Annotated in this window: 203 protein-coding genes, 4 tRNA genes, 1 pseudogene, 1 riboswitch and 1 other annotated feature (1 of these 210 cut by a window edge); of the genes and pseudogenes, 78 read left to right on the plus strand and 130 right to left on the minus strand. The window is 44.4% G+C overall.

From position 1 onward, the window contains the following. Positions 1–944: 944 nt before the first annotated feature. From LNL84_RS00005 to cobT, 8 genes are all read right to left on the minus strand, one after another. Positions 945–1,460, minus strand: a complete 516-nt coding sequence (locus tag LNL84_RS00005; protein ID WP_244354850.1) for a hypothetical protein — start codon at positions 1,458–1,460, stop codon at positions 945–947. A gap of 144 nt (positions 1,461–1,604) precedes the next feature. After that, positions 1,605–1,955 (minus strand): hypothetical protein, encoded by a 351-nt coding sequence (locus tag LNL84_RS00010; RefSeq protein ID WP_103879588.1) that lies wholly within the window; start codon positions 1,953–1,955, stop codon positions 1,605–1,607. A 571-nt stretch (positions 1,956–2,526) separates the two neighbouring features. After that, positions 2,527–3,555: a succinylglutamate desuccinylase gene (locus tag LNL84_RS00015; protein ID WP_244354045.1), complete on the minus strand. Its 1,029-nt coding sequence runs from the start codon at positions 3,553–3,555 to the stop codon at positions 2,527–2,529. Between the two features lie 214 nt (positions 3,556–3,769). Further along, the gene (locus LNL84_RS00020; RefSeq protein ID WP_244354046.1) at positions 3,770–5,572 is read right to left on the minus strand and encodes a M3 family oligoendopeptidase; all 1,803 of its coding nucleotides are present in this window, start codon (positions 5,570–5,572) and stop codon (positions 3,770–3,772) included. Between the two features lie 17 nt (positions 5,573–5,589). Then, positions 5,590–6,201, minus strand: coding sequence for a histidine phosphatase family protein (locus tag LNL84_RS00025; RefSeq protein ID WP_244354047.1), 612 nt, complete (start codon positions 6,199–6,201; stop codon positions 5,590–5,592). Next, on the minus strand, positions 6,191–6,757 hold the full coding sequence (gene cobU / locus LNL84_RS00030) for a bifunctional adenosylcobinamide kinase/adenosylcobinamide-phosphate guanylyltransferase (RefSeq protein ID WP_244354048.1): 567 nt from the start codon (positions 6,755–6,757) through the stop codon (positions 6,191–6,193). The genes LNL84_RS00025 and cobU overlap by 11 nt, the downstream gene beginning before the upstream one ends. 8 nt (positions 6,758–6,765) lie before the next feature. Continuing rightward, the gene (locus tag LNL84_RS00035; RefSeq protein ID WP_244354049.1) at positions 6,766–7,548 is read right to left on the minus strand and encodes an adenosylcobinamide-GDP ribazoletransferase; all 783 of its coding nucleotides are present in this window, start codon (positions 7,546–7,548) and stop codon (positions 6,766–6,768) included. Then, entirely contained in the window at positions 7,548–8,570 is a 1,023-nt protein-coding gene (cobT, locus tag LNL84_RS00040; RefSeq protein ID WP_244354050.1) for a nicotinate-nucleotide--dimethylbenzimidazole phosphoribosyltransferase, read from the minus strand. The genes LNL84_RS00035 and cobT overlap by 1 nt, the downstream gene beginning before the upstream one ends. Positions 8,571–9,149: 579 nt before the next feature. Here cobT and LNL84_RS00045 point away from each other — a divergent pair. Together LNL84_RS00045 and LNL84_RS00050 are read left to right on the plus strand one after the other, a co-directional pair. Next, on the plus strand, positions 9,150–9,836 hold the full coding sequence (locus tag LNL84_RS00045) for an NAD(P)H-binding protein (protein ID WP_244354051.1): 687 nt from the start codon (positions 9,150–9,152) through the stop codon (positions 9,834–9,836). Positions 9,837–9,999: 163 nt separating this feature from the next. Beyond that, positions 10,000–11,370, plus strand: coding sequence for an L-cystine transporter (locus LNL84_RS00050; protein WP_244354052.1), 1,371 nt, complete (start codon positions 10,000–10,002; stop codon positions 11,368–11,370). A 55-nt stretch (positions 11,371–11,425) separates the two neighbouring features. On the opposite strand, the gene LNL84_RS00055 is transcribed toward LNL84_RS00050, so the two are convergent. Beyond that, entirely contained in the window at positions 11,426–11,938 is a 513-nt protein-coding gene (locus LNL84_RS00055; RefSeq protein WP_244354053.1) for a DUF2058 domain-containing protein, read from the minus strand. Positions 11,939–12,820: 882 nt separating this feature from the next. Between LNL84_RS00055 and LNL84_RS00060 the strand changes: the two genes are divergently transcribed. Next, on the plus strand, positions 12,821–13,921 hold the full coding sequence (locus tag LNL84_RS00060; protein WP_244354054.1) for an AI-2E family transporter: 1,101 nt from the start codon (positions 12,821–12,823) through the stop codon (positions 13,919–13,921). A gap of 47 nt (positions 13,922–13,968) precedes the next feature. On the opposite strand, the gene LNL84_RS00065 is transcribed toward LNL84_RS00060, so the two are convergent. The 14 genes from LNL84_RS00065 to LNL84_RS00130 all read right to left on the minus strand — a co-directional run bounded on the left by LNL84_RS00065 (position 13,969) and on the right by LNL84_RS00130 (position 27,403). Continuing rightward, the gene (locus LNL84_RS00065; RefSeq protein WP_244354055.1) at positions 13,969–14,442 is read right to left on the minus strand and encodes a response regulator; all 474 of its coding nucleotides are present in this window, start codon (positions 14,440–14,442) and stop codon (positions 13,969–13,971) included. After that, positions 14,429–15,775 (minus strand): ATP-binding protein, encoded by a 1,347-nt coding sequence (locus tag LNL84_RS00070; protein ID WP_244354056.1) that lies wholly within the window; start codon positions 15,773–15,775, stop codon positions 14,429–14,431. Before LNL84_RS00070 ends, LNL84_RS00065 begins: the two co-directional genes overlap by 14 nt. Beyond that, positions 15,772–17,193: an SLC13 family permease gene (locus tag LNL84_RS00075; RefSeq protein ID WP_244354057.1), complete on the minus strand. Its 1,422-nt coding sequence runs from the start codon at positions 17,191–17,193 to the stop codon at positions 15,772–15,774. The genes LNL84_RS00070 and LNL84_RS00075 overlap by 4 nt, the downstream gene beginning before the upstream one ends. 196 nt (positions 17,194–17,389) lie before the next feature. Continuing rightward, positions 17,390–17,779, minus strand: coding sequence for a universal stress protein (locus LNL84_RS00080; protein ID WP_244354058.1), 390 nt, complete (start codon positions 17,777–17,779; stop codon positions 17,390–17,392). A 242-nt stretch (positions 17,780–18,021) separates the two neighbouring features. Beyond that, entirely contained in the window at positions 18,022–18,495 is a 474-nt protein-coding gene (locus LNL84_RS00085) for a DUF2947 domain-containing protein (protein ID WP_244354059.1), read from the minus strand. Between the two features lie 86 nt (positions 18,496–18,581). Next, positions 18,582–19,163, minus strand: coding sequence for a ribosomal protein S5-alanine N-acetyltransferase (gene rimJ / locus LNL84_RS00090; protein ID WP_244354060.1), 582 nt, complete (start codon positions 19,161–19,163; stop codon positions 18,582–18,584). Continuing rightward, positions 19,163–20,704: a transcriptional regulator TyrR gene (gene tyrR / locus LNL84_RS00095; RefSeq protein WP_244354061.1), complete on the minus strand. Its 1,542-nt coding sequence runs from the start codon at positions 20,702–20,704 to the stop codon at positions 19,163–19,165. Before tyrR ends, rimJ begins: the two co-directional genes overlap by 1 nt. Before the next feature lie 138 nt (positions 20,705–20,842). Then, positions 20,843–21,295 carry an ATP-binding protein gene (locus tag LNL84_RS00100; RefSeq protein ID WP_244354062.1) on the minus strand — a complete coding sequence of 151 codons (453 nt, stop codon included), beginning with the start codon at positions 21,293–21,295 and terminating at the stop codon, positions 20,843–20,845. A 25-nt stretch (positions 21,296–21,320) separates the two neighbouring features. Continuing rightward, positions 21,321–21,671: an STAS domain-containing protein gene (locus LNL84_RS00105; RefSeq protein ID WP_244354063.1), complete on the minus strand. Its 351-nt coding sequence runs from the start codon at positions 21,669–21,671 to the stop codon at positions 21,321–21,323. Between the two features lie 19 nt (positions 21,672–21,690). Next, positions 21,691–22,911, minus strand: a complete 1,221-nt coding sequence (locus LNL84_RS00110; RefSeq protein WP_244354064.1) for a PP2C family protein-serine/threonine phosphatase — start codon at positions 22,909–22,911, stop codon at positions 21,691–21,693. A gap of 138 nt (positions 22,912–23,049) precedes the next feature. Next, on the minus strand, positions 23,050–24,069 hold the full coding sequence (locus LNL84_RS00115; protein WP_244354065.1) for a YcjF family protein: 1,020 nt from the start codon (positions 24,067–24,069) through the stop codon (positions 23,050–23,052). Further along, on the minus strand, positions 24,066–25,445 hold the full coding sequence (locus tag LNL84_RS00120; RefSeq protein ID WP_244354824.1) for a YcjX family GTP-binding protein: 1,380 nt from the start codon (positions 25,443–25,445) through the stop codon (positions 24,066–24,068). Before LNL84_RS00120 ends, LNL84_RS00115 begins: the two co-directional genes overlap by 4 nt. A 128-nt stretch (positions 25,446–25,573) precedes the next feature. Beyond that, a complete protein-coding gene (locus LNL84_RS00125) occupies positions 25,574–25,759 on the minus strand; it encodes a hypothetical protein (protein ID WP_244354066.1) in 186 nt (61 codons plus the stop codon). Between the two features lie 123 nt (positions 25,760–25,882). Beyond that, positions 25,883–27,403: a fumarate hydratase gene (locus LNL84_RS00130; protein ID WP_244354067.1), complete on the minus strand. Its 1,521-nt coding sequence runs from the start codon at positions 27,401–27,403 to the stop codon at positions 25,883–25,885. A gap of 203 nt (positions 27,404–27,606) precedes the next feature. On the opposite strand from LNL84_RS00130, the gene pabB reads away from it, so the two are divergent. Then, positions 27,607–28,974: an aminodeoxychorismate synthase component 1 gene (pabB, locus tag LNL84_RS00135; protein ID WP_425244276.1), complete on the plus strand. Its 1,368-nt coding sequence runs from the start codon at positions 27,607–27,609 to the stop codon at positions 28,972–28,974. Between the two features lie 5 nt (positions 28,975–28,979). Here pabB and LNL84_RS00140 read toward each other — a convergent pair whose 3' ends face one another. Then, entirely contained in the window at positions 28,980–30,674 is a 1,695-nt protein-coding gene (locus LNL84_RS00140) for an ATP-binding protein (protein WP_244354069.1), read from the minus strand. A 4-nt stretch (positions 30,675–30,678) separates the two neighbouring features. Then, positions 30,679–31,218, minus strand: coding sequence for a heme NO-binding domain-containing protein (locus tag LNL84_RS00145; protein WP_244354070.1), 540 nt, complete (start codon positions 31,216–31,218; stop codon positions 30,679–30,681). Positions 31,219–31,652: 434 nt separating this feature from the next. Here LNL84_RS00145 and LNL84_RS00150 point away from each other — a divergent pair, with 434 nt between their 5' ends. After that, positions 31,653–32,021, plus strand: coding sequence for a hypothetical protein (locus LNL84_RS00150; RefSeq protein WP_244354071.1), 369 nt, complete (start codon positions 31,653–31,655; stop codon positions 32,019–32,021). Positions 32,022–32,035: 14 nt separating this feature from the next. Here the strand turns inward: LNL84_RS00150 and LNL84_RS00155 are convergent, their stop codons facing one another. After that, positions 32,036–32,935: a sigma-70 family RNA polymerase sigma factor gene (locus tag LNL84_RS00155; protein WP_244354072.1), complete on the minus strand. Its 900-nt coding sequence runs from the start codon at positions 32,933–32,935 to the stop codon at positions 32,036–32,038. Positions 32,936–33,240: 305 nt separating this feature from the next. Here LNL84_RS00155 and LNL84_RS00160 point away from each other — a divergent pair, with 305 nt between their 5' ends. The 4 genes from LNL84_RS00160 (at position 33,241) to LNL84_RS00175 (ending at position 37,167) form a co-directional block, all read left to right on the plus strand. After that, positions 33,241–33,576 carry an Hpt domain-containing protein gene (locus LNL84_RS00160; protein ID WP_244354073.1) on the plus strand — a complete coding sequence of 112 codons (336 nt, stop codon included), beginning with the start codon at positions 33,241–33,243 and terminating at the stop codon, positions 33,574–33,576. Positions 33,577–33,600: 24 nt separating this feature from the next. Next, positions 33,601–34,200: a CoA pyrophosphatase gene (locus LNL84_RS00165; RefSeq protein ID WP_244354074.1), complete on the plus strand. Its 600-nt coding sequence runs from the start codon at positions 33,601–33,603 to the stop codon at positions 34,198–34,200. A gap of 275 nt (positions 34,201–34,475) precedes the next feature. After that, the gene (locus LNL84_RS00170; protein ID WP_244354075.1) at positions 34,476–35,726 is read left to right on the plus strand and encodes an aromatic amino acid transport family protein; all 1,251 of its coding nucleotides are present in this window, start codon (positions 34,476–34,478) and stop codon (positions 35,724–35,726) included. A gap of 79 nt (positions 35,727–35,805) precedes the next feature. Further along, positions 35,806–37,167 (plus strand): L-serine ammonia-lyase, encoded by a 1,362-nt coding sequence (locus tag LNL84_RS00175; RefSeq protein WP_244354076.1) that lies wholly within the window; start codon positions 35,806–35,808, stop codon positions 37,165–37,167. Positions 37,168–37,242: 75 nt separating this feature from the next. Here LNL84_RS00175 and queD read toward each other — a convergent pair whose 3' ends face one another. After that, the gene (gene queD / locus LNL84_RS00180; protein WP_244354077.1) at positions 37,243–37,605 is read right to left on the minus strand and encodes a 6-carboxytetrahydropterin synthase QueD; all 363 of its coding nucleotides are present in this window, start codon (positions 37,603–37,605) and stop codon (positions 37,243–37,245) included. A gap of 296 nt (positions 37,606–37,901) precedes the next feature. Between queD and LNL84_RS00185 the strand changes: the two genes are divergently transcribed. The 6 genes and pseudogenes from LNL84_RS00185 to LNL84_RS00210 all read left to right on the plus strand — a co-directional run bounded on the left by LNL84_RS00185 (position 37,902) and on the right by LNL84_RS00210 (position 45,586). Next, positions 37,902–39,521, plus strand: coding sequence for a methyl-accepting chemotaxis protein (locus LNL84_RS00185; RefSeq protein ID WP_244354078.1), 1,620 nt, complete (start codon positions 37,902–37,904; stop codon positions 39,519–39,521). A 123-nt stretch (positions 39,522–39,644) separates the two neighbouring features. Further along, positions 39,645–41,045 carry an asparagine--tRNA ligase gene (asnS, locus tag LNL84_RS00190; protein WP_244354826.1) on the plus strand — a complete coding sequence of 467 codons (1,401 nt, stop codon included), beginning with the start codon at positions 39,645–39,647 and terminating at the stop codon, positions 41,043–41,045. A gap of 145 nt (positions 41,046–41,190) precedes the next feature. Further along, a pseudogene (locus tag LNL84_RS00195) lies at positions 41,191–41,409 on the plus strand (hypothetical protein); the annotation flags it as partial. A gap of 262 nt (positions 41,410–41,671) precedes the next feature. Further along, positions 41,672–42,862, plus strand: a complete 1,191-nt coding sequence (locus tag LNL84_RS00200) for an amino acid aminotransferase (RefSeq protein WP_244354079.1) — start codon at positions 41,672–41,674, stop codon at positions 42,860–42,862. A gap of 109 nt (positions 42,863–42,971) precedes the next feature. Next, positions 42,972–44,861, plus strand: a complete 1,890-nt coding sequence (locus LNL84_RS00205; protein ID WP_244354080.1) for a DUF294 nucleotidyltransferase-like domain-containing protein — start codon at positions 42,972–42,974, stop codon at positions 44,859–44,861. An 8-nt stretch (positions 44,862–44,869) separates the two neighbouring features. After that, on the plus strand, positions 44,870–45,586 hold the full coding sequence (locus LNL84_RS00210; RefSeq protein ID WP_244354828.1) for a 3'-5' exonuclease: 717 nt from the start codon (positions 44,870–44,872) through the stop codon (positions 45,584–45,586). Between the two features lie 202 nt (positions 45,587–45,788). On the opposite strand, the gene LNL84_RS00215 is transcribed toward LNL84_RS00210, so the two are convergent. From LNL84_RS00215 to LNL84_RS00245, 7 genes are all read right to left on the minus strand, one after another. Then, a complete protein-coding gene (locus tag LNL84_RS00215) occupies positions 45,789–47,366 on the minus strand; it encodes a BCCT family transporter (RefSeq protein WP_244354081.1) in 1,578 nt (525 codons plus the stop codon). Between the two features lie 210 nt (positions 47,367–47,576). Further along, positions 47,577–48,212: a response regulator transcription factor gene (locus LNL84_RS00220; protein ID WP_244354082.1), complete on the minus strand. Its 636-nt coding sequence runs from the start codon at positions 48,210–48,212 to the stop codon at positions 47,577–47,579. Then, a complete protein-coding gene (locus tag LNL84_RS00225; RefSeq protein WP_244354083.1) occupies positions 48,209–49,561 on the minus strand; it encodes a cache domain-containing protein in 1,353 nt (450 codons plus the stop codon). Before LNL84_RS00225 ends, LNL84_RS00220 begins: the two co-directional genes overlap by 4 nt. A gap of 110 nt (positions 49,562–49,671) precedes the next feature. Further along, positions 49,672–50,955 carry a TRAP transporter large permease gene (locus LNL84_RS00230; protein WP_244354084.1) on the minus strand — a complete coding sequence of 428 codons (1,284 nt, stop codon included), beginning with the start codon at positions 50,953–50,955 and terminating at the stop codon, positions 49,672–49,674. An 11-nt stretch (positions 50,956–50,966) separates the two neighbouring features. Continuing rightward, the gene (locus tag LNL84_RS00235; protein ID WP_244354085.1) at positions 50,967–51,509 is read right to left on the minus strand and encodes a TRAP transporter small permease subunit; all 543 of its coding nucleotides are present in this window, start codon (positions 51,507–51,509) and stop codon (positions 50,967–50,969) included. Positions 51,510–51,627: 118 nt separating this feature from the next. After that, entirely contained in the window at positions 51,628–52,722 is a 1,095-nt protein-coding gene (locus tag LNL84_RS00240) for a TRAP transporter substrate-binding protein (protein WP_244354086.1), read from the minus strand. 433 nt (positions 52,723–53,155) lie between these two features. After that, complete coding sequence (locus LNL84_RS00245) at positions 53,156–53,518, minus strand: MarR family transcriptional regulator (RefSeq protein ID WP_244354087.1); 363 nt, start codon at positions 53,516–53,518, stop codon at positions 53,156–53,158. A gap of 205 nt (positions 53,519–53,723) precedes the next feature. Between LNL84_RS00245 and LNL84_RS00250 the strand changes: the two genes are divergently transcribed. After that, on the plus strand, positions 53,724–54,392 hold the full coding sequence (locus LNL84_RS00250) for a DUF2982 domain-containing protein (protein WP_244354088.1): 669 nt from the start codon (positions 53,724–53,726) through the stop codon (positions 54,390–54,392). A 9-nt stretch (positions 54,393–54,401) separates the two neighbouring features. Here LNL84_RS00250 and LNL84_RS00255 read toward each other — a convergent pair whose 3' ends face one another. From LNL84_RS00255 to LNL84_RS00280, 6 genes are all read right to left on the minus strand, one after another. Next, on the minus strand, positions 54,402–55,055 hold the full coding sequence (locus tag LNL84_RS00255) for an MBL fold metallo-hydrolase (protein WP_244354089.1): 654 nt from the start codon (positions 55,053–55,055) through the stop codon (positions 54,402–54,404). Positions 55,056–55,118: 63 nt separating this feature from the next. Next, positions 55,119–55,664 carry a peptidoglycan L,D-endopeptidase MepK gene (gene mepK / locus LNL84_RS00260; RefSeq protein WP_244354090.1) on the minus strand — a complete coding sequence of 182 codons (546 nt, stop codon included), beginning with the start codon at positions 55,662–55,664 and terminating at the stop codon, positions 55,119–55,121. Between the two features lie 179 nt (positions 55,665–55,843). Beyond that, positions 55,844–57,358, minus strand: a complete 1,515-nt coding sequence (locus LNL84_RS00265) for a L,D-transpeptidase family protein (protein WP_244354091.1) — start codon at positions 57,356–57,358, stop codon at positions 55,844–55,846. A gap of 636 nt (positions 57,359–57,994) precedes the next feature. Continuing rightward, positions 57,995–58,615, minus strand: coding sequence for a glutathione S-transferase N-terminal domain-containing protein (locus tag LNL84_RS00270; RefSeq protein WP_244354092.1), 621 nt, complete (start codon positions 58,613–58,615; stop codon positions 57,995–57,997). A gap of 156 nt (positions 58,616–58,771) precedes the next feature. Next, positions 58,772–59,368, minus strand: a complete 597-nt coding sequence (locus LNL84_RS00275; protein WP_244354093.1) for a GTP cyclohydrolase II — start codon at positions 59,366–59,368, stop codon at positions 58,772–58,774. Positions 59,369–59,609: 241 nt separating this feature from the next. Next, positions 59,610–59,789 carry a hypothetical protein gene (locus tag LNL84_RS00280; protein WP_244354094.1) on the minus strand — a complete coding sequence of 60 codons (180 nt, stop codon included), beginning with the start codon at positions 59,787–59,789 and terminating at the stop codon, positions 59,610–59,612. A gap of 247 nt (positions 59,790–60,036) precedes the next feature. Between LNL84_RS00280 and LNL84_RS00285 the strand changes: the two genes are divergently transcribed. Then, the gene (locus tag LNL84_RS00285; RefSeq protein WP_244354095.1) at positions 60,037–60,507 is read left to right on the plus strand and encodes a WbuC family cupin fold metalloprotein; all 471 of its coding nucleotides are present in this window, start codon (positions 60,037–60,039) and stop codon (positions 60,505–60,507) included. A gap of 69 nt (positions 60,508–60,576) precedes the next feature. Here the strand turns inward: LNL84_RS00285 and gyrA are convergent, their stop codons facing one another. Continuing rightward, positions 60,577–63,198, minus strand: a complete 2,622-nt coding sequence (gene gyrA, locus LNL84_RS00290) for a DNA topoisomerase (ATP-hydrolyzing) subunit A (protein WP_244354096.1) — start codon at positions 63,196–63,198, stop codon at positions 60,577–60,579. A 319-nt stretch (positions 63,199–63,517) separates the two neighbouring features. Between gyrA and ubiG the strand changes: the two genes are divergently transcribed. From ubiG to yfaE, 4 genes are all read left to right on the plus strand, one after another. Continuing rightward, on the plus strand, positions 63,518–64,222 hold the full coding sequence (gene ubiG, locus LNL84_RS00295) for a bifunctional 2-polyprenyl-6-hydroxyphenol methylase/3-demethylubiquinol 3-O-methyltransferase UbiG (protein WP_244354097.1): 705 nt from the start codon (positions 63,518–63,520) through the stop codon (positions 64,220–64,222). Positions 64,223–64,729: 507 nt separating this feature from the next. Continuing rightward, the gene (nrdA, locus tag LNL84_RS00300; protein WP_244354098.1) at positions 64,730–67,018 is read left to right on the plus strand and encodes a class 1a ribonucleoside-diphosphate reductase subunit alpha; all 2,289 of its coding nucleotides are present in this window, start codon (positions 64,730–64,732) and stop codon (positions 67,016–67,018) included. Positions 67,019–67,092: 74 nt separating this feature from the next. Beyond that, entirely contained in the window at positions 67,093–68,226 is a 1,134-nt protein-coding gene (gene nrdB, locus LNL84_RS00305) for a class Ia ribonucleoside-diphosphate reductase subunit beta (RefSeq protein ID WP_244354099.1), read from the plus strand. Beyond that, positions 68,226–68,501 (plus strand): class I ribonucleotide reductase maintenance protein YfaE, encoded by a 276-nt coding sequence (gene yfaE, locus LNL84_RS00310; RefSeq protein ID WP_244354100.1) that lies wholly within the window; start codon positions 68,226–68,228, stop codon positions 68,499–68,501. Before nrdB ends, yfaE begins: the two co-directional genes overlap by 1 nt. Positions 68,502–68,551: 50 nt before the next feature. On the opposite strand, the gene LNL84_RS00315 is transcribed toward yfaE, so the two are convergent. The 6 genes from LNL84_RS00315 to LNL84_RS00340 form a co-directional block, all read right to left on the minus strand. Further along, the gene (locus tag LNL84_RS00315) at positions 68,552–70,816 is read right to left on the minus strand and encodes an HD domain-containing phosphohydrolase (protein ID WP_244354101.1); all 2,265 of its coding nucleotides are present in this window, start codon (positions 70,814–70,816) and stop codon (positions 68,552–68,554) included. Between the two features lie 80 nt (positions 70,817–70,896). Beyond that, entirely contained in the window at positions 70,897–71,670 is a 774-nt protein-coding gene (locus LNL84_RS00320; RefSeq protein ID WP_244354102.1) for a hypothetical protein, read from the minus strand. A 137-nt stretch (positions 71,671–71,807) separates the two neighbouring features. Next, the gene (locus LNL84_RS00325) at positions 71,808–72,662 is read right to left on the minus strand and encodes a sterol desaturase family protein (RefSeq protein ID WP_244354103.1); all 855 of its coding nucleotides are present in this window, start codon (positions 72,660–72,662) and stop codon (positions 71,808–71,810) included. Positions 72,663–72,671: 9 nt separating this feature from the next. Further along, a complete protein-coding gene (locus LNL84_RS00330) occupies positions 72,672–73,679 on the minus strand; it encodes a DUF2804 domain-containing protein (protein ID WP_425244268.1) in 1,008 nt (335 codons plus the stop codon). A 332-nt stretch (positions 73,680–74,011) separates the two neighbouring features. Then, positions 74,012–74,224, minus strand: a complete 213-nt coding sequence (locus LNL84_RS00335) for an SHOCT domain-containing protein (RefSeq protein ID WP_244354107.1) — start codon at positions 74,222–74,224, stop codon at positions 74,012–74,014. A 9-nt stretch (positions 74,225–74,233) separates the two neighbouring features. Continuing rightward, positions 74,234–74,560, minus strand: coding sequence for a hypothetical protein (locus LNL84_RS00340; protein ID WP_244354109.1), 327 nt, complete (start codon positions 74,558–74,560; stop codon positions 74,234–74,236). A 184-nt stretch (positions 74,561–74,744) separates the two neighbouring features. Between LNL84_RS00340 and LNL84_RS00345 the strand changes: the two genes are divergently transcribed. After that, on the plus strand, positions 74,745–75,467 hold the full coding sequence (locus LNL84_RS00345) for a response regulator (protein ID WP_244354112.1): 723 nt from the start codon (positions 74,745–74,747) through the stop codon (positions 75,465–75,467). After that, positions 75,460–76,863: a sensor histidine kinase gene (locus LNL84_RS00350; RefSeq protein ID WP_244354114.1), complete on the plus strand. Its 1,404-nt coding sequence runs from the start codon at positions 75,460–75,462 to the stop codon at positions 76,861–76,863. Before LNL84_RS00345 ends, LNL84_RS00350 begins: the two co-directional genes overlap by 8 nt. Positions 76,864–76,945: 82 nt before the next feature. Here the strand turns inward: LNL84_RS00350 and LNL84_RS00355 are convergent, their stop codons facing one another. The 3 genes from LNL84_RS00355 to LNL84_RS00365 form a co-directional block, all read right to left on the minus strand. Further along, positions 76,946–77,185, minus strand: coding sequence for a hypothetical protein (locus LNL84_RS00355; RefSeq protein ID WP_244354116.1), 240 nt, complete (start codon positions 77,183–77,185; stop codon positions 76,946–76,948). A 179-nt stretch (positions 77,186–77,364) separates the two neighbouring features. Next, positions 77,365–78,606 (minus strand): CinA family nicotinamide mononucleotide deamidase-related protein, encoded by a 1,242-nt coding sequence (locus tag LNL84_RS00360; protein ID WP_244354118.1) that lies wholly within the window; start codon positions 78,604–78,606, stop codon positions 77,365–77,367. 133 nt (positions 78,607–78,739) lie between these two features. After that, a complete protein-coding gene (locus tag LNL84_RS00365) occupies positions 78,740–79,114 on the minus strand; it encodes a hypothetical protein (protein WP_244354120.1) in 375 nt (124 codons plus the stop codon). A gap of 375 nt (positions 79,115–79,489) precedes the next feature. Between LNL84_RS00365 and LNL84_RS00370 the strand changes: the two genes are divergently transcribed. Next, positions 79,490–80,005, plus strand: a complete 516-nt coding sequence (locus LNL84_RS00370; RefSeq protein WP_244354122.1) for a glycine cleavage system transcriptional repressor — start codon at positions 79,490–79,492, stop codon at positions 80,003–80,005. 103 nt (positions 80,006–80,108) lie between these two features. Here the strand turns inward: LNL84_RS00370 and LNL84_RS00375 are convergent, their stop codons facing one another. From LNL84_RS00375 to uvrY, 31 genes are all read right to left on the minus strand, one after another. Then, positions 80,109–81,701: a BCCT family transporter gene (locus LNL84_RS00375; RefSeq protein WP_244354124.1), complete on the minus strand. Its 1,593-nt coding sequence runs from the start codon at positions 81,699–81,701 to the stop codon at positions 80,109–80,111. A 277-nt stretch (positions 81,702–81,978) separates the two neighbouring features. Beyond that, a complete protein-coding gene (locus LNL84_RS00380) occupies positions 81,979–82,950 on the minus strand; it encodes a DUF3179 domain-containing protein (protein ID WP_244354126.1) in 972 nt (323 codons plus the stop codon). 249 nt (positions 82,951–83,199) lie between these two features. Further along, positions 83,200–83,820 (minus strand): urease accessory protein UreG, encoded by a 621-nt coding sequence (ureG, locus tag LNL84_RS00385; protein WP_244354128.1) that lies wholly within the window; start codon positions 83,818–83,820, stop codon positions 83,200–83,202. Between the two features lie 39 nt (positions 83,821–83,859). Continuing rightward, positions 83,860–84,552, minus strand: a complete 693-nt coding sequence (locus LNL84_RS00390; protein WP_244354130.1) for an urease accessory protein UreF — start codon at positions 84,550–84,552, stop codon at positions 83,860–83,862. A 3-nt stretch (positions 84,553–84,555) separates the two neighbouring features. Further along, complete coding sequence (locus LNL84_RS00395) at positions 84,556–85,125, minus strand: HupE/UreJ family protein (protein ID WP_244354132.1); 570 nt, start codon at positions 85,123–85,125, stop codon at positions 84,556–84,558. A 73-nt stretch (positions 85,126–85,198) separates the two neighbouring features. After that, complete coding sequence (gene ureE / locus LNL84_RS00400; protein ID WP_244354134.1) at positions 85,199–85,651, minus strand: urease accessory protein UreE; 453 nt, start codon at positions 85,649–85,651, stop codon at positions 85,199–85,201. A 51-nt stretch (positions 85,652–85,702) separates the two neighbouring features. Continuing rightward, entirely contained in the window at positions 85,703–87,406 is a 1,704-nt protein-coding gene (ureC, locus tag LNL84_RS00405; protein WP_244354136.1) for an urease subunit alpha, read from the minus strand. 38 nt (positions 87,407–87,444) lie between these two features. Continuing rightward, positions 87,445–87,789, minus strand: coding sequence for an urease subunit beta (locus LNL84_RS00410; RefSeq protein ID WP_244354139.1), 345 nt, complete (start codon positions 87,787–87,789; stop codon positions 87,445–87,447). Between the two features lie 8 nt (positions 87,790–87,797). Beyond that, complete coding sequence (ureA, locus tag LNL84_RS00415; protein WP_244354141.1) at positions 87,798–88,100, minus strand: urease subunit gamma; 303 nt, start codon at positions 88,098–88,100, stop codon at positions 87,798–87,800. Positions 88,101–88,134: 34 nt separating this feature from the next. After that, the gene (locus LNL84_RS00420; protein ID WP_244354143.1) at positions 88,135–89,049 is read right to left on the minus strand and encodes an urease accessory protein UreD; all 915 of its coding nucleotides are present in this window, start codon (positions 89,047–89,049) and stop codon (positions 88,135–88,137) included. Beyond that, positions 89,046–89,741, minus strand: a complete 696-nt coding sequence (gene urtE, locus LNL84_RS00425) for an urea ABC transporter ATP-binding subunit UrtE (protein WP_244354145.1) — start codon at positions 89,739–89,741, stop codon at positions 89,046–89,048. Before urtE ends, LNL84_RS00420 begins: the two co-directional genes overlap by 4 nt. 1 nt (position 89,742) lies before the next feature. Further along, entirely contained in the window at positions 89,743–90,594 is an 852-nt protein-coding gene (urtD, locus tag LNL84_RS00430) for an urea ABC transporter ATP-binding protein UrtD (protein WP_244354147.1), read from the minus strand. Beyond that, positions 90,591–91,757, minus strand: a complete 1,167-nt coding sequence (urtC, locus tag LNL84_RS00435) for an urea ABC transporter permease subunit UrtC (RefSeq protein ID WP_244354150.1) — start codon at positions 91,755–91,757, stop codon at positions 90,591–90,593. Before urtC ends, urtD begins: the two co-directional genes overlap by 4 nt. A gap of 11 nt (positions 91,758–91,768) precedes the next feature. Next, positions 91,769–93,394: an urea ABC transporter permease subunit UrtB gene (gene urtB / locus LNL84_RS00440; RefSeq protein ID WP_244354152.1), complete on the minus strand. Its 1,626-nt coding sequence runs from the start codon at positions 93,392–93,394 to the stop codon at positions 91,769–91,771. Between the two features lie 104 nt (positions 93,395–93,498). Continuing rightward, positions 93,499–94,785: an urea ABC transporter substrate-binding protein gene (urtA, locus tag LNL84_RS00445; RefSeq protein ID WP_244354155.1), complete on the minus strand. Its 1,287-nt coding sequence runs from the start codon at positions 94,783–94,785 to the stop codon at positions 93,499–93,501. Positions 94,786–95,214: 429 nt separating this feature from the next. Continuing rightward, positions 95,215–97,977 carry a glycoside hydrolase family 3 protein gene (locus LNL84_RS00450; protein ID WP_244354158.1) on the minus strand — a complete coding sequence of 921 codons (2,763 nt, stop codon included), beginning with the start codon at positions 97,975–97,977 and terminating at the stop codon, positions 95,215–95,217. Positions 97,978–98,070: 93 nt separating this feature from the next. After that, complete coding sequence (locus tag LNL84_RS00455; RefSeq protein WP_244354161.1) at positions 98,071–99,087, minus strand: ABC transporter ATP-binding protein; 1,017 nt, start codon at positions 99,085–99,087, stop codon at positions 98,071–98,073. 3 nt (positions 99,088–99,090) lie between these two features. Beyond that, positions 99,091–100,098, minus strand: a complete 1,008-nt coding sequence (locus LNL84_RS00460) for an ABC transporter ATP-binding protein (protein WP_244354165.1) — start codon at positions 100,096–100,098, stop codon at positions 99,091–99,093. Then, on the minus strand, positions 100,095–101,054 hold the full coding sequence (locus tag LNL84_RS00465) for an ABC transporter permease (protein WP_244354168.1): 960 nt from the start codon (positions 101,052–101,054) through the stop codon (positions 100,095–100,097). Before LNL84_RS00465 ends, LNL84_RS00460 begins: the two co-directional genes overlap by 4 nt. Positions 101,055–101,063: 9 nt before the next feature. Continuing rightward, entirely contained in the window at positions 101,064–102,056 is a 993-nt protein-coding gene (locus LNL84_RS00470) for an ABC transporter permease (RefSeq protein ID WP_244354170.1), read from the minus strand. Positions 102,057–102,155: 99 nt separating this feature from the next. Then, positions 102,156–103,817, minus strand: coding sequence for an ABC transporter substrate-binding protein (locus LNL84_RS00475; protein WP_244354172.1), 1,662 nt, complete (start codon positions 103,815–103,817; stop codon positions 102,156–102,158). 816 nt (positions 103,818–104,633) lie between these two features. Beyond that, a complete protein-coding gene (nspC, locus tag LNL84_RS00480; RefSeq protein WP_244354174.1) occupies positions 104,634–105,767 on the minus strand; it encodes a carboxynorspermidine decarboxylase in 1,134 nt (377 codons plus the stop codon). An 83-nt stretch (positions 105,768–105,850) separates the two neighbouring features. Further along, positions 105,851–107,095 (minus strand): carboxynorspermidine synthase, encoded by a 1,245-nt coding sequence (locus tag LNL84_RS00485; protein WP_244354177.1) that lies wholly within the window; start codon positions 107,093–107,095, stop codon positions 105,851–105,853. A gap of 19 nt (positions 107,096–107,114) precedes the next feature. Beyond that, on the minus strand, positions 107,115–110,012 hold the full coding sequence (locus tag LNL84_RS00490; protein ID WP_244354179.1) for a pyridoxal phosphate-dependent class III aminotransferase: 2,898 nt from the start codon (positions 110,010–110,012) through the stop codon (positions 107,115–107,117). A gap of 665 nt (positions 110,013–110,677) precedes the next feature. Next, positions 110,678–110,753: transfer RNA gene (locus LNL84_RS00495), tRNA-Gly, on the minus strand. A gap of 27 nt (positions 110,754–110,780) precedes the next feature. Beyond that, positions 110,781–110,867: transfer RNA gene (locus LNL84_RS00500), tRNA-Leu, on the minus strand. Between the two features lie 82 nt (positions 110,868–110,949). Next, a tRNA-Gly gene (locus LNL84_RS00505) sits at positions 110,950–111,025 on the minus strand. Positions 111,026–111,046: 21 nt separating this feature from the next. Beyond that, positions 111,047–111,120: transfer RNA gene (locus tag LNL84_RS00510), tRNA-Cys, on the minus strand. Positions 111,121–111,421: 301 nt separating this feature from the next. Beyond that, complete coding sequence (gene pgsA, locus LNL84_RS00515; RefSeq protein ID WP_244354181.1) at positions 111,422–111,979, minus strand: CDP-diacylglycerol--glycerol-3-phosphate 3-phosphatidyltransferase; 558 nt, start codon at positions 111,977–111,979, stop codon at positions 111,422–111,424. Positions 111,980–112,026: 47 nt separating this feature from the next. Continuing rightward, positions 112,027–113,853 carry an excinuclease ABC subunit UvrC gene (gene uvrC / locus LNL84_RS00520; protein ID WP_425244277.1) on the minus strand — a complete coding sequence of 609 codons (1,827 nt, stop codon included), beginning with the start codon at positions 113,851–113,853 and terminating at the stop codon, positions 112,027–112,029. An 8-nt stretch (positions 113,854–113,861) separates the two neighbouring features. Further along, the gene (gene uvrY / locus LNL84_RS00525) at positions 113,862–114,506 is read right to left on the minus strand and encodes a UvrY/SirA/GacA family response regulator transcription factor (protein WP_244354186.1); all 645 of its coding nucleotides are present in this window, start codon (positions 114,504–114,506) and stop codon (positions 113,862–113,864) included. 488 nt (positions 114,507–114,994) lie between these two features. Between uvrY and LNL84_RS00530 the strand changes: the two genes are divergently transcribed. After that, positions 114,995–117,373, plus strand: a complete 2,379-nt coding sequence (locus tag LNL84_RS00530) for a DNA polymerase II (protein ID WP_244354188.1) — start codon at positions 114,995–114,997, stop codon at positions 117,371–117,373. Between the two features lie 17 nt (positions 117,374–117,390). Here LNL84_RS00530 and LNL84_RS00535 read toward each other — a convergent pair whose 3' ends face one another. Further along, positions 117,391–118,155 (minus strand): nucleotidyltransferase domain-containing protein, encoded by a 765-nt coding sequence (locus tag LNL84_RS00535; RefSeq protein WP_244354190.1) that lies wholly within the window; start codon positions 118,153–118,155, stop codon positions 117,391–117,393. A 180-nt stretch (positions 118,156–118,335) separates the two neighbouring features. On the opposite strand from LNL84_RS00535, the gene efpL reads away from it, so the two are divergent. Next, on the plus strand, positions 118,336–118,905 hold the full coding sequence (efpL, locus tag LNL84_RS00540) for an elongation factor P-like protein EfpL (protein WP_244354192.1): 570 nt from the start codon (positions 118,336–118,338) through the stop codon (positions 118,903–118,905). Positions 118,906–118,914: 9 nt separating this feature from the next. Beyond that, positions 118,915–119,232, plus strand: coding sequence for an HI1450 family dsDNA-mimic protein (locus LNL84_RS00545; protein ID WP_244354194.1), 318 nt, complete (start codon positions 118,915–118,917; stop codon positions 119,230–119,232). A 67-nt stretch (positions 119,233–119,299) separates the two neighbouring features. Here LNL84_RS00545 and rluB read toward each other — a convergent pair whose 3' ends face one another. From rluB to rnm, 3 genes are all read right to left on the minus strand, one after another. Then, positions 119,300–120,235, minus strand: a complete 936-nt coding sequence (gene rluB / locus LNL84_RS00550) for a 23S rRNA pseudouridine(2605) synthase RluB (RefSeq protein ID WP_244354196.1) — start codon at positions 120,233–120,235, stop codon at positions 119,300–119,302. 135 nt (positions 120,236–120,370) lie between these two features. After that, positions 120,371–120,991, minus strand: a complete 621-nt coding sequence (locus LNL84_RS00555; RefSeq protein WP_244354202.1) for an L-threonylcarbamoyladenylate synthase — start codon at positions 120,989–120,991, stop codon at positions 120,371–120,373. A gap of 62 nt (positions 120,992–121,053) precedes the next feature. After that, entirely contained in the window at positions 121,054–121,929 is an 876-nt protein-coding gene (gene rnm / locus LNL84_RS00560) for an RNase RNM (protein WP_244354205.1), read from the minus strand. Positions 121,930–122,291: 362 nt separating this feature from the next. Between rnm and LNL84_RS00565 the strand changes: the two genes are divergently transcribed. The 11 genes from LNL84_RS00565 to LNL84_RS00615 all read left to right on the plus strand — a co-directional run bounded on the left by LNL84_RS00565 (position 122,292) and on the right by LNL84_RS00615 (position 132,609). Next, entirely contained in the window at positions 122,292–123,857 is a 1,566-nt protein-coding gene (locus tag LNL84_RS00565) for an anthranilate synthase component 1 (protein WP_244354207.1), read from the plus strand. A gap of 5 nt (positions 123,858–123,862) precedes the next feature. Beyond that, complete coding sequence (locus LNL84_RS00570) at positions 123,863–124,444, plus strand: aminodeoxychorismate/anthranilate synthase component II (RefSeq protein ID WP_244354209.1); 582 nt, start codon at positions 123,863–123,865, stop codon at positions 124,442–124,444. A gap of 19 nt (positions 124,445–124,463) precedes the next feature. After that, a complete protein-coding gene (gene trpD, locus LNL84_RS00575; protein WP_244354211.1) occupies positions 124,464–125,462 on the plus strand; it encodes an anthranilate phosphoribosyltransferase in 999 nt (332 codons plus the stop codon). 19 nt (positions 125,463–125,481) lie between these two features. Then, entirely contained in the window at positions 125,482–126,846 is a 1,365-nt protein-coding gene (trpCF, locus tag LNL84_RS00580; protein WP_244354214.1) for a bifunctional indole-3-glycerol-phosphate synthase TrpC/phosphoribosylanthranilate isomerase TrpF, read from the plus strand. Positions 126,847–126,893: 47 nt separating this feature from the next. After that, positions 126,894–128,084: a tryptophan synthase subunit beta gene (gene trpB, locus LNL84_RS00585; protein WP_244354216.1), complete on the plus strand. Its 1,191-nt coding sequence runs from the start codon at positions 126,894–126,896 to the stop codon at positions 128,082–128,084. Beyond that, positions 128,084–128,890, plus strand: coding sequence for a tryptophan synthase subunit alpha (trpA, locus tag LNL84_RS00590; RefSeq protein ID WP_244354220.1), 807 nt, complete (start codon positions 128,084–128,086; stop codon positions 128,888–128,890). The genes trpB and trpA overlap by 1 nt, the downstream gene beginning before the upstream one ends. Positions 128,891–129,213: 323 nt before the next feature. Then, the gene (locus LNL84_RS00595) at positions 129,214–130,458 is read left to right on the plus strand and encodes a dicarboxylate/amino acid:cation symporter (RefSeq protein ID WP_244354830.1); all 1,245 of its coding nucleotides are present in this window, start codon (positions 129,214–129,216) and stop codon (positions 130,456–130,458) included. A gap of 192 nt (positions 130,459–130,650) precedes the next feature. Next, positions 130,651–131,196, plus strand: a complete 546-nt coding sequence (locus LNL84_RS00600; RefSeq protein WP_244354223.1) for a septation protein A — start codon at positions 130,651–130,653, stop codon at positions 131,194–131,196. 106 nt (positions 131,197–131,302) lie between these two features. Further along, positions 131,303–131,704, plus strand: a complete 402-nt coding sequence (yciA, locus tag LNL84_RS00605; RefSeq protein WP_244354225.1) for an acyl-CoA thioester hydrolase YciA — start codon at positions 131,303–131,305, stop codon at positions 131,702–131,704. Positions 131,705–131,812: 108 nt separating this feature from the next. After that, entirely contained in the window at positions 131,813–132,109 is a 297-nt protein-coding gene (locus LNL84_RS00610; protein WP_244354227.1) for a YciI family protein, read from the plus strand. Positions 132,110–132,183: 74 nt separating this feature from the next. Further along, positions 132,184–132,609 (plus strand): GspS/AspS pilotin family protein, encoded by a 426-nt coding sequence (locus LNL84_RS00615; RefSeq protein WP_244354231.1) that lies wholly within the window; start codon positions 132,184–132,186, stop codon positions 132,607–132,609. A gap of 71 nt (positions 132,610–132,680) precedes the next feature. Here the strand turns inward: LNL84_RS00615 and metE are convergent, their stop codons facing one another. Next, on the minus strand, positions 132,681–134,960 hold the full coding sequence (gene metE / locus LNL84_RS00620) for a 5-methyltetrahydropteroyltriglutamate--homocysteine S-methyltransferase (RefSeq protein WP_244354233.1): 2,280 nt from the start codon (positions 134,958–134,960) through the stop codon (positions 132,681–132,683). 189 nt (positions 134,961–135,149) lie between these two features. On the opposite strand from metE, the gene metR reads away from it, so the two are divergent. Next, entirely contained in the window at positions 135,150–136,061 is a 912-nt protein-coding gene (metR, locus tag LNL84_RS00625; protein ID WP_244354238.1) for an HTH-type transcriptional regulator MetR, read from the plus strand. Positions 136,062–136,263: 202 nt separating this feature from the next. Here the strand turns inward: metR and LNL84_RS00630 are convergent, their stop codons facing one another. Together LNL84_RS00630 and LNL84_RS00635 are read right to left on the minus strand one after the other, a co-directional pair. Then, entirely contained in the window at positions 136,264–136,464 is a 201-nt protein-coding gene (locus tag LNL84_RS00630; protein ID WP_244354240.1) for a DUF4250 domain-containing protein, read from the minus strand. 136 nt (positions 136,465–136,600) lie between these two features. Beyond that, the gene (locus LNL84_RS00635; RefSeq protein WP_244354242.1) at positions 136,601–137,284 is read right to left on the minus strand and encodes a hypothetical protein; all 684 of its coding nucleotides are present in this window, start codon (positions 137,282–137,284) and stop codon (positions 136,601–136,603) included. A 176-nt stretch (positions 137,285–137,460) separates the two neighbouring features. Here LNL84_RS00635 and LNL84_RS00640 point away from each other — a divergent pair, with 176 nt between their 5' ends. The 15 genes from LNL84_RS00640 to LNL84_RS00710 all read left to right on the plus strand — a co-directional run bounded on the left by LNL84_RS00640 (position 137,461) and on the right by LNL84_RS00710 (position 155,977). Then, positions 137,461–139,719, plus strand: a complete 2,259-nt coding sequence (locus tag LNL84_RS00640; protein WP_244354244.1) for a YgiQ family radical SAM protein — start codon at positions 137,461–137,463, stop codon at positions 139,717–139,719. A gap of 212 nt (positions 139,720–139,931) precedes the next feature. Next, positions 139,932–140,264, plus strand: a complete 333-nt coding sequence (locus LNL84_RS00645; protein ID WP_244354246.1) for an STAS domain-containing protein — start codon at positions 139,932–139,934, stop codon at positions 140,262–140,264. Positions 140,265–140,315: 51 nt separating this feature from the next. Then, positions 140,316–141,149 (plus strand): OmpA family protein, encoded by an 834-nt coding sequence (locus LNL84_RS00650; protein ID WP_244354248.1) that lies wholly within the window; start codon positions 140,316–140,318, stop codon positions 141,147–141,149. Then, on the plus strand, positions 141,146–143,239 hold the full coding sequence (locus LNL84_RS00655) for an SLBB domain-containing protein (RefSeq protein ID WP_244354250.1): 2,094 nt from the start codon (positions 141,146–141,148) through the stop codon (positions 143,237–143,239). The genes LNL84_RS00650 and LNL84_RS00655 overlap by 4 nt, the downstream gene beginning before the upstream one ends. Next, a complete protein-coding gene (locus LNL84_RS00660; protein WP_244354252.1) occupies positions 143,239–143,937 on the plus strand; it encodes a P-loop NTPase family protein in 699 nt (232 codons plus the stop codon). Before LNL84_RS00655 ends, LNL84_RS00660 begins: the two co-directional genes overlap by 1 nt. Before the next feature lie 111 nt (positions 143,938–144,048). Continuing rightward, a complete protein-coding gene (locus LNL84_RS00665; protein WP_244354254.1) occupies positions 144,049–145,548 on the plus strand; it encodes a sigma-54-dependent transcriptional regulator in 1,500 nt (499 codons plus the stop codon). Then, positions 145,529–146,563, plus strand: coding sequence for a glycosyltransferase family 4 protein (locus LNL84_RS00670; protein WP_244354256.1), 1,035 nt, complete (start codon positions 145,529–145,531; stop codon positions 146,561–146,563). The genes LNL84_RS00665 and LNL84_RS00670 overlap by 20 nt, the downstream gene beginning before the upstream one ends. 194 nt (positions 146,564–146,757) lie before the next feature. Beyond that, positions 146,758–147,972 carry a glycosyltransferase gene (locus LNL84_RS00675; RefSeq protein WP_244354258.1) on the plus strand — a complete coding sequence of 405 codons (1,215 nt, stop codon included), beginning with the start codon at positions 146,758–146,760 and terminating at the stop codon, positions 147,970–147,972. A 124-nt stretch (positions 147,973–148,096) separates the two neighbouring features. Continuing rightward, positions 148,097–149,479, plus strand: coding sequence for an O-antigen ligase family protein (locus tag LNL84_RS00680; RefSeq protein ID WP_244354260.1), 1,383 nt, complete (start codon positions 148,097–148,099; stop codon positions 149,477–149,479). Between the two features lie 81 nt (positions 149,480–149,560). After that, the gene (locus LNL84_RS00685) at positions 149,561–150,325 is read left to right on the plus strand and encodes an acyltransferase (protein ID WP_244354262.1); all 765 of its coding nucleotides are present in this window, start codon (positions 149,561–149,563) and stop codon (positions 150,323–150,325) included. Further along, entirely contained in the window at positions 150,322–151,440 is a 1,119-nt protein-coding gene (locus tag LNL84_RS00690; RefSeq protein ID WP_244354264.1) for a glycosyltransferase, read from the plus strand. The genes LNL84_RS00685 and LNL84_RS00690 overlap by 4 nt, the downstream gene beginning before the upstream one ends. Continuing rightward, positions 151,437–152,861 carry a GumC family protein gene (locus tag LNL84_RS00695; protein WP_244354266.1) on the plus strand — a complete coding sequence of 475 codons (1,425 nt, stop codon included), beginning with the start codon at positions 151,437–151,439 and terminating at the stop codon, positions 152,859–152,861. Before LNL84_RS00690 ends, LNL84_RS00695 begins: the two co-directional genes overlap by 4 nt. A 142-nt stretch (positions 152,862–153,003) precedes the next feature. Then, complete coding sequence (locus tag LNL84_RS00700) at positions 153,004–154,122, plus strand: glycosyltransferase (protein ID WP_244354268.1); 1,119 nt, start codon at positions 153,004–153,006, stop codon at positions 154,120–154,122. An 18-nt stretch (positions 154,123–154,140) separates the two neighbouring features. Next, positions 154,141–155,325, plus strand: a complete 1,185-nt coding sequence (locus LNL84_RS00705; RefSeq protein ID WP_244354270.1) for a glycosyltransferase family 2 protein — start codon at positions 154,141–154,143, stop codon at positions 155,323–155,325. Between the two features lie 10 nt (positions 155,326–155,335). After that, positions 155,336–155,977 (plus strand): sugar transferase, encoded by a 642-nt coding sequence (locus tag LNL84_RS00710; protein WP_244354272.1) that lies wholly within the window; start codon positions 155,336–155,338, stop codon positions 155,975–155,977. A 27-nt stretch (positions 155,978–156,004) separates the two neighbouring features. Here LNL84_RS00710 and arnF read toward each other — a convergent pair whose 3' ends face one another. The 8 genes from arnF to LNL84_RS00750 form a co-directional block, all read right to left on the minus strand. Next, on the minus strand, positions 156,005–156,427 hold the full coding sequence (arnF, locus tag LNL84_RS00715) for a 4-amino-4-deoxy-L-arabinose-phosphoundecaprenol flippase subunit ArnF (RefSeq protein ID WP_244354274.1): 423 nt from the start codon (positions 156,425–156,427) through the stop codon (positions 156,005–156,007). Next, positions 156,427–156,774, minus strand: coding sequence for a DMT family transporter (locus LNL84_RS00720; protein ID WP_244354276.1), 348 nt, complete (start codon positions 156,772–156,774; stop codon positions 156,427–156,429). Before LNL84_RS00720 ends, arnF begins: the two co-directional genes overlap by 1 nt. Next, positions 156,774–158,426: a lipid IV(A) 4-amino-4-deoxy-L-arabinosyltransferase gene (gene arnT / locus LNL84_RS00725; protein WP_244354278.1), complete on the minus strand. Its 1,653-nt coding sequence runs from the start codon at positions 158,424–158,426 to the stop codon at positions 156,774–156,776. Before arnT ends, LNL84_RS00720 begins: the two co-directional genes overlap by 1 nt. 231 nt (positions 158,427–158,657) lie before the next feature. Then, the gene (gene arnD, locus LNL84_RS00730) at positions 158,658–159,572 is read right to left on the minus strand and encodes a 4-deoxy-4-formamido-L-arabinose-phosphoundecaprenol deformylase (protein WP_244354280.1); all 915 of its coding nucleotides are present in this window, start codon (positions 159,570–159,572) and stop codon (positions 158,658–158,660) included. Continuing rightward, positions 159,572–161,554 (minus strand): bifunctional UDP-4-amino-4-deoxy-L-arabinose formyltransferase/UDP-glucuronic acid oxidase ArnA, encoded by a 1,983-nt coding sequence (arnA, locus tag LNL84_RS00735; RefSeq protein ID WP_244354282.1) that lies wholly within the window; start codon positions 161,552–161,554, stop codon positions 159,572–159,574. Before arnA ends, arnD begins: the two co-directional genes overlap by 1 nt. 24 nt (positions 161,555–161,578) lie before the next feature. Continuing rightward, on the minus strand, positions 161,579–162,577 hold the full coding sequence (gene arnC, locus LNL84_RS00740; protein ID WP_244354284.1) for an undecaprenyl-phosphate 4-deoxy-4-formamido-L-arabinose transferase: 999 nt from the start codon (positions 162,575–162,577) through the stop codon (positions 161,579–161,581). Positions 162,578–162,580: 3 nt separating this feature from the next. After that, positions 162,581–163,741 carry an aminotransferase class I/II-fold pyridoxal phosphate-dependent enzyme gene (locus tag LNL84_RS00745; RefSeq protein ID WP_244354286.1) on the minus strand — a complete coding sequence of 387 codons (1,161 nt, stop codon included), beginning with the start codon at positions 163,739–163,741 and terminating at the stop codon, positions 162,581–162,583. Between the two features lie 384 nt (positions 163,742–164,125). Continuing rightward, positions 164,126–165,547: an ArnT family glycosyltransferase gene (locus tag LNL84_RS00750; protein ID WP_244354288.1), complete on the minus strand. Its 1,422-nt coding sequence runs from the start codon at positions 165,545–165,547 to the stop codon at positions 164,126–164,128. Between the two features lie 263 nt (positions 165,548–165,810). Here LNL84_RS00750 and LNL84_RS00755 point away from each other — a divergent pair, with 263 nt between their 5' ends. Beyond that, entirely contained in the window at positions 165,811–166,776 is a 966-nt protein-coding gene (locus LNL84_RS00755) for a 1-aminocyclopropane-1-carboxylate deaminase/D-cysteine desulfhydrase (protein WP_244354290.1), read from the plus strand. A gap of 55 nt (positions 166,777–166,831) precedes the next feature. On the opposite strand, the gene LNL84_RS00760 is transcribed toward LNL84_RS00755, so the two are convergent. Then, positions 166,832–167,611: a tetratricopeptide repeat protein gene (locus LNL84_RS00760; RefSeq protein WP_244354293.1), complete on the minus strand. Its 780-nt coding sequence runs from the start codon at positions 167,609–167,611 to the stop codon at positions 166,832–166,834. A gap of 294 nt (positions 167,612–167,905) precedes the next feature. On the opposite strand from LNL84_RS00760, the gene LNL84_RS00765 reads away from it, so the two are divergent. The 3 genes from LNL84_RS00765 (at position 167,906) to LNL84_RS00775 (ending at position 170,842) form a co-directional block, all read left to right on the plus strand. Then, the gene (locus LNL84_RS00765) at positions 167,906–168,355 is read left to right on the plus strand and encodes a dCMP deaminase family protein (RefSeq protein ID WP_244354295.1); all 450 of its coding nucleotides are present in this window, start codon (positions 167,906–167,908) and stop codon (positions 168,353–168,355) included. 134 nt (positions 168,356–168,489) lie between these two features. Next, complete coding sequence (locus LNL84_RS00770; RefSeq protein ID WP_244354297.1) at positions 168,490–169,827, plus strand: DUF4397 domain-containing protein; 1,338 nt, start codon at positions 168,490–168,492, stop codon at positions 169,825–169,827. 160 nt (positions 169,828–169,987) lie between these two features. Further along, positions 169,988–170,842: a TonB-dependent receptor gene (locus LNL84_RS00775; protein ID WP_244354299.1), complete on the plus strand. Its 855-nt coding sequence runs from the start codon at positions 169,988–169,990 to the stop codon at positions 170,840–170,842. Between the two features lie 97 nt (positions 170,843–170,939). On the opposite strand, the gene LNL84_RS00780 is transcribed toward LNL84_RS00775, so the two are convergent. From LNL84_RS00780 to LNL84_RS00790, 3 genes are all read right to left on the minus strand, one after another. Next, entirely contained in the window at positions 170,940–173,390 is a 2,451-nt protein-coding gene (locus tag LNL84_RS00780) for an efflux RND transporter permease subunit (RefSeq protein ID WP_244354301.1), read from the minus strand. Positions 173,391–173,723: 333 nt separating this feature from the next. Next, positions 173,724–174,413, minus strand: a complete 690-nt coding sequence (locus LNL84_RS00785) for a YccT family protein (RefSeq protein WP_244354303.1) — start codon at positions 174,411–174,413, stop codon at positions 173,724–173,726. A gap of 182 nt (positions 174,414–174,595) precedes the next feature. Beyond that, positions 174,596–175,558, minus strand: coding sequence for a porin (locus LNL84_RS00790; RefSeq protein WP_244354305.1), 963 nt, complete (start codon positions 175,556–175,558; stop codon positions 174,596–174,598). A gap of 538 nt (positions 175,559–176,096) precedes the next feature. Between LNL84_RS00790 and dinG the strand changes: the two genes are divergently transcribed. Genes dinG through rsmS form a run of 4 tightly spaced genes read left to right on the plus strand, consistent with a single transcriptional unit; the run spans position 176,097 to position 179,721 of the window. Further along, positions 176,097–178,169, plus strand: coding sequence for an ATP-dependent DNA helicase DinG (gene dinG, locus LNL84_RS00795; RefSeq protein WP_244354307.1), 2,073 nt, complete (start codon positions 176,097–176,099; stop codon positions 178,167–178,169). A 36-nt stretch (positions 178,170–178,205) separates the two neighbouring features. Next, entirely contained in the window at positions 178,206–178,958 is a 753-nt protein-coding gene (locus LNL84_RS00800) for a TSUP family transporter (RefSeq protein WP_244354309.1), read from the plus strand. A gap of 36 nt (positions 178,959–178,994) precedes the next feature. After that, positions 178,995–179,540: a primosomal replication protein gene (locus LNL84_RS00805; protein ID WP_244354311.1), complete on the plus strand. Its 546-nt coding sequence runs from the start codon at positions 178,995–178,997 to the stop codon at positions 179,538–179,540. Position 179,541: 1 nt separating this feature from the next. Continuing rightward, positions 179,542–179,721: a pleiotropic regulatory protein RsmS gene (gene rsmS, locus LNL84_RS00810; protein ID WP_244354313.1), complete on the plus strand. Its 180-nt coding sequence runs from the start codon at positions 179,542–179,544 to the stop codon at positions 179,719–179,721. A gap of 79 nt (positions 179,722–179,800) precedes the next feature. Here the strand turns inward: rsmS and LNL84_RS00815 are convergent, their stop codons facing one another. Beyond that, entirely contained in the window at positions 179,801–181,918 is a 2,118-nt protein-coding gene (locus LNL84_RS00815) for a methyl-accepting chemotaxis protein (RefSeq protein WP_244354315.1), read from the minus strand. Between the two features lie 269 nt (positions 181,919–182,187). On the opposite strand from LNL84_RS00815, the gene xthA reads away from it, so the two are divergent. Further along, positions 182,188–182,994 (plus strand): exodeoxyribonuclease III, encoded by an 807-nt coding sequence (xthA, locus tag LNL84_RS00820; protein ID WP_244354317.1) that lies wholly within the window; start codon positions 182,188–182,190, stop codon positions 182,992–182,994. A gap of 193 nt (positions 182,995–183,187) precedes the next feature. Here the strand turns inward: xthA and LNL84_RS00825 are convergent, their stop codons facing one another. The 4 genes from LNL84_RS00825 to LNL84_RS00840 form a co-directional block, all read right to left on the minus strand. Then, positions 183,188–183,868 carry an ABC transporter permease gene (locus tag LNL84_RS00825; RefSeq protein ID WP_244354319.1) on the minus strand — a complete coding sequence of 227 codons (681 nt, stop codon included), beginning with the start codon at positions 183,866–183,868 and terminating at the stop codon, positions 183,188–183,190. A 2-nt stretch (positions 183,869–183,870) separates the two neighbouring features. Next, a complete protein-coding gene (locus tag LNL84_RS00830) occupies positions 183,871–184,611 on the minus strand; it encodes an ABC transporter permease (protein ID WP_244354321.1) in 741 nt (246 codons plus the stop codon). Positions 184,612–184,718: 107 nt separating this feature from the next. Continuing rightward, a complete protein-coding gene (locus LNL84_RS00835; protein WP_244354323.1) occupies positions 184,719–185,489 on the minus strand; it encodes an ABC transporter substrate-binding protein in 771 nt (256 codons plus the stop codon). A gap of 109 nt (positions 185,490–185,598) precedes the next feature. Next, the gene (locus tag LNL84_RS00840) at positions 185,599–186,369 is read right to left on the minus strand and encodes an ABC transporter ATP-binding protein (protein ID WP_244354325.1); all 771 of its coding nucleotides are present in this window, start codon (positions 186,367–186,369) and stop codon (positions 185,599–185,601) included. Positions 186,370–187,164: 795 nt separating this feature from the next. Between LNL84_RS00840 and LNL84_RS00845 the strand changes: the two genes are divergently transcribed. From LNL84_RS00845 to LNL84_RS00880, 8 genes are all read left to right on the plus strand, one after another. Next, complete coding sequence (locus LNL84_RS00845) at positions 187,165–188,712, plus strand: DUF3360 family protein (protein ID WP_244354327.1); 1,548 nt, start codon at positions 187,165–187,167, stop codon at positions 188,710–188,712. A 267-nt stretch (positions 188,713–188,979) separates the two neighbouring features. After that, entirely contained in the window at positions 188,980–191,256 is a 2,277-nt protein-coding gene (pflB, locus tag LNL84_RS00850; protein WP_244354329.1) for a formate C-acetyltransferase, read from the plus strand. A 218-nt stretch (positions 191,257–191,474) separates the two neighbouring features. Beyond that, positions 191,475–192,458, plus strand: coding sequence for a lipid A deacylase LpxR family protein (locus LNL84_RS00855; RefSeq protein ID WP_244354331.1), 984 nt, complete (start codon positions 191,475–191,477; stop codon positions 192,456–192,458). A gap of 228 nt (positions 192,459–192,686) precedes the next feature. Continuing rightward, positions 192,687–193,427, plus strand: coding sequence for a pyruvate formate lyase 1-activating protein (gene pflA / locus LNL84_RS00860; RefSeq protein WP_244354333.1), 741 nt, complete (start codon positions 192,687–192,689; stop codon positions 193,425–193,427). Between the two features lie 169 nt (positions 193,428–193,596). Further along, positions 193,597–194,097 carry a YfbU family protein gene (locus LNL84_RS00865; protein WP_244354335.1) on the plus strand — a complete coding sequence of 167 codons (501 nt, stop codon included), beginning with the start codon at positions 193,597–193,599 and terminating at the stop codon, positions 194,095–194,097. Positions 194,098–194,369: 272 nt separating this feature from the next. Next, complete coding sequence (locus LNL84_RS00870) at positions 194,370–196,304, plus strand: PrkA family serine protein kinase (RefSeq protein WP_244354337.1); 1,935 nt, start codon at positions 194,370–194,372, stop codon at positions 196,302–196,304. 57 nt (positions 196,305–196,361) lie between these two features. After that, the gene (locus tag LNL84_RS00875; RefSeq protein ID WP_244354339.1) at positions 196,362–197,633 is read left to right on the plus strand and encodes a YeaH/YhbH family protein; all 1,272 of its coding nucleotides are present in this window, start codon (positions 196,362–196,364) and stop codon (positions 197,631–197,633) included. An 11-nt stretch (positions 197,634–197,644) separates the two neighbouring features. Further along, positions 197,645–199,183: a SpoVR family protein gene (locus LNL84_RS00880; protein ID WP_244354342.1), complete on the plus strand. Its 1,539-nt coding sequence runs from the start codon at positions 197,645–197,647 to the stop codon at positions 199,181–199,183. A gap of 75 nt (positions 199,184–199,258) precedes the next feature. Here LNL84_RS00880 and hisIE read toward each other — a convergent pair whose 3' ends face one another. From hisIE to LNL84_RS00925, 9 genes are all read right to left on the minus strand, one after another. Further along, positions 199,259–199,885: a bifunctional phosphoribosyl-AMP cyclohydrolase/phosphoribosyl-ATP diphosphatase HisIE gene (hisIE, locus tag LNL84_RS00885; RefSeq protein WP_244354344.1), complete on the minus strand. Its 627-nt coding sequence runs from the start codon at positions 199,883–199,885 to the stop codon at positions 199,259–199,261. Continuing rightward, a complete protein-coding gene (gene hisF / locus LNL84_RS00890) occupies positions 199,882–200,655 on the minus strand; it encodes an imidazole glycerol phosphate synthase subunit HisF (protein ID WP_244354350.1) in 774 nt (257 codons plus the stop codon). Before hisF ends, hisIE begins: the two co-directional genes overlap by 4 nt. Next, positions 200,637–201,374: a 1-(5-phosphoribosyl)-5-[(5-phosphoribosylamino)methylideneamino]imidazole-4-carboxamide isomerase gene (gene hisA, locus LNL84_RS00895; RefSeq protein WP_244354352.1), complete on the minus strand. Its 738-nt coding sequence runs from the start codon at positions 201,372–201,374 to the stop codon at positions 200,637–200,639. The genes hisF and hisA overlap by 19 nt, the downstream gene beginning before the upstream one ends. 73 nt (positions 201,375–201,447) lie before the next feature. Continuing rightward, the gene (gene hisH / locus LNL84_RS00900; RefSeq protein ID WP_244354356.1) at positions 201,448–202,071 is read right to left on the minus strand and encodes an imidazole glycerol phosphate synthase subunit HisH; all 624 of its coding nucleotides are present in this window, start codon (positions 202,069–202,071) and stop codon (positions 201,448–201,450) included. Beyond that, positions 202,071–203,144, minus strand: coding sequence for a bifunctional histidinol-phosphatase/imidazoleglycerol-phosphate dehydratase HisB (gene hisB, locus LNL84_RS00905; protein ID WP_244354358.1), 1,074 nt, complete (start codon positions 203,142–203,144; stop codon positions 202,071–202,073). Before hisB ends, hisH begins: the two co-directional genes overlap by 1 nt. Before the next feature lie 29 nt (positions 203,145–203,173). Further along, complete coding sequence (gene hisC / locus LNL84_RS00910; protein ID WP_244354360.1) at positions 203,174–204,226, minus strand: histidinol-phosphate transaminase; 1,053 nt, start codon at positions 204,224–204,226, stop codon at positions 203,174–203,176. Further along, positions 204,226–205,524 carry a histidinol dehydrogenase gene (gene hisD, locus LNL84_RS00915; protein ID WP_244354362.1) on the minus strand — a complete coding sequence of 433 codons (1,299 nt, stop codon included), beginning with the start codon at positions 205,522–205,524 and terminating at the stop codon, positions 204,226–204,228. Before hisD ends, hisC begins: the two co-directional genes overlap by 1 nt. Before the next feature lie 5 nt (positions 205,525–205,529). After that, positions 205,530–206,426 carry an ATP phosphoribosyltransferase gene (hisG, locus tag LNL84_RS00920; protein ID WP_244354364.1) on the minus strand — a complete coding sequence of 299 codons (897 nt, stop codon included), beginning with the start codon at positions 206,424–206,426 and terminating at the stop codon, positions 205,530–205,532. Positions 206,427–206,468: 42 nt separating this feature from the next. Further along, positions 206,469–206,603: a sequence feature (His leader region), on the minus strand. Positions 206,604–206,781: 178 nt separating this feature from the next. Further along, on the minus strand, positions 206,782–208,383 hold the full coding sequence (locus LNL84_RS00925; RefSeq protein ID WP_244354366.1) for a Na+/H+ antiporter NhaC family protein: 1,602 nt from the start codon (positions 208,381–208,383) through the stop codon (positions 206,782–206,784). A 112-nt stretch (positions 208,384–208,495) separates the two neighbouring features. Then, positions 208,496–208,678: riboswitch (Lysine riboswitch) on the minus strand. 635 nt (positions 208,679–209,313) lie between these two features. Here LNL84_RS00925 and LNL84_RS00930 point away from each other — a divergent pair. Next, positions 209,314–209,721: an H-NS family histone-like protein gene (locus LNL84_RS00930; RefSeq protein ID WP_244354368.1), complete on the plus strand. Its 408-nt coding sequence runs from the start codon at positions 209,314–209,316 to the stop codon at positions 209,719–209,721. Positions 209,722–209,769: 48 nt separating this feature from the next. On the opposite strand, the gene LNL84_RS00935 is transcribed toward LNL84_RS00930, so the two are convergent. After that, positions 209,770–211,074: an inosine/guanosine kinase gene (locus LNL84_RS00935; protein ID WP_244354370.1), complete on the minus strand. Its 1,305-nt coding sequence runs from the start codon at positions 211,072–211,074 to the stop codon at positions 209,770–209,772. A gap of 239 nt (positions 211,075–211,313) precedes the next feature. On the opposite strand from LNL84_RS00935, the gene mnmA reads away from it, so the two are divergent. The 3 genes from mnmA to purB all read left to right on the plus strand — a co-directional run bounded on the left by mnmA (position 211,314) and on the right by purB (position 214,570). Then, entirely contained in the window at positions 211,314–212,423 is a 1,110-nt protein-coding gene (mnmA, locus tag LNL84_RS00940) for a tRNA 2-thiouridine(34) synthase MnmA (protein WP_244354372.1), read from the plus strand. Positions 212,424–212,441: 18 nt separating this feature from the next. Next, on the plus strand, positions 212,442–213,059 hold the full coding sequence (gene hflD / locus LNL84_RS00945) for a high frequency lysogenization protein HflD (RefSeq protein ID WP_244354374.1): 618 nt from the start codon (positions 212,442–212,444) through the stop codon (positions 213,057–213,059). Positions 213,060–213,199: 140 nt separating this feature from the next. Next, positions 213,200–214,570, plus strand: a complete 1,371-nt coding sequence (purB, locus tag LNL84_RS00950; protein WP_244354376.1) for an adenylosuccinate lyase — start codon at positions 213,200–213,202, stop codon at positions 214,568–214,570. A 59-nt stretch (positions 214,571–214,629) separates the two neighbouring features. On the opposite strand, the gene LNL84_RS00955 is transcribed toward purB, so the two are convergent. From LNL84_RS00955 to htpX, 9 genes are all read right to left on the minus strand, one after another. After that, positions 214,630–215,157 (minus strand): DUF3833 domain-containing protein, encoded by a 528-nt coding sequence (locus LNL84_RS00955; RefSeq protein ID WP_244354832.1) that lies wholly within the window; start codon positions 215,155–215,157, stop codon positions 214,630–214,632. A 5-nt stretch (positions 215,158–215,162) separates the two neighbouring features. After that, entirely contained in the window at positions 215,163–215,750 is a 588-nt protein-coding gene (locus tag LNL84_RS00960; protein WP_244354378.1) for a chalcone isomerase family protein, read from the minus strand. 4 nt (positions 215,751–215,754) lie between these two features. Continuing rightward, entirely contained in the window at positions 215,755–216,252 is a 498-nt protein-coding gene (locus tag LNL84_RS00965; protein WP_244354380.1) for a DUF2878 domain-containing protein, read from the minus strand. A 2-nt stretch (positions 216,253–216,254) separates the two neighbouring features. Beyond that, positions 216,255–217,508 carry an SAM-dependent methyltransferase gene (locus tag LNL84_RS00970; protein WP_244354382.1) on the minus strand — a complete coding sequence of 418 codons (1,254 nt, stop codon included), beginning with the start codon at positions 217,506–217,508 and terminating at the stop codon, positions 216,255–216,257. 69 nt (positions 217,509–217,577) lie between these two features. Continuing rightward, positions 217,578–218,330, minus strand: a complete 753-nt coding sequence (locus LNL84_RS00975) for a DUF1365 domain-containing protein (RefSeq protein WP_244354384.1) — start codon at positions 218,328–218,330, stop codon at positions 217,578–217,580. After that, positions 218,327–219,613: an NAD(P)/FAD-dependent oxidoreductase gene (locus LNL84_RS00980; RefSeq protein ID WP_244354386.1), complete on the minus strand. Its 1,287-nt coding sequence runs from the start codon at positions 219,611–219,613 to the stop codon at positions 218,327–218,329. Before LNL84_RS00980 ends, LNL84_RS00975 begins: the two co-directional genes overlap by 4 nt. Positions 219,614–219,638: 25 nt before the next feature. Beyond that, positions 219,639–220,373, minus strand: a complete 735-nt coding sequence (locus tag LNL84_RS00985) for an SDR family NAD(P)-dependent oxidoreductase (protein WP_244354388.1) — start codon at positions 220,371–220,373, stop codon at positions 219,639–219,641. After that, positions 220,370–220,789: a nuclear transport factor 2 family protein gene (locus LNL84_RS00990; RefSeq protein WP_244354390.1), complete on the minus strand. Its 420-nt coding sequence runs from the start codon at positions 220,787–220,789 to the stop codon at positions 220,370–220,372. The genes LNL84_RS00985 and LNL84_RS00990 overlap by 4 nt, the downstream gene beginning before the upstream one ends. Before the next feature lie 182 nt (positions 220,790–220,971). Then, on the minus strand, positions 220,972–221,847 hold the full coding sequence (gene htpX, locus LNL84_RS00995) for a protease HtpX (protein WP_244354392.1): 876 nt from the start codon (positions 221,845–221,847) through the stop codon (positions 220,972–220,974). 422 nt (positions 221,848–222,269) lie between these two features. Here htpX and LNL84_RS01000 point away from each other — a divergent pair, with 422 nt between their 5' ends. Continuing rightward, the gene (locus tag LNL84_RS01000; protein WP_244354394.1) at positions 222,270–222,437 is read left to right on the plus strand and encodes a hypothetical protein; all 168 of its coding nucleotides are present in this window, start codon (positions 222,270–222,272) and stop codon (positions 222,435–222,437) included. A gap of 46 nt (positions 222,438–222,483) precedes the next feature. On the opposite strand, the gene bioD is transcribed toward LNL84_RS01000, so the two are convergent. From bioD to bioB, 4 genes are read right to left on the minus strand one after another with little or no spacing between them, the layout of a single operon-like run. Beyond that, entirely contained in the window at positions 222,484–223,182 is a 699-nt protein-coding gene (bioD, locus tag LNL84_RS01005; protein ID WP_244354395.1) for a dethiobiotin synthase, read from the minus strand. Continuing rightward, on the minus strand, positions 223,158–223,994 hold the full coding sequence (bioC, locus tag LNL84_RS01010) for a malonyl-ACP O-methyltransferase BioC (RefSeq protein ID WP_244354397.1): 837 nt from the start codon (positions 223,992–223,994) through the stop codon (positions 223,158–223,160). Before bioC ends, bioD begins: the two co-directional genes overlap by 25 nt. Further along, positions 223,994–225,148, minus strand: coding sequence for an 8-amino-7-oxononanoate synthase (bioF, locus tag LNL84_RS01015; RefSeq protein WP_244354399.1), 1,155 nt, complete (start codon positions 225,146–225,148; stop codon positions 223,994–223,996). Before bioF ends, bioC begins: the two co-directional genes overlap by 1 nt. Beyond that, the gene (gene bioB / locus LNL84_RS01020; protein WP_244354401.1) at positions 225,132–226,184 is read right to left on the minus strand and encodes a biotin synthase BioB; all 1,053 of its coding nucleotides are present in this window, start codon (positions 226,182–226,184) and stop codon (positions 225,132–225,134) included. The genes bioF and bioB overlap by 17 nt, the downstream gene beginning before the upstream one ends. Positions 226,185–226,308: 124 nt before the next feature. On the opposite strand from bioB, the gene bioA reads away from it, so the two are divergent. After that, positions 226,309–227,589, plus strand: a complete 1,281-nt coding sequence (gene bioA / locus LNL84_RS01025) for an adenosylmethionine--8-amino-7-oxononanoate transaminase (RefSeq protein ID WP_244354403.1) — start codon at positions 226,309–226,311, stop codon at positions 227,587–227,589. Between the two features lie 181 nt (positions 227,590–227,770). Continuing rightward, the gene (locus LNL84_RS01030; protein ID WP_244354405.1) at positions 227,771–228,190 is read left to right on the plus strand and encodes a universal stress protein; all 420 of its coding nucleotides are present in this window, start codon (positions 227,771–227,773) and stop codon (positions 228,188–228,190) included. A gap of 134 nt (positions 228,191–228,324) precedes the next feature. On the opposite strand, the gene serS is transcribed toward LNL84_RS01030, so the two are convergent. Together serS and LNL84_RS01040 are read right to left on the minus strand one after the other, a co-directional pair. After that, positions 228,325–229,632: a serine--tRNA ligase gene (gene serS / locus LNL84_RS01035; protein ID WP_244354407.1), complete on the minus strand. Its 1,308-nt coding sequence runs from the start codon at positions 229,630–229,632 to the stop codon at positions 228,325–228,327. Between the two features lie 102 nt (positions 229,633–229,734). Next, positions 229,735–230,686, minus strand: partial view of a replication-associated recombination protein A gene (locus tag LNL84_RS01040; protein WP_244354409.1) — the 3' portion only. It continues 398 nt past the right edge of the window; 952 of the gene's 1,350 nt are visible here — the last part of the coding sequence; the start codon falls outside the window, past its right edge; its stop codon occupies positions 229,735–229,737.

The raw sequence follows: 230,686 nt of genomic DNA on the forward strand, positions 1-230,686 counted from the left end.
TTGCTAAGTTGCAGCTAACGACCACAACACTCAAGCAAAGCCACCTTAATCACTGAACTCAACCAAACCAAAATCGCCAACTGTTAGCTGTCTGCTTGAGCAATTTGTTAGCTTTTACCGTGCGATAAAGCCAACGTTTGGCACCAAGATCTTAAAGAAACGCTCCAAAACCAACGTCGCCGATGAACCCAATGCAGAAGCATTGAACTCTCCACCAACTTGCTGCCAAAGATGGTGATACTTAAAGGCAACTCACGGCTCTTGCGCTGAAGCTAACTGCCAAGTGCACAATAGTCGAAGTCGATTGACGCCCGTTCCAAGCAAAAGAAACAGCACGCGCGGTTTTGCGATTTGGCACTGACGAGCAGGTGTAAAGCTAGAACCATGACCACCTACTCCAATGAACTTAACCGAGAAAGCTAACGCCTTGCTAAGTTGCAGCTAACGACCACAACACTCAAGCAAAGCCACCTTAATCACTGAACTCAACCAAACCAAAATCGCCGAACGTTAGCTGTCTGCTTGAGCAATTTGTTAGCGCACGACTCACCGTACTATCTTTGCCTTTGTGCACGCTACCGCCAGTTGGCTCGCACAACTTAGTAGCCACTTTCACAACTGTAAAAGCGATATTCAACCAGTTGAGTTTAAATTTGTAACGTTGATAAGTGGGGAACTTAGAGGTAAGTCGCGATTTATAAATTACTGGAAAGAGATTTGACGAAAGCTATTGATTTTCTGAACATAAATACGAACTAAAAGCGAAACTCAGGAGCCTCATTGTTATGGCTGTATCGATTAAACCACGAGTGAGAAAACTAGTGTGCTAACGCTCTGTTAAAGGGTGAGCAACGCAATACCGAAGCTACCGCATACCACCTTAATCACTTAAACCAACGCACAGTGAAAATGCCACGCGTTGCGAATCCATCTTGAACAGTTTGTTAAATGCACGTTTCCCACAAAACCAACGAGCATATTACTGGCAGTAATAGTTCGAATTTTGAACGCCAAAGTACAAAGAATGGTGCAGATATAATTGCGAAATAATATGCCTTACGACTAACTGCAATCTCAACGGGAGAGCTATGCATCCCCATTGAGATCCAACGACCAGTATTAACCTCAGGAAAAATGAAACCCTTAACCGAAACTGATGTAACGCAATCCGAATCACTACCTGTCACTTCGTGCAATCTTTCGTTTGTGCTGGCAATCAGCACTGGGTTTGTCCTTATGCTAGATGGGATATCCAGAAGCATTTCTTTTCCTTTCAACCCGAGCATAATTAACGTTGCAACTATAGCCACATGAGCAAAAAATTTAACTCCATCACTAGACTCTAAAGTAAACCCTAAGAAAGAGTAGCCAACATTATCTACAACACCGGGAGCAACCCATAGCTGATACCCGACAAGTAAAACGGAAATGTAGATTATTGCCAATAGTGATTTAATCAAGTTTTTGATCCTAACTTTCGATGTGCATTTAACGCCTTGTTAAGCAGCAGCTAACTACCACTGCACCCAAACAAAGCCACCGTAATCACTAAACTCAATTCAAACCAAAATCGCCGACGGTTAGCTGTCTGCTTGAACAATTTGTTATGCGTCATCATCGATGATTGGGTGCCCTATCATTGTATCTTCAACAACTGAATGACATTCAATAGTGAACCACTCTTGGAACAAAGCCCAATTTCGCTTTTTTGGCCATAACGACTCATCCACATACCATTGAAATAATTCACCCTCAAATAGCACCAGATGGTTAAGCTTAACCCAAGCCATGACGCTATCTGGTGAGTCCGCTACTTCATTGCTTACTAAGTAAACTGTACGCTCTTCATTTACAGATTCAACCGTCAGCTCAGAAGTTGGTACAGGATCAACTTTGTTTAACCAATCAACGGCTACCTGCGAATATCTCAACATTAACGCACCACGATTTACCATGACTCGGCTCCTATATGTGGGTGATCTCGCGTTAGAATATCATGAAGTAGAGAAACGTTTGTACGCTAATTCCGTACTGACGCATAACATACTCTAGACGGCAAAGTGCGCGTATATCCGGTATCCACGCTACCGCCTCTATATGTAATAGATTGTAAAATCGTATCATATAAATTCTTACTAAACAGTGTGTTATACACGCCAATACTGTGACGAGAGTCCCGATAAGCAACATTTTGCACTATATCTCCCGGCAGTACACAAAAACCACATAACTGTATGTATATACAGTTATTTATTATAATTTGAAATAAGGCAAATTGGCGGTTGAATTGGCGGGAAAATGCATAGATAACCACTCTGTCTTCATCTGTGAAAAGAAAAAGGCGATTAGGATTAAACGTATCAGCGCTCATATTATCGCTATGGGAAAAGCATCATACGGAATAGCACTGCGTTGCTTAGCGGTGCAACAATCGATAAATTGAAGGGAATAGCACAAGACATATCGCCAGTCAGCCCTACTCTAATTTGAATAAAAAGCTGACATGGCAAATTGGGGGATAGGAGCTTAATCGTAAATCAGCTGGTCATCTTCATAGCGGGTGGCGACTTTCACTACCATCAATGCTGCTCTTTGCCCGATATCTACTTTACGGTTGGGGAAAACAATCGCTTCGTGTTCATTTTTGGCCATAAGCGGTTTATCTCCATCATGCCCAAACACTTCGCCGTGCTTAAACTCTGTAAAATTCTCTACGTTGTCGTCAAACATGAAGTCAAAATCGTCATTCAACCTAACAATGGTTCTGGAAACGCGATACATGATGGGTGGACGTGGCAGATGTTCGGCTTTGGAATCCGAAACCAAATCACGAAGTGCCAAATCAAAGGCCAGCAATTTGTCGAGTTGGTTTTCGCCAATGCGGGCTACCTGGCCAAGCTCCATCGTTAAGGCTTGTGCCGAAAACTTTTCTGCCGAGTACCAGCTAAACGTACTCGAAGGTGCATTCGACAACAATACAGCATCAATATGCCCACTGGCGACAAAATCAAACAATGCACTACTGCGCACAGGGTGGCGTACCTTTGGGCTCACAACAAAAGAGTAATGCATAGAGCCGCGTATCGCGCAGTGCAAATCCAAATGCCATCGGCTTTCAGCCCTGGTATTTTGGTAAAATTCACCGACCACCGATTTCAAGTGACGGGCAATGGCCACTTCTCGGTTCATCGAGTGTTCTTTATCGCTAAAAAGACGATTGAGGTTTTCGTCAATAAAGCGGGTATGTTTATTGGTCGATTCAGGGTGAGCGATAATAAATAGACAACGAGCCGTGACCTTTTGAAAGCCACTTAGGATGTCATCAATCAGTTTATCAACCAGCTCCATTGGGGCGGTTTCATTGCCGTGTATACCACAAGATATGATGATATTTTTGCTGTTTTCATCGAGGTCTTTTGGAATAACTTCCAGTACACCTCTGTGCAAATGTTTCAGCCCAACCCCATCTTCCGTGAGAGTATTTTGAGCGGTAAACTCGGTCGTCGTATCTAATGTGTCGAAAAGAAATGACTGTCGAAAAAACTGATTGGTCATGCGCTGCTCCTATCTAACAGCGGTATGTTAATGAATCGCTGAGTAAATTTATACTGCCGTGATCCCGTTTAGTGAACAAAATCAGAAGATATTTTTTCGGATACGAGCTTTGTGGCACAAAGCGGCTAACAAACATACAGATATCTATAGAGCCGAGCACGGTACTAACAAAATGGAACCATTGGCATCGAACGCTCGGCTTTTGATCAGTCGTTTATTCTGAGCGAACCTCTAGCAATAATCGCTCAAAGAGTCGCACCTTTTCTTCGATTTTACCAATGCCTTGTAACCAGAATGCTTCGTTGGCCAAATCTTGCCCTAAGTGACGTTCAACTACGCCCTCTGCGAGCATTGAGCCTGTATCTCGAAGCAATGAGATGTAATCATCAAAGAAGGCATCGCCCTTTTCGTCGCGCTGCGCATAAACGGCCTGGCTAAATAGATACCCAAATAGGTATGGGTAGTTGTAGAAGCTGATTTCTGAAATGCTGAAATGCAGTTTACTTGCCCAGAAATAGGGGTCGCTGCCTGTCATGGAGTCGCCATACCATTTTTCCCAGGTTGCGCTCATCAACTCACACAACTGCTCGGCATCGAGCTCGCCATCAAGTCTTTGCTCATAAAAGCGCTTTTCAAATTCATAGCGCACCGGGATATTGATGGTTAAGGCGTATGCCGACGAAAGCTCCTCCCACAACATTTCAAGCTGCTCTTCAGCTGTCTTTGCGTTGGCCAAAAGATGATCACGAACAACGTTCTCAGCAAAGATAGACGCGGTTTCCGCGAGTGTCATAGGATAACGCGTTTGGCATAGCGGCAAATCTCGCATGACCCAGTTATGAAAGGCGTGGCCCAGTTCGTGCGCCAAAGTTAACAAGTCTGAACGGCTGCCACCCCATGTCATAAAGACCAAGGGCGTCCGGGTTGCTGATAATTTAGTACAGTAAGCACCCAAGCGGCGGTTATCAGATGGTTCGGCGTCAATCCAGCCGTTGTCGACCATAAGCTGCACAAATTCTGCCATTTCACCATTAACGGAGGCGAATGCATCTTTAATGACATCGATAGCCTCGTCGAATGAGTAGGATTGAGCAGCCGCATCACCTAGGGTAGGCATTGAAGCTAGGTGGTTCCATGGCGTCATCGCATCAAGCCCATGAACGCTCGCCATTAAACGACCCGCTAATTGGCCAACATCTTTGCGTTTTTCTGCCGCTGTCATCATGGCATCGAGCGTTGCTCTTTCAATGCGGTTGGCTTTTAAACTGTCATCCAAAAAGTGCACTTCGCTTTGATAAGCGCGTTTTTTCGCTTCATTGTGACGCCACCCTGCTAAGGCATTTAAAATGGCGGCAAAGCTATCTTTATGCTTAGTCATGCCTACCTGAATGCCTTTCCACGCAGCTTCTTGCTTTGCAAACTCGCCGCCGTACAGCAAGCTAGCCGCTTGTGAGAAACCCAATATTTCCGAGCCCTCTTTAGTTTCTAACTCAACTTGTAATGATCCGGTAATGTTATCGTACAAACGTCCCCAAGCGTCTCTACCATCGACTTGCATTGCCGTCAGTAGTTGCTCTTCGGTGACCGACAACTGAGTCTTGGCCTCACGTTGCAATAGGGAAATCTGAAAGCCCTGGCCCGCAACCGCGGGATCAGGATGATGAAGAACGTGTTCGACAAATTCTGAGTTCGCGTGCGCCAATGTATCGGTATAAGGAGTAAAAGCTTGTTCTAGTTCAGACGCTAATTGAGCAAGTCGACCAATCATTGTTTTTGCCTGACTGTTGGTGGCATTGGTCGATGCGTAACAGGTCGCGACAGTATTCATTGTGGCTAATAGTGTGCTGGCGGCTTCTTTGGTTTGGATAGCATTTTGAATCGTTGACACTTGTTGTCTATCTTGCGCAAAGCCTTCCAAAAGCTGAATAGACTTTTTGACGAGTTCAATATCTTGTTGGATCTTTTCATCATTGAGATCACGGTAAGCCACCGTCAGATTCCATTTTGGGGTCGTCATGTTACCCGCTCCTTTTTTTATAGTGCTGCACCAATCGACTTAACTTGCCAAGTGATGCCTTGATGATGTATTTGAATATGAGTAATTGTCGCATTGCCAATCGCGAGCGTTGAATACAGCTTAGGGTTACGCCAATCCAGATCAAGCACATACGCTAATATGGCACGAATAACGCCGCCATGAGTAATGAGCAAACTGCTTTTCTTTTGAGAGGCTAATTCCATTAATGCTTGCTGTACTCGAGCATGAAAAGCCTCAAGGCTTTCAGCCTGTGGGAGTTGGCACTTCGCCGGCGCGCTCCAAAACGGTTCGAGTTGTTGCCAAGTTTGTTGTGACATAGAATCAAACGCCACGCCATCATACTCGCCAAAATTCATTTCTTGAAAAGACGAAACCACAGACAAAGGTAACTCGGTGTGCTGCTGCACTAGTTGCGACAGTCGATGGCAGCGTATGAGTGGCGAAGACACCAACTGGCTAACGTGTAGTGTCTGCGAGCCGATTTGCGCTGCAACGGTGCTTGCCAGCTCGCGCTGAAGATCGTCGTCAACCGCAACGTTAGTATGACCATACAATGCCGGCGCTCCCAACACTTTTTGATGTCGTAGCAGATAAATATCAGTGACCATACTCGGCTTCATCCTGTTTTAATGTCATTGGCAAACCTGCGGCAACAAACACGACTCGGCTGGCCTGAGCGGCTATGTTTTGATTCATTCTACCGGCGTTATCAACAAACAAACGCGTTACCTTCCCTAAAGGCACGATCCCCATGCCCACTTCGTTCGACACCAACACAATATGGGCCGGACTTTGTTCAAGCTGTGAAATGAGCTCAGCAATGCAATGTTGTAACCACTGGTCATCGCAGCTCTCGCCTTTGTCGTAAATCAGGTTGTTAAGCCAGAGGGTTAAGCAATCCACCAAGACGATGTCTTGCGATGTGAATTCACTAAGCTGTTTTGCCAACATTAATGGCGATTCGTACTCAGCCCAGTCATTGCCACGCTGCTTTTGATGGTGTGCGATACGTTGCGTCATTTCGTCATCAAACGCCAACGATGTTGCGACATAGCATTTTCGAACAAAGGCAGAATCTTGCTGCGTCAGTAACTGTGCGATTCTTTGTTCTGCATAAGCAGACTTACCAGAGCGGGCACCGCCTAGAATAAGTTCAAATGACATGTCTACTCCTATACCTGCACCGTCGAAAGCCCAACAAGAAGGACCACATAACAACACAGTTCCATTATCTGCTGCGCTGCGCCCAGACAATCACCAGTAAATCCGCCAAGACGGCGCTTGAGCCAGTTTTTAAAGGCAAAACGAAATAACGCAGCAACCAAAATTAATGACGCAGCAACCTGCCAGGGCCAAACTATCAGTGGCATCAATCCACAAAGAACAAGAAAAGTGAGTTCAGGTCCGGTTTGTGAGCTCGCTAATGGCTTACTTTTACTGTTGTCAGCATCGCTAACGTACGGCAGAGCCGAAATAAGAGAAGCCGCAACCGAGCGACTCACAGTATAAGCGGTGATCCACACCATAAACAGCGATGTCCATTGCGCTAGATTCGACAGCAAAAGGAATTTCCCCAATAACGCCATCACTAAGGTGGTGACACCATAGGTTCCTAAACGACTGTCTTTCATGATGCTCAGACGTTTTTCTACGGTCATGCCGCCGCCAACGCCGTCGGCCATATCGGCAAGCCCGTCTTCATGAAATGCGCCCGTCAAAAGCAAGCTAAAACACATAGTAAAAAACACCGCTACATCGGAGGCAAAAATCATGTTTAAAAAGAAGTAAACACTTGCACATAGCAGCCCAAGTAGCGCACCGACAAGCGCGAAATACCGGCCGGCTCGATTCATACGCTGCGATGAGTAAGGGGTATTTGAAGGAATTGGAATACGAGAGAAAAAACTCACCGCTAACAAAAAGAGCTGCGCCTGAGTTTTAAGCCAGCTCCCCATTACACTGTCACTCCTGCGCTTTCAAAGCTCGCCATATGGTTATAAAACTCAGCTGCCGCTTTCACTAACGGGTAGGCAAGCGCCGCGCCCGTCCCTTCGCCCAGCCTTAAACCTAAATCGAGCAATGGCTGAGCATCAAGTTCCGACAGCACAGCCTGATGCGCCGCCTCTTGCGAACAATGGGCAAAAATCATGTACTCGGTGCAGTCCGGATTTATCCGAGACGCGACCAACGCTGCCACAGAGACAATAAAGCCGTCCACCAACACCGGGGTGTTGTTCTCTGCGGCGGCTAAAAATGCGCCGATCATTTGAACAATTTCGAAACCACCTACCTCACATAGAATGTCATGCGGTGTCATACCACGTACTCGCTCTGCCCCTTTTGATACAACAGACAGCTTGTGTTGTAACTGCTCTGGGGTAATGCCTGTTCCTAACCCCACACAATGCTGGGCATCGAGCTGTAGAAGCGCAGCAAGGATCGCTGATGCTGAACTGGTATTGCCAATTCCCATTTCACCAAACATTAAGACGTTACAGCCCGATGCAATGGTCTTGTTAACAATACCACTTCCCATGGCGAACCCTTGCTCAAGTTGCTGCGCAGACATCGCGGCCTGTTGCGCAAAATTCTTCGTCCCGGCTCCAAGTCGTTGCAGTACCAATTGGCCAGAATCATCGTCAACGCTATTTAACATTCCACAATCGATAACGATAAGTTCCAGCTCGTTAGAACGACAAAAACAGTTGATCGCCGCACCACCTGATAAAAAATTCATTACCATTTGTTGCGTGACTTCACTTGGAGCAATGCTGACGCCTTCTTGGGCAACGCCATGATCTGCGGCGAACACCAACACCGTTGGCTTAGAGAGCTGAATATTATTGACGACATCCGACTGGCTTTGGATTTTCGCCAGCTTAAATGCCAAATCCTCAAGCTGCCCGAGAGCGCCTGGCGGCTTGGTTTTCTGATCGATTCGTTGAGATATTTGCGCATCAAATTGGTTGTTTAGCATAGTGTCCATTCTTGAATATTAGCGGTTGTGAAAGTCCCACTATTGAGATTAACGCCCGTGAAAAGTCGATCTACATCACATTAAGCTATAATTAGAGAATCTCTAGTGTACTGATATCAACCATTTATACCAGCTAACGTTGGTCGCAATCTAAAGGTTCAGATAGAAAGATTGCCTGCTTTGAACAGCTAGAGAGTGTATTCGATCATACGGTATCAAGGAGAAGATTAGCGTCACGACAACATGTTCATGGCAGGTGGTTAGTGAGGAGGTAACAATGTTTGCAAACCAAAAAAGTCCAACAAGGCGAACGCCAAAACAGACACCCAAAAAGCGAACTAAACGCGTACCGCTGTCCATGATATAACAACCAAAAGGACCTAGCCCTCTTCTGTGAGGGCTAACAGACTCTATTCACCTTGCTTTTAGGCTACCCACCGCCCCTTCATCACGTTTTTAGCCAAATTCACTTTAAAAGACTGAGAATTCACATATATTTTATTAAGTTACCGTTCTATATAGCTAAGCATGCATTAACGGTGGGTAACCTTTAGTGAACTTCAACCTCAAGGAGCAAGTATGTTACATCACGATCATGTTACTGCCATCATTGCAGGAGCCTCTGGGCTTGTAGGCGGTCATCTTATTGGCATGCTAAGTGAGAGTAACAATATTGATAAAGTTTACGCCCTGTGCCGCTCACCATTAAGCTCACCTTTCGATAAGGTCGAGACAATAATGGACGGTGGTTTACGCGTAACACAATGGGACGATGACAAAACAGCGCCGGAAATTGGTTTCATCTGTCTTGGCACAACGCGAAAACAAGCTGGTAGTAAAGCTGCCCTTGAAAAAGTCGACTACGACTTAGTATGCGATGTAGCAAAAACAATGAAGATGCTCGGCGTGAAGCGCATTGCCGTGGTATCCAGCCTAGGAGCGTCCCCTCGTTCACTCTCGCATTACTTACGTTGCAAAGGAAAAGCAGAAGAGCGCATCGGCCAACTGGGTTTCGACACGGTTATTTTTGTTCGACCCGGCCCTCTTGCTGGCCGCAAGAAACTGATCCGATCGGATGAAGTTATGCTGCAGAAAGTCATGCCTTTTTTCAAACCGTTAATGATAGGACCGCTAGAAAACTACCTACCCATTGCTGCAGAAAATGTCGCTAAATCGATGCTATACAGCGTCTTTTTGGAGCAAAGCCAAGCCGTTTCAACACTAGATTCTAAACAAATGACGGGCTTGCTACAGCAGTACAGTTAACGGTAAGTTTGACCATTTAGCCATGTATAACTCTTTGATATAAGACCTTACTTTTTCTTATTGTTAATGGTTACACAACCCCGCTATGTTACTCTCCTCTTTGCATAAACCCGCACTTTCAAAGCGGGTTAAAAAATCCACATTTCTATAAGGATATAACTTTATGTCGATTGCTGTTATCGCTTCACTTGCGGTATTTTCGGGCATCCTCTACTTCTTGTATGGGCAACAAAAAAAAGGAAATACCCTCTCTCGTTTGGTTCTGTTTGGCTTAGTACTTGGGAGTGCATTTGGCCTATCACTGCAACTCATTTTCGGTGAGGGCTCATCGGCCATCTCGGGCACACTTGAATGGGTAAATGTTATCGGTAAGGGCTACGTTGGCCTACTGAAAATGATCATTATGCCACTTGTGTTGGTGTCGATGATTGCTGCTGTGGTTAAGCTCGAAAAAGGCGGCTCTTTAGGAAAAATCAGTGGGATCACGATTTCAGTGCTGCTGGCAACGACGGCAATTTCGGCGATTATCGGTATTTTCGTAACTCAATCATTTGGCTTAAGCGCCGAAGGGCTCACCGAGGGGGCGCGAGAGACAGCTCGTATTGCGGTTCTTGAAAGTCGTATCGGCCGAGTCAGTGATCTGACTATCCCACAAATGCTGGTCAGCTTTATACCTACAAACCCATTTGCCGATCTTACTGGCTCACGCTCAACCTCTATCATTGCAGTGGTTATCTTTGGCGTACTTACGGGTATTGCTGCTCGCAAAGTGATGAACGAGAAAAAAGAGCTTGAGTCTCCAATTCGTACATTCGTAGACGCGACTCAATCTGTTGTCATGCGTTTGGTGAAAATGATCATGGCATTAACGCCATACGGCATCGCCGCTCTAATGGCTAAAGTGGTGGCAACATCGAGCGCGTCTGACATTCTGAACCTACTTGGTTTTATTGTCGCTTCGTATTTCGCCATCTTCCTGATGTTCGTTGTACACGGTTTACTGGTATCGCTGGTAGGCGTAAACCCAAAAGAGTTCTTCCAGAAGATCTGGCCGGTTCTGACGTTTGCATTTTCCTCTCGCAGTAGCGCAGCCACCATCCCTTTGAATGTAGAAGCACAGGTTACCAAGCTTAACGTGCCACCAGCGATTGCAAACCTTTCGGCTTCTTTTGGTGCAACAATTGGTCAAAATGGCTGTGCCGGTATCTACCCAGCGATGCTTGCTGTTATGGTTGCCCCAACAGTGGGGATTGATCCAATGGACATCAATTTCATCTTGTCTTTGGTGGCAATGATTACGGTAAGTTCTTTCGGCATTGCCGGAGTTGGTGGTGGTGCAACTTTTGCTGCACTCATTGTTCTGCCTGCGATGGGGCTGCCTGTTACGATTGCGGCTTTATTGATCTCTATCGAGCCTCTAATTGATATGGCCCGTACTGCTCTCAATGTATCTGGTGCGATGACAGCAGGCACCATCGCGAGCCGCTTGCTGGGCAAAAAAGAGGCTGATAAGTTAGAGCAAGCAGAAGCTTAAGTTACCCGTTTTAAGAATCAATGATTAAAAAAGGCACCTTTCGGTGCCTTTTTTATTACCACATCAAATCATCGGGTACGACAAAGTCTTTGTACGGATCATCTTCGTCGACGACATCTTCTGTAGGCGTATTGTTTTGAATCACAAAGTCCTGAGAGCGTTCTTCGATTTTGTTGGCAACCACGGTTGGAATAATAGCGTAGCTTTCGCCGTCACGAGCAACGCTCAAGTGACCTTTCACCAGCTGTTTATGAGTCGCTTCGTTGATATAGAGGCTTTTAACCAGCGTCTCATCAGTAAAGTTGTATTTTAGGTCACCATCAGCGTCAGTAATTTTGTTCATAGTAATCAACTGCTTAACCTGAGCTTGAATTTCTTTTGCCAACTTGGCTTGCTCACGTTCTTTGTTTAACGCGACATCACGCTCGAGCTGAGCTTGTCGGTTTTCTTCAACCGCTGCTTTTGCCTCGCGCGCTTGTGTGCGGCTTTTCTTAGACCCTTTTTTGGCCTTCTTTAATTTTTTTTCATTCACCAGACCGGCTTTGAGTAATTGATCTTTTAAGCTCAAGTTCATTCACCTTAATACGATTGTCCATTTGCGATGCAATGCAGCGCACTGAGTAAAACACCTGAGGCTATTCTAGCAAAGTGATTGACGTTAGTCTCTTACTACACCATAGAGAAAAGCCACAAACACAATCGCAGCGAACAACAAAAAGAGTTACCGGAACTCGGGTTTTCCGAACAATCGAGGTGTTTGGTATTCACTATTTATGGCTAGGTCATCTGACCACTGACTTTTTATTTCCAAATTATGAATGAGTATCTGACCACTCCTTTGAACGCACTTGCCCTTGATTGCGGTTATTTCTGCTTAGATTTCATAACAGTAAACAACACGCTCGTAATCTTGGCTGTTAAATTGCGTCAATGTCGCGTGTGATGGCATGCTCGTGAACCCTGCAAACGGCAAACAAATCTCATATTGTGGCGTATACTTGACCTGTATCGAGAACGGTACAAAGGCTAGTGTGACATACTATAAGGAACTACCAATGGCTATTTTAACCATCATAGTTGTCTCTACGACAATCGGCTTTATTGTTGGTACAGCAGCTTAAACGCTGCTGAAATTAATTGTATGGTTCGCTTTAGTAACCAGGGTAATGCGCAAAGCAAGTGCATAACAAACTCTTAATGTTTAGGCGAACCATATCAACTAAGCCATCATAGTTACCCATACCAAGAGTGAATATTTATTCACTACAAATCCATCATGCACGCTATCTTCTATTGCAACCCGCATTCATTCTCCTCTACTGTGAGGTCTTTCCCATGTTAGCCAATTTTGATGTAACTCTCTGTTTTTCTGTCTATAGTAATGGTTAATCATCATTGTGATATTGCCCCTCTTAAGGGGGCAATATCAACGAGTATCAGGATACTTTTCATGGATAAAAAATCGGAGCAACGTCAAAGTAAAGTTTTTATCAACAATATGGTCGAATCCGCTATCCGGATCGGCTTACTTTTGATGCTACTGGTTTTCACCTACGGGATCATTAAACCCTTTATTATTCCTGTGGTTTGGGGAGCAATCATCGCCGTCGCCCTAATGCCATTAACCGTAAGAATAGAAAAGCTGCTTCGAGGAAGGCGCGGCTTGTCAGCCAGCTTATTGTCGCTATCTGGCATAGCGCTACTCATCTCGCCGTTCATTTTAGTGTCAGGCTCTGTGTACGAGGGTGTCGCTCAAACTACGCAGGTGCTGCAGTCCGGAGACATTCGCATTCCTGGACCCACTCAAAAAATTGCTGATATTCCGCTAATTGGCGACAAGTTGTTTGAAGTGTGGCACCTATTCTCAACCAACCTTGAAAAGGCTTTTCAAACCTTCTTGCCTGAGATAAAAGTGGTCGCCAGCACCCTTGCGTCTACGCTGGGTAGTGCGGTATCAAGTTTGGTATTTTTTATTATTGCGTTGGCGATCGCAGCAGGCTTTATGACTCACTCCGAGAAAATCTCTGCCGCTTTACAAACGGTTGCCATCAGGGCTGTTGGGCAAAAGGCCGAGCAGTGGGCTCAATTAATGGCTGCTACCATTCGCAGTGTGTTGCTAGGGGTCATAGGTGTAGCGTTCATCCAAACGGTTGTCATTGGCTCGGCAATGTTTGTTTATGGTGTACCGGGTGCTGAAATCATCACCCTTGCCCTACTCATCATATGCATAGCTCAACTTCCGGCACTGATTGTGGTCGCCCCCCTGATCTTTTACGTTTACTCTACTGGCGATACCATCGATACCACTATTTTTGCCATTTGGACGTTGGCTGGTGGCTTATCAGACAACATTTTAAAGCCCATGCTGATGGGTCGTGGCGTGGACGTGCCTATGCCCATCATTCTGGTTGGTGCGATCGGTGGTATGCTGTATGCGGGTATCATCGGGCTCTTCCTCGGCGCGATTATCCTCGCAATTTGGTACGAGCTATTTATGTTTTGGCTAAGTCTAGAGCAACAAGCTTTGCGTGATAATCCGAAAGATCCCTAAGTCATCACTTTAAACCGTTAAGAAAACGCGCCCTAAGGCGCGTTTTCTTATCTTAACCTGTCCAGCACCACCGTTTGATCGAGGTATTGGTGAATCGGTTGATAGTCAAAGCCCATGTCAAAAATATACTCTGTCACAAGAGATCTGACACATTCAGTCAGTTCGCTGCCTTTCCATGGCTTTTCAAAGTAACGACGCACACCAGCTGTATTGATTGCGGTGATGGTGTCATGGTGCGTGGCTTGCCCAGTGAGCAATACCTTTTTGGTCACCTTAAACCGGCTATCTTTGGAAACTTCGGTTAACAGCTCAACCCCTGTCATACCGGGCATCACATGGTCCGAAACAATCACCGCGACGTACTCACCTTGAGCATCAAGTTCATCCATCAGTTCTAAGACTTCATCAGCCGATTCACAGTCTTCAATATTGAGCCACTCCTCTAGCGTTTCTAAATCCTGTAGTACCGCGCTCAACACTTCTCGCTGATCATCGACACAAATAACATTAAGCTTTTCCATATGCTTCTCCTACAGGTAATTTGACTCGAAATACAGTGGTTTCGCGGTTACTTTTTACCGCAATTGAGCCACCATATTCACTTACGATTCGTTTTACGATGGCTAACCCCAGCCCTAATCCAAACGATAGCCCCCCTTTCTTGGTGGTAAAGTTTGGCTGGAATATCTTTCGTCTTATTGATTCATCTATCTCAGGGCCATTGTTAGCGATCGTCACGGAAATTCGTCCATTCATGACTTTCGTTTGAATGTCTATTTTTGGCGATTCCACTTCTTGCATGGCATCGCACGCGTTTTTAATTAAATTACTCCAAATCTGCACTAACTCAGTCACGGAACCACTAAGTAAAGGCACATGTGCAGGCCGAATGCGTACTGATACTCGACGAAGATCGCTTTGCAGCAAAGACAATGCCTTGTTTATGCTGTCATTCACATCGATCACTTCATCAGGTTGCGTGTCACTGCGGCCTAACTGCTTGACTGATTTAACAATGCCCACGGAATGGCGGGCTGCGACACGTAAGTCATGCAGATCTCGTCCAAACTCCCAGTACTGCAGTGCCAGCTCTGGCTGTTTTAGCCAGGCACCTAATTCACTGTCTTTGGTTGTTGCTCTGGCCAAACTTTTGGCCAGAGTACGAGGCAGGCCAAGCGATTTTTCAAGTTCGCGCGCGCGCGTTCGAATTTCACTCGATGACGCCACCTGACCATTCATAAGCCCTAAATCAAAAAACTGACTCGCTTGCGGGTCCACTTCTTCAAGCAGTTGGATCATAACACCCTCAAGTCGCTCTGCTTTGCTACTGACCACTCCAATGGCGTTATTTAGCTCATGAGCTATCCCTGCCGCCAGTTGCCCTAACGTAGTCATCTGCTCGGCCGTGTGCAGGTTTTGTAAAGCCTTTTCTTTTGCCAAAGATTCTTGGGTGGCCCGCCGCTGTCTACGTGACAGTTCATTCACCATCACGGGCATAAACTGAGCGTTCAGAGGACCTAGGGTGTCTGGTGAAACAGGCTCAGTTTGCTTGTCTATCCACGCCAGCGTAACCTGACTCTTTGTCATCACCGTTGAAGATGATGTCCACGAACCCGAAAAAAAACTGTGCACTCCGAAAAAAGCGCCCTTGGTTGCGCTAAACAATTTGGTCAATTTGCCACTGATATCATCTTCAAAGTAGCCTTCTAATTCGCCTTCTATTACATAATAGAGCCTGTCGTTATGGCCATCTTGTCGAATCACAACTTGCTGTTTTTCTATTGTTATTTGACGATTTTCATCAGAAAAGTAATGTTCTATGAGTACGTCTATATTGGTCGCGTCAGCGTTCATCCAATGTGCCCTACTGCATGAAGCAACCATACCAGTACAAAGCTTAATAACACGCCAACGACACCAAGAATAATACCAACACGTGCCATTTGGCTGGTTTGTACATTCCCTGTCGCGTGCGCCAACGCATTGGGCGGCGTACTAATGGGCAGAGACATGCCTAAAGACGCAGCAAATGTCACCACGAGAATAAGCGTAATTTCACCTCCCAAAGGTGCCAGTGACGTCATCGACATACCCAGTGCTGCCATGATTGGCATTAACAAGTTGGCCGTCGCGGTATGAGACATGAAGTTCGCCATGATTAAACATAAAAAAGCGGCGCCAAATAACACCAAATAAGGCGAAAACGCATCAAATGGAATACTGTGCACCACAAGCTTGGCAAGACCTGTTTTGTCGAGTGCTAGGCCAAGTGCGATACCACCCGAGACTAACCACAATACATCCCAAGATATTCTCTTGAGGTCTTCTTTATTGATGATACCCGTTAGCGAAAATACAGCCACTGGGATCAAAGCAACTGTATAGGAATTCATGCCGTGTGACGAACCCATGAGCCATAAAATTATGGTGGCGGAAAAGGTTATGTAAACCATGATGGCTTTCGGCGTTTTTAAGAATTTGCCTTTAATTGAAAGCTCTATCTTTTGCTGATCTGCTCGGTACATACCATTGATAAGGAACCATGCCAGCGCCATCATAACAACGACAAACGGAACCCCAAATACCATCCATTCACCAAAGCTAATATAACTGTCACCCACCAGATATTTCAATGCTATCGCATTAGGAGGCGTCCCAATTGGGGTACCTATCCCACCGATGTTAGCGGCGACTGGAATGCATAAAGCAAAGGCTACGCGACCTGGATCTTTAGGACCAAATACAGCAATCACTGGTGTGAGTATCGACAACATCATCGCGGTGGTTGCTGTGTTGGACATAAACATAGAAAACACACCTGTGATCAGCATCAAGCCCAACATGACGTATTTAGGATCGCTGCCAAACGGACGCAATAGCACTCGGGCTAGGTTGACATCCAATCGGTATTTGGTCGCCGCCATCGCGAGGAAGAATCCGCCTAAAAACAGCATGATGATTGGGCTGGCAAACGTGGCCATGATTTCGTTGTATTGCAGCAACTCTCCAAAGTGTGCTTGCCCCTCGTCTGCTCGGAACCAATAAATGCCTTTGTTAGATAACATAAGCAACTCAAGAACGATGATCACCACAGAAGTTGCATAGATTGGAATCGGCTCGAATACCCAGCATAAAGCGGCTAGCAAGAAAATAGCGATCACTCGCTGTTGTATGATGGTGATGCCCTCGAAGGGAAAGGCTGATAAGGGTAAAAGCAATACTATAAGGGGTATTACCAGAGGAATAATGTACTTTAGCTGATCGCGCTTCATGCTACTCGTCCTGAGAATCGTCTACTGCGCACAGTATCCGTTCCTTTGCTATGCACACTTTAGCGTCAGATCAATTTTTTGAAATAAATATCAATGAGTTTCTTGTTCTGTGAATCAACCTACAGTTTATACACCGCGCCTGTGACATTACAGCCATCGCTAACTTTCATGAATTATTGCTATGTCATTCGCTTGCTCAACCCTCAAGATAGACCACCAGAAGGTCGGCTTCTACCGCGTTCGCTACTTTAGGAACCGAAGAGAATAGCCGACTCGCTACTTTATGGCGATGACCACACACCACTAGATCGACATTGGTTTCTTTTACTATCCCTGAGAGTTTCATATGAAGATCGCCAACCGCAACAAAGGTATCTGAAATGGGATAGTCGCTTTTTTCTGCCAATGTTTGTAGCGCATGTTGGAAACCTTGCTCTGCTTTGGGCTCAATAATGACTTTATCGACATCGATATAAGCAAAAGAAAGTTTGCTGTTGGCGTCTTTTGCCAATGAAATCGCTTTATCAATCACGAGTTGACTAGATTGAGTTAAATCCACAGCTACTAATATGTGCTTATAGCTCATTTGGTATCTCCCGTTGAGGGTGGTCTATCTAAAGTAAGTCTAGCACTGCAAAGCTTATTAAAGTGATGAATATTAGAATATCGAGGCTGTTAACTCTACAAACGAATATTTTTTATCCGGTGCATTCGTTAAAGAGAATATTGGGAGGGCGATTTTGAGAACGGAGAAATTAATTTGATTACGATAGTGAATGACCGAAATGAAGACACCTCGGTCATTGGTGATGCTTGACTAACTGGTGATTAACTGCGGTTTCCGAGCTTCACAGACCCATTAGTCGCAAACCACAGCGCCTGACTGCGACGACGCCCTAATAAGATCGGACCATCATCGTAGAATAAGAAGTTTTTCCAGTATTTCTTAAATATCGACCATTTCGTCTCGATGATGTTGTATTTTTCATAGCAAAAATACACCGTAACGTCCGCTTGCCAATCTAAGAATGACTCAATTTCTTCTGGTAGTTCTTCGTTCTCGGAGTCCCATGCAGACATCCAGTTCACCTCTGAATCCCAATTCGACGCTTTCATTGGCCAATCTTGGTTACTCATTCGTTCGGAGTCCGGACTTTGTGCACTGACATTTTCTTTCCAGAATTGTGCCGCTCTTGCTTCAGTCATCGGTTTGATATGACACCAGTCTTCTTCCGGTACTGGCATCGACTGATGAGTAAAAATCCATTTTCTTTGGTATTGCTCCAAAGTCATGTACGACATTCAACTTCCTCTAACATCTAATAAGGTGCAATACTTGCTGTATTGCTTAACTATCATGATAGACCACTTCTTTAAGTGACCTTAATCTATTCTTTTGGCAACCAATGTGGATTGACTAGAGAAGTCAGGACGTGATCTTCCCACTGACCGTTTATCAGTAAATAATCCTTGGCAAACCCTTCTTTTTCGAACTGGTGATGCTGCAAAACCGCTTCACTTCGTTTGTTTCTAGGCATATAGCTGGCAGAAATTCGATGCATGTTCTGGATATCAAACATGTAAGGGATCGCCATAGCCAACGCTTTTCGCATTACACCCTTGCCTTGTGCATTCTCTGCCAATGAATAGCCAAGATTGCAGCTATGAAATGGAAAGCGAACCAAATTGCTAAATGATACGGTTCCCAGCATTTCTTGAGTTTCACTGTCCAATATCAGACAGTAGTAGGCTAAACTCAAACGATGCAACTCATCGAGTTTGATCAATTTCGCCGCCCAGTTTTCGGGACGATAGAAGTCACTATCTCGAGCGGGCTCCCAAGGCGCTAAAAAACGCTTATTCGCTTGAAAGTAGTTCGCGATAGTGTGTGCGTCACCTGGCAAAGAGCAGCGCACCACGATACCTTCATGTTCCTTATGAAGACGTAATGAAGAACTAAAATCTTTCATCAATTCTTCCTGATATTGTAGTCTCTAAGTTTATTGGCAATTGATGTGTGCGAGACATTGAGTCGCTTTGCCAATTTTCGACTTGATGGGAACGACTGAAACAATTTTTCTAGCACTTGTGACTCATACTCTTTCATGATGTCATCAAGGGAGCCATCGACATTAATGCTAACGGCCCCTGTTCCCACCATATCGAGCTTCGGCAAATCAAAGTGTTCAATTTGTAATTTGTTGCCGCTCATTTGTGTTAAGGCACGCAACGCCATATTGTCGAGCTGTCGGATATTGCCCGGCCAAGGGTAACCCGATAATTCTTTAATTAAATCATCATCAAGATCGGGTTTCATCATGCCTAGCTGTTGGCTGTGCTTTGCGACAAAAAGATCAAGAAGAGGCGCAATATCACTCGCTCTTTCGCACAGCGGTGGGATAGTTAATGTCAGCACGTTGAGTCGATAATAGAGATCTTCCCTAAAGTCCCCCGCCTCTGCAAGATCGGCAAGGTTGTGTCGTGTTGATGCAATAATTCGAACATCGACATGAACTTCATGCTCCTCACCGACACGTCTGAACGTGCCGCCTTGTAAAAAGCGCAGCAGTTTTATCTGCAAGTGGGCACTCATTTCACCAATTTCATCAAGCAACACGGTGCCGCCATTCGCTTGTTCGAAAATGCCTTTGTGACCATGTTCGTGATTAAACGAGCCCGGTGCATGACCAAACAATTCGGTTTCAGCAACATCATCTGGCATAGATGCGCAGCTCAACACTAAAAACGGTGCAGAGGAACGATTAGAACGGTTATGACACGCTTTGGCGAGCATCTCTTTACCCGTGCCTGTATCACCTTCTATAAGCAATGGTTGATCTAACATCGACAGTTTTTTGGCCTGGCTCATGAGCGCCTTGTGACGATTAGAGACCCCCACAAAATGTTCGAAACCTAAGTTGCTTTGCTCAGATAATGATGGGGTAGAGACTTGCTTACCCGTTGGGTGAATACTCATTACCGCACTAGCAAGTACAGTTTCATTGGATTCACCGGTAATATAAACAGGCAACATTTCCATGCTGAAATCTAGGCCATCAACAACTATTGCTTGCTGCTGGCGCGTTATATCGCCTTCGATCCACTTGCTAAAATTAAAACTTGGTAATAGGTGAGTAATATGTTGACCTAACGCTTCTTCTTCGCTTTTTGCCAATAAGTTCAACGCTGCATGGTTGGCCATATCCACGCCACCTTTAAGATTGATTGACAATACGGGATATGGAAGATTAGTCAGCAAGGCAACCAGTTCGGTATTGTGCCTTTCACTCGGCATAAACTGAATTTTTCGAACGTCTTTGACCCCCGAAATACGTCGGATCTCAGCCATTAACTCACGAAATGTCTCGAAGTCTATATCGGGACAGTTGAGATAAATGATGCCAATGGTATCGATTTCAATACCACGTAAGTCTATTTCATTTGAAGCTAGGATATCGAGCAGCTCTCGAGTCAAGCCAAGCCTATCTTCACAAAACACTTCTAGACGCACGTCTGCTTCCTTTAATTAAGGTGTCACGAAAAGTTGACAGTAAGTGTGTACGAAGCTTTGATTGCCGTCAACAAAAACAGCCCACTAAGTCAGTGAGCTGTTTCATTATTTTGCATCGTTTGCTCAATTACTCATCGCTTACGGACACTCAGCGATTTTCTTCTGTAAATAAAAGGTCGATTTAGAGTCATCTAACGTCATTTGAATTGAATCCAATAAAGAGGCGACGATGATAAGCCCTCGCCCAGAAGTGGTTAACGTTAGTGGATCGTTTTTGTTTGGTTCAACAAAATCGGCAGCGATGGCCGCATTAAAAGAAGACTCTGTTAGCCCTTCGCCGTAATGACTGATTTCGATATGAACGTCATTATGCTCTATTCGACATTCTATATCGACCGGATAACCGTTTCTCTCTTTATAGGCGTGTTCAAAGGTGTTGTTGAGCAGCTCGACTACACACAATTCAAGCTTACTGATGACACTTGAACTGATATGAGCTGAATGCCAAAATTCAATCAAATCATTAGCTGCTGTTCGTGAGGTATCAATAGAGCTTAAATACGAAGCTCTATATACGTGCGCTGATGTCATCGTCGTATCCTGTTCCCTTACCAATCTAATGCTTGATATCACTCTCTATCGCCGCCCTCATTGCTTCCTCTATTGAAAAGAATGAAGGCATCAATTTATCCATTCTGGTTAAATGCATCAACTCATTAACCGATGTACTCGCACCAACAATCATCAGTTCTTTATCGCGAAGGAGTTTATAGATTTCCATAATGGCACCTAATCCACTACTGTCCATGAAGGACACATTGGATAAATCAATCAGTAAAACTGGTCGAAATTGATTGTGTAAATCCGCGACAATATGACGAAAAAAAGGAGCCAGTTTCGCATCGAAATGGGTTTCTTTGACTTCAAAGACAGTAAATAACTCACTGTTTATGATTTCATATTTCATGGTGCGATCCTTCTTGTATTTACGGAGTCCATTTTGCGACAAGCAGACTCACATCATCTTCAAATTCCGTCTTTTCCTGCCAAGATTGCAGGCTTTCGATGATCGCCGAAGTCTTGGCTTGATAAGGCAATTTATGACACGCCTGTATTTCATCGCTCAGGCGCTGTTCTGAAAACATCTTTGCATCCACTCTCGCCTCGGTAAGGCCATCGGTATAAAGCCAGACTTCATCTCCTGGTTCGAGCTGAATCGTATCGAGTTGATAGTCAGCAAAATCGAACATACCAATCACATAGCTCTCTCTGCCAATTAACTGTGTCGTCTGTTGCTTAGCGCGATAGAGAACAAATGGGGGATGACCCGCCACCGTATAGGTTAGTACCCCTGTTTTGGTGTTTAGCAGCGCGTATATCATGGTAAAATACAGTGCACTTTTACTATCTTGACAGTATAGGTTATTTAACTTTTCTACGACCTCAATAGGGGAAACCGCTTGACCACTCCCGTTAACATTTTTCCGTACCAAAGAAGATGCGCCGGTTGAAATCGCCAGTGAATGTTGGACTGAAAAAGACAACAGCGCCGATGACACCCCATGACCAGAAACATCTAATAAATAAAACCCAACATGATCATCGTCGAGTCGAGAATACCCCAACATGTCACCACCAATTTGAGTACATGGCATAGAGATATACGTCATCTCAACCCCATTCAGTTCGGTTTGACTGGGTAACAAGTGCTTTATGAAATCGCTGGCAGCCTCTAAGTCTTGTCGTATGGTTTGGTATGCCAAATCTAGCTGAGTCTTTTTGTTAAGTAACTCATTGTGCAAGCTTAGTGTTCGGAATCCAGCACGAATCCGTGCGTCTAATTCATCGATTGCCGTATTTTTAGCCACGAAATCATCCGCACCGGCATTAATACCATTGATAATCGATGCCTGGTCATCCTGGGAAGAAAGTAAAACAAAAAAGATGTAGCGGTTGCTGTGTTGAGATTTGAGCGTTTGACACAATGCTATACCGTCCATTTCTGGCATGACCCAATCACTAAGCACAAACTGAATCGTTGAATTGGCATTTAAGATCCGGATCGCTTCCTGACCATGACTGGCAGTCAAGACGTTATAACCTCTTTTAGTCAATAACGACTTGATTAGTATCTGAGTGGTGCGATTATCTTCAACTAACAGAATCGTTCTATCAAGATCATTCTCACGGGGAGAATCTTTGGCCATCCATCACCTCTCGCCATAACCATTGCCGTTATCTTTAGCATAGGTAGTGATATTCGAATGACCAAGAATTCTCATTGCACATTATTGAATTTTTGACGCGTATTTTAATTTAGGAACTAGGATGGACGACTGTGATGGCTACCCTGCCAGCTTCCCCTTCAAGCTATCAATAACCGCGCTGCGAACTGCACCCAATTTTGGTTTGTCATCCTGTGCAAAAGGAATTGGCCTGAGTAGGGATATGGTTCGTATTCCTAATCTCGCGGTGAGTAAACCAACGCCTACGCCCTGCCCCGCACGAGCCGAAATTTTTTCGACTACATTAAGAGAAAGCAAATCGGCACTTGTCTCTATCGCCAATTCACTGGCACCAGCAAGGGCCATATTTACCAACACCAACTTAAAGAGCTTTATCCTAGACCAATAACCTAACTCAACACCATAGATTAGCGATAGTTGGTCAATCATACGAAAATTACGCCACGCAATCAGTAACATATCCGCGATAGCTAATGGACTTACCGCGACAAGGATCGCCGCTTCTCCCGAGAGTTTAGAGACAATCTCCATGGCTCGTTTGTCTTGCTCTTTCATTACCATAGACTGATACATCGTCAGTATTTCTGCGTCACTGTGCGTAGGTTTCACGCTGTTCGACCAACGATCAAAATGGGGATTTTCTGGCTGAATATAAGTCTTGGCTGCCAATCTTTTACAAAACTCGACCCCCTGGCCGACACTATCATTCTTGAGTAACGCTTCACTTTGCTCTTGAACAGAAAAGTGATGGCGTAACTTACGAAGTTTGAGCCACTCGCGACCAATCGTGGTGAGCCCGATTGCCGATAACGCGGCAATAAAACTCGCCCATCCAATGGTCAGCCAGTCACCCAAGCTAAAGGCGCTTACAAGAGTGTCAACTGACTGCCATACGACAAGGCCGCTAAACCCAGCAAATATACTAGAGAATAACCAACGCCTTTTCTTTTTAGGACGAACAACCTCTTCAAACTGCTGTTCTATAGGCAAGTCGACAACCGACTCACTGATCACAAACGCCTGTTTATCATCGAACAGTGTTTGGCTAGTGAGTGATGGCGATCCCTCTTTTTGTTCGTCTTCACCATGAAAGACGGTTCTACCTTTTAAATCACTCATCGCAGTTTGTCTCCCACCAAATATTGCAGTGCTTTGTCCAATCGAATGTGACCACAAGGGCTATCCGTTGTTTTCTCAAGGGGTCTGAAAGACGTAAATTCAAAAGACTTCTTTTGCCAATAGTCTGCTTTGGGCAGTACCTTGGGTACATCTCCGGGATAGAGTGTCAAATTGTCCCCCATCAATGTGGTGCCTCTAAGAGCTGGCGACGTTTCAGTTCCTGCCCCCACAAAGCCCGATTTGGTGGCTTGTATTGAAGCCAAACTCATACAGTTCATTTCGATGTTATCAAATGATGCGGTTTGCCAAGTTGGGTACACCATCTGCTGCAGCAGGCTAACGAGGTTAGTGTGTTGGTCTGGCGTTATGTGATCAGCCTTGGTAGCGGCAAACATAATCTTATCAATGCGCGGCGCGAACACCCTTCTTAATAGATTATTTTGCCCGTAACGAAAGCTCTTCATAATCTGCTCAAGGGCGCCACGCATGTCGCTGAACGATTCGCTGCCTGCCATTAAGGGTTGTAGACAATCAACAAGTACTATTTGTCGATCGAAAGTCGCAAAGTGATGCTTATAGAAATGTTTTACCACTTTTTGCTGATATTCTTCATAGCGTCGTTTTAACATCATGTACCCGCTATTACGAGAGGGCTTGTCTTCCGTACTTTTGACAATAATAGGAAAAAACTGCAACACAGGAGCCCCCTGCAGTTCGCCGGGTAAAACAAATCGACCAGGCTGAACCCAGTGCAATCCGGACTCTTTGCATTTCATTAAAAACTGAGCAAACGCTTGAGAGATCGTTGCTATTCTTTTCTCATCAGCATCTTGGTGCGGATCGAATTCATCAACTAACTGTTGCCACTCTTTTGCGAGATTCAATCGCTGCCCCTTCAATATTGAAGCTTGTTGCTCACTCCATTGCTCAAAGGTCATCGACAATAAAGGTAAATCCAATAGCCACTCACCAGGGTAGTCGATAATATCGATATACAAGGTTGAGGTTTTACTTAGCAGCCTTTTCGTCGCTTTCTTTGGTTTATACTTGATCGCCAGCCGAATTTCGCTGACATCACGCGTCGGTTGCGGCCATTGTGGCGGTTCACCTTCGAGCTGATCTAATGCCTCATCGTAATGAAATCTAGGCACCATGAGGTTGGATTGGGGAACTCTTTTCGCACCAATTAAACGCTGGTCTCTGGCGCAATCAAGCAGTGGAAGGTTGTCGTGAGTAGACGAGTGCAGTAACTGATTTACCATAGAAGTAATAAACGCCGTCTTGCCTGCACGAGATAGACCAGTGACAGCAATTCTAACATGTGAGTCTAAGCTTCGATTCACAAAATCTGTCACTTCCTGGCCTATTGTATTCATCATCGTTAACTCCAAATACCTAATACAGAGAACAGTATGCAGTATATTGGATTAATCGAAGATGAACAAAAAACCCCTGAAAAAATTCAGGGGCTTATAAGAAACTACGTTGAAATGAAACAAGCGAACTAGTCGTTTTCAATTAACTTGTAGATGACAAAAAGAGAGATTTCCAATAGCAAGACAAGTACACACGACATCGTGACGTATTTTCCATCAAAAATACTGATGCCATGAAGGACCAAGTCGTATCCAACAAAACCACCCACTACCAGTGCGATTACTATCTGCAATATTTGTATAAATCGAGGCATCGATGCTCTCCTTAGTGTTATGTTTGCTCTACCACATCACCTGATGTGTAGATAACTGAGCCATCCAACTGAATTATAGACAAAAAGTGAGAATACTCTCATACCCTCACTCACAAATTGTGTCTATGAAGAGCTTTCCGCTTCAGCAATTTTCACTTTCCACGTATCAGGACCAATTTGATGTGCATTTGTACCTGTCGAATCAACAGCAACAGTCACAGGCATATCTTCGACTTCAAATTCGTAGATCGCTTCCATACCCAAGTCTTCAAATGCGACTACACGAGCTTTCTTAATAGCCTTTGCGACCAGATAAGCTGCGCCACCGACAGCCATTAAGTAAACGGCTTTGTGCTGTTTGATGGATTCGATTGCCGCTGGGCCTCGTTCTGCTTTACCAATCATGCCTGTTAAGCCTGTCTGAGATAGCATCATATCGGTAAATTTATCCATTCGCGTTGAGGTAGTCGGCCCTGCTGGCCCGACGACCTCATCGCCAACCGCATCTACTGGGCCAACGTAGTAGATGAACTTTCCATTAAAATCAACACCTTCAGGAAGACCCTCACCACTTTCTAACATTTCCTGGATGCGCTTATGCGCCGCGTCACGTCCTGTTAATATCTTGCCTGATAGCAACACGGTTTCACCCGTTTTCCACTCTTGTACATCTTTTTTGGTCACTTCATCAAGGTTTACACGGCGAGTATTTTTGCCAGCTTCCCAGGTAATGTCCGGCCAATCTTCCAATTTTGGTGGTATTAACTCTGCAGGGCCAGAGCCATCAAGCGTAAAGTGCACATGACGGGTCGCTGCACAGTTAGGGATCATACATACTGGTTTAGATGCCGCATGAGTTGGAGCTGTCTTAATTTTGACATCAACAACTGTCGTTAAACCACCAAGACCCTGCGCTCCAATACCCAGTTTATTAACGCGATTGAAAATATCGAGACGCAGTTCTTCCTCGGCGTTTTGTGGGCCTCTGTCAATGAGCTCCTGGATATCAATGTGTTCCATCAGTGACTCTTTTGCTAGAACTGCAGCTTTCTCTGCTGTACCACCGATACCGATACCTAACATGCCAGGTGGACACCAACCTGCCCCCATGGTTGGCAACGTTTTTTCAACCCACTCTGCAATATCATCAGATGGGTTTAGCATAACCATTTTGGTTTTGTTTTCAGAACCGCCGCCTTTCGCCGCAATTTGAATTTCTACTTTGTCACCAGGCACCATATTGATGTGCACAACAGCAGGAGTATTATCTTGGGTGTTAATTCGCTTGCCAGCTGGGTCTTTTACCACAGATGCACGCAGTGGGTTGTCAGAGTTGGTGTAAGCTTGGCGTACGCCCTCATCAACCATTTGCTGGACAGTTAGGTCACCTTCCCACTGAACATTCATACCTATATTGACAAAGCAGGTCACGATCCCCGTATCTTGGCAAATTGGTCGATGCCCTTCCGCCGCCATTCTTGAATTAATCAGAATTTGAGCAATAGCGTCTTTGGCCGCTTGGCTCTCTTCTTTTTGATAGGCTTTATCGAGGGCTTGTACGAAATCAAGGGGATGGTAATAAGAAATGTACTGCAACGCGTCTGCAACACTGTTGATGACATCCTCTTTACGAATAACTGTCATTGAATACCTCATTGTTCTTTATTTAACTTCCAAGTTTCTGACGATTCACCCACGGTTACAACATGATGTCATGCCCCACAGTTATTGTGGCCATAACCTATTGGCTAAGGGTAAATGCCAGTCTTTTTATTGTAAAAGTATGATACTCTTGCTTTCCTTTAGGCGCTATGAAAGCGACAACGTCTTTGTCACAATTTGAGCAAATGAATAAGAAACAACAACAATTTATTCACTTTAAGTCCATTCCTTACTCTGAGGATTTGGCTGTACAAGTTTTCAGTACCATTGAACAATTACCATGGTCAATGCTACTGAAGTCATCTTCGAAAGAACATGTCAACAGTCGCTACGATATCTTGGTTGCCGATCCCGTTGCCGTGATTGAAACACATGGTGAAAAATCGACCATTTCGCGTGACGGTCAGACACTTTCCAGTAAAGAGGATCCCTTCGAGTTACTGCGTGGTTTACTTGACGAGATTGGTGTGCAGCCTAGCAGCAGCGAACTGCCTTTTATTGGGGGCGCACTTGGCTACTTTGCATACGATCTCGGCCGAAGAATCGAAACACTTCCAGACAATGCCATCAATGACATTAATTGTGCGGATATGGCGGTGGGTATTTATGACTGGGCGCTGATTGTCGATCATAAAAAACAGGCGGCAACACTGGTTTCTAAAGACTTATCGCAGCGTGTGGATTGGCTCAATCAATGTCACGCGACCACCCTAGCTCCATTTTCACTGACGAGTGACTGGCAAGCCAATCTTTCAAAAAAACAATACCAAAGCCGCTTCGATAGCGTACAAAACTACCTCAATAGTGGGGATTGTTACCAAATCAACCTCGCTCAAAGGTTTTCTGCGCAATATAAAGGGAGCGAATGGTTAGCATTCCAAGAGCTCGATACTAAGAATTCAGCACCGTTTTCCGCTTTTATCCGAACGCCATCAAGCGCCATATTGAGCGTTTCTCCCGAACGCTTTTTATTGCTCGAAGAGTCTTCCATAGAAACAAAACCAATCAAAGGGACACGCCCTAGAGGGCGAAATGTTATTGAAGATCAGGCCAGCGCAAACGAGCTTAAACAAGCGCCAAAAGATCAGGCTGAGAATCTGATGATTGTCGATCTGCTTCGAAATGATATCGGTCGCGTAGCACAACCGGGCTCAGTAAAAGTCCCGCAACTTTTTGAGATCGAGAGCTTTCCTGCAGTACACCACCTAGTTAGTACGATTACGGCCAAGCTTGATCGCTCTTATCAGGCAACAGATCTGCTACGCGCTTGTTTTCCTGGCGGTTCGATAACGGGTGCTCCTAAGATAAGAGCAATGCAGATCATTGAAGAGCTAGAGCCACATCGTCGCAATGTCTACTGTGGTAGCATCGGCTACATTAGCTTAGATGGCAAAATGGATACGAGTATCACCATACGCACTCTCATTGCTCAAAACGAACACCTTTATGCTTGGGCGGGTGGCGGTATTGTGGCTGACAGCCAATGTGATAGTGAATATCAAGAAACTTTTGATAAGTTGTCTAAGATTTTACCGGTTTTACGTAACATGTAAGCGATCTAGCTCCATTTTGCCAGCGCTTGATGGAGCTCATTTCGGGTATAGGGTTTAGGCAATATGTCGTTCATACCCACTTCAAAACACGTTTCTCTCTCTTCACGCGTTGTTCCCGCCGTTAACGCAACAATCGGTTTTTCATAGTTTAGTGCGCGCAGATGGCGTGTTGCTTCAAAGCCATCCATCACAGGCATTCTGCAATCCATAAAGATCAGGTCGTAATCCTCTTTTTGTGCCATCGCTACCGCTTCTTGTCCATTCGTGGCGATATCAGGAGAGATCCCTAGTTTACTTAACATCTTAGTGATGACTATTTGATTCATCTTAATGTCATCTACAACCAGAATTTTCAAATGTGAGTATGCGTCATTGCCTGGAACTTCGAGTTGAACGTATTTATCTGCACCACTTAGTTTTTTGCCTTCAAGGGGTATCGAGACACTAAACGTCGTACCTTGGCCAGGCTGACTCACTAGACTTATCGAACCATCCATCAGTTCGATCAATTGCTTACATATAGCCAAACCCAGCCCTGTTCCTTCGTAGCTCCGACTGCTGGATCTATCGGCCTGAACAAAGGGATTAAACAACGTCGCTTGTGCCTCTTCACTGATACCAATGCCAGTATCCGTCACCTGCCATTGCAACTCACCTCGTTGATAAGTGACGACAACACTGACACTGCCAACATCGGTAAATTTAATTGCATTGCCAATGAGGTTTACGAAAATCTGTTTGATTCTATCGAGATCACCTTTCAACATTAACGAGTCAGGAACCGTCGATACGATCTCAAATTCTAGTTGCTTTTCTGCGATTTTAGGCTCGAAAATACTGCGAATCGTAAGCTCTAATGTGTGCCAGTTAAAAGCCTGCTCCACCAGCGCCAACATACCGGCGTTCATTTTACTAAAGTCCAATAAATCATTGATTATGGAGCGCAACATTTCACCTGACTGACTCAAGTTACTATGTAGCTCTTTTTGCAAATTCGTCAGATTTGTTTCGCCAATCAGTTCGGCACTCCCCAACAAACCATTCAAAGGCGTACGCAGCTCATGGTTTATCATCGCCAAAAATTCTCGAGTCGCGCGCTCAGATTCTTCGGCCAGCTCTTTGGCTTTAACCAATCGAACATTGGTTACTTGACGGGCAATTGCACTAGCTACTTGTTCAAAAACTATGAGCATTTGGCTCCTAACAAACCCGACATCCATATTATGCCCTTTTATCAGTGCCCTGAACTCACCTATGCGGCCTGACTCAGTTTCCAGTGGTATGACAAAATCGGCGGCTTGACTCAATAAAGAACCATCAACGTCTCTAAGTTTACTTGAGTAATAAATGCCTTGGGTCAAACTCGGTAACAAGTCGATATCAACCCGCAATTCACACTCGAGATCATCGGACACCTTATTGAGTTGAGACAACAAGTCCAAAATCAAAATATCATCGACGTTTCCGCGCAAAAAAGCTCGTCCAAAATGAATGAGAATTCGTTCGATTTTCTCCTTAAACTCTAATCTTTGGAAACTCTCCAAAGAGCGCTGTTCAAGTTGTTTTAAAGCGACTTCGAGCTGTTGGTTGGTTGAAAAAAGCTGCAAGCTCTTCTCTTCCAACAACTGTTCAGCTGCTTTTCTTGAGGCAACCTCACGTTTTAGTTTTCTCTCTATCAAAGAATCGGACTTCGATTGCATAAGGTTATGCTTTCCTTAAACTAAAACGTGCAATACTTTGGTCTTTATTGGTTTGTACCATATTTACTTCAATGTTCTCTCCGAAATGCTGTGCACATCCTTCAATAAGCCCTAAGCACACGTGCCCCATGCAGCGCGCACTGTGGTAATCCATAAGCATTTCTGATTCTGATTCGCTAATAAAAACAAATCTTGGGGGGCTGGCATCAGGGTAAAGCTTTTTAACTTCCACATGAATATAATTTTCTACATGATGAATAAATTGAAAGGTTGTCTTGCTCTGGGAGACACTTGCGTCATCTGGAAGTGAGCTAAGTAAGGTCTTAAAGACCGTTCTGCCAAACACCGTTTGCAAGGTGCTGGGCTCAATACCTGTCTTCTTACTCAAATTAACGATGAGTTTTACCAGTTTCTTATGGTCGTAACTTCCAACTGACGTATAAATTCCTTCATCTTCCGACATTGTTAAGACTTCATCGAGAACTTCAAGACCAAACTGGTCTTCTACCAATTCTAAAAATTCGGTAAAAATGATTCCTTTCATAAATACTCTCTCTTCAATAACCGAGTCCAGATATGCGGGAGGGTAACTCGACCCTATTATTCAGAATAGTGTAGTTTTACTAACTTTCCTTTTTTTTAACAGAGACTAAGACAATCGCCATGGAGGCGAAACATCGACATTTATGCACAAGTGAAAGCGGCTTACGACAGTGCAACGCACCAGCCTAGTACTGGCGGTTGGAGCCTAGTATTCAACACTCACTTTTTAACCGCGTAGAAAGAAAATTTGATCAGCGAGAGCCAACTACTATTATGCTTTTGACAAGGTGCAGACCGGGAATATCGATAAAGGCCGTCAGCTTGTTAACTCTACGCAAACACATGTATTCTCAATATTAAGACATGCTTGCGAGAGAAAGTCAGGCCATTTACTGTTAGATTTATTGATACAGGTAATACATGGGTTCATTGTTTATGTATAAAAATGTGCGGACCAAATTTGATACTACATACAGTCGGCCTTTACCGAATGGTAAAGCGTTAACAGAAGCCCTTGTGCCTCAAGAGGAGATTGAGCTGCGTGATATCATTGACTGCTGGTATAGAGACGTGTTTTCCCCATTGATCGCACTTAAACAACTTGATACTTCGGATAAGGATCATTACATAACATTGCTAGAGTCTCGGTTAAAACAGCTTGATAAAATCTTCCTTCAGCTACTCAGAAACAAAGCCTATTACGCTGCATTGCAACGCATGTTATCAGACAGTGACGACTCTGACATGGAGCATTATTTGCGCTTACTTCTAGCAAAGTCCACTAATGCTCGGCTGGTGCATTAACCCAAGTTCATAAACTAATCATCGACTAAACCTTCAAACTTAAACCTGCTTCGAAGTTTCTGTACTGCTTCTTGCTGTAATTGTCTGACTCGTTCTTTTGACAGATTATAGGTTTCCCCTAATCTTTCTAACGTCTTAATCTCGTGACCAAAAAGCCCATAGCGATAAATCAATATGTCCTTGTATTTATCTGGCAGATTCAACACCATCGCTTCTAAGCATTTTTGTAATTCTTCATCATGGCAGTTCTGGCAGGGCTCGGGGATTGAGGTAGACTCACAAGTTTCCAATGTTAAATAAACCTGATCTACGACATCCACAGATGAATTGGATTCAATAAAACCACTCATGTCTATCAGTTGACTAACGTGTTGTTGTGATTGCTGTACCTGCTGTGCTATTTCTTTGATTGATGGTGCTCTGTTGAGTTCATCACCCATCAATTTCGTTTGCTTAGATAAGCGATTAATTTCTTTTATGATATGAACGGGTAGCCGGACAGTTCGTCCTGTATTCATAAGGGAGGAGTCAATACTTTCCCTGATCCACCAAACAGCATAAGTACTAAAGCGAAAACCTTTTTCAGGATCAAATTTTTCAATCGCTTTCATCAGACCTAGATTACCCTCTTCTATCAAATCTAGAAGTGAGTGATTGCTAAGCCCTCGCTTGCTATAACTTCTTGCAACCTTCACAACCAAACGAAGGTTAGATTCGATTAGAGTATCTCTGGCTTTTAGATCACCTCGACGCGCTAATGTGGCAAAGTGAACTTCTTGCTCTGCTGTGAGTAGATCGATACTGACAACTTCACTAATATATTGTGAGTAGAAGTCACCACCACTCATCACAGTATGCGTGCGCTTGAAGCTCGGTTTATTTGATAAACGTTTGTGTACCTTTCGTTCTTCCATGAAATTCTCCACTGCCAGCTGTTGTTCAACCCTTGACCAACAACGTCATAGTCATTCCTTGATAGGCATCGCAAACGTAATCATAGGCATGAATATGCTATGCATCAAAGTTTAACCCGCATGATTAATGGATATTTCATTGGTTCTAGTTCCATCGTTTATATCGCCAAAATCAATTTCCAATTTTAACTCTGTTATACTATTTTCTAACTATATGATGATTAAGATTAATTTCATCTAACAGGATTGTCGTTTTGAAGTATCTTAATATTTGATTCGGTTTAAGGATGTTTGGGGAGTGATTAATGATAAATTTTGATGTGCTAAGAGAATATATGGACAACGATGACGAGATCATTCTAGCCGTTTTTCAGGCGTATATCGAAGAGCACAACAATAGTGCTGAAACTATTGAAGCGTTATACGCCGTACAAGACTGGCCTCAACTGTTCATTGCCGCGCACTCTCTTAAGGGGATCCTAGCCAGTTTTGGCGAGGAAGAAACCGTAACCAGGTTAGAAAACATTGAGGGTATGTCACGTGATAATACTGCACCAGACAAAGCGGATATCGACGCAGCGATCGAAGGATTAAACCATATCAACGTTCAGATAAACGACTACTTTGTTACCAAACAATAACGTAATTTGGAGAGAGTTTGCCAAATGGATCGACAGACCTTCCTGAATTCTTTTCAGTTATCGCTATCTAAAGGTTACAGCACTAAAGTTTCTGCACGCGTCGCTCATATTCAAAACCAAGAATTAAGAGAAGCCGGCGTATTGATTGGATTGGTGGAGCGAAATCAAGAACTTAATGTTATTCTAACCGCTAGGGCGAAACACCTAAAACATCACCCTGGACAAATTAGCTTTCCTGGGGGAAAAAGAGAACATCATGATCGTACCATCATCGATACTGCTATCAGGGAAACGGAAGAGGAAATAGGTATCTTTGCCGACCAGATAGAGATAGTTGGCACGCTACCAACTTTGAAAACCATTAGTCGATTTTCGGTTACCCCTGTGGTTGGGTTTATTTCAAACGCATATACGCCCCTCATAGACAGTAACGAAGTCGATTCTCTATTTGAAGTGCCTCTATCCTTTTTGCTCGACTCCGAGAACCTCAAAAGCGACCAATTTTTTGTCAATAACCAGTTTCACGAGGTCTCTGCTATTCCCTACCAACAACATTTTATCTGGGGCGTGACAGCACAGATCATTCAAGCGGTACAACGCCAAATTTCCTTCGTGACTCGCTAAAAGACTCAAACACCTTTCCGACACAGGCATGAAGACCGCAGTGTGTCACTCAAACATAACACGCAAGCGTTTGCTTTGATTATTAATTAGTTTATCTAATGAGTAGGCCAAGCCATCCTAATGTGTAGCACGTTATTTTCGTGATCCAGATTAAAGAATCATAATTGCCACGAATAAGACCGAGCGGAATATGACATAGATCTAATTATTCGTTGAAAAAAGCATGCAAACTCCACGTCGACTTATTTCCTGTTCCCAAAAAATGAGTGTTAACTATGAATACAACTACAGCTGCGACAGCGGGTCGCGCTTCATCTAAGTGGACTTATAAAGATTTCACTTGGGCTCTTTCTCTATTCGGCACTGCGGTTGGTGCCGGCGTTCTATTTCTACCTATTCGTGCTGGTGCTGGTGGATTCTGGACATTAGCAATCCTTGCATTAATCGCATTTCCAATGACGTGGTTTGCACATAAATCATTAGCTCGTTTTATTCTTTCTGCTAAGAATCCAAACGCTGATATTAGTGAAACTGTAGAAGAACACTTCGGTAAAACTGGCGCAAACCTTATCACCTTTGCTTACTTTTTTGCGATTTACCCTATTGTTCTGATTTACGGTGTTGGTATTACTAACACTGTCGATTCGTTTCTAGTCAACCAAGTTGGTATGGCATCAATTCCGCGCTGGTTGCTGTCAGGCTCTTTGATTGCCATGATGACTACGGGTATTTTGTTTGGTAAAGAACTCATGCTGAAAATAACATCAGCGCTTGTTTACCCTCTTGTGTTCATTTTACTCGCTCTGTCTTTCTATCTGATCCCAGATTGGAATACATCTATGGTTTCTGTTAGCCCAGATTGGAGCGCAATGCCTGTCATGATTTGGCTAGCTCTTCCTATGATTGTGTTCTCTTTCAACCACAGCCCTATCATCAGCCAGTTCACCAAAGAACAGCGCCTAACTCACGGTGAAAACGCTGTTAAGAAAACTGACGGCATTACCGGCGGCGCAGCAATGATGTTGATGGGCTTTGTCAAGTTCTTCGTATTCTCTGTAGTACTGTCTCTTTCTCCAGAGCAATTATCTGAAGCACAAGCACAAAACATCAGTGTTCTTTCTTACCTAGCCAACATCCATGAATCTCCCCTTATCTCTGTCTTAGGACCTGTTGTTGCTTTCGCTGCGATTACATCGAGCTACTTTGGTCACTTCCTTGGTGCTCAAGAAGGTCTTGTTGGTCTGGCGAAATCTCGTACTAACGCATCTGAAGCTAAGATTGAGAAAGGTTCATTGCTTTTCATCGTTCTAACAACATGGGCTGTTGCTATCATCAACCCAGATATCTTGGGCATGATCGAAGATCTTGGCGCACCAATGATTGCCGCTATTTTGTTCCTACTGCCTATTTTTGCAATGAACAAAGTTCCTGCTATGGCGAAGTACAAAACATCTAAAGTGGCCCAAATCTTCACAGCGGTATGTGGCTTTGCAGCAGTAACGTCTGCTATCAACGGTATCTTCTAAACCGAACGTAATATTTGAATAAAGATAATAACTAAAATAGGGCTCCATTTTAGGAGCCCTTTCTAATGAGGTTTCAAGTATGATCAGTGTATTCGACATCTATAAAATCGGTGTTGGCCCATCAAGTTCACACACCGTTGGTCCGATGAAAGCAGGTAAAGAGTTTATTGATGATTTGCGCTCAATGGGCAAGTTACGTGACATCACTAAAATCACCGTAGATATCTATGGGTCATTATCACTGACAGGGAAAGGCCACCACACCGATATTGCCATCATTATGGGTTTAGCAGGTAACAGCCCAGAAAAAGTGGATATCGATTCGATCCCAAGCTTTATTGCGCGTGTAGAAGAAACGGAACGACTTCCTGTTGGCATGCACTGTCACACCGTTTCTTTTCCAAATGATGGCGGAATGAATTTCCACTCATCCAATTTAGAACTGCACGAAAATGGTATGCAAATCCATGCCTGGATTGGTGAAGACAAAGCCTACTCTAAAACCTATTACTCTATTGGCGGTGGTTTCATTGTCGACGAAGAAAACTTCGGCAAAGAAACGACTTCGGCAATCAAAGTGCCTTATGATTTTAACTACGCCGAGGAACTCGTTTCTCAATGTAGAGAGCACGGCCTTTCAATTAGTACCTTAGTAATGGCCAATGAGCACGCTCTATTCTCTCAAGAGGAAGTGCGCAGCTATTTTGCCAGTATCTGGAAAACGATGCGTGAATGCATGGAACGCGGTATGAATACCGAAGGCATTCTACCCGGTCCCTTGCGCGTTCCTCGTCGCGCAGCGGCACTTCGTCAGCAATTGATCACTTCCGAAAAAACCACCACCGATCCTATGGCCGTTGTTGATTGGGTCAACATGTTTGCTTTCGCTGTGAATGAAGAGAATGCAGCCGGCGGACGCGTTGTTACCGCTCCGACTAACGGTGCTTGTGGCATCATTCCAGCCGTATTAGCTTACTACGATAAGTTCATTCAAACGGTCACAGAAAAAGACTATATCCGCTTTTTCGCAGCGTCTGGCGCCATTGGAGGTTTATATAAGAAAAACGCTTCTATCTCCGGGGCAGAAGTCGGCTGTCAGGGCGAAGTTGGCGTGGCCTGTTCTATGGCAGCTGCAGGGCTTGCTGAGTTAATGGGCGGAAGCCCAGAGCAAGTTTGTATGGCCGCTGAAATCGCGATGGAACACAACCTGGGATTAACCTGTGACCCTGTAGCGGGACAAGTTCAGGTTCCATGCATTGAGCGCAATGGTATCGCGGCAGTTAAAGCCATCAATTCAACTCGCATGGCACTTCGACGTGCATCTGCCCCTCGTGTATCTCTTGATAAGGTTATCGAAACTATGTTGGAGACGGGTAAGGATATGAACGCGAAATATCGTGAAACGTCACAAGGCGGACTCGCGATTAAAGTGATTTGTTAATAGGGATTGTCAATTACGCAACAAAAAACCCAAGCTATTGCTTGGGTTTTCTTTTTCTGCAAGTCAACGCTAAACCTACTGCCCTACGTATATGCAGCCAGCGGTACACGTCTCTTTAATCTCAACTTTGCTCAATAGCGGCAACGTTGGTTTAAGCTGTTGCCAAATCCATTTAGCCAAAACTTCACTCGTTGGGTTCTCTAACCCCTCAATATCGTTGAGATAGTAGTGATCAAGGCGGTCATAAATGGGTCTAAATGCAGCTTTAATTTCAGCAAAGTCAACAACCCAGCCAGTATGCGGATCTACTTCACCTTCAACATAAAGTCGAACTAGAAAAGAGTGTCCGTGTAAACGGCCGCACTTGTGACCTTCTGGCACGTTTGGCAGGTGATGTGCCGCTTCAAACATAAACTCTTTGTATAACTCGGTCTTCATAGGAATACTCTAACTAATTATTGACACGCAATCGTACTGAAAACCACACACCAACTCAAGCGCCAGTGCTACAAATCAATCACTGTTCTGACGGTGCTCTATCTGCCTTACTTACCAATACCGTCCATGACGATGATTCAGAACAAACCCGCCATTGTTTTAATTCTCAGAAATAACGAAAAGTTGTTAAAAATCATGACTTAGTCGATATTTTGTAGAAAATTACCTTTAAATAGTGAGAGCTATTCACCTAACATCGCTCAGTCAGCCACTAAAGATAACCAAATAGTAACAATATGCGATTTTCAATAACCTCTAAATTACTTATCACTCTCTCGGTGGTATTTGGTGTCGTCGTGATATCGTCTACTGCATACCAATATAATCAACAAAAGGAACTGGTTTTTTCGATATTAAGTGAGCAATTACATGATAAAGCTAGTAACTACTTTGATAGTTTGAACATGATGATGATCACTGGAACCATGGCTCAAAAGGAAACTCTCAGACAAAAAGCACTGGCTCAAGAAAGTATCGAAGACGTTCGAGTACTTAGGGGTAATGCAGTAACAAAGCTCTATGGTGCAGGCCTAAAGGGCCAATCGCCTGTTGACGATATTGACCGCCGTGCTCTTTCGGGTGAAACAGTGATCGAGCCTATTAACGCCGCCTGGGGACAAGGTGTCGTCATCGCTTTACCAATGAAAGCCAGTGACAATTATCGTGGTACCAACTGCATTAGTTGCCACATGACAGAAGAAGGCGAAGTGCTTGGCGCTATTCGAATCGAATACAACCTCAATCATGTCAACTCATTAATAAACCAAAGAACCTTCATAGCCATTGCAATTATGGTGGCCATTGCCCTACTCGGCTATTTATCAACGCTGCTTATTACTCGCCGCTTTATCGTTGGACCAATTCAGAGAACTTCTCGCTATATGGCTGCGGTGAGTCAAAATCAGGACCTATCACAAAAACTCCATATAAACCAAAATGATGAGATCGGAGATCTTGCAACAGATATCGACACTTTTATCGATTCAGTATCAACAAGTTTACACCACGTTCAAGAGACCTCCCATCAGCTCAGTCACAGTGCCGTACAATTAACCCAAATCGCTGAATACACTGATAGCACGGCAAATCAACAACTTAATGAAACATCAGATGTTCAGTCTCATGTTGAACAAGTCAATAACCAGCAAAAGCAAGTTGATCAAGCGACAGAAAAAGCATCAGAATTAATGGCGCACACCAACGATTTGACTCAGCAAAGCGCCCAAAAAGCGACCACTGTGAGTGAAGAAATTCGATCCCTCGTGGCTGAAATCGACAGTGTGGCAAGTGATATCTGTCAGCTAAATTCACAAACTCAAGACGTATCGAACATACTTGATGTCATTAAGGGAATTGCTGACCAAACCAATTTGCTTGCGCTAAATGCGGCCATTGAAGCTGCTCGAGCCGGTGAACAAGGCAGAGGCTTTGCTGTTGTTGCCGATGAGGTTAGACAGCTCGCTAGCCGCACAACAGATGCAACCAGTGATATAGAAACTATTCTTTCTCAGTTTAAACAGGACAGCGACGGAGCACTGAGCTCGGTAGAAAACGTCTCCAAGCGAGCCCATCAAGGTTCAAACGAAGTCTACGCGCTCGCCGATCGCATGAATCAAGTCAACGACGAAATTCAACGGACCACTGCACTTGCAAGCGATGTGCAACAGCAAACTCACACGACTTCAGTATTAAATAATGAGGTGAGCAAAAAAGCTGACACCATTACCCGACATGCTAACGAGACCTCCAATTCGGCATCTAGAGCACATAAAATTAGCGTCGATTTAGAGCAGCTCTCACTCCGGCTTGAGTCATTACTTAACCAATTTGTCCTTTCAAACCATAATAAAGGTTGAAGAGAGAAATTTGACAGGTAATATGTCACCCTGAAAATGAAAAATTATTGGCAACCCAACACTATGTCGAAAAAACAAACAGTGTTGGGTTGTGCTTTTACCTCTATGGAGAATATACACAACATGACTTACGCGCCTGTAACAGACGTACTAAGCGGTAAATTAGCTGTCGACAGTGAAGTCACTGTACGCGGCTGGATCCGTTCACGTCGTGATTCCAAAGCCGGAATCTCTTTCCTTGCCATTTACGACGGCTCTTGTTTCGACCCGATTCAGGCCGTGGTCCCTAATAATCTTAATAATTACGACGAAGAAGTTCTGAAGCTAACAACGGGTTGCTCTGTTGAAGTCACAGGAACTATCGTTGAGTCTCCAGCAAAAGGTCAAGATTTTGAACTTGCAGCGACAGACGTTAAAGTGGTTGGTTGGGTTGAAGACGCTGACACTTACCCAATGGCGAAAACGCGTCACTCTATCGAGTATCTTCGTGAAGTGGCCCATCTTCGCCCGCGCACTAACGTGATCGGTGCTGTTGCTCGTGTACGCAACTGCCTATCTCAAGCGATTCACCGCTTTTACCATGAGCAGGGCTTCTTCTGGACTTCTGCACCGCTGATTACAGCTTCGGATGCTGAAGGCGCAGGTGAAATGTTCCGCGTATCAACGCTAGACATGGAAAACCTTCCTCTAACAGACAAAGGTCAAGTCGATTACAACGAAGATTTCTTCGGTAAAGAGACCTTCCTAACCGTATCTGGTCAACTTAATGCTGAAGCTTACGCTTGTGCACTAAGCAAAGTATACACATTCGGCCCAACATTCCGTGCTGAAAACTCAAACACCAGCCGTCACTTAGCTGAGTTTTGGATGGTTGAACCTGAAGTTGCGTTTGCTGACCTTGACGATGTAGCGAAACTTGCAGAAGACATGCTTAAGTATGTTTTCAAAGCCGTACTAGCAGAACGCCGTGATGACCTTGAGTTCTTTGCTCAACGTATCGACAAACAAGCTATTTCACGTTTAGAGCAATTTGTAGACGCTGATTTCGCACAGGTGGACTACACAGACGCAATCCAAATCCTGCTTGATTCTGGCAAAAAATTTGAGTTTGACGTTGAGTGGGGCATCGACATGTCTTCTGAGCATGAACGTTACCTAGCTGAAGAGCACTTCAAAGCGCCGGTTATCGTTAAGAACTACCCGAAAGATATTAAAGCTTTCTACATGCGTTTAAACGATGATGGCAAAACCGTTGCAGCAATGGACGTTCTAGCCCCTGGCATTGGTGAAATCATTGGTGGTGCACAGCGTGAAGAACGTTTAGATATTCTTGATGAGCGTATGGTTGCGATGGGTATCGACCCTGAGCACATGAGCTGGTACCGTGATTTACGTCGTTACGGCACCGTTCCTCACGCAGGCTTTGGTCTTGGCTTCGAGCGTCTAGTCTCTTATGTTACAGGTATGGGCAACGTACGTGACGTGATCCCATTCCCACGTACCCCAAGAAGTGCAAACTTCTAAAACAATTTCTACTATTAAAAGGCCACCCTTGGGTGGCCTTTTTTTATTCCAAATTTATTACCTCTGCATTGTGCCATCACTGTTGCAGCTTGTTGATTGCCTAACTATATTTTTAATGTACTTCATTAAAATGGAAGGTACTCATATGACTAAGTACAATGAAACTCACATCGACTATCACGGCGAAAGCAACGGAGTACATCGTTGGAGTGGCCCAAACGGACAGCCTTGCTTCTGGCATCCGGATTGGCTCCACATTGCTGAAGATTCTATGGGAATTTATCCTAAAGAACCGCTTGAATTAGAAGAAGGGGAAGAAGCAACCAAAGAACATGCTACCGCGGCCATCGTCAAACACATTAATAAGCAAAAAGATGAAGACTAAGGATTCATGATAACGATTACAAATGAGGCGGTGATTATTCTCCGCCTCTTTAGTGGCATAGATCTAACTACTTATCTTATATAAATACGGCATTAACGTCCTTTTCTGTTTCAAATCAAAATAAATTTCGCTTTTCTTCTCTATTGTGGTTGTAACCCTCAACAGCGAGAGGTATAAATAACCTGTTGTATGTATTGTACTTGGTCATCTTTTACCCCTTCAATTAACATGGATGAAGATTATGTTTGAAAAAGTTGTAGCAGCCCCAGCGGACCCGATTCTTGGCCTGACTGAAGAATTTAAACAAGACACTCGCTCGGATAAAATTAACCTTGGTGTTGGCATTTACAAAAATGAGAATGGCGAAACCCCCGTTCTTAAAACGGTAAAAAAAGCAGAAGCTGCACTTTTAGAAACAGAGAAAACCAAGTCTTATCTTACAATTGAAGGCACCGCAGAATACGGATTGGCTGTACAAAAACTTCTTTTTGGCGATGATTCTGATATCGTCACTCAAAAACGCGCAAAAACAGCGCAAGCACCCGGTGGAACAGGCGCTCTGCGTGTAGCCGGTGAGTTCATTAAGCGCCAACTAGGCGACGTAAAGATCTGGATCAGCAACCCAACTTGGGCTAACCACAACGGCGTATTTTCTGCAGCCGGTATTGAGACAGCTCAATACCGTTATTATGATGCAGAAACGAAAGACAAAGATTTTGCTGGCATGATGGCGGATCTGGAGCAAGCATCCGCGGGTGACATCGTACTACTGCATGGATGTTGTCATAACCCTACTGGCATCGACCCTACTCTGGAAGAATGGCAAGTTCTTGCACAACTAGTGGCTGATAAGGGCCTAGTGCCACTTTTCGATTTCGCTTACCAAGGTTTTGCTAAAGGCGTAGAAGAAGACGCTCAAGGCTTGCGTATTTTTGCACAATTCAACAATGAAATTTTAGTGGCAAGTTCGTTCTCTAAAAACTTTGGTCTGTATAACGAGCGTGTGGGTGCATTTACGTTAGTTGCTACAGATGAGCAAGTCGCGACAACGGCATTCTCACAGGTGAAAAGCATTATTCGTTCTATTTATTCGAACCCTCCTGCTCATGGTAGTGCTGTGGTGACTCACATCCTAAACAACGTAGAACTGCGCGCTGAATGGGAACAAGAAGTGGCAGAGATGCGCGACCGCATCCAAGAAATGCGCGAATTGTTCGTATCTACACTCAAAGCAGAAGGCGTGAACGCTGACTTTAGTTTTATTGAACGTCAAAATGGCATGTTCTCATTCTCTGGCCTTTCTAAAGAACAAGTGACTCGCCTGAAAGAAGAGTTTGGTATCTACATTGTTGGTTCTGGTCGCATTAGTGTTGCTGGAATGACGAAGTCAAATATGAACCCATTATGTAAAGGCATCGCAGCTGTGCTGTAACAGCTGCTATTACATTGAAAATAAAGGCCAGTTTTACTGGCCTTTTTTGTACTCAAATCACGCCATGTAGTAGTATTGAAAGTAGATATCGTTTCCAATAAGGCTTTCCATGGACGTAGAACTGGTCGAGATTCAGAACTTTCTCGCAACACACCCTCCCTTCGATGAGTTACCGGAAGAAACACTGGCTTACGTAACAAAAAGTGTCGAGATTTCCTATTTCCGTGAAGATACTCCCATCATCCATTTTGGGGATGATATTCAAGATCTTTATATGGTTCGAAGTGGCGTCGTTGAAATTTACCGTCGTAAAGGTGAACTTTACAATCGGCTAGATGAAGGTGATATCTTTGGCCAAATGGGACTACTGACTAATAATAAAGTTCGTTTCCCCGCTAAAGCAACGGAAGACTCGCTGGTTTATTGTATCCCTGCTGATGTCTTTCAAGAGTTGTATGACGGCTTTGATTCCTTTGCTGACTTTGTTGAAGTCGAAGACAGTGTGCGACTTAGGCAGACCATTTCAACGAACTCTGAATCCAATGACCTTACGACATCGAAAGTTAGAACATTACTCACCAGAGACGCGCCTATCATCGAAAAACAGTGTTCTATCCAGCAAGCAGCCATGACCATGGCTGATGAACAAGTGTCTTCACTGCTAGTGATCGATCCTGAGATTGTCGAAGAAGACGATGATGACAGTTCACCGGTCATAGGTATCATCACCGACCGTGATCTCTGTACTCGCGTAATAGCACAAGGCCTTGACCCCCAGGGGCCAGTCAGTGATGTCATGTCAAGCGATGTTATTTCGCTTGATCACAATGCGTATGTGTATGAAGCGATGCTGACGATGTTACGCTATAACGTTCATCACCTCCCAGTGCTTAAAAACAAAAAGCCACTTGGCATCATCGAAACCACTGACATTGTTCGTTATGAATCACAAAATTCACTGCTGCTCGTCAGCAGCATATACCAACAACAATCCGTTGATGAATTGCAAGTGCTGTCTGAACAGGTAAAAGACAGTTTTGTGCGTTTGGTGAATGAGGACGCGAACTCCCACATGGTTGGCTCCGCAATGTCGGTTATCGGTCGCAGCTTTAAACAGCGAATTATTGAACTTGCAGAAGAGGAACTCGGGCGCCCTCCACTTCCTTATTGTTTTGTTGCCTTGGGTTCAATGGGCCGCGATGAACAGTTATTAGTGACCGATCAAGATAACGCCATTATTCTTGATAACGATTATAACGAGAAAGAACACGGCGAGTACTTTGCCTCTCTGGCTAAGTTTGTATGTGACGCTCTCGCTAAATGCGGCTACCACTACTGTACAGGCGATATTATGGCCACCAATCCGATGTGGCGCATGACGCGTAAGGAATGGGAAGAATGTTTCGCTGATTGGATAGACGATCCAAACCCAAAAGCCCTGCTTAACGCTTCAATTTTTTTCGATCTAGATGGCGTCTATGGGCGATTAAAATGGGCAGAGCAACTTAACGGATTTATCATACGACGTGCACGCAAGAATAACCGTTTTTTAGCTTGCCTGGCCCGAAATGCGCTCAATCGAAAGCCACCCCTTGGTTTCTTTAAGGACTTTGTTATGGAAAAAGATGGTCAGCATAACAATTCCATAAACCTAAAACGTCGAGGCACAGCGCCACTGGCTGATCTCATTCGTGTCCATGCTCTCGCCGTTGGTTCACGCTCAAAGAACTCCTTCGAACGACTGGACGACATTATGGATGCTGGGATTTTGCCTAAAGGAAGGGCAAAAGATCTCAAAGATGCTATGGAGTTCATCTCGATGGTCCGAATCCGCCATCAAGCCTACGATGTCGAGCAACATATTGATCCAGATAACAATATTGAGCCAGAGAATCTATCGGATTTTGAACGCCGCAACCTTAAGGATGCATTCCAAATCTTAAGTAACGGTCAAAACTTTTTGAAATTCCGCTACCAAGCCAGCAACAGCTTTAAGTAGGTAGCATGATTAAACGTTTATTCCAAACCCCAAGAATACCGTGGCCAAACAAATTTGCGTCTTTGGCTCATCAGGCTAAAGATCATCGTCTTGTAGACTATTATCAGTGCGGCGTGATGCCCGGTAATACGCCTCTCAAAGACATTGAGTTTGTTGCGTTAGACATAGAAACTACAGGCTTAGACCCTGAAAGTGATGGTATTGTTTCGATAGGCACTGTCCCTTTCAGCCTATCGCGTATACGTTTAGGCAAAGCCCAACATTGGACCGTGCGCCCAAAAGCAAAGCTCGAAGAAGGGTCCGTTGTCATTCACGGCATCACCCACAATGACATTGTTGATGCTCCGAAACTCAATGACATTCTCGAAGAAGTGCTTTCAGCGCTATCAGGTAAGATTGTCGTCGTTCACTATCGGCGAATAGAGCGGGAATTTCTAAACAACGCACTCGATAGAATGATAGGTGAAGGAATAGAATTCCCTGTTTTAGACACCCTACAAATCGAGTCTGACTACCAGAAAAAAGCCAGTAGCGGCATCATTAATAGGATAAAAGGCAAAGTGGCAGATTCTGTTCGTCTTGGCCAAACTCGAAGACGGTATGGGCTTCCTGATTACCCACCCCATAATGCATTAACGGATGCAATAGCCACCGCCGAGTTACTGCAGGCTCAAGTGTCTTACCACTTTAGCCCCGATACGGATATAGAGGATTTGTGGTTATAATTCTGCCGATGCTAAAAGCTAAGAAGATATTAATCGCCAATCCTTAATAATTTTGCAAGTCTAATTTCTTTTGCAAGTCTGTGACCTCTTACAAAAGATCGCTCGCTTGCAAAACAAAGCCATCGCTTAGCACTATAAAAAAACCACCTTAGTATTCTAAGGTGGTTTTTTAATTAACTGACCTAACTCATCGAGAAAGCCGTTACCTGTATTTTTCTTCCGTTCTCATACCCATCAGAAGGCTGACACACATAAGCAACAAAATAATAGTGAACGGTAGAGCTGTCGAAATCGCGCCAGCTTGCAGTGCCTGAATGGCTTCACTACCACCAATCCAAAGCAATGCTACCGCAATCGCACCTTCCATAAACGCCCAGAAAACGCGCTGAGTAACAGGTGCATCGACTTTACCACCAGCCGTGATGCTGTCGATAACCAATGAGCCTGAATCAGATGACGTAATAAAGAAAACCAGTACAAGAACGATAGCAATCATCGACAATACAGTGCCAAATGGCAGTGCATCGAACATTTCAAACATTGCTAGTGGTACGTCTCGTAGACCATGTTCACCTAGTGTACCCACTTGATTAATCACTTGATCAATGGCCAAGCCACCGAATACTGACATCCAAACAATAGTCACCACTGTTGGTACAATTAGCACGGCTGTAATGAATTGGCGAATCGTGCGACCCTTAGACACACGCGCAATGAACATACCTACAAATGGGGACCATGAGATCCACCATGCCCAATAGAATACTGTCCAGCCGTGCATCCATGCTTCATCTTCACGACCATGCGGGTTGCTCAATGGAATGATATTTTCCACGTAAGCCATAAAGGTTGTTGGTATAGAGCCAAAAGTCACTGCGTACGCAATAAGCGCAACCATAATGAGGAGAACAAATGCGACAACCATGTTGACGTTACTAATGACTTTAACACCGCCATCAATACCACGAATAACTGATACCACAGCCAAAAGAGTCACAACAGCAATAACCGCAATTTGCAGCCCCATGCCCGATTCCAACCCAAAGACATGATGAATACCACTTGCTGCTTGTTGTGCACCTAAACCTAAAGACGTTGCAAGCCCAAACAACGTTGCAAGTACCGCGAGAATATCGACGATGTGTCCTGGCCAGCCCCACGCTCTATCGCCCAAAATAGGATAGAAAATCGAGCGTATCGACAGTGGTAACCCTTTATTGTAGGTAAAGAATGCGAGTGACAGTGCCACTACCGCATAGATAGCCCATGGGTGAAGACCCCAGTGGAACATCACAGCGCCCATTGCTAAGCTTTTCGCTTCTTCGGTATTTGCAGCGACATTCAGTGGTGTTTCATACCATCCCGTGAAGTACGCTACTGGTTCTGCAACGCTCCAGAACATCAAACCAATACCCATACCTGCTGCAAAAAGCATTGCTAACCAAGACATAAATGAGAAGTCAGCTGTCGCCTCATTGCCGCCCAGGCGAATTTTACCGAAAGGCGAAACCACTAACGCTAAACAGAAAACGACAAAAATATTACCAGACCACATAAACAGCCAATCAAAACTATTAATGATCTGCCATTTAATACCGTCGAGTGTCGCTTTTGCCGTTTCAGCATCAACGATCACTGTGAGCAATAAAAATAAAGCGATGAAACCCGCACTAAATCCAAACACAGGATTATGTACATCAAAACCCCATTTTTGAACGTTATCTTGGCCAATAGTATAGTCCGTACTGTCGATACTATACTTGTCAATTCCTTTGGTCATATCCCCTCTCTTGTTGACACAAGAACTAATAAAAAAACACCACTCAATGTGAGTGGTAAACAATTTCCTTCCCCTTAAGGGGCAGTCACTTGTGTTGAATATCTTGTTTAGTTTAACAAATTCTGAGAGTTTTTCCCAAATTTAGAGAAAAATGTCCTAATTTTTAGAGTAAAAAATCTTTAATATTCTGCCTCAAATATGCCAATAGCTTCACACCATTCCACGATCAATCGCATACTTGGCTAACTCGGCAGTAGAATGCAGATCAAGCTTATGTTTGATGTTCTGTCGGTGGGTTTCAACAGTGCGATAACTGATGTTTAAATACAGTGCTATTTTCTTACTACTGTTGCCTTGAGCGACCATTTTCAGAACCGCTTCTTCACGACGACTTAACGGATTAACCTTTGCTCGTGCTGAGTTAATTGGCTGAGAAAACAGTGTTTGAGTGACCGATTCACAGAAATAGGTTGAACCCTGTTTCACCGTTTTTATTGCCTGCACCATTTTATCTGCAGAAATTTCTTTTAACATGTAGCCTACCGCACCAGCCTGCATGACCTTCATTATGTACTCGCGATTATCATGCATGGTAAGCATAAGTACCTTAACTTCTGGTGCATCTTCTTTTAACAGCTCGGTGGCTTCGATTCCGTTCATAATTGGCATACTAACATCCATCAAAACCACATCTGGTTGATGTAACTTTACAACCTCAATCGCCTCTAGACCATTAGACGCTGTTGCGACCACATCAATATCTAGTTCACGTTCTAGCCGAGCTGAAAATCCTTCAAGTACTACTTGATGATCATCCACAATCACCACTCGAATAGCTTTACTCATCGCATCGCTCCCTTTAGGTCAAGTAACACCGTTATTTCTGTACCAGAATCGTAATCGCTCATAATTTCAAATTCGGCACCAATAAATTCGACACGCTCGCGCATATTTCGCAATCCTATCCCTTTTCTTTTTATTGCATTATTCACATCAAAACCCACACCATCGTCTCGCACCAACAATTGCAACACATCACCAAATTGCTGTAGATACACATCGACCTTGCTGGCATTCGCGTGTTTTTCAATGTTATTGAGCGACTCTTGGACGACTCGATATAATGTCGTGGCAATCTCAGATTTCAACTTTCCTGGTTGAGTATCCAATATGATTTCGGTTTCCGATTTAGAGTACGCCTTAAAGTCTTGCAGCAAAGTAGTCAGAGCCGCCTCAAGTCCAATATCATCTAGCGCACTTGGACGCAGGTTGTGGGAGATACGTCGAACTTCCGTTATCGCCTTGGACAACGAACTTTGTGATTTATCTAAGTGAGCCTGACACAATACTCCCCCCTCTTGTTGGCCCAGTAACTCTAAATGACATTTGGCCGACACTAGGAGCTGATTCACACCGTCATGCAACTCCCTCGCAAGATGCTTCTTCTCATCTTCTTGGAACATGACCGTTTTGTGAGCAAGCTCTTTTAGGTTTCTGTCGGCGAGTTTGTGCTCATGCCAATTAATTGCAAGAGTCAACACGATAATGACAGCGACGGTGACGGCTAAGATAACCACGATAGAAAAAACGGTTGTTTGTATATTATTGTTGATTTCAGTACGTAACGCTTGTACTTCTCTACCTACATCTTCTATGTAGAGTCCGGTTCCTACCATCCACTCCCATTCTTCAAGCCATGATGCATAACTAAGCTTTGGAACGACTTCGCCACTTGAGGGCTTTTGCCATTTGTATTCATGTACGCCTCCACCGGATTGAGCTTGGAATAGCAAAGCCTCAATCAGGTAGTCACCATCTTGGTCTTGGAGTTTTAATAAGTTTCGCCCAACCAGACTTGGTAAAATAGGATGGACGAGGTTGGTACCATGTTTGTCGTAGACAAAAAAGTAACCATCGGCGCCAAAGCGCAATTGGGTAAGGATCTGTTTCACCTGGTTTTGAGCAGTATCTTTGTCAAGAAATGGGTCATTATAGATATGAGAAATAGCGGCGAATGCGATCTCCACCGAATCCTTAAGAGCAGATTCTTTGGATTCAATCAGGCTTTCTCTAAAAATTTTTATTTCGTTTTCGCCAAGTGCCTTGGCTTGATGCAATGTTATCCAACCAATACTCGCTGTCACGATCATAACAGGCAAAATAGTGAGTAATATAAGCTTAGCTTTGAGGGGCATTTATCCTTCCCAAATAGGCAATAAAGAAAAAGGGTATGCCCAAAAGACACACCCTCTACCCTATCAATTTGCGCTACATTTTAACAACGTTTACATCACATTAAGTAGCTTCACATTCCATACAATTCTGGGAACATCAGCAGTGATGCAAGGACAACCACCTGAATAGCAATAAATGGCATTACACCGCGATAAATATCCCTTGTTGTCACACCGTTGGGTGCGACGCCTTTTAAGTAAAATAAACTAAAGCCAAACGGAGGCGTTAAAAAGGACGTTTGTAAATTCATCGCGATCAGGATGGCAAACCAAGTCATATTGATGCCCATCAACTCTGCAACTGGCGCAATCATTGGAACGATAATAAAACAGATTTCAACGAAGTCGATAAAGAAACCAAGAATAAGGATTACTAACATTGTAATAATTAGAAAGCCCCACTTTTCACCCGGTAGCTCTAACATCCACTCTTCAACGAGCATGTCGCCACCTGTGTAAGTAAACGCCATCGAAAACGCGGTTGCACCCAGCAATATAGCGAAAACCATAGCGGTAACTTTCACCGTTTCTTTAGCGGCATCATAGACCATTCTGAAACTAAATTGCTTGTAAAGCAGCGCTAGAACGATAGCGCCTGCGCCACCCAAAGCCGCAGATTCTGTTGGCGTGGCGACGCCAGCAAAGATAGAGCCCAATACCACAATGATCAACGCCAATGGCGGAACGACCGCTTTCAGTGCTTTTCTGACTTCTTGGGAGCGTGAGATGGATTCATCACGAGGGATAACTTGCGCACTCTCTGGGTTCAGTTTGGCATAAATAAGGATATAGACAATATAAGCACCCACCAGCATGAGTCCTGGCCATATCGCTGCTTGAAATAAATCCCCGACAGGAACGCCTAATACATCCCCAAGTAAAATTAAAACGATGGAAGGCGGAATGATCTGACCTAGCGTGCCCGACGCGCAAATCGTGCCGCAGGCAAGCCCCTTATCATAATTGTACTTGAGCATCACCGGAAGAGAGATGAGTCCCATTGCAACAACGGATGCACCAACAACCCCTGTAGAAGCGGCTAACAGCGCACCAACAAGGACGGTAGATATTGCGATCCCTCCCTTTACACCACCAAAAAGGCGCCCCATGGATTCAAGCAATTGCTCTGCGAGCCTCGTTTTCTGTAGCACCAAGCCCATAAAGACGAACAGAGGAACCGCCATTAAGACTGTGTTCTCCATAATTGATTGAATTCGATAAGGCATAAAGGCGAACATTTCTATCCCCTCGGCCCAGACACCAAATATCAAAGCAATACCACCAAATGTAAACGCAACTGGAAATCCTAGTAACAGCGCAAACAAGGCAACAATAAACATGACTATACCGATCATATGAAACTTCCTTATTCTTGAGAATCGGTTGACTTCGCGTAAAGCAAATGAGGATTGAAGATTTTATTTAGTGAGTGCAGTACTAAACCAACACCGCTAACAGCCATAAAGAAAAATGAAATTGGAATCATAGATTTGATGACCCAACGGTAAGGCAACCCACCTGGATCTCCTGAAGTTTCACCTAGAGCATAACTTTCTTTCGCAAAGTCGATACCAAACCAAGCAACCAGCAAACAGAATGGGAAAAGAAACACAAAAGTACCAATAAGATCGATGACCGCTCTGGCCTTGACCGACAAACGCTCATAGAAGACATCAACTCTTACATGTCCACCGGCTTTCAGGGCGTAAGGCACACCAAGTAAAAATACGGCAGAGAACAGATGCCACTCCATTTCTTGAAAGCCTATCGATACATCATTAAAGGCATATCGCATAACCACGTCGTACACGACATTAGCTAACAATAAAATGAACAAAATGCTAGACAGCCAACCTAAAAAGTCCGCTATACGATTGAACAATCGCTCTATATAAATAAGGCTTCTCATTCCTAACTCCATGGAATTTCAAAGGTCTCCACTAAAGCAATGAGTTACTATAGCGGAGGAAAAGTGTTGAGCTAGACAATACACACTATTGTCTAGCTCCAGTCTTTAGGTTGCGGGGTTATTGAGCTTGGCTGTTTAAGTAAGCTCGGTGTGAAATATCAGTCCATGAACGAACCTGCTTAAGATAACTCGCTTGTGACTCCTGAATTTCTTTAGCTAAAGCGTCTTTCTTTGCATATTCTGCGAGTAAGCGATCGTTGGCATCTTTTAGTGCTACCATGACCTCTACTGGGAAGTCTTTCACTTGCACGTTAGGGTATTCTGACTTAATAGAAACCCAGTTCTTACCGCTCTCATGAGTCGCCTGTGTATACATATCATAAGCGGCCGTACGCATTGCTACGCGTAGAATCTCTCGTAAGTCAGCAGGAAGCTTTTCCCAAGTTCTCTTGTTGACCAGGAATTGAAGCTCTGAGCCAGGCTCATGCCAACCGGTGTAGTAGTAGGGTGCAATTTTGTGAAAGCCCATACGCAAGTCTAGTGAAGGACCTACCCACTCTAGTGCATCGATAGTGCGTCGTTCTAGAGACGTATAAAGCTCACCCGGTGCGATATTGGTTGGTTTGGCACCTAACTCTGCAAGTATCTCTCCCGCAAAACCTGGAATACGCATCTTCAGACCTTGCAGGTCTTCTACGCTATTGATTTCTTTTTGAAACCAGCCACCCATTTGAATATCCGTGTTACCTCCAGGGAATGACATAAGGTTATGAGGAGAATACACCTGCTCCATTAACTCCATGCCACCACCATGATAGAACCATGCGTATTGCTCAGCTGGCGTCATACCGAAAGGCATTGATGTGAAGTAGAGAGTGTTTGGTACCTTACCCTTCCAATAGTATGAGCCTGAATGCCCCATATCGTATTGACCAGATTTAACCATATCGAAAACACCTAAAGGTGCTTTGTGTTTGTTCGCTGAATCGATACGAATTTTGAGACGCCCGTTAGACATTTCTTCTGCCATTTTTGCCATGTTTTTCGTAGCATCACCAAATACAGGGAAGTTTGGTCCCCACGTCTCGGCCAATTTGAGGCGGTAAACTTTATCTGCAGCGTTTGCATTTCCAGCAACGAAAGCAAAACACGTCGCGGCAACAATTGCAGTGCTCTTTAAGACACGTTTCACTGATGTATTTATTAGACTCATTATTCAGTTCCTTGAGTAAGTTCTTATTTGGAGCAACTTTCAGATACCCCAACTTTCACGTTCTTAATCACTATGGTGTAAGCCCCGCGTCATAGAAATTCGTGTGAGCACGCAAAGAAAAGAAACCTCAGCACCGGACCGAGACTTTTGTACTACGTATTACCACGTAGTACAAAAAAGGAAATATATTATTTTTATCTATATTTCAATTAGATGAGAAAATCATATTAAGAATAAGCAACGTATATTGAACTACGTATTAACCGTGAAGTGCGCATCACATAAAGGATACAAAACTGAGAAGTAGATCCACTATTTTGACTTTTCAACGTCAGAAGTGAAGGTTTCAACAATGTCTAATGAGCCTCGAGCTGGCAGGATCAAAAAAGCTCCTTTAAAAAAGGAGCTTTTTCGAAACACTGAAGGTAATGAATTACAGAGACTTGTAAATCACTTTGTTACCCGCAAGCTGTTCTTTTGCGACTAGGCCTTCTTCAAGTAGCTTTTTCAAAGCACCTGTTGCCCAAGAAGCTGCTTTAGCGTCTTCTTGACCAGCTTCGAGGCCTATCCCTTTAGGGTTGATGCCATCAGCGTACTTAGCAACGATGTCGAGGACTTGTTGCTGTTTAGGAGTTAGGGCTACATCAACTTTTTTTGTCGTAGTTGCTGTTTCAACAACAGGAGCTTTCGCGGCAACAGGTTTTACTGTGTTTGTCGCAGCTGCTGTTTTTGCAACTACCGCTTTAATACGCTTTTGCAGTTTTGCCTGCACTTTGCGCTTATGAGCAAGTCTCATTGAGTTTCTCTCCAATTCACTGCGATACAGCAGTGGTCTAAATTTGAAGCGCGATTTATACCAAAATTTTGATGAGTTTTGTAGAGCCTTGACACTTTGCCATTCGAAAAATGCAGACTTTGTTCACTATCGACTAAAATTTAAACAAACATTCCACTCATTTTCTGTGCGACAAATATTAAGTTGTGCTTATATGGTATGAAGTATGGAAACAAGGCATTTATACAATCAACCCAATTTCATGGCGGCTAGTTACCGCATGATATTCATTGCTTTGAGTACTATAGGCAGCTTATTGATCCTGATAAGTTTGCCCACGCTAAAAGTTGGCTTAGTTGCGGTGATCTGTTTTCTATCTGTGATCAGCTTCTTAGTCTTCACCCTCATCAAAGGGCGAGTCATTCTCACGTTAACCTCGAGCCATTTACAGCAACATTTTTATAAAGGTGGTTGGGTCGTTCGCTGGAATGACGTACACAGTGTGGGTCCTTGTACGCATCAACAGGACGGATGGCACAGACCTCTGCCCTGGGTTGGAATTCGCCTAAACGACTATCAGCCCTATCTCGATTCGATTTGCCCTCGGATTGCCACGGACATCTTATTAAATCAAAGAGCTCTGCTTTATGTAGGCGCTCGTCAAACAGCACCTAAGCTTAATTTTGAAGACATTGTTTTAGATTCGACTCCCTATACCCACCTTTCAGGAAAAGTGTATACCGGATTATCTGCCATGCTGGCTAATCGAATGACCTTTCAAAGAGAGTTTTTTGGCTTTGATATTTTTATTGCTGAGGGGGATCTAGATAGGAGTGCTGATGAATTTATTGGACTTGCCCGCCGCTACTTAGCAGCGGCGGAGCGAGAACGGTAGGAATACCGACTAGTACAGTGGCATTTCGTCCGCGACAAACGGATTAGACACTCTTTCCGAACCAAATGTAGATTCAGGACCATGCCCCGGTACAAAAGCTACATCGTTGCCTAACGGCCATAGCTTTTGCTTAATTGAATCGATCAATGTGTTGTAATCGCCTTGAGGGAAATCAGTTCGACCAATTCCACCTTTGAATAATACGTCACCGACAAAAGCTTGCTTTGCTTCTGCACTATATAGAACCACGTGGCCCGGTGTATGACCCGGCGTATGAATAACTTGAAGAGTCTGTTGACCGAAGGTCACCGTATCGCCGTCGTCCAACCAACGATTTGGTACAAACGCTTTTGTTAACGGAAAACCAAACATTTGACTTTGGTTTTCTAAACCTTGTAACCAGAAGTTATCCGCTTGATGTGGGCCAACAATATTAGCGTTAAGAGCTTGAGCCAGCGGTTCTGTACCACCCACATGGTCTAAATGCCCATGAGTTAACACCAAAGACTCGACTTTAACACCCAGTTCTTTGATTAGCATTTCGAGTTGTTGTACATCCCCACCCGGATCTATTACAACACCAATCATGGTTTCATCACACCACACGATTGAGCAGTTTTGCGCAAACGAAGTAACCGGAACAACTTGATACTTAAGACTCATACCATACCTGTATTTCTAATTAATTGGCGAGACTATGACATCCATAAGCGCTCTTGACAAGGCTTACCAACGTCTAACAGGGCCAGTATCAATGTGGACAAACTGACTACGAGGATAATACCCGACGCCACCAGCCTGAAGACTTAACGCCGCTTCACGAACATGATTTAATTTTACGCCTTCCAGTCTAAAGTCGATGGCTTGCCCGAGCATGTGATAACTCTTCTTGGCCACGCCATTAGATTTAGACCTTAGAGCTTCATTAGTCGCCGGAGAGCGATAACCAGAAATAATCACTACTTCAGACTCAACATTGAGCAAGCGTTGGATTTGATTAAGCTGATCTAACAAACCTTTATCCATGGCATGGACTTCATTGCGTCGGTGATCTCGACACAGAAAGTCGATACGCGCCAGTTCGCCTTGAATGTAGTCTTTGCCATCAAAATAACAGCTTTCGATAGACTCACCAGTATGAATATTGTTCATCGCTAAATTGCGAGGTCGTGCTGAAGGCATTGCATGGGATAATGAAGGAACCATTGACGCTGTGAGACCGAGTGCTGCCATTTTCATCACATCACGTCGGGAAAAATCTTTTTGAAACATACTGCTCTTTTCATGGGTGGAATACTGCTAAGGCCTGTACCGTACTTGTTTCCACGTTATAGATCAAACGGGAATAAAAACCTAAAGCTATATGACCCGCTGAAATGAGCAGCTTACTATTTGAACAAAAAGAAATTTTACCCTAGTATGAAAAAACATCAAAAATTCGGAGTTCGTCACTATTCTTGTGTGAAATCGTCAAAATCGTAGTTATACACATCATCTCGGAAATGTGCTTGTCCATCTTGAAGCCAAACGGTTTGATAAATGATATGAACGGGTATTCGCTGCTTAAAAGCAATAGCGGTATTTGGAAGATCGGGCTCTTCGCGTTCCGTTAACTCTTCTTGTGTATCCTGGCCGAGAGAGTCTAAAAGTACTTTAGCGAACACATCTGCATTTTGAACACGAACACAGCCTGAACTAAAGGCTCGATTGCGACTCTCAAATAAATGCTTGCTTGGAGTGTCATGTAGGAAGATTGCTCTTCGGTTAGGAGTGTTGAACTTATAACGGCCGAGGGCATTTTTGTCGCCCGCTTGCTGACGTAAACGGTAAGGAAATTCTTTAGGTTCGACACTTTTCCAGTCAATCAGTGTTGGATCCACAAGATCTTTCTTTTTCCAACTTTCAATCACGTCAAATTGCTGAGAAAAAATATACATGGGGTTAACTTTCGCCTTAGGAAGAATATCTTTTACCATAATTGTCCAAGGCACATTCCACGTTGGGTTTAAGATCAATGAATCCATATTTGTTTCTAATAACGGTGTTTTTCGGCTCGTGCGCCCAACAACAACTTTAGACTCAAAAATTGCCTCTCCCCCTTGCCAATACGTTAGCTCAAAACTAGGAACATTCACAACGACCAAGGCTTCACGCTGCTTCGGCCACAAACGGGAACGTTCGGCATTAAGCGCTAGCATTTTTAAGCGTTGATCTGTCGTGACATTCAACCATTTAACTGTATCGGGACCAATAATACCGTCAACCTCTAAGCCATGAAGGGCTTGGAAACGTTCAATCGCGTTTTGTAAATCGGCATCGTAGTATGAGATCAGTCGCAATGGCATGGTTAAATAAACATCGGAGATGGCAAGCCTCGCGACCAATATCGCGCGATCAGAAGGAGATAGGTTTTCTCCGGCTTTCTTTAATCCTTCTTGCTGATAAGGTTCTGGCTCGAACTGTGACTTCACCAGTAAATCGATATAAACATCGTCAAAACCTTTTTCTGACATCATCGGAGGTGCAAGTGCTTGAATATAATCGCTTAAACGTCCAGTTTTTATTGCTTCAAGCAAATTTTTCACTTCTGTCGTCGATGGGCGTGGTAACCCCCCCTCTTGCGGGGAGTTAAACAACCAACTTTTACCGTGTTTGGAGATCTCTTTTACATAGGAGATGTACAGCAAAAGTGTATCGGTCGCCAACCAATCGAATGACGTCAGTTCGCCGTCTTCATAATAGTTTTGCAAGCGATCAACTTGCTCATTAAACAAAGGGCTAAAATCGGCTAACCTCAATATGTCGATTTGCATATGAAGCTGAGCAGCTAGCTCAAAATCCAACCACAAAGGCTGACGATCGTTTTGCAAATAGATATGTTCAACCAGAGTCGGGAATTGCAGCGGCAGCGTGCTTTTCTCTGGCCCAGCCGAGTTCTCTGGCATTGCCAAAACAGTGCCACTCATTAAAACGCTGCACAATACAACGAATGCTAGCAATGTGCGTATTCTGAACGTAAGCCGACTCATCGTGAAACTTCCCATTTTTTACCATCTTTTTTACTGGCTGAGATAGTAATTATGGCAGAATTTGACCTCATAGGGCGGCATTCCACAGAGAAGTATCGATTGTCTCAATTATGTGATTTTTTACCAATGATTGTCCCATTGCGTCATCGATTCTACTACATTGGTGTCAAGTTCAAGGGAAAGCCTATTTCGCTTTCCAGAGTCCGAACTCACAACAAACTCACCTTATTCAACGACAACTCCAGACGCATCGGGTAACGAGCGTAACTCAAGTAATCTTCAATTTGTCTATTTCATATTCCATAACAATGACCACTAGGGGGCATTGCTAGAACAGACTTACTTGTTATTGCGACACTTGCGACATAATTATTAAATGAAAGTAACGAATAATGGTATGCCTGCACCAACGCCAAGGTCCATCTTGCAACATAATCGTGCCAATCCTGATGATATGACACGTCCTTATAACTGTTTTTTCATGATGCACTGCACTTGGACTTTTTCCACTACAAATATGAAAAAAACGCGATAGTTAGACGTTAGAAGTCGTTGATTTGATAACGGACGGATCTACACTGATTGAACTGAGGCTCTGCTCGATACTTGCTCATACCATCGCTGTATATTCTCGTAGTTTGCACAAATTTCTAGCTCAAGTGCTGCACTGGCAAACCCCACCAACACAAAAGCGGTAATGTCGACAATTGAGAATCGATTTGAAGCAACATAGTCAGAAGCCTGAAGTTGCTTATCCAACTTAGGAAAAAAAGCTTCTAATCGAGTTTTTGATACCGAACCCCACTCGGAAACACAGGTTTCCCGGTCTTTATAAATCTGCGAGATATTACGAAACGCCTGGAATGCTACCATCACGCCTTCTAATTCAACGATGCGGTGCCACATCTCTACTTGAGCTTTCTCTAGAGCGCCTTCGCCAAATAAGGCTAGCGAATTCGGTGTTATCTCATCAAAATATCGACAAATTGCGACCGTTTCGCTCAATCGAGTCTGAGCGTCAATCTCAAGCATGGGGACCTTAGCGTTAATGCTTTTTAGGCGGTAATCATCCGTTAAATTATCCCCTCCTCTTAGATCTAAGGGCACCCGTTCGAGATCCTTTATTCCAAGTTCGTTAAGGAAAATATTGAGGCGTTTACAACTTGGGGTCGGTGCTAGTTCATACAGTTTCATTTACAATCCCTTTATTCCACTGTTCAGGTCTCTTACTGTAGATAACGGTTCGCTGTGTGGTCAAATATCTTTCCATGAAAACGTATGGTCACCTGATTATAGCGACAAAAAAAGCTCGCCAATATTGACGAGCTTCATGACATGACTTCTAAAAGACTACAACTTTAAATCATGCTTTCCATGAGAGACTTTTGCTTCGAGGTAGCTGGCATTACCCTCTTTAACATGTGCATGGGTATTAACCACTTCGCTTACCACGATATTATGCTTAACCAGCTCCTCGACTTTTCGCGGGTTATTGGTCACCAGTCGGATCTCTTCGATACCTAAAGCCTGCAACATTTGAGCGGCTTCAGAAAAATCACGAAGATCATCACCAAAACCTAAGTGATTATTTGCTTCGTAAGTGTTCATACCTTCGCTTTGTAGTTTATAAGCATCCAGCTTATTATACAGGCCAATCCCTCTTCCTTCCTGACGAAGGTAAAGGATGATGCCGCCATCACTTGCCATTTTCTGAATGGTTTCTTCAAGTTGCTCTCCACAATCACAGCGAGAAGAATGGAACACGTCACCCGTGAGACATTCTGAGTGCATACGAACCAAAGGAATTGACTCGTTGTGATCAGCATTTTTGAAAACAACCGCTACGTGTTCTTTTTCCGTTTTCAACCCATGGAACGATAGCATCTCTGCTTCAATGTCACTCTTCGCTCCAACCTTTAACCCAACTCTGGCACGAACTTCAGCCATACTTTCACTCACTTGAACGATGTTGGCCCGGGAAAGCTTCCTAGCCAAATTAATCTAATAATATGGTTACTATGGGGTTAGTAACTCGACTTTTCAATGTTATATTTAATAATCATTTTGTTATATTATAACAAAAGTTTTATTCGCAATGCGAGTCGATATTAGCTTGCCTGTAGTTGGGCCAAAAAAAACCTCGAGATGCATATACAACTCGAGGTCTTCAATTTTGTAGCGATAATAGCTAAACAGCGCTTTGCTGTTGTTTCCATACGGCAAGTTGAATCCATGCATTCTCTAGCTCTGCGAGTTCTTCATCTGTCAATACGGCCAGAGTGCTTTTATTTTCGCCCGCTTTCACGCCATGCATAGACTTGATATGAGCATAAAAGTCCTTTTTAAATTGAGTTATTGCTGCTTCCACTGCCACACCGCCTATTTAGCTACTCATACTGTAAACAATGTTCATCTTAACACCCTGATCATAAAGTACAGGAATAACACGCGACTTTGGAATCAAATTCACACTTTGCAAGGGTGGTTTTATCGACTTTGGCTGCGTCAGTTTTAACCTTCAAACTACAACACAAACTAATCAATAGAGCGACATCTTATCTTGTTTGGCTTCTGCTATAATGCGCAGGTTAACCATTGAATGAAACGGCAAAAAAATGTTAAAAATTATCAGTAACCAAGATTTCGATACGTTTGCAGAAAACGCACAACAAGCGCCAAGAAAAAGAAGTCACCATAATTTACACGAACAGCTTGAAGCAAATGTCCAAAGATTGTTCATTTCAACCGAACCTGATACTTATATGCGTCCACATCGCCATAGCGAAGCACACAAGTGGGAGCTTTTTCTGGTATTAAAAGGCCAACTAGACCTGCTAATTTTTGACGACAACGGCAACGTAACGCAAAGACACAGCCTTTCGCCAACAACAAACCGTGCCATAGAGATCCCCGCGGGAACATGGCATGGCTACGCATGTATGGAATCGGGTACTGTCGGGCTTGAAATCAAAGAAGGTGCTTATATCCCAACGCCTCAAGAAGACTTTGCTCCCTGGTCACCAGCAGAAGGTGAAAATGGGGCTGACGAGTACCGTGAGTGGATGCGTACAGCACAGCCAAACTAACAACGTCCATTTATAACGATCAAAAAAGCCGAGCTCATAGAGCTCGGCTTTTTACTTTATCGATGAGTATTACTCTTCGTTTTCGTCTGTTTCGTCGTTCTGTGGTGCCGAAATGTCAACATCTGACTCACCAACAACTTCTTCATCAGAAGCGATCTCAAGCTCTTCAACTTCGTCGATTCTCTGCAAGCCAACAACATTTTCGTCGTCAGCGGTACGGATCAGAGTTACACCTTGAGTGTTACGACCAACCTGGCTAACTTCTGCAACGCGTGTACGAACAAGTGTACCAGCGTCGGTGATCATCATCATCTCATCGCCTTCTTCAACTTGTACAGCACCGACTACGCTGCCGTTACGCTCAGAGACTTTGATAGAAACAACACCTTGGGTTGCACGTCCTTTCGTTGGGTATTCAGCAAGTTCAGTACGCTTACCGTAACCATTTTGCGTCACTGTCAAAATATCACCTTCGTTAGAAGGAACAATTAACGACACAATTTGGTCATCTTCGGCAAGTTTCATACCTCGAACACCAGCAGCAGTACGGCCCATAGCACGCACTTTGTCTTCACTAAAGCGAACCACTTTACCCGCCTTCGAGAACAGCATAATGTCGCTATTGCCATCAGTGATATCCACACCAATTAACGAATCATCATCACGCAGGTTAACAGCGATTAGGCCGTTAGAACGCACGTTTGCAAAGCTTGATAACGATGTCTTCTTAACCGTACCATCACCTGTCGCCATGAAGATAAATTTGTCTTCACTGAACTCAGTTACAGGCAGGATAGCGGTAATACGTTCACCTTCCTCTAGCGGAAGAATGTTGACAATCGGCTTACCACGCGCCGTTCTGCTCGCTTGAGGTAATTGATACACTTTCAGTCGGTATGTCTTACCGCGAGTAGAGAAGCAAAGAATATGGTCGTGAGTATTAGCAACAAGAAGACGTTCAATATAGTCTTCCTCTTTCATCTTAGTTGCACTCTTACCTTTACCGCCACGACGCTGAGCTTCGTAGTCGCTTAGGATTTGGTATTTCACATAACCTTCGTGCGACAATGTGACAACAACATCTTCTTGAGCGATCAGCTCTTCCATATCGATATCATGAACCGCAGCAGTAATTTCACTGCGTCTCTCATCACCGTATGTCGCTTGAACAAGTTCTAGCTCTTCGCGAATCACTTCCATCAAACGCTCAGTGCTAGCGAGAATGTGCATCAATTCTGCAATTTCTTCTAGTAGCTCTTTGTACTCATCTAGAATCTTCTCGTGCTCTAAGCCAGTCAGACGGTGTAAACGAAGCTCAAGAATCGCCTGAGCTTGCTGCTCAGTTAGATAGTATAAACCATCGCGGATACCGAATTCATCGTCTAGCCAGTCAGGACGGGCAGCATCTGTGCCTGCACGCTCAAGCATTGACGCAACGTTGCCTAACTCCCAACCACGAGCCACCAAGCCAACTTTCGCTTCCGCTGGTGTCGGTGCGTTACGAATCAATTCGATGATGTCATCGATATTCGCAAGCGCTAGTGACAAAGCTTCCAGGATGTGAGCACGGTCTCTGGCTTTACGCAATTCGTAGATAGTACGACGTGTCACAACTTCACGGCGGTGATCGACAAAGCACTTCAACATATCTTTCAGATTGAAGAGCTGAGGTTGGCCATTGTTAAGCGCAACCATGTTAATGCCGAATGTCGTTTGCAATTGGGTTTGCGAGTACAAGTTATTAAGAACAACTTCACCCACTGCATCACGCTTACACTCAATAACAATGCGCATACCGTCTTTGTCAGACTCATCGCGCAGGGCGCTAATACCTTCGACTTTCTTATCTTTTACAAGCTCGGCAATTTTTTCAATCAAGCGCGCTTTGTTAACTTGATAAGGGATCTCGGTAACAATAATGGTCTCTCTACCATTTTTGTCTGCTTCTATATCCGCTTTAGAGCGCATGTAGACTTTACCGCGACCTGTTTTGTATGCTTCGATAATGCCCTTACGACCACTGATTAATGCTGCCGTAGGGAAATCTGGGCCAGGGATATACTCCATCAATTCATCGATGGTGATATCTTCGTTTGCAATGTATGCCAAGCAACCGTCGACAACCTCAGTTAGATTATGAGGTGGGATGTTTGTCGCCATACCAACCGCGATACCTGACGCACCATTGACCAAAAGGTTTGGTATTTTGGTCGGTAAGACCGCTGGTATTTGCTCAGTACCATCATAGTTAGGTACGTAATCAACCGTTTCTTTATCTAGGTCAGCCAGAAGTTCGTGAGCAATTTTTGCCATTCGAACTTCGGTATAACGCATTGCCGCCGCTGAGTCGCCATCGATTGAGCCAAAGTTACCTTGACCATCGACCAACATATAGCGAAGCGAGAACGGCTGCGCCATACGTACAATAGTGTCGTACACTGCGCTATCACCGTGTGGGTGATATTTACCGATTACGTCACCCACAACACGGGCTGATTTTTTGTATGGTTTATTCCAATCATTGCCCAGTACATTCATCGCGAATAAAACGCGGCGGTGTACTGGTTTTAGGCCATCACGCACATCTGGAAGAGCACGACCAACGATGACTGACATCGCATAGTCAAGATATGAACCTCTTAGCTCATCTTCAATGTTTACGGGCGTGATCTCTTTAGCTAGATCGCTCATAGAGCCATTATCCCTCTATAGTTTGATCGTATATTCGATACGTATAAGGAGAAAAAATATAACACAATATTCGTAATATCGGCATCACTTTCCCTTCGCTTTTACTATGTTGTGACCTTTGTTACGAATCAAACGCCTACAATTTGCACATTTGATATCTATCGCTCTGAAAAGTGATGAAAAAAGAAACAATTAACGCAACACAATTCACAGAGTTGCTGCGCCAACAAATGTGAAGTTTTTTTGTCTTAGATAAACACCGATCTAAAAATTAGGGGTATACTCGCGACAAGCGTTAGTCACAAACAAGTTAATACATATGGAAAAACAGCAAAACGTCGATTTAAACGAAATTAAAAAATTCGAAGATATGGCGAGCCGTTGGTGGGATCTAGAAGGTGAGTTTAAACCTCTACATCAGATTAACCCATTGCGACTCAACTACGTACTTGACCATGCCAATGGCCTTTTCGGCAAGAAAGTGCTCGATGTCGGTTGTGGTGGCGGTATTTTGTCGGAGAGCATGGCGGTGCAAGGCGCAGAGGTGACGGGACTGGATATGGGGCGAGAACCACTCGAAGTGGCTCGTCTTCATGCCCTTGAAAGCAACGTTAAAGTCACCTACGTACAAAATACTATTGAGCAGCACGCCGATGAACATCCCGAAACTTACGATGTCATCACTTGCATGGAGATGCTCGAGCACGTACCGGATCCTCTGTCGGTGGTACGTTCTTGCGCTAAATTGATAAAGCCTGGCGGACAAGTGTTTTTTTCTACGCTCAATCGCAACCTTCAATCATATCTGTTTGCCATTGTCGGCGCCGAGAAATTGCTTAAAATCGTTCCTGAAGGTACTCATGATCATGAGAAGTTCATTAAACCTTCTGAGCTTTTGAAGATGATTGACCACAGTGAATTGACCGCTCTTGGTATCACTGGCTTGCAATATAATCCTTTGACTGACACCTATAAATTAGGAAAACGTGTCGACGTTAATTACATTGTTCATACTCAAAAGTAGTCTGATAAAAGAAGGTTGTCGCAGCGACCTTCTATAACTTCCCTATCTCATTAACATCGAATCTATTTGGCTTTTTTCTAAAACATACTAAAGCTATTAACACAACTATGATTTGCTGATTTATTGAACCAATTTTGCCATTTTTTGCGCTCGATCAACAACAATCAAAATAGCCTAAAGATCAAGAAATTTTTTTTGCGATTGGTTGAATTGAAATCGATCTTCCAACTCCTACTTTTCCCTAGCTAAGTCTCACCTTACACCGTCCGTTAGTAAACACTAACTGTTTTTTTTCTTTCCCCTAGTTATCCACAAGACATTCACCAAAGCTAACTTGAAAAATGGAACGTACAGCACTATCTTGTAACTCGTAAAGCGATTGACCCCTATATGTTGTGTTTCACAACAAATCGTATAGGTAGACTTGGATCACGAAGTTGTTACAAAAATCTACAAAAATTACAGAAACGTGCAACTTCACACAGTTTTGTTAGGGAACTCCTCAGAATGAACCAGCAACTCACCGTTACAAAGCGTAATGGGCGTAAAGAAAATATCGATCTCGAAAAAATCCACCGCGTTATTACATGGGCGGCGGAAGGCCTACAGAACGTTTCCGTTTCTCTAGTTGAATTAAAAGCTCACATTCAATTTTATGACGGTATTACGACTTCAGACATCCATGAGACGATCATCAAGTCAGCAGCTGATTTGATCTCAGAGGATGCACCAGACTACCAATACTTGGCAGCACGTCTTGCTGTTTTCCACCTGCGTAAAAAAGCTTACGGACAGTATGAGCCACCTAAGCTGTACGACCATGTCGCCAAACTGGTAGATATGGGTAAGTACGACAAGCACTTAATGGAAGACTACAGCAAAGCAGAACTCGAAGAGCTCGATAACTATATTGACCATACTCGAGATCTCAATTTCTCATACGCTGCCGTCAAACAACTTGAAGGTAAGTACTTCGTTCAAAACCGTGTAACAAAAGAAATTTATGAGAGTGCTCAGTTTCTTTATATTTTGGTTGCGGCGTGCTTGTTCGCTAAATACCCAACCCAAACTCGTTTAAGCTATATCAAGCGATTCTACGATGCGGCATCTGAATTCAAAATCTCTTTGCCTACCCCTATTATGTCGGGTGTACGCACGCCAACTCGCCAGTTTAGCTCCTGTGTTCTTATTGAATGTGGTGATAGCCTTGATTCGATCAATGCGACGGCAGGCTCTATCGTTCGCTATGTTTCGCAACGTGCGGGGATCGGTATCAATGCTGGACGCATTCGCGCTCTAGGCTCAGAAATTCGTAACGGTGAAGCGTTCCATACTGGTTGTATTCCTTTTTATAAGTACTTCCAAACCGCAGTAAAATGTTGCTCACAAGGCGGTGTACGTGGTGGTGCGGCCACTGTGTTCTACCCAATGTGGCACGGCGAAGTACAATCGCTACTGGTTCTTAAAAACAACCGTGGTGTAGAAGAAAACCGCGTTCGTCATATGGATTATGGCGTACAGCTTAACAAGCTTATGTACTCTAGACTGGTACAAGGCGGTAATATCACGCTCTTTTCGCCATCAGATGTTCCTGGCTTATACGATGCGTTCTTTGAAGACCAAGAGAGATTTGAACGTTTATACGTACAGTACGAAAACGACCCTTCAATTAAGAAGGAAACCGTTAAAGCACTAGAACTATTTACACTGCTCATGCAAGAACGTGCATCAACGGGTCGAATCTATATTCAAAACGTTGACCACTGTAATACTCACAGCCCATTTGATGCTGAAGTTGCTCCAGTACGTCAATCAAACTTATGTTTGGAAATTGCGCTGCCGACTAAACCACTTGTCAATGTCGAAGACGATTCAGGCGAAATTGCACTGTGTACGCTATCAGCGTTTAACCTGGGCGCAATTAAGTCACTGGATGATTTCGAAGAGTTGTCGGATCTTGTTGTGAGAGCTTTAGACGCTCTACTCGATTATCAAGACTACCCTCTTCCTGCGGCATATAAGTCAACGATGAATCGTCGTACTCTGGGTGTTGGTGTCATTAACTTTGCTTATTACCTAGCCAAAAACGGCGTGAAGTATTCTGATGGTTCTGCAAATGGATTGACGCACCGTACTTTTGAAGCCATACAATATTACTTGCTCAAGGCATCGGTAGAACTAGCGAAAGAACAAGGTCGCTGCCCACTGTTCAATGAAACAAATTACGCGAAAGGATTGCTGCCAATCGACACCTATAAAAAAGATGTCGATCTAGTGTGTGACGAACCTCTTCACTATGATTGGGACGGTTTACGCTCTGAAATCATGGAACATGGTTTACGTAACTCAACACTCACAGCGCTAATGCCTTCTGAAACTTCATCGCAAATTTCGAACGCGACTAACGGTATTGAACCACCGCGCGGTTATGTTTCTGTAAAAGCGTCTAAAGACGGTATTTTGAAACAGGTAGTTCCTGATTTCGTCAATCTGAAGGAAAACTACGAGCTACTATGGAACATCGGTGCTAACGATGGTTATTTGCACCTTGTTGGTATTATGCAGAAGTTTGTTGATCAGGCTATCTCTGCGAATACAAACTACGACCCAAGTGTTTATGACAATGGCAAAGTGCCAATGAAGAAACTACTCCAAGATCTTCTAACAGCCTACAAATACGGGGTTAAAACTCTGTATTATCATAACACCCGTGACGGTGCAAAAGATGACCAAGGTGATGGCACAGTGGTTGCCGAACAAGATGATGATTGTGCAGGCGGCGGTTGTAAGATCTAAACCGTTTATTGGAATTAGTTAATTGAATAAAACCTCCCCTCTCACTCTAGGGGGGAGAAAAGGATTGAGGCAAAATGGCTTACAGTACTTTTAGTCAAACAAAAAATGACCAACTTAAAGAGCCTATGTTTTTAGGCCAGTCGGTCAACGTTGCTCGTTACGACCAACAAAAATTCGAAATTTTTGAAAAACTCATCGAAAAACAACTTTCTTTCTTTTGGCGACCAGAAGAAGTCGATGTTTCCAGTGACCGTATCGATTACAACAAGCTACCTGAACATGAAAAGCACATTTTCATCAGTAACTTAAAATATCAAACTCTATTAGATTCGATTCAAGGGCGCAGTCCAAACGTTGCCTTGCTTCCATTGGTATCGCTGCCAGAAGTTGAAACCTGGATCGAAACTTGGTCGTTCTCTGAAACCATCCACTCGCGCTCTTACACGCATATTATTCGTAATATCGTTAATGACCCTAGCCTGGTCTTTGACGATATCGTAGAGAACGAGCACATTTTGAAACGTGCTAAAGACATCGCTCATTACTACGATGATCTGATTCAAATGACCAACGATTACCATCGCTACGGTGAAGGTACTCATAGCATCAATGGCGAAGAAGTCACTATTAGCCTGATGGGGCTTAAAAAGAAACTCTATCTTTGCTTGATGTCTGTCAACGCACTTGAAGCAATCCGCTTTTACGTAAGCTTTGCATGTTCTTTTGCCTTTGCCGAACGAGAACTGATGGAAGGTAATGCTAAAATCATCAAACTGATCGCTCGCGATGAAGCTCTGCATCTAACTGGTACACAGCACATGATCAATTTGCTTCGAAACGGTCAAGATGACTTTAGCTTTATGCAGATTGCAGAAGAGTGTAAGCAAGAGTGCTTCGACCTATTTAAGGAAGCCGCCGAGCAAGAAAAAGAATGGGCAGAGTACCTGTTTAAAGACGGGTCTATGATCGGCTTAAACAAAGATATTCTGTGTCAGTACGTTGAATACATCACTAACGTACGTATGCAAGCCGTTGGTCTTGGGGTAGCTTATCCAGAAGCGACTTCGAACCCAATCCCTTGGATTAATGCGTGGCTGTCCTCTGACAACGTTCAAGTCGCACCGCAAGAGGCTGAAATCAGCTCCTATCTAGTTGGCCAAATCGACAACGAGGTAAGTACTGACGACTTCGAGGGTTTCGAACTTTAATGCCAACAATCAAAATCAACTCTCTTACTTCAATAGAGTCTAACCCATCAAACACCTTGTTAGAAACAATGGAGCAAGCGGGGTTAGACCCAGAATATAACTGCCGAGACGGACATTGTGGTGCGTGTCGCTGTACTCTGGTATCCGGTGAAGTCGAATATGTAGGTTTTGCTATGGCGTATACGAAGAACAATGAAATATTGCCTTGCATCTGTCGCGCTAAAACAGACATTGAGCTCGATGATATTGCCCACCAAATAAAGAAAAGAGCCTAGCGGTTTCTTTTCTTTGAGTTGATGAAACGGCCTATATGGCCGTTTCTTTTTTAGACAATACCTCGCAATAAACTCTCTTCGTCCACTTCGTCAATTTGAGACTCACACAGGTATGCCTCCGCATAGGTTTGGTAGACTTTCGTTTCTACGAATAACCTATATACGTCTTTGTCTATGTGATTCTCTAAGGCCATTTTGTGCAGGATAGCCAAAGCTTCAGCTATCGTTTTCGCGGTTTTATAAGGACGGTCAGATGCTGTAAGCGCTTCGAATATATCGGCCAATGCCAGAACTCTTTCAGGAATCGACAATTGATCTCCCGATAACTTCCTTGGGTACCCTGTGCCTTTCATTGTCTCATGGTGTGTCGAGGCGTATCTGGGTACACGTTCGAGCTCTTTTGGGAACGGGATGTTATTTAACATTTTGATCCCGCTAATCATATGCTCGTTGATTTTAAACCTTTCCTCATTGGTTAAGGTGCCTTTTTGAATCGACAGATTATAGATTTCCCCTAAATTATACAGATGCTTGGGAATGTCCATGTTAATGCCTGAGCTCGGCTCAACGTAATAGTCGCGGCTTCTCTTTATTATGTGAGAGTCTTTGTCCGCCAGTAAAGTTTCACGTGCAGGAAGAGAGGCTGTAGTTTGATCTACCCTTGATGTCTCCTGCGCGGAGAGCCCAAGTGTATTGTCAAAGAAGCGCATCCATTGTTGTTGCCCGATCTCTGCAATTTTTTGTAGGCTTTCGCTAGACATAAACTCATCACCGATATTGCTATTGGCGATAAACGCAAACTGTTCTTGAAGCTCGTTTTTTCGATTAGTTAATTGACAATCAATTTCTTCATTGTTGGCATTAGGCGCCATTTTTTGACGAAGAGCAGCAATTTCAGCATCCCGCCACAACACTTCAAAGCGGGTTCGTATTTCGTGTATTCGGTTGTAGTTGGTCTCAAGTTTAGTCGCCTTGTCCACCACATACTCTGGGGTTGTGATCTTGCCGCAGTCATGCAGCCACGCCGCTACCCGAAACTCACGCCATTCGTCTTCATTTTTAAAGGAAAACGCCGTAAATGGTGCTAAGTCACTTTGGTGCGCTTTGTCTACCAAAAGGATGGCTAACTCGGGAACCCGTAGACAATGGCCTCCTGTATAGGGGGATTTGTCATCAATGGCATCAGCGACAAGCTGAATAAAGGAATCGATAAACTCTTTTTGCTCTTTTTCATATTGTTCGAGCGAGCTTGCCATGTTGGTAAACGAGAGCGAAAGGCGATGAATTTCTTTCACATGGCTGTCGATATGCTCCAATTCATCGTATTTTCTATTCGCAATAAGCTTAGATTGTTTCTCCAACAATTTAATAGGCTTTACAACCGGTATTGCTATAAACCATACAACAACCAGAAGTAGCAGCAGCGCCAAAAGTGTTACCTGTAAAAAGAACGCCACTTTTTTGTTTACTGAATCCATGATTTGACTCTGTGGGATCACAATAGAGAGGTATTGCTGCTCCTCATCATCTACTTTTTCGATATAGACATAATGATTAATTCCATTAATTATAACTTCTTGAATCCCTTGACTAAGCGCCTCCCTCTTAATTAAACCAGCCACTTCTTTGTAGGGAATGTGAGTAAGAATGATTCTTTCATCTCGCCATTTGTTCTCAAGGTAGGCTAACGCGGGCTCATCTATACTCTCGATGGCCTGTTCGATGAGTTCGGCTAAACCGGCTTGACCTGAATGGAGCACCAGATTGTAGCGACTGTCTAGTAGTTCCAAAGGAATTTGCTCAACCGAAATGTCTTCAATCAATAGATTGTCTATCTTCTTCAACAATACAAGCTCACTATCCAACACCGCATCTATCTCTGCCATATCCAGGCTTTGTAATGCCTCTCTCAATGTTGGGTATTTCACTATCTCGGCGTTGGGAAATAGGTCTCTGAACTTATACTCAATCGTCCAACCATCTAGCACTCCGATTATCAAAGGCTTTTGGTATTTATCTGGACTTTTAAATAAGGAGGTGTCTCTTAATGCGATTGCAAATGGTGTGTCGTACAGCGGAACTTTTTGGGTCAATGGCAACGAAATACTCGAACCTGCAGAGATTGAATGTAAAATGTCTATGCGGCCTTTTCCAAATTGCGCCACCAGCTCCTTCCAACTTAACCCGTTGATATACTCGAACTGTAGTCCGGTTAACTTGCTGATCATTCTCATGATATCAATCGCATAACCTTGTGGGTGACCAGTTACCGCAAAATCAATAGGAGCCCAATCTAATTGATTGGATACTTTCAATACTGGGGTATTTTTAACCAGCTCAATTTGAGCCTCAGTTAATCTAAAGGGTCGAACAGCAGGTAGCTCACTTTCAATATCTACGTGCGATTAGTCGCGGTGATTCGCCCATCAGGAAGAAACACAAAGGCTTCAAAAGTAGCTTTGTCTAGGCTATCAAAGTAAGACTCAATCGTTGAAAGTGTGTAATCAACGGCAAAAACGGTATCCGAACCCAGAATTCTTTTTGAGTAAGTTTGCCCCGTGACAGTTAAGTGGTGAAAAAGGTAGGGGTCGGTTTTCGTAACAGAGCTGTCGCCAGCATTTTGGTACCATGGGCGCTGGGATGGAAGAAAAGAGCTTGGAGCTATCGTCTTTCGTTTTAGATTAAGCGCACCATCATAATAAACCGACTCCTTAACCCTACCCTTTCCAATACCGTGATGCTTAATCTGTAACCACCTCTCGTCAGCACTGGCATATAGCCTTGAACGAACATTAGCGGAATTTAAGTTGATGACCTGGAAAAGGTCTTCGTTATCATTGGCAATGTAAACACTATAAATATTGGGATTGTGAGTTAAGACCGTCGTCATGAACAATAAAAGATCGGCTTCATCTTCTACTTTGTCGATCAATTTTATCGATATAGCACTTTCATCCACAATACCTCTTGCCGCCGAATCCAACTGAGAAAGCGTGCTTCTCACTTGACTCGAAATATGTTGGTAACGCATTAGTGAGTTGGATAACTCACTATTTTTTAGGAAATAATACTGTATAGAAACGGAAAACGCGATTGTAACGGCCGTTGTAATAACCAAGAGTGTACCCAACGCTAAGCGTATCGACATCCTATGCTTTTTTGAATCCATTCAATAACCTCACTCCGTTGCATTATCAGCCCCCCTCAAATCGCTAAAGGGTAAGTTATCAAAAACTAATCAAAGTAAGCATAGTCAACAGGCTCGTTACCGTCTTTGTTATCACGCCCAATGCATTCAGTTTTATCTCAATTTTTACGATCTGAAGGGGGAGCAATAAGATATTTTATCTTTTGGGGGAGCGTTAGCTTGCTATCGAAAAGCTCATTTAATAGGTCTTTCCATTCTGAAAATGTCACTGTAATAGGATTGAAGCTATTTACTGCCTTGGTGACACCGTAACGCACAACTTCAACTTCAGGTTCAAATGTTCCGAATAAACGATCCCAAACAATGAGAATGCCGGCATAGTTCTTATCAATATATTGTGGATTTTGACCATGATGAACTCTATGATGCGATGGCGTATTAAATACCCTCTCTAACCAGCCAAGGTTTCGGATCCACTGAGTATGAACAAAAAACTGCAATCCCAAATTCAGTAGCACCGCAAACACTACCCAATTTGGTGGATAACCGATAACGATTAATGGCACCCAAAATAGCCACATTCCGGCCAGTGGATACATTAAGCTCTGTCTAAAGGCAGTACTAAAATTCATGTTTTCAGAACTATGGTGGACAACATGTGCCGCCCACATCCAGCGAACTCGATGGCTACAGCGATGAAACCAGTAGTACGCGAAATCCTGCAAAATGAGTAGTAGAATAAAAGATAGCACCGTGATTTCGATAGACAACAACGTCCAGTCAAAGATAACAAGATAAAGCTTCGCGATAAAGAGACCAGTGATCAGATCCGATGCTTGATGCATTGCCGCCAATGAAAAATTGCATACCACTTCTGAAAGCGTGTAATGTCCGTTTTTAGGCAACTTCCCCCGGCGCTGCCCAAGAAAATACTCAGCCAAAATACAGAGTGTAAACAGTGGTGCCATTATGAGTAACAACCACTCGGGATTCGCTACAATAGAGTTATTCATAGTCGTCTATCACCATTTCGCATAATGATCTTCGACTAAACCGATGACCTGATTGAGTTCGACTCTATGGCCTGAAGTATCAATGACGTAGCCTTCAAAATGCCCAATGAACTGACGAAAATTGCTTTTTAAAAAGTAGACATTCATCTTCTCTTTTCTGGTATTAATTGGCTTAAATTGTAGATCAACGCGCCCGTCTTTGGTGCTGACTCTCCATGTTTGCTCATAGGGTTTATGACGATCAAAAACAAAGTTGACCAGTCCAAGATGGATTCTCTGATTACCTATCCATAATACGTTTTCGCACTCGCCCGTTTCATTCACTCCCTGTGCTAAATTTAACCCCACGCCTACACCTTCAACAACGGCATTTAGGCTCGCCCAGCGCCAACTGGTTTCTCGCCTCATATAACCTGCGGAAAAATCGTAGCTGGCTAAGCAGCGAGTGATATCCTGAGTTTGCCCCCTCACCTTCAGCTCACCAGCAAGACCTAATGCATTGTGTTTTTGAGTGTATGTCCAGCCGCGATAGCCAGTGGGTGTGCACATCGCAAGGGGATAACTTTCTTGATCAGCCGTTAATTGGACATCGCACTGCACACCATTGGTATTGATTTTTACCCGCCACTCCCCTTCGTGAATCAAAAACTGAATCGCATTATGATGGATAGAGGCCTGACCAAAAGATGAGGAAGGCGTAGTTTGGTAACCCAGGTTCATTGGACGTAGCCACGACTCTTCGTGAAGAGTGTTGGACTCTATCTCATAGAGATAACAAAACCCAGAACCGAGATAGCGGATATCGGCGATCGCAATACCAATTAAGTAATCGGGTGTCACAATGCACACAAACTGAAACTGCTTGTAATGAAAATACTTAGCCCAACGTGATGCGAGACCATCCATTTCATTGAAATATTTGAACTTATCTATTCCAAGATCAGAAAATAAATTATCAAACTGGCCAAATTGTGGCTGACCTGCGTCTGTAATCAACGACCCTTGATGTAATCGCACCGATTCGCTCCTAATGAAATTGCGCCACTTCGGATTGGACATCCGACCAGTAACATATATTTAACATCATTTTACCGTGAAGTCGAGATGACACATCACAATCAGGGCATTGAAAGAGGTGAGAAAAGAAGACCAGCGTAAAGCGCCTATGCTTCAAGAGAAAAGCGGCAACGATGCTCGCTATGAGCGAGATAATGTTCAAATGTTTATAGATCACAACAAACTGCTTGCGTTCATACGACAGCAAAAAAGGAGCGGTTACAAATCGCCGAGTCGATTAAAATCAACTACCTTAGAATAAAAGCAGGGCCGCCTATCGGACCTGCTTTTATTTAAAGTTGTCGCTTGATCTCATCCAGTTCAGTTCGACTAATTTCCCCTGCCGCGTAGCGCTTCTTGGCTATTTCCAGTGGTGTCTCGCTGGGTGTCTCTCCCCGAACACGGTAGGCTAAAATCAACCAGACCAACACGACCGCGAATAGAATCCAGAATAAGAACATAGAGTGCCCTCCTGTCATCATCCAAGAGTGATAGAAGTCATGCATACCCACCTCCTATTCACTCTCTTCAGGATTGTCTAACGGTTGCCAGCGTCCATGACATCCAAAACGAGCGACTCCATCTCTGCCCTTATAATTAGCGTGCATTTGGTTCATCCATTCCTGCATCGCTTGAGGGTTTTCATGCATGCTTTCCATCCAAGCCTGCATTGCTTCAGGGTTACCCCGAAGTTCAAGCATGGCTTGATACTGCGGATTATCTTCATTCATCATTGGATGCTGAAAACCCATTTGCGCGTAGCCGCCGCCCATATGAGCTAATACACCTACTGAAAGGAGTAATGCAGCGACAATGGTTAAAGTTCTGGTTAAAGTTCTCATAATACGTCCCTCCATCTTTCTGTTTTCTTCAATTCAATTACAGCAGATCGGGCACGTCGAAGTGTGTCACAAATGCCATTAATTCTTTCATTTGATGACAGATGTCAGGTTTGACAAACTTTGCCACACTTTTCCTAACAATCTGGTTATATTGAATAATAAGACACCGTAAAGAGGCATCAGGATGGAACGCACCTACCATATTCTTGTCGTTGACGACCACGCAGAAATCCGCGACCTGCTCAAGCGCTTTCTGAGCCAACACGGTTTTACGGTAAGCGTGGCCGTAGACGGAAATGAGATGGACAAGTTACTGACCCATAGCCCCTTCGACCTCATCATTCTTGACTTGATGTTGCCTGGTAGAGACGGGATAACACTATGTAAAGAAATCCGCACGGACTCAAATATCCCAATCATTATGTTAACGGCTCTAGGGGAAGATATTGACCGAATTATCGGTTTGGAGGTCGGTGCCGATGATTACATCGCAAAACCGTTCAACCCAAGGGAGTTGCTTGCACGTATCAAGTCTGTGCTAAGACGACATTTCGCCATTCCGAATGTAACTGAGCAGATCTCGGCTATCGAGCGCTACCATTTCGCTGACTGGACACTCAATGCCATCACTCGTGACTTAGTCAATCCCGACGGTATTCTAATCACGCTTACGTCTACCGAATTTGAACTACTGTTGGCTTTTCTGACGCATCCAAACGTCGTGCTCAAAAGAGAAGACCTGTTGAAGCTCGTTCAAGGTCGAGGGGCAGATGTCTATGACAGAGCCGTAGACACACTAATTAGTCGACTAAGAAAAAAAGTCGAAACCAACCCCAAAGCGCCCAAATTGATCAAAACTATCTGGGGCGGCGGTTACCAGTTCAGTTGTGAGGTGAGTCATGACTAATTGGTACCAAAGCCTAAAACTCATTCACCAAATCGGCCTCGTGATTTTATTGGGCTTCGGATTGAGTTTTTTCCTTTCTATTTACCTCCTTTCTTCGGAGAAATCTGAAAACCTGAGTTTTTTATCATCTTCAGGGGCAATTCAAAGGGTCATTTCCGTTACTGATATTCTGGCTCAAACACCCACAGAACTCCATTCATCTATTCTTCACGCTAGTCAAAGCACCGACCTGTCGCTTTCCATTTCTCGGCGACCTCAGGTGGACGAACCTACTCGCCATTCTTCTGAAGAACTACTGCTTATGCGCAGACTTAATCAAGCCGGCCTTGAGCAGGTACATCTTGCTTTGGTCAAACGCGAGCGCCCTATCCTAAATATGAGTGATATGCATGATGCGATGATGACTGGAATGAGTATGAGAGAGATGCATAGCAGCAGAACGAGTTACGTCGCGACCATCGACGGTTCGGTAAAACTTGGCGCCGCTACCTGGCTGAACTTTTCCTCTGGCATCCAGCAAAATACGACACACTGGTCAACAGGGATTATCCTGTCTATTGTGAGTGTTATGGTCATTACGGTCGGTGGTTGTATCCTAGTCATTCATAAAGCGCTGACACCAATAAGAACGCTGGGAACGTCAGCTCGCCAATTTGCTCAAAACCGACAAGTTTCACCAATTGAAAATCAAGGGCCCGTTGATTTATTGCCCACGATCACTGCCTTTAACGAAATGCAAACTCAGTTAGCTGACTATATTCAAGAACGAAGCAAACTCCTAGCGGCTATCTCACACGATTTACGAACACCACTGACAAGCCTCAGACTAAGATTGGAATTTATTGAGGAAAGTGAAGACAAACAACAGATGTTACGTACCTTAACTATCATGGATAAGATGCTTTCTAGTACGATGAGGTTCGCAAAGGATGACAGCCAATTAGAAACCAGACAACGCACAAACATAAACAGTTTGATGCAAGCCATTGTGGATGAGTACTCGGACAAGAACGTTCATATCGAATATCAAGACACTGAAGTACTAGTCGAAACCGTTCCCCCATTAAGTATACGAAGAATGATCGAAAACCTAGTCAACAACTCCGTACAATACGGGGGTGAGAAAAACACGATTGAACTCAAGGCTCAAAAGCAAGGCGGTTTCCTAAAAATTGAGGTGAGTGATACCGGTATAGGAATTGAAGAAGATAAGCTACAGGACGTGGTCAAACCCTTTACCCGTTTAGACTCTGCGCGAGGCACTAGCGGTTCGAATGTTGGACTGGGTTTGTCCATAACCAGTACCCTAGCCAGTGCTTACGGTGGCAAGCTTGTCTTACAAAAAAACACCCCATCTGGGTTGGTTTGTACCTTTACTATCGCACTCAATACGTAAACACTGTCCATACGTAAATAGCACTAGTGACAAAGAAAAGGGCCAACATCAAGGTTGACCCTAAAAACGTGCTAGCAAAAATTCATTCGGCAGTCGACAGAATGCTATCAACTGTTCCCATTGTTACCGTTTTGTCGGCAACATGACGACCACCGTCGTCGTATAACGAAATTTTAAATCCATCATCATTTAGGCTATCGACAACTGGGACACTTAGCCACATCGCCACGATATCCCCGCATCTTTTACCTAAAGTTTCACCTAGCACTATCTGCTCATTTGCTACCTGATAAAAAGCTCGGATCTTGGATTGTTGAATCATACTTCCCCCCGTGCAGTGCTACTACTTTCAAGGTGAACTTTGATCCTACTCAAATTTTAAGAAATAACCACTCTCAATAATGAGACAAACTATGATGAGTATGAAAAATATCAGGCTAGCGTGTAGACCGATAACGAATATTCAAATAACAAATGGCTATATTCTTAAATAACAGGCTATTAGTGATTCAGAGCTTCTGGCGGTAAATACATGTCTTTTTCCCGTGTTAGGAAACCATAATCAGCGAACAACGGCTTACCCTCAAGGAACCTTCTCAACATATCTGCAGCTACCGTTCTAATCACCACCTTCTGGTCTAGCGAATTATACTGACGCTGGAATGACAATACTTGGCCCCACTCCCCTTTAGGAGTCGCCAATGCGATGGCAAAACGATTGTCGACAAGTCTGCCAGTCACTACGGATATGTCGGTATTGCAATTAGATTTTGTCGCGCCAGCTAACGCAAAGGTTGCTCCTAGCATATCTTCTTTGTCTAGCGGAGATGCCGTCATTTTACCTAAAACCCAAGATGCCGAGCAGTGCTGTGCCACTTTAGGTTCCTCTTGTAACCAAGCGGTCAATTGCCCCTGCGTTGCATGCTCGGCAATGGCTATCGATTGTTGGGCTGTTTCCAGTAGATGTCCAAGCCTTGTAAGCAATGGTTCGTCAATACTGACAACATTACTGTGTAACAGACGCTCAACTAACGATAACACTCGGTTTCTGCGCTCTAAATCAGCCGATGGACCAAATAGTTTAACTTCGATAAAGGGCAAGTACGAGCGATAACCTAGCTCAAAGCCTTCTGGAAGGTGTACTTCTTTGAGAGTGTCTGCAATGCCTGACTCTGAAAGACCAAAGGTGTACAAACGGCTGCAGCTTCTTCCTTGCAACATAGGAAATTGTGCTGTGAGATCTGGTAGAATCTGTTCTTCGATCATCTTCTTAAATTCACTTGGTACCCCAGGTGTAAAATAGAAAAGACAATCATTGATCTTCATCTTGAACCCACACGCTGTGCCAATAGGATTGTCGATAACAGTTGAACCGTCAGGTAGCATGGCTTGTTTGATGTTACTCTCGGGCATGCTCTTGCCGCGCTTGGCATAAAATTCTTTTAATCTATTGAGCCATGCTTGATGAAGAATCAATGGCTGTTCTGAAGCTGCCGATGCGACTTCCGCGGTAAGATCATCAGAAGTGGGCCCCAGCCCCCCATTGACAATCACAACATCCATATTCAGACTGAGCATCACTAATTCTTGTGTTAACGCACTACGTTGATCACCGACAGTCGCTCGCTTGTACATAGCCAAGCCATTCTCAAAAAACAACCGACTTACCCAAGCAGCATTAGTATCGACAATATCGCCGTAAAGCACTTCTTCACCGGTACTCAGCATAGCTATTTTCTTCATTTCAACCTCTTATCTTACGATATCCGTCTAGAATGACAGGTCCTGACAAAATATCAATGGCTTCACTACAGGGGACAATTCCGCTTTCTGACTGGCGAGCTACCTCCTCTTCAGAGGCGCCTAACGATATGAATTAGTGCTGCTCTACGAAATCGTTTGTCAACATAGAATGTATAAGCGACACATATTCAGAAAGATCCAGTAGCCAGAAACAAAAATAGCTAAGAGAACTCCATAATAATACTGACACTAGTAACCAAGAGAACATTGGTAGGTGCGATTGCTTCAAACGCTGGCATATCAGTGTATACAGTGGGATCCCAATAAGTACCGGAGCTAGAAGTGCACTACTTCGATAGCCATACTTGCGCCAATGACGAAGAAAACGCCGTAGCCTTGGGCGGAATACTAGACGCCTGGCACGAACATGCCAAATAGGAATAAGTGGAGCAATGACCCAGCCCACAAAGCCTGCAAACATAGCTGGCATGACGTTATAAAGAAGCATTTCTGGATAACTAAAGCCCAAAAAACGCAGCCAACGCTGGGCCTGTGTACGTTTTCCAGACGCTCAAGACCGCCATAAACAAAGCGATCGTCCAATAATATTCTTGGGCAAACGCCATAAGTAGAATCCATATCCAAACGTTATAAACATAGTGTTAGCGTGAGATTATGACAAAGACAACATTAACGTCGTGAAAGATTTTGTCTTTTTACAATAACCATAAATTAACTGTGGTTAAGTTAACTCTTTTGCTATTTAACCATCCTGCATACTTCAAAAAGTAGACATCCGTCATGCATGGCGACACGAATACTCCTAAACTGAAATTAACATTATCAGATAGTTATTCTATCTGACATCCGAGGAGGACATTGTATGAGCCGTAGTACATTCATCGTCAACTTTGTTGGCCAGGCGACACCGGCAACCATTAAACACCTGTCCGCCGTTACTCATGAAAACGGTGGGAAATGGTTAATCAGTAAAGTGAATTTTATCGAAGACCACGTGGCTGCTGTGATCAAAATCGAGCTTCCTAGCGTGAACGCTGACGTTGTCAAAGAAGCGTTTCGTTCGCAATCGGGGCTGACCACGGAAATCGTCGACACTGACCAACATGTTCACGATCACGAAAAGATATATCAAATCCGCCTTGATGCCAGCGACCGTGCTGGAATTGTCAACGAGATAACACACGTGCTTGACGCGCAAGATATCCGCTTATTGGATATGGATTGTCATCGTGTATTTATTGCTGGTGGTGGTGGGATCAGCTCTAGTCTCTTTACTGCCAATATGGCGCTAAAAATACCAACAGCGATGAATATTCAGGACGTGGCTAATGAATTAGAGTCATTAAGTGAAGATACACGTGTTATTGTTGAGTCATAAAGGCTTGTCATTATTAATAAAGACAGCAAAACTCTGTTCTTACTATTAATGAAGAGCCCCACTTTTTTAAGTGGGGCTCTTCTGTATATTCATTGGTAATCAGTTATAAACCTTGTTGTATCTTCATCTGTTTAGCGATTTTGGGGGCGAACCACAAACAAGGCGCAAGGATCAAGGATGCGGGAACAGCAGTAATCACGATAAACGATTGTAATGATGCAATTCCACCATCCCCCATCGAAATAAGTACTATCGCGACAGCACCCATGACAATTCCCCAAAATGCCCGAATCGCTGCATTTGGCTCTGTGTCTCCGGTCATTACCATAGTGATGGTATAAGTCATAGAATCTCCAGTGGTCACAATAAACGTGGTCGTCAACACTAGAAATAACACCGAAATGAGCATCGGAAATGGCAGCTGCTGGGTTATCGCTAACAGTGCGCCCGGCATATTAAATCCTTCAAATCCTGCTTTGATCACTCCAGGGTTAGCCAGTTCAAACGCAAGTCCCGAGCCGCCCACAATACTAAACCAAAAACAGGTAATCAGTGGGGCTGCAACACTTATCGACAAGATAAGCTGACGAATAGTTCGTCCGCGAGAGATGCGAGCAATAAAAATCGCCATCATTGGACCATAGCCAATAAACCATCCCCAAAAGAACACCGTCCACCAGCCTAACCATTGAGTATCACCGCGATAAAGCGCCATCGGAACAAAGTTGTCCACCATGGTACCGACACCTTGAAGGTAACCATTGACAATAAACTCTGTCGGGCCAGCCACAAGGATGAATAAGATTAGCGCTACCGACAAGATAATGTTGTAACGACTGACAAGCTGGATGCCTTTATTTACGCCGCTTAGTGCCGACAATGTGTAAAAGGCCACTGCAACCAAAACAACTACCGCCTGAGTAACAAAAGTATCAGGAATTGAAAACAGCGAGTCCAATGCGTAGCTGATTTGCAGCCCTAAAAAGCCAATAGGGCCAATCGTACCCGCTGCAACAGCAATGATACTAAGAGCATCAACCACGCTACCCAGCCAGCCTTCTATAACCCTCTTGCCAAACACAGGATAGAGTAAGGTGCGTGGTTTGAGTGGTAAACCTTTGTCATAATGAAGATGCATGAGAACAATCGTTGATAAACAACCTAGAATGGCCCAAGCCAAAAATCCCCAATGCATGAATGACTGAGAAAGTGCGTTTACAGCCTTCGTTTTAATGTCAGTATCACCGTACATAGGCGGAGAAGAGACAAAATGTGCAATGGGTTCAGCCGCTGCCCAAAACACTCCGCCCCCAGCAAGTAGCGTGCACAAGATTATCGACATCCATTTGAAGTTTTCAATCTCCGGTGATGCTAACCGACCTAACCTGACATCACCGGTTCTTCCAAAGGCCAAAGCCAAACCAATGAGAAAGTTGGCTAATAGAAAGACTTGCCAAAATGCACCAAAGTACTTAGTTGCTTGTTGAAATCCGCTATTCACCAATGAGGAAAGTAACGGCGGGTTACTAAGCGCAAGTAACACGAACAAGACTAAAAAAGAGCCGCTTAACCAAAATACTGGATTGCGCATTTCAAGTTTACTGGCTATTTTTTGGAAGTATTCAGAAGTGTTTGTCGTCGAATAACATACCCCTGAGTTTGGAAGTGCTTCAGCGGCAGGTTTGAATTTTGACATCTGTTGTTCACTATATTTTGCTTAACGAGCAAGCAATGTGTATGGCCTTCACCGCTCTCATAAAAAGTGTGAGGTTGGTCATAAAAGCCGGCGATGCTAACACACTTAAGTCAACAGCACACCTTTATATCCAATGTTCTTTAATTGATAAACGCTGAAAGCATTAAACTATCGACCAGATGAATGATGCGACCTCTAAAGTTGCCGGCCATTAATCGATGCTCTAACCAACGTTTTTAGAAGCTAACTTTCGGCTTAGAGAAAGGCATACCAGACACTATTGTGAGACTTGAGCTTTAAACACCTCCGTGTTTGGATAGAACGCATACCAGGCAAACCAAAATAGCAGAGTCGATGGCAGTATCTTTCCACTGTCATCCGTAACCCAGGCCGATTGATTTTCACGGTCCCAATGGATGGTGTAGAGCTGTTCTTCAAAGCCGTACTCAAACGTTTGCTGACCATTTTTGCTCAGTTCAGCGAAAGGGAATGCCACAACCGAAGATTCACCCTTGAAACCTAACACCATCTCTTTGGAGTGATACTGCTTGGGTGCATTGCTTGCGACAGGGAAATAGATCGCTGTGTTCTTGGAATAACCGGCGTATGGGTCACGGCTATAGTCTCGGCGATACCCTGTATCAGTCGAAAGCACCAAGCTCTGAGGGTAACGCTCTATCCAACTTGACCAATGCGCTAAAGTTAACGGCAGTTGTTGCAACTTTGTTCCTACCAATTTGCCAGCAACGGCACGCCCATGGATCTGAGACCACAAGGATTCTGTTTCCCTGTCGTACATCAATACATCAGAATTATACAGTAGACCAGAAACGCCAAAAGTCAGTACCTTTCGATCTAAATGCTTACTCTGGCTAGCTAGCATGGCAGTCTTAAATGCCATCCCACTGCCACAAAGTGGGCAGTAACTGACCACAAACGGCATATTCTGAATCTGGTCATTGACAATTTCATGCCAATTGAGAATACGCAAGGGATAAGCTTTCGCCTCACCATTGATTTCAATACCAAGAACAATATCATCAGGCTTTAAATAATGAGCTTCGCTTGAAGAGAGAAACTTGGGCGTGTCGAGTGAAGGGATGCCATCACGAGGAGGCCCCCCTTTTTGTACAAGATAAACGGGAACCTGAATATTACTAAGATCAAAGCCATTAAGCGTTTTGCCGACCACAATACATGGCCATATAAATACAGCTAGTAGCAATCCCATTCGATAGCAATGCGACATTTGATGCCTCCACAATCACAACCTCACTCCCCTAAAAGACCGAGTCACTAGCCTATTGCTTTCAACCTCTATTTTTGAGGCTCTTCCTGTATAGTCGATGTAACCTCGATGCTGACACTGTGAAGCTTGCCAGCAGTTTTAAATGACCAAATGTGTGTAAAGGGTGGAGTATCTAGCGCGGCAGGGCGAACATAGAAGAGAGCACTGCCCGCTTGATGAAAAGAACGGACAGAACCCATTGATTGGTGATTAATGAAACTCGAGCATACCTTGAGTCAAAATGAAGTCGATAATAACATCGAGTCCATGACTCTCTTTCAGGTTAGTAAACACATACGGTTTGGTTGGACGCATTCTTTGAGTATCTTGTTCCATCACTTCTAGTGACGCTCCCACATAAGGTGCGAGGTCGATCTTATTGATGACGAGTAGATCCGAGCGAGTAATACCAGGACCGCCTTTACGAGGGATTTTTTCACCCTCTGCCACATCAATGACATAAATAGTTAAATCTGCTAATTCTGGGCTGAAAGTGGCACTTAGATTATCACCGCCACTTTCTACAAAGACGACATCAAGGTTTTTATGCCGCTTCGCGAGCTCTTCTACAGCAGCAAGGTTCATTGAAGCATCTTCACGAATAGCGGTATGAGGACAGCCTCCCGTTTCTACGCCAATGATTCTATCTGGCTCAAGTGCTTCTGCCCGGGTAAGGATCTTCGCATCCTCTTGAGTATAAATATCATTGGTGACGACCGCGATATTGAGCTTGTCGCGAATTGCTTTACACAAGACTTCTAACAACGCGGTTTTACCTGATCCTACTGGACCACCAATGCCAATTCGTAACGGTTGTTTGTAACTTTCCATAGTATTTCCTATTTCATCATCTTGTTTCGCTGTTTTTCATTAAGAACGAAAAAGCCGGGTATATTGTGTTTCATGTAGACTACTGGCAATGGACACAGAAGGCGTAAAACTGCCAATCATCCAATCTTCTGTTTGCTCGGCAATCCGTAAAGCTTTCGTGAATTGATCGGATAGATTGATCAATGCAATCTGACCATCAGTCTGACCAAGAGGCACCAACTTAACGCCAGCCATCACTAAGTTCTCCGCCCAGCTCCACAGGTAGCCTTTTTTCAATGCCATTAGATCGATATTCCAATGCACTGCAGCCACGCAAAACCCAAGAAGTTGATTAGCGGGATAGTCAGTTAATTCAACCCCATCGGCTTCAATTTCAAGCCGATTAAGTAACGTATTGAGTGCCAACCCGCGCTGTTTTTCCTCTGCTCTAAGCTCTTTCGTCTCTCGGCTGCTATGAAGCATTTGTGAAAGGTAGTGGATCTGAGCCGTATCCTTTGCTTTAACGGCGACATAAAGCCTATCGATAATCGGCAGCTCAAGCGTGGCAACGCTGCTAAACAACATATTGCTCAGCCATTGTTCCATCGATGTTCTGTCAGTAACCCAAGTGGCCTCTACCGCCCATTCCAAACCCTGCGAGTAAGTAAACCCGCCAATAGGAAGAGATGGGCTAATGAGTTGAAACAGTCGATAGCTCGACACATCATTATCAATAGCAGCATTAACTGTCATAAACTAAGCAGCCATTAAAAACAGTGAACTCGCGGTTGCAACACCAACCGATAACCAACGCGACGCTAGCCCTTGTCCCAATTGAGTGCCCATTGCCATTAATGCACTCGCTCCTAATGCCATACCTAAAGAGAATTGACCTAGCGTTCCTTGCGCCTCAACACCGTGCGCATACCCGTGGAAAAACATCATTCCGATACACAAACCGACGGCCAACTTCACCATACGCTGTGACACACTAAATACTTGCCAGATAGCTAAACTCACCATAAACAAGGACGCAACAATCGCCAATTCAACACCCGACACTAAGCCAAAGACTTTACCCGCCAATAAGCCAGCCATAAGAGTGATTAACGCGCTCGCCAATAAGCCTAGTTTTTGTTTCTTGGTGGCCGTTAAGCAGCCAACAAGTAAGCCAAAAGCGACCAACATAATAAGATGGTCAATACCAGTAACAGGATGAAGCAGACCACTTGTGAACGCAGTTGAATCATGTCCTGGGTGGGCCAACGCCACTGCAGGAGAAAGAGAAAGAGCGGCTACGCTAATTTTGACGAACGTTGATTTCATTGAAATGTCCTTTTCTTGTTCTTTATTGTGTTTACTATTGTAAGTTGCGTGTCATACCAATTAAGTTCTGTATTTAGTGGTGGTGATGACCCCCACCACTTTTCCCTCCATAGGCACCACCTTCAGGTTCAAAGGGCTCGAGCTCTACCGTTACTTTCGCTCCTAGGCCCTCAACCATTTCATCCAGTACGTGATCGTGCTGGTAACGAACCCAACCAAACTCGACTTGCAATGGCACATGACGATTACCAAGATGGTAGGCGACACGAGTCAGTAAATGTAAGTCACTGCAATATATGGACGACACTTTCTCCGGTGCAGCTTTCACTTCAATCACCAAGCCACATCGGCTTTTTAACTGCTCACCACCTCGCAAAATATGCCCTCGCGGCAAGAAGAGTCCTGCGTCACGCCCATCATCAAGGATGACTTTTAGGCGGCTTTTAATGCGACTATCAATCGGCAAGCTCAAAAATGCATGAGGCTTCGTCGTAAGTTGTTCTGATATTTCTGTCAATTCTATCAATGTGTTGTCCTCAATCACTCAAAATTCAAAGACGTGCTAGGGTAAAGGTGGTTAAAATAGAAAGTAGCGCTGAGCCATAGGCAGCACTTCCGCCGGTTCACACACCAATAACTCGCCATCTGCTCGCACCTGATACGTTTGCGAGTCGACTTCAATATTGGGTTGCCAATCATTTAACTTCATGTCGGCCTTGCTAATGGTTCGGCAATGTTTAGCAACACCAATCAAGCTCCCTAGCCCTAACTCAGAAGCAATGCCCGCATCTTGCGCAGCCTGAGAAACAAACAGCATTGAGGTGTTTTGAGACGCCTTACCATAGCTACCAAACATAGAGCGATAATGAACCGGTTGCGGGGTTGGGATCGACGCATTCGGGTCACCCATTGGTGCCATGGCAATCATGCCACCTTTCAAAATGACGCTAGGTTTGACACCGAAAAATGCCGGTTTCCAAAGTACTAAATCCGCCAGTTTCCCTACTTCAATTGAACCAATTTCATGCGCCATGCCATGGGTAATCGCGGGGTTTATGGTGTACTTAGCGATGTATCGTTTTAGGCGAAAGTTATCGCTATAGCTAGAATCTTGTTTCAGACTGCCACGCTGAACTTTCATCTTATGGGCGGTTTGCCACGTGCGAGTGATGACTTCCCCCACTCGTCCCATCGCTTGCGAGTCTGACGCGATCATCGAAAATGCGCCAAGGTCATGCAAAATATCTTCCGCCGCAATGGTTTCACGTCGAATGCGAGATTCAGCAAAGGCAACGTCTTCCGCGATCGATGGTGACAAGTGGTGACACACCATGAGCATATCTAAATGCTCGTCTACGGTGTTAACGGTATACGGTCTCGTGGGATTGGTTGAAGAAGGCAGTACGTTTGACTCGCCTGCCGCTTTAATGATATCGGGCGCATGGCCACCACCGGCGCCTTCTGTGTGATAGGTATGAATGACGCGGTCACCAATCGCGCCCAATGTCGACTCAACAAATCCAGATTCATTGAGCGTATCGGTATGAATGGCGACCTGCACATCCATCTCATCAGCAACGGTCAAGCAGGTATCGATTGAGGCAGGCGTCGTTCCCCAGTCTTCATGCAATTTAAGACCAACAGCACCCGCTGTCACCTGCTCGCGAAGCGCTTCAGGTTGACTTGCATTGCCCTTGCCAAGCAAACCGAAATTCATTGGAAACTGGTCAAGAGACTCAAGCATGCGATGCATATTCCACGGACCCGGCGTACAAGTTGTGGCGTTGGTGCCGGTATTGGGCCCAGTACCACCACCAATCATGGTTGTGACACCGGATGCTAAGGCTTCTTCGATTTGTTGAGGACAAATAAAGTGGATGTGAGAGTCAATACCACCCGCAGTCAGTATTGAGCCTTCACCCGCCAGCACTTCCGTACCCGGACCCACAATGATATCAACGCCCGGTTGGATATCGGGATTGCCCGCCTTACCAATCGCTTGGATACGACCATTTTTGACGGCAACGTCTGCTTTGATGATGCCCCAGTAATCAAGAATTAATGCGTTGGTGATCACAAGATCTGGCGTTTCACGACTTGGCCTTTGACTTTGACCCATGCCATCACGAATCACCTTACCGCCACCAAACTTTACTTCGTCTCCATAGACCGTGAGGTCTTTCTCAACTTCTAGCCATAATTCAGTGTCCGCTAAACGCACTCGGTCCCCTACAGTAGGGCCAAACATCTCAGCGTATGCTTGCCTTGATATACTCGCCATTGTTCTTCCTTGTTGTTATCTTCCGTGTTGAACTAGTGTCAAGCTTGTTGCACCTTGCCCATGACTTTTCCTTGAAAGCCATAAACTTCGCGTTTACCCGCAAAAGCCACCAGCTCTACTGTGCGAGACTGACCTGGTTCAAAGCGTGTTGCCGTTCCAGCAGCAATATTAAGTCGATAGCCACGCGCTAATTCGCGCTCAAAACTGAGCGCTTCGTTGACTTCAAAGAAATGGTAATGGGAGCCAATTTGCACTGGACGATCACCTAAGTTTTCGACCTTTATCTTGAGAGTTTCACGCCCAACATTGAGCTCGATATCACCCTTAGCAGTCTCAATCTGCCCGGGAACAAATCCCTTATAATTGGTTTTTGAAGTGGTCATACTCCCTCCTAGACTATGGGTTCGTGAACAGTGACAAGCTTGGTCCCATCGGGAAAGGTAGCTTCAACTTGAACATCAGGAATCATAGACGCAACGCCCTCCATGACATCTTCAGTGGTGAGTAACGTCCGACCAAAATCCATCAGCTCAGAAACCGTTTTGCCTTCGCGAGCCCCTTCTAAGATAGCGCTAGAAATAAACGCGACTGACTCCGGGTAATTAAGTTTCAACCCCTTATCTTTGCGTTGTTTTGCCAACATTCCCGCGCAAAAGATCAGTAACTTATCCTTTTCTCTAGGAGTTAATTCCATTTATATGCCTTATTGTCATCAGTGTTGAATACGCTTACGTCGCCCAAATTCTTGGTGGTTCTGGGCATTCTTCAGTCCAGTGCTCACGCGTCAATTGCCAAACTTTTTGAAAGCAATCCAAGATCACTTCACTCCAGTTCCCTAATGCTCTAATAACCAATAAGTTTTCCAACTGACTCGCCGCAATGAGCAGCGCACCTTCTTTGTATTCTTGTTGTATGTTAATGAGCAAGCTCTGTACCAACTGATAGAAATCATCGTCGTCAATGGAAATATAAACCGTCCCCATCATTTGATACCCCAGCAAACCCTTATCTTTCAAAACCTTATCATCGCCTAGTACATTTAACCCCTCGGTAAGGAGCAACTTATTATCGAGGTAAATTTCTGTTTTTCCGATTAAATGACCAGCGCTGTATCCCTCATTTAGTGCAGGCCGACCAAAACAGTGCATCTCCCAGCCCAAAAATTGTGCACCCGTTTCGAGGAACACTTGCGTGTCCATACGAACATGAGCATCAGGAAAAAAAATGTTCTCTTGCGGTAACCATTCCAGTCGAGAATCCTTGCTGACATGCAAAGTTTGTTGCTGTTTGGCGTACTTAGACTCCGAACGATAAAACTTGGTCGCTCCTGGTGTGGTAATCAACGCTTTAGCACCCTGTTGCGCTTGAACTTTTATCTGCAAGGTATCCCCGCCCACCACCCCGCCTGGCGGATGCAGTAGGTAACTATGACAAGGGTTTCCTTCTGGATATAGGGGACGCTGTATCGCGAGTGGTCCTTGTTGAGAACGGTGTTTCAGTACTGTTTTATCACCACGGTCAATGAAGGTAAGATCTAAGACCGCTTTCCAACCAAACTCCGTATGTGTGTCGATTACCCGACCTAATGTCGCCTCTGTACCTGTCAGTGAACATGACATTGGTATTGTTTCAGCACTACTCATACCGTTAAATATTCCTTTATCAATTGCTCATTGAGATCCGTCATTGTTCCCTCTGCGACTTGCCTGCCTCGATCAAGAATACAAAACTGATCCCCCACTTTTCGTGCAAAGGGCAGCTTTTGCTCAACCAACAATACAGTGAGGCCCAATTCTTCGTTGAGCATACGGATAATGTCACCAATCTCTTGAACGATATTGGGTTGGATCCCTTCGGTTGGTTCATCCAAAATCAGTAACTTGGGGTTAACGACTAGCGCTCGACCAATAGCTAACTGCTGCTGTTGCCCTCCCGATAGATCGCCACCGCGGCGATGCAACATCTCTTTAAGCACGGGAAATAGATCGAAGATAAACGCTGGGATGGTCCTGTCTCCCTTAGCGCGGATCGGCAATCCAACTTCGAGGTTTTCCTGAACCGTCAACATTGGGAAAATTTGACGACCTTGCGGCACATAACCGATACCCATGCGCGGTCGGGATTCAGCATCGTGTTTGAGCAGTGACTCACCATTCAATTGAATGTCGCCACTTTTCACTTTCACTAAGCCCATGATGCATTGCAATAATGTCGTTTTTCCGACGCCATTGCGCCCCATCAATACGGTGCATTTGCCCTCTGGAATAGACATATCCAGATCCCATAGGGTATGGCTCTCACCATAGAATTGATTTAATGATTGGATTTGCAGCATGTTATTCCCCTAGGTAAACCTGTTTGACTTCTGGATGGGCCTGAACTTGATCCATGGTGCCCTCTGCCAGTACATGACCTTGGTGCAACACGGTGACATGACTGGCGATAGAGCGAACAAAATCCATATCATGCTCCACCACCACCACTGAATGCTTTCCAGCTAATGAGTTAAGAAGCTCGGAGGTTCGGTCCATTTCTTGGTGAGTCATCCCGGCTACTGGCTCGTCCACCAGTAATAGCTTGGGGTTTTGCATCAGTAACATGCCAATTTCTAACCATTGTTTCTGACCATGGGACAGGTTTCCGGCATGACGTGCCGCATGGTTTTTAAGATGAATGAGTTCCAATACCGACTCCAACTTGTCTTTTTGCTCGCCCGAAAGCCTGGCGGTATACGTCCCCCATACACTTCTAACACCCGACATGGCCAATTCAAGGTTTTGCCATACCGATAGACATTCAATGACCGTCGGTTTCTGAAATTTACGCCCGACACCAGCGTTCGCAATTTCTGACTCATTCATGTTGAGAAGATTGATATTAGAGCCAAGCCATACTTTTCCCGTATCAGGCGTAGTTTTGCCTGTGATAATGTCCATCATCGTGGTTTTGCCGGCACCGTTGGGGCCGATAATGCAACGCAATTCCCCTTCTTTGATGTAAAGGTTAAGATCGTTAATTGCTTGAAAGCCGTCGAAACTCTTGTTAACGCCTTCGACATACAAAACAATATTGTGACGAGTATCAATCAATGGATGATGGTCTGGCTTAAGAAAGGAAAACACCTCATCTCGACGACCGAACTCTTGAACCGTACTTTTGACTTGCTTCGCTCGATTTAATGTTGTCATGCGGTCGCCTCCTTGGCTGCTTTGCCCGATGGTGGTGTCGTATCTTCAGTGGAGCCTTTCTTTTTTATCAGTTGAACCTTGTCCGAAATGAAGCCGATAATGCCTTTGGGAAAATACATGGTTGACAGTACAAACAGGCCGCCTAAGGCAAATAACCAAACTTCAGGAAACTCAACCGTAAACCAACTCTTGGCATAGTTGATCACCAACGCACCGACAATGGCACCGAACAAGGTCGCCCGACCGCCAAGCGCAACCCAAACCACTATTTCAATGGAGTTGAGCGGTGCGAACTCTCCTGGATTGATAATGCCAACTTGGGGGACATACAATGCCCCGGCAATACCCGCAATGACCGCAGACAATACAAAGATCCACAGTTTGATCCCGTCGACGTCATACCCCATAAAGCGAGTACGCGATTCAGTGTCACGAATGGCCATTGAAACGCGCCCCAAACGACTGCTAATGACACTTCTACACACGACATAACTCAGAATGAGCGCAATGCCCGTAACCATAAACAATGCTATTTTGGTGCTATCTTGTTGCAAGCTGTAGCCAAGAATGTCTTTAAAATCAGTCAGTCCATTGTTGCCGCCAAAGCCCATCTCATTGCGGAAAAAGGCCAGCATCAAGGCGTAAGTGAGTGCTTGGGTCATAATAGACAAATACACACCAGAAACCCGCGAGCGAAATGCCAAGTATCCAAACACGTAAGCCAACAAGCCCGGTGCCAGTACCACCATCAAACACGCAAACCAGAATTGGTCAAAGCCCTGCCAAAACCAAGGTAATGCTTGCCAATCAAGGAACACCATAAAGTCAGGTAAGATCGGATTGCCATACACCCCTCGGTCGCCAATTTGACGCATGAGATACATGCCCATCGCGTAACCACCAAGGGCGAAGAAAGCGCCATGCCCAAGGCTCAAAATACCTAAATATCCCCATACGAGGTCTACGGCTAACGCCAGCATTGCGTAGCTTAGGTACTTACCCATTAGTGCGATGGTAAAGGTTTCAACATGAAAAGGATGACCCGCTGGTAACATAATGTTAGCCAGTGGCACCAAAATGACGGTCGCTAGTACAGCGAATACCGTTAACTGACCGCCTTTGTCTCCACGCATAGCCGACAGCACAAAAGATTTTGTTAGCATAATAGTTGTCCTTAACCTTCTGCTGCTCGTCCGCGTTGGGGAAATAATCCGCGAGGACGTTTTTGAATGAACAAAATAATGAATACCAGAACCATAATTTTCGCCAGCACAGCGCCAGCCCATGGCTCAAGGATCTTATTGAATAGACCAAGAGAAAGCCCTGCGACCAATGTGCCCCAAAGGTTGCCAACACCACCGAAAACCACCACCATGAACGAATCGATAATGTAAGCCTGACCCATGTTAGGTCCAACATTGGTCAGCTGAGATAGGGCTACACCCGCCACTCCAGCTACACCAGAACCTAAACCAAATGTCAGCGCATCAACACGTTCAGAACGAATACCCATCGCTCTAGCCATACCGCGATTTTGGGAGACGGCTCGCACTTGTAAGCCCAGTGGGGTTTTCTTTAGCACGGTGACAAGCGCGATAAATACCATGATGCAAAACAAAATGATGTAGAGGCGATTGTAGGTGAGCGATAACATAGGGTTAATGTGCAGCGCTCCCGACATCCACTCGGGCGTACTGACCGAACGATTCAATGGAGAGAAAATCGACCGTACCGCTTGCTGCAGAATTAGACTAATACCAAAAGTCGCAAGAAGGGTCTCTAGGGGGCGACCATAAAGGTGACGAATGACGCTTCGTTCAATTGCGATCCCCACCAGTCCAGAGACCATAAATGCAACAGGAATGGACAGTATCAATGCGAAACCAATCTGATTCGGCATCAGCTGTTGCATGACGTAGGTGGTATAAGCACCGATCATAATCAGTTCACCGTGCGCCATATTAATAACCCCCATCACCCCAAAGGTGATGGCAAGGCCAATACCCGCCAGAACCAACACGGACCCTAAACTTAAGCCAAAAAAGACCGTCTCCACACCGGAGTATATCTGCTGGCTTTGTTGATAGCGCTTGAGTGCTTGCTCTGCCGCTGCGCTCACTGCTGGATCTTCTTCTGATTTCAACACTCTATTGAGCGTTTGGAGCACGACCGATTGCTTGTAGAGCGAAAGTGTCTCTATCGCGGAAATTCTTTGTTCTTTCGCCGCCCCTGTCAACGCATCATCGATCGATACCGCAAGCAGGAGGAGATGAGAAACGTCACCGTCCTTCTCAGCGTCCAATCGTTTACTTAATCTCGCCATTACCGCTTCATCGGTTTGCCCTAGCAACGCGTTCACTGCACTCAATCTAACGCTAGGGTCGCTATGCTCTAACCCTAGTGCCGCAATTTCCAGACGAATCAAGCCGCGTAGTTTGTTGTTCACTTTCACTTTTTTAAATTGGCGTGACTTTTCTACCGCAAGTGTAGCGTCGCCCCATGCGCTGTCGGCTTGTGGCTGGGATTTGATGTCAGCTGATATGTATAAATGTTGATAGTGTTCACTTTTTCGATCGTTAAAATAGAACAAGTCACCATGTAGCCATGCAGTAAGTACCGATTTAGCAACGTCATTGGACTCGTTCTCTACGATCCATGTTATCGCGACTTCTTTCTGAGGGTTGTTTTTTCCTATGAGCGCTTGAGAGAAAGACTCTCTGTCACTAATGCTGGCCAATGCGACTTGAGTACTCAAAATAAGGAACACCACCACTTTCAATAAATGAGTTATGGTTTTCATGAAATGCGTCCTTTTTTGTTCTGTCCAAAGTCCATGTAGTGGTAGGACAGAAACGAAAAGGTGCTTCTACAGCTCAATGTAGAAGCACCAAAATAATAACGGTGTTAGTCTGCGCTACCTGCACACTTGCCGGTTTCTACGTTGAACGCACCGCAAGAAAATGGCTTAGACCAACTTGAGTAAAGCTTCGCAGACTCCGGGAGGTAATTTGACCAAGCATCGCCTGCCACTAAACCCGTGGTTTCCCATACGACATCAAATTGACCATCATCTTGGATCTCGCCAATCAGAACGGGTTTCGTAATGTGATGGTTTGGCAACATGGTGGAGTAGCCGCCAGAAAGGTTCGGTACTGACACGCCGATTAGTGCGTCTTGTACTTTTTCAGCATCTGTGGTGCCGGCATTAATGACTGCCTGAGTCCACATATTAAAGCCAATGTAATGTGCTTCCATTGGATCGTTGGTGACACGTTTTTCACTCGCAATAAACTTCTGCCATGTTTCAACAAACTCATCATTGCTTTCGGTATCAACGCTCATGAAGTAGTTCCATGCCGCCAGATGTCCCACCAGTGGGGACGTATCCATACCTGAGAGTTCTTCTTCACCCACAGAGAACGCAACCACAGGTATGTCTTCTGAGGAGACGCCTTGTGCACCAAGCTCTTTGTAGAAAGGTACGTTTGCATCCCCATTAATGGTCGATACAACCGCCGTTTTCTTACCTTCAGAACCAAACTTCTTGATATCCGAAACGATGGACTGCCAGTCAGAGTGACCGAATGGCGTGTAGTTGATCAAAATATCTTTCTCACTCACGCCTTTGTCTTTTAGATACGCCTCGAGAATTTTGTTCGTCGTACGTGGGTATACATAGTCAGTACCCGCGAGTACCCAACGTTCAACTTCCAGTTCATTCATGAGATAGTCAACCGCAGGAACAGCCTGTTGGTTTGGCGCAGCTCCGGTATAAAATACGTTTTTCGAGGACTCTTCTCCTTCATATTGAACAGGATAAAAAAGAATACTGTTAAGCTCTTCAAACACCGGCAACATCGATTTGCGAGATACTGACGTCCAGCCGCCAAACACAACATCTACCTTTTCCTTCTCTACCAGCTCTCGCGCTTTTTCAGCAAACAGCGGCCAGTTAGACGCCGGGTCAACGACAACCGCTTCCAACTTTTTACCTAACAATCCACCTTTTTTATTCTGCTCTTCTACTAACATCAAGATCGTGTCTTTTAGTGTGGTTTCACTAATCGCCATGGTCCCTGATAACGAATGCAATACACCAACCTTGATCGTATCTTCTGCCATCGCGACACCAGAGGTAAGAGCAAGAGAAGCACTGACAGCTGCAAGCTTAAGTTTGAACATAGTGTTCATGATAGATATCTCCTTATTATGAATAGTTATTCGATGTAACTCTTTCAAAAAAAGTGCCAGTTTTTGGTGTCTTGTCGAAATGCCCCTAATTTACTGATTAATATCATTATAATATTTTGAACGCACCATATTGAATAATAGGCATCAGAGTTGTGCGCTGCATGATGGTGCATTTTTAACACTAATTTCACAACTTTGGCGATCTATACCAATGGCGTGCTCTGTGCTTTAGGGACGGGATTAATTAAATTGGCCGGGGAGAATGAACGGTTGGAAATGTGCTCAATCCAGATACCAAAGGCGCTATAGAGACTCTCAGAATAAATAGCTCAAAGAGTAAACGTAAATGCAACTCTGTCAGTCGAAAAAAACAAAGCGAGACACATAAGTGTCTCGCTTCGGAGAAAGTCATCCTAAAGTGTCGCTAACTTACTGCTTCGTCAGCGTTAGAAAATCCAGTTCCAACCCAGACATTGCCGCCTCAACAGACAGTTGATACGTCCCCTTACTTAAACTGACTTTCTGTCCTTTCACTGCGACGGTTCTACCGTTAGTGCCGTTAATAGGAAGTGTCATTGCAAATTCACCATTGATGGACAGATTGCACGATGACTGAGCCGTAGCATCTCTGTCATAGCGCATCTGTGCTTCACAAAGATAAACACCCACCTCTTCGACTTCGATAAAGCGTTTTTTATCACCCGCAAATGTGATTGCATTCAAATCCGCTTTAACATCGTCAGAACGCTCCCCAACAGGCTGGTACTCTTTGATCGTGTTGAAAAGTACGATAGGTCTATCAATGGCTGGCGTGTCCATCAAGAAGCGGCAAATATTTGCGGCGCCACGTTGAAGTTCACCAATCGTGACGGCTCCTTTCTCTAGCCCTTCAAGAGTGTCGTCTGATGAAGCATTACAGTGTGAGCCATCATTCTCAACCACCATGTAAAGATCGTTTTGAGAGCGCAACATGAATGATGTAAACGTCGCTGACTCTTTTCCAGCGAACACAGGATCGTTCATTTGTGCCCACCAGTCGCTCATCACAATGCCTGAGTAACCCCATTCATTGCGCAAGATGGTTGTATTGAGATCGTAGTTGGATGCCGCCCAATGACCATTAACAGGGTTATAGGATGTCATTATTGTCGTTGCGCCGCCCTCTTTGACTGCCATTTCAAATGGCTTCAAGTGAATTTCACGCAATGCCCTTTCCGACACCACACTATCGACATCTTTGCGCGCGGTTTCTTGATCATTGGCAGCAAAATGTTTGATCGTTCCCGTAACGCCTGCACGCTTCAAACCTCGGGTTTGAGCCGCAGCCATAATGCCAGTGAGCAATGCATCTTCTGAAAAGTATTCAAAGTTACGGCCATTAAGTGGATGACGATGAATATTGATGCCCGGGCCTAGCAGAGTATCAATCTTATTCAGGCGAAGTTCTTGTCCGACCAAGTAATAGAGCTCTTCATTGAGTTTACTGTTCCAACTACACCCCAATAGCGTTCCGATAGGAACTTGCGTCGCGTGATGACCACTGTCCATACGAATACCTGAAGGGCCATCTGCGGCGGCGGCAATTGGAATACCGTATTTCAGCAAATCATCGGTCACACCGCCAAAAGCGGCTGCCGTGCCAGCGGTCACTTTTGGACTGCACATGCCTTCTCCGCGAGCGATACAAGCCAAGTCATCCACACTTAATTGTGCGATGAACTCTTCAATCGATGCCTTACCCTCTTTAACATCAATAAGTTTGATGCCCTTATCCCCAGTCATCACCAACTCTTCTGGCAAGTTCGCTTTAATACGCTGCGCAAGGTCAATAACACGGGTTGGTACTGGTTCGTATTCTATTTGATAAGTTTGATCATCGTTGAGCGCGCCTGGCTTGATGCGCGTGAACGCCTTAATCGGTGCCATAGCTTCTGCGAGTTGTTCAAGACACAAGGTCTCTGCGACAGAGAATCTTGCGTCAACTCGCTCGGCAAGGCGTACGCTACCACCAACATAGAAATGATAATCACCAGCTTCTACAACGTAAGCACTTCGATTTCCTGTCACACCCCCATCATCATAGGATGCAAGTCGGTTAAGAGGAACAGAAACACGTACAACTTCACTTTCGTTTGGTGCCAAGGTCCGTGATTTGTTAAAGCCAGCCAATACTCTGGCAGGCTTACCCAATTCACCTTGCGGCGCTTCCACATACAGCTGAACAACATTTTTACCACTATATTGATCACCCGTGTTGGTGACTTCGATATCAAAATGCAAGACCTGTTCTGCGCCCTGTCCTTCAACCTGATAATTCGCTAGAGCACGGCTAAACTGCGTATAAGACAGACCCGAACCAAATTCGTATTTCACCGTGTTTGGGCAAAACGTTTCAAAATAGCGATAGCCTAAGTAGATGTCTTCTTGATAGACATTGAAGTCGGTCCGGCCAAAGTTTGCAGACGATGGATAGTCTTCGATTTTATGTGCGATGGTATCGGTTAATCGGCCACTCGGCGTGACATCACCAGACACGATATCCGCTAAGGCATGACCACCTTCCATTCCAGCTGCCCAGCTGTAAAGTACCGCGGTAATGGATTGCTTATTTGAAATCGTTTCTAACCAAGACATGTCGATCACATTCGACACATTAAGCACAATAATGACTTTGTCGAAATGGGCATTCACCGTTTCGATCATCGCAACTTCGAGATCGGTTAAGAAGTAGCTGCCTTTCTCCTGCGCGTTATCTTGCTCTTCACCGGCTGTGCGGCCAATAAATACCATCGCTTTATTGGAGTTTTGCGCAGCGCTTTTCACCAGTTCAGGTGTTAGCGGCATCTCTTTTTGAAACCAGGGTTCTGCTGCCCAGCCGCCACCACCATTATCGAATGGATTTTGTTCAACCCACTGCTGGTAAACGGCAACAAGGTCTTCATTCAAAGTGATTTTGTCATTGGCGCGCAATCCCTCTAGAGCATTGATTGCGTAGGGGACGTTCACCGCGCCCCCAGAGCCAGTGCCGCTGCGGTAGGTGTCTATCTGACAGCGACCAAATAACGACAAGGTTTCATTGGCTTGTAGAGGCAGTGTTTGCTGTTTATTTTCTAACAACACTAGGCCTTCTGTGGCGATTTGACGACTGACTTTAGCCAGCTCTACATTTGTTTTTGTTTGATTATTTTTCATGTACAACGATCCATAAAAATTGTAATTCACATGTTAGCCCTCAGCCGAGGCGACAGCTTAGGGCTAGAAAATCACATCAAGTGTGAAGTTTGATTAGTCCACAAATAAGTGGCAGCGCGTAAAGTGGTTAGCGGCGATTTGCACAGGTTCGGGCAAATATTCGCTGCAGACAGCCTTAGCTTGAGGGCAGCGTGAAGCATATGGGCAGCCCTTTCTTTCCGGTGACCACATTGGCGTTTCTAGCGAACGATGGGTCGGCAGTTTGTCGTGAATACTTCGGCTTGGATCAGGGACCGCGGCCAGAAGCAAGCGAGTGTAAGGGTGCTGCGGATTTTGAGTGATCGCTTCTGTGTCTCCCCACTCCACCATATGCCCACAGTAGAGAACGATCGTCTCTTCTGCAAAATAGCGTGCTGTGGCAATGTCATGGGTAATGTACATAAAGGCTTTACCCATCTCTTTTTTCATCTTGTTCATTAGATTCAATACGCCAATGCGAATTGAAACATCGAGCATGGATGTCGGTTCGTCCGCTAAAATCACTTTCGCACCAATGGCGAGCGTTTTTGCCAGGAAAACACGCTGTCTTTGTCCGCCTGAAAGCTGATGCGGGAACTTATCTAGAACGTCTCTGGCTGGCGTTAAACCCACTTCGGTCAAGATCTTGATCATCCGATATTCCATCTCTTTACCTGGTTTGATGCCGTGGTAGATGCGCAGCGGACGCTGTAGATGATAACGAATGGTGTGCAGCGGATTTAAAGAGCTGAAAGGGTCTTGGAATACCATCTGCACTTCGCGACGATAAGCATCTAGCTCTTTCCCAGATTCAAACTCATCGATGTTTGTGCCACGGAAATAGATACCACCTTCTGTGGCCTTATGGATCTTGGTCGCGATTTTAGCGCTGGTACTCTTTCCGCATCCCGATTCACCAACTATCGCAACACAATGGCCTTCTTTCAGTTTAAAATTGAGCCCGTTCACCGCACGCAGGTACTCTTTTGGACCGAACAGTGATTTGCTTTTTTTGCGAAAATCGATGGTTAAATTCTGAGCTTCAAGTACCACTGAGTGATCAATCGAATTTGTTGTTTGAGCAGTTTGCATTGATTAATCCTCCAAAACAACGGCGTCGATAGCCTGTTCTGCATGAGTTAGATTGACGGGAAAGTGACACGCAGCCCAACGCTTATCGTTGAGTTGAAATAATTTCGGCTCAACTTTGCGGCACTTATCTTGAACGGCTGTACAGCGCGGTGCAAAACGGCAACCATCTGGTACGTTACTGAGATCCAACGGCGTCCCTGGGATCCCCTTCATCTCTTGCAATTCACCAATCAATGTTGGGAATGAGCCACCCAAGCCTTGGGCGTAAGGGTGATGAGGAATATCAAGGATCTGCTTTGATGGAGCAAGCTCAACCAACTGCCCTGAATACATGATGCCAATGCGGTCACAGAACTCGACCATTAAGCTCAAGTCATGAGTAATAAACAAAATCGAGAAGCCAAATTGCTCTTTCAGTTCATAGACTTTTTGCAAAATTTCACGCTGCACAACCACATCTAATGCCGTTGTCGGCTCATCCATAATTAGCAGCTTAGGATTTAGCGCAAGCGCCATTGCAATAACAACGCGTTGTCGCATACCACCGGAAAACTGGTGAGGGTAATCGAACAATCGCTCTTCAGGGATATCAACAATACGCAACAAGCTTTTTGCTTTCTCTATCGCTTCTTGCTTACTTTTCACCATATTGTGGGCTTCAAAAATATCCCTGAATTGATATTCAATGGTTTTTACTGGGTTAAGACAATTCATCGCACTTTGAAATACCATGGACGCGCCTTTCCAGCGATAGTCACACAGCTCTTCGTCATCCATTTCTAGAACGTCTTTACCATCAAATAAAATTTCACCTTCTGAGATCAATGCAGGTGGTCGGTGAAGACGCATTAGTGAGAATGCCACCGTAGATTTACCACAACCCGATTCACCCGCTAGGCCAAGTATTTCTCCCTGACCAATGTGAAAGCTCACGTCATTGACCGCTCTGACACGTCCGTCAAACGTTATGTAATCAACACACAAGCCTTTTACATCGACTAGTTTTTTCATGACGTGGCTCCTGTAGTGATAGCTTGCTCTTTTTCAGCATTTTGCTTTTCTTTTTTCTGTCGTTTTTCAGCTTTACGCTCTTCGCGGCGATAGCGCGCCATGATTCGTTGCGCTTTCAATTTCGGGTTAGAAATCTCATCGATAGAGAAGTTGATTAGCGCCAAACCTATTGCAACAGAAGCAAGTGCCACACTCGGTGCCACAATCTCCCACCAGGCTCCGATGCGAATCGCCGAAGTTTGATCTGCGTTGTAAAGCATGCTGCCCCACGTCACGCTCAAAGGGTCTCCAAGGCCAATAAACTCTAACGTCGCTTGAGTCATAATTGCGTAAATTACGGTGCCGATGAAGCTGCTGGCTAAAATGGACATCATGTTAGGCATCACTTCGGCAAAAAGCATTCTCGGGCGGCTTTCACCCATCACTTGTGCCGCATGAACAAAGTCTTTATTACGAATTGCCAACGTTTGTGAACGAATAACCCTTGCACCCCAAGGCCAAGATGTTGCACCAATAATCACCGCAATGACAAAAGGTGAGACCTGACCAAGAAAAGCCGCCAGAACAAGCATCAAAGGAAGGGTTGGGATAACCATCACTAGGTTGGTAAAGAAAGAAAGCGTGTTATCGACTCGGCCACCAAAGTAGCCAGAAGAAATACCGACAACCATCGCCATTAACATCACAAAGGTACCAGCAACAAAGCCAACCATTAAGGATGTTTGTCCTCCATAAAGTACCTGAGCCCAGACATCACGTCCCATACGTGTTGTCCCCATTAAGTGCTCCATTGATGGCGCTTGATGTGGTCTAGCGATACGAGCTGTGGGTTCAAAAGAACTAAACAACGGCGCCGCAAAACATAAAACGACAACGGCTGAAACTAGAAAGATACCCACCGCAGCTTTCGGATTATCGAGCAAAAATTGCTTACAAATAGTTAGATATTTTTTCATTACTCTCTCCTAGGCCTCGAGCTCAGTGCGTAGACGTGGGTCTAAGATAAACATCAATAAATCGGCAATAAAGTTGGCGCTCAATACCATAAACGTCATGACCAATAGATAGCCTTGAATTAGCGGATAATCGCGGGACAGCATTGCCTGGAACATCACCTGCCCCAGACCTGGGTAGTTGAAGATGATTTCGATGATCAAAGAACCCGCGAAAATCGCACCGATAGACATAGCAAATGAGGTGATCATCGGTAAAATCGCGTTACGAGCGCCGTATTGCAGCATGACCTTGCGGTCTTTGACCCCTTTAGCCCACCCCATCACAATGAAGTCTTCACCCAACTGGTTAATCATGTTTGAACGCATACCCATCACGCCACCCATGCCTAATAACACCATGCTAAACAGCGGCAAAGCTAAGTGATATAAAACGCTTGAAATGTAAGTCCAGCTCAATTCAGGATCGAGTGCTGGGTCATAGGCATAACCTGTCGGAAACCACCCCAAATCTGAGGCAAAAACAAAGTAGATCAATAGCGCCATAACAACAGCAGGAATCGAAGAAATCACCACCGATGAAACCGTGATGACACTGTCAAGCCAAGTACCTCGTTTCCAGGCGACAAAAATACCGAGTAATGTCGTCACTGTGTATGAAATCAGAATATAGGAACCAACAAGCAATGACGTCCAAATCATTCCGCGACCAAGAACATCAAATACTGGCTGATAAAAGCGAGTTGACGTTCCCCAATCACCAGAGAGAATGCTGGTTAAATAAGACAAAAACTGTTCATAAAGAGGAACTGAAGTGGAGTAGCCATAAAGCATTTCGAGTGCTGCGACCATCTCGGGTGTAATTTGACCGCCAGATTGCGCTAGGCGACCAAGAAAGGACTGAATAGGATCTCCCGGCATCATTCGGGGTAAGAAAAAGTTAATGGTGACGGCACCAAGAAAAGCTAAGACATAGAAGCCAAAACGGCTCAAAATATACTTCATTGTTATACTCCAACGACGAAAGTACTCACCAAATAATCAAAATAGATAATCATAAAGGGTGCTCACCCAAACTGGGCGAGCACTGTTGCTATTCAACAATTAGTTTTGCTTTGGTTTTAGGTTCATTAGGTGAACTAGGCGATCCATACCTTCAAAAGGTGCGGGAAGTACGAATGGGTTTTCTGCTGATGCCCAACCTTCAAAGCGCGCATCGTTATAGACATACCAAACACCGTTGTAGTACAGAGGAACTTGCACCGCTTGCTCTGCATAAATGCGCTCGATTTGCGCACCAATCTCTTTTTGCTTATTGAGATCACGCGTTTTTGCTAAACTTTCAATTAGGTTATCTAAGTCATCGCTGGTGTAGTTGTGCATGCTCGTCGACCACCAAATACCCGTGTTCGCATAGCGAGAGTGCATCGTTTGATCATAGAAGCGCCAAGGAGAACTTTGGATTGTGCCTGCAGCCATCGTTGCTTCGAAGTTGTTCTCAGCCCAGTTTTGAGCGTATGAGTTTACTTCCGGTGTAATGATATTAGCGTTGATCCCTGCCATGCGTAGACCTTCAACGGCAATACCAACGTTATTAACCCAATCACTCCAACCACTAGGAACCTGAATACGGAACGTCAATGGTTGACCTGTTGGTGTTTCTACATAACCGTCGCCATTAGTGTCTTTAAAACCGCCGTTAGCCAGCTCTTCTTTAGCCGCTTTAATGTCGTAACGATAGAATTCGTTCCACGTATTGTCTGCCGCTTCATCGCGCCATGACCAGTGGGTCTTCGGCAGGTTAGTTGCCGGGTTACCACCTTCTACGTAGCCATAAGCTCCAATCATAATCATCGCGTCACGGTCCATCGAAAGGTTCATTGCTCGACGGAAGTTGATATTGCTAAACGCTTCTTGTGCTGCTTCATTCTTAGTGTTGTAGTTCATGGCGATACGAACGCCATCATTCGATGGGAACCAGTACTTGTTGTTCGGGTGCTTGCTAACAAACGTTCGTTCAATATCAGGAATGAAGATACCTGCCCAGTCGATTTCGCCTTTCGCCAACATTTCTAGCGCGGCGTCATTAGATGAGTATTGAGGGAACTCTAAGCATTCAATCGCCAGATCTGGATTCCAGTAGTGTGGGTTACGACATTGAACATAAACTTGAGGTGTAAAACGTTGGATTTCGGTAAAAGGACCGGTACCAACAGGGTTCTCATTGACAAACGCAGCAGGCTTATCGATTTGGGACCAGATGTGTTTTGGTATCATTTTCACGCCACCGCCAATGATGTCTTCAGCTGCAAAGGCATTGGCTTCGTGTAAATAGATTTTCACTTGCAGATCGTTTACTTTTTCGATTTTAGCGATACGGCTTCCCATGCCGGCCCCATCAATCTCAGGGTGTTGTGTCGGGTAAGTGTACGAGAATACGACATCATCCGCTGTAAAGGCTTCACCGTCTGACCATTTCACACCCTCACGAAGATCAACAGTGATGACTTTCATGTCGTCACTAAGCTCATAGCCAGTTGCCAGCCAAGGATGCACTTTTGATGAGTCTAATTGACTAAAAATGACCAAAGACTCGTAAGCGAAATCGGTACGTCCACCGACCCATGGGTTGTAATTACGTACCCATCCCGTCGTGCTGTCATTTAAGATTCTTAGATTCGGTACCGAAGATGTCTCATCTGAAGCCTGAACAGGCAACGCAGCTGCTAGAGCAAGGGCGGAAAGCGCAAATAGATTTTTTTTCATTGTAAGTCCTTCTCAATTGAGTATCGCAAGTGATGTTCGAAAAACATAAGTTGCCAGCATCATATAAGTTGGAATTAAACTTTATTGCTCGTAATGTCACATTTAAGCCTTGGTGTTCGGTTTTTATTTCAAAAAGAAGAGTTAAATTAAACTACCAGCACCCAACATGAAACTTTTCTATTATAAACAAATAAAAAACAAACAAATACACAGCAACCTACTGTTTTAATTATATTTAATAAGAATAACCCCATGAAATAAATACAACTCGATAACCCTTACCCTTTAAAAAATAGCGCTATCAATCAGAATAAAAACTTCTTTTTCAAGAACTAAAAATAAGCTTAAATTGATCGGATTATATAAAATAAGCCTAATGTTTAACTCTGAGGATAGTTTGTTAATATAAGTAGCAACCCGTTATTTATAATTATTAACAACTTTTACAGTTCGTTCTAATGGGTATTGATTTAGTGACGATAAATAGCGCAAATTTTAGTACACTTTTTCTTAATAAACGTTGATGGGTACGAGCGCGTCGTCTAAATAGGTTTTGCACTAATGTGCATTAAGTTAGGTGATGAGTCGCTAACCGGAACAAGCGTTAATGCGCTCTTAGATTCAAAGCCTAGTAGAAAAGGGACTTCAGCGCCGACCGTGTCTGTCGTAAACAGACACGGGTTGTTTTGGACGATGATTCACAAAGTAAACAAGCCCTTTACGACGTGTCATAAAGGGCTTGCTGAAAGAGAACAATTATTACCGAACGGTCACATTCTTTATATTGCAATTAATCAGATAGATAAGTGTCTAAAGTTAGCTAACTTTCCATTGTGATAAAGAACGTTTAAAGTCTTCATAACCAAACTCGTTAAGCTTTTGAATGTCCCCACTTGAGCGCTCACAATAGATTGAAGGCATTTTGAGTCCATTAAACCAGTTGAGCTTTACCATGGTATAACCTGCGCTGTCTAGAATATGCAGCTGTTGTCCTACTCTTAAAGGCTGTTCAAAATGGGCCACACAAAATTGATCACCAGCGAGGCACGAACACGAACCGATGACGTATTCGTGCTCACCTTGCTCGCTTGCTTCCAAAATACTGGCTGGCTCGTCGTAGATAAGTGTATCTAAACGATGCGCTTCGGTTGCAGAGTTCACTATCGCCGTTTTCTTCTCATTTTCGACAATATCCACGACCGTCACCACAAGATCGGTAGTTTTAGTAATAATGGCTTCACCTGGTTCGAGATACATCTGAACTCCATGTTTCTCAGAAAAGGCTTTTAGAGCGGCACCAAGTTTATCGATGTCGTAGCCTGGCCAGGTAAAGAACACGCCACCGCCCATACTCACCCAATCGAGTTTGTCTAAATGTTCACCAAACTGCTTAGAAATAGAATCTAACAAGCTAATGAACGCGTCCACATCTTTGTTTTCGCAGTTCATATGGAACATCACACCATCAATTGAATCAAAGACACTTGATTCGATATGATCAGCCTGCACCCCAAGGCGAGAGTATTTGCGAGCTGGGTTAGCGAGATCTTGCCCTGCATAACTCACACCTGGATTGAGACGCAGACCCATCGATGCTTTACCGTCAACAATGTGACGATAAGCCGCAAGTTGTGATTGCGAGTTAAAGATCATTTTGTCACAAATGTCAGAAACTTCTCGAACATCGTCTTCGGTGTACCCCACACTGTAAGCATGTGTCTCACCGCCGAAAGTTTCGTAACCCAATTTAACTTCAAAAGGACCACTACTGGTAGATCCATCCAAATAGGGTTTGATGATGTCAAACACGCCCCAGGTAGAGAAACATTTGAGTGCGAGGACAAGCTTCACTCCTGAGATCTCTTTAAGATGTTTCGCCTTCTCAAGGTTCTCGATCAGCTTGTCTTCATTAATCATGAAATAAGGCGTTTTAAGTTCGCATTTTTGCATCTGTTCATCACTCTTAAAATCGAACAAAGCCGATGCATTAAGCATCGGCTTACAATATCTAAATAGGATAGCTGAATTCGCGATTACTTCAGGATCTTAATATCAGGAGCACCGACTTCCAACTCTTGAACATGCCAGTCTAAACCGATTTCAGGCATTGTTTTTAAGAACGGATCAGGGTCTAGTTGTTCCATATTAAACACGCCAGCCTCTGCCCACTGTCCACTGAAATACTGAAGTGCAGCAGTGATTGCAGGTACACCCGTTGTATAGGATATTGCTTGGTGCTCCACGTCTTCGTATGCCACTTCATGATCGGCGTTGTTGTAAATAAAGACTGAACGCTCTTTACCGTCTTTTTTACCTTGTACCCAGGTACCGATACAGGTTTTTCCAGTATAGCCCGGAGCTAAAGAAGTCGGATCAGGTAGAAGCGCCTTTAGTACATGCAACGGCTGTACTACCGTGCCATCATGCAGCGTTAGCGGATCAGGGCTAAGCAGGCCAATATCACGCATACAGTTAAAGTAGTTTAGATACTTATCACCAAAGCCCATCCAGAACTCGATACGTTTGGCAGGAATAAACTCTTGCATAGAGCGCACTTCATCGTGAGCCATTGAGTAAACTTTATGTTTACCTACAAGCGGGAAGTCAAACTCAAGCATACGGGTATGACATTCTACTTGCTTCCACTCGCCTTCTTCCCAATAAAAAGAGTCACCTTGGATCTCTAGCATGTTGGTTTCTGGGTCAAAGTTAGTCGCAAACTTCTTGCCGTGATCGCCAGCATTCACGTCCATAACATCGATGGTATCAATCTCATCGAACAGGTGCTTAACCGCATACGCAGCAAAAACACTCACCACACCTGGATCAAAACCAGCACCGAGAATGCCAGTGATACCCGCTTCTTTGAACTTGTCACGAAAGCCCCACTGCCAATCATAGGCTTGTGGCACTTGCTGGCCTTCAGAGCATAGGTCTACAGCAACAGACGTGTCTAAATAAGACACTTTTGCTTGCAGACATGCTTCCATGATGGTGATGTTTACCCATGGGGGACCTGCATTGATCACGAGATCAGGTTTCACTTCATTAATCAGAGCAACAAGAGCATCAACATCGTCTGCATCAACAGCGCGAGCTTCCAGCTTTTTGCTAGGATTTTTTAGATTGTTTTTCTTCTTAATTGATTCAATGATCTTTTCGCATTTTGCCACAGTACGTGACGCGATGGTGATGTCACCTAATACTTCGTTGTTCTGCGCCGCTTTATGCGCGACGACCCAACCAACACCACCGGCACCAATCTGTAAAATTGCCATAGTTTGTTTCCTTTATCTCTTAGTGAGAGTTAGCTAGCTCAAGTGCTAATTGATTAATCTTATTAAGTAGTTGCTCGAAGTCTTCGAGCGTCAAGCAAGGATTTAAAATCGTAAACTTCAATGCTGAGTGGCCTTTTACGACCGTTTCCCCAAGAACCGCGACTCCACGAGTCAACGCTTCTATACGAATCGCTTTATTTAATTCATCTATATCGGTTTCACCTTGGTTCACCGCTCGAAATAGAACAGTCGACAGCGATGGTTCAGCCAGCAATTCAAAATGGGAATGCTTGGATACAAGCTTAGCCACTTCCTGTGTTTGTGCCATAAGGTGATCGTACATTTCACCCAAAGCTTGCGGACCGACACTTTGCATCGTCATAAAGACTTTTAGGGCATCAAAACGTTTAGTCGTAGTTATCGATTTATCGACTAAATTTGGCAACTCATCGTGTTCACGATTTAAATAATCAGCATGATGGACCAGATATTTAAAGTTCACTTTTTCTTTTAGAAGTAGCGAGCCGCAACTAATCGTTTGATAGAACAACTTATGGAAGTCGACACTGACAGAATCAGCTTGTTCGATTCCTTTTAGCTTAGATTTGTGACCACTGAGAATCAAAGCTCCACCATAAGCACTGTCGACATGAAACCACAGCGCGTACTGTTGAGCGATAGCCGCCATAGCATTAAGATCATCAATCGCACCGTGATCAGTCGTTCCTGCAGTACCCACTAAGGCAAAAGGAATCAATCCCTCTGCTTTTAGCGACTCAATATCAGCCTTTAGTGCTTCGATTTTGATCGTGCCATTTTCGTTGGTTGCCACGCAATGCACCGCTTTCTCACCGAGTCCGAGCAAAGATGCTGACTTTTGAACAGTGAAGTGCGATTTATCCGAGCACACAATGCGAAGTCTGTCTGCATAACTAGGCAAACCTAGTTTTTGAATAGAATGACCATCTTTTTGATCGGCGATGCGATCACGTGCCAATAACAACCCCATAAGGTTACTTTGCGTTCCACCACTGGTGAAAATCCCGTCGGCATTGTTACCAAGCTCATAGCGCTCACACAGCCAGTTCAACACTTTCTGTTCCACATAAGTGGCTGCTGAAGCTTGATCCCAAGAGTCCATAGATTGGTTAAGTGCTGCAATCATAGCTTCTGCTGCAATGGCAGGCATCAACGGCGGAGTGTGCAGATGAGCGATGCAATCTGGATGTTGGGTAAAAATCGAGTTTTCAGCCACCAACTCCGCAGTTTCATCGACAATATGTTGTAGGCTTTCGTTACTGCTGTCTAAGCTGACCGCATTGATAGCTGACTCAAGTACACTAGGTTCAAGACCTGAATAAGGCTTATCTACTTTCTCAAACAGCTCTTTCATTGCTTGAGTGGTATGATTCATTACCCGTGCGAATTCTGTCGCACCTTGTTCACCAGCATGAATAAAGTGTTTTTTCCATGTCTCAACTTTCGCGCTGTGCTCAGATTTCTGTCCACCGCCAGCTACGACTATCGCTTCTTCAATGGTTCGAAGTGCAAAGTCAATCTGCTCAAAACTGATGATAAGCGGTGGCAAGAATCGAATAACTGAGCCATCACGTCCGCCCTTTTCGACCATCAGGCCGCGCTCTAATGCCGCACGCTGGATCGCTAAGGTCAGATCACCGTCTGCAACAGGTTCACCAAATTTATTGTGTTCGCCCGTTGGTTTGACGATTTCAACCCCCAGCATCAAGCCTTTGCCACGCACTTCTGCGATGCAGTTAACTCGCTCTTTGATTTTATTTAGGCCAAGGCGCAGGTACTCACCGGCGACGCTTGCATGTTCGACAAGATTATCACGCTCGATGATCTCTAACGCTTTTTCGCCAGATACCATCGCAAGTTGGTTGCCACGAAATGTCCCTGTGTGCTCGCCGGCATTCCAGGTATCTACTTGCTTGTTAAACACAAGAATAGACATTGGCAGGCCACCACCTATCGCTTTAGACAAACAAAGAATATCAGGGTTGATGCCTGCTTCTTCAAAAGCAAAACGGTAACCAGTTTTACCTACACCACACTGAATCTCATCGAGGATCAACAATATTTCATGCTCATCACAGATACGGCGCAGTTCCTGTAGCCAAAAAGCTGGAGCAGGAATCACCCCACCCTCACCTTGCACTGGTTCAACGATGATAGCGGCAGGCTTCATAATGCCGGCTTCATCATCATTGAGTAGACGCTCAATGTAACGAATACTTTGCTTAGCACCGGCATCTCCGCCCAAACCGAACGGGCAGCGCAGGTTGTAAGGGAAAGGCATAAAGTGAACGTCGGACATCAACCCCGTGCGACGCGCTTTAGTACCAAGATTACCCATCATGCCCATAGTGCCGTTGGTCATCCCGTGGTAAGCACCACGAAAAGCAAACATGGTGTTTCTGCCAGTGGTTTGTTTTGCCAACTTGATGGCCGCTTCTACGGCATCGGTACCCGATGGGCCGCAGAACTGAATCACAGAATCCGCCGCAAAAGACTCCGGAAGGAAAGCTTTTACACGCTTAATAAAACGATCTTTTACTTGAGTTGTAATATCAAGCGTTTGATACGGTAATCCAGAATCAAGTTGATCTTTAAGTGCCTGGTTTATTTCCGGATGGTTATAACCCATTGCAAGCGTACCTGCCCCAGCAAGGCAATCTAAAAAGACCTGACCGCGCGTATCCTCAACCAAAGCGCCATAGGCTCGTTTAATCGCGATGGGCAAACGACGAGGATATGAACGAACTTCAGATTCGTGCTCTGCTTGGTCAAGTAGCACTTGGTCCGGAGTTAAGTCGTATATGCTTTCAACGTGGGGAACTTGGCCCGATACTGAAGAACTAAATTCTGGTACGCCGAATTTGAATGATGTACTCATTTTTTTAACCTAGATTTGACGTGCGAGAATACTCGCTACGCGTATAGCAAAACGCGTCCCGTCTACATTAAGACGTGACAAAGATCTAAATGAATCTCTTCATTCAGAAAATAATTTTGTTTATTTAAATCAAGGCTCGGTGATACTGCTGTTTACACGCAGAACACAGATAGAAGGTACAAAGCTGATTAAAAAATGTGTGTTTGTTGTTTTCAATGTTGGGTTTCCCATTATCATGTCGCCTTACGACATTAGTATCCCGTCTACTGATTATTGGCATAATCAGTACCTACCCTACGCTGTGTCACAATCAGCCTGAATGTTCACAACGCGTATCCCCCAGATTCATACCGAGATTGCGCAGAAAAATATCACAAATGATATTGATGTCGCAATAGGTTAATAGCGATATTTCAGAGCTATAATTTGACCAAATGTTTCGTGACATCCAAAAAATGGCCGAAACCAATCTAGTTCGTCACTTAAGAACAGACAATTAGGTCTAATCCTAGATAAGCGCCCGTGCATCGTCGACGCTGTTGATATAGATGCTCTTGCTATGATAATAGCTCGACGATAAGTGAACAGAAAACGGTTGGTTGACGAATGGCTTTATTCAGAGCGGAAACCAAAAAGCCCCAGCATTTCTGCTAGGGCTTCTAATTTGGAGCGACACACGAGGTTCGAACTCGTGACCTCAACCTTGGCAAGGTTGCGCTCTACCAGCTGAGCTAGTGTCGCATTTCTACCTAATGGTAGGTTATTAGATGGTGCCCCGGGCCGGACTTGAACCGGCACAGCGCGAACGCCGAGGGATTTTAAATCCCTTGTGTCTACCAATTCCACCACCAGGGCACGCAAAACTTGTTGCGATGCCGATTACTGAAAAGTAAAACACCATCTTATGTAACGTTTAATAACACCACATTTTAAAATTTGGAGCGACACACGAGGTTCGAACTCGTGACCTCAACCTTGGCAAGGTTGCGCTCTACCAGCTGAGCTAGTGTCGCAATATTTCTCTAGCGAGAAAATGGAGGCGCCTCCCGGAGTCGAACCGAGGTCCACGGATTTGCAATCCGCTGCATAGCCACTCTGCCAAGGCGCCTCTGTAACTCTTCGCTTCCGCTTTATGCCGTTGCTCTTGAGTACGGGATGCATTTTACGTAATCGAGGCAATGAGTCAACAGTATTTTTAATAATTTGAATCGTTTGTCTAATTAACACTCAAAATGCGTTGATTTGCTCAGTTATCCAGCGCTATAGAGGCTATTTTCGAAAAGATAACCTTAATTAAAAGGCACAAACACGGCAGTGGACTAGCTCAGTTTATCGCTATAACTCAGAGTCTAGAGTTCAAAGGCCAGTTTCTAGCATAAAAAAAGCGAGCTCTTGCTCGCTTTCTCTCACTATTCGTTATCAGCGTTTAGCAGGTCGTGCTTCGCTGCAGATAAATACTGCATCATCGACCAGTAAGTTAATATTGTCGCCACGTACAAAGCTACGTAACCAACCCAAACCATCCAATCGTCATAGCGCCAAATAAGCACCCACAAAGCAAACATTTGTGTCACTGTTTTCACCTTTCCGACCCAAGAGACCGCAACACTGGCTCTCTTACCAATTTCAGCCATCCATTCACGTAATGCCGAAATAATGATTTCTCTTGCAATCATAGTGACGGCTGGAATCGTGACCCAGATAGAGTGAAAATGCTCAGTAATCAAAATCAATGCTGTCGCGACGAGAACTTTGTCTGCTACAGGGTCAATAAACGCACCAAATCGTGATGTCTGCCCTAATTTACGGGCCAACATGCCATCAAGCCAATCGGTAAAGCCTGCTACCCAAAATACCATTGCTGCTGCGAAAGGCGCCCAAGAGTATGGTAAGTAGAATACAACGACAAAAACTGGGATCAAAAATAATCTCAGCAACGACAAAATGTTAGGTATGTTTAAACGCATAGTTATTGGACTCTTTATTAGTGCGCTTCAATGGTGAGGCATTTTGGCTACTGTTTCAATGCTTGATAAATGTTTTCTGCCAAAGAAATGCTAATTCCTGGCACTTTGGCTATTTCCTCTACACTTGCTCTGCGTAATTCTTGGATCCCGCCCATAAATTTTAACAGTGCTTGTCTGCGTTTTGGTCCGACGCCTTCAATACCTTCTAGCGGGCTGACTCGGCGAGTTTTAGCTCGCTTAGCTCGGTGCCCTGCAATTGCGTGGTTATGACTTTCATCACGAATGTGTTGGATCAAATGCAATGCTGGGGCATCGCTGGGAAGGTTAAACTCTGTCCCATCGTTAGTGATGAGTGTTTCAAGACCGGGCTTACGCGTCACCCCTTTGGCAATACCAATGATTTTGGGTAACTTCGGCCAGTCGTGCCAATACTTCGACACGATTTCAACCGCTCTGTTGAGCTGTCCCTTACCACCATCAATAAAAATGATATCAGGGATGCGATCAACATCAATCTGCTTCGAATATCGACGCTCTAACACTTGCCCCATAGCCGCGTAGTCATCACCACCGGTAATACCGGTAATATTATAACGGCGGTACTCTTGCTTGAGTGGTCCCTCTTGGTTGAATACCACGCAAGACGCTATCGTACTTTCACCCATCGTATGACTGATATCAAAACATTCCATGCGAGCGATCGACTCCATGCCCATTACATCTTGCAGAGCCTTAAACCTCTTGTTGATGGTCATTTTGTGATTGATCTTCGTCGTAATGGCGGTAAGTGCATTGGTATTAGAAAGCTTTAGGTACTGAGCTCTGCTGCGTTTTGGGTTCACATGGAAAATAACTTTATGATTAGCTAACTCTGACAAGGCACTTTGCAGTGGCTCGACATCATCGATTAAGTTATCACCATGAATGATACGCGTAGGAATAGTACGAGATTCGCGTTGATTCAAATAGTACTGACTGATGAAACTGTAAAACACTTCTTGCTCAGATGTATTACGAGGAACTTTGGGAAAGTGGCTACGACTTCCAAGTATTTTTCCTTGCCTTATCATCAAAATATGAATACACGCCACGCCATTTTCTTGGGCAAAACCCAGAACATCCATATCGTCGTCGCTATCTTCCGAGACAAACTGTTGCTCTTGTATACGACGAATCGCTTGAATTTGATCGCGGTATTTTGCCGCATCTTCAAATTTCAAAGCCTGACTTGCTTGGTCCATTTTATCAACAAGGATCTGCAGAACCTTGTTGTCTTTTCCTTGCAAGAACAACCGCACATAGTTAACAACTTCTTGATATTCTTCATCAGAGATGATGGAACTGACACAGGGACCCGCACAACGACCAATTTGATACATTAAGCACGGTCGACTGCGATTGGCATAGACGGAATCTTCACACTGCCTGACTGGAAATATTTTTTGAATTAAGTGCAGTGTCTGACGCACCGCACCTGAATCGGGATAAGGGCCAAAGTACTCCCCTTTCTTGCGCTTAGCACCACGATGAATAGAAAGGCGAGGATGTTGGTGCGCTGAAATGTAAATATAAGGGTAAGATTTATCATCCCTTAGTAGCACATTGTACTTTGGAAGGTACTGCTTTATGTAATTGTGTTCAAGGATTAACGCTTCGGTTTCAGTGTGAGTGACTGTCACATCAATCTTATTGATATGACTGACCAAAGCGCGAGTTTTTTCTCTATCAACCGTCTTTCTAAAGTAGCTAGATAAGCGTTTTTTTAAATCTTTTGCTTTACCAACATAAATTACAACCGACTCGGCGTCATACATTCTGTATACGCCGGGTTGGTTTGTCACTGTGTTTAAAAAGGCTGTCGAATCAAAAAGGATGGATGACACTACAAGGTCTCTGTATCTAACATCCCATATCGGATCGCTAGGTGAGTCAGCTCAACGTCACCATTTATGTCGAGTTTACTAAACAAACGATAACGATAACTATTGACAGTTTTAGGACTCAAACTGAGCTGCTCAGAAATATCGGTAACCTTTTGCCCTTTGGTTATCATCATCATGATTTGCAGCTCGCGCTCCGAAAGATCCTTAAAAGGGTTTTCGGACGCAGAAGAGAACTGGCTTAAGGCCATTTGTTGGGCAATTTCAGGCGATATATAGCGCTGACCACTGTTGACAAGACGGATAGCATTCACCATTTCATCAGGAGCTGCACCTTTTGTTAGGTAACCTGCCGCACCAGCTTGCATCACTTTAGTTGGAAATGGATTCTCCGTATGAACGGTCAACACAATGATCTTAACGTCTGGATTATGTCTTAAGATCTTTTTCGTTGCTTCAAGGCCACCGATCCCAGGCATATTCATATCCATTAAAATCACGTCAGTATGGTGGCTACGGCACCACTTTACTGCATCTTCACCGCTTTCAGCTTCCCCTGCTACACTCATTCCACGGACGTCTTCAATAATACGTCGGATCCCTGTGCGAACCAGCTCGTGATCATCTACAAGGAAAACATTAATCAAACTTGCATCTCCACAATCATTTATTGGCTCTGCAACCACTCTAGATAGTGGATAGCAGCATGGTCTATCATCATATCGCAACTTGAACTAAAAAGCTTTCATTCATAGTGTGTTCAAGCGCAAACTTTCGCAAACACATTACGTCCAAATGCCATATTCGTCAATCATAAAAACTTAAAAATCATCAGGTTACAAATCAACCAACCAACAGCTTTTGGATGGATAACTATCCGATTTGACAAGAAAAGTTGTAGGAACTTGTTATGAAATCCCTATCTTATTAGCCAATAAAATATTACAAATCTTCTAGTTGTGTCACTCTATATCCTGTCGGGGTATAATCACTTAGTTTAGTTCATTTCTCATTTTATTCTCCATTGTGGGCATGACGCGTAATTGTCAAGGGAATAACCGATAATGAACCGCTCATAAAAGCCAAGCTCATTTTATATAGCATGGCTTCAATACGAATTAGGACTTTCGCTATTTTGGACGTACATACAGGCTTTTTACTTACCCGTCATTCACGCGACTTTCGCAAATACGCACAAGTTGAACTGTGGGTACAAACTGACCAAGGTCCTGCACAACTGCTAATTGATGGAGAGCATCCGGTATTTTTTATCACCCAGTCATCTGAGCGCAATGCAAAAACGTTAGCGGAAAAACTGGCACTCCACGTGCAAATTAAACCGCTGCCACAAACCACATTCCAACAGGAACCCGTTTCTGGTGTCTACTGTCAGTCCCTAGCCACTTCCCGAATGTTAGCGTCTCACTTTCAGCAGCACGATATCAATGTCTATGAAGCCGATATCAAATTAGCCGATCGCTATTTAATGGAAAGATTTATCCAGGGCAGCTTGGCCTTTACTGGCGACATAGAAGTCCTCAATAAAAACACCCCTCAGCAGTATATAAGAGTCACTAATGCCAAGTGTAAGGCAGCACCGCATCAACCTTCTCTCTCCCAAGTTTCCCTTGATATTGAATGCTCTGAAAAAGGTGTGCTGTATTCAATTGGCCTCGCTAGTGCAATGGATAATCGCGTTTTGATGGTAGGTCAACCTCAGCCCTCTGAGACCAGTGTTCAATGGGTCAATGATGAAAAAGCTCTTTTACAGGCATTGGAGCAATGGTTTTATAAATTTGACCCAGATATCATTGTTGGCTGGAATGTCATCGACTTTGATTTCAAATTGCTCCATAAACGCGCTGAAATCTATAAGCTGAAGTTGCGGCTAGGTCGCGGCGGACAAAACAGTTATTTTAGAACCTTATCCAGCAGTCAACAAAGCTTTATTACCCTTCCAGGTAGAGTTGTTTTAGACGGTATCGATATGCTGAAAACGGCGACCTATAACTTTCGTTCTTGGTCGCTAGAATCTGTGTCTCAGCAATTACTCGGCGAAGGCAAAGCCATTCATAACGTCCATGACCGCATGGATGAGATTAATACGATGTTTCGTAAGGACAAGCCTTCTCTCGCAAAATATAACCTACAAGACTGTGTACTGGTTAACAAGATCTTTGCCAAAACGCACCTTTTAGAATTTGCTATTGAGCGCACCAAGCTCACAGGTATTGAACTCGATAGATTGGGAGGCTCTGTTGCAGCTTTTTCTAACCTTTACCTGCCTCGAATGCACAGAGCAGGATACATAGCCCCTAATCTAGAGCCTGAAACTTGGGTGGGCAGCCCTGGTGGCTATGTCATGGACTCGCTGCCAGACCTGTATGATTCAGTACTGGTATTGGATTTTAAGAGTCTATACCCCTCAATCATTCGGTCGTTTTTGATTGACCCAATGGGGCTAATCGAAGGGTTAAAGCTTGCTGTGGGACCAGGTGACGAGCAAGCCGTTGAGGGCTTTCGCGGGGCCCAGTTTCACCGAGAACATCACTTTTTACCCAATTTGATTGCCGAGTTATGGGCGGCACGCGACATTGCCAAAAAGAACAACGACCTCCCCTTCTCGCAAGCAATCAAGATCATCATGAACTCATTTTACGGTGTATTGGGTTCTTCCGGTTGCCGCTTCTTTGATACACGGCTTGCTTCGTCTATCACAATGCGAGGACACGAGGTGCTTGCACGCACTAAAGATATGATTGAAGAGCAAGGGTATATCGTAATCTATGGAGATACGGACTCAGTTTTTGTACACCTTGGAAGCAGTCACTCACAGACCGAGGCTGATGAAGTCGGCAATCAATTAGTCGAAACGATCAACGCAGCATGGCGTCGCCACCTTCGAGAGCAGTACAACCTAGATTGCTTTTTGGAGCTAGAGTATGAAACTCATTACCGCAAGTTTCTGATGCCGACGATCCGAGGCTCAGAGACTGGGTCTAAGAAGCGCTACGCTGGTGTGATTGGAGAAGGCGATAATGAGCAGCTTATCTTCAAGGGGCTAGAGAGTGTGCGTACCGACTGGACCCCCTTGTCGCAACATTTTCAGCGGCAACTGTATCAGATGATCTTTCATGACCAAGATCCTACAAATTATATAAGACAAGTGGTCGAGGAAACTCTAGCAGGAAAGCATGACGATGACTTGATCTACCAAAAAAGGCTACGTAGACGCCTACATGACTATCAAAAAAATATTCCACCTCAGGTTCGGGCGGCGCGTATTGCCGATAACATCAATCAACAATTAGGGCGACCGTTACAGTACCAAAATCGCGGTCGGATTGAATACATCATCACGCTCAACGGTCCTGAACCAGTCGAATATCGTAAAAGTTCTATCGACTATCAGCACTATATCGATAAACAGCTCAAGCCCGTTGCTGACGCAATATTGCCTTTCATTGGCTTAGATTTTGACGCACTAAATGCGCCTCAGCTGGGCTTATTCTAAGTAGGGCTCACTGGCGCTCAACCAATTTTAAATTCTGTTTTTTTGTATTCTTCAGCAAGCCATTCACCGTAAAAATCAAGCAACCCCACCACAGAACGTTTTGCTATCGCTCGCTGACCCAATAAGATGTTAAGACGTTCGATATACTTCGCCTGCTCTGGATAGTATTTTACGAATTGTTCCCCACACTCTCTCGGGCAATCAAGCCAGCGTTTGGATTTGTGTAACACCAGAGAATAACTGGCTCTTAGCAGTTTTTTAGCGATGGTCTGTTGAGCTGTTACTTGCGTATCGAGATCTTGCGCTTTGGCCACTACCATTCGATAGTGCTTTAGCCAAGTTTCAGTATCGTTGTTCCAGTGTTTGGCGATCTCCCAGCTCGGAACATATTCACCAAAACACTCCGAAAGATCATCACCATACACGCAGGTGCAGCACTGCTTAAGTAAGAAACCCCACGTAAAAATGGCATCGAGGCAGGTAATATCCTCGACTAATGCCGTTCTAATCGATACCCCATTTACCTGAGGAAACTCTCGTTGAAAGCGCCAATTAATGGAATTAAAAAGTGATTGCTTTTGCGTTGAAAAGTCTTGCTTACTCACAACCACAACATCCAAATTGGATTGCCCGATAATCGCTGTACCCTTCGCAACACTACCATAGATATAAATACTATGAAGATTGGTGCCTAGCTGATTGCGTAAACAAGAAAGTAAATCCTCAACAACGGGCTGAAACTCTGTTTGCTGTATAAAGGCTAGGGATTGTGGATTGGTCATTAGAAGGCAATAAAACTTAAATTGGTGTCTCCATTCTACTGAGCAGAGCCTCAGCTTTCAATCCTAACCGTGCGATACCACTGTCACATTAATTGTGATTCATTTGAATCAAGGCTATAGGAAAGCGATGCAGTTCACCATATAATTAGCACAATACAAATGAACATAAAGGATACTTTCATGCCAAGGGCAAGTGAGCTAAAAAAAGGGTTTGCTATCGAATCCAACGGTAAAACTCTAGTTATTAAAGATATCGAAATCACGACACCTGGTGGCCGTGGCGGTGCGAAAATTTATAAGCTGCGTTGTCAAGATCTCGCTAATGGTTCTAAAGTTGAAGAGCGTTACAAGTCAGATGAGTTGGTTAACACGGTTGATATGACTAAGCGTGCGGTTACGTTCTCTTACGTTGATGGCGATGAATACATCTTCATGGACAATGACGATTATAGCCAGTTTACCTTTAAGCAAGATGAAATCGCTGATGAACTACTGTTCATCAATGAAGATACTCAAGGTCTTCTGGTTTTACTGATTAACGATCAGGCGGCAGGTATTGAACTGCCTTCATCGGTAGAGCTCATTATTGAAGAAACTGACCCATCAATCAAAGGGGCCTCAGCATCGGCACGCACCAAGCCAGCACGTCTTTCAACTGGCCTTACGGTGCAGGTCCCTGAATACATTGCGACTGGCGATAAAGTGAAAGTCAATACGACTGAACGTAAATACATGAGCCGAGCAGACTAAGGAATTATTATGTCCGAACTTTTATCATTCGACGATGTGATTGACGCTGCATACGACATTTTTCTTGAAATGGCACCTGACAACCTAGAGCCTGCTGATGTGATTATTTTTACCGCTCAGTTTGAAGAACGAGGCGCTGCAGAGCTAGTTGAAACTGGAGCAGATTGGGTTGAACACGTCGGCTTTGAGGTCGATGAAAACTTTGCGGAAGTTCGTGTCGGTTTGGTCGATGAAGAAAGTGATACTCTCGATGACGTATTTGCTCGATTACTGGTTAGCCGAGACCCGAGCAATAAGTTCTGCCATGTTCTTTGGAAACGCGATTAAAAGCGAACTAACAATCAAAAAAGGGTAGCTTAGTCGCTACCCTTTCTTTTTATCTATTATCAATGCGTTAGCGACGGTTCTTCGCTCGTGCACCTTGCTCACCGGCACTTTTCTTATTACGGCGCTGTTGATTACTACGACCTTTTGAAGGCGTGTTCACGCGCTCTTCGTGTCTTTTCACTGCACGACGAATTTTTTGACTACGAGAGCGTTCACGCTTACGAGACGTATTGTTGTTTAAGTCCAACATCGTTTCTGATTCAGGTTTCAGCTCGACCAGAGTGCGTAAATAGTTAACCTCTTTAAGGGTCAATTCAGCCCATCCGCCACGTGGCAGTTTTTTATCAAGGTAGATATCACCATAACGAACACGCTTAAGGCGACTTACTGTGGTGTCCTGTGATTCCCAAAGACGTCTAACTTCGCGGTTACGGCCTTCGTTGATAGCGACATAAAACGTGTGGTTCATGCCTTCACCACCAGCATAAACAACATCTTCAAAGCGTGCCATGCCATCTTCTAGCTCGACACCGCTCACTAGATTTCTCACTTTCTGCTCGTTTACTTCACCGAAAACTCGTACTAAATACTCACGTTCAACCTGACGACTAGGGTGCATTAAACGGTTGGCTAACTCACCATCGGTAGTAAACAACAACAAACCTGACGTGTTTGCATCTAAGCGACCAACAGAAATCCAACGTGAGCCACGAATTTTTGGTAGGCGATCAAACACTGTACGACGACCTTCAGGATCATGACGTGTACACAGTTCGCCTTCTGGCTTGTAGTAAGCCAGCACGCGACAGACCACTTCCTCTTGAGCTTTAGCAGAAACAGTATGACCGTCGATACGGATCACGGCACTTTCATCTTCTAAACGCTCACCAAGTTTTGCGACTTGGCCATTCACACTGACTCGGCCAGCTTTGATCAATGACTCAAGCTCACGGCGTGAACCATGACCTGCACGGGCAAGAACTTTCTGTAATTTTTCGCTCATTTACATACCTATAGTGTCGTCTTCACAGACGTCGAGTTTGAAATACGCGATGCTTAAAAATCGCGGCCGAGTATTATCTCAAATTCTATCCGGAAACGCACCTTATTTATCAATGCAATTGTAACCTTACACCACTTACTCGAACGGTGAAGGATCTCCGGCACCAACACGAAGGACAGTAGCCTCATCATCACTAAAATCAATCACCGTCGTTGGTTGCTCACCAAGGTAACCACCGTTCAAGATAACATCCACCGCATGCTCGAGTTTGTCTCTGATCTCTTCAGGGTCGGACTCTGTGTAATCGTTGCCCGGCAGTATAAGAGAGGTCGACATCATCGGTTCGCCAAGAGCATCTAATAAATCCAAAGCAATTTTATTGTCTGGTACTCGAATACCTATCGTTTTACGTTTTGAATTCATCAAGCGACGCGGCACTTCTTTGGTGCCTTTAAAAATAAAAGTATAAGGGCCTGGCGTATTGTTTTTAAGCAATCGAAATGCTGTGTTATCAACACGGGCATAAATTGACAGCTCTGACAGGTCTCGGCACAACAAAGTGAAATTGTGTTTTTCATCGAGTCGACGGATCTGACAAATTCTTTCTAGCGCTTGTTTGTTTTCTAGTTGGCAACCCAGTGCATAACCAGAATCTGTTGGGTAAATAACCACACCACCACTACGAATGATCGCAACTGCTTGATTGATCAAACGAGCTTGAGGGTTTTCTGGGTGAACATAAAAAAACTGACTCATCATTATTCCTTAATTCAATGGCGGTATGGATAGACAGACGCATTTGTCTCCACAGCTCGCTCTTAGCGCTCGCTTTCAGTATCACCACAAGGTTTAGATACTGAGTTAAGCGACAGCATATTCCATATAGGCTCTACTCCAGCAGGCAACCAAAGGTTCCTGCCGAGTTCCATCCAAGGCGATGGGTAGTGAAAATCAGAACCTTGTGAAGCTAATAGGTTGTATTGTATCGCATAATCTGCAAGGTTACGTCTTTCTTGTTGACTTTGTTGAGGTTGAGCGACCTCCATTCCGTCTCCCTTTGCTTCCACAAAAGCAGCAATGAGCCGCTTTAGCCACTTCGCCGTCAACTGATAGCGAGCTGGGTGCGCCAACACCGCAACGCCACCCGCTTGATGAATCGCCTTTATTGCCTCGTCCATCGAGCACCAAATGGGTGGTACATAGCCTGGATTATTGCGAGTTAAAAACTTCTTAAAAACCTGCTGCATGTTCTTAGCATAGTCGTTATCAACCAACCATTTGGCAAAATGAGCTCGAGTAATTGGAGCGGTTCCTGCGATGGCTTGTACTTCTTCTAGGACACCTTCTCTAGTCGCCTTGGAAAGACGATGCGCGATCAGCTTGGCTCTTTCCTCACGCCTTTGTTGTTGCTTAGCGATAAGTGCTTGTAAAGCATCGGAGTTGCGGTCGATACCAAGCCCAACAATGTGGATATCCTTGTTCTGCCAGACCGTCGAAATTTCGATGCCATCAACCAGCTCAAGCTCAATGTTTTTTTCAGCAATGATTTTGTGCGCTTGCGGTAAAGCGTCGACAGTATCGTGGTCTGTTATTGCTAATACCGAGAGGTTGAATTCAACCGCCCGGTCAATCAATTGCTCAACCGTGAGACGTCCGTCTGATGCTGTCGTATGACTATGTAGATCTATCTTCATTATTTTAACGATATTTTCATTTTATGGTTGACTTAAGGCTCTCAAACTAGTTAACTAGTACGCAATTACACAAGAGAGTTTGCTACTGTATGTTACAAGATTTTAACCCACTCATTAAACCACGATTCAGCGTACTATGCTCTGTTATTGTTTGGTGGCGCACATGGAATCATTCTATGTGGGCGATTGAGTGCGTGTAACGATACAGCAATCCAATATAAGCCCACTCCGATGAGTGGGCTTTTTTTTTGCTTATGAGTTCAACTGATTAATTAAGCAACAAATTAGACACATTCGACATTGGGCAATCGTTTTAATTGTGCGAGTATGTAGAAAATACCAACAAAGCTGGAGGAGGTTTTGTGAATAAGGCCATTAACATCAAACAGAAAGGTCAACTTGAAGTTCTCACTTTAGAGCTACCCTATGCGCAAGATCCCACTCGTCTTTTTTATACGTTGTGCAACGATAAAACTGACAGCCTCTTGTTAGAATCGGCTGAAATTGATTCTAAACAGGATCTCCAAAGTTGGTTAATTGTCGATTCTGCTGTCAGAATCGTGTGCAACGAGCACAAGGTGACGTTTAGAGCCTTAACAAGCAACGGTAAAAATCTACTCAAAGTTATCGCAAACAATCTTGTTGATGCCCTCTCTACAAAACTATCTCAAGACGAGCTAATCGTTGAGTTTGAAAGACCTTGCGATACATTGGATGAGGATTCTCGTCTTCGTGAAGCCTCGTCATTTGATGCACTGCGCCTTGTACAGCACAGCTTTGATATTTCTGGACTCGATCCAAATGCCATTTTTATGGGTGGTCTGTTTTCCTATGATATGGTGGCAAATTTCGAACCTCTAGGGAATGCGGCTCAATCCAATCAGTGCCCTGATTATGTTTTCTATGTGGCAGAAAGCCTATTGGTTGTCGATCACCAAAAGAAAAACTGCACGTTGCAGACCAGCTTGTTTAATAGTGATGCCGACGAGCTTGCCCGCATTCAAAAACGTCTTTCTGAAATCTCTCAGCAATGTGAAAACCTATTGTCGTTACCGGCAGCAACTGTGGTAGAAAACGCACCACTTCAAGTGAATATTTCCGATGATGATTTTTCAAAAACAGTCACCGATCTAAAAGAATACGTTGTCAAAGGCGATGTGTTCCAAGTCGTTCCATCTAGACGCTTCAGTCTACCGTGCCCTTCTCCACTGGCTGCGTACAAAGAGCTTAAAAACAGCAACCCTAGTCCTTACATGTTCTACATGCAAGATGAGCTATTTACACTCTTTGGTGCTTCACCTGAGAGTGCATTGAAGTACGCTAAAGGTACGAACCAAATAGAGATCTACCCAATAGCAGGGACTCGACGCCGAGGAAAAAATGCCGACGGTAGTATCAATAAAGATTTAGACAGCCGAATTGAGCTTGAGCTACGCAGTGATACCAAAGAAAACGCGGAACACATGATGCTGGTTGATTTGGCCAGAAACGATGTTGCAAGAATATCTGAGCCAGGAACTCGTCATGTTGCAGACCTATTGAAAACAGACCGTTACAGCCATGTCATGCACCTCGTTTCGAGAGTTGTAGGGCAACTACGTAACGATCTTGATGCCCTGCATGGATATCAGGCTTGTATGAATATGGGTACCTTAACTGGCGCACCAAAAATCCGTGCCATGCAGCTCATTCGCCAGGTTGAGAAACAACGACGCGGCAGTTATGGCGGCGCAGTTGGTTACTTAAATGGTGTTGGTGATCTCGACACCTGTATTGTCATTCGTTCCGCTTATGTCGAGAACGGTATCGCACAAGTTCAGGCTGGTGCTGGCGTGGTCTTTGATTCCGTGCCGCAAGCTGAGACCGACGAGACTCGTGGCAAAGCACAGGCGGTAATTTCTGCAATCCAAACGGCACACAAAGGGTAAATATCATGGCTAATATTGTTTTTATTGATAACTTTGATTCGTTTACCTACAACCTTGTTGACCAGTTTCGAACGCTGGGTCATCACGTAACCATCTATCGCAATCACATAGAGGCACAGACCATTTGTCAATCAGTGCTTGAATTAGACAACCCCGTTGTTCTGTTGTCACCCGGACCTGGCGCTCCAGCCGACGCAGGTTCAATGCCCGAGCTCATCCAGCTTTTGCGTGGTAAGGTACCCATGATTGGTATTTGTCTTGGCCATCAGGCCATTGTTGAAGCCTATGGCGGTAGTGTGGCTGGCGCAGGACAAATCATTCACGGTAAAGTATCAATGATGTCTCACGAAGGTCATGATATCTATAAAGATTTACCATCGCCTATGGCCATTGCTCGCTACCATTCATTGGTCGCCACAAAAGTACCAGAATCATTAACGGTCAGCGCAGAAGTTGATGGGCTCGTCATGTCGGTTGTTAATGAGCAAGATAAAGTGTGTGGATTTCAATTTCATCCGGAGTCCATTATGACCACATACGGCGCAATTTTACTAAGCAACGCCATCAATTGGGCATTAGCGAAATAACACTTCAAGGAATCGAAACATGGAACAGATTATTAATAAGCTGTATGAACAGCAATCGCTAAGTCAACAAGAAAGCCAACAGCTCTTCGATGTCATTATTCGTGGAGAGCTCGACCCTATTTTGATGTCTGCGGTACTCACCGCTTTAAAAATCAAAGGTGAGACACCAGATGAAATTGCTGGTGCAGCCAACGCCTTACTGGCGAACGCGACCCCTTTCCCGCGCCCAGACTATGACTTGGCTGATATTGTAGGCACTGGGGGCGATGGCTCTAACACCATCAACATTTCAACAACGGCTGCTTTTGTGGCTGCAGCCTGTGGTCTCAAAGTAGCGAAACACGGCAACCGAGGTGTATCAAGTAAATCGGGCTCTTCCGATCTGCTTGATTCTTTTGGTATCAACTTAGCGATGAGCCCAGAAGATACTCGAAAAGCTGTCGATGAGATTGGAGTCGCCTTCTTATTCGCTCCCCAATATCATGGTGGTGTGCGCCATGCGATGCCCGTTCGTCAAACCATGAAGACACGCACTATTTTCAATATTTTAGGTCCGCTAATTAATCCAGCGCGCCCTAATATCGAGCTGATGGGTGTCTATGATGCCAAGTTAGTTCGCCCTATTGCCGAAACAATGCTTCAAATGGGAATGAAACGTGCCGCGGTCGTTCATGGTAGTGGTCTTGATGAAGTTGCCATTCACGGTGAAACCTTGGTAGCGGAAATCAAAGATGGCGCGATCACGGAGTACACATTATCTCCGAGCGACTTTGGCGTCACAAGCCACCCATTAGAGGCGATAAAAGGTGGTGAGCCAGAAGAAAATAAAGCTATTATCACTAAGATCCTAACAGGCAAAGGGACAGAGGCACAACTCAACGCCGTTGCCGTCAATGTCGCGCTGTTGATGAAGCTCTTTGGCCACGAAGATTTAAAAGCCAATGCACAGCAAGCAATAGATGCTATGAACTCTGGCAAAGCGTTCGAGTTGGTTGAAAAACTCGCTGCGTACAGTTAACAGATTGGAAGGTATAGTAATGGAAACGGTATTGGCGAAAATAGTTGCCGACAAAAGAACTTGGGTAGCAGAACGAAAGATGGCACAGCCACTAGAAAGCTTCAAAGACGGCCTGACCCCTTCTGACCGAAGCTTTTATGATGCGCTTTCTGGTGATCGCACAGCCTTCATTTTGGAGTGTAAGAAAGCCTCTCCGTCGAAAGGCCTTATTCGAGACGACTTTGATTTGGACTACATTGCGTCAGTTTACAAAAATCACGCGAGCGCGATTTCAGTATTGACCGATGAGAAGTACTTTCAAGGCAACTTCGAGTTTTTACCACAAGTAAAACGTCAAACGACTCAACCAATCCTTTGTAAGGATTTTATGGTAGACCGCTATCAGGTCTACCTTGCTCGTCATTATCAAGCCGATGCCATTTTGTTGATGCTGTCAGTACTTGATGATAGCGAGTATAAAGAACTCGCTGAGGTGGCGCACTCATTAGGCCTTGGGATTTTAACAGAGGTTAGTAACCAAGAAGAATTAGACAGAGCTATTGTTTTGCAAGCGAAAGTCGTTGGCATCAACAACCGTAATTTACGTGATCTCTCAATTGACCTTAATCGCACAAAAGAGCTAGCACCAAAGTTACCTAAAGACACTACGGTGATCTCAGAGTCTGGTATCTATAATCACCAACAGGTACGCGAACTCAGTCAGTATGCCAATGGTTTCCTCATCGGCAGCTCTCTAATGGCTGAAGACAACATTGAGTTGGCGGTACGTAAGGTGCTTCTTGGTGACAACAAAGTCTGTGGTTTAACCCACGCTGACGACGCGGCAAAAGCCTATCATGCTGGCGCAGTCAACGGCGGCCTAATCTTTGTAGAAAAGTCTCCTAGATACGTAGATCTCGAAGCAGCTCGTTTGGTGATGAGTGGTGCCCCACTTAACTATGTTGGCGTTTTCCAGAACCATGGGGTCGATTTTGTTGCTCAAACAGCAAACCAATTGAAATTATCTGCCGTGCAGTTGCATGGTCACGAAACACAGGAATACATCGACCAACTTCGCCAAATTTTGCAGCCATCAATCGCCATTTGGAAAGCCTACGGTGTAAAAAGTGAACTGCCTGACCTCAACGCACTTAAGGTGGACCGACACCTTCTTGACGCGAAAGTAGGAAGTGCAACGGGGGGGACGGGGCATTCCTTTGATTGGCAACTGCTCAACGAAACAAAAAACATTATGCTAGCCGGCGGCATTTCTCCACAAAATGCTAAGCAAGCCAGTGAACTGGGCTGCATTGGTTTAGATCTCAACTCTGGTGTTGAATCCGCACCCGGAAAAAAAGACGCAGACAAGCTCAATGACGCTTTTGCGCAAATCAGACAATATTAGGGTTGAGCGTTAGCTTAACCCAAGTTCAAAGAATTAGAGGAATGAAGATGGCTAAATTAGACGCTTACTTTGGTGAATACGGTGGACAATTTGTTCCGCAAATTCTTGTACCTGCGCTCGACCAACTAGAACAAGCTTTTATCGATGCTCAGCAAGATCCACAATTTCAATCAGAATTCATGGGATTGCTACAAGAATATGCGGGTCGCCCAACGGCATTAACATTGACGCGCAACCTAACTAAAGGTACCAAAACCAAGCTGTACCTCAAGCGTGAAGACTTGCTTCATGGTGGGGCGCACAAAACCAACCAGGTTCTTGGTCAGGCGTTGCTTGCCAAGCGTATGGGAAAAAAAGAGATTATAGCAGAAACTGGGGCTGGTCAGCATGGGGTTGCCACAGCGCTGGCTTGTGCACTACTAGGGCTGAAATGTCGCGTGTACATGGGTGCAAAAGACGTTGAACGCCAAAGTCCCAATGTATTTAGAATGCGCCTCATGGGCGCAGAGGTTATCCCTGTTCACTCTGGTTCATCAACCTTAAAAGATGCTTGTAACGAAGCTCTGCGCGATTGGTCGGCAAGTTACGAAGACGCACACTATTTGCTCGGAACTGCTGCAGGTCCACACCCTTTCCCTACCATCGTTCGTGAGTTCCAAAAGATGATTGGCGAAGAGACTAAAAATCAAATCCTTGCCCGTGAAGGCAGACTGCCAGATGCCGTTATTGCTTGTGTCGGTGGTGGGTCAAATGCTATCGGCATGTTTGCAGATTTTATCGATGAAAGCGACGTACGCTTAATTGGTGTTGAGCCTGCTGGTAAGGGTATCGATACCGACCAGCACGGTGCACCACTTAAGCATGGCAAAACCGGTATTTTCTTCGGTATGAAGGCTCCTCTTATGCAAGATCCTAACGGTCAAGTAGAGGAGTCATACTCGGTTTCAGCTGGACTGGATTTCCCATCAGTTGGCCCGCAGCATGCACACCTTAATGCCACTGGCAGGGCGGAATACGGATCAATTACTGATGATGAGGCGCTGCAATCTTTCCAAGACTTAGCTCGCAACGAAGGCATCATACCTGCGCTGGAATCGTCTCATGCTTTGGCTTACGCGCTCAAAATGGCAAAAGAGGATCCAGAAAAAGAACAGATCCTCATCGTCAACTTGTCTGGTCGTGGTGACAAAGACATCTTTACGGTGCACGATATTCTTAAAGAAAAAGGAGATTTGTAATGGATCGCTATTTAAACATGTTCCGTCGCCTAGAAACAGAAAACCAAGGGGCATTCGTTCCCTTTGTCACCATGGGCGATCCAACTCCTCAAACATCTCTAAAGATCATGGAAACTCTCATTGAATCGGGTGCCGATGCGCTAGAGCTGGGAATGCCATTCTCTGATCCACAAGCGGATGGACCGACGATCCAAGGTGCTAATATTCGTGCACTCGAATCGAATACAACGCCCGCTGATTGTTTCGAGCTGATCGCACAGATCAGAGCTAAGTACCCTGAGCTACCCATTGGGCTTCTCATGTATGCCAACTTAGTGTTTGCTAAGGGTATCAACGAGTTTTATCAAGAATGCGCAAAAGTCGGCATTGATTCGGTACTCATTGCTGATGTACCGACAAATGAAAGTCAAGAGTTTGTCCAGGCTGCTAGAAAACATGGGGTACACCCAATTTTCATCGCACCACCAACCGCAAGTGAGCAAACTATTGAGCAAGTGGCTAAACTCGGCGGTGGTTACACCTACCTTCTTTCGCGAGCGGGCGTAACCGGCACAGAGACCAAAGCCAATATGCCGATTACCGCGCAACTTGACAACTTAACCAAGTATGACGCTCCACCTTCACTGCTTGGTTTTGGTATTTCTGAGCCACAACAAGTTAAAGATGCACTGTCTGCCGGAGCTGCTGGTGCAATTTCCGGATCGGCGGTTGTCAAAATTATCGAGAGAAATTTAGACAATACAGAATCAATGCTTTCAGAGTTGGCAAGCTTCGTATTTGAGATGAAAGCCGCGACACAAAAATAAAGCACATCATCCTAAGCGACCGGCTCCACACTGGTCGCTTTTTTTACATTTTATTTTCATTTCACCAACCTCCCAGCCCCTTGTGCTCACCCCATTTTAGTAACAAGAGCCAGGCAAACGTTTGCCTTTGATTGCAAATTGACCTCTCGGTCACTTTTTTTGCAGTTTGTAGCGCCAATCTGACAAATCCGTCTTGCACGTTGTGCTAATAAAGTGTAAAAACACTTCGAAATATACATCTACCAATAGCCGTTAAATTGGTTGAGTATACTGGAAATTTAAAATTAATTAGCACAGGAGTTAAGGAAGTGTTAAAAGAAAAGATGATGCTAAACAACATTGGCGTCCAGGTTGTCATTGCGATGATCTTGGGTACCGCCATCGGTGCCACGATGGGAGATGCAGCATCTGTATTTGCTCCTCTTGGTACAATTTTTATCAACTTGATTAAAATGCTCGTTATCCCATTAGTTGCGGTTGCACTGATTTCAGGTGCTGCAGGGTTAGGTAATAGCAGCAATGCTGGCAAAGTCGGTGTTACAACTCTGGCTTACTTCGGGCTGACGTCCGCATTGGCTGTAGCACTAGCCCTTATTATGGGTGAGCTGTTCCAACCAGGTGTGAATATCGATACTGCTGGTATCGAAGGCATGTTTTCAAGTGAATACGCTTCAAAAGGTGAATTACCCACTTTCTGGGCTACCATCACTGGTATGATCCCAACCAACGTTTTTCAATCACTTAATGAAGCAAACATTCTACAAATTCTTGTGTTTTGTCTGTTCTTTGGTATCGGGCTTTCTAAGCTTGAGTCGACTCGTCGTGAACCATTGCTAAATGGTGTCAACGCAATTGTTGACGTCATGGTCTGGATGATCAACAAAGTTATGATCATTGCACCACTCGGTGTCTTTGGCTTGATGGCAGAAGCTGTTGGTACGTTCGGCTTTGGTGCGCTGATGGTCGTATTCAAACTATTCTTGGTGTATACAGCAGCCATTTTGATTTTTGGTTTTGTTGCTTACCCACTTATGATTCAAGTGTTTACTAAGACCTCTGCGAAGAAATTCCTAACGGCGATGAAAAAGCCTCAGGCCGTCGCACTTTCTACAGCTTCCTCTATGGCGACACTGCCTGTGACGATGGAAACGGTAGAGAAAGAACTGGGCGTTCGTAATTCAACGGCTTCGTTTGTGTTACCTCTTGGTGCAACCATCAACATGTCAGGTAATGCGATTTACTACGGTTTGGTTGCGATCTTCTTTGCGCAGTTGTTCAACATCGACCTTTCAATGGGTGCGTATGTTGCAATCATCCTTACATCGACGCTAGGTGCTGTTGGCCAGGCTGGTGTTCCTGGTCCAAGCTTTCTGGTTGTTGCCGTTTTACTCGCTGCAGGGATCCCTATTGAAGGTCTGCCACTACTGTTCGCTCTTGACCGTATCTTCGATATGATTCGTACCGCTCTAAACATCACTGGTGATGCTGCGTGTGCGGTCATCGTTGACTCTCTAATTGAAGAAGAAGAGTCTGAGACTCAACCAGAGCTACGAAATCAAGAAGCTTAGTCTCAATAAAACGATAAGCTATACTATAAAGGTCAATGTAGTCATACATTGGCCTTTTTTAATGACCTTGCTTTGACAGCTTGGCATTGAATGATTTCAGACAGCGAATTGTTTCTAATTGTCTCAAATGGTTTTGTCTTGGCTTATATTTCGTTACACTGTCAGCAGTTTTTCACAAGGGTTTGCTAAAAAATGAAGCAACTGATTGATTTCATACCTCTTATAATATTTTTCATCTTGTATAAAATGCAAGATATCTACGTTGCAACTGGCGCCTTGATCATTGCGTCAGCAGTTCAAATCGTTCTAACCTATGCCATCTACAGAAAAGTAGAGAAAATGCAGGTGATTACCTTCTTGATGGTTGCCGTGTTTGGTGGCATGACCATTTTTTTACACGATGACAACTTCATTAAATGGAAAGTCACCATTGTGTATGCGATCTTTGCTATTGGCCTAGCGGTAAGTCACGCTATTGGTCGTTCAGCGATTAAAGGAATGTTGAGTAAAGAAATCACCTTACCAGACCACGTATGGAACAAAATTAATTGGGCATGGGTAGCGTTCTTCTCATTCTGTGCCGGGCTAAATATCTATGTCGCTTACGAACTACCACTGGATGTTTGGGTAAACTTTAAAGTGTTTGGGCTATTGGCTGCGACCCTGATGTTTACGGTTCTCACCGGGATTTACATCTACAAATATCTGCCAAAAGAGCAAACAGAGAAGCAAGAATAAACATAGACAACCTATGTTGAAGTGAAGCGTATACTTTTTGTATACTCTTCGCACGATAACAACAGCGACCTTTGGGTCGCTGTTTTAGTTTTGGAACCTTATAACTATGACAAATACATCAAACATGACTCCAAAAGGTCAGTTAATCATCCGTACTCTAGCAATGCCAGAAAATACCAATGCAAATGGTGATATTTTCGGCGGTTGGATTATGTCTCAGCTTGATTTGGCCGGAGGTATTCTTGCTAAAGAAATTTCTCATGGCCGTATTGCGACCGTGTCTGTTTCCGGCATTACCTTTAAACACCCCGTCGGTGTTGGGGATGTCGTTTGCTGTTATGGTGAATGTACTCGAATTGGCACTACGTCAATGTCTATCAACTTAGAAGTATGGGTAAAGCCTGTTAGCTCCGATGGGATTGGTGAGCGCTACCAGGTCTGTGATGCGACATTTAACTATGTAGCTATTGATGGAAACGGGCGTCCCCGTCCCATTAACAAAAATTAACGTATTGAAGACGATGACATTTTGCCAAAAACATGACATGTTATAGAGATTAATCGTCAAAAAGCTGCTTGTATTCTACCGGCTTAAAAATATTGGAAGGAAACAAATATGTGGTATGTCATCTTCTCACAAGATGTTGAAAATTCATTAGAAAAACGTTTGAGTGTGCGCCCACAGCATTTAGAAAGACTGCAAAATCTTCAAGATGAAGGGCGTTTGCTTACCGCCGGTCCAATGCCAGCTATCGACAGCGATGATCCTGGCTCAGCTGGATTTACTGGTTCTACTGTTATTGCTGAATTCGAATCGCTCGAAGCCGCACAAGCTTGGGCCGATGCTGACCCATATATTGCTGCAGGGGTCTATCAACATGTCATCGTGAAACCATTTAAGAAAGTCTTCTAATTAACACTCTGAAGTATTTATCAGTGCTCAAGTGAACTTGAGCAAGTTGAAACGTTACCTCGATGGCAATAATTATGAAATCACATCTATTTTTCACATCTTTGATTGCCCTGCTTACCCTTGCCGGCTGTGCAAGCAGTGCGCAAGATAAGCAAAGACAAATCGAAATGTTAGCTCAAAGTCGCGCCAGTGTATTGTCATCTACTTTGCCTATTGAAAAAGGCCCACTTTCGGTTATGAAAGCAAGCGCCAATAAAGGTACAGTGGAAATCATGATGCTTTACAACACGGACGCCAAAGGTGCCAAACCAATCGAAGAAGTGATACGCAGCAGTATGAACTACTACTGTACAGACAGCGAAGTGAAAACTAATTTGGACATGGGGTTGGCTTATCGGATCTTAATTCGCAACACTCGTGGACAATTGATGTCGAATCAATACATCGACAACAGCAGTTGCAGTAAGCCCGCTAACGACAGTGAAAAGCCAGCGAACTAATATTTCGCTAGCCCAAATTGTATTCAGCACTGTTTAGTTACAACCCCCTATTCCAACATAGGGGGTCACTCCTAACTCCAACGTGTTCTCAACGACTGCGCCGCCTCAACCATATTTTTAAGGGCTTGTTCTGTCTCTTTCCACCCTCTGGTTTTTAAACCGCAGTCAGGGTTAACCCACAGACGTTCCGGTGGCACTTTTTCAGCCGCGACACTCAACAATTTTTCGATCCATTCGACCGAAGGGACGTTTGGTGAATGAATATCGTAGACTCCTGGCCCAATTTCATTTGGATAATTGAAATCCTCAAACGCTTTTAATAGATCCATATTGGATCGCGATGTTTCGATGGTAATCACATCAGCGTCTAAGGCGGCTACAGAATCAATGATCTCATTAAACTCGCTGTAACACATATGAGTGTGAATTTGCGTCTCAGGTTTGGCGCTAGAGGCGCTAATTCGGAAGGCCTTAGTGGCCCAATTCAAATACTCTTGATGAGCTGATGTTTTCAAAGGTAGCCCCTCTCGAATCGCAGGTTCATCGATCTGAATGATATTGATCCCCGCTTGCTGTAAGTCCTTCACTTCATCTTTAAGAGCAAAAGCTAACTGATTGGCGATGTCTTCTCTGGTTATATCTTCTCGCGGGAAAGTCCAACACAAAATAGTCACAGGTCCTGTTAACATCCCTTTCATCGGTTTCACCGTCAATGACTGAGCATACTGAGACCAACCAACTGTCATTGGCTTCTTTCGTTCGATATCTGCAACCACAATTGCTGGTTTTACGCAGCGAGAGCCATAACTCTGCACCCAACCAAACTGAGTGGTTTGAAAACCTGACAACTGCTCTGCAAAGTATTCCACCATATCGTTGCGTTCCGCTTCGCCATGGACAAAGACATCCAATCCAATTTCCTCTTGTCGACGAACAGAATCTTGTATGAACGATTGTATCGAGCGCTCATATTGTAATTGAGACAATCGCCCTTGTTTGAAGGCGGCTCGCGTCTGTCGAACCTCACCAGTTTGAGGAAAAGAGCCAATCGTCGTTGTGGGTAATAGAGGCAATTTTAGTACTTCTTTTTGATGATGAGCACGCTCGTTATACCCTGCACTGCGCTTATCACAGTGATTCGTAATTGAATCGATTCGAGCCTTTACCTGCGGCTTGTTGACCCAAGAGGAGTGCTTACGTGCTCGTATGGGATGGCTGTAGTTTTGGCAATATTCAAGGGCTGCTTCATCTCCATCGAGAGCTAACGCTAGCCATTTGACTTCTTCAACCTTCTGCTTGGCAAAAGCAAACCATTGCTGAGTTTCGGGTGGTAACTGTGTTTCAGACTCTAGATTCACTGGACTATGAAGCAACGAGCACGAACTACCAATCCATAGCCTTTCGCCCAGCTGGGCCTTCACGGGTTGTAAGCGCTGCAAACAACCGTCGAGATCACTACGCCATACATTACGACCATTGATCATCCCTGCGGACAATACCCAATGACTCGGGAGAGCGGTAACGACATCATTGAGTTGGTCTGGCGCCGCGCAAAGATCGATATGCAGTCCATCTACGTCTAATTGTGTAATAGTGGCCAATGAGTCTGTAATCGAGTCAAAGTATGTCGTAAGCAATACTTTTACGTCACTTCGTATGATTTGATAAGCAAGCCTAAAAGACTCCAACCATCGTGGCGCTAAATCCAATGCAAGAATGGGTTCATCTATCTGTACCCATTCAACACCAAGCTTTTCGAATTTGCTTAAGATGGCTTGATATGCAGTCAGTAAGCGCGGTAGTAAAGACAGTCTATCGAATCCCTCTTCCACCTCCTTACCAAGATACAAGTAGCTTATCGGCCCCAATAGCACTGGTTTGACTGAATAGCCCCCAGCCTGAGCTTCGCTCACTTCTTCGAAAAGCTGATTCCAACTGACTTCAAACTTATCATCTTTTGAGAATTCCGGAACGATGTAGTGGTAGTTAGTATTAAACCATTTGGTCATATCCGACGCGGCCTGACCAACGCAGTCACATCCCTGCTGAGACTGTCCTCTGCCAATTCTAAATAAAGTATCTAGATCGGGATGCCCTTTCTGATGACGTTTTGGTACATGGCCCAATAACAAACTGGTTCCTAGCACATGATCATACCATGCAAAATCACCGGCCGTTGTATAGGTTAAACCTTGGTCTTCCTGCAAGCTCCATCCCTGGTGTCGTATCTCTTTTCCAACCTTTTTTAGGGTTTTCTGATCAAGTTCATTGCGCCAATACCCTTCTAAGGCGAACTTCATTTCACGTTGCTCACCGATACGGGGGTATCCCAAGATATGTGATGTTGTCATGTTAGATTCCTTTTAACAAAAGATGTCTGGATGTCTATAATCATGCTGAATACCGAACTATTAAACAACCTCAAAACATTCACCACAACCATGAGTGAAATTCATAATGCTATATCGGACGTCTAGACGTTTACAATTGCGTGAAATCAAGATAATTTAATAAATAAAGGGATTTTTTGAGGGATTTTCATGATTGAGCTTAAACACTTAAAAACATTATCGACATTACGAGACACCGGCTCTCTAACTGCCACTGCAACGACTTTGCATCTCACTCAATCAGCACTGTCACATCAATTAAAAGATCTCGAGACTCGTATGGGAGCGGCGTTATTTCTTCGGAAAACACGCCCAGTCAAGTTTACTTCTGAGGGGAATATATTATTGGAACTTGCCAATGAGCTGCTCCCAAAGATTGCTCAGGCCGAAAGTCAATTGGCCAATCTAAAGGCTGACGCGAATGGCCGCCTTCATATGGCCATAGAATGCCACTCTTGTTTTCAATGGTTAATGCCTGCGTTAAAGGAATATCAATTGGCATGGCCTAATGTCGAACTTGATTTTTCATCTGGATTTGGCTTCGAGCCTTTGCCCGCCCTAGTCGCAGGAGAATTAGACCTCGTCATCACTTCTGACATCCAGCCTCGCTCGGAGGTACACTATGAACCACTGTTTGATTTTGAAATGAGGCTGGTGACATCCATATCCCACCCTCTCGCTCTCAAAAAACAGATTATGGCTGAAGATCTCGCAAACCAAACATTACTGACTTACCCCGTTCAAAAGCAGCGACTAGATGTGGTTAAACACTTTCTTAATCCCGCAGGTGTTGAACCGACAAAGTGGAAGCAAGCCGACAATACTCTAATGTTGATCCAGATGGCATCAGCAGGTCTTGGCGTAGCCGCCCTGCCCAACTGGGCAATCAGTGAATTCTCTAGGCAGGGACTGATCACCAGCAGGCCATTAGGGGATGGATTATGGCGAAGGCTATTTGCGGGTGTGCGTCACAACGAGAGAGAGAAGCTCTATTTGCAGTCATTTTTTAATACGGCCAAGCAGCAATGCCAACAACACTTGGACGGGATTAAAATTGCTTAATTCATCATTACTACCCATCAAAGAGAATTGCTCTACTGCTCGTTGGCTCACTTTCATTCTGCTCCGTTTGGAACACCAACGCATTAGCAGGACACGAAAACTGCGCAGCTACTTTGGGCCACGCAGCACTTCATCAGGTAGGTTCTAGAGCAACTCGAGAACGACAGACCGTTAATGATAACAGTCAAGAATATTGCGAGATTTAGCGATCGTACGCCTTAAACTGATTCGTCAACGGGTCGTACTGGTAACCGAGAATATCTAATTTGCCAACCACACCTTCTACATCCATTTCGTACATCGACACGAGCTCGTCGAAACTGTCGCATTCCAAACGCAATTTCTCATTGACGATACCCAGCAAAATAATGCTATCAAATCCGGTTACATTACTTAAATCCATAATGATGCTCTCCTGCTGCCAATTACACACTGCTTTGTTTAAGTTTAGATCATTTGTGGCAGATGTTAGGCTCTGTTGTCCTTTCGTGATAATTATCTCGACATCATAAGCCGGGGGGCAACCCTGACCTTTCGCTTCACACCATGGAGTAGAGTTGGATAAGACCAACATTCGTTAACATTAAACTTAGAAATGCCACTACGACCTGGCCAGTTGTTGGGGCTGTGTGGCGTATCATGTGCCAGCTCCAAAGCATTACCGCTAACAATAGCATCACCAGAGACACAACAATGCCCAGTAGGTGAGTCATGATCTCCGCCTCACTCCATTGACTTGTGTTAAACGCAACACTCAGTGTCAGTAGCATCGAAAATACCACCCCAGCAACGGGTAAAATGCGGTGAAAAGCCTGCAAACGTGTTCTAGCAATAATCAAAAACAAGTGCCCTAGACAGGTTCCAAGCAGCAACCCTGCACATACCAATGAGATCGATGCAGCAATATTTGATTGGAAGGCAATCACTAAGCCTGCAAATGCAACGGCAAAACCATTAGTTAAATGCAGAACCCAAAAAGGGCCTTTCTCTTTGGTTTTGCCCGTTTTTACTTTTGAATAAAAATAGAAAAGCGCAAAAACGACCAAAAAAGCTTCTACTTTCAATGAAGCAACAGAGAGCCACAGTAGGCCTAACGCAGGCAGCAGCTTGTGAATGCGCCCTCTTTGCCCCGGACAAATATCACCCTTGGCAAGAACAAGTGTCAGAATAAATAGAGCAACGCATAAGGCAGGAGCAAGCAGAGTAAGAACAGCAGTAACCATAAAAATTGTTTGTTAGTTTGGCGTTAAAGTAGGCGAGATGATATCTCACTCACTCAAGATTTGCTAACGCTATGGCTCAATAGGTTAACGACGTATTGACACTAAGATCGATAACAACTTTGAAGTCGAGCAGCGACAAGTATATAATTCCCGCCTTATAAGTCAGAGGTCAAAATATGTACAACAGCACAGCGCCTATTCATGAGCACAAAAAGTTCTGGGCAGAATGCTTCGGAACCGCCCCTTTTCTACCCACCAGCAAGAAAGAAATGAATGCATTGGGTTGGGATAGCTGTGACATCATTATTGTGACCGGCGATGCCTATGTCGATCATCCAAGCTTCGGTATGGCGATTATTGGCCGCTTACTAGAAGCTCAGGGATTTCGTGTAGGTATCATCGCTCAACCCGCTTGGGGTGACAAAACTGACTTTACTAAGCTTGGCAAACCCAATCTGTTTTTTGGCATTACCGCTGGAAACATGGATTCGATGATCAATCGCTATACAGCAGATCGCAAATTACGCCACGACGATGCTTATACGCCAAACAATGAAGGTGGAAAGCGCCCCGATCGCGCGACACTTGTTTATTCACAACGTTGTAGGGAAGCGTACAAAGAGACCCCTATCGTCCTTGGTGGCATCGAGGCCAGCCTTCGACGCATCGCCCACTATGACTATTGGTCAGATAAAGTTCGTCGCTCGGTATTGTTTGATGCAAAAGCTGATATTTTATTGTTTGGTAATGCTGAGCGCGCTCTCGTTGAAGTCGCGCATCGATTAGCAGATGGCCACCCAATCAGCGAAATGACCAATATTCGTGGCACTGCCGTTAACCTTGCGTGCGAGCCCGAAGGGTTTAGGATTATTGATTCTTCTCGAATTGAAAAGCCTGGCAAGGCCTATGTTCCTGTAAATCCATATCATGTGGAAACACAGTGCGACACAAAAAAAGAAGAAAAGAGCGAAGAAGCGCAGCCTATTTACGTTCGCCCTAGCAAACACGACTCTAAACACACGGCCGTTCGCTTACCGCCTTTCGAAAAGCTTAGTAATGACCGTATTCTTTATGCCCATGCTAGCCGTGTCATGCACTTAGAAACCAACCCTTATTCAGGACGGGCGTTGATTCAAAGGCATGGCAATCGTGAGCTCTGGGTCAACCAGGCCCCGATTCCATTGTCTACTGAAGAGATGGATTACGTTTTTGGTCTACCTTTTGCGCGCGTACCCCACCCTATGTATGGTAAGGCGAAAATACCCGCATACGACATGATCAAAACTTCAGTCAATATCATGCGCGGATGCTTTGGTGGCTGTTCATTTTGTTCGATCACCGAACACGAAGGACGAATCATTCAAAATCGCTCCAAAGAGTCGATCCTCAATGAAATTGAAGAAATCCGCGACAAAGTACCTGGCTTTACCGGAACCATTTCTGATCTCGGTGGCCCAACGGCCAATATGTATCGCTTGGGATGTTCTGATCCTAAAGCCGAGAAGAACTGTCGCCGACCGTCTTGCGTATTCCCTGGAATTTGCAACAAACTCAATACCGACCACAAACATACCATCGATTTGTATCGAGATGCACGCAAAGTAGACGGTATCAAAAAAGTATTGATCGCCTCTGGCGTACGTTACGATCTTGCTATTGAATCACCAGAGTATGTACGCGAACTGGTTACTCATCACGTCGGTGGCTACCTGAAGATCGCACCAGAGCATACCGAAGAAGGCCCGCTTGGTTTAATGATGAAACCAGGAATGGGCACTTATGACCGATTTAAAGAGATGTTCGAGAAATACAATAAAGAAGCGGGTAAAAAACAATATCTGATCCCGTACTTTATCTCGGCGCACCCAGGCACCGAAGACGAAGACATGCTCAACTTGGCCTTGTGGTTAAAGAAAAACGATTTTGAGTGTGATCAGGTTCAGAACTTTTACCCATCTCCAATGTGTAATGCGACTTCAATGTACTATTCAGAGACAAATCCGCTCAAACGGGTTAAGTACAAGAAAAGAGAAGAAGTACCCGTTGCCAAAGGGGAACGCCAAAGACGTTTGCACAAAGCTTTGCTTCGCTATCATGATCCAGCAAATTGGCCGATCATTCGTGAAGCTCTAATTGCTATGGGCAAGCAGTATTTGATTGGAGACAAAGCAAGTTGCCTTGTTCCAGAAGAAGATGTCAACGCAAAGACACCCGCGCAACGCAGAAAATCAGGGCGACACGGTTCACATAGATTTGCGACCAAGCACACTAAAGGTCAACCAGATATTCGCACCGATAAGCGCAAGCCTCGCTCAAAATCGAACGAAGCCACACATAATGATAAAAATACTCAAAAGCCAACAATCAAAGGCAAGGCACACAGCGGGAAAGGCAACAGCCACACCGTTAAGAACAAGCCCAAGCATCGCAGATAATTAAGCTCCATATCGAGAAGCACACCCTGGTATGTTTCTCAAAATGACAGTCAAAGGCGTTTCTCAAATTGAGAAACGCCTTTTTTATTTTTTATAAGAATGCCTATAACACAATAACTCACTGTTTAGATTGAGTTTAAATATTGGCACGCTTCATGCTCCTACTAACGTACACGCTGAAAAACTAAGTTTCGGTTATTAAGGAGAATCTCATGGAACTGCATACTCAAAACAGCAACACCCACACACTTACAGTGCAACTATTTGGTGATTTTGACGCAAAAGGAAGCCGAGATGCACAGCCAAAAATAGACGGAGTTATCCATCAGGACAAACATCAAGAAATAGAAGTGGATTTTTCTCAGGTTCGCTTTTTGGACTCCTCTGGCGTGGGTGCTATTGTTTATCTATATAAGCGTCTCGTAGAACGAAATAGAAAAATGCGCTTAGAGAATGTACAAGGACAACCGTTAGAAATTATGACGTTACTTCGTATTGGCCAAGCAATTCCCATCAACACTTGTGCCAACAGCGAGTACATTTAATCGATGCCTTTTCATTGAATCGAGAGGGCAGACATCATTCAGGGGAAATACATGGACGTAATTTTGGCTTTGAAAAAGACAATGATTGCCATCTCTTGCCTTACAATGTTTGCTTGCTCCAATGGACCAGAGGAAGGCCGTGGGGGAATGGCTGAGCAATATACCAACTCAGAATTCGCCCCTGTCATGCCTGATGAGCCGCTTGGCCCTGAACATGGGCTACGCTTTGATTGGAAACTTGCAAAACTGCATCTCGATACGCTAGTCGACCAGGGCGCTAAATGGTGCTTCCCTGCCGCCGTAGCACAAGCCGAAGAAAAGCAAAACCGAATCGCTCGGGAGCTCGCGGGTGACCTTTGGATTGATGCTGCAAATGACATCGTTATTCAAAGAAAACGTCTTAACGATCTCGAACTTAAGCTCAACTATGTTTTGTCTCAAGCACGATGCGTTCCCCCAAGAAATCGTTCAACATTAGAAAGCCAGTTAGCCGTGGTGAAACAAATATTTGATCTTCTAAATGTCGATAACCAATTCGCTTTCAACTCTAGTGAGGTCAATCCGAAATACATGGGACATCTTGCTCAAGCTGCCAATTTAATGAAAACCTACCCGGCTATTGAACTGCAAGTAACGGGGCATGCAGACGCGACTGGCACTGAAGAATACAACGAACGACTTGCCCTTGAACGAGCCAAACAGGTTAAGCGCTATCTGATGATTTTTGGTCTAGAAGAAGCACGAATTTCGACCTTATCACTTGGTTCAAGTTTACCCCTTTATGACGGTGACACTCCGGGGATTATGTTGACCAATCGCAGGGTAAGCATTGAGGTGATTGCCGACGAGGCAGAACTTGAAACCGCAATGAGGGATTCCCTATGAAAATCTTCTCACTACTAACACTGCTTCTGTCGACACTGCTAAGCTTTTCGGTTAACGCCGATGAAGAGGAAATTGTTCAAGTGGGTGATCTTATTCAAGTGAGCTTACCCGGAGAAAGTTCGCTTAATCGCGGATTTCAAGTCGACAAAAAAGGTCGTATAACACTGCCGGAAGTCGGCCCTTTGTTTGTGGCTGGTTACGATGAAAAGCAACTTGAGAAGGTCGTATTGGAGTCATTGGAAACTATCTTTAGAGATCTCTCTAACGCTTCAGTTTACATTTCTGAGCGCCAGATCTTGGTCTCGATTCAGGGCTACGTAGAATCACCCGGCGAATATACACTGCCCTTTAACTCCAATATTCAGATGGCGTTACATGCGGCTGGCGGTCTGCGCTCTGGCGCTCAGCTTAACAAGATGATTCTGAAAAGAGGCGCTAAACGAGAGCAATTCGACTACAAGCAGTTTCTCGACTCGGGTGATGACTCTCAGCTACCCACGTTACGCTCTCTCGACACGCTCTTTGTTCCAGCATCACCTCTGGTGGGTAACATTGAACAAGACTTCGACCCATCGAAATTAGCCGACGCTGGTGACAGCTCAGATTCAAGGTTGGCCATCAAAGTATTTGGTGAAGTCAATGCACCAGGCTCTTTTTCCTACAAGGACAATACCGACTTGGTCGATGTTCTAATGCGTGCAGGAGGGGTTACCCGTTATGCCAGTGTTGAGCAGATCCGAGTGATCAGCAATAACTCTCCGACCTTATTTAACCTCAAACGATATTTAGATTCCGGTGACACAAACTTACTGCCACAGCTACAGCCTGGCTCCACCATTTTTGTGCCAAAGCAGGAAGAAGAAATTAAATCCGGGGCCAACACCGTCTATGTCATGGGCGAGGTATTTCAGCCTGGAGCCTTCGAAGGGAAACAAGGCGCGACATTTATGGACATCCTCGCCAATGCCGGTGGTCCAACGCGCTATGCGGAAACAAGACAAATTCGTATCATCAAGTCCAGTGGTAAGGTGGTCAAATTTGACTTAACGGCCTTTACTGAAGGTATTACGGGTCAACCTGCCCCAGCGATTATGCCGGGTGACGCGATTTTTGTTCCAGAGAAAACTGATATGAACGAGAAATCGTGGTTAAAGATATCTCCAGATCGCGCAGTGAATGTCATTGGTGAGGTGGTGAGACCAGGCCGAATAGAATGGTCTGATGAAATGGATCTAATGGACTTACTGGCCCATGTAGGTGGTCCAACGCTGCGCGCGGATACATCCAAGCTTGAAATCGCCACCAACGGTCGAATGACAGTGTTCGATTTGGATGCCTTTATTAAAAAAGGTGCACCAAAAGTCGAGCTGCCCCTTATTGCTGCTGGATCCATTGTTCGTATTCATGATTTGCCGCAAGATCCTTCTGACAACAAATCTCAATGGGTACGCCAAAGCTCAGATGCCTCGATCTACGTGTTCGGACAGGTTAACGCCCCCGGTCGTTATCGTTTTACTAATGAGATGCATTTCCTTGATATTCTATCGGCAGCTGATGGTCCGACAAAAGAAGCCGATATTCACAATATCCGAGTCACTCACCGCAACAATAAATACGCAAAAATTAGCAAGCTAAATCTATCACTTTATTTTGAAACCGGAGATGAGACGCTACTACCACTGGTTAAGCCCGGTGATACCGTTTACGTCCCAGAGAAGAATAAAAACTGGTTAGACACGCCTAAAGAAGAAACCGTTAGGGTATTAGGCGCGGTTAAGAATCCTGGGCGTTACGTGTTCAACGATAACATGACAATACTTGATATCTTAGCTGAAGCTGGCGGCCCTAGTGACATTGCGCATTTAGAAAAGATCAGCATTGTCAATATCTCGTGCTGCCAAGGGCAAGCTCGAAGCTTTGACCTCGTTTCATTTAGCAAAACCGCGGATATCCGAAAGCTTCCGGTATTGCGAGCCGGTGACACCATTTACATCCCCAACCAAAGAGAAAGTTTTAGTGAAAAAGCTCGTTTAGCATTATCAGACATATTAAGACTGACCACGACCATCGTGTTAATAGGAGCACTGTAATGACTATTCCAGCGACTCATACCGAAATCGAACAGATTTATCTTAATGCAGAGATGCAAGGTTGCCGTTCAATTTGTATTACAGCTTGTAACTCCGGTGACGGTTCCACCAGCATTGCCTCGTCTCTTGCCGAAAGGTATATTCTTGCTGGCTACCGCACTTTACTTGTTGATATGAACCTCTATAGCCCATCTTTTTCCCCTATCGAATTACCCATTCGCCAACAAGATGCTGAGATGCCCTGGATTGAAGATCGCCGTTCAAGGCGACTATTTTGCGGCTATCCAGTGCCACAAGATCAAGGCACGATGCTAATGTATAAGGACCCGACAACACTGAAAAACATTGTCGCTCAATGGCGCGATAAATTTGAACGAATCGTTATCGACACCTCTCCGATCTTAAACATCAACCGCGGTAATATTCCCGCACAATGCGTAGCAAGTGCTGTTGATGGTACGTTTCTCGTCGTATTGAGTGGTACGACTCTCAGCCATCAAATTGAAGAGGCTATCGATATACTCGGTAACGCTGCAAATGCCACTGTATTAGGGACCGTACTTAATACTCGTGACCAACCCACTCTTGCCAGTGAAATTTGTCGCGAAATAGATCGTTTAAAATTCGCCCCTAAGAAGATACGTGTGTGGCTGAAACGTAAAGTGAGTAATAATCGATTTCTCTCCATGCAGGTTTGACCTCTAACAATCTTATTTGATTCATACTGTTAGCGCATAGTTCTTCGTAACTTCTCGCCAATGTAGTCTATGCTTAAACAAGGTTGGTTATTTGGTCAGGGATAGATATAAATGAACCCCAAAATTCTTTTGGTAGAAGACTCTTCATCACTTGCTGTTCTCTACAAGCAATACTTAAAAAATGAGCCATATGACGTCGTCCACGTTGAAAAAGGACAGGAAGCAATACGATTTTTGCAACGAACACACCCTTCTATTGTGATTCTTGATTTGCAATTACCCGATATGCAAGGAGACCAAATTCTTCAGTGGATGGATGAGCACGACATCAAGGTCCCGGTAATCATCGCTACGGCACACGGTAGTGTGGACCTTGCAGTCAAACTCATTCATCTTGGCGCTAAAGACTTCCTAGAAAAGCCCATTAGAGCGGACCGCCTGAAAACATCGATAAAGATTCATCTAAAACAAGCAAAATTAGAGACCATGCTTGAAGATATGCAGCAAAAAATGGAACGCTCTCGGTACCATGGCTTTATTGGATCAAGCGCTCCGATGCAAGCAACCTATAAAATGATTGAGTCTGTCGCGCCCACCACGGCCAGTGTCTTCATTATCGGAGAAAGTGGTACAGGTAAAGAAGTCTGCGCAAACGCTATTCACGATGAAAGTGACCGCTGTGACAAGGAGTTTGTGGCTATTAACTGTGGGGCAATACCGAAAGACCTCATGGAAAGCGAAATATTTGGTCACACCAAAGGCGCTTTTACCGGAGCAACCTCAGATCGCAAAGGCGCTGCTACCCAAGCGCACGGAGGCACGTTATTCCTTGATGAACTGTGCGAAATGGATTTGGATATGCAGAAAAAGTTACTGCGTTTTCTACAAACCGGCACCTTTACTCCGCTAGGAGCCAATAAGGAAGTCAAAGTTGACGTCCGCATTATTTGCGCGACCAACCGAGACCCACTCAAAGAAGTCAGAGAGGGCCGATTTAGAGAGGATTTATATTATCGCGTTCACGTCGTTCCTGTTCACCTCGCACCTCTTCGCGAGAGGGGTAAAGACATCGTCGCCCTCGCTCAGCATTTTTTAAAGCTTTATGCCAAACAAGACAAAAAAACATTCCAGACAATTTCTAAGGAAGCACAAAGCCTACTCTCTAGCTACGCTTGGCCAGGAAATGTTCGCCAGCTTCAAAATATACTTCGGAATATCGTAGTGCTCAACAATGAGAAAGTGCTCAACAGTGAACTGTTGCCAATGGAAGTCAAACAAGTCTCCCAAAAGCAGGCTATCTCCCACCAAAAGACGCAAGTGCCCGCACCTTCTTCGCATGTCCATCTCCAAACAACCGAGCAAGGCATCGCTAAGGCACCGATAGAGACATCAACCACAGAAGCTCCTGTGCCAATCGAACCGTCTTCACATCAAACGAAGCCTGTTACCATTCGTCCAATGTGGATCGTCGAAAGAGAAACCATACAAGAAGCAATAGAATACTGTGATGGGAACGTGCTCAATGCTGCGGTGCTGTTAGAGCTGAGCCCTTCAACAGTCTATCGTAAAAAACAGGCATGGGAGGCCAACGATGAGCTCAGTCAAACCTAATGACTTGTTACTGATTGTCGACAGTTCAAACTTCGGGGGCATTGAAGCTCATGTTCTTCAGCTAAGCCTTGCAATGCGACTTCAGTCTGTCCATGTGACTGCGGTGCTGCTGGATAGCTATTCGGATAACCCCCTTATCCAAAAGCTTAAAGAGCATCAAGTCGATTATCTTTGTCTCAAGCAGATGTTTCCCAAAATCCCTTTTTGGAAGCGCCTTCATCAATTGATGATGGAGAGGTGCCCAAAAGCGATACACAGTCACGGCTACAAAGCCAATCTACTTTGCCGCTGGACTCAACTACGCTGGCCCAATAACAGTATCGCTTACGTGGCTTCGTTTCACGCGGGCGAAACGCCTAAAGGGCGAGTTCGACTGTATGACATGCTAGACCGCTATACCGCGTTTTTAAGTGACAATAACATTTGCGTCAGTAAACGAATTCAAGAGAAACTGCCATGCCACTCATCGGTAGTCCGCAATTTTGTTTCTATGCCAACTGACTTACAAGTCAATGATAAGCAAATAGCATTTGTTGGCCGACTTAGCCATGAAAAAGCCCCTGACCGATTCATTCAGCTAGCAGCGAAACTACCCAGCGTTGCCTTTCATATATACGGTTCTGGTCCAATGGAGCAAGAGATCAAACAAAGCGCCCCACCCAATGTGTTTCTCCACGGACATCAAAGCGACATGACTCAGGTTTGGAGTAACATTGAAATGCTTGTCATGCCCTCTCGTTATGAGGGATTACCGATGGCTGCTCTTGAAGCTATGTCACGAAAAATTCCCGTGTTATCAAGCCCCGTAGGCGAAATGCCGTCGTTAATTCAACATGACATTAATGGCTGGATAGCCAAATCAGACGCAGAGCTCAAGGACTACGTGGAATACTGGTGTTCTCTTAATAAGGTCGATAAAGAAGCCATAAAATCACATGCTCATGCAACAATTGAACAGCACTACTCCGCCGAAGCGGTATTACCTAACTTTCTAAGCGCGTATCAGTTTCTATAGTCCATTCAAGTTGACTCTCATATTGAGAATATCCAGTCAATAATCCATGAAAAAATAAATAAGCAATATAAAATCAAAAAGTTAAATCAACACTCTTATTGGCACCTCCCTTGCTTTACCTATTTCAACTGAACAAATGAAAGGTGAGCTCATGAAAGCTTTCGGTACCAATTCAATTGAGTGGGGAGCATTCTATGTCAGTGCATAAGTCCCATTGCTTGATCTTCGACGCTGCGGTATCGGCAACCACTCGAGAAACGACTCAAAGAGCTCTCACTAACTGTGCTCATAATCATGTTGACTACACAATACTCACCAAGGACAAAAAATCATGGCAGAAAAGTGAGTTCTGCGCTCATCACAATGTCCAATTTAGTCTCCTCCCTGATTGGGTGTCACAGCAATCTCACTCTACTTTGCAGCGATGGTCCTCTCACTTCATCTTACTGCTCATGCTTCTGTGGAATCTCGGTTTCAGACGTAAAAAAGACTTGGTCATTGGGATAAGCAATCCATACTTGGATAAACCTCTTTACCAGATGCGTTTATGGTTTGGCTTCCAACTGACACAGTTTGTGCAAGAAAAATTCACCCCAAACGCTTCTTCAGGTAAAGGATGCTGTCAATCCGATCGCTTATTTTATCTACCGTCACTGGCCGAAGATATCATCAAAGCTATAGAGTGCTTTCAACATGCTGAACTGCCTGAAATACAGGCGAACCACTGCGCACAAATCAAATTCGCTTCACTAAACGCTCAAGAGATGATACCTGATCTTTCTCTATCAGACTGGCCATCTCAATGCCAGTACAACACGCCAAAGCTGTTTTGGAGTGCCTCATCAGATCCAAATGAATCCTTCCTAGATATCATTGAGTCGTTGAAAACGCTCTCCCAACAAAGAGCAATCCAAGGGGCTATCTGTTTTAGAAAAAAGGCGAATGCAATCTTACACTCTCAATACGAGGCTATGCCCATGACTCCCATTAAAGGGATTGAGTGGTTTGAAAATGCTCCTTACATTGATGCCCTTCGCTCGCAATGCAATATTTTATTAATCAGCCCCAATCATCTTAATGTCGAGCGAGATGTTCTGTTCGCGATGGCGGCGGGCATGTGTGTCGTGCTGCCAAAAGATAACTCATATTGGGACAATCAACTTACCGAAAACATCCATTGCATGAAATACCAACCACAGAACCTGCAATCCTTGGTTGAGACGATTAACGCATTACTTGATGACTGCGACTTGATTTACCAGATAGGGCTCAATGCCTCAGAATTGGCGCAAAAAATACAAGGCGTTGATAGTTATAAAACGATTAGCCGCTACATCAATCAAACTCTCGAACCACGCGATAAAACGGTCGTCGACACTGACATAGTCAAAAAAAGATCGGGGATTTGAAGAAATTAGACTCAATGGTGATTAATCAAAATGGCGTTCGAAATGAGCCAGTCGGCATCCTAAACTGTTTATTTTGATGATCAATGCGAATGTAAAAGAGACAATAAGGTGATAAAGGGACGCAATGATTAATATCAAGCAATCAAATCACATCCTGTTAACGGGAGCCATTTGTACCTTAATCGGCATGATTTGGTATCTTGCGCCAAACCCTATTGTGGGTATGGTACTCGCGTTCGTTCCGCTTGGTATCTTATTCGTACTCAGTCAGACTTTCTGGCTCGTCACCTTATTTGTGGTCTTTTCATTCTTTCGGATCCACGAAGTATTCCCGGCAATTTACAACTTCAAAATTCCATTGCTGCTGTCCATGGGCGCACTCTCTGCCCTGCTCTGGCATTCACTCATAAGCCGAAACCTGAAACTGTATTGGCACCCTACCTTTTTGTGGCTGGTTATCTTCTGGCTATTGGTTTTCTTTGGATTGTTTGCCGCGTCGAATGTCGGTATTGCCGTTTCAACCTTTACAGCCACTTATTGGAAGATCATTGTAATGACACTTGCCATCGCTTGGTTGGTCAAAACGGAAAAAGACCTCGCTCGCTTTTCAATGTTGATCATTCTATCTGGCATCATCGTTGGTACAGTGGCTCTTTATAATTCGGTCAATGGTATTGGGCTAGTCGAAGGGTCGCGTGTCACGATAGGGCGCGAATTTGGCTCTATGCTGGGCGACCCAAATGATTTGTCTCTGGTGCTGATGTTTCCACTGGCTTTCGCAATTAGCCTCGCCACCACAAGAAAAATCCCGATCATTCCAAAGCTACTTAGCATCATCACGATAGTCATTCTAATGCTAGCGATTCTTGCAACTCAAAGTCGTGGGGGGTTGTTAGGCTCACTATCGGTATTTAGCGTTTTCGCCTGGCGAATGATTAAATCGAAAACTCTTTTTTTCACATTAGGTGCAATTGCAGCCATTGTTCTTTATGCCGTTGCGGGTATCTCAGACAGGTCATCAGGAGGGGCCGCTGAAGAAGGTGTTGATGAATCAGCTATGGGACGAATCTATGCTTGGGAGGCCGCGATTCGCATGGCTGTTGAAAATCCACTCACCGGTGTAGGGCTCGAAAACTTTTTCTACAACTATTTCTATTACAGCTCTCACTGGGATGGGCTAAACCACGCCGTTCATAGTACTTGGTTCGGCGTTTTGGCCGAAACAGGGTTTCTTGGGTTGATCGTCTTCGTCACCAGCATTGTATCTCTATTTAAGACGGCGCGTCGTACCCTCGATTCTCTTGGTGCTCTACCTACTCCCCCTCCCTATATTATGGCCAGTGCACTCGCAGCATTTAGTGGTCTAGTTGGTACCTGTGTATCTGGAACATTTCTTACCCAAGGCTTTAACTGGCCCATCAACATCCTCGCCGCTGTAACCATCGCTGTATCACAAATTGCAAATCAAATTGAGAAGCCAAAAAATCTTAAGGGAAAAGAAAACTAACCATCTGTATTTATTAATGATTTATTTTGGCATAGATCATGTAAAGGATTAAGAACACCTCCTAAGGCAAGGACAGCGACGATGAGCACTATGACTATTTCAAATTTCAAACATTGGCTACGTAATCATCCCAATCCCAAAATGAGAGAGATCTTTGTTATTTTGAAAAAGGTGCGCAATTTCGAGTTTCCGACGCCAAAGGTCTACAACAAAGTCATGCACTTTTCCATCAAAGCCGTGACCAGCTTAGTCAACGAATTGTTACGAGTGTTGATTTATACCCCCGCTTTTAAGGGACGCCTAGCTCAGTACGGTAAACAACTCTATCTTTACGGTGGCATTCCATTTGTGAGCGGCTCTCTATCCATTTCAATCGGTAATCAATGCCGTATTTCTGGCCATACGACTTTCAGCGGCCGTTCATGCAGCTACAATCCTCAACTCATCGTTGGTGATAATGTGGATATAGGATGGCAAAACACCATAGCGGTGGGACGAAAAGTCATCCTTGGAGATAACGTTCGTCTGGCAGGGAAAGTTTATCTATTTGGTTACTCTGGCCACCCACTCGATGCCAAACAGCGTGCTGAAGGGGCGCCTGATGAAGAATCACGAATCGGTGATATCCACTTAGAGAAAGATGTGTGGCTAGCCAGTAATGTGATCGTGCAAAGTGGAGTCACCATTGGGCAAGGTACAATTGTCGCAGCGGGTAGCGTCGTTACTAAAAGCCTACCTCCTTTTGTCTTAGCCGGTGGCTCTCCAGCAAAAGTCATTCGCTCTATAGCGCCAGATCAGAACAAAGAATCAACAGAAGCTCGCTATACTAAGGAAGGTGCACAATGAAAGATCTCATTGTTTTTGGTGAAGACTACGGTGCATTGCCAAGCAGCACTCAGCACATCATTAATTACTTAGCAGACAATAGAAAAGTGCTATGGGTTAATTCCATTGGTCTACGGCAGCCAAAACTTTCCTTGCGTGATGTTAAAAGAGCCGCGTATAAACTGGTTGGGAAAAGTAAAGCCAGCTATGAAATGATGGGGACTGCCTGGGTGCACCCAAACATTACTTTGGCGAACGTGCTTACTATTCCGGCACCAAAATCGAGTTTTGCCAGAAAAGTCGCTAAAAGCGCGCTGTTGCACCAGATCAAGCCGCTTGCCGAGAAACTTCACCTGCAAGATCCCATTTTGTGGATGTCTTTACCGACCGCTGGTGATCTGTGCGGATCTCTCAATGAAAGTGGTGTGGTCTACTATTGTGGCGATGACTTTGAAGCTTTAGCGGGGGTGGATCATGAAGTGGTCAAAAAGCATGAACAAGATCTTGTCGAGAAAGCTCAATTAATTCTTACCGCTAGCCCCCAGCTCACAAATAAATTCCCTGGTTGTAAGACCCACTGCCTTCCTCATGGTGTCGATGTTGAGCTTTTTTCTACGCCTGCACCTCGCGCCCATGATCTTCCTGATAATGGTCGCCCAACGGCAGGCTTTTATGGCAGCATTTCAAATTGGCTAGATTATGAGCTGCTAGATTCTGTTATTAAGCAAAGTCCAGACTGGAATTTTGTTTTCATCGGACCATGTGAAGCGGGTTCTCATGCATTACCCAATGATAAAAATGTCTATTGTATGGGACCACGCCCTCACCACAAACTACCTAGTTATAGCCAGCACTGGACAGTCAGTATTTTGCCGTTTGCCAATAACCCACAGATAGAAGCTTGCAGTCCATTAAAACTGCTGGAGTACCTCGCAGCCAAGCGGCCAGTCATCACCACGCCATTCCCGGCGTTAGAGCCATACAAATCACATGTCGATTGCGTTTCGAACGCCAATGAAATGCTCATAGCAATGGAACGAGCGAAAAGCCACTCTCCGCTGCCTTCAGGGCTTGTCGATGAGCAAAGTTGGCGTTCAAGGGGGCAGTTTGTAGATTGGATGCTGGAGTTACTATGAATAAACTAAAAATCAGACTGCTAGCCCTGCTAAATGCTGCATGGCGACGTCGCTATGCCATTGTTATTCCAATTTTAATTTTGCCATTCGTGGGCTTCATCATAGGCAAGTTAGCGGCTCCAGTCTACAAAGCACACACAAGTCTTCTTATTCAAGAAACAGCCAAAATGAACCCATTCTTAGAAGACATTGCAGTGTCCACAATGCTCAAAGATCGCTTGAGTGCTCTGACTACGCTTCTTAATAGCCGACATATTCTATTATCGGTCGCCAGCGAATTAAAGTTAATCGACGAAACCATGCCCCCTGCAGACGTTGACTACATCATTGGCCAGATCTCAAGCAACTTGAAAGTACAACAATTGGGTAAGGATTTTCTAAAAATCGAACTCACCTCTCGTTCACCTGATGGTATGAAAGACTTACTGGAAACTATCAGTGCCCATTTCATTGAACAGCTTCTTGCGCCAGAACGCTCGTCCATTACTGATTCGAGTGAGTTCTTAGCATTTCATATCGACAAACGATACAGTGAATTAGCAAAAGCGGAAAAATCACTCGCAGAGTATATCAACCTATACGCAGGCGAAACGCCAGATATGCAGGCGCAAAGTCTCAATCGTCTTGCAGCATTGAAACAAACGCTCGCAGAAAAAGAAGCTGAACTAGCTGGTGTAGAGCGTAGCCTTGGTACACTCGATCAGCAGTTATCTAAAACCAATCCTATCGTCGGCAAACTGGAAGAACAAATCATCGAGATTCGCAGTGACTTAACGTTACTGAAAGCAAAGTACACTGAAAGCCACAGTGCGGTGCAGGCCAAGTTACGTGAGTTGGCGCGACTCGAACATGAGCGCAATATTTTACTAAATAGCGAACAACCTGAAATCAACACCGATCAGCTGTGGGATATTGCCAGCTCTTCTCGCCTTTCAAATTTAAGCGAAATCCAGCCGCTGTTAATTACTCAGCTACAAAGTCTGCAAGAGGTGCGAGGAAGGTACGAATCGCTCTCTCAAGAAACAAAGAGTTTAGCCACGATGATTAACGAGCTTGAGTCAAAGGCCAAGAACTTTGGTGATAGCGCCAAAGATCTACTGAGTCTAGAGCGTGACGTTAAGCTCAAGAGGCAGCTTTATGACGAACTTGTCGAACGTTATGAAATGGCTGAACTAACTGGTTCATTAGGGGTATTTGAAGAAAACAAGCGGGTCAAAATTATCGATTTGCCCTACACACCAAGTACTCCTTCTAATTTCCCTCCAATTGTCTTTGCAGTCTTCGGTATTCTCGCAGGCATTGGCCTTGGTGCAGGACTAGCTGTAATGCTTGAACTGTTCGACACAACGATTCGCAGCAAAGAACAATTATTGGAGTTAACCAAATTACCGATTATCAGTGTGGTTCCTAAAATTAGTTGAAAATAGAGTCTCAATTTGACAATCCGGGTCAAACAGCAAGGGGCTGATAATAAATCCTTTAAATTCAGTTGATTAAAAATGGCACAACGTTTGCTCAACTAAAACTAAATCACTCATGGGCGAATCAAGATACGGAGCATCTATGAACAGTTTACCGACACAGGGCAAAAAACACAGAACCCATTCAACAACGAAGATCATCCATGTTGTTCAACATCTCGCACCTGGTGGCTTAGAAACCATGGTTCTAGACCTACTACAATTTTCCACTGCCGAAGAAATCGTACATGTAGTGAGTCTAGAAGGCACCTTAGACGACGCCATCGAGAAGTGGCCAAAACTCGCACCTTTCAAAGCCAAATTGTTCTTCTTTGACAAAAAACCAGGGACGCAGATTAGCGTTCTATCAACACTCAGGGAACTGTTTAAAGTAATTGAGCCCGATGTCGTTCACACTCACCATATTGGCCCACTTATTTACGGAGGTATCGCGGCGCGACTGGCTGGCGTCAAAACCCGTATCCATACAGAACATGATATGTGGCATTTAAGTAACGATAGAAGACAAAAGATACAATCTTTAGCTCTAAGGTTTGTCGACCCCATTCTCGTCGCCGATGCCAACAAGGTCGCTAGTACCCTAAAAGAATACTTCCCGAATACTAAACCTCATGTCATAAAAAATGGTATAGATTGCAATCGATTTGTTCCAGGTGATAAGAGGTTAACTCGTCAGCAGCTAGGCCTGCCAAGTAATAATTATTTGATTGGCACAGCCGGCCGTTTAGAAAAAGTGAAAGGCCACAATATTTTACTTAAAGCGTTCAAGCAACTGCCTGTGCATATTCATTTAGCGATCGCGGGGGATGGCTCTCAGCGAGAGGAACTTGAGCAATTGGCAAGCAAGTTAGGCATTGCTGACCGAGTAACATTTCTCGGTCACATTGAAAACATGACGGCATTTTATCAGTCGCTTGACGTATTTTGTCTTCCCTCTCTTCAAGAAGGCTTTCCGCTTTCATCGTTAGAGTCGCAAGCATGCAACGTTCCGGTCGTCCTTACGAATGTTGGTGCCGCAAAGGAAACACTTTGCCCACTTTCAGGGTTTATGGCGAAGCCAAACCGGGTATTTGATCTGGTCAAAGCGGTTGAAGACTCTCTGCAACTCGGTCATCTCGCATCCCCTCGCGAATTTGTTGTGACAAACAACGATGTGAGAAAGATGAGTAAAGCTTACCGTGCTATTAGCTTAAAAGCGTAACCTCTGAGGAATAGCGAAATGGATATTCTTTTAATAATCACCTTTATCATTAGTGCAGGGCTTATCGTCTACCATCACGTTGGGTATCCTCTGTTCTTACGCTGGTATGCTAATCGTCATCCTCTAGAAACTCTGAAGCATGAAACTCGTGGCTTCAAAAGTCAGCAAACGGATCGCACTTTGCCTTCTGTTACCATCTTAGTGCCAGCCTATAACGAACAAGAGTGGATCGCACAAAAAATCAGAAATCTTGCTTCGTTAGATTACCCAAAAAAACAGCTTAATATCCGAATCGTCTGTGATGGATGCAGCGACAATACCGTCCAAATTGCCGAAGAAGTGATTCAGGAAGCCATTTGTGCAGACACTCACTTTGAGATAGTCGATTGCTCGAACAATAGAGGCAAAGTAGCGGTAATTAACGAGCAGATGCTGACGACCACTTCCGATATTACCGCCATCAGCGACGTCTCGGCCTTGATATCGGTTGATGCGCTGGTACTTATGGCGCAACACTTTAAAAACCAATCTATTGGTGTAGTAAATGCTAAGTATTGCTTATTGAGTAATACCGACGAGGCTGAGGGCCATTACTGGAACTACCAAAATGCGATTAAGTATCGTGAGACAACACTAGGCTCAACACTTGGCTCCCATGGCGCTCTGTACTTCTTTCGTACCCACCTGTACCAACCCATCGCAGCCAACACCATTAACGACGATTTCATTATTCCCATGCAAATCGTTAAGGCAGGGTTTCTCGCTCACTATGAGCCAAATATGATTGCGGTTGAGTTAGAGCCGACAACTCAGGGTAACGACTTCAAGCGTCGCTTACGAATTTCAGCGGGCAACATGCAGCAATTAATTTTCCTCTTTGCTCTGCTCAACCCTAAATTCAAAGGCGTTGCTTTCGCTTTTTTCTCCGGTAAGGGGCTGAGGTTGATGACTCCTTATCTGCTCATTGCATGCTGGGGGACTTCGCTGATGTTGGTTAGCAATCCAATATTTGACCTGCTGTTTGTTGCTCAATCAGCCATGTATAGCGTCGCCGCCCTTGGTTATTACCTTCCATCACTGCGCAAGATCACAGTGATAAAACTTCTAACGTATGTCGTGGCTGGACATACGGCTAATCTAATCGGAGGCTTACGTTATTTACTAGGCTTTCACAACAAAACTTGGACGAAAGTGTCACGTTAAGGAATGGACTATGAATACTTACCACGTTGAACGTCAGTCAATTAGAACCGCAAAAAGAGTGTTGGATATCGTTGGTTCTATCTTTGGACTTGCTCTTACACTGCTTATTTTCCCGTTTATCGCCATTGCCATCAAAGCAACGTCAAAAGGCCCAATCCTTTATAGACAAACACGCGTTGGTCGCTGGACACCAGAGAAAATGGATCTGATTAAAATCATCAAATTCAGAACCATGTATATCGATGCTGAAAGTCGTAGCGGCGCGGTATGGGCGACAGAAAGTGACCCAAGAATCACTCCTGTTGGTCGCTTCTTACGTAAGACTCGTTTGGATGAACTTCCTCAGCTATACAATGTATTGAAAGGCGAAATGTCACTTATTGGCCCTCGTCCGGAAAGACCTGACTTCTATTCTAATCTGGAAGAGCAGATCCCTTACTTTGTTGAGAGAACCTACGATGTATTGCCTGGAATCACAGGGCTTGCTCAGGTAAATCAAGGTTACGATACCAGTATCGAAGATGTACGTAGCAAAGTAGGCTACGACCACAGTTACGCTCTGTCTTTGTGTTCTTTTAAGAGTTGGTTAACGACGGATTTTATGATCATCGGTAAAACCCTGAAAATCATGGTCGATGGACGTGGTCGATAACGTGGCATACAAATAAAAAATCCAGCGTCAGCTGGATTTTTTAGCCGTGAAGATAAGAGCGAGCCCCATTAGAATAAAGCCAATACCTAACAGCTTTACGCCGCTGAAAGACTCATTCATCCAAGGTAGCGTCACAGCAAGTAGGTATACCAATACGTAGCTGAGGCTAAGTAGAGGGTAAGCGACACCTAAGGGCAAGTGTTTCAGTGCCATAATCCAGCACGCCATTGATAAGGCATAGCAGGCTAAACCTATTGCGACCCCAACCAGTGCTGGCCAAACCAATACCACACTATCAACGAGCTCAAACTGACTAATGAGTGAATAAAGCGCTGACCAATCACGTGATAGGCCCGCCATGCCCCACTTCATCGCCAGTTGGGCCGTAGAGATCAGCACAACACTCATAAGCGCGGCAGGCAGCCCCGCTTTTAGGTCCTTAAACACCATTAACTCGCGCCTCCAATAATAGCGACGCCTACCATGATAAACATGACCCCTAGCCACTGTTTTGGCACTATCACTTCGTTAAAAGCCATTTTGGACACGATCAGCATTATGACAAAGTTAATGCTCAACAATGGATAAGCGACCGACACATCCCATTGGCTCAACACACCAAGCCAGGTGATTGCGCTGGTACCCAAAAACACAATTCCCAACACCATTGGAAGGCTAAATAACTTTCCTACTGCCGACAATTGCGGGTTTTCTTCAAAGTACATTGCCGCTCGCTTCTGCCAGTATTGACTTAGCGAGCTTGCAAGAACTGATAGTACAAAGAGCAATACCGTCATTACTGAGCGGATGTTCGATTGAAAATGAGAGCATGATAACGACCACGGTCAACATGATCACTGGATTCAGGGAATCCTTCAGGTAGTGCAGGTAAGTCTCTAAAGTGTAGAAGGACCGGACCAGTTAACTGTTTTTCCTTAATAAAATCACCCAGTTGATTCCATTCAATATAGCGGTGTTTTGAATCATCGTAATTCAGGCCGTAGTCGACTTCACCCATGCCTTTAGTTAGATAGACATCGCTGCGCTTTAGATACCAATTAAGCGCAGACATAGTGTCTGGGTAATCCGCAATAAGCACCATGTCTTGAGTGACTTTTGGTGCCAGCTCATGCATGAAACGCTCTGGCATTTTTGAATCTATTGTCGTGTTAGGTAACACGGTTGTAAACAACGCAAATAGAGCAACGGGCGATACCATATAAGCGACAAACTTATGCTCGAATGCTTTTGCTTTAGCGGCATAGAATGCGCATGCAGCCCAGAAGCCTAAAATAAATAACGCAAACCAAGGGCGGTATGATTCAGTTTCATCGAGCGGCAGCTTACCCATAAAGAACATTGCCATAAGCACAATCGCAACCGTCGCGAAAAACAAGCCATTGATGATAGAACCTATCGTCAGACCTTTCGCTTTGTTTGCATAAGCTTTGATAATGCCGTGAGTAAGCAAAATCGCAATGGGAGCCATACACGGCAAAATGTAAGTCGCCAATTTGCCACTTGCGTATGAAAAGAGCAAGAATGGCATCACTGCCCACAATATGGAGTAGCGCAATAGCGGCTTGGATAGTTCACCTTTCAACTGCACCAATGCAGAAGGAGCCCAAAAAACCCAAGGTAGAGTGCCTAGAAACAAGAACGGCACATAATACCAAACAGGTGCTGCATGCTGGGCATCTTCCGCTGAGAAGCGATGGATATGCTCTTCCCAGAAGAAATAGTTCCAGTAGTCTGGCTCTGCGGCGTGAACCGCCAAAGCCCAAGGTAAGCAAGTCATAAAGGCAACCGCCATTACCCACCAACCCCAACGAACAATCTCAAGAAATTGTTTTTGCAAAAGCATAAACGGGATAACAACGATAACCGGTAAAGCAAGCGCTAGGAAGCCCTTGGTGAGAACGGCACATCCACAGAAGAAACCCGCTAGACCATAATGCAACCAACGTTGTTTGCTTGTGGTTGCCTGTGTGGCAAAGAAAAATGCGGCGTAACATGCAGTAAGCCAAAACGCCAACATCCCATCTAGCACACTGTAGGTACCAAGCGCGGCCACCATGAACATACTAAGAAACACACCAGCGGTGAGCCAACCTTGACGGCGGTCAGCCATTTTGCTGACAAGAGAGACAAGAAAGAACGCAGAGCCTAACATTGCTAACGCAGAAGCGATTCGCACGGCAAAATTGGTTTCACCAAAGACAACTTGAGCGATTGCATTAAACCAGTAGCCCATGATTGGCTTTTCAAAGTAACGCAGATCATTAAATGTCGGAACGATCCAATTGCCTGATGTCACCATTTCACGAGAAATTTCACCATAACGAAGCTCGTCTGGAGACCACAAAGGGCGAACGTCGAGTGGTAGTATGTATAACACAATAAAGAAAAGCGATACCCAAACCGCCCAGTTAATTCGAGATTGTTGCATTCTTAATCCAATTAAATAAAAGCCCATGTTGTCATGGGCTTATCCTAGTTTCAAACCATAAGAGCTTGGTGCATATAGTCTCAGTGTTGCTGTTTTGAATACTCACTTCTATTCAACACGTCATTCCTGCATAAGCAGGAATCTAACCGAGGTTTGGCATGCGCTAGTAGCAGATCCCTGCCTGCGCAGGGATGACAACATTTTTAGTTTTTTGTCATCTGTGCGCCGTACCTAGAGTCCCATTTTCTCAACAAATGACGCTTGGTGAGTGAGCCAGCCTTCTCGCCCTTCCATTTCGATATTCTGAATACTATCGACAGGAAGCGGAGTATCTGCAACATTAAGCAGATCAATCATAGGTACGAATTCTATATTCTGTTGCCTTGCCTTTACAATCAAATCTTCAAACATTTCTGCACAAACAATACCTTCCACTTCCGCATGGATGGTATAGACATTCAGTTCACCCGGTTTGATCATTTTAAGAATGGCATCATTGTAGCTGTCGTTGTCAATCCCATCTTGGCCGACCAGCTCATCGTAGGTAGGCAGTGTAACAGGGATCTGAGGTGCCATTCCTTCACCAGGTGAAAAAATGGAATCACCGCGACAGTCACTATTGTACTTAAACGGGTAAGCGTGTTTCTCAACCAAAGTTTGCTCGGTACAACGCCAACCAGCGACTGCGCTACAAGGCAGTTCTTTCCCAGTGATTGATTTGAGCATCTGGTAGCCTTTGTCGATCTCACTACGCAGTTCGGCATCACTCATAGTATCCGTCTTCATTTGCCACTTGTGATGATCCCAAGCATGCAATCCGATTTCATGCCCAGCTTTGTCCGTATCTTCGATAATAGAGCGAAGCTTTTTACCGATGACAGGGCCTGGCCAGATAGTACCTCGGATTAGGATGTCGTAACCGTACAAACTCGCCGCTTTTGAGCGAAGCATCTTCTTCAAAAATGCAGGACGCAAAAGGCGCCATATATGGCGCCCCATGTTATCAGGTCCAACAGTAAAGAAGAATGAAGCCATCACTCCGTGCTTCTCGAAGATCTCGAGCAGCTTAGGTACACCTAATTTAGTACCTCGGTATGTGTCTACGTCGATACGAAGACCGACTTTAGTGACTTCATTTTGTTTCATTACTTGTCTTCTGCTACTGCACCTTTCAAGAAGAAATCTAGAGTTTCTTCGATAGTATCGTTCATGTGAACCGTAGGTTCCCAATCCAGAAGTTTCTTCGCATTGGCAATGCTTGGTTTACGGTGTTGAACGTCTTGGTAACCGTCGCCGTAAAACGCTTTGCTTTCAACTAGGTTGTAGCCGGCAAATGGAGGGAAGTTGCCACGCAATGGGTGGTTTTCGAACTTCTCGACTAGAGTTTCCGCGAGTTCCTTGATGCTTGCTTCATTTTCTGGCGCACCGATATTGATGATTTGACCATCACACAGGCCATCTTTGTTTTCGATGATGCGGAATAGCGCTTCAATCGCTTCAGAGATGTCTGTAAAACAACGCTTCTGCTCACCACCGTCAATCAACTTGATTGGCGTACCTTCAACTAGGTTTAAAATTAGCTGAGTAATCGCACGGCTAGAGCCAACGCGCGCTGAATTCAGGCTATCCAGACGTGGGCCCATCCAGTTAAATGGACGGAACAGCGTGAAGTTAAGGCCATCTTTCTTGCCGTATGCCCAGATAACGCGGTCAAGCAGCTGCTTAGATACCGAGTAAATCCAACGCTGACGGTTGATAGGGCCAACAATAAGAGGTGACGTATCTTCGTTAAACTCAGAGTCAGTCGACATGCCGTACACTTCTGAAGTCGACGGGAAGATAATACGCTTGTTGTATTTCACACAGCCGCGAACGATCTTCAAGTTTTCTTCAAAGTCCAACTCGAATACTTTCAGTGGGTTACGTGTGTATTCGATTGGTGTTGCGATAGCAACCAATGGCAGTACGATGTCACACTTCTTAATGTGGTACTCGATCCATTCGTTGTGGATCGTGATATCACCTTCAACAAAGTGGAAATCAGGGTGACCAAGATGATCAGAGATCTGATTAGAGCTCATGTCCATTGCATACACTTCGTAACCGCCATCATCTAAAAGACGCTTAGTTAAGTGTGTACCAATGAAGCCGTTTGCACCTAAAATAAGAACTTTCTGACGCTTCTTAGCATTGATAATTGCACTTGCCTGTGGGCCAAAACGCATACCTTCAATAAGGTGAAGTTCAGCCGCTAGCTGCTCACCACCAAGGTATAGACCGTTTTCGGCTTCACCAGACTTAACAATGATTGAGCCTTGCGCACACGCAATGGTTAGAGGCTTAGTTGAAACAATCGTGCCTGGTGTTGCTTCGTACGTTTTCTCGCTCGCTTCCGCGCTCCAGATCGTCAGCTTACGCTCACCTAGGAAAGTAAATGCACCAGGGAATGGTTCAGTTACTGCGCGAACTAGATTGAATACCGTGCGAGAATCGTTAGACCACTTGATCTCACCGTCAGCCGGAGTGCGACGACCAAAGTAAGTCGCGACGCTTTCATCTTGCGCTGTTGCTTTGAAAGAACCATCAACAATCGTCGGAAGCACTTTACTTAGAAGGTCGCTAGACGCTGCGTTCATGCGCTTATGTAGTGTTTCTGCAGTATCTTCATCAGTGATGGCGATCTTTTCTTGACCGACGATATCACCTGCATCCGCTTTTTGAACCATTTTATGAAGCGTTACGCCTGTTTCTGTTTCACCGTTAACCAATGCCCAGTTGATTGGAGCACGGCCACGGTAAGTTGGTAGCAACGAACCGTGTAGGTTAAAGCCACCTTTTGGCGCAAGATCGAGTACTTCTTGGCTGATCATATTGCGGTAGTAGAAAGAGAAAAGCGCGTCTGGCTTCATATCACGAATTTTATCAACCCAAAGAGGGTGATTGACGTCTTCAGGAGCGTAAACTGGAATGCCATTTTTCGCGGCAAGCTTTGCTACTGACTCAAAAAATACGTTCTCGTTGCTGTCATCAACATGAGTAAATACAGCTTCGATTTCAACACCTGCTTCAAGCAAACTGCGAACACCTGTACAACCAATATTGTGGTAGGCAAACACGACTACTTTCATGGAAAATTCCTCTAAATATAAATCTTATTTCTGATTTTTTGATTCGTCTGATTCACGTGCACTTTTCGTCGCCTCACCGACTAATACGTCTTGCACGTAATAGCGTGGACGAGCTCTAACATCTGAGTAGATGCGGCCAATGTACTCACCTAAGAGTCCAAGGCCAACAAACTGTGCACCAACAAATACAAATAAAATAGCAAACAAAGTAAACAGGCCGTCTCCAGCCCATTCAGATCCAAACATAATGCGCATCAGCATTAAGATACCGCCAAACGCAATACCCGCTGTGGCAATCAAACCACCAACAATACTTAACATACGCAGCGGCGCTGTAGTCATACTGGTGATCAAATCAAACATCAAACTGATCAACTTCATGAAGCTGTACTTAGACTCGCCGTCTGCACGCTCATCATGATGGACGTTAATCTCTGTGGTGTGACGTGAAAAGCCGTTTGCCAATACAGGGATAAACGTACTGCGCTCGTGACACTCAAGCATGGCATCAACAACATGACGACGGTAAGCACGAAGCATACAGCCATAGTCGTTCATTTCTACACCTGTTGAACGTTTTACTAGCTTGTTGATAAGCTTAGACGGATAACGGCGCAATGCACTGTCTTGTCGGTTTTCTCGTACCGTACCTACCGAATCAAAGCCTTCTTCCGCTTTGGCAACCAAATTAGGGATCTCTTCCGGTGGATTCTGTAAATCCGCATCCAGAGTGATAATCAGATCGCCTCTAACGAGCTCAAAGCCCGCCATAATCGCGTTGTGTTGGCCATAGTTACGGTTAAGAATAACACCAACCACATGGCTACCTTCTTTTGCCGCAGCTTTTTCGATAAGCTCTGCACTGCTGTCTCGGCTTCCGTCATCAACCAAGATCAATTCGTAATCTTTGTTTAACTTATCGGCTGCAGCACTTGTACGCTCGATAAGCTCTTGCAAACAATTTTCTTCGTTATAGACAGGTATAACGATCGATACAAAGTTGATTTTCTCATTGTGTCTCATGGGTTACCCAATTATCTCTGAAACGGCGTTCACGACGCGCTCTACATCTTCCATTGTCATATCTGGAAAAAGAGGCAGCGAACAAATTTGACTACTGTTACGTTCTGTATTTTCTAAGTTTGGATTAATCGCGCCAAATTTTTCAGCGTAATTATCTCTATAATATTTCTGCGTATGGCAAGCTTTAAAGTGAATGCCTGCACCAATACCCTTCTCTTTTAGCTCGGCGATCAAGTCGTCACGATTTTTTCCACAAACGTTCTCATCAACGCGGATAATGAGCAAGTGCCAGCAGTGCTTGTGATCGTGCTCGGCAATGCCTAATGGTCGGATACCAGCGATTTGACTAAGGCTATTGCGATACGCCATTGCAAGCGCTGTGCGTTTCGCTGTAATCGACTCAATACGCTCTAACTGGCCAAGCGCTAAGACCGCGCATATATCTGGCATATTGTATTTAAAACCAGGCTCGATTACCTCGGCTTGTGGTGAGCGCCCCTGTGTTTCGCGATCAAAGGCATCCACGCCCAGACCGTGGAATTTCAATCGTCTTACTTTTTCGGCCAACTCAGCATTGTGCGTAGTTAAAATACCACCTTCTGCGGTAGTCACATTTTTAATGGCGTGAAGCGAAAACAAACATGTCCCACGTTGACCAATAGGTTGACCTTTGTATTGCGTGCCTAATGCGTGCGCCGCGTCTTCTACAATCGTGATGTTATAACGCTCGCCAAGGGCATAAATAGGATCGAGATCGAGCGATCCGCCAGCATAATGAACCGGAATTATCAGTTTGGTTTTGTCTGTGATCAATGGCTCGATAAGCTCTGCGTTTGTCATAAGCGTTTCTGGATCAACATCAACAAAAACTGGCTTTGCGCCGACCAGAGTAATCATATTAATGGTGGAAACCCAAGTTAACGATGGAGTAATCACCTCATCACCCGGACCAATGCCTAGAGCCAGTAACACTAGGTGCATTCCTGCAGTTGCACTACTTAGAGCAACCGCATGATCACTTTTAGTGTAATCCGTAATTTGCTGCTCAAGTTGTGCATTCTTAGGACCAGTGGTTATCCACCCAGATTTTAAAACCTCTACCACAGACTGAATATCTTTATCGTCGACGGCAGGACGACATAAAGGTAGAAAAGGTTGAGTCATATTCTCTTCTCACAAACAAAACGCGCGCCAAGGACGCGAAAGAAACCAAAGTTTACTCGTCTGCTCAGGTAATTAAAACCCCTAAGCGACTTCTAAACTCAAATATATACGCAGGTTCAATATGTTACCAATTTTTGCTCTGAATAACTGCCTTCTGTAACAAATACACTACAGCGTGCGTTAATAATTCATACACATTAAGCAAAATTTATTGGCTAAAATAATAGAAAGACCAGTAAGTGCCTACTTACTGGTCTGAAAACTGGCATCGTCAATTTTCTGCAAAGATTTCCATACCTTTGTATCGTATTTGGTTATAAAAAATATCTCTATCCAGATTCTGTACTTAATCGGTATCGCTTAGTATCGAACTATCAAACCGCTCTAGTTTTTCTCACACAGAACGACAATTCGGCCAGAGCTTCGCACGTCTTGGATATCGCAATGTACGTCATCTGGTCTTACAAACTCATAGACAGGCCTTTGCGATGTATATGCGGCAATTTTTTCTTCGCTAGCAATTAAATAGTATTTCTCAAGACCATCAATTTGCTTATTGTCTTCGAGCACTTTTGCTTTGCCAAAACTGTAATACTGGCCAGAAAAGGAGCGCGGATACATATACAGCGCCGGGATTTCATGATCGATTTCCTGGAAAATGACTTTGTCACTACTGTCACTAACCGCCCCACTTCGCAGCAAATGTACCACGACAATAAGGAGCACGGGTACCACTAGCGAAACCATTGCAAACCAGTATCTGTCTTTATTTTTTAAGTGAATCGCAAGCAACACACCAATCGCCGGAGTGCCCGGTAAAACATAAGTTGGCAAAATATTGCTAGAGGCCGTGAAAAGTAGTAACGGTGACAACAACCAGAAAATCAGGAAACTCGATAAACCTGAGTTGTTTTTCGCAAGTTCAATCGCGCTACGATGACGAATTAGCAACACAAGAGGCAGCACGATTGACCAGGGTAGAACGGCTAAAAGCCAGAAAAACCAAATTTGTCCTTTTGGCTGATGATGACCTGAACCATACAGATCGCCTTCCCAACCCGGTTCAACAAAGCGTTTATAGTGTTCACCAACAATAAAGTAATCCAGAAAACCCGGTGTTGCACGCTCTGCCAAAAGATACCAAGGTACGGCAATTGCCAACATCAGCAATGTTCCTTTCACTAACGGAAAGCGTTTCCAAAGCTCAACAAATGCGCCTATTAGACCGTGCTGTAGCACCATCCATGGGAACACTGCCAAACCAAACAACACTACAGCCACAGGGCCTTTTGCGAGTAGACCGATAGCTAACCCAATAAATCCGACATAACCCCAATTGGTATCACCACGCCAACATTGATAAAATCCAACCAACGCTAAACTTAAACCAAGAGTAAGAGCCATATCGGTCATGACTGCGCCAGCAGAGATAGAAAATACAACGGTGGTCGCCAGAATGATGCCAGAGACTAACGGATCAACCCCATTTCTCTTAGCAAACCAACCCATTAAGCCAACAACAGCGACTCCTGCTACCCAGTGCGGCATACGTAAAGTAAATTCAGAAAGGCCGAACATATCGACACTGATTGCGCTCATCCATGCAAATAGAGGTGGTTTACCCCAAAAAGGCACCTCATAGTCAAATAGTGGCGTTAACCAATTTCCCGTTTCAACCATCATTCGCGCCATTTCGCCATAGCGAGATTCTGTGGTGTCCATCAGTGGGTATAGGCCTAGTGTTGCCAAACGAACAAGTAGCGCTCCGGCAAGTAAAAACCAGAGAGTTCGTTTACTAAAAATCATCTGTATGCTCCAAGGAAAATGCAAGCCTCAATACACGGCGAAATGTTGGAAAATATCGCTATCGCAAAGACTAAATCAAAACAGTTTATCGTGGGTCAAAATCCGCCGCGGCAGTCTCACATATTACGGCACACAGGGTCAACCTTTTGTTATTATTGGTTTGGTTGAAAAGATTTCTCGGCCCTATTTTGTCGCGGTAGCATTGAGATAGAAACTCTGACACGTTAATATGAGAGCTTAGTTCAAAACCTTGAGTAACTATAGTGAAGCTCGATAATAGCCCCGTCACCCAACACGATTTCGACGGTTTTTCTTTCGATCTCAAACGTGACGATCAGTTACACAGTCACTTCAACGGCAATAAGGCCCGTAAGTTTTTGCATATACTGCAAAATAATTACCCAGGAGTAACTCGTCTTATTGGCTGGGGCTCGGCACAAGCCAACACTCTGACGTCATTGGCAGCGTTAGCCAACATCAAGGGTTGGCGGCTGACCTACTACGTGGACCATATGCCAACATGGTTGAATGACAACCCTAAGGGCAATTATCGGACCGCGCTTGAACTAGGGGCTGAAATTATAGCCTTGTCAGAAACACAAGGCTCGAACGGACTTCACCCATCTCAATATATAAAAGAGCATCACTCAACGGATCCTCAATGCTTGTGCATTCCTGAAGGCGGACGCTTTCAAGAGGCAAAAACCGGGATTGATACGTTAGCAAAAGAGTTACTATCCTGGACTCGTTTCGAACCACATAAAACGTTTGTCGTTGCTTTGCCTTCAGGTACAGGAACAACAGCACTCTATTTGCACAGAGCCTTATCTCCCCATGGAATTGAAGTCATTACTTGCCCTTGCGTGGGTGGTAAAGACTACCTTATAAAACAATTTGAAGAACTAGAGCCCAACAGCAGCTACCCGACTGTGCTGGAAATGCCATCAAAGCATCACTTTGCCAAACTCTATCAAGAAGATTATGAAATCTGGAATGATCTTAACCAACAAACTCATGTCGAATTCGACTTACTTTATGATCCGTTAATGTGGCGCTGCTTGAGAGGCTGGCTTAAGGAAAACCCGGACAAATCATTATTATATGTTCATCAAGGTGGTTTACTGGGTAACGAGACCATGCTGGCTCGATATCAAAGAAAATTTCCAAACTCTGGCATATCAAAGCAACGATACCGACATACGAAAGGCTCAACCGCATTTGATTGGTAGCATGAGATAAGAACGGACACAAAAAGGGAGATCACGACCTCCCTATCATTACCCGTTACTTATGAGAAGAATACTGTGTGAGGTATTGGGCCGCATAGGCTCTCGCCTGTTCAATTTCTTCATTGGATAGTTTTTCAGTCATATCTGAACGCAATTGTTCTGCTGAGCTATAACCATTGCTTGCCGCGACAGAAGCCCAAGCAAACGCTTGAATCAAATCTTGCTCAACACCTTCACCTAGCGAGTACTTGTAGGCTAGGTTGCGCTGTCCGTATGCGTAGCCATTTTCTGCCGCCTTCCGATACCATTTTACCGCTTCAGCATCGTTCTTTTCTACGCCAAGACCTTTGGCATACATAACGCCCAAACTATTTTGTGCGATATCGTAATTGAGTTCAGCGGCCTGGCGATAGAACTCTACCGCTTTTCCTAAATCTTTAGGAACTCCGCGCCCCCACTTGTACATACCTGCCAGATAGTATTGGGCCTCGACGCTGCCGTTTTCGGACGATTTGGCAAACCACTGCGCTGCGGTTTTGGGGTTGTACGAAACACCATGACCATTGTCATACATCATCCCCAATCGATATTGCGCCGTTTCGCTGCCCTGCTCTGCTGCTTTTCGGTACCAAGTCACCGCGACGGCATCATCTTCTTTGACCCCTAGGCCATTTGCATAACGATCACCAAGATCGATCTGAGCAAAAAGGTCTCCTTGATTTGCGGCATGTTGAACCGACTTCATTGGCTCGCCAGACCAATCTTGCACAAATGCAAAGCTTCCTGCACTAAAACACAAACTACTTAAAGTGAGAACTAACAGTGTTTTTCGCATTTCCTATTTTTCCTGTTTAACGATTGCCGATTGACGTTGTGTTGAATATTGCCATAAGAATATTAAAGATAACCTGTTTTAGTACAGATTTAGCGATAATCTGACATAGAATCGTGATCTATTCGAAGAATATCGTCCTGTTTACATTTCCAGTTATCAAATATTGTAAATGAAAATGTCTTTCTTTTACCTTTTGGAAACAATGTAATCGATTCCAAGGAAAGACTCGTCTTCAATAATGAAATTCAGTACACTCTATAACAAGACTGCATCAACCCGCAAACTGAGGATAGTATGGTATCAAAATGGGCAAAACGATTCATTCAAATGGCTGAACTTGTAGGCTCTTGGAGTAAAGACCCGTCAACTCAGGTTGGCGCCGTGATCACTAAAAGTAACCGCATCGTTTCTGTTGGATTTAATGGCTACCCTCACGGCATCTCAGACAGCGCTGAAACCGACGAGCGCGATACCAAGTATTTAAAAACACTGCACGCTGAAGAAAACGCAATCTTGTTCGCAAAACGAGATCTCGATGGTTGTGACATCTGGGTTACGCACTTCCCTTGTCCAAACTGTGCAGCAAAGATCATTCAAACCGGAATCTCTGGTGTTCACTGCCCGGCGCAAAGCGAAGACTTTTTATCACGCTGGGGAGACAAGATTCAAGTGAGCCAAGATATGTTCGAACAAGCTGGTGTCGCCGTCCATTGGCTACCGATTAATGAACTTGAAGATATTTAAATCAAACAAGCCAAAAAATGAAAACCCTTTAAATTCATAAGATTAAAGGATTTATTAAAAAAATATGATCTTACTAAACACCGCAGCGTAACAATTCAGGCCTACCTAATATTTTTCCTTCAAGGAGGCCTGAAATGAAATTTAAAACTTTAAGTTGCGTCACTGTCACCGCTCTCGTATTGGGCGGCTGTAACTCTTCTTCCGACGATAATGTAGCCAACGTATTTGGCATAGACGATTCACAAATCCGAGTCACCCACGCCAGCGCCGATGCCCCTCTTGTTTCCATCCTTCTAGATGGCGCTGTAGTAAGTGGACTGGACAAAGTAGATTATCAACAAGGCAGTGGGTTGCTCGGTTTAGGCTCAGGCTCTCATGATCTTATCGTCCGCGGTTTACTCGCGGGTGGTGCGACCACCGATGTCATCACAGCCAATGGCGTTAATTTCGCTCCTGACATGCAATACGACGTCTTTGCGGTCAACTCAGTGGCATCCATCGAGCCTGTTATTTTGTCAAGATCGTCTATGGGCCCAAGCGATAGTGAGGTCCGTTTGGATGTATTACACGCAGCACCAGGCGTTCCCGCTGTTGATATCTACTTAACAACTGCCGATTCAATAGACAATGAATCACCAGCAGTTTCAGGGCTAGAATTTAAAATTGACAGCGCTGATCTTCCCGTCACCGTGCCAGCTGGCGAATACCGAGTGCGAATCACCGTGAGCGGTGATAAAGCCGTCGCTTTCGACAGCGGAAACCTACCTCTTGCCGGAGGCAGTGACTTAATGGTCACGGCGGTACCGAACGTAAGTGGCGGTGTAGTGTCACCTGTAAACCTTCTTGTTGCAGATGGCTCTACCGTATCTGTGCTGCGTAATACTGTAGAGAAAGCCACAGTGAGAGTGGGGCACGCCGTCAACACAGCGCCAAATGTGGACGTGCTTGCTAGCGGTGGTGTAGTCACAGGCCTGAGCAACATCGCCTACGAAACTATTAAAAGTACAGATGTCGCTGCCGGTTCATACGACTTGCAAGTGACCGAGACCGGAACAACAACGCCTGCTTTGATTAGCGCTCCAGGCACACAATTCACTGCCGGTTCAGAAACCATTATTTTTGCTGTAGGCCCAGCCAGCTCAATCGAGGCATTACCGATTGTTGAAGATCTTCGCAGTGTGGCAACGTACGCCAAACTTAAAGTGGTGCATGCGAACTCTGTCGCTGGCTTAGTCGATATACACGCAACACCAGCTGGTCAGGGCTTCTCAGAAAGTACTGTCGTTCTTCCTGGTGTTAACTTTAAAGATTCAGCGGTACTGAATGTTGATGCTGGCACCTACGACTTCGCTGTCGCCCAGGCTGGAACGTTGAACGTACTGCTCAGTGCATCTAATGTGACTTTAGGCGCTGGTAACGTTGCTACCGCTTTCGCTACCGAGACAGCTATCGCTCTCAATGTCGATAAGTAAATGCTTAGTTAAGTGTTGAACCGTTCAATCCGCCGTCAAAATGACGGCGGATTTTCATTCACTATTGAGCAAATTCTCTTTTGATAAATTAGAACACCAATTTGAATCCGCGCTTCTATACTGTAAGCAAAGAGTTCTCACGCACGGATGACACTGAATAATGAAACTTCACCACAGGCTTTGTGGCTTGGCCAGTCTATTTTTCGGACTTTTCTTCTCCAACTTATGCAGTGCTTTAGAGCTTCCTTTGTTTAAAGAAGAGGCTGAAGCAAGAGGATACATACTGCCGGAAGCCTATGGCCTGAGCCTTGGCTACTTGCGTGTTTCTCAAAACATAAATGTCGACTCTATCTCTCTCTCAGGGCTTGGCGCACTAGACAATCTTGGTATTAAAACCGAAGGCGGCTATCAGGAAAGCGAAGTGATCACTTTAAAAGCCGATGTTTGGATTTTGCCATTTTTAAACCTTTACGCTATCGGTGGCAAACTGACTGGATATTCAGAAACTACCATCTCAGAGGTAAAATTATTTCCTAATCTACCAGGGCCGGGAATACCCATTGACGAACCCTTTCGTCTTGATCTAGATGGTTACACATACGGTGTCGGCACAGTGCTAGCAGGAGGTTATCAAAGCGTTTTTGCGCTGGTAGATGCCAGCTACACCAAAACGCAATTGACCGTCATTACGGGTGAGATTGACTCTATTGTTATTTCACCAAGGGTCGGCTATGACTTTTCACGCAACAGCGATATCCCATTAAGGGCGTGGATTGGCGCGCAATATCAAGATATTCAACAAACACTCACAGGTAATGTGAAAGATCTGCCTTTAGGCGACATTGCAGGCTCTATTCCTGACTCGGCAACGTTCACTGTAAAACAAAGCCTCGCTAATAAGTGGAACACACTTATCGGCGCACAATATGAGTTTACTCCTAACTGGGTACTGATTAGCGAATTTGGTTTCGGCGAAAGAAAAAGTGCTTTTGTCACTCTAGATGCCCGGTTCTAAACATGAGCGATGAAAACATCGGTATTTTCACCGCAAGCGACCGTCATGTTGGGCTGGTTTATATTCAATTGATAACGCACGTCAAAGGTTAGCGATCCTATCGGATCGCTTTCTTGGTCATTTCTAACATAATAGGCAATAGCACCAAGCTAAATAGCAAAATACTTGATAAAGCCACGGTTAATACAACACCGATAGAGTGCATTCCCTGATGTTGTGCGACGATCAATGCACCAAAAGTAGCGAGCGTAGTCAAACAACTAATTAATGATGCTTTGGGCGTCGAGGTTTTGAAAAACTCGGTCAAATGACCAACCGCCCTAAAACGTTTAACAATATGAATGCCATTATCAACACCGAGCCCGAATATCAGTGGGATCACGATAATATTTGCCATGTTAAGAGACAAATTCATCCAGTGCATAATGCCCAGTGTTACTAGAGTTGCCAAAATCAAAGGAATAAAGATTAGAACAACGTCCCTTTTCTTTTCAACCGTCCAGATCAAAATCAGCGCAATCGCCATTACTGACATCAATATCGCAGCTTTAAATGCCTCGACCACAATCACGCCCACTTCTTTTTCTGCAATCGCTCTGCCCGTTGCTTTTGGAGCCACTTTGTGAACATCAGATATGAATTGGTTTAGCTCGTCCACTCGGGTCATATCCCCACTTGGTACCACTGCGACCAACCACTGGCCAGTTTCACTGATATAGCGCTCAGATATCAGTGCTGGCAAAGCTTCAATAGTCACCTTTTCAGTATCGGGGCCTGCCGTTAGCTGCTTAGTAAGCGCTGGAAGACCAGAGAACAAATTATGACTCAGCTGCTCTTTATCGATTGAGGTGGGTAGCCTTTCTGCGTATAGGCCAATGTCAGACACCGCTTTGCGACGAAATTCCTCCCATGACAGGCGAGGTAAATTTAACGCGTCATGAACGAGTGGTTCCTCAATAGCGGTAAGCTGTTTCGCTAAATCGCGCTTTCGCTGTGACGGATCCATTGGAAGAAAGTCTGAAGCGATAACAACACGTTCCACTGAATCAGATTGGCTGATACGAGACTTCCATTGTTCTGCCTGTTTTCGGGTTTTAGCGATGGCATAAAGCTGATAGCTTGAACCTAGTCCTTCAGATTGCAACGCCTTTAAACCAGCCATTGAGCTTGATTCCGGATTTTTCAAAACAAGAGTCGAGAAATCGAATTTAAATTGACTCGCACCATAACCCGTTACACCAGCCATCAGACAGGCAATAGCAACGATGGCTTTTCTATGGCGTAGAATTAATGAACCAAAGCACTGGAACTGACTTGTGTTCGGCGTATGACGCACCCTAGGGTAACCCACGACCCCAAAAAACAAAGGGATGACGGTGAACGTTGCGATTAAGCCTAAAATCATTCCCAAAGCCGACACCACGCCTAACTCACCAAGGCCGGTATAGGCCGTTGGGTAAAAGCTCAGAAAACCGATAGCGGACGAGATCGCACACAACGATAGCGGCCTAACAGAGTGTCGTACCGCGTCGACTACACTTGCCCTATTATCACGATCTTGAAGACGAAGTTCCTGAATATGCAAACACAGGTGAATGGCGAAATCGACCGCAAGGCCAATAAACATCACCATAAAGACGATAGAGATAGTATTAAAATGCCCTATCACTAAAAGGCCTGCGGCAAATGTCCAAATTAGCCCAACCACAACCGTCAAATAGCAAGCTGCGATAACGCGAACCGATCGGATACCGATGGCGAGTATTAATACCAAGCCAATCAGTGAGGCACTGCCCGCTATCGCGATACTGCTGTTCGCATCTGCGATTTCATCAAAATCCAATGCGGCTTGCCCTGTTACCAGTACCTTCACTGACGACGGAAGATTAGCCTCTCTAATGATCTGATTGACACTTTCAATAATCGCGCGATTGGGCTCATTGACCGAATCGTTGGGCTTGGCGAGCAATGAAATAACGTAGGCATTTGGTGCATGAATAGGGTTTTCAAGATCCTGCCACCAGTTAACCGTGTGTCCTGAGAAAGCGGACTCTAATGGTTTTAAAGCACTTTTAGTAAGGGTCTTATTTTGCGCAAGTGCACCGAGATAAACCTCGATACTCTGAGCTTTTGCTGCAGTGACAGCCGGTGCTAATTGGTCCCTTACCGCGTTCTCTAGTAATTTAAAGTCTGAATCCGCAATAAAGCCAAGGGGATGTTGCTCAAACCACCCTAAAGTAGAAGGCGCAAATACATCCTTAAACAGAGTAAGCTGTGAGAACTTTTGGTAGAGGATCTTGGTAGCCACTTTGGCGCGCTGCCCATCCGAGCTAGAGACTAAGACGGTCACATTACTTGAATCGGGAAACGCTTTCTCTAATGACTCCATATGCTCGACCCAGGGCCCTTCTTGTTTCACTAATGAAGAAAGGTCCGCATTCATCTTAAAATGAGTCTGTCCATACCATGCGGCAAACGCAGTAATGGTCATCACAAAAAGAAAAATCAGCTTTGGAAAGCGGTGAAGTAAAGAGATAAATCGGTTCACGGTGCAACATCAATAGAAAACAGTAAGCCCGAGAGGATAACGGAGTTTCATAATGTTAGGTCAGTTTTTTGTCAGTAAATCGGTTAAGAAGCGAGTTGTAGGGGCTTCCCTTTTGTCATCCTCGAATTTGTGAGAGCAAATGTCGGGGGTTGAGGCGGGAATGACAGACATTATGAAGGGAATGCGAAAACCCCATCCTTTCGTCATCCCCTATGAGCCGGGATCTAATCGAAACGATTGCTTACCCAAAATGGATTGGGTGAACCCTGTTAGAGGATTCCCGCTCGGAGGCGGGAATGACGGTGGACTGAGATGGTAACGACCGAAAGCCGATTACTCCTGGTCAATCATCCATTTGCGGAACTCTTTACGTTCTGCGCTTGATGCCTTGAGATACCACTTTTTAAGATGCTCAACAGGTGTACCATTTGATTGACCTGCAGCGCCTTTCTTATTCTCTGTCTTTTTGACTTTTGCTTTGTTGCCGCTACTTGCAACAACGGCAGTGGTCGCTACTGCCGCCGTTGAAGCTGCGGCAACCTCTAGGCCACTTGCGCCAAAGCTTAGCCCACGCGTTTTATTGTGCTGCGCAACTAACTCATCCATTCCAGCGTAAGGCAAAAAGCCATCCTTACCTTTGAGTTTTTCTTGTTCATAAGCAAGCGATTTACCATCTTGCGTTATACGCCAGTCTGGGTTGCCTGTACGAAATACCGCTTCCGCTTCGGACTTACTGCGAGCAACGGGGTGGTTGATTTTGACTTCATTGCCCGTGATGTTAAGTGTGATCACATACGGCGCCGATGTATAGACAGATTGGCTACTACCAGAACCCACTTTCTTATCCATTTGAATGACAAGTTGGCTCCTGCCGTTGGCAACTTCTGTAGACTTAATTTTAGAGTCCGCTTCTTGGCCGTTAATATAAAGTAACGAGACACCTTTCATCGGAACAAGCACCGCAGCACTCGCTGAAAAAACCAAACCAGCACTCATTAATGCTGCAACAACATACTGTTTCACTGATATCACTCCTTAAAACACCAATAATCAACTAACTATCTATTTCTAGCATCATGCCATACAAACACGGCACCACGTAAAATTTTTTGAGATTTTTTTACACCACCAGATAAGTATCTAAAAGCAAAAAGGCCACTCATTAGAGTGACCTTTATAGCTATATGTTACTAATCAAAATTTGATTAGAAGTCAGCTTTAAGACCTACAGCAAAACCAGTTTCTGAATTGTCTGCATTGTCGCCGCCAACTTCAGCATAAGCTGTTGTAGAAGGAGCTAGAGCGTAACCCGCGTTTAGGAACCAGTTAACAACTTTTTCGCCTTCGTCAGGGTTAGTTTGGCTTACACCTGTTGCAAATTTCCAAGCATTAAGCGTGTAGTCTGCAGCTGCGCCGTATGCACCAACTGTTGCGTCTGCGTCATTAAGCTCAGCCTTAACACCGTAGTAGCCTAGTTCTAGGTTAAGGTTTTCAACACCAGCGTAACGCGCTTCTACTGCGTAGATAGTTTCTTTTAGACCATCTACTGCTGGATCAATGCCAGCGCCTTTAAGTTCAGCTGAACCTGCAAAACCTGTGAAGTCGAAGTCAGCAACACGGAAACCAAGTTTCGCATCGAAGAAAGTACCATCTTCACCTAAACCATTGTAGCCATTTTTGTCTTGCATGAATGCAACTGTACCGTAGAACGTGCCTTTGTCTAGCTCGTACTTAGCAACTTCATGACCTGCGAACGGAGTACCTTTTTGGAAGAAAGAAGAAATACCAAACTGGTAGTCAGAACCGATACCAGCATCGTCAAGTGCTGTGGCTGTTTTACCGAACTTGATAGAACCCATAGAAGCAGAGTAAAGACCCATGTAAACGTCACCAACTTGTGCGCCTAGGTCATTATTTGTGTCTGAACCTTTGAATTCCCAGAACGCGCCTACTTGTAGGTCATCGCTTACTGCGTAACGAGTGTCAAAACCAAAATCTGCGTCTTGGATTTCCTGTTTGAATTCAGAATCTTTCTCAGTACCTTTAACATAAGCGATTTCAACATCGCCAGTCATGTTAACAGTTACTTTGTCTTGGTTGTAAAGTTCGATAGCTTGTGCTGAACCTGCTGCTGCTAGTACAGCTAGCGCTACTAGAGTTTTTTTCATGATAATCCACTGCCTTTTCTTTTAGATGGGAATTCCTTTTCGGTTCCCTTATTTAGTTTTTATGACTTCGAACTCACTGTTTAGTCGGTATAACTTGTTGGCTAAACATTTAAACTCGATGCCTTTAAATCTCGAAATCAAGAATGCAAAAGTTCCCCCGAACTGTCAAATAAAATAAAACATCTAAATAAATATATCTAAAACAATAAAAATCAACAGCTTATGGGTAATTCCAGTGTGTAAGGGCTACTTTTTGGTCAATATAAAAACCGGACCAATGTCTAAAAATGGAAACGAATACATATATAAAAAACCAATACAACCACCACAAACGGCAATCTATCGGAATAAAACACTACAAGAGCACCCAAAGTGGAGCTTTATATTTTTTACAGTTCGAAATATATACTCCCTTTTGAAAGTTCACTTATTTTTTGTGATTTAGATCCGAAATTGGCATTTAGAGGCGGCGATTAATTCCCTAGAGGCCCAGAGGGGAGCTGTGATACTATCGGTATTCCGATACTTAGGTCACATTATGCTTACCAACAAAATCCAACAGTCCATTCGCCAAAGCTATCAAAATCTGCAAGAACAACTGGAAAACTTTGTTCCTCGTCGCGCGCAGAATTACCTTGTTTCAGAAATAGCCAAAACACTCTGTGGTCAATATCACAAATCGACTCGTTTGCTCGTTGCTGAAGCGGGTACCGGAATAGGAAAGTCGTTGGCCTATTTAATGGCTGTGGTACCGGTTGCAGTACAAAATAATCGCAAGGTCGTGATCTCTACTGCGACTGTCGCCCTGCAAGAGCAGCTACTGAACAAAGATCTCCCACTATTTAGGCGTATTACTGACCAAAACTTTTCTTTCGCTATCGCTAAAGGGCGGCAAAGATATTGCTGCGCTGAGAAACTGGCCGTTGCCATTGGCGTGGATGGTGGGCAAATGGCTATCTTCGAAAGTAAGCCAAAAAAGAAAGACATCGATTTATTGCAAGAACTGTACAAAACACTCGCAGCAGGAAAGTGGAATGGTGATAGAGATGCTTGGCCAGACCCGATAGAGGACACAATCTGGCAAACGATTGTAAGCGACAAACATAGCTGCAACAACAGCCTACCCTCTCATCGACAATGCCCATTTGCTAAAGCGCGCTCTGAACTCGACAAAAATGATGTGATTATTGCTAATCACAGTTTGGTGATGGCAGACGCCGACCTTGGGGGTGGTATTATTTTGCCGGAACCGGAAAAAACCATTTATGTTTTCGATGAAGCGCACCATTTACCTCATGTGGCCAGAGATCACTCGTCGGCATCAGCGACATTAAAAGGCGCGGCCGCATGGCTTGAGCGTCTCAATCAATCTGCTTCTAAGTTTTCTGCATTGGCTGACGAGAAGCGCGTCTCACGATTTCGAAACGAGCTACAAGACTCAATACAGCAATTAATTCCTATTTTTAGTGAAGTTAATACTGCTGTAGGCTCACTGGCATTTGAAGAGGACACCTACCGCTTTGAGCAGGGTGAATTACCCGATTGGCTTGAAGAGCAATCTAAGACATTAAAAACGTTGACGAGCAAAGGTAGCCAGGCGGTTGCGAAGATTGCTGATTTGATCGCAGAGCGACTTAAGGACGGCGACATAGCCGCGCGACTCGCAGAACCTGCTTTGGCTGAGCTGAGCTTTTATATTCAGCGCTTTGACAACCTAGCTCAGGTTTGGCGTTTGATGGCCGAACCTAAAAGGGAGAAAGGCGCTCCTCTGGCACGTTGGGTAGCAAAAAGTAACGACAGAGATAGCGACCACCTTATTAGCGTGTCGCCATTAGAAGTCGGATGGCAACTCGATCAACAGATTTGGTCTCGTTGCATCGGCGCAGTTTTGGTATCCGCGACAATGCGTGCGTTGAACTCGTTCTCTTTCTTTTGCAATCAAGCCGGAATAAGTCAAAAGGAAGAAGATGGCGTTCGCTTTTTGGCATTAGCATCACCGTTCGATTACGCACAAAACGGTGAGTTAGTGATCCCAAAAATGAAAAATGAGCCACAATCTGCAAGCTTTACCGATGAAATTGCCAGCACTTTATTTGATATTATTGAACCCGATAAAAGTAACCTCGTGTTGTTTGCTTCTTACTGGCAGATGAACCAAGTTGCGGAATCAGTCAAAGGAAAGTTTGCCTTAAAAGGATGGACATTGCAGATCCAGGGGAAAAAATCGCGCTCAGAAATCCTCAAAAAACATAAATCACTAACTAAAAAAGCGAAGACCAGTGTTCTTTTTGGTACTGGTAGCTTCTCAGAAGGGCTCGATTTACCGGGAGAGCTACTTGAAAACCTTGTGATAACGAAAATACCGTTTTCTGTACCAACGTCACCCGTTGAGCAAGCGCACGCCGAGTACATAGAAAGTCGGGGCGGCAATGCGTTTATGCAGATTACAGTTCCTGAAGCGAGCAAAAAACTGATACAATCGGCTGGTCGACTGCTAAGAAAAGAGCAAGATACCGGAAAGTTATACATTTTGGATCGTCGAATTGTCACTAAGCGGTATGGTCAGTCACTACTTGATTCCCTACCCCCTTTTAAAAGAACGATAAAATAGTAGGTTCACTGCTTGTTTGAATATATTGAACCAACCATGTTGGTAGTCTTAGCATTAGTCGCTTTTGTCGCGGGCTTTATCGATGCCGTCGCCGGAGGTGGAGGAATGCTAACAGTGCCAGCCCTTCTTTCTTTGGGCTTACCTCCTCACATCGCACTTGGTACCAATAAACTGGCGGCAACTTTTGCTTCTTCGACAGCGGCTTTTACCTATTATAAAAAGCGACTTTTTAGCCCTGAATGTTGGAAACGTGCCTTCATTGCTACTTTAGTTGGTGCGACCACTGGTACACTCGTTGTTGATTTGATTTCTACGCAGTGGCTAGAAAAAGTATTGCCTCTGGTTATACTTGCGGCTGCGATTTATACCATTTGGCCAAAATCCTCTCACGCAGAGCAGAACTCGTTGCCGACATCTTGCCCTAAGTTTAAAAGAAAGCAGATCTTGCAGGGGCTTACGCTAGGCTTCTACGATGGGGTTGCAGGCCCGGGCACTGGGGCTTTCTGGACAGTAAGTTCGATGGCGTTATACCGACTCAATATTCTGCTAGCATCTGGGCTTGCTAAAGCCATGAATTTTACCAGTAACTTTACCTCTTTGATCACCTTTGCCATATTAGGACATATTAACTGGGTTCTGGGCTTAACCATGGGTGTGTGTCTAATGGCGGGAGCTTATATTGGCGCTCATTCTGCCATTCGCTTTGGCAGTAAGTTTATTCGCCCTATATTTGTGAGTGTTGTGAGTGTACTCGCGATCAAACTTGCTTACGACGCATGGCTAGTGTAATCACGCAATATTGCGCGTGAACAACAAGGATAGACGATGAATTTTACGGATGTCGAACAGCGATTAGAACAATTAGCGTTGCGCGCCGCTGAAGTGGATCGCACAAGGGGTGAGCATCATCAGATCCTGTTCGACGAGCACCTATTCAGTCGAAAAAGCCGCTTAGTCGTCCCCTATGTTAACGAAGCTAAAAGTACACTCGAGACTCTCCTTAAAGAACGCAAAGCCGATAGATTGACCGATCTTAGAGCTGCGTATCTTGCAGAAAGGCTAGTCTCTCAAATTGAAGCACTGCAACGCGAGCTCTCTACCATTTCTATCCGAAAAAATGAACTAAAGCACAAACATCACTTTAGGCGCCCCATTAATGAGATCTATCAAGATTTAGCTCAACATAAAGAGTGGGAGCGACGCTTGATGGAAATGGTTTTAGAAAAAACTCACATTCTTGAGAAGAGCTCCTCGTTCGATCAACAGGAAGCTCAACAGCATCTACTCGCGACAGAGCAAAGACTTAAACGTTGCCAAGAGGCGATTATAAAACTAGAAAACCAAATTACTTATCGAGAGAAGAACCAATAACATGTCAGACAACAATCAAAACCAAGCATCAGGTCTCGAAAACGCGCCACAAGACGTTCAACTTGCTGTGGATCTTATCTTCTTGTTGGAGTCGAATGAGGTCGATCCAAATGTTGCACTGAGTGCCTTAGAGATGGTCAAGCAAGACTTACAAAGAAAACTGCAAGCAAACTCTGATTAATCTGCTTATTTATCGTTATCTATATAGATGTGAACTGAAAGAACAAGCTCGCCGTTAAGTCACAGCGAGCTAGATTAAATTACACTTTAAACTGTTTAATCAACGTTTGTTGTGTCTGTGACAGGTTGTAAATATCATTACCCACCTTTTCTGAATCCCCAGCTTTTTCGAGTATTGCTGCACTTAGGTCGCGAATATTCGATACATTAAGATTCACTTCACTCGATACTGCCTGTTGCTCTTCAGCCGCTTTAACAATCTGAGTGTTCATATCGTTAATCGCGGAGATTGATTCAAAAATCCGGCTTAACGAGGTCACAGCCTGCTGAACATGACTTGCAGTGTTGTCCGCCAACTCACTGCCTTCTTGGATCGCATCGACAACATTTTTTGTGCCATGCTGGACTTGCTCAATGACACAGCGGATCTCGCCGACTGAATCTTGGGTTCTGCTCGCTAAACTGCGCACTTCGTCAGCAACAACCGCAAAGCCACGCCCTTGCTCTCCGGCCCTAGCCGCTTCGATTGCCGCATTAAGAGCCAGTAAATTGGTTTGTTCTGAGACGCCTTCTATCACCGATAAAATTTCGGTAATGTTAGCATTGTTGCGAGCAAGCTCTTCAACGACCGGAACGGTTTTCTTCATTTGCTCAACCAGTCGAACCATTTCGGCGGCCGAAAGTTCCGCCACTTCCTGACCTTGACTCGCGGAGTCGTTAGCGTTCGCAGCCGCTTGAACAGCAACTTGCGCATTCTGAACCACTAACGAAGCCGTTTGTGTCATTTCTTCTGACGCCGTCGCAACCAGATCCACTTCTCTAAATTGTGCTTCACTGCTTGAACGAGTTTGAGCAGCCGTCAACTTTGATTTTTCTGTTGTACTGGCAACTTGTTCGGTCGTGTCGATGACCTGTTGGATAATGCCCTGAAGCTTATCAAGGAAGGCATTAAATTGAGTCGCGAGTTGGCCAATTTCATCTTTTGATTTCACATCTAATCGCTGGGTCAGGTCGCCTTCTCCAGACGCGATGTCCTCTAGACGGCTAACAACTGCTCTGATAGGTTTTACAATGCTGTATGACAACATCGTGATTGCACCCAACCCGAGCATCAATAGAACTGTACCAACCACAATTTCGGTAATAACGCCCTTTTCGAGTTTGGCCGAAATGACTTGCTCTAAAGTAATCGCATCGCCGAGAACGCTACTACGAGGCATATCAAACAACACAGCCCAAGTTTGATTGGCGATTTTTATTGGTGAGAACACGGTTAACCATTCACCATCGGCGCTCCACAAAGCCGCCGCTTCTTCGCCAAACAACAAATCCGTCACCTGATCTTTACTTAAGATCTTGCTTTTAAAAGGCGTACCTGCGGCCACATTGGGATCATCAGTCGCGATGACGGTTTCATCTAGGCTTATGATGTTAACAGAGCCACTGCCCTGGAATAGACGTCCATCCGAATCCAAAGCGGTTTCGGTCAATTGAGTCAGCTGCAAATCGATACCTAATAAGCCGACAACAACAGAATCAATAATGATGGGGACCGACAAAGATGAGGTCAACTGTTGCTCTCCAGCAACATCATGAATGCGCGGAGTACTCACACACGCCGATTCGGTCGCGATTGGACAATAAAAACGCTCGCCCTCTTGAAGATCATTAAGGGCGGTTTCGCTGAGTACTTCACGGTAGGCGTTTTCGCCCGTATCAGCAATTCTCCAATAAGTTGCAAACTGGCCTCGCTCATTCGACCCGACATAGTTAGCATTTTTGTAGTTGGTGTCTTCACCATCCAATGCATTTGGCTGGAAGACCAAATAAGCACCTTGTATTGTTTCAAATCCAATAACGGCCTGTCTTATCATTTCATCTAGCGCTGTACGTAAATCTTCGCTAGCCATAAAATTTTCTTCTGCGTTCAATTTCTGGAACTTGGTATTAGCCACCAACATTTCCGCACGATAACTGGCTTCGTTAAAGTAGTCGCTCACTTCTCTAGCATTGATCTCCGCTCTGGCTTCTAACAACGCTTGTGACTTATCCGTTACCGATTCATTACTCAGCGCCTTGATGGTTTGCTGACTGTTGATAGCATTGTAGAGAGAAAAACCAATTAAACACAAAGAGGTGAAAAGGAGGCAGCACCCCGCTAGTAGCGTGATCTTCCATTGAACAGACAAAGTTCGCATATTACATCCTTATTTTGCAAACGATTACCCGAGTACCCGCACCAATGTTATACCGGTGCAAGTATTTGAGTGAGTTATAGCTGATTACTTAGTACTTAGATAAACGACAATGGTTTACTCTTGGTCAAGTTAACGGCAGAAGTCTCCATTTATTGAGCTTTTATTACAACATAATTCCCATGTCAGTTAATAGGCTAGCTTTCCATACTGTATCTATTCGCCGTGGACTGTTAACATCAAACCACAATAAAAAAGGAAAACGATATTCAATGAAAGTTATCAGTTTCAACATCAACGGGTTACGAGCTCGACTACACCAATTACAAGCTATCATCGACAAGCATCAGCCCGATGTGATTGGCCTACAAGAAATAAAGGTCCATGACGAAGCATTCCCAATCGAAGCGGTAGAAGCGATGGGATATCACGTCTACTTCCATGGTCAAAAGGCTCACTATGGCGTGGCCATGCTGTGTAAGCAAGAACCGGTATCGGTACAGAAAGGCTTTCCAAGCGACAATGAAGAACATCAAAAGCGCATGATTATGGCGACATTTGAAGATGAATCGGGAAACAAAACAACAGTACTCAATGGTTATTTTCCACAAGGGGATAATATTAGCCATGAGACTAAGTTTCCTTATAAAGAAGCCTTCTATAAAGATTTAATGGTGTATTTGAATGGTCACCACAGCAGCGATGAGAACCTCATCGTCATGGGTGATATTAATATCAGCCCTATCGATTTAGATATTGGTATTGGTGAACCAAACCGAAAACGTTGGTTAAAAACAGGCAAATGTTCATTCCAACCTGTTGAACGTGAGTGGCTACAAACCTTACTTGATTGGGGCTTTGTTGATACCTTCCGCCAACTGCACCCTAAAGTAAACGACCAGTTCTCTTGGTTTGATTATCGTTCACGTGGTTTTGATGATAATCGCGGACTGCGTATCGATGTGGTATTGGCAACGAAGAGCCTTGCCCAGAAGTGCAGCGAAGCGGGTATTGATTATGAGCTACGTGGCATTGAAAAGCCGTCTGATCATGCTCCGATTTGGTCAACGTTTGGGTAAGTTGGCGCTAACTAAAAGTTCACACATCGTCGTTCCCGCTATAATTCCTGTCATACCCTTTATAATGTCTGTCATTCCCGCCTCCGAGCGGGAATCTACTCACCGAAAATTCGGGGATGACAATCCTTATTGCAGCTTAAACAAAAATCCCGACTCGAAAGCCGGGATCATAGCGTGATAGTAAAAGGACCTCTTAAGATTCAAGCGGTCTCATGTAGGCTAGGAAGCGTTTTTCTGCCTTCTTAAAGACCCAAAGAATAATGAAAGTCAGTCCCATATAGAACAAGCCAGCGGTCAGGAATGACTCAAAGGGCGCGTAGTATCGAGAGTTAACTAAACGTGCAGCACCCGTTAAGTCCATAATCGTCACAATACCCGCCACTGCGGAGCCATGAAGCATGAAAATGACTTCGTTACTGTAAGCAGGAAGTGCTCGTCTCAGTGCACTTGGCAAAATGATGCGACGATAGGTTTTCCAAGGGCTCATGCCATAGGCTTTGGCTGCTTCTACCTCACCCTTAGGCAGGCCATTAATAGCACCACGTATAATTTCTGCTGTATACGCTGATGTATTTAAAACAAACGCCACTAGTGCGCAAAACCAGGCGTTTTCCCAAAGCGTGTCTTTTACTGGAAAAAATTGGTCCATACCGTAGTAGATCAAATACAATTGGACGAGTAATGGCGTGCCACGGAAAAAGTAGATATACGCCCACGATGGCAGGCTAATTAAATAGTTTTCACTGTTTCTTGCAATGGCAAGCGGAATCGCAACACATAAACCAATTACAAGCGCTAGCGACACTAACCAAGTCGTCGTCCACAGTCCTCCTAGATAGATAGGAAAACTCTCGATAATCAAAGAAAAGTCCATATCTACCTCACGTGAATACTAAATTTACGTTCCACCAGCTTTAGGAAACCTGTCGAAATGCTAGTGAATAACAAGAAAATAATGGCGACGGACATATAGAATGTGAATGGCATCTTTGTCGAACCTGCGGCAAGGGAACTCACCCGAACCATATCCTCAAGGCCAATAATCGATACCAAAGCGGTTGTCTTAAGCAATACGAGCCAGTTATTGCCAAATCCAGGTAAAGCATGGCGTATCATTTGAGGCAGTAGAATTCGTCGAAACGCCATTGGTCCGCTCATTCCATAAGCTTTCGCTGCTTCCATTTCACCTTGATCAACGGCCATGATCGCGCCACGAAAAGTTTCGGCCATATAGGCTCCGAAAATAAATCCGATGGTAAGCACGCCTGCAATGAAAGGTGATACATCAATGTAGTCGGGTAGATATGCCGTCCACTCATGGCTCGGGTCACTGGCTGTGAACCATTCGTTGAGCCATTCATTAATGGCGTAGAGGCTATTATTGAGTAGAATCTGACCGCCGAAGAAAATCAACATCATTAAAACGAGATCGGGTATCCCTCGAATGACAGTCGTATAAAGGGTCGCAATTGCTCGCGCCCAACGATAAGGTGCTAGCTTTGCAAGCGCGCCTAACATGCCCAATACCATAGCAAGCAAAAGAGAAAGCAGAGCCACTTCTATGGTGAGTACGGCCCCTTTAAATATAGAGGCTTCATATCCTTGTAAATCCAGCATAGTCCTTTCCAACAGCACAACAAAATGTTGGTAAGACAAGAGCTAGAGCAAGGCCCTAGCTCTTGTGTAATCAATACTTCTTATTCTAATTTAGCAGGTAATTTAGATTACTCGCCATATACATCGTAGTTGAAGTATTTCGCAGCAATTTTTTTGTACTCGCCACTGGCACGTAGCGCATCGATTGCAGAATCAAGTTTCTTTGTAAGATCTTTGTCTTGTTTACGTACGGCAATACCAAAGCCTTCACCAAACCATTTAGGATCCGTGAGTGATGGGCCAGCGAACTCATACGCTTCACCGCCTGGCTTATTAAGTACACCTTCTTCAAGTGCAGACGCGTCACCAAGTACCGCAGCAATTCGGCCATTAGCTAGGTCAAGGTAAGCTTCATCGAATGAACCGTAACGTACGATGTCAACTTTACCGCCGTAGTTATCAGTGATGTACTTGTCGTGCGTTGTTGCACGCTGAACACCGATTTTAACGCCATCAAGATTGTCAAAATCTAGACCAGCGCCTTTCTTAGCAATGAATTTATTTGGGATAAGCGCGTATTTACCAGTGAAATCAATCTTCTTTTTACGCTCTTCAGTGATCGACATTGCTGCGATGATCCCATCGTACTTGCGTGCAAGCAGTGACGGGATAATACCATCCCAATCTTGTGGTACGATTTTACATTTCACTTGCATCTCTTCACACAGCGCATTTGCCATGTCAACGTCAAAACCTTTAAGAGAGCCATCAGCTTCTGTCCAGCTAAATGGAGGATAAGCACCTTCAATACCAAAACGTACCGTCTTCCATTCCTTTGCTTGCGCTACGCCAGTTGCTGTCGTCGCAATCATTGCCGCTACTACTAACCACTTTTTCATTTCCATACTCCTGTGATTGGATGTTTCTTTATTTTTGATGTTGCGTTTTATATAGCTAGGCCAAAGGCCTAATTTTGCCAATAAAATGACACAGAAAATGTGCCATTAATCAGTAAATTGATGAAATAAACTGCTGAAGTCGTTCTGATTCAGGGTTGGTAAAGAGTTTCGCAGGATCGCCCTGCTCTTCAACCAAACCTTGGTGCAAAAACATAACATGATTGGATACATCTCTTGCGAACGCCATTTCGTGGGTAACTACCAACATTGTTCTTCCCTCTTCAGCAAGATCACGCATGACCCCAAGAACTTCACCAACAAGCTCAGGATCCAACGCGGAGGTTGGTTCATCGAATAGCATGACCTCTGGGTCAACGGCGAGCGCACGAGCAATCGCTGCACGTTGTTGTTGACCTCCAGAAAGGTGACCAGGGTAGTAATCTTTGCGTTCATACAAACCTACTTTTTTCAAAAGTAATTCTGCATTTTCTAACGCCTGTGCTTTGGGAACGCCTAGCACGTGTATGGGGGCTTCAATGACATTTTCTAGTACAGTCATATGCGACCATAAATTAAAACCTTGAAACACCATAGCTAAACGAGAGCGGATTCTCTGAACTTGTTTTTCATTGGCAGGTATAGATTCACCCAGACGGTTGTTCTTCATTTGGATAAGTTCTCCATTTACCCAAATTTCGCCTTCCGTTGGTGTTTCTAATAAGTTAATGCATCTAAGAAATGTACTTTTCCCTGAACCTGATGAGCCAATAATTGAGATGACATCACCTTTATGGGCAGCAAGGGAAATCCCCTTTAAAACTTTGTTCTGTCCAAATGTCTTATGCAGTTCTTTTATGTCTAGCGCTGGTACATCATTCATTGCGCTTGTACTCCCTGTCGTATCTGTGACTGCCAAGGTACTCCGACCTTTTATTTATTCGGTACACGCTAGCACCCCAAACTGGGTTTTGCAACAAATTATTAACCTATTTGCCAGCGTAATTTAGGCATTATATCCGAAGAAATATGCAATAAAAAGCAAATTAACCTAAATATAATGCATAAGCTATATAGTATGTTGCACAATTAATCACTTACACCACGTAAACGATAAGTCTGATGTTGATAAGACTTTGTAACAATAACTGTGGGTTATGTAGATGAATTCGTTATCAGGGCAATACCTGCTAGTCGGTTGTGTTACCTTGCAGATAGTAATAAGGTTTTTAACCCAATTGCCACCAACTGCAATAGGATGTATCGAACGTAATTGGCGATGACTTGATTTAATGGTGCGTACGAACGCCGCTGCTTTGAGAGTTGGCTCTCTTGAAGAAGGCGTCGGAAATCATTGGATAAATTTTCATAAAAGTCAGTGTTCATTTACTTTTATGACTGAAAGAGAATTACGTTAGTTAGTGGGAAGTTGTCAATCTTTAACCATTAGTTGTAGTTTTATTTCACTATCTTTCATTAAGTGATCAAGATCAATCATGTTCTTAGCGTTGCTTGTTAGACTCGGCGAAAGAACATGGTACGAAGAAATCAACTCTGCTTGGTAAATCTCGTCTATTCTAAAGCACGTATAACATGTGCTGTAGATTTACCTTTTTTTACGTTTATCTACTCTTCGTGGCATAACAAGAACAATCAACTTTAAAACTATGAGGATTCTATGTCAGACGCAGTGAATAAAGCGCATTCTGATTCGGATATCGAGACAAAGAGTTATCAAGAACTGCACCGTCCATCATCTGAATTTGCCAGCCGCTCTGAATATCTCGATCACGAACTTCAAATCATGAAGCCACGTCGTTATGGACTTAATCTACCTGGACGAGATTTCCGATTCGAACTTGAAGATTTAGTTCCCGCTCTTGCTGGTACCATCGGCATTATTGCGATGTACTCTGCGGTTATGATGTCTTGGGCTGACGGCCTTACCGCTGCGTGGGACCACGTAGAGCTTGGTAAAGAGTTCGCCATTGAAGTCGCCCGTGTCGAAATGCTTATTCCAGCCCTCCTTTTTTGTGTTCTTGCTTCTGGCTTTATTAACCCTAGAGCTAACCTAGCAGGTAACCACGGACCAATGATTCCATTAATTGGTTCTATCGCACTTGCTGGTGCTCACCCACTAGCTCTTGCCATTTTACTGGGTGTTTTCGGTTTACTCTTAAGCTACTTTAAAGGTGGTTCCAAACTGGTCAATCTGACCTCGGAAGGAACAGCCGGTGGTTTATTGATATTCCTTGGTTTTACCGGGGCAATGAGTCAAATTGGTTCTATTCAGTCATGGGCAACAGGCTTACAGTCTGCGGATATCGCAGCGGGCAGTATGGGTTATGTTGGCCTTGTTGTGCTAGGCATCAACATTGCTATTTATGCTCTTTTGGCTAAGTTCAACAAGCGTTGGCTTGCGATTCCTGTGTGCGCCATCACTGGTCTTATTATTGCCTTAGCTCTAGGTGCAGGTTTCGACCTAACGTTTGAAACAGAAATGGGCTTGCCGAACCTAAACCCAGTTTACTGGTGGGGCAGCGAGACGGAAGGTTGGATGCTTGGCTTGCCAACGCTGTCTCACTTTATTGCGTCTTTACCGTTTGCGATTCTTGCCGTTGCAATGTGGTCTCCAGACTTCCTTGGTCACCGTATCTTCCAAGAGTTGAACTACCCTCGTAAAACTGAAAAAGTGCTGATGGACGTCGATGACACAATGACTATGTGTTCTATCCGTCAAATGGTTGGTACTGCGGTTGGTGGTGGTAACATCACCTCTTCTTGGGGTACGTATATGATCCCAGCGGCTATCGCTAAGCGCCCTATCCCCGCTGGTGCGATTCTACTAGGTTCACTGTGTATTATCGTTGCGATTCTTGGCTTCCCAATGGATGTCGCTGTATGGCCGCCAGTAATGCGTGTAGCGCTTCTAGTCGGTGTATTCTTACCGCTACTTGAAGCTGGTATGCAAATGGTTCGTGAAACTAAAGACTCACAATCAGCTGGTATCTGTATCTTCGCTTCTGTTGTTGCTAACCCTGTTCTAGCATGGGCACTGACCATGTTCTTAGATAACAACGGCTTGATTGGTGACAAAGAGCGAGCTTCTCGACTATCTTTCATCGATAAGGTCATCATTCCTGTAGGCGTCTTCGTTGTATGTTTGGTAGCAATGCTTGCTGTTGGCATGCTTGAGAGCCAGTACGGGATCCCAGCGTTCTTGTAAAACGTTAGTGAAATCTTTGGGTAGTGCTTGTCACTACCCAAATTTTTATCTTTCTTTTTTAATTTTTATTGATTTAGTTTAAGTTTTGCAGAATAATTTTAGTGTAACCTTGAGATCAACAAGTTGAGTAACAATATCTATAATTAGTAAGCTAGCTATATTGATTATAAATATTTTTATTAATGTGTGTACTGTCCCTATCAAAAAGGGAACACTGGCTCAACAGTGAAAAGTACGTGTTTTTACTACTAAAAAGGTAGGTATGTCATGGCAGAGCAATTTGCTAAAGCTTGGGAAGGTTTTGCGGCAGGTGAGTGGCAAAACGAAGTAAACGTTCGTGATTTCATCCAGAAGAACTATGCTCCTTATGAAGGTGACGAAGATTTCCTAGTTTCTGAAGGTACTGAAGCAACAAACAAGCTTTGGGCTAAAGTAATGGAAGGTATCAAGCAGGAGAACGCAACGAAAGCGCCTGTAGATTTCGATACTTCTGTTATTTCTACCATCACTGCACACGATGCAGGCTACATTGAGCAAGATCTAGAAACTATCGTTGGCCTTCAAACTGAAGCGCCACTTAAGCGTGCAATCATCCCTAACGGTGGTGTGCGCATGGTTGAAGGTTCTTGTAAAGCATATGGTCGTACCCTCGACCCAATGGTTTCAAAAATCTACTCTGAATACCGTAAAACACACAATGCTGGCGTTTTCGATATCTACACGCCTGATATCTTAAAATGTCGTAAGTCCGGTGTTCTGACTGGTCTTCCTGATGCATACGGTCGTGGCCGTATCATTGGCGACTACCGTCGTGTGGCACTTTACGGTATCGACTTCCTAATGAAAGACAAGCAAGCTCAATTTGCTTCTCTTCAAGAGCGTTTCGAAAACGGCGAAGACCTAGCAGCAACCATGCAACTTCGTGAAGAAATCTCTGAGCAACACCGCGCACTTGGCCAAATTAAAGTTATGGCTGAGAAATACGGTTTTGACATCTCTGAGCCAGCTCAAACTGCTCAAGAAGCTATCCAGTGGACTTACTTCGGCTACCTAGCTGCAGTTAAATCACAAAATGGCGCAGCAATGTCTCTAGGTCGTACTTCATCTTTCCTAGATATCTTCATCGAGCGTGATATTGCTGCTGGCAAAATCACTGAAGTTGAAGCTCAAGAAATGATTGACCACTTCGTAATGAAGCTACGTATGGTTCGTTTCCTACGTACGCCTGAATACGATGAGTTGTTCTCTGGTGACCCAATCTGGGCAACAGAATCAATGGGTGGTATGGGTATCGACGGTCGTACACTAGTAACACGTACTAACTTCCGTTTCCTAAACAGCCTATACACTATGGGTCCTTCTCCAGAGCCAAACATCACGGTTCTTTGGTCTGAGCAACTGCCTGTAGGCTTCAAGAAGTTCTGTGCGAAAGTATCTATCGATACGTCTTCTATCCAGTACGAAAATGATGACCTAATGCGTCCTGACCTAGGTTCTGACGATTACGCTATCGCTTGTTGTGTATCGCCAATGATCGTTGGTAAGCAAATGCAGTTCTTTGGCGCTCGTGCTAACCTTGCAAAAACCATGCTTTATGCAATCAACGGTGGTGTTGATGAGAAGCTTAAAATGCAAGTTGGCCCAGTTGGCGACAAGATCACTGACGAAGTGCTTAACTACGATGACGTAATGGGTCGCCTAGACACATTTATGGATTGGCTAGCGAAGCAATACGTGACTGCGCTAAACAGCATCCACTACATGCACGATAAGTACAGCTACGAAGCGTCTCTAATGGCTCTACATGACCGTGACGTTCGTCGTACTATGGCATGTGGTATCGCAGGTCTATCTGTTGCTGCTGACTCTCTGTCTGCTATTAAATACGCAACAGTGAAACCAGTTCGTGACGAAGATGGCATCGCAATTGATTTCGAAATCGAAGGCGACTACCCTAAATTCGGTAACAACGACGCACGCGTTGATGATATCGCATGTGAACTTGTTTCTACGTTTATGGGCAAAATCCGTAAGCTTAAGATGTACCGTGACGCTATCCCTACACAGTCTATCCTTACTATCACTTCAAACGTGGTTTATGGTAAGAAGACAGGTAACACTCCAGATGGTCGTCGTGCTGGTGCTCCTTTCGCTCCTGGTGCTAACCCAATGCACGGTCGTGACGAAAAAGGTGCTGTAGCTTCATTGACTTCTGTCGGTAAACTACCGTTTGCAGACGCACAAGATGGTATCTCTTACACTTTCTCTATCGTTCCTAACGCGCTAGGTAAAGAAGAAGACAGCCAACGTGCTAACCTTGCAGGCCTAATGGATGGTTACTTCCACCACGAAGCTGGCATTGAAGGTGGTCAACACCTTAACGTGAACGTTCTTAACCGCGGTACTCTAGAAGACGCAGTTAAGCACCCTGAGAAATACCCTCAGCTAACCATTCGTGTATCTGGTTACGCCGTTCGCTTTAACTCTCTAACAGCAGAGCAACAAGCAGACGTAATCGCACGTACGTTCACTGAATCTCTATAATAGAGAGCTCAGCAATATCAAGCCTCGCTTTTTGCGAGGCTTTTTTTATTCATTCAACCATCTCCCCCCTCCACTTTTTCCGGGACAAACTTAGTTACAATATATCAACGATACTGCTCCAGTTACGCTTCTTCACTGCTTGTTTGTTTTTATGATTACATGACATCATCACCAAGTACTCATTACTTGTTCTATGTTTGAAGAGCCTCGTTAATACTATGAAATACCATTATATCGCTGCCTCCTTACTATCGTTTTCTGCGGCTGTTACTGCGTCGGAACTCGCGACCGTTTCCTTCGCTCTTGATAACGACGGCATCTATGGCTCAGATGAAGACTACAGCAACGGTATTTTTGTCAGCTACACCTCCGGTTCCATTAAACCATACTGGTTATTTCAACCATTGAGTCTGTCCTATTGGGGAGCATCGTCATTAGACAAAGTGGAAGTTCAACTTGGACACAAGATATGGACACCAACCGATATTGAGGCATCGTACCCTTTGGAAAACGATCGCCCTTATGCTGGTTATTTTCATGGTGAGTTCAATTACATCAGCCTTCACCCAGAGCAGGCTCACCGCTTTAACTTAACGATTGGCACAACTGGTGAGAACTCATATGCAGATAAAGCCCAAAGAATCGTGCATTCGATAGTCGGCTCTAGCGAACCACAGGGGTGGGAGTATCAAATTGACAACAAAGTGGTTGGTAGCCTAGGCTATCTATCTCATTTTAATTTGCTGAGAAAGCAGATCTTGAGTAATTCTAGTTGGGAATTATCTAATGTGTCTGAAGCCAATATTGGCAACTTTCGCAGTGATGTCTCCACCGGATTCATGTTGCGGTTTGGTACGGATCTGCACAATAACTTTGGCGCAGCTAACATTAGTGCCGAAAATCCATTTAAAGCCGGGATGATTGGCACTTCGGGTTCAGCTTGGTTTAGCTTTATTGGCGCAGAGTTACGCTATCGATTTAACGACCATACCATTGAAGGAGCTCGCTCTGCCTTACCAGAACCACAAGATCGATACGATGTGGATTTGCAACATCTGCAAACGACGTTGGTTACTGGTATAGCATGGTATAATCGCCACGTTGGGGCCAGTCTAACCTTAACGGGCAAAAATGCCGACTATAAGCAAGCCTCAAATGGCATTCATGGTAACGGCGCAATTTCCCTATTTGCATTTTTCTAATCGCAAACAGGCACAAAATCAGCGATGAAAACCACCTGACATGTGGTACTGATTGCAAACAAGAATTATCACTCAAAAATATACCAACAGACACCAGCAATTAACACATCAATACAACTCCCCTCACTAAAATCCAATCGAAGTTTCTATTCCATACCCAGTTTTCCTGTTTAAGGAGACGAATTTGTAATAAAATAGTGAGCAAAAGTAGTTACTAGAGAAGTACATATGTCTACAACAGGTCGCATTCATTCCTATGAGTCTTGTGGAACCGTCGATGGCCCAGGGATTCGCTTTATCGTGTTCTTACAAGGCTGCCTAATGCGCTGCATGTATTGCCATAATAGGGATACATGGGACACTCAGGGCGGAAAACAAGTCGACGTTGACGAATTGATTTCTGAAGCCAAATCTTACCGACATTTCATGAATGCTTCGGGTGGCGGCATCACTTGCTCTGGTGGTGAGGCTATGTTGCAGCCCGAATTTGTAAGAGACTTTTTCCGTGCAGCACAAGCGGAAGGGATCCACACCTGCCTAGACACCAATGGCTATATTCGCAAACACACCGACGTTGTTGATGAAGTTCTTGATGCCACTGATTTAGTGATGCTCGATCTCAAACACATGAAAGATGAAATTCACCAAGACTTTATCGGTGTATCGAACAAACGTACGCTTGATTTCGCACGTTATCTACATAAGATCGGCCAAACAACCTGGATTCGCTACGTGGTTGTTCCGGGTTATACTGACGATCCTGAATCTGCGCATATGCTTGGTGAGTTCATTAAAGACATGGATAACATAGAAAAGGTTGAGCTACTACCCTATCACAAACTAGGCGCTCACAAGTGGGAAGCGCTTGGCTATGACTATCCTCTCGAAGGCACCGAGCCGCCGACAAAAGAAGTTATGGATAACATCCAAAACATTTTGCTGCAATACACTGACAACGTAAAATACTAATTCCGTTATTCATACATTAAAAATCGAACAAAACGCGCCACATGGCGCGTTTTTTATTACAAATATGTGTTGAGATCATGTTACATATTATCGGTGAGCTGATAACCTGTCGATATAGCTATTTAATTCGTAAACTTATAATTAGTACTTTCTAGTGAGGCTTTTCAAGATGGAAATGACAAACGCTCAACGTCTAATCCTGTCCAATCAATATTATCTTATGGCAAAATTAACGCCGGAAAATGCAGCCAAGTATCAACGCCTGCAAACCATTGTTGAACGTGGTTATGAACTACAAATGCGCGAGATGAACAAAGAGTTTGGTTGCTTAGTAGAAGATGAATGTCGCGAAGTGATCAACGTGATGGAAATGTACCATGCTATGCAAGAGTCCAATAAAATGCTCACGGATGAAGAGCGCAAAGATGTTGATCAACGCCGATTGCAATTTCTAGGCTTTGATATTGCGACAGAAGCCCAACTTGTTAACTATGTTCGTTTTCTCGTCGACTCTGAAGGCCTTTATCCGCAATTTGATAAAGCCGACCATCACTTTAACAGTCAAATGCCGATGCTCGACAAATATCGCCGTATGCTTATAACATGGCGGAACTGCCCTCGACAGTACCATTTATCCGCTGCTGAGTTTACACAGATCTTCAACGCTTAAAGGTGTAGCGCAATTATTGAAGCCCAGCCACGATGTCGCTGGGCTTTTTATTGTCTAAAACCCTATCAAATCAAGCGTTAATTTTAACTTACGTAGACACTTGTTTAAAACATGAGACTTGTTTTTGTTTAGCCGACTGTCCCATTTGATTTGTAAATAACCGCATAATTGTTAAGCAAAATTCTCATTTCCCTACTAGGATTAAAGGTGACAAGGAGTCGCTCCGTATTTCTGTCAACGGTCAGCTTTGCAGGTTTAAGGGGAATCTAGCTATGAGTATTTTTGATCACTATCAAGCACGCTATGAAGCGGCAAAAGATGAAGAGCTATCACTACAAGAATTCTTGGCTCTGTGTAAAGATGACAAAAGCGCCTATGCAAATGCAGCAGAACGGTTGTTGCTTGCAATAGGTGAAGCTGAAGTCATCGATACTGCTCAAGATCCACGCTTGAGCAGAATTTTTTCTAACCGAGTCATTTCGCGTTATAAAACTTTTGAGGATTTTTACGGTATGGAAGATGCTATTGAGCAAATAGTGTCCTACCTTAAGCATGCGGCTCAAGGGCTCGAAGAGCGCAAGCAGATCCTTTATCTCTTAGGGCCTGTTGGTGGCGGTAAATCATCACTGGCGGAAAAACTAAAAGCCCTGATGCAAAAAATGCCAATTTATGTTCTCTCTGCTGATGGAGTACGCAGCCCAGTGAATGACCATCCATTCTGTCTCTTCGACGTCTCAGAAGATGGTGATTTACTGCAACGCGAATATGGTATCGAGAAGCGATATTTACGTTCCATAATGTCTCCCTGGGCAGCAAAGCGCCTACACGATTTTGGCGGTGATATTTCCAAATTTAAAGTCGTAAAAGTACGCCCTTCTATCTTAGATCAAGTCGCCATAGCCAAAACAGAGCCTGGTGACGAAAATAATCAGGATATTTCTTCGCTTGTAGGTAAGGTGGATATCCGTCAGCTTGAACATTTTTCACAAGATGATCCTGATGCTTACAGCTACTCAGGTGCCTTGTGTAAAGCCAACCAGGGTTTGATGGAATTTGTCGAAATGTTCAAAGCCCCCATCAAAGTTCTTCACCCTTTACTAACTGCTACACAAGAAGGCAACTTCAATGGCACGGAAGGTCTATCTGCTTTACCTTTTGACGGCATGATTCTCGCCCACTCGAACGAATCGGAGTGGCAGACTTTTAGAAATAACAGAAATAACGAAGCGTTTTTAGATAGGGTCTACATCGTCAAAGTGCCTTATTGTTTGCGAGTGTCTGAAGAGGTCAAGATCTATCAAAAACTGCTCGACCACAGTGAACTTTCGAAAGCGCCATGCTCGCCTAGTACCCTAGACTTACTTGCACAGTTCAGTATTTTGTCTCGACTAAAAGAGCCAGAAAATTCTTCTCTATTTTCGAAGATGCGCGTTTATGATGGTGAAACACTCAAAGACACCGATCCAAAAGCCAAAAGTTACCAAGAATATCGGGATTACGCGGGCGTTGATGAAGGCATGTCCGGTCTATCAACTCGTTTCGCATTCAAAATCCTGTCCAGAGTATTTAACTTTGATCAGACTGAAGTTGCTGCGAACCCTGTTCACCTGTTCTATGTCATTGAACAGCAAATAGAACGAGAGCAATTCCCTCAAGAAGTCGGCGAGAAATATCTTGAGTTCCTTAAAGGTTATCTTGTACCGCGATACGTTGAGTTTATTGGTAAAGAGATTCAAACCGCTTATTTGGAATCTTATTCCGAATACGGTCAGAACATTTTTGATCGCTATGTCACTTACGCTGATTTCTGGATTCAAGATCAGGAATATCGTGATCCTGAAACAGGCCAGCTATTTGACCGCTCGTCTCTCAATGAGGAGTTAGAAAAAATCGAGAAGACAGCAGGTATTAGTAATCCAAAGGATTTCCGAAATGAAATAGTCAACTTTGTGCTCCGAGCTAAAGCGCACAACAATGGGAAAAACCCTGTATGGACTAGTTACGAGAAACTTCGTACCGTCATCGAGAAGAAAATGTTCTCGAACACAGAAGAGTTACTTCCTGTTATTTCATTCAACACCAAAACATCTTCTGAAGACCAACGAAAACACGATGACTTCGTTAATCGGATGATGGAGAAGGGCTATACAGAGAAACAGGTTCGTTTGTTGTCTGAATGGTATTTGCGCGTACGTAAATCCTCATAAGTGAGTGGCTATAGCGGCGCTCTGGCGCTGCTCATTCGCTAATTATAGGAGTAGCTTATGGCACAATTTATAGATAGGCGATTGAATGGTAAGAATAAAAGCTCTGTTAATAGGCAGCGCTTTATTCGACGCCATAAACAAAAGATCAAAGAATCAGTCACGGATGCTGTGAATCGCCGGTCCATCACGAACACTGAGTCCGGTGAAGATGTTTCTATCCCACACAAGGATATCAGCGAGCCTGTATTCCATCAAGGCCAAGGCGGTGTTCGGGACCGCGTTCACCCGGGGAATGATCAGTTTATTACCGGAGATAAAATAGAGCGCCCACCTAAAGGAGGCCAGGGAGGTGGTTCTGGGCAGGGCGACGCAAGTCAAGACGGCGAAGGTCAGGATGACTTTAACTTTCAGATCTCCAAAGACGAATACCTCGATATTTTGTTCGATGATCTTGAGCTTCCCAATCTAGAGAAAAACCAGATAAACAAAATCAAAGAGTGGAAAACTCATCGCGCTGGCTACCAAACGGCCGGTATGCCATCCAACATCGCAATCGTACGCTCCCTACAGCAATCACTGGCACGACGTACAGCCATGACAGCGGGAAAACGTAAACAGCTTGATAAACTAATGGCGCAACTCGATGAAGTTAAAATTAGTGAGCCAGCTAAGCCGATGGAAGAAAAGCGTCTAAGTGACGAAATCGCTGAACTTAGGAAAAAAATCGAAAGTGTCCCTTTCATCGACACATTTGATTTGCGTTTTAAAAACTACGAAAAACGCCCCGTTCCCTCGAGTCAAGCTGTGATGTTCTGTTTAATGGACGTGTCAGGCTCGATGGATCAGGCAACCAAAGACATGGCAAAACGATTTTATGTATTACTTTACCTCTTCTTAACAAGGACGTATGAGAATGTCGAAGTTGTGTTTATACGGCACCATACACAAGCGAAGGAAGTCGACGAACACGAATTTTTCTATTCCCAAGAAACCGGCGGTACTATCGTATCGAGTGCTCTGAAGCTTATGGATCAGATAGTCAAAGAGCGCTTCCCTCTTGAAGAATGGAATATCTATGCAGCTCAAGCGTCTGATGGCGATAACTGGGCTGACGACTCTCCGCGTTGTAAGGAACTATTGGTGAAAAGCCTTTTGCCTGCTTGCCAATATTATTCTTACATCGAAATTACTCGAAGAACGCATCAAACGCTGTGGCATGAATATGAAAAACTTGAGCAAGAGTTTAGTAATTTTGCCATGAAGAATATCCGTTCTGTAGAAGACATCTACCCCGTGTTTAGGGAGTTGTTTCAAAAAGAGACAGCATAGGGAGTTTGTGTATGACCTCTAAGACAAAGACGAAGACTAACAACAGGATGCTACCTGATGGTCCAGATTGGACCTTCGACCTGATAGAAAAATATCACGTCGAAATCAAACGGGTTGCTAAGCACTATCGGTTAGATACATACCCCAATCAAATTGAAGTGATCACTTCAGAGCAAATGATGGATGCCTATTCCAGCATTGGCATGCCTATCAATTATAACCACTGGTCATTCGGTAAGAAATTTATTCAAACAGAGCAAGGCTACAAACATGGCCAAATGGGGCTAGCCTATGAGATTGTTATTAACTCAAACCCTTGTATTGCCTACTTGATGGAAGAAAACACCGTAACTATGCAGGCGTTGGTCATGGCGCATGCCTGCTATGGGCATAATTCCTTCTTCAAGGGAAACTACCTCTTTCAAACTTGGACCGATGCAAGCTCAATCATAGATTACCTACTATTCGCGAAAAACTACATTGCCGATTGTGAAGAGAAATATGGTATTGAAGAAGTTGAGCAAATCCTTGATTCTTGCCATGCGTTGATGAATTTTGGAGTTGATCGTTACAAGCGTCCAGAAAAGATATCAATCGCCGAAGAAAAAGCCCGTCAATTAGAGCGTGAATCTTATCTTCAATCTCAAGTTAATGAACTGTGGCGCACAGTACCAAAAAATAAAACAGTGGAAGAGAAAAACAAGATTCGCTTTCCTAGTGAGCCGCAAGAAAACATTCTGTATTTCATAGAGAAAAATGCACCGTTGCTTGAATCATGGCAGCGAGAGATAGTCAGAATTGTGCGTAAGGTCAGCCAGTACTTTTATCCGCAGAAGCAAACTCAAGTCATGAACGAAGGTTGGGCGACCTTTTGGCACTACACCATACTCAACCATCTCTATGATGAAGGTGTGGTAAGCGATAAGTTCATTCTCGAATTTCTGCATAGCCACACTGGCGTTGTTGCGCAGCCCGAATATAACAGCCCATATTTCAGTGGAATAAATCCATACGCACTGGGTTTTGCGATGTTTCGTGATATCAAGCGGATCTGTGAAGAGCCCACCGAAGAGGACCAGGAATGGTTTCCCGATTTAGCAGGCACCGATTGGCTCGAAGCGATTCACTTTGCAATGCATAACTTTAAGGATGAAAGCTTTATTAGCCAATACCTGTCACCCAAAGTAATGCGAGACTTTAAATTTTTCTCTGTGCTCGACGACGACCGTAAAAACTATATTGAAGTGTCGGCCATCCACAATGAAGTGGGTTATCGACAGATTCGAGAAACGTTAGCGGCACAATATAACCTCAGTAATCTGGAGCCCAACATTCAAGTGTTCAATGTCGATGTGCGAGGAGATCGCTCAATTACCTTGCAGCATGTTCCTCACAACCGGATCCCACTGGATAAAGGCTACGATGAAGTTTTAAAGCATCTTTATCGACTTTGGGGCTTTGATGTTATTTTGGAAGAAGTAAAAGAGTCTGGGCGTCGTGAGATCTTAGCGACGTGTCCGAAAAGAGAACCCTACAACGCTACTATTTGAGCAAATTAACAAGACAAGAAAAGCAAAAAGGCACTGGGATGAAACCAGTGCCTTTTGTTTTGGTTATTAGTCTGGTTATTTATGTCGCTCTTTGAGCTTATTCACCACATCGTTCATTGATAGGCCTTGATCTTGAAGAAGAACCATCAGGTGATAAATCAAATCAGCTGATTCACACACTAGCTCCGCTTTGTCGCCCGACGTTGCCGCAAGCGCGACTTCAACACCTTCTTCGCCCACTTTCTGCGAAATACGCTTGGTGCCACGACCGTATAAGCTCGCCGTGTAAGAAGATTGCGGATCCGCATCTTTTCGAGCGGCAAGTAGCTGCTCAAGCTGATGAAGCCACACCATCTGGGACTCTTCTTGATTATCGGCATCGAAACACGTCGTCGTCCCCGTATGGCATGTTGGGCCAACAGGTTCTACTTTGAGCAGTAACGTATCATTATCACAATCAAGCGAAATGTTCTTAAGTTGAAGAACATTCCCCGATGTCTCACCTTTAGTCCAAAGGCGTGACTTGGTACGAGAGAAAAAAGTTACATGCTCTGTTTCCAATGTTTTCTCAAGCGCTTCTGGGTTCATATATCCCATCATAAGAACTTGACTAGATTGAAAATCTTGAATAATCGCAGGTACGAGACCGTCAACCTTTTCCCAATCGATACGCTCCTTTAACGCGGCTACTGCTTCACTCATATTCTGATCTCCACGCCTTCTTGTTTCAAATACTGCTTCAACTCACCAATATTGATGATTTGCTTATGGAAGACTGACGCTGCTAGTGCGCCGTCTACGTTGGTTTTTTTATAAGCCTCGGAAAAATGTTCCATTGCCCCCGCTCCGCCCGATGCTATAAGAGGTACTTTACACACTTCACGCACCATATTGAGCTGCTCGATATCATAACCGTTGCGCACACCATCTTGGTTCATCATATTTAATACAATTTCACCCGCACCGCGTTTCTGTACTTCCTGAACCCAATCGCGGGTTTCCCACTTGGTGGCTTTCGTACGAGCTTCATCGCCAGTAAACTGATAAACCTGGTATTTGCCTGTCTCTTTATCAAAGTAGGAATCGATACCCACCACGATACATTGAACACCGAATTTGTCAGCCAGCTCTGTGATAAGCTCTGGGTTCGCGAGAGCTGGCGAGTTAATAGACACTTTATCTGCACCAAACTCTAGAATTCGCGCAGCATCTTCAGCAGATTTTATCCCACCAGCAACACAGAAAGGGATATCGATCACTTCGGCCACGCGCGAGACCCAACTTTTATCAACAACTCGTCCATCACTGGATGCGGTAATATCGTAGAATACCAATTCATCGGCACCCTCTTCGGCATAACGCGCAGCTAAGGGAACAATATCGCCGATAATTTCATGGTTACGAAACTGTACGCCTTTCACTACTTGCCCATCACGGACATCCAAACAAGGAATTATTCGCTTTGCCAGCATTGAAACGCCTCCTCTGCAGTGAATTTACCATCAAGCAATGCTCGACCAACGATGACTCCGGACACTCCTGTTCCTTTTAACGCCTCAATATCGGTTAAGCTGCCAATGCCACCTGATGATTGAAACTGAACCTGTGGATATTGCTTACAAAGATCGGCGTAAAGCTCTACGTTACTGCCTTCAAGTGTGCCGTCGCGAGAAATATCCGTACACAACACATGCTTTAACCCAACAGTTAGATAGTCATTGATCAAAGCCTCTATCGTCACTCCAGAATCTTCTTGCCAACCAGAAATAGCGACTTTACGCGTGCCTTCACCATCTATGTTGATGTCTAATGCAAGCACAATTTTCTCTGCGCCATACTTCTCCATCCAACCTTTCACAAGCTCCGGCTGTTTGACCGCAGTAGAACCGACAACGACTCTCTGAGCCCCTGCTTCGAGCAAATCAACCACGTCTTGTTCACTGCGTACGCCACCCCCAATTTGAATGTTGGCAGGAGTGCCCGCAAGAAGCTTGGCAATCAGGTCCAATTGACGTGCAGAGGTGTCTTTAGCACCTGTCAAATCGACGAGGTGTAACCAGTTAGCGCCGGCCTGATGGTATAAATTAAATTGCTCTGCTGGATCAACTTTATATTCGGTGACCTGACCATAGTCGCCCTGGTATAAACGAACCACTTGTCCTTCGATTAAATCTAATGCTGGAATAATCACATTAATGTCCTTAGAGCCTCACCACCTTGTGAGGCTTATCAATACTGTTTTACAACTCCAAATAAGCTAGTAACTACACCAACTCTAGGAAATTCTGAATAAGTCTTGAACCGGCTTTTGACGAGCGCTCAGGGTGGAACTGAACACCGTAATAATTACCACTTTGAATTGCGGCGCTAAATGGGGTGCCATATTCGCAATCTGCGATGGTGTAATCACCGACTGGCATGCCAAAGCTGTGAACGAAATAGAAGTATTCGCCTTCTTCAATACCATTAAAAAGAGGGTTGTTTGGCTTTGACTTAACGGTATTCCATCCCATGTGTGGCAGTGGCAAATCTCCGGTTTCTAAGCGCTTCACTTCTCCTTCACAAAGTCCTAGACATTCAACTAACTCGTCCGCCTTTTGGCCTTTTTCTTGCGACAGTTTACCCAATAGTTGCATCCCTAGGCAGATGCCCAGAACCGGCTTTTCGATTTGTTTCACCAATTCAATAAGGTTGCGCTCTGCTAGGTTTTTCATTGCCTCACTGGCGGTGCCTACTCCTGGCAAAAATAACTTGTCTGCCGCTAGAACCACCTGTGGATCTTTCGAAATGCTAACCTGATAGCCTAAACGCTCAATCGAAAATTTTACCGATGACACATTGGCACAACCAGTATCAATAATGACTACATTTTGTAGACTCTTGACCATTACAACACCCCTTTGCTGCTTGGAAGCTCATTACCTTCGACTTTGATCGCCTGACGTAACGTACGACCAAACGCTTTAAACAAACTCTCGATGATATGGTGATCATTGTCGCCAGATGAGGAAAGGTGCAAAGTACACGCTAGGGTATCGGTAAGTGAACGGAAAAAGTGAACGACCATCTCAGTTGAAAGATCACCAACTTGTTCACGCGAAAACTCCGCTTCAAATTTAAGGTATGGACGCCCTGATAAGTCCAAACCACATTGAGCTAAACATTCGTCCATCGGCAAGCTAAAACCAAATCGACCGATACCACGTTTGTCACCGAGTGCTTCTTTGAGAGCTTGACCTAAAGCCAACGCCGTATCTTCAACGGTGTGGTGATCATCAATGTGTAGATCGCCATCCACGAGACACTTCATCTGGAAACCACCGTGAGTCGCGATTTGATCTAGCATGTGGTCAAAAAATCCCATACCCGTTGAAATCTCATTGCCGCCCGCTTCATCAAGGTTTACCCGTACTTTGATGTCGGTCTCTTTTGTGGTTCTTACGACTTCTGCGATGCGAGCATTGATGGTCAGGTCTTTCAGAATCTGTTTCCAACACATTGTCTCTGGATTGTACTGAATACCGCGAATAGCCATGTTTTCTGCCAATTGAAGATCCGTGGTTCGGTCACCAATCACTGCCGATGTTTTAAAATCAACTTTGCCGCTTTGAAGGTATTCTTTAACCATGCCTAACTTGGGCTTGCGACATGAGCAGTTGTCCTCCTCGAAGTGAGGACAAATCAATACATCGTCAAACTTAACGCCCTGAGACTCAAAGATCTCCATCATCATATTGTGTGGTGCGTCAAAATCGTCTTGTGGGTAACTCTCTGTACCAAGGCCATCTTGGTTTGTAACCATCACTAGACGATAGCCAGCATCTTGCAGTGCCAGTAGACTAGGTATGACGTGAGGCTCTAGCTTGAGCTTATCTAAACGGTCAACCTGAAAGTCTACAGGGGGCTCAACGATTAACGTACCATCACGGTCAATAAATAAAATCTTTTGTTGGTTGCTCACTTTAATAAGTCCTTTTTATGATGGCATGCTTATGCAGCAGTTTGTTCTAATTGATTTCGAATAAATGACAGTGTTTTTTCACACTCGTCGCGATTCCCGACGCTGATCCGTACGCAGTTTTCAATTGGTGAATTGCGAAGAATAATACCGGAGTCCCAAGCGGCTTTAAATAACTCGTCCCCATTGGCAAATTCCACCAATAGGTAGTTGCCCCAACCTTCGAAGACCGTAACGCCAGATAAGGTAGACAAACCCGCTTGCAAATAAGCTCGGTTAGCATTGAGGTCCAACACTTGGAACTTTGCGCGGGCAAGACCTTGCTCGGATAAAGCTTGTATTGCAATTTCAGCCACGGGAATTGGCACAGGGTAAGGTGCGATGACCTTAAGCAAAACATTGATAAGCTCTTCGTTGGCCAAGGTAAAACCACAGCGTAATCCGGCCAAAGCAAATGCCTTGGATAGCGTTCGCAAAATCGCTAAGTTTGGGTATTGTTCTAACAGGTCAACCGTTGAGGCTTCAGGGCAGAAATCGATATAAGCTTCATCCATAACAACGATGGCTTTGTCTTTCGTCATTTCGAGCAATGAGATAATGTCGTCGCGCTTAACCAAATTACCGGTTGGGTTATTGGGACTACAAACAAATACCAATTTTACGCCATCTAGGTTGGCTTCAATTTCCGGTAAGTTAAGCTGCCAATCTTCTGTTAACGGCACCGTTTTACGCTCAACGCCAATGGTTTCTGCGCTAATGGCATACATGCCATAGGTAGGTGGACAAAATAGGATGCTATCTTCACTAGGCTCACAAAAGGCGCGGATCAATAATTCGATGCCTTCATCTGCACCACGCGAGGTCAGCGTTTGCTCTGGTCGCACCCCAGCATACGCAGCATAAGCTTCGATTAGCGCTTTGGGCTGACATTCGCTGTAGCGGTTTAAACGAGCAAAGTCCGTTTTATATTCGTTGTTAAACGGTGATTCGTTGGCATTTAGCCAGATATCACCAGAGCCACCGATGCGCCTTGCTGACAAGTAGGGCGTGAGTTTCTGAACTTGTTTTCGAGCGAGTTTTTCCATTACTTTCTCTCCATTGCAAGCTTTTCAACTCGAATAGTGACCGCACGCTTGTGCGCATCTAGGCCTTCGGCTTCGGCCATAGTGACCACTGTCGGCGCCAATCCTTTAAGACCATCAGCAGAAAGCTCCTGTACCGTCATACGTTTTGAAAAGTCGGCCAAACCTAAACTTGAGTAGGTCCGCGTATAACCGTAAGTCGGCAGCACGTGGTTAGTCCCTGAAGCGTAATCACCTGCAGATTCAGGCGACCAGTCACCAAGGAAAATAGAGCCTGCATTGTCAAGCAATGGCAACAACTCTCTAGGACTCTTAGTCTGAACAATCAAGTGTTCAGGTCCATAATAGTTAGAGATAGATATACACTGAGTTAGAGAGTCAGCGATGATAATCAAGCTCGATCCCAACGCTTGCTCAGCGATATCGGCGCGAGACAATTCTTTTAACTGCTTTTTCACCGCCTCGGTCACCTGATCGGCAATGAACGGTGATGGCGTGACGAGCACGACTTGTGAATCCGGGCCGTGCTCTGCCTGGCTAAGTAAATCAGCCGCAACAAAGTCTGGGTCTGCGGTTTCATCAGCGATAACCAGGACTTCTGAAGGACCCGCTGGCATATCGATAGCCGCACCACGAAAGTCATTGCTGACCTGTCTTTTCGCTTCAGTAACATACGCATTACCTGGGCCAAAAATTTTATCTACTTTAGAGACACTTTCAGTGCCATAAGCCATAGCGGCTACTGCTTGCCCACCACCAACATTGTACACTTCGTCAATTTTGCACAGTTTGGCGACATATAAGATTTCATCAGCGATTGGCGGTGGCGAGCAAAGTACCACTTTTCGACAGCCTGCAATCTGCGAAGGCACACCCAACATTAATACGGTTGATGGCAGTGGAGCGCTTCCACCTGGAATATACAGCCCCACAGTATTAATTGGCCGTGTCACTTGTTCGCAGATCACACCAGGCTGGGTTTCTACTCGCAACGTTTCTTGTTTCTGCGCGGTATGAAATTTGGCAATGTTCGAATAGGCTTGCTCTAAAGCTTGCTTCATACCGCTCGACAAACGTCCACAGGCAGCCTCAATTTCATTGGCCGTCACACGAATAGATTGAGGACGTACCCTATCAAACTTCTCAGTAAGATCCAGTAGCGCTTCATCACCACCTTCGCGAACAGCAGCAATGACATCTGCTACAGCCGAAGTGATATTCGCACCTTCCGAAATGGCTGGACGTTCTAAGATCGAATCTTGCTGGTTTTCACTTAAAGACTGCCATACAACGGTTCTCATACTGACTACCCCATCATTTTCTCAATTGGTAGCACGAGAATTGAACTCGCACCTAGCTCTTTAAGCTGCTCCATCGTCTCCCAGAACAGATTTTCTGTACTCACCAAGTGAACAGCCACTCGCTCTTTATCTGTAGACAAAGGCAATACAGTCGGATCTTCAGCTCCAGGAAGCAACGCCTTGATTTGTTCTAGCTTTTCAAGCGGGGCATGCAACATGATGTACTTGGACTCTTTAGCCTGCTGAACGCCCTGCATTCGAGTGAGAAGTTTATCGATTAGCGCTAGTTTGTCGGCGTCAAACTCCCCTTTACGTTGAATTAGCGTCGCTTTAGAGCGGAAAATAACCTCTGCTTCCTTGAGGCCGTTAGCTTCAAGTGTTGCGCCTGTTGAAACCAAATCTGCAATCGCATCAGCTAGGCCAGCTCTAGGAGCTACTTCCACAGAGCCTGTGAGCATACAGGTACTAAAGTCTACACCCTGCTCATCCATATAGGCTTTTAACAGCTGAGGGTAAGTCGTCGCTATTCTCTTTCCGGCTAGGTCTTGTGGGCCGTTATAAGTTTCATCTTTATCAATGGCAATCGACAAACGGCAGCCACCAAAGTCTAATCGACGTAGAGTTAAAAATTCGTTGTCTTCACCCAAAGCCTTGCGATCAAGACGGACTTCTTCCAACTCATTTTCACCAATAAAGCCTAAATCGACGACTCCATCCATAATGAGGCCCGGGATATCATCATCACGCACCAACAAAAGATCAATTGGCATATTTAGTGAGTGAACAACTAACTTCTCTCCCATCACATTGAACTTAACACCGCATTTTTTGAGCAAGTCTTGGCTTTCTCTACTTAGGCGACCTTTTTTCTGAATTGCAATTCTTAGGCGTTGTGTTTGCATTGCGTTATCCCTGTGCATGATTTTGATTTTATTAATTTAAATACGAAAAAACCCTCGAGAGTTTTAGTCTCCCGAGGGTTTATGTATGCTATTTCTAACTGAACCTCCGGGAGTTTTATCATCTCCCGGGTATGCGCTCATCTCCCGAAAGACTAGACTGGGTGATGGTGATGGTGATGAATTTTCATTTCATTAATGCGCATAGTTATTTATGTCGTGTTCGTTGATATGCCTTCACACTAACGAAGCTTCAGGGAATTTTCAACTATAAATTGTAAGTTTTTGGATTTTTTTTTTTATGATCAAAAAAGGAGGCCTTAGCCTCCTTTTCAATACGTGAATCTATATCAAAATATTAAGCACTTTGTTGTACTGACAACTTCGATCTAGACAATGCTGCTAGAGCAAAACACACCACAACAAAAACGGTTGCAGAAACTGCGAATGAAATAGCAACTGAGGACGTCATACCAAGCGTGATAAAACCAACACACGAAACCAATGCTACAGATAATGCATAAGGAAGCTGTGTGGCGACATGGTCAATATGATTACAACGGGCGCCTGTCGATGAAAGAATCGTCGTATCCGAAATCGGTGAACAGTGGTCTCCGAATACAGAGCCTGCAAGAACGGCACTTAACATTGGTAGCATTAACGCCAAATCGGTAGCACCGGCCATATCACCAGCAATAGGAAGCATGATGCCGAATGTACCCCAGGAAGTACCTGTAGAAAATGCCATCAAGCCCGAAAGCAAGAAGAGAATAACAGGTAACCAGTGAACGCCAATGTTGCCTTGCACGAGTGAAGACAAGTACGCGCCAGTTTTCATGTCACCGATGACAGAACCAATAGACCAAGCAAAGAAAAGAATGAGGATAGCGCCAAACATCGAGTGAGCACCCACCCACATCGTCATTGCAATGTCACGCACAGAAAGCTTCTGACGAGCAACCGTATAAATAGCAACGACTAAGCCAGCTAAACCACCATAAATAAGAGATGTACCAACGTCAGTATTCTCAAACGCACCAAGTAGGTTAAACGCAATACCGTCAGCTGCCAGTGCTTGTCCACCAGTAAACAGCATCGCCGATACCGTCGCAATGATAAGAACTAAAATGGGTAAAATCAGGTCACTAACTCGGCCAAATTCACTTTCTTTAATGTCCAGTTCTTCATTAATTTCATGAGCTTGTTTTGTATCGTTCTCTTTGTCGTGATCAAAGCCAACACCTTGTGAAGCTTGGATTTCATGCTTACGCATTGGGCCAACGTCAAGTTGGAACCACGCCACTGCAAATACCATCAACAATGCAAATACTGCATAAAAGTTCATTGGAATCAGAGTGATGTAGGCGCCAATTGCTGAATATTCAGTCATACCATGAGTGACCAAAATGCCACTGATGATTGTCATGATATACGCGCCCCAGCTAGAAGCTGGCATCAATACACACATTGGTGCTGCTGTAGAATCCAAAATATACGCTAACTTTGCGCGAGACACATAAAAACGGTCAGTAACAGGGCGAGAAATAGCACCAACAGCAAGGCTGTTGAAATAGTCATCTACGAAAATGAATACGCCAAGAAAGGCTGCTAGTAATTTTGAACCACGCTTGCTTTTAACTCGAGACTGAGCCCACTCCGCGAATGCACGTGTACCACCTGATAGCGTCAGTAAAGCTGTCATCATGCCAAGTAGCAATAAGAAGCCAACGATACTCATATTCCATGAATTGAGCCCACCATCTTCAATCACAACACCAGAGACTGTTGTGCCAATATAGCTTAGCGAGTTTCCAATAGAAAAGTCAGAAAGAAGGATTGCCCCAAGAATGATCCCGACGCCAAGAGATAACAGTACTCGACGAGTAACAATAGCAAGAGTTAACGCCATAATTGGCGGAAGTAACGACAACGGTGACGTTGCAAAATCGATTAAATTCATGATCTTCAAAAACCAGTTTTTAGTTGGTTAGAGATCTACTGCAGACATGTTAGCGATAGTTTATCGTAACAAACGTTGAACTAAGCGAAAGGGAAGTGAACACTTCACCCAACCCTACAGTAGCGCTCCATAGTTTAACAAAATAATAGACTATGGCAGTGTTGTTCCTTTCGAAGACAACCCCAGCATACAAGCATGACATTCTTATATACTTCGGCGGCAATACCTTTCGCTATTGTTCATTGGAGTCACCCCAACAATGGCTACTGATTATTTCCGCACCTCTACATCAAAAGCGATATCTTGTTCCAAAACTGTTCATCAGCTCAGAACATACGACTCACCTTCGCATTAGGTAGACGCCATTGTACTTATAGAAATGCCAATTGCAACATAAAAGCGACGTTGCGTTCCTCGCCAATATGATAATGTCGAAACTATAAACAGCAGTCGCTATCACACAATATTGCTCTTCTTATTCTAGCGTCTAAATCAAACTTTGGGGACGGGCTGTTATTTCTCAATAGTGAGAACGACCAAAATCAACGTCCGGTATCCATGATTTCTATTCCAGATTAAGGTTCGTAGTGAAGACGGCTCACTGCCGGCCGTGAGACAAACTCTTTCTATGTTTAACAACAAGGTTTCATATGAAATTACTGTAATTTTTTAATTATGTATTAGGCATAACTTATGCGACGGTAAACATAAACTTTTTAACTACTCAATAGTGGTTATGTGATTCTTTAGCGAGAAGTCTCTTTTATTTACTTACCTGTTTTATTAGTTTTAATCACAAAAAGATATTTAATTTATGTTTCAACACAAAATTGACAATATTTTACCTTATTAGCCTTAGTTAAATATTGTCAAAATTAACTTTCAAGTTTATTCTTATCGAGTCATCTATTATAACTCATGGGAATTGTCATGTCTGAACTGACCAAAACTCTACTGAATATTCGTAGCCTACGCGCCTTTGCTCGTGAATTAACAATTGAACAACTAGAAGAAGCTCTAGATAAACTCACTATTGTTGTGCAAGAAAGACAAGAAAGTGAAGCGGAAGAACGTGCTGCAAATGCAGAGCGCGAAGCTAAGCTTGCTGAATACGCACAAATGATCGCTAAAGACGGTATCGATGTAGAAGCGTTAATTTCTGCTCTATCTGGCGAAAGCAAAGGTAAAAGCAAATCTAAGCGTGCTCCTCGCCCAGCGAAATACAAATACGTTGATGCGAGCGGTGCAGAAAAAACGTGGACTGGTCAAGGCCGAACGCCTTCTGTAATTCAAGCTGCGCTAGATTCAGGTAAATCATTAGAAGAGTTCGCTATTTAAGTGTCCTAAACTCTAATAATAAAAAAGCGCCTCTTCGGCGCTTTTTTATTATCTTTCCCAATATGCTTCTTCCAAGCTATCTTCTCTTTCTGGTAAACCTCTTGATAATCGAGGAGAGTGTTGAACCAGAACTTCGTAACTGGCTCGATTTGAGTACTTACATACTTGAGAAAAAGAAGAGTAAGTCAAAAATGGATATTGATGCTTGCTTGAGTTAGGAACGTTTTCCTTGTGGTATTTATTCGCCGCCATATCATGCAGTAATGCCGATAAGGCCGCATCCCCTGCTCCATTTGTATTTTTGATCTTTTCTGGGCCGCCCATGTATGGAGCAATATGTGAATACACTTTAATTGGGTTAACACATTCACCTTTTAAAGATGGACGACTGAACTCGTAACGATTGAATTCAGCAATGCAACCTGGCAATAACGGCAACGAGGTTTCTCTTTTCGAGTCATTTTCAGTATATCCCGCCATAAACAAACCCACTGGACCAGCCGTGCACAATACAATATCGACCCAATCAAGTGCTTTATCTGAAGCCGCTAAAGGATCGCTCTCTCCGGTAAGCGCTTCGGCTTCATCTTCATTCATTGCAACAACAGTGACATGTTCTTGCAAAAAGCTTTGCCAATATTCAGGATCATCTTGAATAACGAACTTGGTTCCCAATGTCAAAACGACAGGAACGTTATATTGTTTTGCGTACTTAATCGCTTGCATTGTTGCCTCTGGCATCGGATCGCCTTTTTTACAGCGCACCAAATAAGCAGTTAATACAAGAGCAGAAGCATTTTCGAATATACTTTCAGGAATACTATCAGAATGCAGTTGGTTCATTTGACCTTCACTAATTGCAAAGGTACGCTCACCGTCTTCAGTAATTAGCGCAAAACAACGACCAATAGCACCGTCGACACCTTGTAGATAATTAAGATCCATTCGACTCGACGTATTACATAGATAACGATACCCATAGCTACCTATTTTAATGTCCGCACTCATGACACCTAATAGTACAGACTTATCGTCCGCCAACACCGAGTAATTATGAAGAGTGTTCCCTATCGTTCCACCAGCATACTCGTTAGTGATCAATTCTAGTTGCTTTAGCTCTTTATAAAGACGCTCTGCTGTTTCGTCATCGATGACTAAAGAGTGACCTTTACTCAGCCCAAACTTGTCAATCAGTTCACTGCTCACCTTAGCTTCGATATCAACCAAAGTTTGATCAATACCAATGATATGAGTTCGGGCCATTGTTTTACTTTGTTGAGATTGGCTCACTAAAGGGTCACGGGCATGAACAGGAAAGTAGTGTTTCGATTTACGTTGTCCGGGAAATTTCATAACAGTTCGTCTGCGAATTGAGAAGGAAGGCGTAATTCTACCGCTTGTCAGCTTTAAGTCGCAACAACGCGTAACGTAGCAAACGATTACGTCGCGCTTTATTTTAAAATGAGGCCTCCATGCCTTGTAAATATGCGGATTTTAAAGGTCCACTAAAGTGTGATTTACATCTCGGATCTGTTTTGAGCGTAATCTTTCTGCTAGAATCGGCGTCCAAGTCAAATCGGTAGAAATACAACATGTCTGATAACAGCCAAAAAAAAGTGATTGTCGGTATGTCCGGCGGTGTAGATTCCTCAGTTTCTGCGTATCTTTTGCAACAACAAGGATACCAAGTCGAAGGCCTGTTCATGAAGAACTGGGAAGAAGACGATAACGAGGAATATTGTACCGCTGCTGAAGATTTGGCAGATGCACAAGCAGTCTGCGACAAACTCGGTATCCACCTACATACCATTAATTTCGCTGCCGAATATTGGGATAATGTCTTTGAGTATTTCCTTGAAGAATATAAAGCTGGCCGAACGCCAAACCCAGATATTCTGTGCAATAAAGAGATTAAATTTAAAGCATTTCTTGAATTTGCTGACGAAGTCCTCGATGCCGACTACATAGCAATGGGTCACTACGTGCGTCGCACTTTCCCAAAGAACGGTGAACAACCTCAAATGTTAAGAGGTCTGGATAACAATAAAGACCAAAGTTACTTCCTTTATACATTGAGCCACGAACAAATTGGCCGTAGCTTGTTTCCTGTCGGTGACCTAGAGAAACCAGAAGTACGACGTATTGCCGAAGAGCAAGATTTGATCACTGCGAAAAAGAAAGACTCAACGGGTATTTGTTTTATCGGTGAGCGCAAATTTACGGACTTCTTGTCTCGCTATTTACCTGCACAACCGGGTAAAATTGAAACACCTGAAGGCAAAGAAATTGGCGAGCATCAAGGCCTTATGTACCATACTTTAGGTCAGCGTAAAGGCTTACACATTGGTGGTCAAAAAGGTGGCGGTGGCAACGAAGACCCATGGTACGTAGCTGATAAAGATCTTAAGCGAAACGTGTTAATCGCGGTCCAAGGCGCAGATCATCCGCTTCTAAAATCGACCGGACTTGTTGCTTCTCAATTACATTGGGTAGATCGCAACGTGATCAAAGAGCCAATGAGCTGTACCGTCAAAACTCGCTATCGCCAACAGGATATACCTTGTACCATCATCCCTGTTGATGATGCGACAATAAAAGTTATTTTTGATGAGCCACAAGTTGCTGTTACACCCGGACAATCAGCCGTTTTCTATAAAGACGACGTTTGTTTAGGTGGTGGCATCATAGAAGAGCGCATCTAAACCAATTAGGAGAATTACGTGGCTAATACACTTTATGACCGTACCATTGCTTTTGCTGGGATATGCCAAGCGGTAGCGCTTGTTCAGAAAGTCGCGAAAGACGGTTACTGTGATTCAGACGCGTTAACGACTTCACTCAAGGCAGTACTCAATACCAATCCTGCGAATACACTTGAAGTGTTCGGTCATGAATCGGATCTTAAATTGGGTCTAGAGTGTCTAGTGAATGGCATCGATAGTACGCCGGCAGGAAGTGAAGTGACTCGTTATATCATTAGCCTGATGGCTCTTGAACGTAAGCTTGCTGGACGAAGAGACGCTATGGCTCAACTGGGTGATAGATTGCAGATGTTAGAACGTCAATTAGATCACTACGAACTACTTGACGAACAAATGATCAGTAACCTCGCCAGTGTTTATTTGGATGTCATCAGCCCAATTGGCCCTCGAATTCAAGTGACGGGTACACCTGCAATGCTGCAACAAACCACGACGCAGCATAAAGTTCGTGCTTTGCTTCTATCTGGCATTCGCAGTGCCGTACTTTGGCGTCAGGTTGGTGGCAAGCGACGTCATTTGGTCTTCGGACGCAAGAAAATGATTGAGCAAGCCCAGATCTTACTCGCCAGGATTTAATGCTAAGCTCGCAACGATTTGCGAGCTAATTCCCATACCAATATAAATTTAACGCAAACGTTTGCGCAATCTTCGTGACAAACACGATTGTTATTGGTATAAAGCTCACAAAATATAGAAACTCAATTCAGGAGAACACCATGGAACTGTCAGCATTGACTGCTGTTTCACCAGTAGACGGCCGTTACGGAAGTAAGACAACTGCACTTCGCAGCATCTTTAGTGAGTTTGGCCTACTAAAGTACCGCTCTATCGTTGAAATTCGTTGGTTGCAAAAACTAGCAGCAACGGATGCAATCAAAGAAGTTCCGGCATTCAGTGCAGAAGCAAATAAATTTCTTGATGAATTAGCCGCAAACTTCAGCGAAGAAGATGCTGCACGTATCAAAGAAATTGAACGCACGACTAACCACGATGTAAAAGCGGTTGAGTATTTCCTAAAAGAAAAAGTAGCCGGTGTTCCTGAGCTTCACGCTGTTAATGAGTTCATCCATTTTGCGTGTACTTCTGAAGATATTAATAACACGTCTCATGCTCTGATGCTAAAAGAAGCTCGCGAGACCGTTATTCTTCCTGAACTCCGTAACATCATTGATGCAATCGGCCAGCTTGCTGTTGAATATCGTGATATTCCATTACTGTCTCGCACACACGGTCAGCCAGCTTCCCCATCAACAATGGGTAAAGAAATGGCAAACGTGGCGTACCGTATGGAACGTCAATATAAGCAAATCGAAGCCGTAGAGATCCTAGGTAAAGTGAACGGTGCCGTGGGTAACTACAACGCTCACCTATCCGCTTACCCTGAGCTAGATTGGCACAAGTTTAGTGAAGAATTCATCACTGAATCTCTTGGCGTGACGTGGAACCCGTACACAACGCAAATTGAACCTCACGATTATATTGCTGAGCTTTTTGACGCTATCGCTCGCTTCAACACTATCCTAATCGATTTCGATCGTGACGTATGGGGTTACATCGCGCTAGGTCACTTCAAGCAAAAGACCATTGCTGGCGAAATCGGCTCATCAACTATGCCACATAAAGTAAACCCAATTGACTTCGAAAACTCTGAAGGCAACCTAGGGCTAGCTAACGCGGTATTTGCACATCTAGCACAAAAACTTCCAGTTTCACGTTGGCAACGTGACCTGACTGACTCAACGGTTCTTCGTAACCTTGGCGTTGGTGTAGGTTACGCAATCATTGCTTATACTTCGACTCTGAAAGGTATCACTAAGCTTGAAGTGAACCGCGAAGCGCTTCTTGCTGAACTAGACAAAAACTGGGAAGTTTTAGCAGAACCGGTACAGACGGTTATGCGTCGTTACGGTATCGAAAAGCCATACGAGAAACTAAAAGAGCTCACTCGTGGTAAACGAGTTGATGGTGAAGCTATGCGTAACTTCATTGATGGTCTTGAACTACCAGAAGATGAAAAAGCACGCCTTAAGCTCATGACACCAGCGAACTATATTGGTCAAGCAATCGAGCTAACGGACAAACTGTAAGTTAGCTGAGCTGTTTTCCACTAAAAAGGTAGGCTTATCGCCTACCTTTTTTTGTTCTGTTATTGCTTATCAAAGAACAGCGTAATTCGCCCTACTTCTACACCAAATTTTCTTATACTGGTTAGATTAAATACATGATTATCATCCTGGCGATGGAGCCAATCATCTAGTGCGACCGTATATTGGCTGCCATCGACTTCGATTTCAAAATCATAAGTCCAGTGCAACGTATTTCCTACTTCACGCCCTGTTGCAATACCAATAATATCCCCAGCCGTACCTTCATAGTATCCGTCGCCTAAGCGCTTTATCACCCAAATTCTTTGAGTTATTTCCCCATCGTCGAATACAAAGTCTTCAACCAATGTCAGTGTATCTGCCTCTATCGTGCCGACAATACTGACCTCAAATCGACGGGTTTGCTTGTCACTGTAATCTTGTACCATACCCCAGGCTTGGGTTTCTCCTTCGAAGTACTCAAACAGATCAAAGCTTGGACTAGCCTGCCGGTAATCTTCAATATCACTGCTACACGCCGTAACCAGTAGAGCAGCGAATAAACAAAGGTAGTTCCTAACTATCTTCATGTGGTTCATCGATTAGCTCCTATTAACTGTGCTCTAAGTTGTGGATATTCACTTTTTGGCGACAGCCAAATTGCTAGAAATGCGTCGTTTAATTCTTCATCTTGGATACTGCCGACGTTCAACATTCTCTGCGTGCCACGATGAAAATAAAACGTTCCGGACGATCCATCGGTAACGTAGACTAGCTCATCGCCATCTTCGATACTGGGAAAAATATCTGATAATGCCTCGATCCAGTTTGAATTTTTCACACGCGAATAACCCATCTTTTGCCACTGCTCGGCTGTTGCATCAAGCAATTGCTTCCGAGAGATGTCTCTTTGGTATTTGATTCTTAAAGCGATGGGATGAGGAGTCACGTCTTGAGACACCAAGTATTCCCCTTTCGGACTGAGTAGTTGTGATTGATAAACGTCAAAGAAAAGCCAGCTCAATTGGGCTTGACCCACGACAGGCCAATCGTTCCAGTTATGAATTTGAGAAGGAGAATCTTCATTGGCTAGAGCTCGACCAGGAACAATTACTAAGCCCAGGAACACGATGAGAAGTAAGCTGGTCAACAAGCTTGTAAGGTTTCGGTTTGGTAAAAACATGGCGCTAGTCTCTTGTTTGAATTCGCACCACCAAAGCCATTAAAAGTGTCCACTCGAGAAATAAAATCAGACTTGTCGCAATCGGAGAAAAACTCCACGATACGGCTCCAATTTTAAGTCCTGCAAAGTAACTCAGGGCTCCGGCTATGCCTCCTACAATACTTACGAGAAACAGAGGGTATCGGTTCACTACTGAGAATAAAACAACTGCATACCAGCCAAAAGCCGCCCAGAGGGCAATTAACCAAAGCGGCAGAACATCCTGATTGAAGACGAGCACGCCTGAGTATAAGTTGAGGCTATCGATAACCAGGCCAGACAAAAATATCACCGCCATGGAAAGCACAGCTCGCCTATCAAAGTAGCTCGCCATAACCACCGTGATTGCCACAAGCGCTACTAGTAACAATTGCCATTTATCTTGCCCTAATACCGCCATAACCCACAGAAGCTGGAACCAAGTACTTTTGATTATTAGAGACGGTACACGCGACATAGTCATCTTCAGCCCCGTTGAAAAGTCATGTGAACAGTACTGATGCTCTTTGCCCTAAAACCGCCTTCACAGTAACAGAAGTAATAGGTCCACATCCTAATAAAGCGCTCATCATAGCCAAGCTTTTTGACTTTATTCAGTGACAGTTCAAAACGGTTGCGCCAAGCTTTGAGCGTAGACGCGTAGTCCAGACCAATATCAAACAGGTCTCTAACAATCAGATCGGTGTAATTGGTTGAACATTGTGTGAGTGCGGTAATCGACGGTAGGAAACCACCCGGGAAAATGTACTTTTGAATAAAGTCGACGTTGTCTGCGTAATTATCGTAGCGTTGGTCAGCAATAGTGATCGCTTGGATTGCCATCATCCCTTTTGGTTTTAGTAGTTGTTGGCATTTCTCGAAATAGGACGATAGAAAAGACTTACCTACTGCTTCGATCATCTCAATTGAGACTAGCTTATCGTACTGCCCTTCAAGCAAACGATAGTCTTTTTTCAGCAATGTGATCTTGTCACTCAAACCTAAAGCGTCAACTTTACGCTTGGCATATTCAAACTGTTCTTCCGATATCGTCGTTGTTGTCACCAAACAACCGTATTTGCTCGCCATATAAATAGCCATTCCACCCCAGCCGGTACCGATTTCAATCACGTGATCGGTACTTTTAAGTTCTAGCTGCTGACACAATCTTTCCATTTTATTAATTTGAGCTTGCTCTAAGCTATTATCAGGCGCTGAATAAATTCCCGACGAATAAAGCATATTCTCATCTAGAAAAGTAGAGTACAAATCGTTGCCAAGATCATAATGTGCACCGATATTTTCTTTCGATTGCGACACTGTATTTCGATTTACCCAATGAGCAATTTTATAAAGAATGCGACTGAGGAAACTGGAATTATCCTCAATTGAATCCACCGCTTTTAGATTGAGAGCCATTAATTCCATTAGACTGGTTAAATCCGGACTTTCCCACCAGCCGTCCATAAACGCCTCACCAGCCGCAATACTTCCGCCTCTCATTAAACGACGATAGAAGTCAGGATGTTTTATCTCAATAAGCGCACTTGGCTCGCCCTTTTGAGGGGAACCAAATTGAGTACGATCTGACTCCAACAGCCCCGACTCTTTTTGATAAGACTCAACAATCGTTAAACTGCCAACCTCTAATTTGTACAAACAACTGAAGGCAATATTTCTCGCTGTTTTTTGGAATATATTGAGTGTTTTTGGCACATCCAAGGACGTTGCATTCAACATTGCTGTTCTCCCTAATTCGAATTCTTATGGTTTTTCTCGTTGTGCTTATATAATAAAAAACCAATCGTTCTATTTGTCTACGTTAGAAGGGTGGTCATAGATCGGTGCTCGTTTGAGCCACAGCTTAAAAGCATGCCAATATATCCCGGCCAAAACCTTAATCGTCATTATTGGTGTTCGCACCAATTGCTTTATCAATGTGCGACTACTAAATTCCTGCCCTGTCATTGCTACCGTCGCCTCAAACTCTTTGTTTTTTCTATGGCAGGCCAAGTGGACAAACAGGCGCTCAGAGGGTGCTCTAATATTCCAAACATAAGTTTGGTCGATGGGATTGAACGGGGACACATGAAAGGCCTTATCGTGTGTCCAATTTTCTTTCTCTTTACCACTGTCGGCACTAATTGCATAATAATGCCGTTCATTCCAGGGCGTGTTACTCACCTCGGCAAGCAAATAGCGCCAAACCCCTTTCTGATCATAAACGTAGTAAAAGTTGACCGGACTAAAGTACAGTCCCATGTAGCGCAAGTGACAGACCATCAGGATTTTGCCTGAATATCTTTGACCCGTAATGTCGTAGACTTTGTTATGAACAGCGTGCTTTATATCCCCTTCGCCAATATAGTCCTCGCGACGAAAACGTGCCCAATGCCACCAATGCTTCCCAAACCCCCAGACCTTTTCACAAAGCAGATCCAATTCATCAAGATCGATACAAGGCATAAACAAAGGATAGTTGAGACTGTGCTCAATCGGAGTAAAACGACGATGTTTAACCTGGCCAACCATGAGCAGGCTGTTGCTAAACGTACGACTCATGCGGCCCCCTTGGTGGCTATTGGGTTAGTACTGGCTAACCTTTCAATGCCCTCCACTACTTCAAGGGCACTTTTTACTCCGTCTTCATGAAATCCGTTGTGCCAGTATGCTCCGCAATACCAGGTATGGTTATGGCCGCTGACCTCTGATTTCCTCTTCTGAGAGGCTAGTGAGGATGTGGAAAACACTGGGTGACTGTAGTGAAACACCTTTAATATTTTGTTTTCGTTAATCCGTTCCGAGGAGTTGAGCGATACACAGAACGTGGCGTCAGCCTTAATGTGTTGAAGGATATTCATGTTGTAGGTTAGCGCTGGCAATCTTTGCTGTTCCGTACTACTACCATCTAAATAATAGTTCCACGACGCCCATGCAGCCTTCCGCTTGGGTAGTAGAGACGTATCCGTATGCAATATAACTTCATTGCTTTGATAAACCATATTCGCCAAGACTTCCTGCTCTTGTTGGGTGGGAGTATCTAAAAGCTTCAAAGCTTGATCACTGTGGCAGGCAAAAATAACCTGATCAAACCAGTACTCTTGATCATTCGCTTCAACGACAACACCAGACTCATGACGAGTTACTTTGGATACTGGTGTTGACAGCCGAATACGATCGGAAAATTCTTTTGTTAACGGATCGATGTATGCTCTTGAACCGCCATTCACGACATACCATTGGGGTCGGTCTACCACATCGAGCAGACCATGATTTAAGAAAAAACGCAGGAAAAAACTAAGAGGGAAACAACGCATATCAGCCAACGTCGACGACCAAATCGCTGCACCCATTGGCAAAATATAGTTCTGACAGAAGTACTCGCTAAACTGATGCTCGGTTAGGAAGTCTCCCAACGTTGTATGGGTAGACATTTGTGTCTCTGCATTGGCTTTTGCCAACTTGTTAAAGCGCAGTATTTCGAAGATAAAACGATAAAAACTGGGTCTTAGCAGGTTGCGTTTCTGAGCAAATAGCGTTGAGATTGTATGACCATTATACTCGAGTCCGCTATCGTCATTTCGGATACTAAAGCTCATTTCTGTCGGTGTACCTTCCACTCCGATTTGCTCTAACAGTTTTATAAAATTAGGGTAGGTTCTATCGTTGTACACGATAAAACCAGTATCCACAGCATATTGATTGCCTTGAAAAGCTACATCGACCGTTGCGGTATGGCCACCAATATAATCATTCGCTTCAAAGACGGTAATATCATGGTTCTTGTTTAAGTAATACGCACTGGTTAGCCCCGAAATACCACTGCCAATGATCGCAATTTTCATGTTTTTCTCCACCACTAAAAAATAGTCATAATAAACGTTTGGCCAAATAGGTCTGCCAACGATATGGGAGCATAGACACTACCCTCAAAATAGAAGTAAATCGTCGAGGGAAATAAATTGATGAGTGTCCTTTGGCAATACCACTTCTGATAGACAGTGAGGCACGTTCAGGCGTCACTAACATCGGCATTGAAAACGTGTTCTTGTCTGTTAAGGGCGTCTTCACAAATCCTGGAAAAACGATTGAAACATCGATTCGTTTTCTAGCCCAATCCAACTGAAGACCTCTTGCAATATAACTTAACGCTGCCTTAGAACCGCCATAAGCCTCAGCCCTTGGTAAAGCGACTTCGCTCGCTATTGAGCCTACAATCACAACTCTGTGTCCCGGTGCCAGACTGCTTTGTATGCCTTCCAAAACATTAACAGTGCCCATGACGTTGGCCTCAAACACGCGTCTAATCAAAACAGAATCAATGTACCCGTCGTCGACGTATTCGCAGTTGCCAGCATTCAAAATCCATAATGACGGAGGGACGTCGATTGACTTTAAGGCATGGGAAATCTGCTCTTTATCCGTCGCATCAAAAATCAGTGGCGTAATCGCTGGGCGTTCTTTGGTTAGTTCAGAAAGTCGCTCCTCTGAACGACCACAGGCATACACTTTACAATCACTATCGGCATAGTCTTTGGCCAATTGCAGACCGATTCCTGAAGACGCTCCCGTAATAAAAACGCTACTATGCTCGACCATTTTCATTGCCCCAGTCTTTGTTTTATATTGCGAATGATCATGCCAAGAAGCGGTATGTTTTCGTAAAGCATTTCTCCCAAGTCAAAGTAGTCACGATGATAAATGACTTTTTGTTCAGAGAAATGCAATTGACTGACGCCATTGACTAACACTGTTTCACCTTTGTTTAACTTTGGATGCTGCAACTCCATAGTCCATGTAAGGAACCCTGTGTTCTCAACCTGTTGCTGATGTAGAATGGTGAAATCACACTTGATGACGTTAGTGTACAGGGACTCAAAATAGGCTGAGAGTGCGGGCCAACCTTCAAAACGATGAGCGGAGTCCTCAAACACCACGTCCTGATGATAAATGTGTTCGAGCAAGTAGAGATTGTCTTTACTCAGCTTTTGATAAGTTTGGCTTACTTGGTCGATATCCATTGTGACTCCTAAAATCATGCACAGTCCCCTAGCCATTAATACAGTGTAAATTGAAGGACCGTCTTGCTCCTTTGTTTTGAAGCGTTGTGTGCACTGATACGCAGGAATGTTAAATATGGATCAAAAAAAGCTTGGATGCGAGCCAAGCTTTTTTAAATAAATTCACTATCTTAGAATTGAGATTACATTTGAGACTCTCGTAGCGCCGATATGCGTTTATCAAGTGGTGGATGGCTCATCAAAAGCTCTGTAATAGAGCGTTTACCGTTAATGCCAAACGCCATCATTGAACCTTCAAGTTGAGATTCTTGACTCATTTTAAGGCGCTCCAGTGCTGCAATCATCTTATGTTTACCCACTAAACTTGCCGCGCCAGCATCAGCGTGGAATTCACGGTGACGGCTGTACCACATAGTAATAAAGCTCGCTAGGAAGCCGAATACTAATTCAAGAACCATTGAGATACCAAAGTACACCATCATGTTGGTTCCACCTTCACCCTCTTCGTTATTATTGCTCGAGGCAACAATGTTGGCGATAAAGCGTGAAAGGAAAATAACAAAAGTATTCACAACACCTTGCATTAACGTCATTGTGACCATGTCACCGTTTGCAATATGGCTGACTTCGTGTGCTAAAACGGCTTCAGCTTCATCACGTGTCATACTGTGAAGCAGCCCAGAAGAAACCGCTACCAACGAGTCGTCTCTTTTCGCCCCTGTTGCAAACGCATTGATGTCTGGCGAGTCATAAATTGCGACCGTTGGCATTCCGATACCCGACTGCTTCGCTTGGCGAGAGACAGTCTCAAGTAACCAGTGCTCAGTTTCGTTTCTTGGGCTTTCAATGACCGTCCCACCGACAGAGCGCAATGCCATACTTTTTGACATCATCAAAGAGATGAATGAACCGCCAAAGCCAAATACTGCAGCCATGACGAGTAGCCCCGATAGGCTACCTGGTTGCATGCCTGTTACAGCATAAACAATATTTAAAACAACACTTAAAACCAGTACAACGGCCAAGTTTGTTGCCAAAAATAACATTACTCGCTTCATTCACTACTCTCCAATTTAAGAAGCTTGGTTACTGTTGCCCCATATCCTTGACACTATCGATTATCATCGATGGTGTAGGCACAGAACGTATTCCTTTACTGTGCGTCTCAATAATCATAATAGACTCCAGTGAGATCCACAGCACATTTTGACATTACACTATATATGTATAGTCCTAAATTTGAAAAGCAAGGTTAAGGATAAAATTGAAACAAAAAGTTAATCCTTTTGTTACCCTCAATAATATAAGATATTGATATAAATACACTCATCAAAATCAGCACACTAGTGCATATAGATGAGTATTAATGAGAGATTCTACGTGACTTGTCAGGCTTTAGACTTTGGTCGTATTGTATGCGCGCAAACGTAGAGCTACAGTTCAGTCAGACGATTGAAACCATGACCAGAAGGAAACGAACATGGTAGAGAACAATAATTTTCAAATGGCTATCGATTTACTGTGCTGTCATCTCGGAATTTCGGAAGATGAAGCCAGAGAGCAACTTGGCATGTCTAGCCCGAGTGATGTTGACAGACACATTATGGAAACACAATCGGCTTTGATGGGGCTAAGTGAAGACAAGTAATTGTCTATAAAATAATAAGGGCTGCAGTAGCAGCCCTTTTTGATTTTTAACGCAGTACTGATAAATCGATGTACTGCCCCATATCTCGCTTCTTAACCGACGGTACATACGGTAGTTCACCGATTTTAGGTGCGTCCATCTTTCGTTCTAACATACTTATAATTTCAGCATAATGCTCAACACCCGGATTAATTCGATTAGCAACCCAACCGACCACTTCAAGCCCATCAGCTCGTATAGCCTCAGCAGTAAGCATCGCATGACTCAAACAACCAAGCTTAATTCCGACGACCAATACAACGGGCAGTTTTTCTTGCTTGACCCAGGTAGACAAGCAGTCTTTTTCTGAAATTGGCACACGCCAACCGCCAGCGCCCTCGATCAGAACAAAGTCACTGTTTTTTTTATGATCCGCTAATACAGAAGAGAGTCTGTTATAGTCAACCTCAACACCGTCATGCTGCGCCGCTATATGTGGCGATGCCGGCAAAGTCAACGCATATGGATTGACAAGATCATACTCTACGTCAAGTGTTGCTGCACTTTGCAAATGAAGTGCGTCGGAGTTGCGTAATCCATTTTCGGTCTGCTCACAGCCTGCCGCTACTGGTTTATAACCGACCGTCGATTTTCCTTGTGTCGCAATAGCATTAAGGATTGCTTTTGAAACAACAGTTTTACCTACTTCGGTGTCCGTACCGGCAATAAATAGTGCATCCATCATAATTGAATAGCCCCTAAACATACGTGATAACTTGCCGGCAATAAGCCAAGCTCATTTCTAAATTGACGGTACTCTGTCTCTACACCTTGCAACACAGAGCGACTTACAAGTCCTTGAGAGCGATTTTCGATATGGTTTGCACCGATACCTTTTAAGTCGCGCATAAGCTCGAAAGCCGTTTGATACCAAACTACTATTTGGGGCAAGTCTAGACGATGGTTGACGCATGCAGATTGAGCTAACGCAATATTTAGCCTATCGAGACAAATAAAATCGTTAACATGTTGATGTGTATCAATTTTTGACCATGATTCTTTCAACTCATGTAAAGAACCATCCAAAAGAGTGGAAAAGAGAAGTTTTCCCCCTTTTTTGGTGACTCTTTTCATTTCATTCAATGGCACGGCCAGATCCTCGCACCATTGCAAAGCCAAACTGGAAACAACAAGATCGAATGATTCGGCATCAAATGGTAAGCGCTCTGCATCTGCTATCACGTAATCCTTTGCCGATCTGCCACACCTTACTTTCGCCTGTTCGAGCATCTTTTCAGACAGGTCTGCACAGGTCACGACGGCTCCACGTTGGATCAATTGCTCGGTGCAATATCCCGTGCCACAGCCCAAATCTAATATCTGTGCACCCAATAAGTTCTCTGGTAAAAGTGACAATAGACGATCTGCGACATCTCTCTGAAACGCTGCATGTTTATCATAACTTTGTGCCGCTTTTCCAAAAGCGAGTGAGATCGCGACTTTATCTGCGATGCTATCTGATGTATTTGAGTAGGTTTGTGACTGAACGGCTACAGAAGAACTTCTAACATTGGTCATCACAACGCCTCCATGCTGCGCATTAACGAATAGGACAAAGTATCTATATCACTTTCGTGATGGGCGGCTGACAATGTAATCCTTAACCTGGCACTATTTTTTGGCACGGTGGGTGGTCTAATGGCTGTGGTCCAAATCCCTTGTTCTTTTAACGCATTTGACAGGTCAATGGCGTTATTCGACTCACCACATAACCATGGCTTAATTGGCGTCTTTGTCTCAACAAGACAATGTAAGTCCGATACTTTATTGTGTAGCTGCTCACTCAAGTCAAAGAGTTTTTCTCGCCTCCAATGCTGAGTTTGAATCATGGAAGCGGCCTTTGATAACGCTGAGGCATGCGCTGGTGACATTGCTGTCGAATATATATAGTGACGTGCAAATTGGGTTAGGTAATCGGCAATATCATCACCGCAAAGCACAGCGGCACCATTAAGCCCGAATGCTTTGCCAAATGTGATGACCAAAATATCTGGCCTATGTTCACTTAGCGATCTGGCTCCACGCCCATCCTCTCCCAGGACACCAATACCATGAGCGTCATCAATCATGCTCCAACTCTGTGAGGCCCGACAATGCTCTAATAGAGCATCAATGGGCGCGATATCACCATCCATGCTGAAAACACTTTCAGTTGCCACTAACGTGTTTTGTGACCCATTTAGGTATCGAGAAAGATCTTCCATATCATTGTGCTTAAAGCGTCGCATATTTGCAGGCCCTAGATGACCTGCTTCAATGAGTGATGCGTGATTCAATCGATCTTGCAGTAACAGATCGCCTTTTTCTAGCAAGGTAAATAGCACTGCTTGATTTGCTGAAAAGCCAGAACCAAACAGCAGCGCTCTTGAGTAGCCCAACCACTCGCAAAGTTGAGATTCTAATGAACGGTGCGGCGTTGAATGACCGGTAACCAGTGGAGATGCTCCACTACCAATGCCATACTTAGTAACAGAGTCTTGATAGGCAATTTTCAGCTCATCTGACGAGGCCAATCCCAGATAGTCGTTAGATGAGAAGTTAATATATGACCGTCCATCGATACTAATTTGGCTTTGTTTCACAGAATCAAAAGCGTGGACCGTGCGAAACAACGCTTGGTCTTTGCGAGCATTAAGCGCTGCTTCAATTCGAGTTTTAAACGCTTGCGTCATAAAACAGGTCATCTTTACTTGGACGAGCCGCAACACGCTCAACAACGCGATCAAGAAGCTCATTTTCTTGAATTTCATCTGGCTTTTGCGATACTTCGTGGCGATTAATGCCTAATTTCTTGAATAACTGTAAGTCACTGTCTTCATCCGGATTTGGTGTGGTTAACAATTTACAACCATAAAAAACAGAATTGGCCCCGGCCATAAAGCAAAGAGTTTGCATCTGCTCGTTCATATTTTCACGACCAGCAGATAGGCGCACCGCTGAATGAGGCATCATGATGCGAGCAATTGCTATCAAACGAATAAAATCAAATGGGTCAACATCGTCAACGTTTTCTAAAGGCGTTCCTTTAACTTTTACCAACATATTGATTGGTACACTTTCTGGATGAACAGGTAAATTTGCCAATTCCATTAGTAGTCCTGCGCGATCATTGGCACTCTCACCCATCCCAATAATGCCACCGGAGCAAATCTTCATTCCAGCATCACGAACGTGGCTCAAAGTATCGAGCCTGTCTTGGTAAGTGCGTGTGGTAATTATATTGCCGTAAAACTCAGGCGATGTATCAAGATTATGGTTGTAATAATCTAATCCGGCTTCTGCTAATCTATTCGCCTGTTCTGGCGTGAGCATGCCCAGTGTCATGCATGTTTCTAGACCCATACCTTTGACGCCCTTGATCATATCCGCAAGTAAGGGCATATCACGCTCTTTAGGGTTTTTCCATGCAGCCCCCATACAGAAGCGAGTGGAACCTGCGATCTTGGCTTTTTCAGCGGCCTCGAGAACACGCTCGACTTCCATTAATCTTTCACGCTCAACATCAGTTTGATAGCGCGCACTTTGAGGGCAGTATTTACAGTCTTCAGGACAAGCGCCAGTCTTAATTGAAAGTAACGTACTGACTTGGACATGGTTGATTTTTTGAAATTGACGATGAACTTGCTGCGCTTCAAACAATAGATCCATAAAGGGCTTATTCATCAGCTCGCTGACTTCATTGAGTGTCCAGTTATGACGTACTTCCACTTTGCATTCCTTAATTAGTGATGTTGTTCTGCTTGGCTAGTCTACAGACACGCGGTAGACTGTCAACATCACAGGCAAGCATTAGGTTTACGGTTGATTATAATTCAACCAATTTAGCATATTCATGGATTTAGAATTTGATCGCCAGCACATCTGGCACCCATATACGTCTACGACAAACCCACTTACCTGCTACCCCGTTGAGTCAGCAAGCGGCGTGACTCTCACTCTTGAAAATGGCACCAATCTTATAGATGGTATGTCATCTTGGTGGGCGACGATTCATGGCTACAATCACCCAGTTCTTAACGATGCTCTTCATGCTCAAACCCAAAAAATGGCGCATGTTATGTTTGGGGGCATTACCCACCAGCCGGCAATAGATCTTTGTAAAAGCCTCATTGAGCTTACACCCGATAATTTACAGCACGTTTTTCTCGCCGATTCGGGCTCTGTCGCTGTCGAAGTCAGCCTTAAAATGGCACTTCAATACTGGCATGCTCGCGGCGAAAGCAGACCTAAGTTTCTAACACTCTCCCATGGGTATCATGGCGACACCTTTGCCGCAATGTCCGTTACAGACCCAAATAACTCCATGCATAGCTTGTACAAAGGATTTTTACCTGAGCATATCTTTGCAACGTCACCGACGTGCGGTTTTTGGGATGAATGGCAGGAAAATGATATAATGGACTTCGCAAACAAATTGCGCTGCCATCATCAGGAAATCGCTGCGGTTATCTTAGAGCCAATTGTGCAAGGTGCTGGTGGAATGCGTCTTTATAATCCTATGTACCTTCAACGAGTCCGCGAGCTATGTGATGATTATGGGGTGTTACTCATTGCCGATGAAATCGCCACTGGCTTTGGCCGTACAGGAAAGCTCTTTGCGTGTGAGCACGCTAATATCAAACCCGACATTCTCTGCGTAGGCAAAGCGCTTACCGGTGGCTACATGACGCTATCTGCGACCTTAACGAGTAAGCATGTCGCAGATACTGTTTGTGGGGGGGAAGCGGGCTGCTTTATGCACGGTCCCACCTTCATGGCAAATCCACTTGCCTGTGCTGTCGCTAATGCCAGTCTTAATTTAATTAAGACTGGAGAATGGCAAACCCAGACGAGGGACATTCAGCGCTGGTTTGCACAGTATTTGCCTAAGCTTAAAGAGAGCACAAGAGTTAAAGATGTTCGCTGGCTTGGCGCCATTGGTGTAGTAGAAACCCACATACCGGTAAGAATGGATACTATTCAACAGCACTTTGTTGATCGAGGAGTTTGGATCCGACCGTTTGGTCGTCTAATTTACATGATGCCTCCGTTTATCAGCAATGAGGCTAATATTGCACAGCTGGTTAATGCCATTGAAAGTGCCCTGCTTCGTGATGATTGCTTCGCGTCTTAGCGCCGCACTAGTTTGACTTTTCCTAGCTGGCACAGCGCAACATTTATCATGGATGAGTATCTCCAACTGTCTGCCAAGTAAGAAATAAATCTCTTTTTTGGCGGATTTGCGACGTCTTCGATACAAAATGTTTTATCTCGAACTATGCTAAAAGTAGTCACTGAAGCAAAAGGACGTTGTCATGAAATACAAACATATACTCGTCGCACTTGAAGTCTCTGAAGACAGTAACGTGCTCATCAATCGAGCGGGCTCTCTTGCTGAGCAGTTTGACGCCGAGGTTTCTTTTATCCATATCGATGGAACTCATGGCGAGATTTACCCTGAACTGGTCGACATAAAAGAAAGCTCAGATGAGTGCCCTTTAAATGCTCATGTTTTGGAGCAATTAAAGGAATTTGAAAGTTCTGCGCAATACCCAGTAAAACACTTCCTTGTAGGGACTGGTGATCTGAGTACTAAGCTTCAAGACGCAATTCTAGAGCATAAAGTCGATCTGTTGATATGTGGCCACCATCATGATTTTTGGAGTAATCTCGTTTCTTACTCTAAGCACCTCATCAACAAATCACCTGTGGATATTCTTATTGTTCCAATCTAACTATCACAGATCGCTCTAGAACTGATTCAACATTGGTCATTTTGGTCATTTTGGTCAGAAGACGTTAGCGTAAGTGATTAACTTCGAGACATAAAAAAGCCCAGCATAAAGCTGGGCTTTTCATTTCTTGACGATTAACCGATGTGGGTCTTTCCGCCCATATACTTTTGTAAAGCCGTTGGGATTGCAATGCGGCCATCCGCTTCCTGGTTGTTTTCTAGAATAGCAACCATAGTACGGCCGACAGCAAGACCAGAACCATTTAGCGTGTGTACAAGCTCAGGCTTCTTTTCACCTTTACGGCGGAAACGAGCCTGCATACGACGAGCTTGGAAATCCCACATATTTGAGCAAGACGAAATCTCACGGTACGTTTCTTGTGCTGGCACCCAGACTTCAAGATCGTACGTCTTGCGAGCACCAAAGCCCATATCACCCGTACACAGCACTACTTTACGATAAGGCAACTCTAGAAGTTGTAATACTTTCTCGGCATGTCCAGTCAGTTCTTCTAGTGCGTTCATTGAATCTTCAGGTTTAGTGATCTGAACCAACTCAACTTTGTCGAATTGGTGCATACGGATCAAACCACGTGTATCACGGCCATATGACCCCGCTTCTGAACGGAAACAAGGAGTGTGAGCTGTCATCTTCAAAGGCAGGTCAGCCTCTTCAGTAATCGTATCGCGCACAAGGTTAGTCACCGGTACCTCTGCTGTCGGGATCAATGACAGTTTACGTGGCTCTTCATCACTCGCTTTTTCAGTTAGAGGTTCAGTATGGAAAAGATCTTTGCCAAATTTAGGCAGCTGACCAGTACCGAACAAGCTATCAGCGTTAACTAGGTACGGTACATACAATTCCGTATAACCGTGCTCTTCTGTGTGAAGATCAAGCATGAACTGAGCAATTGCGCGGTGTAGGCGAGCAAATTGACCTTTCATCACGATAAAGCGTGCGCCGGTAATTTTTGTTGCGCTTGCGAAATCGAGGCCATCACCCATTTCGCCTAAATCTACGTGATCTTTCACATCAAAGTCATAAGACTTTGGCTTACCCCAACGAGAAATCTCGACGTTTTCGTTTTCATCTTTGCCGTTAGGTACATCATCAGCTGGTACATTTGGTACTGATAATGTGATCTCTTCTAGTTGAGCCATCACTTCTGTTAGCTCGACCTTTTTCGCTTCAAGGTCACTACCTAGTGTACCGATCTGCTTTTTGATCTCTTCAGCACCTTCTTTGTCTCCAGCCGCCATTTTTTGACCGATCTGCTTGGAGATTGAATTACGCGTGGATTGTAAATTTTCAACTTCGACTTGAATCGACTTACGTTGCTCTTCAAGTTTACGAATAGTTTCTACGTCAAGGGCAAACCCACGACGTGCCAGTTTTTCAGCTGTTTCATCCAGCTCAGTACGAAGTAATTTAGAATCCAGCATTGCCAATCCTATGCTTTAATTTGTGAATTTTTCTACAAGCTGCGCAGTTTTTCGCCACTGTAGATAGTAATTTGTTAACCGAGTAAAGATAACGAAAAGCCACTACTTTTCATAGCGCTTTTGTGGGCTTTTTGCGTCTAAATTGGCCAGATAATCTAACTTTTCACCAATCTTGGTCTCAAGGCCTCGATTTGTTGGCTGATAGTAGCGTGTTCCTGCCATCTCTTCGGGTAAATAACGTTCTCCGGCTGCGTACGCGCCAGGTTCATCATGAGCATATCGATACTCTTGCCCGTAGCCCATGTCTTTCATCAATGATGTTGGTGCATTACGTAAGTGATGAGGAACCTCATACTCAGGAAGATTATGGGCATCGTTCAACGCCTGTTTCCATGCGGTATAAACGGCATTACTTTTCGGCGCACAGGCTAAATACACAACAGCTTGGGCCAATGCTCGCTCACCTTCAGCAGGCCCGACTCTCTGAAAACAATCCCAAGCAGACAACGCGACTTGCATGGCCCGAGGATCTGCGTTGCCTATATCTTCAGAGGCAATTGCAAGCAGTCGACGTGCAATGTAAAGAGGATCGCAACCCGCAGCCATCATTCTTGCCGACCAGTATAATGCCGCATCAGGGTTCGAACCTCGAATGGATTTATGAACAGCTGAAATCAGGTCGTACCAAATATCCCCTTTATTATCGAACCGACTCACTTTTTCACCGGCAACTTCCGCTAAAAGCTCTAAAGTGATTTGCTTGTCACCGGCTTCACTTTCTTCGGCCATGTCATACAAAAGCTCTAGGTAATTTAGCGACATTCGCGCATCGCCATTGACCAGTTCTGCCAACCGTTCGAGTACGTTATCGTGGAAGGTCGCGCCTATGTTTCCTAGCCCTCTGACGTCATCTGTGCGAGCTTGCTCCAGCACTTTAAGGATATCTTCGCTCGTCAATGACGTAAGTTTGTATACCCGCGCTCTCGATAGTAAAGCGTTATTCAATTCAAACGATGGATTTTCAGTGGTCGCGCCAATGAAAGTAACCGTGCCA

Source organism: Vibrio gelatinilyticus (assembly GCF_022836845.1).
Lineage (GTDB): Bacteria > Pseudomonadota > Gammaproteobacteria > Enterobacterales > Vibrionaceae > Vibrio > Vibrio gelatinilyticus.

Coding starts and splice junctions, on each gene's coding strand:
- LNL84_RS00010 (WP_103879588.1), bottom strand. CDS start 1,955: ATGGTAAATCGTGGTGCGTTAATGTTGAGATATTCGCAGGTAGCCGTT.
- LNL84_RS00015 (WP_244354045.1), bottom strand. CDS start 3,555: ATGACCAATCAGTTTTTTCGACAGTCATTTCTTTTCGACACATTAGAT.
- LNL84_RS00020 (WP_244354046.1), bottom strand. CDS start 5,572: ATGACGACCCCAAAATGGAATCTGACGGTGGCTTACCGTGATCTCAAT.
- LNL84_RS00025 (WP_244354047.1), bottom strand. CDS start 6,201: ATGGTCACTGATATTTATCTGCTACGACATCAAAAAGTGTTGGGAGCG.
- cobU (WP_244354048.1), bottom strand. CDS start 6,757: ATGTCATTTGAACTTATTCTAGGCGGTGCCCGCTCTGGTAAGTCTGCT.
- LNL84_RS00035 (WP_244354049.1), bottom strand. CDS start 7,548: ATGGGGAGCTGGCTTAAAACTCAGGCGCAGCTCTTTTTGTTAGCGGTG.
- cobT (WP_244354050.1), bottom strand. CDS start 8,570: ATGCTAAACAACCAATTTGATGCGCAAATATCTCAACGAATCGATCAG.
- LNL84_RS00045 (WP_244354051.1), top strand. CDS start 9,150: ATGTTACATCACGATCATGTTACTGCCATCATTGCAGGAGCCTCTGGG.
- LNL84_RS00050 (WP_244354052.1), top strand. CDS start 10,000: ATGTCGATTGCTGTTATCGCTTCACTTGCGGTATTTTCGGGCATCCTC.
- LNL84_RS00060 (WP_244354054.1), top strand. CDS start 12,821: ATGGATAAAAAATCGGAGCAACGTCAAAGTAAAGTTTTTATCAACAAT.
- LNL84_RS00065 (WP_244354055.1), bottom strand. CDS start 14,442: ATGGAAAAGCTTAATGTTATTTGTGTCGATGATCAGCGAGAAGTGTTG.
- LNL84_RS00070 (WP_244354056.1), bottom strand. CDS start 15,775: ATGAACGCTGACGCGACCAATATAGACGTACTCATAGAACATTACTTT.
- LNL84_RS00075 (WP_244354057.1), bottom strand. CDS start 17,193: ATGAAGCGCGATCAGCTAAAGTACATTATTCCTCTGGTAATACCCCTT.
- LNL84_RS00080 (WP_244354058.1), bottom strand. CDS start 17,779: ATGAGCTATAAGCACATATTAGTAGCTGTGGATTTAACTCAATCTAGT.
- LNL84_RS00085 (WP_244354059.1), bottom strand. CDS start 18,495: ATGTCGTACATGACTTTGGAGCAATACCAAAGAAAATGGATTTTTACT.
- rimJ (WP_244354060.1), bottom strand. CDS start 19,163: ATGAAAGATTTTAGTTCTTCATTACGTCTTCATAAGGAACATGAAGGT.
- LNL84_RS00100 (WP_244354062.1), bottom strand. CDS start 21,295: ATGACATCAGCGCACGTATATAGAGCTTCGTATTTAAGCTCTATTGAT.
- LNL84_RS00105 (WP_244354063.1), bottom strand. CDS start 21,671: ATGAAATATGAAATCATAAACAGTGAGTTATTTACTGTCTTTGAAGTC.
- LNL84_RS00110 (WP_244354064.1), bottom strand. CDS start 22,911: ATGGCCAAAGATTCTCCCCGTGAGAATGATCTTGATAGAACGATTCTG.
- LNL84_RS00115 (WP_244354065.1), bottom strand. CDS start 24,069: ATGAGTGATTTAAAAGGTAGAACCGTCTTTCATGGTGAAGACGAACAA.
- LNL84_RS00120 (WP_244354824.1), bottom strand. CDS start 25,445: ATGAATACAATAGGCCAGGAAGTGACAGATTTTGTGAATCGAAGCTTA.
- LNL84_RS00125 (WP_244354066.1), bottom strand. CDS start 25,759: ATGCCTCGATTTATACAAATATTGCAGATAGTAATCGCACTGGTAGTG.
- LNL84_RS00130 (WP_244354067.1), bottom strand. CDS start 27,403: ATGACAGTTATTCGTAAAGAGGATGTCATCAACAGTGTTGCAGACGCG.
- pabB (WP_425244276.1), top strand. CDS start 27,607: ATGAATAAGAAACAACAACAATTTATTCACTTTAAGTCCATTCCTTAC.
- LNL84_RS00140 (WP_244354069.1), bottom strand. CDS start 30,674: ATGCAATCGAAGTCCGATTCTTTGATAGAGAGAAAACTAAAACGTGAG.
- LNL84_RS00145 (WP_244354070.1), bottom strand. CDS start 31,218: ATGAAAGGAATCATTTTTACCGAATTTTTAGAATTGGTAGAAGACCAG.
- LNL84_RS00150 (WP_244354071.1), top strand. CDS start 31,653: ATGTATAAAAATGTGCGGACCAAATTTGATACTACATACAGTCGGCCT.
- LNL84_RS00155 (WP_244354072.1), bottom strand. CDS start 32,935: ATGGAAGAACGAAAGGTACACAAACGTTTATCAAATAAACCGAGCTTC.
- LNL84_RS00160 (WP_244354073.1), top strand. CDS start 33,241: ATGATAAATTTTGATGTGCTAAGAGAATATATGGACAACGATGACGAG.
- LNL84_RS00165 (WP_244354074.1), top strand. CDS start 33,601: ATGGATCGACAGACCTTCCTGAATTCTTTTCAGTTATCGCTATCTAAA.
- LNL84_RS00170 (WP_244354075.1), top strand. CDS start 34,476: ATGAATACAACTACAGCTGCGACAGCGGGTCGCGCTTCATCTAAGTGG.
- LNL84_RS00175 (WP_244354076.1), top strand. CDS start 35,806: ATGATCAGTGTATTCGACATCTATAAAATCGGTGTTGGCCCATCAAGT.
- queD (WP_244354077.1), bottom strand. CDS start 37,605: ATGAAGACCGAGTTATACAAAGAGTTTATGTTTGAAGCGGCACATCAC.
- LNL84_RS00185 (WP_244354078.1), top strand. CDS start 37,902: ATGCGATTTTCAATAACCTCTAAATTACTTATCACTCTCTCGGTGGTA.
- asnS (WP_244354826.1), top strand. CDS start 39,645: ATGACTTACGCGCCTGTAACAGACGTACTAAGCGGTAAATTAGCTGTC.
- LNL84_RS00200 (WP_244354079.1), top strand. CDS start 41,672: ATGTTTGAAAAAGTTGTAGCAGCCCCAGCGGACCCGATTCTTGGCCTG.
- LNL84_RS00205 (WP_244354080.1), top strand. CDS start 42,972: ATGGACGTAGAACTGGTCGAGATTCAGAACTTTCTCGCAACACACCCT.
- LNL84_RS00215 (WP_244354081.1), bottom strand. CDS start 47,366: ATGACCAAAGGAATTGACAAGTATAGTATCGACAGTACGGACTATACT.
- LNL84_RS00220 (WP_244354082.1), bottom strand. CDS start 48,212: ATGAGTAAAGCTATTCGAGTGGTGATTGTGGATGATCATCAAGTAGTA.
- LNL84_RS00225 (WP_244354083.1), bottom strand. CDS start 49,561: ATGCCCCTCAAAGCTAAGCTTATATTACTCACTATTTTGCCTGTTATG.
- LNL84_RS00230 (WP_244354084.1), bottom strand. CDS start 50,955: ATGATCGGTATAGTCATGTTTATTGTTGCCTTGTTTGCGCTGTTACTA.
- LNL84_RS00235 (WP_244354085.1), bottom strand. CDS start 51,509: ATGAGAAGCCTTATTTATATAGAGCGATTGTTCAATCGTATAGCGGAC.
- LNL84_RS00240 (WP_244354086.1), bottom strand. CDS start 52,722: ATGAGTCTAATAAATACATCAGTGAAACGTGTCTTAAAGAGCACTGCA.
- LNL84_RS00245 (WP_244354087.1), bottom strand. CDS start 53,518: ATGAGACTTGCTCATAAGCGCAAAGTGCAGGCAAAACTGCAAAAGCGT.
- LNL84_RS00250 (WP_244354088.1), top strand. CDS start 53,724: ATGGAAACAAGGCATTTATACAATCAACCCAATTTCATGGCGGCTAGT.
- LNL84_RS00255 (WP_244354089.1), bottom strand. CDS start 55,055: ATGAGTCTTAAGTATCAAGTTGTTCCGGTTACTTCGTTTGCGCAAAAC.
- mepK (WP_244354090.1), bottom strand. CDS start 55,664: ATGTTTCAAAAAGATTTTTCCCGACGTGATGTGATGAAAATGGCAGCA.
- LNL84_RS00265 (WP_244354091.1), bottom strand. CDS start 57,358: ATGAGTGGCACTGTTTTGGCAATGCCAGAGAACTCGGCTGGGCCAGAG.
- LNL84_RS00270 (WP_244354092.1), bottom strand. CDS start 58,615: ATGAAACTGTATGAACTAGCACCGACCCCAAGTTGTAAACGCCTCAAT.
- LNL84_RS00275 (WP_244354093.1), bottom strand. CDS start 59,368: ATGGCTGAAGTTCGTGCCAGAGTTGGGTTAAAGGTTGGAGCGAAGAGT.
- LNL84_RS00285 (WP_244354095.1), top strand. CDS start 60,037: ATGTTAAAAATTATCAGTAACCAAGATTTCGATACGTTTGCAGAAAAC.
- gyrA (WP_244354096.1), bottom strand. CDS start 63,198: ATGAGCGATCTAGCTAAAGAGATCACGCCCGTAAACATTGAAGATGAG.
- ubiG (WP_244354097.1), top strand. CDS start 63,518: ATGGAAAAACAGCAAAACGTCGATTTAAACGAAATTAAAAAATTCGAA.
- nrdA (WP_244354098.1), top strand. CDS start 64,730: ATGAACCAGCAACTCACCGTTACAAAGCGTAATGGGCGTAAAGAAAAT.
- nrdB (WP_244354099.1), top strand. CDS start 67,093: ATGGCTTACAGTACTTTTAGTCAAACAAAAAATGACCAACTTAAAGAG.
- yfaE (WP_244354100.1), top strand. CDS start 68,226: ATGCCAACAATCAAAATCAACTCTCTTACTTCAATAGAGTCTAACCCA.
- LNL84_RS00320 (WP_244354102.1), bottom strand. CDS start 71,670: ATGGATTCAAAAAAGCATAGGATGTCGATACGCTTAGCGTTGGGTACA.
- LNL84_RS00325 (WP_244354103.1), bottom strand. CDS start 72,662: ATGAATAACTCTATTGTAGCGAATCCCGAGTGGTTGTTACTCATAATG.
- LNL84_RS00335 (WP_244354107.1), bottom strand. CDS start 74,224: ATGCATGACTTCTATCACTCTTGGATGATGACAGGAGGGCACTCTATG.
- LNL84_RS00340 (WP_244354109.1), bottom strand. CDS start 74,560: ATGAGAACTTTAACCAGAACTTTAACCATTGTCGCTGCATTACTCCTT.
- LNL84_RS00345 (WP_244354112.1), top strand. CDS start 74,745: ATGGAACGCACCTACCATATTCTTGTCGTTGACGACCACGCAGAAATC.
- LNL84_RS00350 (WP_244354114.1), top strand. CDS start 75,460: ATGACTAATTGGTACCAAAGCCTAAAACTCATTCACCAAATCGGCCTC.
- LNL84_RS00355 (WP_244354116.1), bottom strand. CDS start 77,185: ATGATTCAACAATCCAAGATCCGAGCTTTTTATCAGGTAGCAAATGAG.
- LNL84_RS00360 (WP_244354118.1), bottom strand. CDS start 78,606: ATGAAGAAAATAGCTATGCTGAGTACCGGTGAAGAAGTGCTTTACGGC.
- LNL84_RS00365 (WP_244354120.1), bottom strand. CDS start 79,114: ATGCTTCTTTATAACGTCATGCCAGCTATGTTTGCAGGCTTTGTGGGC.
- LNL84_RS00370 (WP_244354122.1), top strand. CDS start 79,490: ATGAGCCGTAGTACATTCATCGTCAACTTTGTTGGCCAGGCGACACCG.
- LNL84_RS00375 (WP_244354124.1), bottom strand. CDS start 81,701: ATGTCAAAATTCAAACCTGCCGCTGAAGCACTTCCAAACTCAGGGGTA.
- LNL84_RS00380 (WP_244354126.1), bottom strand. CDS start 82,950: ATGTCGCATTGCTATCGAATGGGATTGCTACTAGCTGTATTTATATGG.
- ureG (WP_244354128.1), bottom strand. CDS start 83,820: ATGGAAAGTTACAAACAACCGTTACGAATTGGCATTGGTGGTCCAGTA.
- LNL84_RS00390 (WP_244354130.1), bottom strand. CDS start 84,552: ATGACAGTTAATGCTGCTATTGATAATGATGTGTCGAGCTATCGACTG.
- LNL84_RS00395 (WP_244354132.1), bottom strand. CDS start 85,125: ATGAAATCAACGTTCGTCAAAATTAGCGTAGCCGCTCTTTCTCTTTCT.
- ureC (WP_244354136.1), bottom strand. CDS start 87,406: ATGGCGAGTATATCAAGGCAAGCATACGCTGAGATGTTTGGCCCTACT.
- LNL84_RS00410 (WP_244354139.1), bottom strand. CDS start 87,789: ATGACCACTTCAAAAACCAATTATAAGGGATTTGTTCCCGGGCAGATT.
- ureA (WP_244354141.1), bottom strand. CDS start 88,100: ATGGAATTAACTCCTAGAGAAAAGGATAAGTTACTGATCTTTTGCGCG.
- LNL84_RS00420 (WP_244354143.1), bottom strand. CDS start 89,049: ATGAGTAGTGCTGAAACAATACCAATGTCATGTTCACTGACAGGTACA.
- urtE (WP_244354145.1), bottom strand. CDS start 89,741: ATGCTGCAAATCCAATCATTAAATCAATTCTATGGTGAGAGCCATACC.
- urtD (WP_244354147.1), bottom strand. CDS start 90,594: ATGACAACATTAAATCGAGCGAAGCAAGTCAAAAGTACGGTTCAAGAG.
- urtC (WP_244354150.1), bottom strand. CDS start 91,757: ATGCTAACAAAATCTTTTGTGCTGTCGGCTATGCGTGGAGACAAAGGC.
- urtB (WP_244354152.1), bottom strand. CDS start 93,394: ATGAAAACCATAACTCATTTATTGAAAGTGGTGGTGTTCCTTATTTTG.
- urtA (WP_244354155.1), bottom strand. CDS start 94,785: ATGAACACTATGTTCAAACTTAAGCTTGCAGCTGTCAGTGCTTCTCTT.
- LNL84_RS00450 (WP_244354158.1), bottom strand. CDS start 97,977: ATGAAAAATAATCAAACAAAAACAAATGTAGAGCTGGCTAAAGTCAGT.
- LNL84_RS00455 (WP_244354161.1), bottom strand. CDS start 99,087: ATGCAAACTGCTCAAACAACAAATTCGATTGATCACTCAGTGGTACTT.
- LNL84_RS00460 (WP_244354165.1), bottom strand. CDS start 100,098: ATGAAAAAACTAGTCGATGTAAAAGGCTTGTGTGTTGATTACATAACG.
- LNL84_RS00465 (WP_244354168.1), bottom strand. CDS start 101,054: ATGAAAAAATATCTAACTATTTGTAAGCAATTTTTGCTCGATAATCCG.
- LNL84_RS00470 (WP_244354170.1), bottom strand. CDS start 102,056: ATGAAGTATATTTTGAGCCGTTTTGGCTTCTATGTCTTAGCTTTTCTT.
- LNL84_RS00475 (WP_244354172.1), bottom strand. CDS start 103,817: ATGAAAAAAAATCTATTTGCGCTTTCCGCCCTTGCTCTAGCAGCTGCG.
- nspC (WP_244354174.1), bottom strand. CDS start 105,767: ATGCAAAAATGCGAACTTAAAACGCCTTATTTCATGATTAATGAAGAC.
- LNL84_RS00485 (WP_244354177.1), bottom strand. CDS start 107,095: ATGGCAATTTTACAGATTGGTGCCGGTGGTGTTGGTTGGGTCGTCGCG.
- LNL84_RS00490 (WP_244354179.1), bottom strand. CDS start 110,012: ATGAGTACATCATTCAAATTCGGCGTACCAGAATTTAGTTCTTCAGTA.
- pgsA (WP_244354181.1), bottom strand. CDS start 111,979: ATGCGTTTAAACATACCTAACATTTTGTCGTTGCTGAGATTATTTTTG.
- LNL84_RS00535 (WP_244354190.1), bottom strand. CDS start 118,155: ATGACCAATCCACAATCCCTAGCCTTTATACAGCAAACAGAGTTTCAG.
- efpL (WP_244354192.1), top strand. CDS start 118,336: ATGCCAAGGGCAAGTGAGCTAAAAAAAGGGTTTGCTATCGAATCCAAC.
- LNL84_RS00545 (WP_244354194.1), top strand. CDS start 118,915: ATGTCCGAACTTTTATCATTCGACGATGTGATTGACGCTGCATACGAC.
- rluB (WP_244354196.1), bottom strand. CDS start 120,235: ATGAGCGAAAAATTACAGAAAGTTCTTGCCCGTGCAGGTCATGGTTCA.
- LNL84_RS00555 (WP_244354202.1), bottom strand. CDS start 120,991: ATGAGTCAGTTTTTTTATGTTCACCCAGAAAACCCTCAAGCTCGTTTG.
- rnm (WP_244354205.1), bottom strand. CDS start 121,929: ATGAAGATAGATCTACATAGTCATACGACAGCATCAGACGGACGTCTC.
- LNL84_RS00570 (WP_244354209.1), top strand. CDS start 123,863: ATGGCTAATATTGTTTTTATTGATAACTTTGATTCGTTTACCTACAAC.
- trpD (WP_244354211.1), top strand. CDS start 124,464: ATGGAACAGATTATTAATAAGCTGTATGAACAGCAATCGCTAAGTCAA.
- trpCF (WP_244354214.1), top strand. CDS start 125,482: ATGGAAACGGTATTGGCGAAAATAGTTGCCGACAAAAGAACTTGGGTA.
- trpB (WP_244354216.1), top strand. CDS start 126,894: ATGGCTAAATTAGACGCTTACTTTGGTGAATACGGTGGACAATTTGTT.
- trpA (WP_244354220.1), top strand. CDS start 128,084: ATGGATCGCTATTTAAACATGTTCCGTCGCCTAGAAACAGAAAACCAA.
- LNL84_RS00595 (WP_244354830.1), top strand. CDS start 129,214: ATGATGCTAAACAACATTGGCGTCCAGGTTGTCATTGCGATGATCTTG.
- LNL84_RS00600 (WP_244354223.1), top strand. CDS start 130,651: ATGAAGCAACTGATTGATTTCATACCTCTTATAATATTTTTCATCTTG.
- yciA (WP_244354225.1), top strand. CDS start 131,303: ATGACAAATACATCAAACATGACTCCAAAAGGTCAGTTAATCATCCGT.
- LNL84_RS00610 (WP_244354227.1), top strand. CDS start 131,813: ATGTGGTATGTCATCTTCTCACAAGATGTTGAAAATTCATTAGAAAAA.
- LNL84_RS00615 (WP_244354231.1), top strand. CDS start 132,184: ATGAAATCACATCTATTTTTCACATCTTTGATTGCCCTGCTTACCCTT.
- metE (WP_244354233.1), bottom strand. CDS start 134,960: ATGACAACATCACATATCTTGGGATACCCCCGTATCGGTGAGCAACGT.
- metR (WP_244354238.1), top strand. CDS start 135,150: ATGATTGAGCTTAAACACTTAAAAACATTATCGACATTACGAGACACC.
- LNL84_RS00630 (WP_244354240.1), bottom strand. CDS start 136,464: ATGGATTTAAGTAATGTAACCGGATTTGATAGCATTATTTTGCTGGGT.
- LNL84_RS00635 (WP_244354242.1), bottom strand. CDS start 137,284: ATGGTTACTGCTGTTCTTACTCTGCTTGCTCCTGCCTTATGCGTTGCT.
- LNL84_RS00640 (WP_244354244.1), top strand. CDS start 137,461: ATGTACAACAGCACAGCGCCTATTCATGAGCACAAAAAGTTCTGGGCA.
- LNL84_RS00645 (WP_244354246.1), top strand. CDS start 139,932: ATGGAACTGCATACTCAAAACAGCAACACCCACACACTTACAGTGCAA.
- LNL84_RS00650 (WP_244354248.1), top strand. CDS start 140,316: ATGGACGTAATTTTGGCTTTGAAAAAGACAATGATTGCCATCTCTTGC.
- LNL84_RS00655 (WP_244354250.1), top strand. CDS start 141,146: ATGAAAATCTTCTCACTACTAACACTGCTTCTGTCGACACTGCTAAGC.
- LNL84_RS00660 (WP_244354252.1), top strand. CDS start 143,239: ATGACTATTCCAGCGACTCATACCGAAATCGAACAGATTTATCTTAAT.
- LNL84_RS00665 (WP_244354254.1), top strand. CDS start 144,049: ATGAACCCCAAAATTCTTTTGGTAGAAGACTCTTCATCACTTGCTGTT.
- LNL84_RS00670 (WP_244354256.1), top strand. CDS start 145,529: ATGAGCTCAGTCAAACCTAATGACTTGTTACTGATTGTCGACAGTTCA.
- LNL84_RS00675 (WP_244354258.1), top strand. CDS start 146,758: ATGTCAGTGCATAAGTCCCATTGCTTGATCTTCGACGCTGCGGTATCG.
- LNL84_RS00680 (WP_244354260.1), top strand. CDS start 148,097: ATGATTAATATCAAGCAATCAAATCACATCCTGTTAACGGGAGCCATT.
- LNL84_RS00685 (WP_244354262.1), top strand. CDS start 149,561: ATGAGCACTATGACTATTTCAAATTTCAAACATTGGCTACGTAATCAT.
- LNL84_RS00690 (WP_244354264.1), top strand. CDS start 150,322: ATGAAAGATCTCATTGTTTTTGGTGAAGACTACGGTGCATTGCCAAGC.
- LNL84_RS00695 (WP_244354266.1), top strand. CDS start 151,437: ATGAATAAACTAAAAATCAGACTGCTAGCCCTGCTAAATGCTGCATGG.
- LNL84_RS00700 (WP_244354268.1), top strand. CDS start 153,004: ATGAACAGTTTACCGACACAGGGCAAAAAACACAGAACCCATTCAACA.
- LNL84_RS00705 (WP_244354270.1), top strand. CDS start 154,141: ATGGATATTCTTTTAATAATCACCTTTATCATTAGTGCAGGGCTTATC.
- LNL84_RS00710 (WP_244354272.1), top strand. CDS start 155,336: ATGAATACTTACCACGTTGAACGTCAGTCAATTAGAACCGCAAAAAGA.
- arnF (WP_244354274.1), bottom strand. CDS start 156,427: ATGGTGTTTAAGGACCTAAAAGCGGGGCTGCCTGCCGCGCTTATGAGT.
- LNL84_RS00720 (WP_244354276.1), bottom strand. CDS start 156,774: ATGACGGTATTGCTCTTTGTACTATCAGTTCTTGCAAGCTCGCTAAGT.
- arnT (WP_244354278.1), bottom strand. CDS start 158,426: ATGCAACAATCTCGAATTAACTGGGCGGTTTGGGTATCGCTTTTCTTT.
- arnD (WP_244354280.1), bottom strand. CDS start 159,572: ATGAAACAAAATGAAGTCACTAAAGTCGGTCTTCGTATCGACGTAGAC.
- arnA (WP_244354282.1), bottom strand. CDS start 161,554: ATGAAAGTAGTCGTGTTTGCCTACCACAATATTGGTTGTACAGGTGTT.
- arnC (WP_244354284.1), bottom strand. CDS start 162,577: ATGAGACACAATGAGAAAATCAACTTTGTATCGATCGTTATACCTGTC.
- LNL84_RS00745 (WP_244354286.1), bottom strand. CDS start 163,741: ATGACTCAACCTTTTCTACCTTTATGTCGTCCTGCCGTCGACGATAAA.
- LNL84_RS00750 (WP_244354288.1), bottom strand. CDS start 165,547: ATGATTTTTAGTAAACGAACTCTCTGGTTTTTACTTGCCGGAGCGCTA.
- LNL84_RS00760 (WP_244354293.1), bottom strand. CDS start 167,611: ATGCGAAAAACACTGTTAGTTCTCACTTTAAGTAGTTTGTGTTTTAGT.
- LNL84_RS00765 (WP_244354295.1), top strand. CDS start 167,906: ATGGTATCAAAATGGGCAAAACGATTCATTCAAATGGCTGAACTTGTA.
- LNL84_RS00770 (WP_244354297.1), top strand. CDS start 168,490: ATGAAATTTAAAACTTTAAGTTGCGTCACTGTCACCGCTCTCGTATTG.
- LNL84_RS00775 (WP_244354299.1), top strand. CDS start 169,988: ATGAAACTTCACCACAGGCTTTGTGGCTTGGCCAGTCTATTTTTCGGA.
- LNL84_RS00790 (WP_244354305.1), bottom strand. CDS start 175,558: ATGAAAAAAACTCTAGTAGCGCTAGCTGTACTAGCAGCAGCAGGTTCA.
- dinG (WP_244354307.1), top strand. CDS start 176,097: ATGCTTACCAACAAAATCCAACAGTCCATTCGCCAAAGCTATCAAAAT.
- LNL84_RS00800 (WP_244354309.1), top strand. CDS start 178,206: ATGTTGGTAGTCTTAGCATTAGTCGCTTTTGTCGCGGGCTTTATCGAT.
- LNL84_RS00805 (WP_244354311.1), top strand. CDS start 178,995: ATGAATTTTACGGATGTCGAACAGCGATTAGAACAATTAGCGTTGCGC.
- rsmS (WP_244354313.1), top strand. CDS start 179,542: ATGTCAGACAACAATCAAAACCAAGCATCAGGTCTCGAAAACGCGCCA.
- LNL84_RS00815 (WP_244354315.1), bottom strand. CDS start 181,918: ATGCGAACTTTGTCTGTTCAATGGAAGATCACGCTACTAGCGGGGTGC.
- xthA (WP_244354317.1), top strand. CDS start 182,188: ATGAAAGTTATCAGTTTCAACATCAACGGGTTACGAGCTCGACTACAC.
- LNL84_RS00825 (WP_244354319.1), bottom strand. CDS start 183,868: ATGGACTTTTCTTTGATTATCGAGAGTTTTCCTATCTATCTAGGAGGA.
- LNL84_RS00830 (WP_244354321.1), bottom strand. CDS start 184,611: ATGCTGGATTTACAAGGATATGAAGCCTCTATATTTAAAGGGGCCGTA.
- LNL84_RS00835 (WP_244354323.1), bottom strand. CDS start 185,489: ATGAAAAAGTGGTTAGTAGTAGCGGCAATGATTGCGACGACAGCAACT.
- LNL84_RS00840 (WP_244354325.1), bottom strand. CDS start 186,369: ATGAATGATGTACCAGCGCTAGACATAAAAGAACTGCATAAGACATTT.
- LNL84_RS00845 (WP_244354327.1), top strand. CDS start 187,165: ATGTCAGACGCAGTGAATAAAGCGCATTCTGATTCGGATATCGAGACA.
- pflB (WP_244354329.1), top strand. CDS start 188,980: ATGGCAGAGCAATTTGCTAAAGCTTGGGAAGGTTTTGCGGCAGGTGAG.
- LNL84_RS00855 (WP_244354331.1), top strand. CDS start 191,475: ATGAAATACCATTATATCGCTGCCTCCTTACTATCGTTTTCTGCGGCT.
- pflA (WP_244354333.1), top strand. CDS start 192,687: ATGTCTACAACAGGTCGCATTCATTCCTATGAGTCTTGTGGAACCGTC.
- LNL84_RS00865 (WP_244354335.1), top strand. CDS start 193,597: ATGGAAATGACAAACGCTCAACGTCTAATCCTGTCCAATCAATATTAT.
- LNL84_RS00870 (WP_244354337.1), top strand. CDS start 194,370: ATGAGTATTTTTGATCACTATCAAGCACGCTATGAAGCGGCAAAAGAT.
- LNL84_RS00875 (WP_244354339.1), top strand. CDS start 196,362: ATGGCACAATTTATAGATAGGCGATTGAATGGTAAGAATAAAAGCTCT.
- LNL84_RS00880 (WP_244354342.1), top strand. CDS start 197,645: ATGACCTCTAAGACAAAGACGAAGACTAACAACAGGATGCTACCTGAT.
- hisIE (WP_244354344.1), bottom strand. CDS start 199,885: ATGAGTGAAGCAGTAGCCGCGTTAAAGGAGCGTATCGATTGGGAAAAG.
- hisF (WP_244354350.1), bottom strand. CDS start 200,655: ATGCTGGCAAAGCGAATAATTCCTTGTTTGGATGTCCGTGATGGGCAA.
- hisH (WP_244354356.1), bottom strand. CDS start 202,071: ATGGTCAAGAGTCTACAAAATGTAGTCATTATTGATACTGGTTGTGCC.
- hisC (WP_244354360.1), bottom strand. CDS start 204,226: ATGGAAAAACTCGCTCGAAAACAAGTTCAGAAACTCACGCCCTACTTG.
- hisD (WP_244354362.1), bottom strand. CDS start 205,524: ATGAGAACCGTTGTATGGCAGTCTTTAAGTGAAAACCAGCAAGATTCG.
- hisG (WP_244354364.1), bottom strand. CDS start 206,426: ATGCAAACACAACGCCTAAGAATTGCAATTCAGAAAAAAGGTCGCCTA.
- LNL84_RS00925 (WP_244354366.1), bottom strand. CDS start 208,383: ATGAATTTAATCGATTTTGCAACGTCACCGTTGTCGTTACTTCCGCCA.
- LNL84_RS00930 (WP_244354368.1), top strand. CDS start 209,314: ATGTCTGAACTGACCAAAACTCTACTGAATATTCGTAGCCTACGCGCC.
- LNL84_RS00935 (WP_244354370.1), bottom strand. CDS start 211,074: ATGAAATTTCCCGGACAACGTAAATCGAAACACTACTTTCCTGTTCAT.
- mnmA (WP_244354372.1), top strand. CDS start 211,314: ATGTCTGATAACAGCCAAAAAAAAGTGATTGTCGGTATGTCCGGCGGT.
- purB (WP_244354376.1), top strand. CDS start 213,200: ATGGAACTGTCAGCATTGACTGCTGTTTCACCAGTAGACGGCCGTTAC.
- LNL84_RS00955 (WP_244354832.1), bottom strand. CDS start 215,157: ATGAAGATAGTTAGGAACTACCTTTGTTTATTCGCTGCTCTACTGGTT.
- LNL84_RS00960 (WP_244354378.1), bottom strand. CDS start 215,750: ATGTTTTTACCAAACCGAAACCTTACAAGCTTGTTGACCAGCTTACTT.
- LNL84_RS00965 (WP_244354380.1), bottom strand. CDS start 216,252: ATGACTATGTCGCGTGTACCGTCTCTAATAATCAAAAGTACTTGGTTC.
- LNL84_RS00970 (WP_244354382.1), bottom strand. CDS start 217,508: ATGTTGAATGCAACGTCCTTGGATGTGCCAAAAACACTCAATATATTC.
- LNL84_RS00975 (WP_244354384.1), bottom strand. CDS start 218,330: ATGAGTCGTACGTTTAGCAACAGCCTGCTCATGGTTGGCCAGGTTAAA.
- LNL84_RS00980 (WP_244354386.1), bottom strand. CDS start 219,613: ATGAAAATTGCGATCATTGGCAGTGGTATTTCGGGGCTAACCAGTGCG.
- LNL84_RS00985 (WP_244354388.1), bottom strand. CDS start 220,373: ATGAAAATGGTCGAGCATAGTAGCGTTTTTATTACGGGAGCGTCTTCA.
- LNL84_RS00990 (WP_244354390.1), bottom strand. CDS start 220,789: ATGGATATCGACCAAGTAAGCCAAACTTATCAAAAGCTGAGTAAAGAC.
- htpX (WP_244354392.1), bottom strand. CDS start 221,847: ATGAAGCGAGTAATGTTATTTTTGGCAACAAACTTGGCCGTTGTACTG.
- LNL84_RS01000 (WP_244354394.1), top strand. CDS start 222,270: ATGGTAGAGAACAATAATTTTCAAATGGCTATCGATTTACTGTGCTGT.
- bioD (WP_244354395.1), bottom strand. CDS start 223,182: ATGTTTAGGGGCTATTCAATTATGATGGATGCACTATTTATTGCCGGT.
- bioC (WP_244354397.1), bottom strand. CDS start 223,994: ATGACCAATGTTAGAAGTTCTTCTGTAGCCGTTCAGTCACAAACCTAC.
- bioF (WP_244354399.1), bottom strand. CDS start 225,148: ATGACGCAAGCGTTTAAAACTCGAATTGAAGCAGCGCTTAATGCTCGC.
- bioA (WP_244354403.1), top strand. CDS start 226,309: ATGGATTTAGAATTTGATCGCCAGCACATCTGGCACCCATATACGTCT.
- LNL84_RS01030 (WP_244354405.1), top strand. CDS start 227,771: ATGAAATACAAACATATACTCGTCGCACTTGAAGTCTCTGAAGACAGT.
- serS (WP_244354407.1), bottom strand. CDS start 229,632: ATGCTGGATTCTAAATTACTTCGTACTGAGCTGGATGAAACAGCTGAA.